This is a genomic window from Pedobacter sp. Leaf250, from assembly GCF_920984735.1.
Taxonomy (GTDB): domain Bacteria; phylum Bacteroidota; class Bacteroidia; order Sphingobacteriales; family Sphingobacteriaceae; genus Pedobacter.
Genome location: NZ_CAKLBU010000009.1, coordinates 57672 through 232611 on the forward strand (window position 1 = coordinate 57672; position 174940 = coordinate 232611).

At 36.0% G+C, this 174940-nt stretch carries 155 protein-coding genes and 2 tRNA genes (1 of these 157 running past the window's edge); 96 read left to right on the forward strand and 61 right to left on the reverse strand.

The features are described from left to right. The 6 genes from atpB to atpG form a co-directional block, all read left to right on the forward strand. Window positions 1–724, forward strand: partial view of a F0F1 ATP synthase subunit A gene (gene atpB, locus LUA91_RS09820; RefSeq protein WP_231425872.1) — the 3' portion only. 443 nt of this gene lie to the left of the window's left edge; 724 of the gene's 1167 nt are visible here — the last part of the coding sequence; its start codon lies off the left edge, out of view; it ends in the stop codon at window positions 722–724. A gap of 40 nt (window positions 725–764) precedes the next feature. Continuing rightward, window positions 765–977: an ATP synthase F0 subunit C gene (gene atpE, locus LUA91_RS09825; protein WP_029287406.1), complete on the forward strand. Its 213-nt coding sequence runs from the start codon at window positions 765–767 to the stop codon at window positions 975–977. Window positions 978–1063: 86 nt separating this feature from the next. After that, window positions 1064–1558 (forward strand): F0F1 ATP synthase subunit B, encoded by a 495-nt coding sequence (gene atpF, locus LUA91_RS09830; RefSeq protein ID WP_231425873.1) that lies wholly within the window; start codon window positions 1064–1066, stop codon window positions 1556–1558. Between the two features lie 135 nt (window positions 1559–1693). Then, window positions 1694–2233 (forward strand): ATP synthase F1 subunit delta, encoded by a 540-nt coding sequence (atpH, locus tag LUA91_RS09835; RefSeq protein WP_231425874.1) that lies wholly within the window; start codon window positions 1694–1696, stop codon window positions 2231–2233. A gap of 142 nt (window positions 2234–2375) precedes the next feature. Next, window positions 2376–3950 carry a F0F1 ATP synthase subunit alpha gene (atpA, locus tag LUA91_RS09840; RefSeq protein WP_231425875.1) on the forward strand — a complete coding sequence of 525 codons (1575 nt, stop codon included), beginning with the start codon at window positions 2376–2378 and terminating at the stop codon, window positions 3948–3950. A 71-nt stretch (window positions 3951–4021) separates the two neighbouring features. Further along, entirely contained in the window at window positions 4022–4915 is an 894-nt protein-coding gene (gene atpG, locus LUA91_RS09845; RefSeq protein WP_231425876.1) for an ATP synthase F1 subunit gamma, read from the forward strand. Between the two features lie 117 nt (window positions 4916–5032). Here the strand turns inward: atpG and LUA91_RS09850 are convergent, their stop codons facing one another. Beyond that, a complete protein-coding gene (locus tag LUA91_RS09850; RefSeq protein WP_231425877.1) occupies window positions 5033–5674 on the reverse strand; it encodes a PKD domain-containing protein in 642 nt (213 codons plus the stop codon). A gap of 150 nt (window positions 5675–5824) precedes the next feature. Between LUA91_RS09850 and LUA91_RS09855 the strand changes: the two genes are divergently transcribed. From LUA91_RS09855 to LUA91_RS09865, 3 genes are all read left to right on the forward strand, one after another. Beyond that, window positions 5825–6589: a 5'-nucleotidase, lipoprotein e(P4) family gene (locus LUA91_RS09855; RefSeq protein WP_231425878.1), complete on the forward strand. Its 765-nt coding sequence runs from the start codon at window positions 5825–5827 to the stop codon at window positions 6587–6589. A gap of 57 nt (window positions 6590–6646) precedes the next feature. Next, the gene (locus LUA91_RS09860; RefSeq protein ID WP_231425879.1) at window positions 6647–6865 is read left to right on the forward strand and encodes a hypothetical protein; all 219 of its coding nucleotides are present in this window, start codon (window positions 6647–6649) and stop codon (window positions 6863–6865) included. 481 nt (window positions 6866–7346) lie between these two features. Continuing rightward, window positions 7347–8231, forward strand: a complete 885-nt coding sequence (locus LUA91_RS09865; protein ID WP_231425880.1) for a DUF4349 domain-containing protein — start codon at window positions 7347–7349, stop codon at window positions 8229–8231. A 101-nt stretch (window positions 8232–8332) separates the two neighbouring features. Here LUA91_RS09865 and ruvC read toward each other — a convergent pair whose 3' ends face one another. Further along, the gene (gene ruvC / locus LUA91_RS09870) at window positions 8333–8920 is read right to left on the reverse strand and encodes a crossover junction endodeoxyribonuclease RuvC (RefSeq protein ID WP_231425881.1); all 588 of its coding nucleotides are present in this window, start codon (window positions 8918–8920) and stop codon (window positions 8333–8335) included. Between the two features lie 41 nt (window positions 8921–8961). On the opposite strand from ruvC, the gene LUA91_RS09875 reads away from it, so the two are divergent. From LUA91_RS09875 to LUA91_RS09885, 3 genes are read left to right on the forward strand one after another with little or no spacing between them, the layout of a single operon-like run. Continuing rightward, on the forward strand, window positions 8962–9939 hold the full coding sequence (locus LUA91_RS09875; RefSeq protein ID WP_231425882.1) for a lysylphosphatidylglycerol synthase domain-containing protein: 978 nt from the start codon (window positions 8962–8964) through the stop codon (window positions 9937–9939). Beyond that, entirely contained in the window at window positions 9917–11053 is a 1137-nt protein-coding gene (locus LUA91_RS09880; protein WP_231425883.1) for a glycosyltransferase, read from the forward strand. The genes LUA91_RS09875 and LUA91_RS09880 overlap by 23 nt, the downstream gene beginning before the upstream one ends. Further along, on the forward strand, window positions 11053–12195 hold the full coding sequence (locus tag LUA91_RS09885) for an ABC transporter permease (RefSeq protein WP_231425884.1): 1143 nt from the start codon (window positions 11053–11055) through the stop codon (window positions 12193–12195). The genes LUA91_RS09880 and LUA91_RS09885 overlap by 1 nt, the downstream gene beginning before the upstream one ends. On the opposite strand, the gene LUA91_RS09890 is transcribed toward LUA91_RS09885, so the two are convergent. Together LUA91_RS09890 and LUA91_RS09895 are read right to left on the reverse strand one after the other, a co-directional pair. After that, on the reverse strand, window positions 12192–12536 hold the full coding sequence (locus LUA91_RS09890; RefSeq protein WP_231425885.1) for a TfoX/Sxy family protein: 345 nt from the start codon (window positions 12534–12536) through the stop codon (window positions 12192–12194). The genes LUA91_RS09885 and LUA91_RS09890 overlap by 4 nt on opposite strands. A gap of 3 nt (window positions 12537–12539) precedes the next feature. Next, window positions 12540–13217, reverse strand: a complete 678-nt coding sequence (locus tag LUA91_RS09895) for a hypothetical protein (protein ID WP_231425886.1) — start codon at window positions 13215–13217, stop codon at window positions 12540–12542. A 77-nt stretch (window positions 13218–13294) separates the two neighbouring features. Here LUA91_RS09895 and LUA91_RS09900 point away from each other — a divergent pair, with 77 nt between their 5' ends. The 4 genes from LUA91_RS09900 to LUA91_RS09915 all read left to right on the forward strand — a co-directional run bounded on the left by LUA91_RS09900 (window position 13295) and on the right by LUA91_RS09915 (window position 17081). Beyond that, window positions 13295–13903, forward strand: coding sequence for a ribonuclease HII (locus LUA91_RS09900; protein ID WP_231425887.1), 609 nt, complete (start codon window positions 13295–13297; stop codon window positions 13901–13903). A 21-nt stretch (window positions 13904–13924) separates the two neighbouring features. Further along, window positions 13925–15127, forward strand: a complete 1203-nt coding sequence (locus tag LUA91_RS09905; protein WP_231425888.1) for a glycosyltransferase family 4 protein — start codon at window positions 13925–13927, stop codon at window positions 15125–15127. Between the two features lie 87 nt (window positions 15128–15214). Beyond that, entirely contained in the window at window positions 15215–16294 is a 1080-nt protein-coding gene (gene gcvT, locus LUA91_RS09910; RefSeq protein WP_231425889.1) for a glycine cleavage system aminomethyltransferase GcvT, read from the forward strand. A gap of 70 nt (window positions 16295–16364) precedes the next feature. Then, the gene (locus LUA91_RS09915; protein ID WP_231425890.1) at window positions 16365–17081 is read left to right on the forward strand and encodes a 2-phosphosulfolactate phosphatase; all 717 of its coding nucleotides are present in this window, start codon (window positions 16365–16367) and stop codon (window positions 17079–17081) included. 71 nt (window positions 17082–17152) lie between these two features. Here the strand turns inward: LUA91_RS09915 and LUA91_RS09920 are convergent, their stop codons facing one another. Together LUA91_RS09920 and gldB are read right to left on the reverse strand one after the other, a co-directional pair. Next, complete coding sequence (locus LUA91_RS09920) at window positions 17153–17956, reverse strand: patatin-like phospholipase family protein (protein ID WP_231425891.1); 804 nt, start codon at window positions 17954–17956, stop codon at window positions 17153–17155. Between the two features lie 67 nt (window positions 17957–18023). Next, window positions 18024–19058, reverse strand: a complete 1035-nt coding sequence (gene gldB / locus LUA91_RS09925; RefSeq protein ID WP_231425892.1) for a gliding motility lipoprotein GldB — start codon at window positions 19056–19058, stop codon at window positions 18024–18026. Between the two features lie 26 nt (window positions 19059–19084). On the opposite strand from gldB, the gene LUA91_RS09930 reads away from it, so the two are divergent. Next, the gene (locus LUA91_RS09930; RefSeq protein ID WP_231425893.1) at window positions 19085–19750 is read left to right on the forward strand and encodes a porin family protein; all 666 of its coding nucleotides are present in this window, start codon (window positions 19085–19087) and stop codon (window positions 19748–19750) included. A 30-nt stretch (window positions 19751–19780) separates the two neighbouring features. Then, entirely contained in the window at window positions 19781–21421 is a 1641-nt protein-coding gene (locus LUA91_RS09935; protein ID WP_231425894.1) for an NAD+ synthase, read from the forward strand. Between the two features lie 178 nt (window positions 21422–21599). On the opposite strand, the gene LUA91_RS09940 is transcribed toward LUA91_RS09935, so the two are convergent. The 6 genes from LUA91_RS09940 to rsmI all read right to left on the reverse strand — a co-directional run bounded on the left by LUA91_RS09940 (window position 21600) and on the right by rsmI (window position 26116). Next, a complete protein-coding gene (locus tag LUA91_RS09940; RefSeq protein ID WP_231425895.1) occupies window positions 21600–22016 on the reverse strand; it encodes an OsmC family protein in 417 nt (138 codons plus the stop codon). Window positions 22017–22103: 87 nt separating this feature from the next. Next, window positions 22104–22664 carry a signal peptidase II gene (gene lspA / locus LUA91_RS09945; RefSeq protein WP_231425896.1) on the reverse strand — a complete coding sequence of 187 codons (561 nt, stop codon included), beginning with the start codon at window positions 22662–22664 and terminating at the stop codon, window positions 22104–22106. Continuing rightward, window positions 22649–24265, reverse strand: coding sequence for an apolipoprotein N-acyltransferase (lnt, locus tag LUA91_RS09950; RefSeq protein WP_231425897.1), 1617 nt, complete (start codon window positions 24263–24265; stop codon window positions 22649–22651). Before lnt ends, lspA begins: the two co-directional genes overlap by 16 nt. Before the next feature lie 80 nt (window positions 24266–24345). Beyond that, window positions 24346–24639, reverse strand: a complete 294-nt coding sequence (locus tag LUA91_RS09955; RefSeq protein WP_231425898.1) for a GIY-YIG nuclease family protein — start codon at window positions 24637–24639, stop codon at window positions 24346–24348. 60 nt (window positions 24640–24699) lie between these two features. Further along, window positions 24700–25347 (reverse strand): PH domain-containing protein, encoded by a 648-nt coding sequence (locus tag LUA91_RS09960; protein WP_231425899.1) that lies wholly within the window; start codon window positions 25345–25347, stop codon window positions 24700–24702. Between the two features lie 40 nt (window positions 25348–25387). Further along, window positions 25388–26116 carry a 16S rRNA (cytidine(1402)-2'-O)-methyltransferase gene (rsmI, locus tag LUA91_RS09965; protein WP_231425900.1) on the reverse strand — a complete coding sequence of 243 codons (729 nt, stop codon included), beginning with the start codon at window positions 26114–26116 and terminating at the stop codon, window positions 25388–25390. 157 nt (window positions 26117–26273) lie between these two features. Here rsmI and serS point away from each other — a divergent pair, with 157 nt between their 5' ends. Next, on the forward strand, window positions 26274–27545 hold the full coding sequence (gene serS / locus LUA91_RS09970; RefSeq protein ID WP_231425901.1) for a serine--tRNA ligase: 1272 nt from the start codon (window positions 26274–26276) through the stop codon (window positions 27543–27545). 156 nt (window positions 27546–27701) lie between these two features. Here serS and LUA91_RS09975 read toward each other — a convergent pair whose 3' ends face one another. Together LUA91_RS09975 and LUA91_RS09980 are read right to left on the reverse strand one after the other, a co-directional pair. Beyond that, on the reverse strand, window positions 27702–28016 hold the full coding sequence (locus LUA91_RS09975; protein WP_231425902.1) for a hypothetical protein: 315 nt from the start codon (window positions 28014–28016) through the stop codon (window positions 27702–27704). 97 nt (window positions 28017–28113) lie between these two features. Continuing rightward, window positions 28114–28803: an SIMPL domain-containing protein gene (locus tag LUA91_RS09980; RefSeq protein ID WP_231425903.1), complete on the reverse strand. Its 690-nt coding sequence runs from the start codon at window positions 28801–28803 to the stop codon at window positions 28114–28116. Between the two features lie 350 nt (window positions 28804–29153). On the opposite strand from LUA91_RS09980, the gene hemC reads away from it, so the two are divergent. The 15 genes from hemC to LUA91_RS10050 all read left to right on the forward strand — a co-directional run bounded on the left by hemC (window position 29154) and on the right by LUA91_RS10050 (window position 43474). Further along, on the forward strand, window positions 29154–30734 hold the full coding sequence (gene hemC / locus LUA91_RS09985; RefSeq protein WP_231425904.1) for a hydroxymethylbilane synthase: 1581 nt from the start codon (window positions 29154–29156) through the stop codon (window positions 30732–30734). A gap of 439 nt (window positions 30735–31173) precedes the next feature. Further along, window positions 31174–32142, forward strand: a complete 969-nt coding sequence (hemB, locus tag LUA91_RS09990) for a porphobilinogen synthase (RefSeq protein WP_231425905.1) — start codon at window positions 31174–31176, stop codon at window positions 32140–32142. Window positions 32143–32240: 98 nt separating this feature from the next. After that, window positions 32241–33611, forward strand: a complete 1371-nt coding sequence (gene hemL / locus LUA91_RS09995) for a glutamate-1-semialdehyde 2,1-aminomutase (protein ID WP_231425906.1) — start codon at window positions 32241–32243, stop codon at window positions 33609–33611. Window positions 33612–33954: 343 nt separating this feature from the next. Continuing rightward, window positions 33955–34821: a sensor histidine kinase KdpD gene (locus LUA91_RS10000; protein WP_231425907.1), complete on the forward strand. Its 867-nt coding sequence runs from the start codon at window positions 33955–33957 to the stop codon at window positions 34819–34821. An 8-nt stretch (window positions 34822–34829) separates the two neighbouring features. Beyond that, entirely contained in the window at window positions 34830–35534 is a 705-nt protein-coding gene (locus LUA91_RS10005) for a response regulator transcription factor (protein WP_109926856.1), read from the forward strand. Further along, window positions 35534–36049 (forward strand): hypothetical protein, encoded by a 516-nt coding sequence (locus LUA91_RS10010; protein WP_231425908.1) that lies wholly within the window; start codon window positions 35534–35536, stop codon window positions 36047–36049. The genes LUA91_RS10005 and LUA91_RS10010 overlap by 1 nt, the downstream gene beginning before the upstream one ends. A 190-nt stretch (window positions 36050–36239) precedes the next feature. Further along, window positions 36240–37265, forward strand: a complete 1026-nt coding sequence (gene hemE, locus LUA91_RS10015; RefSeq protein ID WP_231425909.1) for a uroporphyrinogen decarboxylase — start codon at window positions 36240–36242, stop codon at window positions 37263–37265. A 57-nt stretch (window positions 37266–37322) separates the two neighbouring features. Beyond that, window positions 37323–37532 carry a hypothetical protein gene (locus LUA91_RS10020; RefSeq protein WP_231425910.1) on the forward strand — a complete coding sequence of 70 codons (210 nt, stop codon included), beginning with the start codon at window positions 37323–37325 and terminating at the stop codon, window positions 37530–37532. A 124-nt stretch (window positions 37533–37656) separates the two neighbouring features. After that, entirely contained in the window at window positions 37657–37812 is a 156-nt protein-coding gene (locus tag LUA91_RS20750; RefSeq protein ID WP_370633626.1) for a type II toxin-antitoxin system YafQ family toxin, read from the forward strand. A 24-nt stretch (window positions 37813–37836) separates the two neighbouring features. After that, window positions 37837–38391, forward strand: coding sequence for a CopD family protein (locus tag LUA91_RS10025; RefSeq protein WP_231425911.1), 555 nt, complete (start codon window positions 37837–37839; stop codon window positions 38389–38391). 162 nt (window positions 38392–38553) lie between these two features. Next, window positions 38554–39711 carry a hypothetical protein gene (locus tag LUA91_RS10030; RefSeq protein ID WP_231425912.1) on the forward strand — a complete coding sequence of 386 codons (1158 nt, stop codon included), beginning with the start codon at window positions 38554–38556 and terminating at the stop codon, window positions 39709–39711. A 447-nt stretch (window positions 39712–40158) separates the two neighbouring features. Continuing rightward, window positions 40159–40728 (forward strand): RNA polymerase sigma factor, encoded by a 570-nt coding sequence (locus LUA91_RS10035; RefSeq protein WP_131558554.1) that lies wholly within the window; start codon window positions 40159–40161, stop codon window positions 40726–40728. Further along, on the forward strand, window positions 40709–41455 hold the full coding sequence (locus tag LUA91_RS10040) for a hypothetical protein (protein WP_231425913.1): 747 nt from the start codon (window positions 40709–40711) through the stop codon (window positions 41453–41455). The genes LUA91_RS10035 and LUA91_RS10040 overlap by 20 nt, the downstream gene beginning before the upstream one ends. 91 nt (window positions 41456–41546) lie before the next feature. Then, window positions 41547–42359, forward strand: coding sequence for an outer membrane beta-barrel protein (locus LUA91_RS10045; protein WP_231425914.1), 813 nt, complete (start codon window positions 41547–41549; stop codon window positions 42357–42359). A 122-nt stretch (window positions 42360–42481) separates the two neighbouring features. Next, window positions 42482–43474: an ABC transporter ATP-binding protein gene (locus LUA91_RS10050; RefSeq protein WP_231425915.1), complete on the forward strand. Its 993-nt coding sequence runs from the start codon at window positions 42482–42484 to the stop codon at window positions 43472–43474. Between the two features lie 9 nt (window positions 43475–43483). Here the strand turns inward: LUA91_RS10050 and LUA91_RS10055 are convergent, their stop codons facing one another. Further along, window positions 43484–43891: a hypothetical protein gene (locus tag LUA91_RS10055; RefSeq protein WP_231425916.1), complete on the reverse strand. Its 408-nt coding sequence runs from the start codon at window positions 43889–43891 to the stop codon at window positions 43484–43486. 135 nt (window positions 43892–44026) lie between these two features. On the opposite strand from LUA91_RS10055, the gene LUA91_RS10060 reads away from it, so the two are divergent. Next, window positions 44027–44587 carry a DUF4230 domain-containing protein gene (locus LUA91_RS10060; RefSeq protein ID WP_231425917.1) on the forward strand — a complete coding sequence of 187 codons (561 nt, stop codon included), beginning with the start codon at window positions 44027–44029 and terminating at the stop codon, window positions 44585–44587. Between the two features lie 62 nt (window positions 44588–44649). Here the strand turns inward: LUA91_RS10060 and LUA91_RS10065 are convergent, their stop codons facing one another. The 4 genes from LUA91_RS10065 to fabV form a co-directional block, all read right to left on the reverse strand. After that, on the reverse strand, window positions 44650–45000 hold the full coding sequence (locus LUA91_RS10065; protein ID WP_231425918.1) for a cupin domain-containing protein: 351 nt from the start codon (window positions 44998–45000) through the stop codon (window positions 44650–44652). Window positions 45001–45324: 324 nt separating this feature from the next. Further along, window positions 45325–45777, reverse strand: a complete 453-nt coding sequence (locus tag LUA91_RS10070; protein ID WP_056850953.1) for a cold-shock protein — start codon at window positions 45775–45777, stop codon at window positions 45325–45327. A 161-nt stretch (window positions 45778–45938) separates the two neighbouring features. Continuing rightward, entirely contained in the window at window positions 45939–46472 is a 534-nt protein-coding gene (locus LUA91_RS10075) for a GNAT family N-acetyltransferase (protein WP_231425919.1), read from the reverse strand. A gap of 155 nt (window positions 46473–46627) precedes the next feature. Next, window positions 46628–47821, reverse strand: a complete 1194-nt coding sequence (gene fabV / locus LUA91_RS10080; RefSeq protein WP_231425920.1) for an enoyl-ACP reductase FabV — start codon at window positions 47819–47821, stop codon at window positions 46628–46630. Between the two features lie 443 nt (window positions 47822–48264). Between fabV and LUA91_RS10085 the strand changes: the two genes are divergently transcribed. After that, the gene (locus LUA91_RS10085; protein WP_231425921.1) at window positions 48265–48969 is read left to right on the forward strand and encodes a DUF2490 domain-containing protein; all 705 of its coding nucleotides are present in this window, start codon (window positions 48265–48267) and stop codon (window positions 48967–48969) included. A 96-nt stretch (window positions 48970–49065) separates the two neighbouring features. Further along, window positions 49066–49956, forward strand: coding sequence for a hypothetical protein (locus tag LUA91_RS10090; RefSeq protein ID WP_231425922.1), 891 nt, complete (start codon window positions 49066–49068; stop codon window positions 49954–49956). A gap of 156 nt (window positions 49957–50112) precedes the next feature. Here LUA91_RS10090 and LUA91_RS10095 read toward each other — a convergent pair whose 3' ends face one another. The 3 genes from LUA91_RS10095 to LUA91_RS10105 all read right to left on the reverse strand — a co-directional run bounded on the left by LUA91_RS10095 (window position 50113) and on the right by LUA91_RS10105 (window position 54656). Beyond that, window positions 50113–50844 (reverse strand): head GIN domain-containing protein, encoded by a 732-nt coding sequence (locus LUA91_RS10095; protein ID WP_231425923.1) that lies wholly within the window; start codon window positions 50842–50844, stop codon window positions 50113–50115. A gap of 170 nt (window positions 50845–51014) precedes the next feature. Continuing rightward, on the reverse strand, window positions 51015–52667 hold the full coding sequence (locus LUA91_RS10100; protein WP_231425924.1) for a M1 family metallopeptidase: 1653 nt from the start codon (window positions 52665–52667) through the stop codon (window positions 51015–51017). A 120-nt stretch (window positions 52668–52787) separates the two neighbouring features. Then, the gene (locus tag LUA91_RS10105) at window positions 52788–54656 is read right to left on the reverse strand and encodes a CocE/NonD family hydrolase (protein ID WP_231425925.1); all 1869 of its coding nucleotides are present in this window, start codon (window positions 54654–54656) and stop codon (window positions 52788–52790) included. Between the two features lie 193 nt (window positions 54657–54849). On the opposite strand from LUA91_RS10105, the gene LUA91_RS10110 reads away from it, so the two are divergent. From LUA91_RS10110 to LUA91_RS10135, 6 genes are all read left to right on the forward strand, one after another. Further along, the gene (locus LUA91_RS10110) at window positions 54850–55752 is read left to right on the forward strand and encodes a DUF6515 family protein (RefSeq protein ID WP_231425926.1); all 903 of its coding nucleotides are present in this window, start codon (window positions 54850–54852) and stop codon (window positions 55750–55752) included. Window positions 55753–55852: 100 nt separating this feature from the next. Further along, window positions 55853–57016, forward strand: a complete 1164-nt coding sequence (locus LUA91_RS10115; protein WP_231425927.1) for an esterase-like activity of phytase family protein — start codon at window positions 55853–55855, stop codon at window positions 57014–57016. A 72-nt stretch (window positions 57017–57088) separates the two neighbouring features. Further along, a complete protein-coding gene (locus tag LUA91_RS10120; protein WP_231425928.1) occupies window positions 57089–57754 on the forward strand; it encodes an HAD family phosphatase in 666 nt (221 codons plus the stop codon). Between the two features lie 197 nt (window positions 57755–57951). Then, entirely contained in the window at window positions 57952–59358 is a 1407-nt protein-coding gene (gene lpdA / locus LUA91_RS10125) for a dihydrolipoyl dehydrogenase (RefSeq protein ID WP_231425929.1), read from the forward strand. Window positions 59359–59747: 389 nt separating this feature from the next. Continuing rightward, a complete protein-coding gene (locus tag LUA91_RS10130; protein WP_231425930.1) occupies window positions 59748–61277 on the forward strand; it encodes a choice-of-anchor I family protein in 1530 nt (509 codons plus the stop codon). Between the two features lie 183 nt (window positions 61278–61460). After that, a complete protein-coding gene (locus LUA91_RS10135) occupies window positions 61461–62663 on the forward strand; it encodes an MFS transporter (protein ID WP_231425931.1) in 1203 nt (400 codons plus the stop codon). Here the strand turns inward: LUA91_RS10135 and LUA91_RS10140 are convergent. The 5 genes from LUA91_RS10140 to LUA91_RS10160 form a co-directional block, all read right to left on the reverse strand. Further along, window positions 62653–63501 (reverse strand): hypothetical protein, encoded by an 849-nt coding sequence (locus LUA91_RS10140; RefSeq protein ID WP_231425932.1) that lies wholly within the window; start codon window positions 63499–63501, stop codon window positions 62653–62655. The two genes, LUA91_RS10135 and LUA91_RS10140, sit on opposite strands and share 11 nt — an antisense overlap. A 290-nt stretch (window positions 63502–63791) precedes the next feature. Continuing rightward, window positions 63792–66968 (reverse strand): efflux RND transporter permease subunit, encoded by a 3177-nt coding sequence (locus tag LUA91_RS10145; protein ID WP_231425933.1) that lies wholly within the window; start codon window positions 66966–66968, stop codon window positions 63792–63794. A 161-nt stretch (window positions 66969–67129) separates the two neighbouring features. Next, the gene (locus LUA91_RS10150) at window positions 67130–68194 is read right to left on the reverse strand and encodes an efflux RND transporter periplasmic adaptor subunit (RefSeq protein WP_231425934.1); all 1065 of its coding nucleotides are present in this window, start codon (window positions 68192–68194) and stop codon (window positions 67130–67132) included. 2 nt (window positions 68195–68196) lie between these two features. Continuing rightward, window positions 68197–69537 carry a TolC family protein gene (locus tag LUA91_RS10155; RefSeq protein ID WP_231425935.1) on the reverse strand — a complete coding sequence of 447 codons (1341 nt, stop codon included), beginning with the start codon at window positions 69535–69537 and terminating at the stop codon, window positions 68197–68199. 137 nt (window positions 69538–69674) lie between these two features. Continuing rightward, a complete protein-coding gene (locus LUA91_RS10160; protein ID WP_231425936.1) occupies window positions 69675–70280 on the reverse strand; it encodes a TetR/AcrR family transcriptional regulator in 606 nt (201 codons plus the stop codon). A gap of 164 nt (window positions 70281–70444) precedes the next feature. On the opposite strand from LUA91_RS10160, the gene LUA91_RS10165 reads away from it, so the two are divergent. The 4 genes from LUA91_RS10165 (at window position 70445) to LUA91_RS10180 (ending at window position 73120) form a co-directional block, all read left to right on the forward strand. After that, window positions 70445–70882 (forward strand): sterol desaturase family protein, encoded by a 438-nt coding sequence (locus tag LUA91_RS10165; RefSeq protein WP_231425937.1) that lies wholly within the window; start codon window positions 70445–70447, stop codon window positions 70880–70882. Between the two features lie 43 nt (window positions 70883–70925). Beyond that, a complete protein-coding gene (locus LUA91_RS10170) occupies window positions 70926–71366 on the forward strand; it encodes a hypothetical protein (protein WP_231425938.1) in 441 nt (146 codons plus the stop codon). A 75-nt stretch (window positions 71367–71441) separates the two neighbouring features. Then, complete coding sequence (gene murB / locus LUA91_RS10175; RefSeq protein WP_231425939.1) at window positions 71442–72458, forward strand: UDP-N-acetylmuramate dehydrogenase; 1017 nt, start codon at window positions 71442–71444, stop codon at window positions 72456–72458. 131 nt (window positions 72459–72589) lie between these two features. Further along, the gene (locus LUA91_RS10180; protein WP_231425940.1) at window positions 72590–73120 is read left to right on the forward strand and encodes an RNA polymerase sigma factor; all 531 of its coding nucleotides are present in this window, start codon (window positions 72590–72592) and stop codon (window positions 73118–73120) included. Window positions 73121–73552: 432 nt separating this feature from the next. On the opposite strand, the gene LUA91_RS10185 is transcribed toward LUA91_RS10180, so the two are convergent. Then, a complete protein-coding gene (locus LUA91_RS10185; RefSeq protein ID WP_231425941.1) occupies window positions 73553–75037 on the reverse strand; it encodes an NAD(P)/FAD-dependent oxidoreductase in 1485 nt (494 codons plus the stop codon). Between the two features lie 213 nt (window positions 75038–75250). Between LUA91_RS10185 and LUA91_RS10190 the strand changes: the two genes are divergently transcribed. From LUA91_RS10190 to LUA91_RS10200, 3 genes are all read left to right on the forward strand, one after another. Continuing rightward, on the forward strand, window positions 75251–75781 hold the full coding sequence (locus tag LUA91_RS10190) for a hypothetical protein (protein ID WP_231425942.1): 531 nt from the start codon (window positions 75251–75253) through the stop codon (window positions 75779–75781). Then, window positions 75782–76501 carry a lycopene cyclase domain-containing protein gene (locus LUA91_RS10195; RefSeq protein WP_231425943.1) on the forward strand — a complete coding sequence of 240 codons (720 nt, stop codon included), beginning with the start codon at window positions 75782–75784 and terminating at the stop codon, window positions 76499–76501. A gap of 168 nt (window positions 76502–76669) precedes the next feature. Then, window positions 76670–76903, forward strand: coding sequence for a cytochrome b5 domain-containing protein (locus LUA91_RS10200; RefSeq protein WP_231425944.1), 234 nt, complete (start codon window positions 76670–76672; stop codon window positions 76901–76903). A gap of 14 nt (window positions 76904–76917) precedes the next feature. Here LUA91_RS10200 and LUA91_RS10205 read toward each other — a convergent pair whose 3' ends face one another. Next, window positions 76918–79335 carry an outer membrane beta-barrel family protein gene (locus tag LUA91_RS10205; protein WP_231425945.1) on the reverse strand — a complete coding sequence of 806 codons (2418 nt, stop codon included), beginning with the start codon at window positions 79333–79335 and terminating at the stop codon, window positions 76918–76920. A gap of 182 nt (window positions 79336–79517) precedes the next feature. On the opposite strand from LUA91_RS10205, the gene LUA91_RS10210 reads away from it, so the two are divergent. The 4 genes from LUA91_RS10210 to LUA91_RS10225 all read left to right on the forward strand — a co-directional run bounded on the left by LUA91_RS10210 (window position 79518) and on the right by LUA91_RS10225 (window position 84386). Beyond that, window positions 79518–80195, forward strand: a complete 678-nt coding sequence (locus LUA91_RS10210) for a response regulator transcription factor (RefSeq protein WP_231425946.1) — start codon at window positions 79518–79520, stop codon at window positions 80193–80195. Beyond that, window positions 80192–81442, forward strand: coding sequence for a HAMP domain-containing sensor histidine kinase (locus LUA91_RS10215; protein WP_231425947.1), 1251 nt, complete (start codon window positions 80192–80194; stop codon window positions 81440–81442). Before LUA91_RS10210 ends, LUA91_RS10215 begins: the two co-directional genes overlap by 4 nt. A gap of 53 nt (window positions 81443–81495) precedes the next feature. Beyond that, a complete protein-coding gene (locus LUA91_RS10220) occupies window positions 81496–82308 on the forward strand; it encodes a phosphatase PAP2 family protein (RefSeq protein ID WP_231425948.1) in 813 nt (270 codons plus the stop codon). A gap of 155 nt (window positions 82309–82463) precedes the next feature. Then, window positions 82464–84386 carry an LTA synthase family protein gene (locus tag LUA91_RS10225; protein WP_231425949.1) on the forward strand — a complete coding sequence of 641 codons (1923 nt, stop codon included), beginning with the start codon at window positions 82464–82466 and terminating at the stop codon, window positions 84384–84386. 136 nt (window positions 84387–84522) lie between these two features. Here LUA91_RS10225 and LUA91_RS10230 read toward each other — a convergent pair whose 3' ends face one another. From LUA91_RS10230 to LUA91_RS10250, 6 genes are all read right to left on the reverse strand, one after another. Then, complete coding sequence (locus LUA91_RS10230) at window positions 84523–85128, reverse strand: NAD(P)H-dependent oxidoreductase (RefSeq protein WP_231425950.1); 606 nt, start codon at window positions 85126–85128, stop codon at window positions 84523–84525. 8 nt (window positions 85129–85136) lie between these two features. Next, the gene (locus LUA91_RS10235; protein ID WP_231425951.1) at window positions 85137–85832 is read right to left on the reverse strand and encodes an NAD(P)H-dependent oxidoreductase; all 696 of its coding nucleotides are present in this window, start codon (window positions 85830–85832) and stop codon (window positions 85137–85139) included. A gap of 126 nt (window positions 85833–85958) precedes the next feature. After that, complete coding sequence (locus LUA91_RS20755) at window positions 85959–86069, reverse strand: helix-turn-helix domain-containing protein (protein ID WP_370633624.1); 111 nt, start codon at window positions 86067–86069, stop codon at window positions 85959–85961. 11 nt (window positions 86070–86080) lie between these two features. Continuing rightward, a complete protein-coding gene (locus tag LUA91_RS10240; RefSeq protein WP_231425952.1) occupies window positions 86081–86824 on the reverse strand; it encodes a hypothetical protein in 744 nt (247 codons plus the stop codon). Between the two features lie 176 nt (window positions 86825–87000). Next, window positions 87001–87077: transfer RNA gene (locus tag LUA91_RS10245), tRNA-Asn, on the reverse strand. A gap of 87 nt (window positions 87078–87164) precedes the next feature. Beyond that, window positions 87165–87238: transfer RNA gene (locus LUA91_RS10250), tRNA-Asn, on the reverse strand. A 145-nt stretch (window positions 87239–87383) separates the two neighbouring features. Here LUA91_RS10250 and LUA91_RS10255 point away from each other — a divergent pair. Continuing rightward, window positions 87384–88304, forward strand: coding sequence for a PfkB family carbohydrate kinase (locus LUA91_RS10255; protein ID WP_231425953.1), 921 nt, complete (start codon window positions 87384–87386; stop codon window positions 88302–88304). A gap of 92 nt (window positions 88305–88396) precedes the next feature. Here LUA91_RS10255 and LUA91_RS10260 read toward each other — a convergent pair whose 3' ends face one another. Then, window positions 88397–89224 carry a PHB depolymerase family esterase gene (locus LUA91_RS10260; protein ID WP_231425954.1) on the reverse strand — a complete coding sequence of 276 codons (828 nt, stop codon included), beginning with the start codon at window positions 89222–89224 and terminating at the stop codon, window positions 88397–88399. A 137-nt stretch (window positions 89225–89361) separates the two neighbouring features. Between LUA91_RS10260 and LUA91_RS10265 the strand changes: the two genes are divergently transcribed. The 3 genes from LUA91_RS10265 (at window position 89362) to LUA91_RS10275 (ending at window position 92298) form a co-directional block, all read left to right on the forward strand. Next, the gene (locus LUA91_RS10265; RefSeq protein WP_231425955.1) at window positions 89362–89790 is read left to right on the forward strand and encodes a DUF1801 domain-containing protein; all 429 of its coding nucleotides are present in this window, start codon (window positions 89362–89364) and stop codon (window positions 89788–89790) included. Window positions 89791–89871: 81 nt separating this feature from the next. Then, window positions 89872–90747 carry a DUF808 domain-containing protein gene (locus LUA91_RS10270; protein ID WP_231425956.1) on the forward strand — a complete coding sequence of 292 codons (876 nt, stop codon included), beginning with the start codon at window positions 89872–89874 and terminating at the stop codon, window positions 90745–90747. A gap of 15 nt (window positions 90748–90762) precedes the next feature. Then, window positions 90763–92298: a SulP family inorganic anion transporter gene (locus tag LUA91_RS10275; RefSeq protein ID WP_231425957.1), complete on the forward strand. Its 1536-nt coding sequence runs from the start codon at window positions 90763–90765 to the stop codon at window positions 92296–92298. On the opposite strand, the gene dinB is transcribed toward LUA91_RS10275, so the two are convergent. Continuing rightward, entirely contained in the window at window positions 92299–93399 is a 1101-nt protein-coding gene (dinB, locus tag LUA91_RS10280; protein ID WP_231425958.1) for a DNA polymerase IV, read from the reverse strand. Between the two features lie 195 nt (window positions 93400–93594). Here dinB and LUA91_RS10285 point away from each other — a divergent pair, with 195 nt between their 5' ends. Further along, window positions 93595–93804 carry a hypothetical protein gene (locus LUA91_RS10285; RefSeq protein ID WP_231425959.1) on the forward strand — a complete coding sequence of 70 codons (210 nt, stop codon included), beginning with the start codon at window positions 93595–93597 and terminating at the stop codon, window positions 93802–93804. Window positions 93805–93888: 84 nt separating this feature from the next. On the opposite strand, the gene LUA91_RS10290 is transcribed toward LUA91_RS10285, so the two are convergent. Next, complete coding sequence (locus tag LUA91_RS10290; protein ID WP_231425960.1) at window positions 93889–94248, reverse strand: PleD family two-component system response regulator; 360 nt, start codon at window positions 94246–94248, stop codon at window positions 93889–93891. A 325-nt stretch (window positions 94249–94573) separates the two neighbouring features. Here LUA91_RS10290 and LUA91_RS10295 point away from each other — a divergent pair, with 325 nt between their 5' ends. The 16 genes from LUA91_RS10295 (at window position 94574) to LUA91_RS10370 (ending at window position 122383) form a co-directional block, all read left to right on the forward strand. Continuing rightward, window positions 94574–95599 carry a LacI family DNA-binding transcriptional regulator gene (locus LUA91_RS10295; RefSeq protein ID WP_231425961.1) on the forward strand — a complete coding sequence of 342 codons (1026 nt, stop codon included), beginning with the start codon at window positions 94574–94576 and terminating at the stop codon, window positions 95597–95599. Window positions 95600–96021: 422 nt separating this feature from the next. After that, entirely contained in the window at window positions 96022–98982 is a 2961-nt protein-coding gene (locus LUA91_RS10300) for a TonB-dependent receptor (protein WP_231425962.1), read from the forward strand. A 12-nt stretch (window positions 98983–98994) separates the two neighbouring features. Continuing rightward, window positions 98995–100665, forward strand: a complete 1671-nt coding sequence (locus LUA91_RS10305) for a RagB/SusD family nutrient uptake outer membrane protein (protein WP_231425963.1) — start codon at window positions 98995–98997, stop codon at window positions 100663–100665. 19 nt (window positions 100666–100684) lie between these two features. Then, window positions 100685–101719 (forward strand): SusE domain-containing protein, encoded by a 1035-nt coding sequence (locus LUA91_RS10310; protein WP_231425964.1) that lies wholly within the window; start codon window positions 100685–100687, stop codon window positions 101717–101719. A gap of 60 nt (window positions 101720–101779) precedes the next feature. Beyond that, the gene (locus LUA91_RS10315; RefSeq protein ID WP_231425965.1) at window positions 101780–103687 is read left to right on the forward strand and encodes a glycoside hydrolase family 13 protein; all 1908 of its coding nucleotides are present in this window, start codon (window positions 101780–101782) and stop codon (window positions 103685–103687) included. Window positions 103688–103757: 70 nt separating this feature from the next. Next, window positions 103758–104456 (forward strand): beta-phosphoglucomutase, encoded by a 699-nt coding sequence (gene pgmB, locus LUA91_RS10320; RefSeq protein WP_231425966.1) that lies wholly within the window; start codon window positions 103758–103760, stop codon window positions 104454–104456. 75 nt (window positions 104457–104531) lie between these two features. Next, entirely contained in the window at window positions 104532–106850 is a 2319-nt protein-coding gene (locus LUA91_RS10325; RefSeq protein ID WP_231425967.1) for a glycoside hydrolase family 65 protein, read from the forward strand. Between the two features lie 173 nt (window positions 106851–107023). Beyond that, window positions 107024–108703, forward strand: coding sequence for an alpha-amylase family protein (locus tag LUA91_RS10330; RefSeq protein WP_231425968.1), 1680 nt, complete (start codon window positions 107024–107026; stop codon window positions 108701–108703). Window positions 108704–108825: 122 nt separating this feature from the next. Beyond that, a complete protein-coding gene (locus LUA91_RS10335) occupies window positions 108826–110202 on the forward strand; it encodes an MFS transporter (RefSeq protein WP_231425969.1) in 1377 nt (458 codons plus the stop codon). Between the two features lie 137 nt (window positions 110203–110339). Next, window positions 110340–112229: an alpha-amylase family glycosyl hydrolase gene (locus LUA91_RS10340; RefSeq protein WP_231425970.1), complete on the forward strand. Its 1890-nt coding sequence runs from the start codon at window positions 110340–110342 to the stop codon at window positions 112227–112229. Between the two features lie 129 nt (window positions 112230–112358). After that, on the forward strand, window positions 112359–112913 hold the full coding sequence (locus tag LUA91_RS10345; RefSeq protein WP_231425971.1) for an RNA polymerase sigma factor: 555 nt from the start codon (window positions 112359–112361) through the stop codon (window positions 112911–112913). Between the two features lie 234 nt (window positions 112914–113147). Further along, window positions 113148–114212: a FecR family protein gene (locus LUA91_RS10350; protein WP_231425972.1), complete on the forward strand. Its 1065-nt coding sequence runs from the start codon at window positions 113148–113150 to the stop codon at window positions 114210–114212. 186 nt (window positions 114213–114398) lie between these two features. Further along, window positions 114399–117674: a SusC/RagA family TonB-linked outer membrane protein gene (locus LUA91_RS10355; RefSeq protein ID WP_231425973.1), complete on the forward strand. Its 3276-nt coding sequence runs from the start codon at window positions 114399–114401 to the stop codon at window positions 117672–117674. Between the two features lie 19 nt (window positions 117675–117693). Continuing rightward, window positions 117694–119274, forward strand: coding sequence for a SusD/RagB family nutrient-binding outer membrane lipoprotein (locus LUA91_RS10360; RefSeq protein ID WP_231425974.1), 1581 nt, complete (start codon window positions 117694–117696; stop codon window positions 119272–119274). A 126-nt stretch (window positions 119275–119400) separates the two neighbouring features. After that, window positions 119401–120960, forward strand: coding sequence for a S10 family peptidase (locus tag LUA91_RS10365; RefSeq protein ID WP_231425975.1), 1560 nt, complete (start codon window positions 119401–119403; stop codon window positions 120958–120960). Between the two features lie 460 nt (window positions 120961–121420). Next, complete coding sequence (locus LUA91_RS10370) at window positions 121421–122383, forward strand: acetyl-CoA carboxylase carboxyltransferase subunit alpha (RefSeq protein ID WP_231425976.1); 963 nt, start codon at window positions 121421–121423, stop codon at window positions 122381–122383. A gap of 362 nt (window positions 122384–122745) precedes the next feature. Here LUA91_RS10370 and LUA91_RS10375 read toward each other — a convergent pair whose 3' ends face one another. Together LUA91_RS10375 and LUA91_RS10380 are read right to left on the reverse strand one after the other, a co-directional pair. Further along, window positions 122746–125787 carry a DUF2723 domain-containing protein gene (locus tag LUA91_RS10375; protein ID WP_231425977.1) on the reverse strand — a complete coding sequence of 1014 codons (3042 nt, stop codon included), beginning with the start codon at window positions 125785–125787 and terminating at the stop codon, window positions 122746–122748. Between the two features lie 228 nt (window positions 125788–126015). Further along, window positions 126016–129042: a DUF2723 domain-containing protein gene (locus LUA91_RS10380; RefSeq protein ID WP_231425978.1), complete on the reverse strand. Its 3027-nt coding sequence runs from the start codon at window positions 129040–129042 to the stop codon at window positions 126016–126018. Between the two features lie 368 nt (window positions 129043–129410). Between LUA91_RS10380 and LUA91_RS10385 the strand changes: the two genes are divergently transcribed. The 3 genes from LUA91_RS10385 to pth all read left to right on the forward strand — a co-directional run bounded on the left by LUA91_RS10385 (window position 129411) and on the right by pth (window position 131955). Next, window positions 129411–130352 carry a ribose-phosphate pyrophosphokinase gene (locus LUA91_RS10385; protein ID WP_010601960.1) on the forward strand — a complete coding sequence of 314 codons (942 nt, stop codon included), beginning with the start codon at window positions 129411–129413 and terminating at the stop codon, window positions 130350–130352. Between the two features lie 150 nt (window positions 130353–130502). Continuing rightward, a complete protein-coding gene (locus tag LUA91_RS10390) occupies window positions 130503–131087 on the forward strand; it encodes a 50S ribosomal protein L25/general stress protein Ctc (protein ID WP_010601959.1) in 585 nt (194 codons plus the stop codon). A 307-nt stretch (window positions 131088–131394) separates the two neighbouring features. Then, on the forward strand, window positions 131395–131955 hold the full coding sequence (gene pth / locus LUA91_RS10395; protein ID WP_231425979.1) for an aminoacyl-tRNA hydrolase: 561 nt from the start codon (window positions 131395–131397) through the stop codon (window positions 131953–131955). A 132-nt stretch (window positions 131956–132087) separates the two neighbouring features. Here pth and LUA91_RS10400 read toward each other — a convergent pair whose 3' ends face one another. Continuing rightward, the gene (locus tag LUA91_RS10400; RefSeq protein ID WP_231425980.1) at window positions 132088–132753 is read right to left on the reverse strand and encodes a tetratricopeptide repeat protein; all 666 of its coding nucleotides are present in this window, start codon (window positions 132751–132753) and stop codon (window positions 132088–132090) included. A gap of 125 nt (window positions 132754–132878) precedes the next feature. Between LUA91_RS10400 and LUA91_RS10405 the strand changes: the two genes are divergently transcribed. Next, entirely contained in the window at window positions 132879–133982 is a 1104-nt protein-coding gene (locus LUA91_RS10405) for a DNA replication/repair protein RecF (protein ID WP_231425981.1), read from the forward strand. After that, entirely contained in the window at window positions 133975–134265 is a 291-nt protein-coding gene (locus LUA91_RS10410; protein WP_231425982.1) for a DUF721 domain-containing protein, read from the forward strand. The genes LUA91_RS10405 and LUA91_RS10410 overlap by 8 nt, the downstream gene beginning before the upstream one ends. Before the next feature lie 90 nt (window positions 134266–134355). On the opposite strand, the gene LUA91_RS10415 is transcribed toward LUA91_RS10410, so the two are convergent. The 3 genes from LUA91_RS10415 to LUA91_RS10425 form a co-directional block, all read right to left on the reverse strand. Then, window positions 134356–134532 (reverse strand): hypothetical protein, encoded by a 177-nt coding sequence (locus LUA91_RS10415; RefSeq protein ID WP_010601953.1) that lies wholly within the window; start codon window positions 134530–134532, stop codon window positions 134356–134358. 57 nt (window positions 134533–134589) lie between these two features. Then, the gene (locus tag LUA91_RS10420; RefSeq protein ID WP_231425983.1) at window positions 134590–135363 is read right to left on the reverse strand and encodes an FKBP-type peptidyl-prolyl cis-trans isomerase; all 774 of its coding nucleotides are present in this window, start codon (window positions 135361–135363) and stop codon (window positions 134590–134592) included. A 131-nt stretch (window positions 135364–135494) separates the two neighbouring features. Next, window positions 135495–135914, reverse strand: a complete 420-nt coding sequence (locus LUA91_RS10425) for a nucleoside-diphosphate kinase (protein WP_010601951.1) — start codon at window positions 135912–135914, stop codon at window positions 135495–135497. A gap of 118 nt (window positions 135915–136032) precedes the next feature. Between LUA91_RS10425 and LUA91_RS10430 the strand changes: the two genes are divergently transcribed. The 3 genes from LUA91_RS10430 (at window position 136033) to LUA91_RS10440 (ending at window position 139167) form a co-directional block, all read left to right on the forward strand. Continuing rightward, window positions 136033–137043, forward strand: a complete 1011-nt coding sequence (locus tag LUA91_RS10430; protein WP_231425984.1) for a bifunctional oligoribonuclease/PAP phosphatase NrnA — start codon at window positions 136033–136035, stop codon at window positions 137041–137043. A 37-nt stretch (window positions 137044–137080) separates the two neighbouring features. Then, on the forward strand, window positions 137081–138067 hold the full coding sequence (locus tag LUA91_RS10435; protein ID WP_231425985.1) for an FKBP-type peptidyl-prolyl cis-trans isomerase: 987 nt from the start codon (window positions 137081–137083) through the stop codon (window positions 138065–138067). A 122-nt stretch (window positions 138068–138189) separates the two neighbouring features. Beyond that, window positions 138190–139167 (forward strand): FKBP-type peptidyl-prolyl cis-trans isomerase, encoded by a 978-nt coding sequence (locus LUA91_RS10440; protein WP_231425986.1) that lies wholly within the window; start codon window positions 138190–138192, stop codon window positions 139165–139167. 125 nt (window positions 139168–139292) lie between these two features. Here the strand turns inward: LUA91_RS10440 and LUA91_RS10445 are convergent, their stop codons facing one another. The 4 genes from LUA91_RS10445 to LUA91_RS10460 all read right to left on the reverse strand — a co-directional run bounded on the left by LUA91_RS10445 (window position 139293) and on the right by LUA91_RS10460 (window position 143085). Next, on the reverse strand, window positions 139293–139763 hold the full coding sequence (locus LUA91_RS10445; RefSeq protein WP_231425987.1) for a CYTH domain-containing protein: 471 nt from the start codon (window positions 139761–139763) through the stop codon (window positions 139293–139295). Beyond that, window positions 139763–141712 (reverse strand): beta-N-acetylhexosaminidase, encoded by a 1950-nt coding sequence (locus tag LUA91_RS10450; RefSeq protein ID WP_231425988.1) that lies wholly within the window; start codon window positions 141710–141712, stop codon window positions 139763–139765. Before LUA91_RS10450 ends, LUA91_RS10445 begins: the two co-directional genes overlap by 1 nt. Window positions 141713–142093: 381 nt before the next feature. After that, window positions 142094–142795, reverse strand: a complete 702-nt coding sequence (locus LUA91_RS10455; protein WP_231425989.1) for a gamma-glutamyl-gamma-aminobutyrate hydrolase family protein — start codon at window positions 142793–142795, stop codon at window positions 142094–142096. A gap of 152 nt (window positions 142796–142947) precedes the next feature. Further along, a complete protein-coding gene (locus tag LUA91_RS10460; protein WP_231425990.1) occupies window positions 142948–143085 on the reverse strand; it encodes a hypothetical protein in 138 nt (45 codons plus the stop codon). Between the two features lie 141 nt (window positions 143086–143226). Between LUA91_RS10460 and LUA91_RS10465 the strand changes: the two genes are divergently transcribed. Beyond that, on the forward strand, window positions 143227–145299 hold the full coding sequence (locus LUA91_RS10465; protein WP_231425991.1) for a M48 family metalloprotease: 2073 nt from the start codon (window positions 143227–143229) through the stop codon (window positions 145297–145299). A gap of 43 nt (window positions 145300–145342) precedes the next feature. On the opposite strand, the gene yiaA is transcribed toward LUA91_RS10465, so the two are convergent. Then, window positions 145343–145750 (reverse strand): inner membrane protein YiaA, encoded by a 408-nt coding sequence (gene yiaA / locus LUA91_RS10470; protein WP_231425992.1) that lies wholly within the window; start codon window positions 145748–145750, stop codon window positions 145343–145345. A 224-nt stretch (window positions 145751–145974) separates the two neighbouring features. Here yiaA and LUA91_RS10475 point away from each other — a divergent pair, with 224 nt between their 5' ends. Beyond that, window positions 145975–147471, forward strand: coding sequence for an NAD(P)H-hydrate dehydratase (locus tag LUA91_RS10475; RefSeq protein ID WP_231425993.1), 1497 nt, complete (start codon window positions 145975–145977; stop codon window positions 147469–147471). 117 nt (window positions 147472–147588) lie between these two features. After that, the gene (locus LUA91_RS10480; RefSeq protein WP_231425994.1) at window positions 147589–148290 is read left to right on the forward strand and encodes an AIM24 family protein; all 702 of its coding nucleotides are present in this window, start codon (window positions 147589–147591) and stop codon (window positions 148288–148290) included. Window positions 148291–148350: 60 nt separating this feature from the next. Here LUA91_RS10480 and LUA91_RS10485 read toward each other — a convergent pair whose 3' ends face one another. The 4 genes from LUA91_RS10485 to LUA91_RS10500 all read right to left on the reverse strand — a co-directional run bounded on the left by LUA91_RS10485 (window position 148351) and on the right by LUA91_RS10500 (window position 152189). Further along, window positions 148351–149202 carry an anti-sigma factor domain-containing protein gene (locus LUA91_RS10485; protein ID WP_231425995.1) on the reverse strand — a complete coding sequence of 284 codons (852 nt, stop codon included), beginning with the start codon at window positions 149200–149202 and terminating at the stop codon, window positions 148351–148353. 2 nt (window positions 149203–149204) lie between these two features. Next, window positions 149205–149756 (reverse strand): RNA polymerase sigma factor, encoded by a 552-nt coding sequence (locus LUA91_RS10490; RefSeq protein WP_231425996.1) that lies wholly within the window; start codon window positions 149754–149756, stop codon window positions 149205–149207. A 117-nt stretch (window positions 149757–149873) separates the two neighbouring features. After that, complete coding sequence (gene lipA, locus LUA91_RS10495; RefSeq protein WP_231425997.1) at window positions 149874–150767, reverse strand: lipoyl synthase; 894 nt, start codon at window positions 150765–150767, stop codon at window positions 149874–149876. A 126-nt stretch (window positions 150768–150893) separates the two neighbouring features. After that, the gene (locus LUA91_RS10500; protein ID WP_231425998.1) at window positions 150894–152189 is read right to left on the reverse strand and encodes a hypothetical protein; all 1296 of its coding nucleotides are present in this window, start codon (window positions 152187–152189) and stop codon (window positions 150894–150896) included. A gap of 382 nt (window positions 152190–152571) precedes the next feature. Between LUA91_RS10500 and LUA91_RS10505 the strand changes: the two genes are divergently transcribed. Next, window positions 152572–154080, forward strand: a complete 1509-nt coding sequence (locus tag LUA91_RS10505; RefSeq protein ID WP_231425999.1) for a malate:quinone oxidoreductase — start codon at window positions 152572–152574, stop codon at window positions 154078–154080. 73 nt (window positions 154081–154153) lie between these two features. Here LUA91_RS10505 and ytxJ read toward each other — a convergent pair whose 3' ends face one another. The 3 genes from ytxJ to ribH form a co-directional block, all read right to left on the reverse strand. Then, window positions 154154–154486: a bacillithiol system redox-active protein YtxJ gene (gene ytxJ / locus LUA91_RS10510; RefSeq protein WP_231426000.1), complete on the reverse strand. Its 333-nt coding sequence runs from the start codon at window positions 154484–154486 to the stop codon at window positions 154154–154156. Window positions 154487–154572: 86 nt separating this feature from the next. Continuing rightward, window positions 154573–154695, reverse strand: coding sequence for a hypothetical protein (locus tag LUA91_RS20665; protein WP_255352363.1), 123 nt, complete (start codon window positions 154693–154695; stop codon window positions 154573–154575). Between the two features lie 135 nt (window positions 154696–154830). Next, the gene (gene ribH / locus LUA91_RS10515) at window positions 154831–155322 is read right to left on the reverse strand and encodes a 6,7-dimethyl-8-ribityllumazine synthase (RefSeq protein ID WP_231426001.1); all 492 of its coding nucleotides are present in this window, start codon (window positions 155320–155322) and stop codon (window positions 154831–154833) included. A 491-nt stretch (window positions 155323–155813) separates the two neighbouring features. Between ribH and LUA91_RS10520 the strand changes: the two genes are divergently transcribed. After that, the gene (locus LUA91_RS10520; RefSeq protein ID WP_231426002.1) at window positions 155814–162230 is read left to right on the forward strand and encodes an alpha-2-macroglobulin; all 6417 of its coding nucleotides are present in this window, start codon (window positions 155814–155816) and stop codon (window positions 162228–162230) included. On the opposite strand, the gene LUA91_RS10525 is transcribed toward LUA91_RS10520, so the two are convergent. Together LUA91_RS10525 and LUA91_RS10530 are read right to left on the reverse strand one after the other, a co-directional pair. Beyond that, a complete protein-coding gene (locus tag LUA91_RS10525) occupies window positions 162231–162905 on the reverse strand; it encodes a LytTR family DNA-binding domain-containing protein (protein WP_231426003.1) in 675 nt (224 codons plus the stop codon). It lies immediately after the preceding gene. 26 nt (window positions 162906–162931) lie between these two features. Then, a complete protein-coding gene (locus tag LUA91_RS10530; protein WP_231426004.1) occupies window positions 162932–164470 on the reverse strand; it encodes a sensor histidine kinase in 1539 nt (512 codons plus the stop codon). Between the two features lie 492 nt (window positions 164471–164962). Between LUA91_RS10530 and LUA91_RS10535 the strand changes: the two genes are divergently transcribed. The 5 genes from LUA91_RS10535 to LUA91_RS10555 all read left to right on the forward strand — a co-directional run bounded on the left by LUA91_RS10535 (window position 164963) and on the right by LUA91_RS10555 (window position 168796). Beyond that, window positions 164963–165310 (forward strand): arsenate reductase, encoded by a 348-nt coding sequence (locus LUA91_RS10535; RefSeq protein ID WP_231426005.1) that lies wholly within the window; start codon window positions 164963–164965, stop codon window positions 165308–165310. 69 nt (window positions 165311–165379) lie between these two features. Beyond that, window positions 165380–166120, forward strand: a complete 741-nt coding sequence (locus LUA91_RS10540) for a carboxypeptidase-like regulatory domain-containing protein (RefSeq protein WP_231426006.1) — start codon at window positions 165380–165382, stop codon at window positions 166118–166120. 96 nt (window positions 166121–166216) lie between these two features. Next, entirely contained in the window at window positions 166217–168190 is a 1974-nt protein-coding gene (locus LUA91_RS10545) for a M1 family metallopeptidase (RefSeq protein WP_231426007.1), read from the forward strand. Window positions 168191–168250: 60 nt separating this feature from the next. Continuing rightward, window positions 168251–168553, forward strand: coding sequence for a hypothetical protein (locus LUA91_RS10550; protein ID WP_231426008.1), 303 nt, complete (start codon window positions 168251–168253; stop codon window positions 168551–168553). Window positions 168554–168571: 18 nt separating this feature from the next. Continuing rightward, entirely contained in the window at window positions 168572–168796 is a 225-nt protein-coding gene (locus LUA91_RS10555) for a VF530 family DNA-binding protein (RefSeq protein WP_231426009.1), read from the forward strand. Between the two features lies 1 nt (window position 168797). Here the strand turns inward: LUA91_RS10555 and LUA91_RS10560 are convergent, their stop codons facing one another. From LUA91_RS10560 to LUA91_RS10570, 3 genes are all read right to left on the reverse strand, one after another. Then, entirely contained in the window at window positions 168798–169778 is a 981-nt protein-coding gene (locus LUA91_RS10560) for a polysaccharide deacetylase (protein WP_231426010.1), read from the reverse strand. 175 nt (window positions 169779–169953) lie between these two features. Continuing rightward, the gene (locus LUA91_RS10565) at window positions 169954–170334 is read right to left on the reverse strand and encodes a GtrA family protein (protein WP_231426011.1); all 381 of its coding nucleotides are present in this window, start codon (window positions 170332–170334) and stop codon (window positions 169954–169956) included. Window positions 170335–170337: 3 nt separating this feature from the next. Continuing rightward, window positions 170338–171978 (reverse strand): glycosyltransferase family 39 protein, encoded by a 1641-nt coding sequence (locus tag LUA91_RS10570; protein ID WP_231426012.1) that lies wholly within the window; start codon window positions 171976–171978, stop codon window positions 170338–170340. A gap of 152 nt (window positions 171979–172130) precedes the next feature. Between LUA91_RS10570 and LUA91_RS10575 the strand changes: the two genes are divergently transcribed. From LUA91_RS10575 to LUA91_RS10585, 3 genes are all read left to right on the forward strand, one after another. Beyond that, window positions 172131–172847, forward strand: a complete 717-nt coding sequence (locus LUA91_RS10575) for a pyridoxine 5'-phosphate synthase (RefSeq protein WP_231426013.1) — start codon at window positions 172131–172133, stop codon at window positions 172845–172847. A gap of 94 nt (window positions 172848–172941) precedes the next feature. After that, on the forward strand, window positions 172942–173835 hold the full coding sequence (locus tag LUA91_RS10580) for a DMT family transporter (RefSeq protein WP_231426014.1): 894 nt from the start codon (window positions 172942–172944) through the stop codon (window positions 173833–173835). A 220-nt stretch (window positions 173836–174055) separates the two neighbouring features. Beyond that, window positions 174056–174619: a hypothetical protein gene (locus LUA91_RS10585; protein WP_231426015.1), complete on the forward strand. Its 564-nt coding sequence runs from the start codon at window positions 174056–174058 to the stop codon at window positions 174617–174619. Window positions 174620–174940: the final 321 nt, after the last annotated feature.

Below are 174940 nucleotides of genomic sequence, written 5' to 3' on the forward strand. Positions count from 1 at the left end.
CGCCGATGGCCAAATCGATGAAGCTGCTTCCGATACGGTGATTGATTTTTCGATTACTAAAAATGTAGCGGCAATGTTTATTGCTATTATTTTAATTGTTATTATTTTCGCGTCAATAGCAGCTAGTTACAAAAAACGTGTAGGTAAAGCGCCAAAGGGTTTGCAATCTTTCTTAGAGCCGGTAATTATTTTCGTTAGAGATGATATTGCAAAACCAAATATTGGACATAAGTATGCTAAATTCATGCCTTATTTGTTAACGATATTCTTCTTTATATTGTTCAACAATTTATTAGGCTTATTTCCAATTTTTCCAGGTAGTGCAAACGTTACAGGTAACATCGCTTTAACGTTTGTTATGGCAACAGCCACCATGTTAGTGGTTAATTTAAATGGTAACAAATACTATTGGAAACATATTCTTACGCCTGATGTTCCTTGGTGGTTATATCCAATTATGATTCCGGTAGAACTTATTGGTATCATTTCGAAGCCATTCGCTTTAATGGTTCGTTTGTTTGCAAACATTACTGCTGGTCACATTATCGTATTGAGTTTAATATCGCTGATATTTATTTTTAAAACATTGGCTATCGCTCCGGTTTCAGTAGCATTCGTTTTGTTTATGGATGTTTTGGAATTGTTGGTGGCATTTTTACAAGCATTTATTTTTACATTATTGTCTGCCCTATTTATCGGTATGGCGGTAGAGGAGCATCATTAACAGAAAACTATTTTTTACAAATTATATAATTAAATTAGTTATGGTAGGTTCAATCGCGGCAATTGGTGCCGGTTTAGCAGTAATTGGTGCCGGTATCGGTATCGGTCATGTAGGTGGTAAAGCAATGGAAGGTATTGCTCGTCAGCCTGAGGCTGCATCAAAAATTCAAACTGCAATGATTATTGCTGCTGCCCTTATTGAGGGTGCTGCATTATTCGGTGTGGTAGTTGCATTATTAGGCTTAGGCGTTTAATAGCAATTTAGAATTATTAATCGGGAATTCAACGATTGGTTGTTTTCCCGATTTTAACGAAAAAATCAATAAAAAAAATATAAAAAATGGAATTAGTTACCCCGAGTATTGGATTGGTTTTCTGGACGGCATTAGCTTTTATCTTCTTATTACTTTTACTTAGAAAACTTGCCTGGAAGCCAATTTTAGGAGCTATCCACGAGCGTGAGCAAAGTATTGATGAAGCTTTGAATAAAGCTGAATTGGCTAAACAAGAAATGGCTCGTTTAACTGCTCAAAATCAAGATTTGATGCAACAGGCACGTGCTGAACGCGATGAAATTTTGAAAGAAGCTAAAACTTTAAAGGATAGTATCTTAAACGAAGCTAAAAAACAAGCACAAGTTGAAGGTTCGAAATTGATTGAGAAAGCAAAAATCGAAATCGAAAACCAAAAGAAAGTTGCTTTGGCTGAAGTGAAAGATCAGGTTTCTACTTTATCATTGGAAATTGCAGAACGTGTTTTACGTGGCCAATTGGATGATAAAACAAAGCAAGAAGCTTTAGTAGCTAATTTGTTAAAAGACGTTGAATTAAATTAAGTTTTAAAGTATAAAGTTTAAAGTAGAAAGTTCAGGGTTTAGAGTTTAAAGTTTAAATTGAACGATTTGATATTCAATTTTCAGCTTCGACTTTCGGCTTTCAACTTTTAACTTTCAACTTTCAACTCAAAAAATATGTCAGAAATTAAAGTTGCAGGCAGATACGCCAAATCATTAATCGACCTAGCTGTTGAAAACAACGGTTTAGCTGAATCGTACAATGATATGGTTTTGTTTGAAAAGGTGGTTGATGAAACGCCCGAACTAGAAGCGATATTAAAAAATCCAATTGTGCCTTTAGATAAAAAGGTTGGTATTTTGAATGGAATTTTTGCTGACAAAGTAGGTAAACTAAGCCTTACTTTTTTTAAAATAGTAGTAAATAAAGGCCGTTCGGCAATCTTATTTTCTACAGCAAAACAGTTTATCAAACAATATAACCAAATTAAAGGAATTGTTACTGCTGATGTAACTACAGCAACAACTTTAAGCGATACTGCCAAGGCACAGATTATTGAAACTGTTAAAAAAGAATTAGGCGCTAATGAGGTTATCGTTAATGAGAAAATTGACGAGAAGCTAATTGGTGGTTTCATTCTTAAGGTAGGTGATAAACAATTCGATGCAAGCATTGCCAGCGGATTAAATAAACTAAGAAAAGAATTTGCGCAGTAAGCGCTAGGTGATAAGCGTGTAGCGATAAAGCACTAAACGCAAGGAGCCGAATAAAAATAATATTGCGCTAAACGTATGGCCGAAAAACGCCAAGCGCCATGCGCCAAGCACTATACATTTACAAAAAGATATAATTAAAATTATGGTAGAGGTAAGACCAGACGAAGTATCGGCAATTATCAGACAGCAATTGGCGGGCTTCAAATCAGAAACCGAACTGGAAGAAGTTGGTACCGTGTTGCAAGTGGGCGACGGTATTGCCCGTGTTTACGGTTTAACTAAAGTTCAATCGGGTGAGTTGGTTGAATTTGCAAACGGCCTGCAAGGCATTGTATTAAACCTTGAAGAAGATAACGTTGGTGTGGTACTTTTAGGTGCATCTGACGAGATTAAAGAAGGTGATACAATTAAACGTACCAAAAAAATTGCCTCTATTAAAGTTGGTGAAGGTATGCTTGGCCGCGTAGTGAACACTTTAGGTGAGCCTTTAGATGGTAAAGGACCAATCTTAGGTGAAACTTACGAGATGCCTCTAGAGCGTAAAGCACCAGGTGTAATTTATCGTCAGCCGGTAAATGAGCCTTTACAAACAGGTATTAAAGCAATTGATGCGATGATTCCAATCGGTCGTGGTCAGCGTGAGTTGGTTATTGGCGATCGTCAGATTGGTAAAACAGCTGTTTGTATTGATACCATTATCAACCAAAAAGAATTTTATGAAGCAGGCCAACCTGTGTTCTGTATTTATGTAGCTATTGGTCAGAAAAATTCTACCGTTGCCAACATTGTACGTACACTAGAGGAGAACGGCGCTTTACCATATACAGTTGTTGTTGCTGCTTCGGCTGCTGATCCTGCTCCAATGCAGTTTTATGCTCCGTTTGCTGGTGCTGCAATTGGTGAGTTTTTCCGTGATACAGGTAGACCAGCTTTAATTGTTTATGATGATTTATCTAAACAAGCTGTAGCTTACCGTGAGGTATCGTTATTACTTCGTCGTCCACCGGGCCGTGAGGCTTATCCAGGTGACGTTTTCTACTTACACAGTCGTTTGTTAGAAAGAGCTGCGAAAATTAATGCGAATGATGATATCGCTAAAGACATGAATGATTTACCAGAATCGATTAGACATATCGTTAAAGGTGGTGGTTCATTAACAGCTTTACCAATTATCGAAACGCAAGCTGGAGACGTTTCTGCTTATATTCCAACTAACGTAATTTCGATTACTGATGGTCAGATCTTCTTAGAATCGAATTTATTCAACTCTGGTATTCGTCCGGCTATTAACGTAGGTATTTCAGTATCACGTGTGGGTGGTAACGCTCAAATTAAATCGATGAAAAAAGTAGCAGGTACTTTAAAGTTAGATCAGGCTCAATACCGTGAATTAGAGGCATTCTCTAAATTCGGATCTGACTTAGATGCTGCAACGAAATCGGTTTTAGATAAAGGTGCACGTAACGTAGAAATGTTAAAACAAGCGCAATTCTCTCCATTCTCTGTTGAGAAACAAGTTGCTATTGTTTATGCTGGTACTAAAAACCTAATGCGTAATGTTCCGGTTAACAAGGTTAAAGAATTCGAAACTGAGTATTTAACTCAACTGGAAATGCGTCATCCAGAAACTTTATCAGCATTAAAAGCGGGTAAATTTGATGATACCATTACAGGTGTTTTAGATACAGTAGCAAAAGAGATTTCAAGTAAATACTAATAGAGTTGAAAGTTAAAAGTAGAAAGTTTAAAGCTTTTTACTTTTAACTTTTTACTTTACACTTATTAAGAATGGCTAATTTAAAAGAAGTAAGAAACCGGATTGCATCAGTACAATCAACCCAACAGATTACCAAAGCTATGAAAATGGTTTCGGCTGCGAAGTTGAAACGTGCTACTAACGCAATTATCGCTTTACGTCCTTATGCAACGAAATTGAAAGAGATTTTAGGAAATCTTTCAGCCAGTTTAGAAGGGTCTTCATCGCCTTTTATTCAAGAGCGTGAACCTAATAAGGTTTTAATTGTAACGGTATCATCAAACCGTGGTTTGGCTGGTGCTTTTAACATGAACGTAATTAAAGCCACTAATAATTTAATTGCTGAGAAATATAGCGAACAATTCAAAAACGGAAATGTGAGCATTATTTCTATCGGTAAAAAAACACAAGATTTTTACGAAAAACGTAAATACAATGTTATTGGAAACAATAATGAAGTATACGCTGCTTTAACTTTCGAAAACGTAACCAAGATCACTGATGCGATAATGGCTGGCTTTTTAAAAGGCGAATTTGATAAAGTAGAAGTGGTTTATAACCGTTTCAGAAATGCGGCTGTTCAATTTATTACTACTGAACAATTGTTGCCTTTACCAAAGGTTGAGGAAGTAGAATTAACTAAAGCCGATAAAAAAGCAGCAAACGTTGATTATATTTTAGAGCCATCTCAGGAGGAAATTGTTGAACAATTAATTCCAAAATCAATTAAAATTCAGTTATACAAAGCGGTGTTGGATTCTCACGCATCTGAGCATGGCGCACGTATGACATCGATGGATAAAGCAACTGAAAACGCTGGTGAGTTATTAAAAGCCTTAAAACTTTCTTATAATCAAGCCCGTCAGGCAGCAATTACAACTGAGTTAACAGAGATTGTAAGTGGTGCAGCAGCATTAAATGGATAATCAAAATTCTCATCCTGCGCTTGTCGAAGGATTAAAATACAAAACCCATTTCTTAATAGAAATGGGTTTTCTTATGCTCCAACTAATTTAAACTTAAAATTAGATATTTTACTTTCGCTACAGCTTCTCTAAAGTCGAGCTAATTCCAAGTTCTCCACGAGCTCCAAGCTGAATTTTGCTATTATTATCTACGATAAGAACATTATGTTCGGAATCTTTTTGCCAAAACATATCATCAAAACGAAATGCCTTGCCCTTTGCGATACCACTGATATTTGTAAGCTGCAAAAGGTTTCCTGTGGCTTGCAGCTTCACAAAAATAGTATCAGAAATCGCATTTGGTTTTAATACAGATTTAACAGTGTTTTCCGAAAGGTTAACGTAAGAATTCAAATCCATATCAAAACTACTGTTGTTTTTTATTTGGTAACTTATGTCTCCCGGAAATACTCTTATTTTTGTTTTGGAAGTACTTCCGGCCACTGATAATGAAATCTCAAAAATACCTGATTTTTTATATCTGTGCTCCGCTTTACTTCCCTTAACCTCAACTGAGCCATCTCCGTAATTCCAAATGTAATTGTCGGCACCTGTAGCATCATTAGCGGTCAAAACCACAGATTGTGCTAAATAAATCGATTTGTTTTCTACTTTAAATTCAGTAGTACTGATTTCAGGAATTCGATAAGGTTCCTTTTTACAGGCAACCATGCTTATTGAAGCAATAGCAAGCCCTGCTAGTAAATTTTTGATTTTCATGTTAAAGATTTTATTTGTGTGTGCCCAAAACTAATAAAATTCTATAACTAAGAACTTAATAATTGAGTAATTACATAAATGTTAAGTTGAGTAAGCGTAAAGAAAGTGATGTCGAATTCAACTGTTATATTTGCACAATAATTTCAAATTATGAAAAGATACATCTTCATCACATTATTACTTGCTCCAATTTTTGCCCTTGCCCAATCTCCAGCCAGAGATTATACCAATGCAGTACTGTGGCAACAAACAAGCGGCGAGTACAGAGCCCTATGTTTTCAAGCGTATAACTTTGCCAGATTATCTTTAAAGGAAGCCTTGTGGGCCGATACAAGTAAAAAACCAAATTGTGTTATTGTAGATATTGATGAAACCATTTTAGATAATTCACCTTTCCAGGGCCATGAAATTAGGAAAGGACTAAGTTATAATCCAGCCGATTGGACAGAGTGGACAAGCTTAGCAAAGGCTGATACCGTTCCTGGATCCTTGGCATTTTTAAAATTTGCATCCTCAAAAAACATCGAAACTTTTTACGTGAGTAATCGCGATGAAAAGGATTATGCCGCGACTTTAAAAAATCTGCAGGCTTTTGGATTTCCATATGCTGATGATGCACATCTAGTAGTTTCAAAAGGAACTTCAAACAAAGAACCTCGCCGACAGAAAATTGCCGAAACGCATCATATTTTAATGTTCTGCGGCGATAACTTAAGTGATTTTAGTAATATTTTCTATCGTGAAGAGAAAAATACATTTGAGCAGGTAAATCAAAATCAAAACCTTTTTGGCATTAAATATATTGTATTACCTAACCCCATGTATGGCGACTGGGAAAAACCTTTGTACAAGGGAGAAAAGTTAAGTGATAAGGATAAAGGAAAACATCGTTTAGAACGATTAAAAAGTTACTAAACTTTATAAATATTCAGCAATAAGTATTACTTTTGCTGCATCATAAAAATAATTATTATGGAGAACAGCGAATTAAAGCACAATACTGAAAGTATGAAAACGGCTAATCAGCCAGGAATATATAAATTAATGATCTTTGGTGTATTAATTTGTATGGTTGGTACCTATGCTCGTTTCGCTTTCGATTCTTGGGTATTATCTTTGGTGTCTTGGATTGTATTATTTATTGGCGCAATCATTAGCATTAAAGGCGTATTCAAAATATTAGACGCATAAAATATTTCTCTCTACACATACAGAAGCCAATTATGTTGATCACGTAATTGGCTTTTTTATTTTCCTTTTCTTTTGAAAAGCAGGTTCCTGTTCTTTTTGGTACCGAAAGCCCTGCCATCCGCTTTACTCACCCGAATAAAAATCGGGGTTCGTGCCCGCTGCTGTCAGGTTTATGTTACTTAGGTAAACCTTCCTATTTTAAACCCGACAATAGCGACAGCCCCGAGTTTTTTACGAGGGCTACAGCGAATGGCGGGACTGCCATAACCCACAACCTACTGCAATTGCTTTACTAATTATTTTTTATGGAATGTGGTTTAAAAAATCATCAACTTTTAAACGCTTTTGGTTTTGGGTTACCTATATCGATTTTCAGTATAAAGAGAAAAACGACAAGTAAACTAACCAAAAACGTCGGGAACTTTAAATGGCCATTTAAAGCAAATTATTAAAATGATTAATTTATCAGAACCACAAAATCATGAAAAGGAATATAATTGCTATTGCCATAATTTTAACAATTTTTGGCTGCCAATCTAACAAAAAGGAATCTGCCAGCGCTGATGCATCCATTGCTCAGGAAATGAAAATCGCTGACGACACCGCTGTAGAAAAAATCATCAAAACAGCCGACATGCGTTTTCGTGTTAAAGATGTTCAAAATACTAAAGAGCAACTAAGTAAAACCATCAAAGCAGAAGGCGGCACTGTTGCCGAATTTTCCATTCAAAGCAACATTCAGGAAACTGAAAAAGTTAAACAATCTACCGATTCATTAAAGGAAATTACGTCTTATCGTACAGAAGGTTATCTTGTAGCAAAAGTACCCTCAGAAAAATTGGATGAGTTTACCAACACGATTTCAAAAATGGCTGTGTTTGTAAATAGCGCATCAATGAAATTAGATGATCAGAGCATTAACTATTTAGCCAATAAACTTAAAGCTCAAAATAGGGTAAGTGCTTCTAAACAAATTGGTAATATCCCCAGTAAAAAAGCTGATAACATAGAAACATCTTTAGCTTTAAAAGATGAATATGTAGACAGGAAAATTGATAATATGAGTATTGATGCTCGAGTAAAATACAGTACAATTACACTTAATTTTTATCAGGATAACACTGTTACCACAATGACCGTTGCGAATGATAATTTGTACGATTACCGCCCTAATTTTGCCAGCAGGCTTTGGTTAAACATTGTAAACGGTTGGACCATTTTTAAAGAAATTATTCTTGCTTTAGCAAACCTTTGGATGTTGGTTTTAGCTGGAATAGTAGTGTTTTTTACTGTCAGATACTTTGTAAGGAAAAACAAAGTGGCGATGGAATTGGCAGCAAAAAATTTAATGGCAAATAGGCAATAGTGTTTCATTTTTCCGAATGAGATTGCCACGTCCCGATGAAAATCGGTACTCGCAATGACGATTTCGTTTTAATCCTATCGGTCGGTGTCTCACCGACCGACTTATTTCTTAACTTTCACAGCCAAACCTTTCACCTTCGTTTTGTTATCGCTTACAAAAGATTCCCAACCTGAATAAGTTTTCGATTTTCCGCCAGAAGTAATTTTTTGGAATGAATGGCAAACAGCAACCGCTAAACCATCCGTTGCATCCAAAAACTCCGGGGTTTCTTTAAAGTTCAGTAACCTTTGAAGCATGGCTGCCACTTGTTCTTTAGTAGCATTTCCATTTCCTGTAATAGATTGCTTTATTTTACGCGGCGAATATTCTGTAACCGAAATATTTCTGGAAAGTGCAGCTGCTATTGCTATTCCTTGCGCTCTGCCCAATTTCAAAAGAACCTGAATGTTTTTGCCGTAAAAAGGTGCTTCTATTGCTAAAACATCAGGTTTGTATTGGTCAATCAATACAACTGTTTTTTCGAAAATGCGTTGAAGTTTTAAAAATGGATCATCAAGATGCGTCATCTTAACTACGCCTAAACTAATGAGTTCTGTTTTGTTTCCCTTTTCTAAAATTACGCCATAACCCATTACCGCAGTTCCGGGGTCGATGCCCATAATGATCCGTTCCTTTTTTTCGTTCAACATTACAGCAATATTAAGCATATTTGCAAACTAAAAAGATAATCTTGACAGGCAACAACAAAAAAATATTATCAATACTGATTAAAACCGCAATCGTAATCCTTGCCTTTTGGTTTATCTACCACAAGCTTGTGGCCAATAAAAACCTCGAAAATTTTAGTGCCTTACTAAAAGATATTTCGCAGATTGAAATTTTTGCTGTAATCGGTTTTGTTGTTTTGCTAATGTTCGTTAATTGGTTTTTAGAAGCAGCCAAGTGGAAAAGATTGATGAGCCATATTGAAAGGATTACTTTTTACCGAGCCATTGAATCGGTTTTTTGTGGCTTAACCCTAGCCATCTTTACACCAAATAGATTAGGCGAGTATGGTGGGAGGGTATTTTTTCTATCGCCCAAGCGTAGGATAGTAGGTATAGTGGCGATGACAGTGGGAAACATTGGGCAATTAGTGTTGACAAATGTTTTCGGAGCAATTGCCGCTTGCTTTTTTATTTACAGATTTGTACCGATCGATAACTCCGTTTTTTTAGCAGTTGTGATGTTGGCTATGGCTTTCTGCCTGTTTTTTATTGTCTTCTATTTTAATATTCAGTGGTTAAATGGCATCTTGTTATCATTCAAATTCACACGGAAGTATAAGAAATTTTACAGTATTCTAGGGAGATATCGAAAAGAAGAACTCTTTAAAATTATGCTGTTTTGCCTGGCAAGATACATCGTTTTCAGTTCTCAATATTTCATTTTATTTATGTGGCTCATTCCAGGATTGCATTATATGGATATCATCATGATGACCTGTTTATTGTTTTTAATTCAGTCGGCATTGCCATCATTGGATCTTTTCGATGTTGGGATTAGAAGTGTAACAGCAGTTGAGTTATTTAAGCACATAACCGATCAGCATGTGGCAGTTATTGCATGTACAGCAAGTATTTGGCTCATAAATATTATTATTCCTGCTATCTTAGGCACTTATTTCGTTTTTAAACTCAATTTTTTTGGAACTCCTAAAACTGATTAGTCTTACATCCGCCGCTTTAACTTTAGTTTATGGTTTATTGGTACTCACTTTTATTAAAGGTTGGTACAGCTTAAACCTATTTAAAAAAGGTATTTTTACACCTGTTACCAAGGTTTCGGTTATTGTTGCCGCACGTGATGAGGCCTTAAATATTGGCCGAACCATTGATGCTTTAATTGCACAGGATTATCCAAAAAACTTAACAGAAATTATTTTCATTGATGATCATTCTACTGATAACACGGCGGAAATTGTAGCCTCTTACGCTGCCAGTGGAATTAAACTAATTAAATTAAACGAAAACCAGGCACTTAACTCTTACAAGAAGAAGGCAATACAAACAGCAATTGGATCGTGCAGTGGCGATTTAATTATCACTACTGATGCCGATTGTGTAATGGGCGAAAAATGGCTCTCGTCAGTTGTAAATTTTTATCAGGATAAGGGTTATAAAATGATATCTTCGCCGGTAGCCTACTTCGAAGAAAAGAGTTTTTTCGAAAGATTGCAGTCATTGGAATTTCTATATTTAATTGGCTTAGGGGCGTCAACTATCGGCAATAAAAAGCCTTCCACTTGCAATGGTGCAAACTTAGCATACGAAAAGGCTACATTTTATGAGGTTGGTGGTTTTCAAGGAATAGATGATTTGGCCTCTGGCGATGATGAGCTTTTGCTGCATAAAATAGCTGCAAAATATCCTGATAAAATAGGTTTCCTCAAAGATAGATTTGCGATTGTATATACGCATGCAAAAGAGAATTTAAAGTCATTTATTCAACAGCGTAAAAGGTGGGCATCTAAAAGTACGCGATATAAAAATAAAGCAATCATCGTTTTAGGTGTTTTTGTTTGGGTTTTTAATCTTAGTATTTTATCAAACTTCATTACAGGATTATTTATTCCAGCGTTTTTAACCATAACAATCTATCAATTGATAGTTAAAATGATTTTAGAAACATTATTTTTATGGGATGTGACTGGCTTCGCAAAAAAACGTCGACTGCTCGTATTAATCCCTATTTTAAATGTTTTACATATACTTTACATCGTTTACATTGGTATTGCTGGAAACAGTGGGAAATACAATTGGAAAGGGAGAATGGTTAAGTAATGGATAATAGCCCATCAAAAAAAGTATGGTTAAAGTTTAAAAGAAATAAGCTCGCTTTTGGTGGACTTATTTTTATTTTACTATTGGTTTTGATGGGGATTTTGGGTTATTTAATCACTCCAGATCATACGCCTTTTGCCAATACGCAGGTTTTGCAGCTAAACAAAAAAAAGCCTAGCCGAACTTTTAAATTTATCATTCTTGGCAAAAACCCTAATGTAAAAGAGATTGGGTTTTTCGAGCGGATGCTGGAAGGGCAAAAGTCAGCTGTTACGAGTATTCCAATTACTTCATATCGAATCGTTAATGATGATGTTTTTATAACGCCTTACATCGGTGATGAGGAAAAAGTTAAGGAAACTAAATACAGTTTAAGAGAGTTATGCCCTAGATGTACACCTTATTCTAAACTTGGAACACCAGCAACTTTGTTTGAGCAATATAATGTGTATGAAAAAACATATTGGTTAGGGACAGACATTTATGGTCGTGATTTGCTAAGCCGCATGATTCTTGGCATTCGCGTCTCACTATCTGTTGGTTTGATGGCGGTGTTGATCTCGCTTTTTATAGGAGTAAGTTTAGGTGCGATAGCAGGTTATTTTGGAGGCAAAGTTGATGCGGCAATCAGTTGGTTTATGAATGTAGTTTGGTCGTTGCCTTCGTTATTGCTGGTTATTGCCATTTCATTTGCTTTAGGTAAAGGCTTTTGGCAAATATTTATTGCGGTTGGTTTATCAACATGGGTAGATGTTGCTCGTTTAGTGCGTGGGCAGGTAATGGCGCTTAAAGAAGTAGAATTTGTGGAAGCTGCCAGAGCATTGGGGTTTAGCACTTCGCGAACTATTATAAAGCACATACTCCCAAATATTGCAGGACCGATTTTAGTAGTGGCATCTTCAAATTTTGCATCAGCAATATTATTGGAAACGGGCTTGAGTTTCTTGGGCTTCGGGGCACAGCCTCCAATGCCAAGTTGGGGAAGTATGATTAAAGAACATTATGGATATATAATCATGGATGCTGCTTATTTAGCTGTTTTACCAGGTTTGGCCATTATGTTTACGGTTTATGCTTTTAATGTTTTGGCTATAGGCCTGCGTGATGCTTTTGATGTAAAAGGGCAGAATACAACTGTCTAAATTTTCTTTTTCTTCGAAGCTTTGGCAAGCGGATTAAACTCCAGCGCCAAATTGATCCAAAAATCTAAATCTTCCTTCCTGTTTAGTACATCTTGCGAAACTAATATATAACCTTTCATTACAGTGTTACTCATAACCATTAGTTCCCAGCCATCCACATTTTCTAAAGCTACCAAGCTTTCGGGAGCGAGCCTAAGCATCACTTTATCTTTCATTACACCAATGCACATTTTGTTATCAACCATAAAGATCAATCCACCAAACATTTCTTTCTCTTCTACATCTGGCAAGTGCATTAACTTTTCCGCAATGCGATTAGCAAGAGTCTCATTGTATCTCATTAGCTAATTAAAATTATTGTTTTCCTCTACATATTTTATTCCAGTAGATTTAAAGAACGTTTTTAGAATATCATATTTTTGGTGGCAAAATACATTTAATTTGATTTTTTCGGAGCTTACTTTTCGCCTTCTGCATTCAAAACAAAACTCAATGTATTCGGGCACATTTCCTTTCTTATCAAAGAATAAAATCGCATTCCTTGGTTCATAACAATTAGCGCCCATCTCAAAATTTTTGAGGCCATGATAACTTTTATTAGATTTAACTCCAATGTTATATAGAATATTGGTCAACTTTTCGATCTCTTTTTTTGACAATACTTTAGTTTCAAGCGCTTTGATTTTATAAAATCTCTTATTCTTAACAGGGAAATAACCAATAGAATCTTTCAGATAATTCTGCGGACTTAAAGCCGGACTTCCATTCACATCAACTAAATCATCTGGGATTATTTCTTGTGGTTCGAAAGAAACCAACACAACTTTTTTATACTTGCTAAATGGAAAAATTTTTAACCTGTCACTCACTGAATATGTGTTTCTTAACATGCAATCCCACCTTTTTTCAAGAACATCGCCTTCTTCTTCAGTTGGTGGATATATTTTTGCCTTATTTTTCGTTTGTGCTATAGTAATGGTGCCGCATATAGAAAGGATGATGCTTAATATGAGTATTTTCATTGCTAGTTGTTTAAAACTAATTTAAAGCTTTAATATCCAATTCACAAAGTTTAGCCTTTATTCTTTAAATTTGCATTATGTTATTGAACTGTTACCAAGAGGAATTTTTAGAGGCGGGTTGCGACGAAGCAGGGAGAGGTTGTTTAGCTGGGCCGGTTTTCGCCGCTGCCGTAATTTTGCCTAAAGGTTTTGTTTTGGAAGGATTGAATGATTCAAAACAACTTACATATGCTCAAAGAGATTTGCTTCGTCCGATTATTGAGAAGGAAGCACTGGCTTGGGCAGTTGCCTCCTGCGATCATGAAGAAATCGATCAGATAAATATTCTTAATGCATCTTTTTTGGCCATGCATAGGGCGATAGAAAAATTACAATGTCAACCGCAATATTTGGTTATAGATGGTAATCGTTTTAAAACTTATCCTCAAATTCCGCACAGTTGCATTATAAAAGGCGATGGGAAATATCTGAATATTGCAGCAGCTTCCATTTTGGCTAAAACACATCGTGATGAATATATGGCAAATCTGCATAATGATTTTCCGCATTACAATTGGCAGCAAAACAAAGGTTATCCAACCATTGCGCACCGTAAAGCGGTTATCGAAATTGGCTTATCTCCATTTCATCGTAAAACTTTTAATGTGAGCGATCCTCAGCTCGACTTGTTTTCAAAAGCAGTCTAATTTTCGTATTTTCACAACATTGTGAAAATTCTATTAATAACTAAACGGATTCCCTTTCCGCCAAATAGTGGTTATCCAATTGTGGTTTATAATACCATGAAAGGTTTGCTACAACTTGGTGCAGATCTCACTTTTTTTAGTTTGAACCCTACAAAAGGCAGTATTGATATTGAAGATCTAAATGATCCAATTTTTGATCAGATTAAATTGCATACCGCCGATTTGGATACAGAAGTAAATGTATGGTCTGCTTTTTTTAATATTTTCACCAATCAATCTTACAATGTATCCAGGTATTTTAGTGAAGATGCAGCACGTCAGCTTGAAAATATTCTTCGGGAAAATGTATTTGATGTGATTCAGTTTGAGGGATTATTTGTTGTTCCCTATTTAGATGTTGTAAAAGCGAATAGCAATGCCAAGCTCATTTACCGGGCGCACAACATCGAGTTTACCCTGTGGGAACGGCTCTCTCACTCAGAAAGTTTTCTGGTTCGCAGAAAATACCTTGCCTTTTTGGCTCAACGTTTAAAAGCTTACGAAACAGATCAGATTAATCGTTTTCATCAAATATTTGCCATTAGCGAGCCCGATAGACAAAGTATTATTCGCTTTGGCTGCGAAGTTCCGATGTCGGTTTTTCCTGTAGCAATTGATTTGGAAAAGTATAAGATCGATAAATCGAAAACGAGTTTTCCCACGCTATTTCATTTAGGCGCAATGGATTGGCGTCCAAATCAGGAAGGTTTGGAATGGTTTCTGGATGATATTTGGCCAGATATTGAAAAGCTTAATAAAGACCTTCGATTTTATATTGCAGGAAAAAACATGCAGAAGCATTTTTTTGAATACGATTCTGATAATCTTATTGTAGAGGGCGAAGTATTTGATGCCATTGAATTCATGAATTCGAAAGCGATTATGATTGTACCGCTTATTTCTGGCACCGGAATGCGTGTAAAAATAATCGAAGGTATGGCAATGAAAAAATGTATCATTGCTACCACTACCGCCGCAGAAGGCATTAATTGTAGGCACGGACATGATATTTTAATTGCTGATTCTGCCGATGAGTTTTACCGCTACATTTTGCAATGCATCATCAACCCGAAACGTTGGATGGAAATAGGAGAGAATGCAAGAAAAACGGTAGAAAATGATCACGGAATCAAGCTCATCGCTGGCAAAATGCTAGAGATTTACAAGGGTTTAATCAGTGCCTAGTTCTCACAGAGAATGCAAATACCTTTCTAAAATTTACCTTAAAACATTATCTTTTTCTTACTACTTTTGCGCAACTAAATATTAAGCATGAAAAATACCGCTTTAACAGAAAAACACATCGCTTTAGGCGCTAAAATGGTTCCATTTGCAGGTTACAATATGCCTGTTACTTACGAAGGCATAAATGCAGAACATGCAACCGTACGCAATAGTGTTGGTGTTTTTGATGTGAGCCACATGGGTGAATTTATTTTAAAGGGCGAAAATGCTTTAGATTTAATTCAGCGTGTAACCAGTAACGATGCTTCGAAATTATACGATGGCAAGGTTCAATATTCATGCTTGCCAAACAAGGATGGCGGTATTGTAGATGATCTTTTGGTTTATCGTATTGATGAAAAAAGCTATATGCTAGTTGTTAATGCATCGAACATTGAGAAGGATTGGAACTGGATTCAGCAGTTTAACGATAGGGATGTAGAAATGCATAATATTTCTGATAAAACTTCTCTATTGGCCATTCAGGGACCAAAAGCTGCAGATGCTTTACAAAGTTTAACTGATGTTGATTTAGCATCGATGGAGTATTATACCTTCGTTAAAGCAACATTTGCTGGTGTAGATAACGTGGTTATTTCTGCTACGGGTTATACTGGTGCTGGTGGTTTTGAAATTTATTTCGAAAATCAATATGCTGATCAAATTTGGAATGCAATTTTTGAAGCTGGGGTAGCACAAAATATTAAACCGATTGGTTTAGGTGCTCGCGATACTTTACGTTTAGAAATGGGTTTTTGCCTTTACGGTAACGATATTGACGATACTACTTCGCCAATTGAAGCTGGCTTAGGCTGGATTACCAAATTCTCCAAACCATTTACAAATTCTGAAAACCTATTGGCCCAGAAAGACGCAGGTATCCAAAAGAAACTGGTTGGTTTTGAAATGATTGATAGAGGAATTCCTCGTCATGACTACGAAATTGCTGATGCTGAAGGAAATATTATTGGTAAAGTAACCTCAGGAACACAAGCACCATCATTGCAGAAAGCAATTGGTATGGGTTACGTAGCCAAAGATTTTTCGAAAGAGGGAACTGAAGTTTTCATTCTGATTCGCAATACTCCTATTAAGGCTAAAGTAGTTAAATTTCCATTTTATAAATAGATAAGTAGTAAGTTATAGGTTGTACGTTTTAAGACTTATAACCTATAACTTAAAACGTATAACTTTCAAGATGCCAAAAAAAATAGAAGTTTGTTTAACCCCTGCTTTAATCGATTTGTATGATATCGAACAAAGTATTGTTGTGGTTATTGATATTTTAAGAGCCACTTCATCCATTACTTATGGCATTGAAAATGGCGCCGAAGCCATTATACCCGTTGCTAACGTAGAAGATTGTTTAAATTATAGTGATAAAGGATATTTATTAGCTGCAGAACGTAACGGAGAAGTGGTTGCAGGCTACGACTTTGGAAATTCTCCATTTTCTTACACCAAAGAAAAAGTTGCTGGTAAAACAATCGTATTAACCACAACAAACGGAACTAAAGCGCTACATTTAGCCAATAGAAGGGCTTATCAGGTAGTTATTGGGTCATTCTTAAATCTCGATTCATTGTGCGAGTATCTGGCAAGTCAGGATAAAAATGTGCTCTTACTTTGTGCAGGCTGGAAAGATCAATTTAACTTAGAAGATACTTTATTTGCCGGAGCAATTGTAAATAAGTTGCGTAAAAACTTCGAGCATTTTGATGATTCTAGCGTTGCTGCAGAAGATTTATATGCTATAGCAAAAGATGATTTAAGAAAATATCTACACAAATCATCACACAGCCACCGTTTACAACAGTTAAATATTGAAGATGATGTGGTGTTTTGTTTGCAGTTGAATACCTGCACAGCTATTCCGGTTTTAGATGGAGAACGGTTGGTTAAACTTCAAGCTTAAACTCCAAACCACCTTAAGGGACTAATAAACCTTTACGGATATAGAAATAATAAAAAAAATTTGAACCAGCCTTACCTTTTTATAGGCAAAGTCCCTTTTAAGGGGTTGGACGTTATAAGCTCTCTAATTGCTGGTGTATTTTTAATCGTAATTAAGGCTTCTTCATGGGCCAGCCAATAAATATCTTCGGCCCGTTTCATATCAAAAGTACTAATTGCGCCTAAGCCTTTTGGCTCAATCATCACATTGCAAAACTTAGCTTTACGTTCCATATCATGGTTAATGGACATAACGCCTGCCCGCCCCATTAAATTGGTGATGCCAGTAATCTTATCTACAGGTTTTAAATGGTTACAAGAAGAGCCAATAATAAAATCGCATTCATCCATTAAAGGTTCTACCGGGAAGTTGTTCAAAATTCCACCATCCACATACATCTGGCCATCAATCATAATCGGTTTAAAAATGCCGGGAATACAACTAGATGCATGTATAGCACGTATGAGCGGTCCTTTCGTAAAGTACACCAATCTACCTTCACTAAAATTTACTGCAGCAATGGTTAAAGGAATCTTCAGTTTTTCAATCGAATCTTCAGGAAAATATTCTTTCAATATTTGGGAAGTATTTTCAATGTTGATCAATCCTAATGAGCCAACAGCCGGACGAACAAAACGCCATAATTTGGTTTTTAAAAAAATACTTAATCCTTCCTCAGGATCAATACCAGCTGCAAAAAATGCGCCTGCAATTGCTCCAGCGCTGGTTCCACTGATGTGACTAAAGGTAATGCCTAAATTGCTGAATGCCTTGAGTACACCCAGGTGTGCTATTCCCCTAATTCCTCCGCCTGATAATACAATGCCAACTTTCATCTACAAAATGGTTAATAGTTTAAACTGATAATCTGTAAAATTGTTTACGGTAAACTAATTTGCCGACTTATTTTTGCTTTGGTTTGTATTTAGATTGATTGAGAATTTTTTGGGCATCGTTATCGGCCATTAATTGTTGAAGCGTTACTTTTGGATGCTCGGCCATGTATTTTTTTACAATCTGCCATCCCACCCAAACACCTAGTTTAGGTGCCGATTCCCGATTTTCTCCTAACCCAGGTGTAAATGGTCCTTCAGAAAGGAAGACCTGAATTTTTTGATAATCTGTTTCGTACAGAAAATTGTTTTCTAAAAAGTATGCCCAAATATCACCTTCAAAATTTTGTGTCCATTGCAGCTGTTCAGAAGTATAACCAATTTTAGTAGAGTCAGCTATGTTTTCAGGCAAAACCTGATCAAGAAAATAAAGAATTTTACCCTGAAAAATCATTTTTGATAACAACGTTCTATTTTCATCTGGTTCTGCAAATAATTCCTCATGTGCATAGGTTTCCGCTACGCGGGGAACAATATATTCAGGTGCAAATCTTCTTGATAAATATAAGGGAACACTTTGCACTATGGCACCGTAAAACTTGCTGTCTTTCCCTAAAAACATATCTAAACCTATTCCTAAATAATTATCGCCAACCGGCATCTGGTAAGCAAAGCCAGAAACAAAGGCGATTATTTTTGGAACTTTTGCTTTTGGATAGTAATGTTTAATGTATTTAAAAGTTTCTGTCAGGCCTTCCTCTTGCACTTTCATATTTGGATAAACGCTATCAACCTCCTTTGTTAAATCTTTATAAGCCTGATCGGCAAATAAGGTGCTTAGTATTTGATCATCAGAATAGGATGGAGAGCCAATCATTTTATGAAGGTAATCCTCATAAAAAAAGCCGTATTTATTCAGTAATTGTTTATTGGTTTCTGTTGGATTTTTATCTCTTGCAGCAAAGAACTCTTTATCAAAGCGTTCGATCTTTACATCAAGCTTGATGTTGCTTACATCGGGGCGGTTATTTTGTTTACAGGAAAAAAATGCGACGGCAAAAAGAAAAATTAGATAGATTTGCCTGTGTTTTACGTTATACATCATGTACAACAAATATAATCACATAAAGCATGAAAAAAATATCGACTATTTTAATTTTATCTTTTTTAAGTTTCGGTGTTTGGGCGCAAAATTTTCCGGCAATTAATTACGGTTTTCGCTTAGGTTTAACGGCAACACCAACTTTTGGGTGGATAAAACCAGAACAAGGGAAAACCAACAGCATAGCTTCGGGTTTTTCTTATGGATTAATTGGCGACTTTAATTTTGCACCCAATTATAGCTTTTCTACAGGCCTAACCATAACTTCTATAAATGGAAAAAGTACTGAGGCCAATGTAGCACCATACCATAGTGGTTCGATACCGATAGCTTACGATTTAAAATATAAATTACAATACATAGAAGTTCCGTTAACAGTAAAGCTCAAAACGCTCAAAGCCGATGGAAAGCGTTGGTATGGACAATTTGGTTTATCGAATGGATTTAACATCAGTGCCAAACAAGATGCAAAAAACGGATCTTCAACGCTTGGTGATAACCTTAAAATAACTGATTACACGAAATTCTATCGTGCAGGGTTGATTATTGGAGGTGGAGGAGAATTTGACATTTCTGGCAACGCCAGTATTTTGGCCGGCTTAACTTACAATAACGGCTTTACAAATATTACAACAGACAAAAGTCGTGATGTAAGAAACCACTATTTAGCACTTAATTTTGGAGTGTTTTTTTAATTTTGAAGCTTTTAACTTTCTATTCGAAAAATGAAAATAGCGCTTGCACAACTCAATTATCACATTGGCAACTTTGAGGCGAATACAAAAAAAATAATCGATCATATTCAGTTGGCAAAAGACAAAAATGCCGATTTGGTTGTGTTTGCCGAGCTCGCAGTTTGTGGCTATCCACCAAGAGATTATTTGGAGTTTGATGAATTTATATCGCTTTGCGAAGCTGCGGCACATGAAATTGCCAAGCACTGTATTGATATTGCCTGTATTATTGGTTTGCCTATAAAAAATGATATTCTTCAAGGAAAGGATTTATTTAATGCAGCATATTTTATTGAAGGAGGCCAGGTAAAAGCAATAGTGAAAAAGGCTTTGCTACCTACTTATGATGTTTTTGATGAGTACCGTTACTTTGAACCAGCAACAAGTTTTAATTGTATCGATTTTAAAGGAAAAAGGATTGCATTAACCATTTGTGAAGATCTTTGGAACATTAACGATAATCCATTGTATGTTTCCAATCCGATGGATGAATTGATTAAGGAGCAACCTGATGTAATGATCAATATTGCGGCTTCGCCTTTTTCTTATACCCATGATGATGAGCGCATTCAGGTTTTGGCTGATAATGCAAAGAAATACAATTTACCTGTTTTTTATGTAAACCAGGTGGGTGCGCAAACAGAAATCATCTTTGATGGTGGCTCATTGGTTTTTGATGCTGATGGTACTATGAAAGCTGAAATGAAATATTTCGAGGAAGATTTGCAAGTATTTGATTTGGCTGAGGTGGAGAATGTGCGTAACAAATATCCACAGCCAGAACGATTAACAGATATTGAGCAAATACACGATGCTTTAATATTAGGAATTAAGGATTATTTCATCAAATCAGGCTTTAAAAAAGCTGTTTTGGGCTTATCGGGAGGTATTGATTCGGCAGTAGTTTGTGCATTGGCTTGTAGCGCTTTGGGAGCCGAAAATGTGATGGCGGTTTTAATGCCGTCAAAATTTTCTTCAGATCACTCTGTGCAGGATGCAATGGATCTTGTAAATAATATTGGATGCATGCATGAAATCATCCCAATAAAAGAAGTTGCCGAAGCTTTCGACAATATTTTGGCGCCTGCTTTTAAAGGTTTGCCTTTCAATTTAGCAGAAGAAAACATTCAGGCCCGTATTCGTGGTATCATCAATATGGCAATGAGCAACAAGTTTGGCTATATTCTTCTTAATACATCAAACAAAAGTGAATGCGCTGTGGGTTATGGTACTTTATATGGCGATATGTGTGGTGCGATAGGAGTAATTGGCGATGTTTACAAAACCCAGGTTTTCGAATTGGCTAAATACATCAATAAAGAAAAAGAAATTATACCATTAAATACGATTGTTAAACCACCTTCGGCAGAATTACGGCCAGATCAGAAAGATTCTGACTCATTACCGGAATATGATGTTTTGGATAAAATCTTGTATCAGCATATCGAAAAGAAACAAGGATCGAAAGCAATCAATGCGCAGGGTTTTGATGAGGCGCTTGTAACCAGGATTTTGAAAATGGTAAATATCGCAGAATTTAAACGGTATCAAACACCACCAATCCTTCGGGTTTCTCCTAAAGCATTTGGTATGGGAAGAAGAATGCCAATTGTTGGCAAACATATGGTTTAAGTAATAAATAATGTAGCTTATTTTATTTCCTTAATCAATTATAGTTTGGGGTCAAGTTGATTGTTTTTTTGAAAACTCCAAACTATGTAAAGGCTTTCGATCTATTTTGCCAATTTTAAATAAAAAAGAGTGCCTGCTTTTATAATAGCAAACACTCTTTTTTATTATGATATTGATTTTAGGCTAATGTGGCATCAACAGTGATTGTAGTGTTCAATAACTTAGATATTGGGCAGTTCTTCTCTGCATCTGCTACCAATTCATCAAATTTTTCTTGTGATAATTCAGGTACTTCTGCATTTAAAGTTAAATGTGATTCTACAATTTCACCTTTCGAGGGGTCTAAATTGATTTCGCATTTGGTTTCCAATTTTGTTGCCGTATAACCCGCTTCAGCTAAATTAGCAGAAAGTTTCATGGTGAAACAGCCTGCGTGTGCTGCAGCAATTAACTCTTCGGGGTTAGTGCCAACACCCTCGGCAAAACGCGAATTAAAGGAATATTGTGTATCGTTTAACGTGGTACTTTGAGTGGTTAATTTACCTGCACCTTCTTTAATAGAACCTTGCCATACGGCTGTTGCATTTCTTTTCATGTTAAATTATTTTATGATTGAGATTAGATTTCTAACCATAAATATAACCTAATGTTTGTTTAGCCAATGCAATTATTTCATTACCATTTAATGAACTTTTTCATTTTCTGTTTTTGGTTCCGGAATTTCTGTAGTTGGTTCTGTTTTTTTAATTGGTCGAAAGAAAGATTGGATTAATAAAATTCCAACGCCAATCATGATTGATATATCAGCAATGTTAAAAACACCAGTTTGAAATATATGAAAATCCATATGCATGAAATCAGTTACTGATCCATGAACAATTCGATCGTAAAGATTGCCAAGTCCACCGCCTATTAAAAAGCAGAGGGCGATTTGCATACTACCAGGGAGGTTAGGTTTTGAAAACAGATAAAATAGGCCATAAGCTAAAAATAACAAGGGAAGGCCAGTTAAAATAATCAGTCGAAATATATACGGCATGTTATCACCTAAACTTAAGAATGCACCGCTATTCTCTACTTTAGTTAAAGTGAAAAAATCCTTAATTAATACAATATGTTCATAATCAGAAATTTCAATCCGAACAATGTATTTCGATATTTGATCTAAAGCTATGTTTAAAATCAAAATGATTAGAAGGAAATACCAAGTGTAGTTTTTGTGGTAATTTATTTTTTCACCCATTTTTTGTAAGGAATAATTAATGCTAAAATTACCGCCAAGGCACACAAAAGTTTTGCAATTACATCACCACTTTTTACATAAAAGGTAATTTCATCATTCAGATTAATATTGCCTTTTAAGGCAGTTCTGGTCCACCATTCGGTGCTTTGCGTAATGTCTCCACGCTGGTTAATAAAACAAGAAATACCAGTATTAGCCGATCGGGCAACATCTCTATGGGTTTCAATTGCCCTAAGTTTTGCATACATTTCGTGCTGATCTTTACCTGAAGTATTTCCCCACCAACCATCGTTTGTTATAATGGCGATAAACTGTGCGCCATCTTTAACCTGTTGCCCAATCCAATCGCCCCATAAGCTTTCGTAACATACAACAGGTGCTGCGCCGATGCCACTTTGTGCATATAAAACACTCGGCTTTTCTTGCCAGCCCCAGCCGCTAACGCTTCCGCCCAGTTCAGAAAAAATTGCATCCATAAAAGAAAATACTTTTGGAAAAGGCATTTTTTCTGCTCCGGGAACCAGTTTCGACTTATGATAAAACTGTACGTTCGCAGAATTTTCAATTTGCATGGCCGAATTAAAGTTGTCAAAATATTGACCACTTCGCTCATCAAATTTAGCAGAAACAGTGCGTTTATCTGGATAAATTTTAATGGTTTCGATACCCGTAATCAGCGTTCCGTTTTTGTATTTACTTAAAAAGTTTTGGAGGTCGGTGATTTCTGGGTAGTTTCGTATGTTAGCCTCGTCAGCATAAATGGGTAATGCAGTTTCCGGCCAGATAAAATATTCGGTATTGGGTTGCGCCAATGAATCAGTAAGATGGGTTAAGATTTTGATTTGTTCTGCAGGTGGAATATCAACAAGTTTTTTATAAGGATCAATATTGGGCTGAACAACCACAACGTTACTAGGTGTGCCTTTTTGTTCAGCAGAATTGTATTTTATAAGTGATATTGATATAGGAATAAGCACAACTAACGCCCAAATTCCTACAGCCCTAAACTTTAAATAACCTGTTTGAGATTTAAATTTTTGATAGGCTTCGAAAGCTAAAATATTGCTTACTAAAATCCAAAGTGAGCCGCCATAAACACCTGTATAATCGTACCATTGCGCCAATTGATGCATTCCGGCCAAGCCATTTCCTAAAGTCATCCATGGAAAAGCTAAATCCCAGGTTTGCTGCAAATATTCTAAAGCGATATAGAATGAAATTAATCCTAAATAGGCTATTTTTTTATTAGCATACCTGCTTAATCTATAAAACAACCAAAATGCAGTAGTCATTAAAAAAGCACCTAAACCATATGGAATTAACGAAACGGGAATGGCAACGGCAGTTCCATTATAGGCCTTTATTGCATTGTATACCCAATATGTTGAGGCTGTATTCCAGATTAAAAAAGTTAGGCCGGCAGTTAAAAAAACCAGGCGACCTTTCTTTTTAACTTCAGCATTAAAGATCGAGTTTAATGCCATAAATAATGGAACCAAAGCAATCAGCAACAAAGGTGTTGTAAAAGGCATTGGAGGCCAGGCAAGCCAAAGTAAAAATGCACTGATTAATGCGAGGGTATAATTTTGTTTTTTGCTCATTTAAGGAATTGTGTATTGAAACATTTCCGTCATGCTGAATTTATTTCAGCATCTTAAATGCTGTTTCAACATATCTAATATTATTCCAAAGTTTCAAATAAATCTTCCCAATTAGGGTTAGTTTCATTTATTAGGTTAATTTTCCAAATACGTTTCCAGTTCTTTAATTGTTTTTCTTTGATAATAGCTTCTTCAATTGAGCTAAATTGTTCAAAGAATACCAATAGGTTGCAATTGTATTTGGCTGAAAAAGAATTTGGATAGTATTTTTCCTTATGTTCTTTTATTCTAAAATATAAATCTGAAGTTACACCAATATAAAGTACAGTATGTTTAAAATTACTTAGGATATAAACACAACCGCCTTGTTCCATTTTAAAATCAGCAATTAAGACCCTGAAATAAATTCAGGGTGACGAATCCCCATAAAATATTTATAAACTATCTAAAATAGCTGATTTTTTAGCTTCATATTCCTCTTGCGTAATTAGGTGTTTATCATACAAAGTTTTTAGTTTACGCAGTTTTAATGTGGTTTCGTCTTCTGGCTCTTCTACCACTTCAGCAATCTGGATGAGTTCTGGTTCGGGTAACTCTACCTTTTCAGGTTCAACAAATTCTGCAAAACTTTGTGGTGCAGTGTAACTTGCAGCAGCTTTATTTTCTTCGTTTTGTTGTTGTTTAATCGATTCTTTGTAGATTTCTAACTGATCGTTTGCCGCTTGATATAATTTTCTCGCCTGTGTTTTGGGGATAAAATCGGTAACAATGTTTTCGCCAGTTTGTGGCACACAAATAAATTTAGAACCAAATAATTCTTCTTTAAATGAAACCTCTTTAATATTCTTTAATGAAATATCTTTGAAGTTCATGGTTAAGCCTAAATTACCGGGTTCACAATAAAAAATGCGCTTATTGGTAATGGCAATGCTATCTGGAAGCAAGTTTACAGCAGGCTTTTTCTGAACAGCGAGGTATAATATTTCTTCGCCAGTGGTTAAAAGGTCATTAAGTTTTCCAATAACTTTTTCAACTGCTTTTGGGTCTTGTTCGTCACTTAAAAATCTATCTATGCTAATCATAATTTCTATATAAAATTGATTTTGTTAATCTATACACATACTAATCTTCTTCGGCATCATCGTATTTATCTTTGTACTTTGCTTTTTTATCTTTACTCATATCTTTCCCGGCAATGCAAATTACAAATTCTCCTTTTAAAGTATTGTTCTCGAAATGTGATTTTATTTCAAGCAAAGTGCCTCTAACAGTTTCTTCAAACATTTTGGTGAGTTCTCTACTTACAGATGCTTGTCTATCTTCACCTAAATATTGCGCAAATTCGTCTAAAGTTTTTAATAAACGATGTGGACTTTCATAAAGTATAATGGTTCGATCTTCTTCTGCTAGTTTTTTGAATTTAGTTTGTCGACCTTTTTTAACAGGAAGAAATCCTTCAAAGCAAAAAGCGTCAGCTGGCAGTCCGGAGTTTACCAGAGCCGGAACAAAAGCAGTTGCACCAGGTAAACACTCTACATCAATTTCATTTTTTATCGCTTCGCGGACCAGAAAAAAACCGGGATCTGAAATAGCAGGTGTTCCTGCGTCCGATATCAAGGCAATTTTCTGTCCTTCTTGCAAAAACTTAATAATTTCGGAAGTAGCCTTATGCTCATTATGCTGATGGTGTGAAAACACTCGTTTATCTATGCCAAAATGTTTCAACATGGGTGCACTTGTTCTGGTATCTTCAGCCAGAATTAAATCGCATTCTTTTAATACGCGGATCGCCCTAAAGGTCATATCTTCCAAATTTCCTATTGGCGTAGGTACGAGAAATAGTTTGCCCATTCGATTTTAGATTTTAGATTTCCGAATTACGATTGCCATACGTGTAACTAAATTTTGCGATTTCGATTTGCTGATCGGATTGAACATGGGGCATAAAAATCTAAAATCGTAACTCGTAATTCGTAATTCAATCTTATCTTTGTGAAAAAATTAAATAATGCTGCAAGTTAATTATATCCGCGAAAATAGAGAGAAAGTTTTAGAACGTTTAAGTGTGCGTAACTTTAAACAACCAGAGTTGGTAGATGAAATTATTAAAATTGATGAAGATCGCCGCTCTACTCAAACTTCGTTAGATAATATTTCTGCTGAGGCAAATGCAGCTGCCAAACAAATTGGCGATTTAATGCGTACTGGCAAAAAAGATGAGGCTGAAGCTATTAAGGCTCAAACAGCTTCTCATAAAGAAAATATTAAAATCCTGACTGAAAAATTGAATGAGTTGGAAACTGCTCAATTTAATGCAGTTGTTCAGTTGCCAAATTTGCCGTACAATTTGGTGCCAACAGGCTCTACCGCCGAAGAAAATGAAGTGGTTTATTTACATGGCGCACCTGCAGAATTGCCAACCAAAGCCTTACCGCATTGGGAATTGGCTGCCAAATATGATATCATTGATTTCGAACTTGGTGTTAAAATAACTGGCGCAGGTTTTCCAGTTTATAAAGGAAAAGGTGCCAGGTTACAGCGTGCTTTAATTAATTTCTTTTTAGACCATGCTACTGCTGCGGGTTACAAAGAAATGCAGGTGCCACATTTGGTAAATGCCGCATCAGGATTTGGTACTGGTCAGTTACCTGATAAAGAAGGACAAATGTACCATTCAACTGTTGATGATTTGTATTTGATTCCAACAGCTGAAGTTCCTGTGACTAATTTATACCGCGATGTTATTGTTAAGGAAGAAGATTTACCCATAAAAAATACAGCATACACACCTTGTTTCCGTAGAGAAGCAGGCTCATACGGTGCACATGTACGTGGTTTAAACCGTTTACATCAATTTGATAAAGTTGAAGTTGTTCAAATTACACATCCTGATAAGTCTTATGAAACATTAGAGGATATGAGTAAATATGTGCAATCGTTACTGCAAGAATTAGGTTTGCATTACCGGGTATTGCGTTTATGTGGTGGTGATATGGGTTTTACTTCTGCAATGACTTACGATATGGAAGTTTGGAGTGCAGCACAGGAGCGTTGGTTAGAAGTATCGTCAGTTTCAAATTTCGAAACTTATCAGGCTAATCGTTTAAAACTTCGCTTCAAAGGCAAAGAAGGAAAAGCGCAACTGGCACACACATTAAATGGAAGTGCATTGGCTTTACCAAGAATTGTAGCTTCAATATTAGAAAATTATCAAACTGAAAGTGGGATTAAAATTCCAGAAGTTTTAGTGAAATACACGGGCTTTGATATGATTGATTAATTTCGCTAAGTCGTCATTGCGAGTCACGAAGCAATCTTAAAGCGGTAGCCAGAAATTTATTATGGTTTTTCACAATGATGAAAATAACAAGCACAAAAAAAGCTTTGCAGCGATGCAAAGCTTTTTGTTTTTTAGGTAGAAGTAAGTGTTATCGGATTATAAAATCAAGATCAATAATAAAATGATAATGATAATTGCTCCCACTGAAAGGTAAACACCGCCAGAAACTGCACGTGCTTGGCCTTTTAGCTCTCTTAATTCGCTACGTAATGCCTTACGTTCTGATCTTGTTAAATTAGATTTATCCATGTCTCTAATTTCTTCCACACGGGTTTTAATTCTTTCTAACTGTGCAGATTGTTCAGCCGTTAATTCTGTAGGGTTTTTAGCAGGCTTATTAGCTGCTTGTACCGAATTAAAACTAATGCCTAAAGAGAAGATAAGTGCTAGAGTGTAAACGAATTTTTTCATAATATTTTAATTTTTAGTGTTTTGATGTCTACCTAACAAAAAACCTACCAAAATGTTTCTGGTAGGTTTTAAATAATCGATTTACAGAGCGGAATTACTATAAGATTTGAAAAACCACATTTACTGTAAAATTAAGTTTGATTTTTTTGAAATCGATTTCTGGAGCTGTATCTGCTGATTCAGCCATTGCTGATTTCATCATGTAGTTTCTGTAAACAGGCTGTATAATATTGTCTCCGCCATCCTGAATTTCAAGTACCTCACCCAATTTTCCATTAAGCGACTCTACCATATATTTTGCCTTCTCTTTTGCAGCTAAAAGCGCTTTGATTTTTAAATCCTTTTTAAGGCTTTCAATTTTTGAGTAGTCGTAACTTTCAATGTTAGTACTAGCAATTCCTTTTGCATCAATTTCTTCTAAAATTGAATTAAACTTGTTTAAGTCGTTCACTTTTAAACGATACTGTTTGCTCGCTAAAAAATCAGGGTTTTTCTTTTTTTCTGTAGCGTAATTCCAACTGCTTAAATTGCTAATGGTTAAATTTTCTTTTGCAATTCCTGCTTTTTGTACAGCCGCATAAAGTTGTTTCTCTAATTCAGTAATTTCTACTTTTTTCTTTCCGTTTAAGTATTCCTTTAGCGAAATACTGATGTAAATAATATCAGGAGTAACTTCTGTTTCGGCTGTTCCGCTTACGGAAATTTTTCTGCGTAAATCTGTTTGTTGAGCCACTGCCGATGAAAGGCCTAAAAATGCAACGAGTGCAATTGCAATTAACTTTTTCATAATTCTATTTTCTTTGTGTGTGCTGTAATGATGTTCGGGATATACAAATTCCACACCGAAATTTTTAAAATTTTATTTTTTTTTTAAAATGAGCGTTGGTAATCACCGGCTAAATATACTCTAACATTCATTGCTGTTAATGTTCAGTATAACTTGAGGTTTACTTTTCATAATTGTTTGCAGCCAGGATGGATTCGTTAAAAAAGATCTAAATGATATGAGCCATTTCAGTTAAAATTTGTCAGCAAAACCACACAATATTCTTGCACTGTAACGGCACTGTCTCATTTTTAAACATTTTACTGGATAAAGCCGTATTTAGTTAGATTTGCAAATCATTTAATAAAACAGTGAAGAAATTAACCATCGGAACACGCGGTAGCGAACTTGCTTTGTGGCAAGCTAATCACATTAAAGATGAATTAGCGGTAATCGGCATTGAGGCAGAAATTAAAATTATTAAAACGCAGGGCGATAAAATCCTGAATTTACGTTTGGATAAATTAGAGGGAAAGGGTTTTTTTACCAAAGAACTGGAAGAAGAGCTTTTGGGCGGAACAATCGATTTGGCTGTACACTGCCTTAAAGATTTACCAACCACTCATCCTGCAGGATTAACCATTGCTGCAATTCCACCACGCGAAGAAGCAACAGAATATCTTTTAATTTTAAAAGATTGTGTTGATGTTTCGCAAAAGCTTTCTTTAAAAAAAGGAGCAATGGTAGGAACTTCATCAAACAGAAGAAAAGCGCAATTATTGGGTTTACGTTCTGATTTGGAAATTGAGGATTTACGTGGAAATGTTCCAACCCGTATTCAAAAATTGCGTGATGAGGATTATGATGCAATTATGCTGGCAAAAGCAGGTATTAAGCGTTTGGGTTTAGATGTAAGTGAATTTCATGTTGAAGAATTGGAGCCAACAGAATTTGTTCCAGCTCCGGCTCAGGGTGCTTTGGCCATTCAAATTAGAGAAAATGATACCGAACTGTTTGATGCTCTACAAAAACTTCACGACCCAGCAACAGCTGAAGAAGTTGGTGTAGAACGTAAAGTGCTGAATATTTTTGAGGGCGGTTGCCATATGCCTTTGGGCTGTTACTGCAAAAAAGAAGACGGTGCTTTCGAAGTATGGACTTCTAAAGCCGAAACTGCAGATGATTTTCCTGAACGTTTATTTTTACGAGCTGAAACTACCCAAGGTTTAGCAGAAAAAATCGTAGCTAAATTTTCTAAAGAAAGGAAGAAACCTGCAAAAGTTTTTATTTCCCGTGAAATTGGTGAGCACAGTTATTTCCGAAAAGCTTTAGAAAACAATAATATAGAAATTGAAGGTCGTTCGTTAATTCGTACGTTTCCTATTGTTACTGTTTTAGACCAGTTTATATTAAAAAATATCGATTGGATTTTCTTTAGTAGCCGTAATAGTGTTGAATATTTTTTCAATTTGAAACCACAATTACCAAAGAAAACACAATTTGGCGTAGTGGGTAGAGGTTCGGAAGATGCTTTGCGTAAGTTTGGTCATTTCGCCGATTTTGTTGGTACAAGTGGCGATATTGCAGAAGTGGCCGAAGATTTTGCAAAGTTGGTTTCCGGGAAAAATGTTTTATTCCCAAGAGCGCAAGATTCTTTACAATCGATCCAAAAATCACTGCCAACAGATGCGAAGATTATAGATTTACCAATTTACGAAACAGTAATCGAAGAAAACATCGACCAAAGTTATGCCGATGTACTGATTTTTACCAGTCCATCAAACGTTGATGCATATTTCGCTGATAACTTATTAGAACCTGGTCAGCAAGTAATTGCAATTGGCAATTCTACAGGTAAGAAATTCGACGAAATGGGCGTGAAGTATGCGTTGCCATATTCTCCTGATGAAATCGGGTTATCAGAAGCGGTTTTTGGAATAGAAATAAGATAGAGGTTGAGAGGGATAGGGTTTAAGGTGTAGGGTTTGGGAGCAGAAAGACTAAAGCTGAAAGACAAAAGACTAAAGCAAAAAGCAAGACCACATCGTCATTGCGAGGTAAGAAGCAATCTTAAAAGCAAAAAAGGCAAGTTTGAATCCTGATTTTATCGGGAGATTGGAAGGCAGTTTTTTGAGTTTATTGCACAAGCAGGAGTTATCTAAACCCGATTGAAGTGGAAATACTTTTTGTTGCAGGTCTTCGACAAGCTCAGACTGACAATCGCAAAAAGATTGTAACGAAAAGCGGGACTACATTAACCGAAGCAATACTGAAATTGCTTTTCAAAAAAATATTAGTTAATGTTTCGTAAAGATACGAACCATGGCGCAACAAAAAATAATACAATAATCAAGTCTTGATTACTTGATACTAAATACTTGATACTAAAAAATGTTACATCGTCCGAGAAGATTAAGGAAGAACCCGTTGGTTAGAGAGATGGTAGCCGAAACCCGACTATCGAAAGATATGTTTGTGTACCCATATTTTGTGGTACCAGGAACGAATGTTACGCATGCAATTGATGCCATGCCTGGTGTAAACCATTATTCGGTTGATACTTTGGTTAAGGATGTGGAGGCTGGGATGAAAAAAGGCTTGAATAAAATCATGCTTTTTGGTGTGGGCGATGAAAAATCTGCTGATGCAAAATCTGCTTATCACGACCATTCGTTAGTACCAACTGCGGTTCGTGAGTTGAAGAAACAATTTGGTGAAGATTTGTATGTAGTTACTGATGTTTGCGTTTGTTCTTACACCAACCACGGACATTGCGGTATTATGGAGAACGATTATGTTCAAAATGATAAAACCGTTGATGTGATTGCAAAAATGGCTTTAACACATGCACAGGCTGGTGCCGATATGTTTGCACCATCTGATATGATGGATGGCAGAATTGAAGCGATGCGTAATCTTTTAGATGAAAATGGTTTCGTAAATGCGGCGATTATGAGTCATGCTACGAAGTTTGCGTCTTCTTATTATGGTCCGTTTAGGGAAGCTGCCGATTGTGCGCCTAGCAAAGGCGATAGAAAGGCTTATCAAATGGATTTTAGAAACCCATTGGAAGCTTTGCGTGAAGCACAGTTAGACGAACAAGAAGGTGCAGATGTACTAATGGTTAAGCCTGGTTTGGCTTATTTGGATATTATTCAACGCTTAAAGCAAGATACTAATTTGCCTATTGCGGTATATAATGTTTCGGGCGAATACTCGATGGTTAAAGCTGCGGCGCAACGTGGTTGGATTGACGAACAAAAAGTGGTTATGGAAACCATGCATGCCTTTGCCAGAGCAGGCGCAAGTATTATTACCACTTACCATATTAAAGATATATTAAATAACGACTGGATGTAATTTGAGCTGAAAGCTTAAAGCAGAAAGACCAAAGCCACTTTATAAACGCTTTACTTTTTGCTTTGAGCCTTAGTCTTTCAGCTTTAAGCTTAATAAAAATGTTAGATTCATTAAAGAAAATGTTTTCAGGCAACGAGGCCGATATTCCAGTGAATACAGGAAGCAAACCTGATATTTCGAGGGTAAAATCTGCGGAATTGTATGAGAAATCAAAAACGTATTTCCCTGGTGGGGTAAACTCGCCTGTTAGGGCTTTCAAATCGGTATATGGTACACCACTTTTCATCGAAAAAGGTGATGGCTGCTATATCTGGGATGCTGATGGAAACCAGTTTATTGATTTCTGTGGAAGTTGGGGTCCGCTGATTTTAGGACATAATAATCCGAAAATCCGTGAGAAAGTAACTGAAGTGATGCAAAACGGAATGAGTTTCGGTGCACCAACAGCTTTGGAAAATGAACTGGCAGAATTGATTATTAAAAACAATCGTTTTGTAGAGAAAATCCGTTTCACAAGTTCTGGCACAGAGGCTGTAATGTCGGCAATTCGTTTGGCAAGGGGTTTTACAGGCAGAGATAAAATTTTAAAATTCGAAGGTTGTTACCACGGTCATAGCGATTCGCTTTTGGTTAAGGCAGGTTCTGGTTTGGTTACATTCGGCGAAACTTCTTCGGCTGGTGTGCCAAAATCTTTCGCTGAAGAAACGATTGTAATTCCTTTAAATGATAAAAAGGCTATTGAACAGGCTTTTGCTCAGTTTAAAGACCAGATTGCTGCGGTAATTATTGAGGGTATTCCTGCTAACAATGGATTAATTTTACAGGATGAAGAATATATTCATTTCTTGCGTAAAATCTGTACAGAGAATAATTCGCTTTTAATTTTTGATGAAGTGATTACTGGTTTCCGTGTTGGTTTTGAAGGTGCTGCTGCGTATTATGGCATCACGCCTGATATTGTAACTTACGGAAAAATCATCGGTGGTGGTTTGCCTGTTGGTATGTATGGTGCAAGAGCTGAAATTATGGCGCATATTTCGCCTGATGGTGGTGTTTACCAGGCAGGAACTTTATCTGGAAACCCAGTGGCAATGGCTGCAGGGATTGCAACTTTAACCGAACTGAATAAATCTAGCTTTTATAAGGATTTAAACAATAAAACTCAGGATTTTGTAGCTAGCATTCAGCGCTTTGCTACAGCGAGAAATTATAAGTTTAAAGTATTTACGGTTGGTTCTATTTTTTGGTTTGCGTTTACCGAAAAAGATAAAATTCAATCGGCTGATGATATTGATGCGAGGAGCATGGAGAAATTCAAAGTGATGCATCGCGAATTGTTGAACAGAGGTATTTATTTGGGTCCATCAGGGTATGAGGTTGGTTTTGTATCTGCTGCTCATACGAAGATCGAGTTAGAGAAAGCAAAGCGAGCAATTTTTGAAGCGTTGGATTTGGTGTTTAAGAAATAGGGTTTTTAACCAGAGAGATTTTTGAACCATATAGGCATATAAGAAAATATAAGCTCATGGTTATAAAAATTGAGGGGGAACTCCCCTCCTTATTTTCAAGGAGGGGTTGGGGGTGGTTTTTATGTTTCTTGCAAAAGCTTAAGTTCTCTAAACCCGATTGAAGTGGAAATACTTTTGATGTAGGTCTTCGACAAGCTCAGACTGACAATCACAAAAAAAGATTGTAATGGAAAGCGGGACTGATTAACCAAAATGAACAGAACATTGCTTTTAAAAAAATATTATTTAGTGACTGAGGAAATATCTTAAAATCCTTAAATCATAAAAATCCTGGTAAAGACAGATGAAAAAATCGATTATCATATTTTACGCATTACTGCTTTATGCTTTAATCCAGCTTATTTCGTGGGGTACTTTGGTGGTGCGTTTGCAGCCAAGCCGCATGACAATGATTATGGGAGAGGGTTCGGTATTTTTATTTTTGTTGTGTATTGGCGGTTATTTTCTGCATCAATCGTTAAAACGTGAGGATAAATTAAGAGAGCAACAGCAGAATTTCCTGATGTCGATTACACACGAGTTGAAATCGCCATTGGCAGCAATCAAACTTTCTATTCAAACCATTGTTAAAAGAGATTTAGATAAGGCTCGTCAGGTTTCGTTATTGAATAATTCTCTAAAAGATATTGAGCGCTTGGATGATTTGGTTGAGAACATGCTATTAGCTACCAAAATTGAAAACCGTTCTTATACATTTCCTAAAGAGGAATTTAATTTTTCGGAATTGGTTTACAAGATTACGGATAGGTTACAGGTGCACTCTTGTGGTAATGAGCAATTGATCAATGCACAAATTCAGCCAAATTTGCAGTTAATGGGTGACAAGTTTGCCTTATCGTCAGTTGTTACGAATTTGATAGAAAATGCGGTTAAATATTCTAGTCCTTGTGATGAGATAAATGTGGCTTTAGACCAAGTTGATGGGCATTTAAGGTTAAGTGTTTCAGATAAAGGTCCAGGTATTTCAGATGCCGAAAAAATGTTGATATTTGATAAGTTTTACCGCGTTGGTAATGAGAATGTCAGGAAAGCGAAAGGAACAGGTTTAGGCTTGTTTATTGTGAAAGAGGTTTTACAATACCATGATGCAGATATTACAGTAAAAGACAATATGCCTCAAGGAAGTATTTTTGAAGTAACATTTAGTTAATCTCAATTATGTCACAAAAATTAAGAATTCTATTGGTAGAAGACGAGGATCACTTGTTAGATGCTATCAAATTAAACCTCGAACTTGAGGGTTATAAAGTTCACGCCGTTAAAGATGGCAAAACCGCTCTTAAAATATTTAAAGAAGAACGCTTTAATCTAATTATTCTGGATGTAATGTTGCCTGAAATGGATGGTTTCCAAGTTTGTGAAACGATTCGTTTGGAGAATGCAGAAGTTCCGATTATGTTTTTAACAGCAAAAAACACTTCAGAAGACCGTGTTTTAGGTTTGAAAAAAGGAGCTGATGATTATTTAGTTAAACCTTTCAACCTAGAGGAATTAATTCTTCGTGTTGGAATTTTAGTTAAACGTAGTTTAAAATCTGACGATTTAAAAGAGCTAAACTCTTACAAAATCGGCGATAAAACTATTTATTTTAACTCTTTCGAATTGAAACATGATGATGGTACCATTACGCCATTAACGAAAAAAGAAACGATGTTATTGAAGCTTTTAATTGAGCGTAAAAATGATGCGGTTTCTCGTGAGCAGATTTTAGAAACGGTTTGGAATTATGACGTTTATCCATCGACAAGAACGATTGATAATTTTATTCTAACGTTCCGTAAGTATTTCGAACCAGATCAGAAAAATCCGGTTTATTTCCACTCTATTCGTGGTGTAGGTTATAAATTCACCGATATTCATTAATGTACAATAGTCTCGGCAGGTATGTCTTGATGGCCGTTTTTTTACTGGCCGCATTAGTATGTGTTTACTTCATTCAATACGAATTGGCCGCAGTTGCAGGCTTTTTATTCCTATTTGTTATTTGGAGTCATTTCAGACACGGGTCTGTTTTAATGGCATCTAAATATTTTAAAAACAACGAATTTGCAAAAGCAAAGCTGATGCTGGCTGAAGTGCCGAATCCTGAAAGATTATCGAAAAGCCGCAGGGGCTATTACGAGTTTATGCAGGGGAACATCGCTTTAAAAGAAGAAGACTTTGAGAAAGCTGAATACCATTTTCAGTTGGCGAGTCGCTTTCCGGTAGGCGGCAAAACGCAGAAAGGTTATGTATTGATTCATTTGGCTAATCTCGCCTTGCGGAAAAAAGACAAGGAGCGGGCAGAAGTTTATGTAAATAAAGCCAAAGAACTGGCAGAAACGACACGCTCGAAAGATATTATCCTTAAAATTGAAAAAGAAATAAGCAAATTATAATATTAGTATTGTCATTTTGAAAAACGAAGCGCCCGTTTAGGAATAAAAAGGCACTTCGTTTTTTTTTTATTTATACCTTTGCGGAATTAAAATTTTGCTCAATCGTCATGCTGAATTTAATTCAGCATCTTTTTGCAATTAAGACCCTGAAATAAATTCAGGGTGACGACATGGAAACACAAAACAAATCATGAAGAATAATTTATTTTTAGACGCGGCATTTTCAAAACAAACAGAACGTCCACCAGTTTGGATGATGCGTCAGGCAGGTCGTTTTATGCCACAATATTGGGAGATTAAAAACAAATACTCTTTCTTAGAAATGTGTAAAACTCCAGAAATTGCTGCTGACGTAACGATGCTTCCTGTTGATTTGTTGGATATTGATGCGGCCATTTTATTCTGTGATATTTTAGTAACTGGCGAGGCGATGGGTGGCGATTTGAGTTTCACTCAAGGTGTTGGTCCGAAGTTTGCAAACCCGGTACGTAATGCCCAAGATATTGAAAACTTAAATGTTGATTGTTTAGATGAATTGCAATATGTTGCTGATGCGATTAAAGTGATTCAACAACGTTTAAACGGACGCATTCCATTAATTGGTTTCGCTGGTGCGCCTTTTACAGTAATGAGTTACTTAATTGAAGGAGGTTCATCTAAAGATTTTAAGTTAACCAAACTTTTTATACATAATCAACCAGAAATAGCACACAAACTTTTAGCTAAAATTGCTAAAGTAACTGCTGATTATTTGAACTTACAGATTGCTGCTGGCGTTAATGCCGTTCAGATTTTTGACAGCTGGGCTTTGGCTTTATCCTGGAACGATTATCAGGAGTTTTCACACCGTTATATTCAGGAAATCATTGCAAACTTAAACAGAAAAGATATTCCTGTAATTTCTTTCTGTAAAGGAAGTTCGGTTTTTGCACCAATTATGGCAGAAGCTAAACCAGATGTAATTTCGGTTGATTGGAATGCTGATTTGTTGAACATCAAAAATGCTTTACCAAAAGGTATTGCGGTTCAGGGAAATTTAGACCCACATATATTATATGCAGATCAATCGGTAATTAAGGCACAAATTCATAAATTATTCGAGCGTATGCGTGGCACCGAAGGTTTTATTTTCAATTTAGGCCATGGTATAATGCCAGATATTCCCTTTGATAATGTGAAGTATGCGATTGATGTGGTGAAGGAGTTTAGGTATTAACCCCTAAATCCCCTAAAGGAGACTTTGAACGCCATTTAATATTGATTATATTTGAATATGGAAACATTAACTATCGATATTCCTGAAAACAAAAGTTCATTGGTAAAAAGCCTATTGAAGGAACTTGGTGTTACTATTCACAAAAAAAATGTAAAGAAAGTTCGAGTTCCAAATGAACTTACCCGTAAAACAATTGAAGATGCGCATAAAGGAATTGGAGTTGGAGAACCTATTAAGGATGTGAAATCATTTTTGGGTTCTTTATAATGTTTTCTTTAAAGCCTACCAATCAGTTTAAAAAGGAGGCAAAACGTGTAATCAAAAGAGCGTCTAAAAATTTATTTTTACTAGAAGATTTTCTGGAAAAACTTAAAGTCGGGGGGCAATTGGTATAGAAAAGAAACATCTTCCACATAAACTCACTGGAAATTATAAAGATAATTGGGAGGCACACATTAAACCTGATTTGTTAATTATTTGGTTTGAAATAACTGAAGAAAATGAGATTATTTTACTAAGGTTAGGTACTCATTCCGACTTATTTTAATTCAAAAAATTTATTTCTCATATAATGATAGAAACCCTACAGCCATATTACTACTATTTCCTTGCGGTGCACATCGTATTCGTAATTAGCTGGATGGCTGGGTTGTTTTATATCTTAAGTCTTTTCATTTACCATACAGAAGCCAACGAAAAACTTGAACCTGAAAAAAGTATTCTTGTAAATCAGTTTACAAAAATGGAGGCAACCTTATGGAAAATCATTGCCACTCCTGCAATGATCATTTCCGTATTAGCAGGAATTTCTATGCTTACTTTACACCCAGGTTTATTACAGGCCGATTGGATGCATGTTAAACTTGGTTTCGTAGTTGGATTGTTAATCTATCATTTCATTTGCCAAAACATCGTAAAGCAGCTTAAAAATGGTCAATTTAAAATGACAGGCTTTCAATTACGTTTGTGGCGTGAGTTGGCTACCATTTTTATGATTGCCATTGTTTTTATCGTGATTTTAAAAAGTGCCATTAATTGGGTTTATGGTTTAATAGGCATAATGGGCGTGGCGATGGCGATCATGATTGCAGTTAAACTGTATAAAAATTATCGGTTGAAAAAGTAAGCTTCAAGCATAAAGCTGAAAGACAAAAGCTTTTTGAAAGAGGTACCTAATAAACCTATTGTTAGCTTTTCGTAAACTTGTAATCTGTTATTTATACTTGATACCCGCTACTTTATACTTTACCAAAAAACTATCCTAAATTTGGCCGATAAAACCAAGCGCATGTTTACAAATACGGGTATTCAAAAAACCTTCCTCATCATAACATTTCTTTTTACTTCTTATTTTGCTTCGGCACAGTTCAACCAATTGGCTTTAGAAAACAGAGTCCGTCCGGATAGCAGCTTGACCAACGAGGTCCACTTTAACTTCTATAATTTCAATTATGTTCGTAATTACGAATATACCAACGATTTTCATGATGGTTATACATTGTACGGAACGCAATTACAACCACAAATTGTGTATTACGCACATCCAAATTTGGCGATAACGGCTGGTGCTTTTATTCGGAAAGATTTCGGTAGAAATGGAATTACAGATGCAAAACCTTTATTTAGTTTAAAATACCATAAAAGGAATTTAACCTTAATTTTTGGAAGTTTAGAGGGTGGAATTCAGCATAAATACATTGAGCCACTTTATAATTTTGAGCGAACCATTACCAATCCAATTGAATACGGTACACAATTATTAATCGAACGTAATAAATTTAATCTAGATGCATGGATTGCATGGCAAAAAATGATTGAAAAAGGTGAGGCTGCAAAGGAAGAAATTGTTGGTGGTTTATCTACCGAAACTACAATTGCAGAAAACAATGGCTGGAAATTTAGTTTCCCAGCACAGTTTTTAGCCTTTCACCAAGGTGGACAAATTGATGTGTTAAAAGAAATTCCGATTAGCACTGTTTTAAATGGTGCCGCCGGATTAAAATTGCACAAAGAAATTAACACCAATATTAAGCAGGTTTATACTGATAATTACATTGCCGTTTATAAAGATATGTCGCCCGATAAAAGAAGAGCATACGAAGGTGGTTTTGGGATCTGGTTAAATGCTGGTGTAGAAAGTAAATGGGGTAGTCTGGTTGCTTCTTACTGGAAAGGAAATAACTTTATTTCGATTAAAGGTATGCCATTGTATGAATCGGTTTCAAATAATTTGTACACCAATGGTTTAAAGCAAAGCGGTAGAAACATTGTTTCGTTGCGCTATGCTTATCAGAAAGAATTGATTCCGCATTTGTATCTTGATGTTCGTTTTGAACCGCATATTGATTTAGACAATACTGATAAGCAGTTGCAGTTTAATCATTCTTTTTTCTTGACTTATAAGCAGGATTTTAGATTGTTTAGGGTTAAGAAAGCAGAAAGGTAAAAGCTAAAAGGCTAAAGCGAAAGAATTAATTGTATTAGACTCTCAGCTCAATAAAAAACCTACAACAAAACCGTCATTGCGAGGTACTAAGCAATCTTAAAGCAAAAGATACTAACCTGTAGTTTTAAGATTGACTCGTGCCTTGCATTGACGGCTGAAAATTAAACCCGATAGGAGTGGAAATACTTTTTGATATAGGTCTTCGACAAGCTCGGACAATCGCAAAAAGATTGTAATCCCCAACCGTGTTGAGGAGGACTAACACCTCAAAAAAATCTTCTGCCATTGCTTTCCAAATCAAAAAATTATATCTTTCTGAAATTTATTTTGACAATTATCTTATTGATAATCAATTGATAAAGTTAAATTTTAACTTTTATTTAACTATTTTTTACCTCCGATGCAACCAATGTTTGTAATCTGCCATCTTCTATATACAAACACACAATGAAATTGACGCGAAGCTATACGATAAACGATTTGATGGAGGGCTGCAAAGCTGGCGACCGGAAGATGCAGGAGCTGCTTTACAAGCAAACTGCATCGAAGATGTTGGCTGTATGTATGCGCTACGCCAAAGATAGAATGGAGGCTGAAGATGTATTACAGGTGGGGTACATCAAGGTTTTCCAAAAGATTAAAGAATATAGAGGTGACGGCTCTTTTGAAGGCTGGATTAGAAGAGTGATGGTGAACACTGCAATTGAAAGTTACCGAAAAAATTTACGCAGCTTAAATGTGGTTGAAATAGATGAGGCTTACGAACAACCATCAACAGGGTTTGATTTTGGTACTCTAGGCATGCAGGATTTAATGAAAGTAATTCAAAAACTGGCAGATGGTTACCGAATGGTTTTCAATATGTACGTAATTGAAGGTTATTCACACAAAGAAATTGGAGAAACTCTAGGGATCTCAGAAGGCGCTAGTAAATCTCAGTTATCGAGAGCGAGAGCAATATTAAAAGAAGAAATTATAAAAATGGAGGGATTTGGTTATGCAACCTATACAGGATAAGGATTTTGATAAGCTATTTAAAAACGCTTTCGAAGATGCCGAAATTACACCATCGAGAGATTTGTGGAGCAACATAGAAAGTGAAATTGAACCAAAGAAAAAAAGAATTTTTTCGATTTATTGGTTAGCTGCAGCGGCAGTTTTATTAATCGCTACAGTTGGTTTCTTAGTTTATCAACAACAAGATGTTCAGCCTAAACAATTTGCAAATAATATCGAGCAAAGCCCAAAACCAATTGTTGAAACTCAACCTGTTCAAGATTCGACTAAAATGGTGAAAGCAATACCAGAAGAGGTTAATCAAATTCCAACTCCTTCGAAACCTGTTGAATCAATAGCAAAAACAAAAAATAATAAAATTGTTAAGCCTGTTGAAAATCTGAAAATAATCACTGCTCCTGAAATGCAGAAACAGGAAGTTATGATAGCTAAAGTTGAGCCGACTAATCAAGATATTAAGGAAAAGATTGATGCTGCGATTTTGGAACAGGACAACCCAATTCTAGCTTCAAACCCAGCTGCTATTAAAGCTGATGTGGTAAGCGGAGAAGATAATCAGTCTGATAATAAGGGCATCCGTAATGTTGGCGACGTGGTGAACCTGATTGTAAACAAAGTGGATAAAAGAAAAGATAAGTTTATCCAGTTCCGTACAGATGATGATGATTCGTCAATCTCCTCGATAAATATTGGCCCCTTTAAGTTTGGGAAGAAAAACAAAAAATAAACCAGGATTAGTAAGGATTAATGGATTTAAGTGCCTAATATTCACTCATTCAATCTCACATTCAAAATTTATAAAATAAACACACACAAATATGAAACGTCTAATTTTTACAACACTTTTGGTAAGCGGGCTTGCTGGTGTTATGGGTCAAAGTGCTTTTGCACAACAAGATACGGTAGTTAGAGATACTGTTATCAAAAAGAAAAGCAAATATACACTCACAATAGGTGGCGGAAACTTAATAACTAAAAATTCCGATTCGACTGAAAACGCGAAAAAAGGCCATTTTGTTGGTGGTGTTACTTTTACAAGAGTAGATCTGGGTTTCTCTCGGTTAATTGATAATGGAAGTTTTAATCTTTCTCCAACAAACGAGTTCTTAGATTACAGAGGTGGTAAAACCAGTACATTCTCTTTCGATGTTTTGCAATTTGGATACCGTTTTAATTCAAACTTTAAAGTTTATGTGGCTGGTGGGTTTGATTGGACATTAATTAGATTAAGAGATAATGTTACCATTCAAAAGAACTTGCCAACTTTAACAGCGCTTCCAGAGAATGTTCAGTTTTCTAAAAATCGTTTCTCAAGCAGCTATGTTCACATTCCTTTAAATTTCGAAATTCGTACAAAAGAGAATGATAAAGGCAAAAGATTCTACTTTATTTTAGGTCCGGAGGTTAGTTTCTTGTTGGGCGGAAAGGTTAAGCAGATTAGTGATGAATTTGGCAAGCAAAAGCAATATGATAACTACCACTTTCAATCGGTTCGTTACGGAGGTTCGTTTAGGTTTGGTTACGGTGGATTGGGTTTGTTTACTAAATATTATTTCAACGATATGTTTGATACCCCTGCACAAGCCGGCTTAAAAAATATGAGTTTCGGAATAACTTTCGGTTTGAACTAAAATATATAATACACACAAATGTTAAATCCTGTTTCGGTTAGGCGAAACAGGATTTTTTTTTATCTCTACTTTACCCTAAACCTTTTACCTTAAAAACCCTCTACCTTTATTATCTTTACCTCGTGAGCAACAATATAATCAGTGTTAAAAATTTAACAAAACAATATCAGGCAGAACAGGCTGGTGGCATTAAAAATATTAGTTTTGATATCAAGGCAGGCGATGTTGTAGCGATTATTGGCGAAAGTGGGAGTGGTAAATCTACTTTGTTGAAATCGATTTACGGTTTGCTAAAAACTGATGAAGGTGAAATCTTTTTTGAAGAACAAAAGGTTAAAGGTCCGGATGAGCAACTGATACCCGGGCATAAGCAAATGAAAATGGTAACGCAGGATTTCTCGTTGAACATTTATGCTAAAGTTTACGATAATATTGCCTCACAATTATCCAATACCAATTTAAAAACCAAGGCTGAAAAAACCCTGGCCATTATGGAGCATCTTCGTATTCTTCCATTGCAAAATAAAAAAATTATAGAGCTTAGCGGTGGCGAACAACAACGAGTGGCTATTGCAAAGGCTATGGTTGCTGATACCAAAGTTTTGCTATTGGATGAACCATTTAGTCAGGTAGATGCTTTGCTAAAAAACCAATTGCGGGCCGATATTAAGCGTGTGGCGGCAGAAACAGGTGTAACTGTGATATTGGTTTCTCACGATCCGGCTGATGGATTATTCCTGGCCGACCAGCTGCTAATCTTGCGCAATGGTGAATTGCTACAAACCGGTAAGCCTTCAGAAATTTATCAGCAACCCAAGCACATATATACAGCTCAGATTTTAGGTAATGCAGTGGTTTTGTCTCGTGGCGATGCAGAAAAAATAGGCTTAAAAACCTTTTCCGGAAATGTGGTTTTTTATCCCGAATGGGCAGAAATTAATAGCAATTGGAGCAGCAGGCGTTATGAAGTTAAAGATGTTTACTACAAGGGTTTTTACGATGAACTGCTATTGGAAAGAAATGGCGTTACCGTTCGGGCTTTGCAATTGAACAGGGGAGAGCATAAAAAAAACGACCATGTTCAATTGAACATTAGTCGTTTTTTAGAATTTTAAAAGTATTAATTAAAAATCGTTTCCAACCAATACTATCTTTACTCTTACGCTTGATGTAGGTCTTCGTGGTTGAAGTTGGAAGTCAGCGCTCTGAACATCAATTGCAACTCCACCTCTATATACCTCATAGCTGAAAGCATCTATGTTGTAAACGAATGGTAATGCAATATAACTTGCTCCATTATTGTAAGAAATGTATACTAGTGTTCCTTCGTTATCGATATGATATTGATCAATGTCAGCAACGGAAATTTCGGCTGTATAAGTTTTTCCATCATTGCTAAGCGCCCATGCACTTGTTGGTACATCCCTCACAACTGTTAAAATTGTATTTGGAGTTTGAACCAGAGTTTCTTTCTTGCATGATGCCAAACCTAGTGTGACAATGCAAAGCATTAGGATAGTAAATTTTTTCATTTTGATTAGTTTTTATTTGTGTGTGTTAAGCCTAATACAAAACAACTGCCAAAAATTCTGAATAACACAATGTGGATTGATAATTGTTTACAATGAAGAACACAACAATGGAAATTGAATTAATTTATTTAAATAATGAGACTGTTTTTTAGAGTTTTACCCTGGATAATTTTATTGGTTGCTGGTTACTTTTTCATTTCGAAAAAGTTTAGTATTAGCACGTCGGTGGAAAGTAAACATCAGCTTTTGGTAGAAAAAATTGAGGCCATTGGTAAATTGGAGCTTGTGCGTTACCAAATTAGCGATGTATTGGAGCATAAAAATAAAACTGATTTTTTACCTGAAGCAAGCGTTTTGCTTATTGTAAAAGCAGAAGCTGTTGGCTGTATTGATCTCACTAAAATTACACGTGAAGATATAGAGGTAACTGCTGATACAGCTGTAGTAAATTTGCCACAGCCAGAAATTTGTTATGTAAAAATCGACCACAAAAATTCCAGAGTTTACGATACGAAAATGGCTTTCTTTCGTGAAGCTGGCTTAGTAGATGAAGCTTATAAAGCCGCAGAGAAACAGGTTTCTGCTGAGGTAAAAAAATCGGATATTTTATCTCAAACCAAAACCAACGCTTCCAATGTTCTTAAACCAATAATTGAAGGTTTAGGCTACAAAAATGTGAGGTTAATATTTAAATAAGTATGGGTTACTTTGAGTGCTGAGACTCAGTAACTCCTAATTTATTGTTTTAAAACTTAATCTTATTTTAAAAAATCTTCACGATGTGGATTGAAAATATCGATTAATAAACCTGCCTCCAGGCAAACCACACCATGAAAAACGTTTGATGGTGCAAAGAAAACATCTCCCTCGTTTAATACCTTTTTTTCGTCGCCCATGGTCACTTCGAAACTTCCCTTCGCCACATAACTCAATTGCAAATGCGGATGATTGTGAATGGTGCCTATAGCATCTTTCTCGAAATTGACTTTTACCAACATGAGGTTGTTATCAAAAGGCATCACCTTACGCTTTACCCCACCGCCCAGAATTTCCCATTCTAAATCAGTATCACTTATTAGTGTTTTGTTTGTTAAATCTTTAAAGTTCATGTTTTGGGCTTAAGAATCTATTTTTGTTAATTGGTACCTATCCAAACAGTTCAAACATTAATATCACGACAAAAATAACAACAACTATCCATTTATTGTGTGTTGTTACTTGCAGTTATATTTTATCATCGCTGAAAATTTCAGACAGCAAAAATCGTTAGCCGATTAAATGCTAAAAACTGATTGTTATAAAAAATTAAAAGGAAAAATTTGCGCTAGGTTTTATGCTTTAATAGACGGAATTATATAGGTTATAAAACCTTGCGCAGCAGAAATTTCTGCAGAATTTTTACGATGCCCTAGTAGTAGGGCTTTGAAAGAGAACTAAACTTTTGAAACTTTAACAGCAGTTGGTCCTTTTTGGCCCATTTCTACTTCAAAAGTAACTTTGTCGCCTTCTTTAATTTGCGTTACGCAACCATTTGCGTGAACAAAAATACTATCTTGAGTTTCGGTATTTTTAATAAAACCGTAACCTTTGCTATCATTAAAGAATGTTACTGTACCTTTTTTAACCGGATTTTCATCAATGATGTCTTCCTGTCTGGTAATACCAATTTGAACATCTTCAATGTTAAATACTTTCTTCTTTTTTGGATCTGGTGGAGTAGAGGAAATGTTACCGTTTTCATCAACGTATGCAAACATTTCTTCAAGCGCTAAGCCTTTTTTTGCATTAGATTGACGCTCTTCTTTTTTCTCTTGTTTATCTTTTTGTTTTTTTAATCGTTTTTTTTCGTTCTCTTTTTTACTGTAAGTTGCTTGAGATTTAGCCATATTTTATTTAATTGTTTTGTTTTGTATTTGATGAGTGCGTGGGAATTATACAAATATAACAATAGTAAAATGAAAACACGATTTTATTCCATTAAGCGTTGTGAGTTAAAGTGTTGGCGTTTCTTCAGTTATAACTTATTTTATTAAAATTTCATGCAAAATTATTTATTTTCCCATTTTGCTTTATCAATTTGATATTCGAAGTTCCATTTTATGGGCTCTCCATAATATGCTATTTCAATTTCGCCAGTTTTTACAGCACCAAGTTTCTCTGTTGCTTTTTGAGAACGAAAATTTGTAGCGCCAATGTGCAATATTACCTTGTTCACAAATTGAAATGCATAGTTGAGCATTAATTTTTTTAAAGCGGCATTATGCCCTTTACCCCAAAAATCTCTTCCAATAAAAGTGTAACCCACGGCCACAGTGTTATTTTCTTCGTTCAATTCGTAGTATCTAGAACTGCCTATAACACTTCCAGTTGCTTTATAGAAAACAATAAATGCCCCGTTCGATTCCATTGCGCCTTTGAAAAAGTTTTCAAAAACTTCTCGTTTATAGCGATCCTTATTTGGATGTTGTTCCCAAATAAGAGGGTCGGATGCTACGGCATAAAGTTTTTCAAAATCATCTGCTTTCAATGGAACGATAGTAATCAGTTCGTTTTCTAATGTAGGTTGCAAATCGAAGTTCATATTGTCTTTTATTAAAAACGGCCGGCAAAAAGCCAGCCGTTAAATTTTTAATGATATAATTGTTTTCCTTAAAGCAGTTGTTAGAAATGAATAAAATCACTAAAAATAATCTGCTGTTGAACTACATTATAAATGATAAGATTTGCAATCACTTTCTACTCAACTAATCCCTCGATCTCTACAACCTCATTTGCCTCTTTTTGATAATCAACTTTATCAATTTCAAAACCAAATAAACTTAAAAAATCTGAACGGTAGCCAGGTAAATCGCCAATTGCAGGTAAAGTTTCAGTTGTGGCTTCTTCCCAAAGTTTTGCTACTTTGTCTTGCACATCATCACGCATTTCCCAATCATCAATTCTAATTCTTCCCTTTTCATCAACCGGAACTTCATTGCCTGTATATAATCTCTCGGCATATAAACGTTGAATTTGTTCGATAGTACCTTCGTGAATACCGTCCTCCTTCATAATTTTGTACAACAAAGAAATATACAGAGGAATTACCGGAATGGCAGAACTTGCCTGTGTAACCAAAGCTTTATTTACCGAAACATAAGCCTTGCCGTTAATATCTTTTAACTTATCGGCAATGGTAAATGCTGTTGCTTCCAAATCATCTTTAGCACGGCCAATTGTTCCTTTACGGTAAACTGGCTCTGTTAATTTAGGGCCGATGTAAGAGTAAGCAACTGTTGTAGCGCCGTCAGCCAATAGGTTTTCAGCTTTTAAAGCATCAATCCACATGGCCCAATCTTCGCCGCCCATTACTGCAACTGTATTTTCAATATCTTCTTCAGTTGCGGGTTCAATTGAAATTTCAGTTACGTTGCCGGTATGAAAATCAACCGTTTTATTGGTATAAGTACCACCAATCGGTTTTAAAGTAGAACGGTGTAACACTTCTGTATCAGGATGCTTTCTAACCGGCGAAGCTAAGCTGTAAATCACTAAATCTACCTGACCTAAATCAGCTTTAATCAATTCAAGTGTTTTTGCTTTGATTTCTTTTGAGAAAGCATCGCCATTAATACTTTTTGCATATAAACCTGCTGCATGTGCTTCTTTTTCAAAAGCAGCACTGTTGTACCAACCCGGAGATGCCGTTTTGCCAGCAGATGGTGCTTTTTCAAAAAAAACACCAATGGTAGCAGCATCCGAACCGAAGGCTGCAGTAATTCTGGATGCTAAGCCAAAGCCTGTTGAAGCACCAATTACCAATACTTTTTTAGGTCCGTTTATAGCACCTTTTGATTTTACATATTCAATTTGGTTCTTTACGTTTTGAGCGCAACCATCTGGATGTGCTGTTAAACAAATAAAGCCCCTCATTCTCGGTTCAATAATCATTTCGTTCTTATTTTACGTTTTGTAATGTTGAAATGGTTCCTATTCAAAGCCAAATCTTAAACGAAGATAAATTTTTAATTCCTTAACGCTAAATGAATTTTTAATAAAGCAGATTCAGGAGCATGAGAAGGTAATCAGAAAAGCAATTATAGCATCATTATTTGCATTTGTTCGGGCTATCCGCTAAATCTTTTATTGATAAACTAACTCACGCTAACAGCCGATGTACATATTAAAGTAAGTAACATTTAATCAATAAAAGGATATCGCTGCTATCCCGTTTAAGTGGCAAAATGGTACAATTATTTAAGGTTGCAGGGGGCACAACCTACATCACCGAAATATTGATTGTTAAATTAAAGTAGGCTCGCTATTAATTTTCTGTTAATTTAGCAGCAAAACATCATCTTGCCGCGGGCAGGTATAACCGGATTATCTTTTTTATGAGAAAAATATTATTACTGGCCGTGATTTCCATCGCAGCATTTGGAAAGTTATCTGCCCAAACCACGTATCAAAATTCAGGTTGGTTTATGCTCGTGAATAACACAAAATTAAACGAAAAGTGGGGGTTACAATTTGATGCTCAAGTGCGCTCTTCAGATAATTGGGGTTATGTAAGAAATACTTTAGTGCGGCCAGCATTGCAATATTTTTTTAATAAAAATCATAACGTTGCGTTAGGTTATTTGTGGAATACCACACAAAATCAATTCGTTGTTTCTGGTAATAGTTTTTTGCATGAGCACCGGATATTTGAGCAATATATTTTCAACCATAAATTAAGCTCCGTATTTGCAAGTCATAGGGTTAGAGTAGAACAGCGTTTTATCGAACGAAGTAATGAAGATGTCTTTTCGCAACGTTTCCGTTATTTTTTCCGGTTAATTCAGCCTTTACAAAAAACAGCAGCAAGTTTTGATAAGGGCGCCTTTGTAGCCCTGCAAAATGAAGTGTTTTTAAATTTTCAAAATAACGAGAAAATCAATAATAGTGTTTTTGATCAAAATAGATTATACTTGGCTGGAGGTTATCGATTTTCGAAAAAGGTAGATTTGGAAATTGGATACATGAATCAGGCCATTAAAAATACTTCAAATCACACCAATAATAGTATTGTTCAATTGGCGGTTTATACCAGATTCTAATTTCGCTTTAATGATTTAAAGTCATTTTTCCATCTACTGCAATTACAAAGTGTTAAAGCATTTGTAATAGTTCTTGCTTTTTGTTCAATTTGCCTCGTGAAAAAATTCTCGATCTTATTTTTAGTATTCTTGTTTGGCAAGCGGATGCAAGCACAAGAGTTAAAAACTTCGTCTACAAATAATACACCAAGCTCAAAAAGTTTATTTAATCCTGAACATAAAAGGAATTTCTCGCGTAAGGGCGATTTTTATTTTCATTGGGGATACAATAGCTCTTGGTATGGTAAAAGCGACATCAGGTTCGAAGGTCCGAATTATGATTTTACATTACATGATGTGGCTGCGCATGATAGGCAGTCGAAACTAGATTGGGATTGGCTAAATCCGGGTTTGATTACTGTTCCTCAATACAATATTCGTGTTGGTTATTTTATAAAGGATAATTACAGTATTTCCATCGGTTGGGATCATATGAAGTATGTAATGGATATTCCTCAAAGCGTAGCTATTACTGGTACAATTGGCCCCAATATTACTCCAGAAAACATTTCTACAGGTGCTTTGGCCGGAACTTACAACGGACAAACCATCAACGTGAAAGAAAGTATGTTAACTTACGAACATACTGATGGATTTAACTATGCAAATGTTGAAGTAGAACGATATGACGATATTTGGGTAGCCCCGGGCGGAAATACCTCATTAACTTTAGAAACCGGTTTAGGTGCTGGTTTGATGGTGCCACGATCTGAAGTTCATCTTTTTGGTTTAGGTAGAAACAACCACTTCAGTATTTCCGGCTATGGTGTTTCAGCTAAAATTGGCTTAAAATTTTATGTTTGGAAGCACATTTATTTACAAAACAGCACCAAATTTGGAGCGACCAACTTAACACAGGTTCATACCACTGGCTGGGATGAATATGATAAGGCTAGTCAGAAAATAAATTACATTGAAAATTTAACAGTGATTGGATTTCAGTTTTAATAATCATCACTTGAACTCAACTTACTCATTTATTTTTCAGTTTGTTTAATGTATAATCAAATATCAGATTAATCCCTTAAAGGAATATTAGATCTGTTATTAAATAAAAAACGTCTCGAATTTCTCCGAGACGTTCCAAATAAATTTTGTATTTCCTTATATCTTTCTAACTCTTCCAGAGCCTATAACTGTTTTTTCAACCGTTGGATTACCTGAATAATTTACACTTCCTGATCCGCTGATTACTGCTTTTATTGATTGCTCTGCCTTGATATTAATTATTCCCGAACCACTGATAGTTGTGGTTAAATCATTTACAGAAAGACTTTTGCCTTCAAAAGAACCAGAACTACTGATAACAACTTTAGCACGGTCGGCAGTTCCTGTTATATTCAATGAACCCGAACCGCTGATTACGCCATTGTAATGATCTACATCTGCTACTGCTTTTATACTTCCTGATCCACTTATCGTGGTGGTTAAATCGCCAGTGCTAATTTTACCGTTTACCACCATATTGCCAGAGCCACTCATGGTTAAACTTGCTAACTCTCTTGCAGTTACATAAGCTGTAATTTTTTTTCCATCATATTTTCTAGACCAGCTGGTAATGCTGGTTTGTGGACGGATAATTAACACATTGCCTTTTACTTCGGTAATAATTGTTGATAGCGCTTCTTCATCGCCTTCCAAACGGCAACTTTCTTTAGTGCCCAAAGTAACCACAACATTTATCGGTCCGGCAGAAGCGATTCCGTTAAAATTTCTTACATCTCTATCATCGTTATTCAGTTTTGATGAGTTGATGTTAATTTGTTCTTCCGCAACTGCACTAATAGTTGTTGTTAAAGTAAATGCTGCAAATAACAGGGCGAATATTTTTTTCATTATTGTAGAATTTTATGCCATTTAAAATTTCTTTAAATGGCTGATGAATACGTTTTTCTTATAAGACGATCATTTTGTTAAAAAGTTGCATTGCTTGTAATCTTATCTACTTTTTCTTCTTTGTAGCCATTTAAAATGGTGTCAATTATTATCAACACAGCCGTATTTATTTATCCTTTTTTTAAGTTGATGTAAAATGCAGGATCATTTTTAAAATTTTCGGTAGTAATGCTGGCATCAACTTTAATTGATTTCCAATCATTAGTCGGCTTAATCAGGCTGAAAATTCCATCTTTTAACGTTACACGTACAGGCATATCGAAACCTTTTACATCAGTAATCCAACGATAAGATAATGTTCCGTTGTTAACTTTATATTCCAATACAGGAATTTTGGTATAACGAAGATATTGATCGAAAACTTTATCAAGTTTTAAACCACTTTGCTTGGCAATGTAATTTTCAATTTCTGCTGTGGTTACTGTTTTATGGTAGAAAGTTTTATTCAAACCTCGCAAAATCTGTTTGAACTTTTCATCATTATTAATCAACTGGCGAATGTTATGAATAAGATTTGCGCCCTTTGGATACATATCACCTGAACCTTCTTTATTTACGCCATAGGGGCCAATAATTGGAATATCGTTGCTGATGCCTCTTCTAATTCCAATTAAATATTCGCTGCCTGAAGCTTTGCTATCAGTGCATTCAGTAAATAGTGTTTCCGAATAATTAGTAAAACCTTCATGTACCCACATATCAGCAATATCCTTGGTTGTAATGTTGTTTCCGAACCACTCATGGCCACTTTCATGAACGGTGATAAAATCCCATTTTAAACCATGTCCGGTTCCGCTTAAGTCTCTACCCAGATAACCTTTTTTAAATTGATTTCCATAAGCAACAGCGCTCTGGTGTTCCATGCCCAGGTGTGGAGCCTGTACCAATTTATAACCATCTTTATACCACGGATAAGGGCCAAACCAATACTCGAAACATTTTAACATGGGTTTAACATCGGCATCCCAATGCGGACGAGCCTTTGCACTATCAACCTGTAATGCCCAATAATCAATTGATAATTTACCATTCTCACCATCGAAACTATCTGTCCAGTGTGCGTATTTTCCAATGTAAAAGCTTACATCATAGTTATTGATGGGATTGCTAACAAACCAATTGTATTGTTTGTAGCCATCAGGTTTATCTACCGTATTTCTTAATCTCCCGTTAGATATTTCTTGCAGCGTATTAGGCACACTTATGCTGATTAGCATGCTGTCAACCTCATCGCTTTGATGATCTTTATTTGGCCACCAAACGCTTGCGCCCAATCCCTGACAGGCAACAGAAACGAATGGATTTCCTGTTGAATCTTTCTTAAAGATAAAACCACCATCCCATGGGGCATTTTTTGCTACTCTAGGGTTGCCAGAATAAAAAACGGTGAATTTATCTTTAGTTCCTTTTTTAATCGTTTTTGGGAAGCTTACAAATACGGCATTGTATTCCCTTGTAAATTTCAGTTCAGAATCCTTATAAACTATCTTTTCGATTTTTAAATTATCGAAAAGATCAAATTGCAGCTTAGAAAAATCCTGAGTGGCGGTAAAGGCAAATTCATTACTTCCTGCTACTGATTTTTGATCGATATCGATTTTAACATCTAAATGGTAATAATTAATATTATAACAAGTACGCAATGGCGTAAGCGTTCCACGTAAGCTATCGGCTCTGGAGTTTACTTGGTTTTTACCAAGCATTTGGGCATTTGCACTTGCAATGCTTAATGCTAAAGAGAGAATGGTGAATAGTTTTTTCATTTTTATTTTTCGTCATTGCGAGGCACGAAGCAATCTCACAATGTAAATGCTATGACGATCGGAATTGAGATTGCTTCGTGCCTCGCAATGACGACCGCCTAATGGACATTAATTATTATTTTACTTCAGCACAGAAACCGTAATAAATGAACTGTTATTTACGTCGTGATAAATTCTGTGTGTAGCTTTTTGGAAATCACTTGGTTTGGCCTGATAAATATCCATGAATTTTTGTGGATTACGATCAGCTAAAGGAAACCATGAATTTTGAATTTGAATCATAATTTTGTGTCCTTTTTTGAAAGTATGGGCCACATCTGGCAATGGATAGTTTACTTTGGTGATGGCGCCTGGCGTAAATGCTTCGGGTTTTTCAAAACTATTGCGGTATTTTCCACGCATAATTTCACCACGAACCAGCATTTCATATCCACCCATTATTAAGTTTTTAGGATTTGGATTTGGGTTTGGCGCATCCTCTGGAAAAACATCAATCAGCTTCACTACATAATCGGCATCTGTTCCGGTGGTTGAAACCACAAGGTTTGCCAACACTGGCCCGGTTAAGGTAATATCTTCTGTTAGCGCATCACTTTGGTAAGTTTTTACATCAGGCCTGCGGGCTGCGAACCGTTGATCATCAATCATGTATTCGCGTGTTCTTCTTGTTTGAATGCCATCCTGGTAAGGAACAGGGTTATTAGGGTCGCTCACATACTCATCCCAGCTGTCGGTTCTGCCCACTTTTTCGAAGCTCAATTTTCCGTTAGGTTGTAAATAAAGATTTTTATTTTCTACTTCCTGCGGCGGCCAGTTGCTAAACTTTTTCCATTGGTTTGAACCTGTTACAAAAATGTTTGCTTCGGCGGCATTAAAATCACCTTCGCCCTTTAAGTAGTATTTAAAAAAGGGCAATTCAAATTGTTGCTGGTAATCTACACTCGTTTTAGTTCCGAATTGAATATCGCCGAAGAAAGAACCATCGCCACGAACCCAACCACCATGAAACCAAGGTCCGGCAACTAAAATGTTGTTTGCACCCGGATTTTGTTTTTCAATTGCTTTGTAAGTATCAAAAGTTCCATAAGCATCCTCAGCATCGAAAAAGCCACCTACAACCATAACGGCAGGTTTTACATTTTTCAAATGCGGTGTAATTAATCTCGCTTTCCAAAAAGTATCTAAATTTGGATGTTTAAATAAATCATTCCAAAACTTAATGCTGTCGGCAAAATATTTATCCTTTAAATTCTTGACTGATCCTGATTCCAGGTAAAAGCGATAATTATCCTGAATAGGGAACTGGAAACCTTTCGGGCCTTTATCTGGTGTAATGGGTTTTGGACGGGGAACGCCAAAGCTGCTCATAAAACTAAAAGCATCCATTAAAAATAAAGTTCCACGGTGATGGAAATCATCGCCCATAAACCAATCGGTTACCGGCGCTTGCGGAGAAACAGCTTTTAATGCAGGGTGTGCATTTGGAAGTGAAGTTGTAGAATAAAATCCTGGGTAAGAAATTCCATAAATTCCAGCTTTGCCATTATTGTCTTTTACATTTTTAACTAACCAATCGATGGTATCATAAGTGTCAGTACTTTCATCAATAGCAGTTTTTCCCTTTTTGGTAGTTTGCGGGCGGATATCTTCAAAAGTGCCTTCACTCATCCAACGGCCGCGAACATCCTGATATACAAAGATAAATCCTTCTCGCATCATAGCAGGAAAATTCCCTAAGCTTAATTTATACTTATCGGCTCCATAAGGCGCAACGGTATAAGGCGTTCTGTTAATCAAAAAGGGATATTTTTTGGATTGATTTTTGGGTATGTAAATGGAAGTGAAGAGTTTAACTCCATCACGCATCGGAATTTGACGTTCTATTTTAGTATAGTTTTCTCTAACATAGGCCAAATCGGTTTGTTGGGCCAATAATTCATTAGAAATAAACAAACAAAATAAGAGGCTGAAGAATCTTGAAAAGTTCATTTAAGCTTGGTTTTTAGTAATAAAATTTAAATATAGGCGATTAGAAATTGATTAGAAAAAACATCCCGTAAAAGGTTTGTTAGTTGTGCTAAATGTAATCGTCATTGCTATATCAAAATTTAGTTAAATAATGTTAAGGGCTAATCTTTCAGAATTTTTCATCGTCATATTTATAATTAAATTAAACACACAAATGAAAAGGTTATTAAGCAAAGGATTGGTTGTTTTAGCTGCAACAGCAATGATCACAACCTTAAGTATTGAAAGCGTTTCGGCACAACGTCCAAGTCGGGGTGGAGGCAGTGGCTCATCAAGTGGCGGAGGTGGCAGGCCCAGTTCTGTTGCGCCTTCAAGGGGTGGTTCATCAAGACAACCATCTATGCAAGCTCCATCAAACAATAGAATTTCGCAAGCACCGAATAGAGGTTCAGGCAGGCCGGTAGACCAAGGGTTTAGTCGCCAAACTCCGGGTAGACCAGAACGTCCGGGATACAGTTACAATAGACCAGGTTACAACAGGCCAGGGTATCGCCCAGGTACTAATTACAGGCCAGGTTTTGGCTATCGTTCGGGATTTGGAAGGCCATATTACCGTCCTTATTATAGCTATTATAATTTTTACAGGCCATTTTTAGGTTTCAGAATTGGCGTGTTGCCATACGGCTATTATCCATTTAATTATGGCCCAAATCAGTTTTATTATTCTGGCGGGTTGTTCTATCAACAAAATAATAATCAATATGAGGTTGTGGTTCCACCTGTTGGTGCAGAGGTTCCGAACTTACCACAAGATGCGAATTTGGTTACCATTGATGGCGTTGATTATTACGAGTATAAAGGTGTTTATTACACGCAAGGCCAAAATGCAGATGGTGCAACTGTTTATATTGTTGCCGGCAAAGATGGCGTATTAAATACTACTGATGGCCCGATTGATACGCATCAAATAGGAGAGATTATTACACAGTTGCCAGAAGGTTGCAGAGAAGTAACCATTAAAAATGAGAAATATTTCGTATCTCCCAATGATGTTTACTATGAAGAAGTAGTTGATGGAAATAAAGTTTCGTATCGTGTTATTGGTAAGTTGTTTTAAATGATTGACCAAAAAATTAAAATTAGCCGTTTCAATATTAAATTGGAACGGCTAATTTATTTAATCAAATTCTATACTTTTGCCATCAAACCATTTCGATTTGACAAAAATATTCTCAAAAATTTCCCTTTTTTATTTTGCCGCTATAGTAGTACTTTCTTCATGTTCCACTACCAAAAATATTGCTGGTAGCAGTAGGGAAACTTCTATTTCATCAGTAAAATTTTTGAGCGAATACATTATGCCACTTAATGGTACTTTTCAAAACACCTTAGTTGGAGGGTTATCTGGTATTGATTATGATGCGAAAAAAAATCAATATTATTTAATAAGTGATGATCCATCGCAGTTTAGTCCGGCGAGAATTTATACCGCTAAAATCGATCTTAAAGAAAATAAAATTGATACCATAAAAATTACCGACGTTACATTTATTTTACAGGAGGATGGATCACAATATCCGAAATATCAATACGGCAAAAACTCAAAGGCCGATGGAGAATCGGTGCGTTATAATCCATTAAACCAAACTTTTGTTTGGAGCAACGAAGGCGAGAGATTGTTTCGTAAAACCGATACAACCATTGTTCAGCCCACTTTAACTTTCATTAGCTCAACAGGAAAATATTTAGATACCGTTCCGCTGCCTGCAGGTTTTCAAATCACAAAGCAAAAATATGGAGTTCGTAAAAATGCTTTTTTCGAAGGATTAAGTTATGCGGATGATTATAAAACCTTGTATGCTAGTTTGGAGGAACCACTCTACCAGGATGGCGAGCAGTCGCATTTTCAATTTGATAAAGCACTCACTAGAATTTTAAAGTTTGATGTAAAAAGCAAAAAAAATGTTGCTCAATATGCTTACAATTTGGATGCTTTGCCCATCAACCCTACAGCTGAAAGCGATTGGAATATAAATGGGATTTCAGAGATTTTGACCATAAACAATCATACTTTGTTGGTAATGGAAAGAGCCTGGGCAAAAGGGCGAGAAGATCATTCATTTGTTAAACTGTATTTGGTTGATTTGAATGATGCTGAAAACGTGATCAACAATCCATCTTTTATAAAAAATCCACCAAAGCCATTGATTAAAAAATTACTTTTTAATTTCGATAGCCTGAACATGCACATCGATAACATTGAAGGAATAACTTTTGGACCAAAATTGCCAAACGGAAATAATACTTTGGTTTTTTGTGTTGATAATAATTTTGGAAAAGCCCAAGTTCAACAATTTTTTCTGTTTGAGGTGATGCCTTAATCGTCGGAGGTCTGAAGTTTGGAAGTCGGGAAAAAACTAATCAGTGTAAGCCAATAATCTGTATAAGGAAAAATGAGTAATATAAAAGCATTATTGTTTGATTTGGATGGAACCTTAATTGATTCGGAAAAATTTCATTTCGATTGTTGGAATGAGTTCCTTTCGCAATACCATGTTGCGCTTGATTTTAAAGATTGGCTAAGTAATTATGCAGGTATCCCTTTGCCACAAAATGCAAAAACAATTATTGGTAAATTTAAAATTGAGGAGAACTTAGAAGAATTTATCGAAAAAAGAGAGCAGCTTACCTACGATGGATTTAGGACAAAAGATATTGCACTTATGCCCTTTGCGTTAGATTTTATTGAATATTTCTATGATAAAGGATTAACTCTTGCGGTGGTTACTGCAAGTCCGAGGATAGATGTTGAGGCCGTATTTGAAAGAAACGGACTGGCCAAATATTTCAGCCTATTCATCACCAGAACTGATGTAAGCAAAAGCAAACCTGATCCTGAAAGTTATAACATTTGCGTTGAAAAACTCGGCTTGCAAAAAAACGAATGCATTGTGTTTGAAGATACCGTAAACGGAGTTAAATCGGCTATGGCTGCAGGAATAACTACCTATGCAATTCAAAATAATATCAGGGCGCACCAGAAATTAAAAATGGCTGATCAGTTATTTCTGAATTTTTCTCACGCAAAATCTTACATCCTAGATCAAGGAATACTTTAGCATTTTAAAAACGGCGTAGGAGAATTATATCGTGGAGTCAACTTTTAATCACCAATATTAAAACAAGGTTAGATAATATCAGGTTCAATACTTTTTCATTGTAAAATTGTGCTTTTTATACTTAAGCATAAAGCATTTGACTTTCAGCTTTCGGCCTTTTTTCCCTACATTTGGCTAATCAAAATTCTCAAGAAATTATGCAATACGATGTCGTTGTTATCGGTTCAGGGCCGGGCGGTTATGTTGGCGCAATCCGTTGTGCCCAGTTAGGTTTAAAAACTGCCGTTATCGAAAAATATAAAACTTTTGGAGGTACTTGCTTAAATGTAGGTTGTATCCCATCGAAAGCTTTATTAGATTCATCAGAGCACTTCCACAACGCTGCTCACACATTTACTACTCATGGTATCGACTTAAAAAATCTTAAAGTAAACATGCCACAAATGATCGCCCGTAAAGACGATGTTGTGGCTCAAAATACTGCCGGTATCACTTATCTATTCAAGAAAAATAAAATTGATTCTTACGAGGGAGTTGGTTCTTTCGTAGATAAAAATACCGTATTAGTAACTAAATCTGATGGTTCTACTGAAACTTTAACCGCTAAAAATGTAATCATTGCTACAGGTTCTAAACCAACGGCTTTGCCATTTTTACCAATAGATAAAAAACGGATTATTACTTCTACAGAAGCTTTAAACATTAAAGAAGTTCCAAAATCTATGGTGGTTATCGGTGGTGGTGTAATCGGTTTAGAGTTAGGATCTGTTTACGCCCGTTTGGGTACAAAAGTTTCTGTAGTTGAGTTTTTGCCATCAATTATTGCAACAATGGATGCAGGTTTGGGTAAAGAACTTCAACGTGTATTGAAGAAAAACCTAGGCATGGAATTTTACATGGGCCATAAAGTTACTGGCGCTACCACAAAAGGTAAAACCGTAACCGTAACTGCCGAAACTCCAAAAGGTGAAACCATTTCTTTAGATGCTGATTATTGTATCGTGGCTGTTGGTCGTACCGCTTATTCTGAAGGTTTAGGATTGGATAAAATTGGAATCACAGTAGAAGAAAGAGGGAAAAAAATTCCGGTAAATGAGCATTTAGAAACTTCAGTTCCTGGTGTTTATGCTATTGGTGATGTAATTACAGGTGCAATGTTGGCTCACAAGGCAGAAGATGAAGGTACTTATGTTGCAGAAACCATCGCAGGACAAAAACCACATATCAATTATAATTTAATTCCTGGAGTAGTTTATACCTGGCCTGAAGTTGCATCTGTAGGTTTAACTGAAGAGCAATTAAAAGAAAAAGGCACAAAATATAAAGCGGGTTCATTCCCGTTCAAAGCAAGTGGACGTGCAAAGGCAAGTATGGATACCGATGGTTTCATTAAAGTTTTGGCCGATGCCGCAACAGATGAAGTTTTAGGAGTACACATGATTGGTCCTCGTGCTGCGGATATGATTGCCGAAGCGGTAATTGCAATGGAATTCCGTGCATCTGCAGAAGATATAGCCCGTACCTGTCATGCTCACCCAACTTATACTGAAGCGTTAAAAGAAGCTGCTTTAGCTGCAACAGATAACAGAGCAATCCATATTTAAATCGATGGTCTGTTTTACAGATCGATAACAAAAGCCGATAAGAGATTATCGGCTTTTTTTGTAAAAGAATTTTAAGACACATCGTCATTTCAACCGCAGCGGAGAAATCTTTTAATAAGCTGTTTTTAAAATTTGGGCATGCCCCAAGCTACGCAAGGGTCGGGCTATTCATTACAATCTTTTTTGAAGAAAAATCAAAAAAGAATTTCCACTACTATCCCTCATGCAAAACCGAAACCAAAATCTCCTTAGTTTAACTCATCCACTTTTAAGCTTTCCTCTTGTAACTTCCTGCCTTTCCTACAATTCCTTAACAAAATGATAACAATAACAGGCTAAAAAACAATGTTTTGCGAATTTATTTTTGCGGTTCAGATATTAAATAAACCATGAACTGTAAAAAACTTTTCGTTGCCTTCATGATGGCTTCGATCGCTTTAACTGCTTGTAAAAAAACAACAGCACCTATTGAAGAGCCAGCACAAATCGTTGCCGAAGATATTGCGAGTTTCAAAGAAACAGCATCAATAGATTTAGGTGGAGAAACTGCAGCAGAAATTACTGCTTACGATCCTTCAACCAAAAAACTTTTTGTAGTAAGTAATGATGGTGGCGCAAAAGTCGAAGTGCTGGATCTTTCCAGTTATCCAACAGTAACAAAATTAAAAACATTAACTTTTGTAAATAATGCAGGGATAAATAGTGTTGCAGTTAGCAATGGTTTATTGGCTATTGCATTAGATGGAGCTAGTAAACAAGGTAATGGTGATGTGGTGGTTTTAAAAACATCAGATTTATCAGAAGTTAAAAAAATTACCGTTGGTGCTATGCCCGATATGGTTACTTTTAGTCCGGATGGAAATTACATTCTTTCTGCGAATGAAGGCGAGCCAAATGATGAATATACCATAGATCCAATCGGAACGGTATCCATCATCAATATAAAGGATAATTATTCAGTTAAAACGCTCGATTTTTCTGCTTTCGAATCGCAGAAGGCTACTTTGGTAGCCGGAGGTTTCAGGATTTATGGTCCGAAAGCAAGCTTTGCTCAAGATATCGAGCCAGAATATATAGCGGTAAGCTCCGATTCGAAAAAAGCTTATGTAACCCTGCAAGAAAACAACGGTGTTGCAGAGGTTGATATTGTTGCCGGAACAATTACCAAAATTAATCCTTTAGGCACAAGGGATATCAGTTTGGCCGAAAATGCTTGGGATGTTAGCGACGACGAAAAGAGTGGGAAGAAGATTCAATTGGAAACCTGGCCCATTAAGGCTTTCTATTTACCTGATGCCATTTCGTATTTCAGCACTGGTGGTACATCATATTTAGCTTTGGCAAATGAAGGCGATACCAGAGCTTGGAAAGGTTATGATGAAGAAGCAAGAGTGAAAAGTTTGAAATTAGATCCTACCAAATTTCCTACTGCTGCAACTTTACAATTAGATGCCAACTTGGGCAGACTAACGGTAACCAAAGCATTTGGCGATATCGACGGCGATGGCGATTATGATGAACTTTATGCTACAGGTGGCAGAAGCATGAGCATTATAAATGCAAATACAGGCGCTTTGATAGCAAATGTGGGCAAAGATTTGGAACAACGCGTTATTGATGCAGGTAAATATGATGATACCCGTTCCGATAACAAAGGTGTAGAAGTTGAGGGGGTAACAGTTGAGGAGGTAAATGGTAAAACGTTGGCTTTTATTGGTATGGAGCGTGTAGATATGATCGCTGTTTACGATGTAAGTACGCCGGCATCTCCGAAATTCGTCCAGTTATTCGCTACAGGAGATGCTCCGGAAGGATTGTTATTTGTAAAGCCGAAAGATAGTCCGAATGGTAGAAGTTTATTAATTGTTGCCAGTGAAGGCGATGGAGTGGTTAAATTTTTCCAGCCTAATAGAATATAAGCAATTTTAATATTGAAGATTAAAAACCGCCTTTGGGCGGTTTTTTTGTTTAGCAGTTTTCGTAAAACATCAATAATTATCTCACTCTGTTTTATTAGCGTAAAATGATAAATACATCTTTCATTTGCCATTTGATTTGAGGAACTTTGCGGCGTAATCCCGTTCATATAATAAAATTAAATTTTGGAAGATAATAGCGCATATCAGGAAATAGAAAATCAGTCGGAAGTTAAACCTGAAATAGCCCAAAGTTCTCCAAACAGAATCCGCTTAGCTGTTTCTTTATTTTATTTTGGGCAAGGAATTGCATTTGCATCCTGGGCCAGTCGAATTCCCGATATTAAACACAGTTTAAATCTATCTGACGGCCAACTGGGTAGCATTTTGTTAGCACTTCCATTAGGTCAATTGGTTACTATGCCCATTTCTGGCGGATTGGTAACTAAATATGGCAGTAAAGCCATTCTTACCATTACAGCACCTTTGTATGTTTTGGCCTTAAGTAATTTAGGTTTGGCTACCGCATCGTGGCACTTGGCTGCATTCCTGTTTTTATTTGGGGTAATTGGAAATATGTGCAATATTGCTGTTAACACACAAGGCTCTGAAGCAGAAAAGTTATTCGGCCGACCAATTATGACTTCCTTTCATGGTGCGTGGAGTATTGCAGGTTTTACAGGTGCTTTAGTAGGTTTGTTAATGGTTAATCTTCATATTGTTCCTTATCATCATTTTTGGATCGTTGTGGCATTGATTTTTATAAATGTATTTTTTAATTATAAACACCTTGTTCCTGGTAAGGGTAATCGGGAAGAACGAAAAGGAAAGCTGTTTGTAAAGCCTGAAGGGATATTGTTACAGCTGGGCATAATCGGTTTTTGTAGTATGGCAACCGAAGGTGCAATGTTTGATTGGAGCGGAGTTTATTTTAAGGAAATTGTGAAAGCCCCATCTTCTTTAGTGATTTTAGGTTATGCCTCATTTATGGTAATGATGGCTACAGGAAGGTTTGTGGGAGATAAAATTATTGCCAGGTTGGGCAGAAAGAAAACCATCCAAATTAGTGGTTTAATTATTTCAACAGGAATGTTTCTTTCAGTTTTTCTACCTTATATTGTTCCAGCAACTATTGGTTTTATGCTGGTTGGAGTAGGGGTTTCGAGTATTGTGCCAACGGTTTACAGTGTTGCAGGTAAGAACGGAAAAATTTCGGCTGGTATGGCCATCGCAATGGTTTCGAGTGTAAGTTATCTGGGTTTTTTAATGGGGCCGCCGCTAATTGGGTATATTTCTGCTTTGTCTAGTTTGCAATATTCGTATGCTGTAATTGGAATATTTGGATTATTGGTTAGCTTTTTGGTAACAAAGATAAAAGCTATTGAGTAGGGGTTTTGCCTAAACTGTCTTTTTGAACAATTGGATTTTCTTTCTTAATCAAACCATGTTCCCTTAATGTTGCAATTGCCAACTCAATTAACCTCAAGTTTTCCTGTTGGTGTCCATGTTGCACTTCTACGTTGATGTATGGGATATTTTGTTGCATGGCATAAACTGATAGTGAGCCATCATTTTCAGCAAATTTCGACTGCAAAATTACATTCACATTCGCCTTTTTTAAGCTGGTAAATAATCGTGGCTCGGTTACGTACATCAAATCATCGCCATCCATTTCAAAGTTGATAAATACAGAATCAGCTGTGCTAGATAAATCATACCCTGGTAAATAAGATGAAATGCCAAAACCACCATCGCCATTATTGTGAAGGGTTAAAATATATCCTGTAGATTTTGGGTCATAGAAATCAACAATTTGTTTTCCTGCATCCAGAATTAATTTTTCAACTTCGTTTGAACTGAAATAATCTTTTTTAAGTCTGCTACTTACGCCACGTTGGGTATAAATTGCATTTGGATCAATTCGATATTGATCATCCATGTGATTGAAAACATAATCACGGACCCCACCATACTGACTATCAATAATTTCACCGCCACTCCATCTAATATAATCGAAACCAGCTTTTACGCCAGTATCTTCATTATCATGAACCACTAAAAATTTTACCCCATTAGGCTTGTATGAATATTTTACCAGGTTAATATTGAGGTTGGCAATTTTAATAAATGATGAATCTGTTGTCATCGCTGCGAAAATTGGAGGGTGTTGTGCCTTTGCAGACAGTGAAGCGATGATTAAAATGAGGGATAAGGCAACTTTAAACATATCACTAATATACAACGATGGCTATTATTTTGTTTGAGAAGTTAATTTTTGCACTTCATTTTATATTTAAACGGGATGGAAAGTGATATCATTCTAATGGTTAAAAGGTTACTAATGCTAATAACCACATCACTTAATAGCGTTAGTAAATTATCATTAAAAGATTAAACGAACAGCCCGGCTGCACCAGCTTATGAAAAGCCATAGCACCTTTTCTAAAAATTATAAGAAAAAAAAAGGCCGCCTTTGGGAGGCGACCTAATTGATTGTTAATCTGGATGTATTATATTTTAATGTCCGTGATCTAAATCGTATTCATTTACATCTTTATGATCGTAAGGTTCAACCATTAAATCATCGATAGTTTGACCTTTTTTATCGTAACCAAATTTATGCAACATGTTGTCGAAAATCTGGTACATCACGGGTACAACTACCAAAGTCAGGAATAACGAACTTGTTAAACCTCCAATAATAACCCAAGCCAAACCATTTTTCCAATCGGCACCGGCACCACTCGCCAATGCAATAGGCAACATACCAATTACCATGGCAATGGTTGTCATTAAAATTGGGCGTAAACGGGCATGGTTAGCTAAAATTAATGCCTCATGAGTGGTTTTACCTTGTGCTTTCATCTGGTTGGTAAAATCGACCAAGATAATCGCATTTTTCGCCACCAAACCCATTAGCATAATGAAACCTAAAATAGTGAAGATACCCAATGCATTGTTAGTTAAGGCCAGGGCAAGCAAGGCACCAATTAATGCTAGCGGTAAAGAGAACATTACCACTAAAGGATAAACGAAACTATCGTATAAAGCAACCATAATTAAATAAACCAATACAATGGCCGCAAGTAAAGCGATACCCAAAGTACCAAAACCTTCGCTTTGGTTCTCTTGATCACCAGCCCAATAGAAACTGATTCCCGCTGGTTTCTTCAATTTATCTAACTCGGTTTGGAAGTTGGTTACTACTGTACCAGTTGGTACACCAACCGTTTGTGCTTTAACCGTTACCGAAGTCGATTTATTTAATCGCTCCAATAAACTTGGTCCTGAACCTTCTTTGATATCGGCAAATTGGGAAAGCTTAATTTGTTGACCAGCCTGGTTGGTGAAAATCAGGTTACGTACATCATCTATATCTTTTCTGTCGAAATCCTGATATTGAATATTGATGTCGTATTCATATTCACCCTGACGGAATTTTCCATCAGTATTACCTGCGAAAGCAGTTTGCATGGTTGCACCAACTGTTTGTAATGTTAAGCCCAAAGCCGACATTTTATCGCGATCAACCTTTACATTAATCTCTGGTGTACCTTTTTCTACCGATAGTTTAGTTTGCGTAGCACCTGGTACTTTTGCCAATATGCTTTGTGCTTTTTCTGCAAAAGTTAAAACGCTGTCTAATTCAGGTCCCATTACCACCAATTGAATAGGCGCATCATCTGCAGTACCCAAAATACCAATTGGAACAGTTTTGATTTTTGCACCAACCAATACTTTTTCCAACTCACGGGTATAGGTAGTGGAAATGATATCAGAAGAAACATTTCCTCGCTCTTTTTTCTCTTTCAACTTTACGTTGATCTCCGATTTATAAGCAGTAGACTGACTAGCGCCCATACCTTCACTCGATTGACCAACTGTAGCGATGGTTTGAATTACATCTTTTTGTTTGCTTAAGTAATCTTCAGCTTTTTGAGTATAAAAGTTGGTTTGTTCCAACGAAACATCTTTCGGCATTTCGATTTGTAGTAAGAACTCACCTTTATCCGATTTAGGGAAAAACTCAAATCCAATATATCCACCGGCCAATAAACCACATGATGAGAAGAATAAAACCACCATCATGACTAATGTGATCGCTTTATGCGCCAACGTCCATTCTAAAAGATTGGTGATCCATTGAGTAAACTTGCGTAATTGTTTTTCAAACCATAGGATGAATTTACCAAAAATGTTTTTGCCTTCAATACGTTCCAATTTACCGAAACGGGAGAATATTAATGGTACAATGGTAAACGAAGCCACCAACGATAACAAAGTTGAAATAATTACCACCACACAAAACTGACGTAAAATGTTCGCCACCATACCTGTACTTACGGCAATAGGGAAGAACACCACCACAATTACAAATGTGATTGAAACAACGGTAAACCCAATTTCGCGGGTTGCATCAGAAGCTGCCCGAACCCTGTTTTTGCCCATTTCCATGTGGCGTTGAATGTTTTCCAAAACCACAATTGCATCATCCACCAGGATACCTACCACGAGGGATAAACCCAGTAACGACATCAAGTTTAAGGTATAACCAAATAAAGCAATACCGATAAACGTTGCAATTAACGATGCCGGAATCGAAATCATTACGATTACCGCATTACGTAAACTGTGTAAGAAGAAAAGCATCACGATTGCTACCAAAACAACGGCAAGCATTAAATCGTGGATTACCGCATCGGCTGATTCTAATGTATAAACCGAGCTATCGTTTACAATTTTAATATCCAAACCAACATTTTTATAGTCGGCTTTTAACTGTTCGATGGTTTTTTGCGTACCCTCACTAACGGTTACCGCGTTGGCATCACTTTGTTTAATAATTTGGATGGCAATTGAGTTTGCCCTGTTAATACGGGCAATTTTTTCTGTTTCTTTTTGAGTATCCTGAACATCAGCGATATCTCCTAAACGAATTTGTGCACCATCTTTACTTGTGCTCACCACAAGTTTACGCATATCATCAACACTGGCGTATTTACCAGATAAACGCACCAAGATATCTTGCGCTCTTGTTTTTACACTTCCTGTAGGAAAATCCAAGTTAGAAGATAAAATAGCCTGTTGAATTGCAGGTACTGATAAGCCGTAACCTTGTAATTTTTTAGCATCCAATGCCACTTTAATTTCTCGTTCCGAGCCACCAATTAAATTTACTTGAGCCACACCTGGGACACGCGAAATGATTGGTGCAATACGTTTGTCCATCAAATCGTAGAACGAAATATCGTCCATATTGCCTGATGCAGACATGGTAATTACTGGAAAATCATCTAATGAGAACTTACTTAATGATGGTTGTTTAACATCATCAGGTAAATCTGCCAGAATAGCGTTAACTTTTCTTTGCGCATCATTTAGGGCAATATCGATCTCTGCTTTATCGGTTAACGTAATAATTACTACTGATAAACTTTCGTAAGAATTCGCATTGATTTTTTTGATATTCTCCATTGAGGAAACCGCATCCTCAATTTTTTTGGTTACTGTACTTTCTACCTCGTTAGGCGAAGCACCCGGGTAAATGGTTGAGATAGATACAACATTGGAAGAGAACTTTGGTAAAAGTTCATATCCCAACGAGAAATAACTCAACAGCCCCATCAATGTTAATGCGGTAAATACCACAATAACCAACGATGGTCTTTTTATTGATATGTCAGTGATTTTCATCGTATTACTTATGGTTTTTTAATTGTAATGAAGCTATTCCGATTTTATCGGATTGGTTTCATTTTTCTTAGTATTGCGTTTGGCGTACAGCGATTAGCGCTGACCGGTTCTAGCCTCCAGCTTTTTAAGTCTGGAGCTTTTTACTTTTTACTTTCGACTTTTTACTTAATTACAGTAACTGCAGTGCCTTCGTTCAGGTTAATCTGACCGCTGGTAATAACCGTTTCACCTTCTTTCAAGCCATCAATCACTTCTACATTTTCACCTAAAATACGTCCTGATACTACCTTACGGGTTTGAGCTGTATTTTTAGCTTTATCTAAAATATATACTTCGTTACTGCTCACACTACCCACAAAAGCAGTACGAGGAACCAAAATTGCTGGTGCTTGTTTCGGGAATTTAAAAACTGCCGAACCGTACATACCTGCTCTTAAGCTATTTTTAATATTGTTGGTTACTTCAACCTCGATAGGAAAATTTAAAGTTTCATCAGCTTTTGCAGCAATAAATGTTACTCTACCAGTAAACTTATCCTGTGGAAAAACAGAAGACTGGATCTGAACGGCATCACCAATTCTTAAATTAGCAACTTGCGTTTCATTAACATTTACTTTCAACTTCAATTTAGAAACATCAACCAATTCAAACAATTGCGTACCCGGAGCTACAACAGCGCCTACCTCAATCATTTTTTTGTTCACGATACCATTTATTGATGATCTGATATTTGCATCGTTTAATTTACGTTGTTGTGATTGTAAACGAAGTTTAGCGTTTTGGCTGTTTAAACGAGCCTGATCTACCTGTTGTTGGGTTACCCCACCAGTTTTATAAGAACTTTCGTAACGTTGCAAATCTTTTTGAGCGTTTTGATAAGTAGCTTCTGCCGTTTCTCTATCTGTATTTAAAATTTCAGCATCAATTCTTGCCAAAATTGTTCCTTTGCTTACACGGCTACCTTCTTCTACAAAAATTTTGCTCACACGGCCAGCATTTTCTGCCATAAAGTTTAATTCTTGATTAGCAGCAAAGGTTCCATTCACTGTAAAATCCAAATTAATTTCTTTACGTTCAACTGCAGCGGTTTTAACGGCAACAGCGCCACTACCTTTGGCAATAAATGCTGTTGTTTCTTCTGCCTTCTTCTTGTTGTTTGTTAAAACATAAGCAATTGCGCCCAGGGCAACAATAACTACAACAATGATTATAATTACTCTTTTCATTTTTATTTTACTAGCGATTTAATATTTCCGTTTGATTTTATTAATTGTATTTCGGCTACTTTGTAATTAAGCAAAGCCTGAGTGTAGCTATTTTGAGCTTCTGTTAAGGAGTTTTCTGTTTCCAGCAAATCAGTTAGGTTAGCCAAACCATTATTGTAGTTGTTTTGGGTACTTCTATAAATTTCTTGTGCTAAATCGGCATTTTTCTTTTGCGCTTTAATCGTATTTAAATTATTACGAAGCTGAATTTTAGCGTTTTCGTATGCAAGATTTAACGAGTTTGTTGATTCGAGTCTATCTACTTTGGCTTTTTTAATATCTACATCGGCCTGGCGGATTTTAGACCGTGTTAAAAAACCATTGAAAATTGGAACCCGCAATGTTACACCAATAGCTGATGATCCAAAACCGATGGCGCTTGCGTTTGAGCTTAGAAAATCGAATCCGTTACTTTGACTTGAGTAGGTGTAATTTCCTGATAATGATAATGTTGGATAATATTCTGCAACATACGCCTTTCGCTGAAGCGATAAAAGCTTATCCTGATTATCCAATAACTTCACTTCAGTTCTATTCGCTAAATCGATCGAATCTGTAAAAACCGGCAATTGACTTACTTCAGTTAACTCAGTAAAAGGCAGAACGATTGGTGTAGAAACGGGCATGCCCATAGAAAACTTTAATTGGTTTTCCAATTGAACAATCGCATTAATAACCTGCTCCCTTTGCGTATTTAGGTTAGTTAAATTTACACTGATCCGGTCAACATCGATTTTTCTGGCCAATCCATTTTTAAATTGGTTGGTAATAACTTTTTCAACAGTTTTTACATTTTTAATGTTGGTGTCAATTACATTTAATTGCTGCCTGTTCACTAACACTTGATAGTAATTATTCGCTACCAATTCAATAATTTGCTCTTCTGTTAATTGAGAAGTTAAATTATAATATTCTTCACTTGATCTTGCTGCCTGCAAACCTGTAAAAACCTGCTGGTTAAAAATTTGCTGCGAAAGCTGAACACCAGCATTAGAATTCCATTTTTGACCAAATTTTAAAGTTTGTAGCTGTCCGCCGAAATCAACAACCTGTTGTCCGATAATTGGATTGTAAGTTAATCCGGCTGTTCCTGTTATTTGAGGTAAGGCCTGTGCCCTTATCTCTTCTACTTTATATCGGCCACCTTCAATGTCGAGTTTCGCTTTGCGAACGCGAGCATTGTTTTGAAGCGCATAAGTTAGCGCATCTTTAAGGGTCACCTGCTGTTGTGCAGCCACCAATTGCGGTAAAGCCATGCCTATAAACAGGATGAGCATTAATTTTACCATTTTTACTCTAAGCATAATGTATTGTTTTTTGTTTTTGGGTTCTTGTGTAGTAGAAAGTAGTTAGTATCGAAACGTGATGCCAACTCCATCTGATTTGTTTGTTATTCTGATCTTTGTTATTTATATCTTAATCTTTGTTCCTTACTTTTTCCCTAGCACTTCAATCCTTTGGTAAAAATTGTTGAAAGGTCTTTTTGCTTAAGGGTCATTCTATTTACTGCTTTTTTATCCGGCAACAAGTCTTTTCCTAATTCTACGATACACATATTGGTTAGTCCTAATAAGCTTTCTAAATAGAGTTCGGCTACGTGGCCCATGTTTTCATGTTTTATTTCGCCTTTTTCCTGGGCACTTTCAAATATTTGAGCGTAAAATTCTTTTTCCGAATTTTTTAAACCTGTTAATTTTTCCTTCATGCCGCCGTCGCTAAAAATATCGGGCATGCCTTCAGAAATCCTCAACATAAAATATTTCATAAAAAATGAATTTCTGATATCTATCGTTTGGTACAAAACTGCTTCAAGAGAAGCATCTGGATTATATTTCTTTTTAAGTAAATCAAAATACTCGTTAAAAACTTTTTCAATTACTCCAACGATTAAACTTTTTTTATCGGGAAAATAATAATAAAGAGATGGTTTGGAAACGGAAAGGTCATCAGCAATATCGTTCATGGTGGTTTTACCAATACCGAAATGGCTAAATCTTTTTATAGCGCCCTCAATAATCTGCTCTCTCTTTTTGTCGGCTACAATCATTTTACTTTTCTACTTTCTGACTTTTTTAATATTTTAGTCAAAAATAGATCAATATTTTCAATTGTTAATCAACTGATTAAAAAATGAATTATAAGTTACATTTTGATGACAGATAAAAGCTTTTTATATTGGTTATTGATAAGTGTAATTAACATCCCTTCTAAATGAATTATTTGATAAATGTTCTAATCTTATTGCTCACCATTATAATTATGGAATGTTTATCGTGGTTTATCCATAAATATCTATTTCATGGTCCATTGTGGTTTATGCACAAAAGCCACCATCAAAAATCACATTCATTTTTTGAATGGAATGATTTATTTGCCTTGCTTTTTGCCGGTCTTTCTCTTTATCTAATGTATATTGATCGAAATGATTTTGGCTATCGGTTTTTTATTGGGCTAGGTATTTCTCTTTACGGATTAATTTATTTTGTAATACACGACTGGTTTGTACACAGAAGGTTCAAAACTTTTAAAAGCAACAATACTTATTTAAGAGCTGTTCGAAAGGCCCACAAAATCCATCATAAAAATCAGGGCAAAGATAAAAGCAGGGCATTTGGCTTGTTGTTTGTTCGGAAGGATGTTTTAAAATAAACTGTAATTTGGCATTGCCTGTGCTCAACAAATAAACATCTATATGAAAAATATTACATACTTATTTGCCATCACTTTATTGATTGTTTCTTGTACAAAAAAGACAAATAAAGATCGGGCAATTGATCTGGTTAAATCAAAATATGAAAGTTCGGACCAGAAGCTCAATTTTGAGGCAGCAAACCTGGATAGTCTTTATAACATCTCTCCAAAGGCATATGCAGATAGTGCAAAAAGAGGTTTTGAGTTAGATTCAACTTTGGCAGTTTTAGAAAGTGAGATAGAACATTTGCCACAGCAGGAATCGGATAGTGTGGGTTTGGTAAGTGCTGCCTTAACAAAACGTAGGTATCAGCTGCTTGAACTTGCAAAAACGAAGCCTCAATTTTTGGGCTGGAAATTATCGGGTGTAAAAATTGAAGGCGTAAAAAGAGAAACAATAAGTTTTAATTTCGATAAGGAAATAACTGAAATTGTGGAGTGATAAAGGCGCCTTTTGAATACGTTTTAAAATATCATCCCATTTTATTTTACTTTTGTGCGTTAACACAAAATCAATATGCTTCACATTCAGGAAAACATTTCACTTAAGGCCTACAATTCATTTGGTATAGATGTTAAGGCAAATTATTTTGCCGAGATTTTTTCTGAAGCAGATTTACAAACTTTATTTGAAAACGAGATCACTCAATTGCAAAAACTTTTAATCATCGGCGGGGGAAGCAACGTGCTTTTCACGCAGGATTATGAGGGATTGGTAATCAAAATCAGCATTAAAGGAATTGAATCAATTGCTAACGGTGAAAATATTCTGGTAACAGCAGGGGCAGGGGAAGTTTGGAACGACTTTGTAAACTATTGTGTGGAACATGGCTTTGCCGGGGTAGAAAATTTAAGTTTAATTCCAGGAACTGTAGGTGCGTCGCCCATTCAGAACATTGGCGCTTACGGAGTAGAACTTAAAGATGTATTTGAAAGTTGTACGGCCTTTGAAATCAAAACAGGAAAAATTAGAACGTTTAACTTCAGCGATTGCCATTTTGGTTATCGTGAAAGTACTTTCAAGGGCGAACTAAAAGGACAATACATTATCACAACAGTCACTTTTCGTTTAGCTTCGCAACCAAATATCAATACATCATATGGTGCAATCGAAACTGAACTTCAAAATAGGGGAATCGAAAAGCCAAATATTGCCGATGTTTCGGCAGCTGTATCGCATATTAGGGTAAGTAAACTTCCAGACCCATCAACTATTGGCAATGCAGGCAGTTTCTTTAAAAATCCTGTTATAGAAAAATATGAATTTGCAGATGTTGTGGCCAAACATCCAGATGTGGTGCATTACCCAACACCTGATGATAGAATCAAACTCGCTGCCGGTTGGTTAATTGAACAATGTGGCTGGAAGGGCAAAGTAGTTGGCCAAACAGGAACATGGAAAAACCAAGCATTGGTTTTGGTAAACCATGGAAATGCTACAGGTAAAGAGGTGTATAATTTTTCTGCACAAATAATAGACAGTGTGAAGTCTACTTTTGGAGTCACTTTGGAGCGTGAAGTAAATATTCTGTGACCAAAGTGCGTATTAAATGGGTTCAGGACTTTTAGCGCTGTGCCAAAAAAAGTTGGTATTAAGTTTGTTTAGGATATAGCGAATGAACATCAATTCATTTGTTTTTATAATCTTACCTAAAGCTAAATATCATGACAAAATTTGAATTTAATCATCTAGTTAACCATCACTCAGTTTCTTTAAGATCTTATGCTTTAAATTTTACAAAAGATGCCGAAGACGCAAATGATCTTGTTCAAGATACCATGCTCAAAGCCATTACTTATTACAACAAGTTTAAAGAAGGAACAAATTTAAAAGGTTGGTTGTTTACCATCATGAAAAATACTTTCATTAACAACTACCGTCGTTTAGTAAAAACAAATACCTTAATTACACAAAGCGAAGATATTTCTTCAGCTAATCTATCATACAGTGCAACAAAAAATCAAGCTGAAAGTAAATTCGTACTTGGTGATATCGACAAAGCATTAGCGCAATTACCAGAAGAATATTATGTGCCTTTCATCCGTTATTTCGAAGGTTACAAATACCACGAAATTGCAGATATGTTGGCTATTCCTATTGGAACCGTTAAAACACGTATTCACGTAGCAAGAGGAATTTTGAAAAAATACCTTAAAACTTATTCTAAAGATATTGCAATTTCAGAAATGGTTTAAAACACATCAAATGGAAAACGAAGAGTCTCAGCGCAAGTTGAGACTTTTTTTTTGAATTGTTTTCTAGAAGATTGATGAGGAGATACAATAGTTAATTGGTTTCCGCTTTTGTTCACAAGCTGCAAAACAATTCGAATCACCTTTTCAATCACTTTGCATGCGCATTCAGGGATTTACTAACTTGAGGAAACACCTGCTGTAAAAGAATATTTCTGTCAAAAGCTAAATTTTTTAAAAGCAAAAGGCCCGGAAAATATCCAGGCCTTATTTGCTTATCATATATTTGGTTAGTTGATTCTTATGTTTACTTTCAACAATTTGCCTTCTCTCTATATTCGAAACAAATGCAAACCTCAAACAATATTGCGTTTAAAAGGTTATTTGCAGTGTTTTTGTTTTGTGGATATAAAGATAAGGGAAATTTTAAGTTTGTCAAGCTTTTTTTAACTTTTTTATTATTTCTTTTGCTGCCACTTGGCCAGATATGATTGCGGGTGGCACTCCAGGCCCCGGAACAGTTAATTGTCCGGAATATAACATATTCGTTACTTTGCTGTTTTTCATTTTTGGTTTCAAAAAAGCAGTCTGTTTCAAAGTGTTTGCTAAACCGTAAGCGTTTCCTTTATAGGCATGATAATCTTCAACAAAATCATTCATGGCATAGCTGCGTTTAAATAAAATGTTGTTGCTAATATCGTTTCCGGTTAAATCTTTAAATCGCTTCACTAACAAATTAAAATATTCCTCACGCTTGGCTTCGCTATCTACCAGACCTGGAGCAATGGGAATCAAAAAGAAAAGATTCTCACAGCCATCCGGAGCAACGCTATCATCGGTTACTGATGGGCAGCAAGCATAAAAAAGTGGCTTCGCCGGCCATTTTGCATCTGTATAAATTTCTTCTGCATGCTGGTCAAAATCCTCATCAAAGAATAAATTATGGTGCAAAATATTCTCTAATTTTTTGTTTAAACCAATGTAAAATAGTAAACAGGAGGGAGCCATAGTTCTGCTTTCCCAATATTTTTCATCATAGTTGCGATTTTCCTTCTCTAATAGTTTCTGTTCAATATGATGATAGTCTGCATTACCGATTATAAAATCAGTTTTAATAGTTCCTTTATTGGTAGCTAATTCCGTTGCAACATTCTGCTTAACTACAATTTTTGAAACTTCAGTATTGAATTGAAATTTTACGCCATGTTCTTCAGCTATTTGCTGCATCGCCGAAACAATTTTATGCATGCCTCCTAATGGATACCAGGTGCCCAAAACCAAATCAGCATAGTTCATTAAACTATAAAGTGCAGGTGTATTCTGTGGTGTTGCCCCCAAAAACAAAACCGGAAACTCAAGCAATTTTCTTAATTTTTCATTCTTAAAAAGTTGATGCACATGTTTCCGCATATTGCCTAAAAGCTGCAGTTTTATTCCGCTTATGGCTAGGCGTGGATCAAAATATTCCATTACGCTGTGCGAAGGCTTGAAAACATATTCATTCATCCCTACATCATATTTATATTTTGCTTGTGCTAAAAATGAATCAAGATTTTTGCTGCTTCCTGGTTCCAGTTCTTCAAATAACTCATATAGCTTTTCTAAAGTAGATGGAACATCAAGCGTTTCTTGCTCACCAAAATAAATACGGTAGGAAGGATTTAACCTTTTAAGTTCATAAAAATTGGATGTGGTTTTGCCAAACAATTGATAAAAATTCTCGAAAACATCTGGCATCCAATACCAACTTGGCCCCATATCAAATACAAAACCATCTTTAGCCCAAGTTCTGGCTCTTCCACCGGCCATCTCATTTTTTTCTATAACAGTTACTTCACAACCCTCTTTTGCCAATAAAGCTGCGGCAGATAATCCTGCAAAACCTGCCCCAATAACCGTAACTTTTGGTTTTTTATCCATTGCATAAAGAAAGCGATTTTTATGCGATTTTGTTTGATGGAATTTTGACCTAATAAATATCAATGGTACTATAAACAAACAATATTAAACGCCAAACAGAAGAAGACAGATTGAAAAAGATGTGGAGTTAATGGATTTCTGCACTTTAGCCGAATTGCCGATTAAGAACCTGTATCCAGAAACCAATTCCCTTTTATTATCTTTACAAAATACATGATTAAACAACGAATTATAGTTTTTCTGCTTTTTGCATCAATATCCATTTGTAAAGCGCAGCTATCGCCAAAAGAAATTACAGTTTTAAAAACCGATTTGGTTAAAGCCGTGGAAAGCGTTAAGCTTACTGATTCCCTTCATAACAAATTAAGCAAATTACCCAATAAAACAGGGCTGATTACCGCTTACATTGGAACCTTAGAAGCACTTAAAGCCAAACATTCCTGGAACCCATACAATAAAATCAAGTATGTAAAAGTTTCATTAAAAACCATGCAAAATGCAATTAACATGGATAAAGAGAACCTGGAGATTCGTTTTATGCGTTTTTCAATTGAGCATTACACGCCAAGTTTTTTAGGCTTTAGTAAAGATTTAGATGTAGACCGAAAAGAAATTATAAAACATTACCAAAACCGAAACTTTGGTATTGCTGATGAAGCGTTGATTAAAAATGTAGCAAAATTTATGATCGATAGCAAACGTTGTACCGCCGAAGAAATAAAAATTTTAAAGAAGTTTATTTAAATGAATTATATCTACCTACTCATCAATATCGCAGTAATTTTTTTTCCACTTGTATTATCGTTTGATAAGAAGGTTCACTTTTATAGCAAATGGAAATTCGTTATTCCAGCCATTCTAATAACAGGTATTGTTTTTTTAATATGGGATTTGTTATTCGTAAAACTAAATGTGTGGTCATTTAATCCCGATTATTTGGTTGGAATATATTTATGGGGGTTGCCATTGGAAGAAATGCTCTTTTTTTTAACGGTTCCTTATGCATGCGTTTTCATTTACGAATGTTTAAATGCCTATTTCCCTAAAAACGATTTACAAAAATATAGTTTGGCGCTTAGCCATGCTTTGCTTGGTGTATGTTTCGCGATTTTATTTTTCGGCTACAGTAAATGGTATACCTTAATCAATTTCGGTTTCTTATTTATTTTGCTCTTCGCCGTAGAATATTTGAACCATACTTATAGATTCATGTATAAATTTTACAGGGCATATTTAGTGGCGCTAATTCCGTTTTATATTGTAAATGGATTCTTAACGGCAATTCCGGTAGTCATTTATAACAATAACGAAAACCTAAATTTTAGAGTTGGAACTATCCCTTTTGAAGATCACTTTTATTTAATGGGATTGTTGTTGATGAATATATATTTATACGAGTTTTTTAAAAATAGGGCGATTAAAAAGCATAATGATTTTAATAGTTTGGAAATGAACAGGCAGTAACACTTGGCCAATGCAGTCCTGCTTTTCATTGCAAGTCCGCACTCATACCTCGCTTGCGGGCTTTCCATTACAATCAGGTTTTATTAACCATGTTTCAGCACCCTGCAAACCGTTCAAATTAAATACACCTTTGCAAACTAGCCCTTTTGCGCATAAATAAAAATAACAATGGATTTACCGGTTTATACCAAACAACAGCTCGCTCTACGAAACGGACAAGATAAACCGCAAATTTGGGTAGCATATAAGGGTTTGATTTACGACATGACCGATAGCCGATTATGGCGCAATGGCAAGCATTATGAGCATTGGGCCGGTCAAGATTTAACAGATGAATTACCCGATGCGCCACACACAGAAACCGTTTTTGAAAAATTTATACCTATTGGAAAAATTATTTGACGACGTATACACCATTAGAATTTGTAACTGTAACCTAACCTAAAAACCTGTGTTTCCAGGTAATCTGTACTGATATTAGTGAAGCCGTTTCCGCTAATACTTCTTTTGGTATTTAATGCGCCTAAAATATCTGTTCCATTTAAAAAGAGTTCTCCTTTTCCTTTTTGCAATTGTTTTTTAATGCCCATATCTACTGAAAATCTAGATCCTATTGTTCCCTGTGGAATAATATCTTTGGCAAGATAAACCCCCGAAAGTTGGATTTGCATTTGCCCTTTTAGTTTGAACATATTGTTTAATTTAAAATTTCCAGAAGTAATGCTTTCTTCTGCCATCGTATAAATTGTTGGTACAGGATATTTATTGGTAATAGAAAATGCATTAATCTTGTTTTGATATATGGCAGCACTTGCATTAAATGAGAACCATGGTGCTAACTCCTGTTGTATTGCAATTTCGCTACCTGTTTGATAGCTTTTTCCAGCATTTTGAAAAATATTGTAAAGAATGGTGCTTCCTGCAACTTGGGTTGCAATTCTGGTTATTGTGGCATCAATTATTTTATGATACAATGAAGCATTAACATTTCCATTTTTCCAGTTTAAACGATAGCCCAATTCAATGGTGTTCGTAAACTGTGGGCGCAAAGTTGGGTTGCCAACTTTTAGCAATTCTGGTTCATCGTATTTGGGAAATATGCGGATATCAACTTCATTTGGTCTATCTACTCTTTTATTGTAAAATAGCGAAAGTTTGCTATTTTCGCTAAGTTTATATGCAAACCGGAGATTAGGAAAAGGGCGGGCATAATCGTACCCATCGCTTTGGTAGGTATTATGGTTGGGATTCACATCATATTGTACTTTTACATATTCAAATCTTAATCCTGCCTCAACTTCAAAACTATTGGTTTCTAAAATGTAATTGGCATATGCTGCAGGTATTGTTTCTTTATAATCTGCCCAACCACCAGCATTTACATCTATGGGCGAATTTAAACCAGGGAAAAACTGCATATTGGTTGGAATCGTTCTTCTCCTAAATTTCATTCCCAATTCTAATCTACCTTGTTTTAGCGGTTTAATGTAATCAGTGCTCAAATCTGCAACATGCTCATCTGATAACAATGCAAAAGAATCGTTGCCGGTGAATGTGGGCATTATATTCGTGAAGAAATATTTTTCATTTTCCCTATGCCAGGTGTAGTTAAAACCAATGTTGAGCAAGTGCCCTGGCTCATCGAATTTATGCTGATAACTTGCTGATCCTGTAGCAGTATATTTTACTTCGTCCTCTACAAATTGCCATAAACGTAGTCTTTGCAATAAGTTTTCGTTAAAATATGGGATATCCCCGTTATCGATAATTTTCTCCCGATTAAAATGGCCCGAAATAGTTAACGCATTGCGATCATTTGGATTCCAATCTATTCCAGTTTTAACTGTAGTGTAATCTGTAGTTCTATTTCTTTTTACCTGTTGATTAATAATGGTTCCATCGCTGTAAGCTCTTGTAGCGAATTCATTTCTATTTAAGGTTTGTGTGTAAAGATAATCACTCTGTAAAAAAGTGTTGAGTTTGTTCTTTTTGTAATTTAGCGAAAGTGAAGGATTAATTTTTGGCGTAGCCTGAAACTGAGGGCGAATTGTAGGTAGGTTATCTCTTCTTTTCCAAAGTGAACCAAGTCCGCTAATTAAACTGATTTTTCCATTAAAGCCCTCTTGTCTGTTTTTTTTATAGATGATGTTAATGATACCCGCATTACCATTTGCATCATATTTTGAGGAAGGGTTATTAATGATTTCTATTTTTTCAATCGCAGAAGCTGGAATATTATCAAGCCCGGTTTGGGTACCGAAGCCAGTCATTGCATTTTGTTTTCCATCTACCAAAACTGCAATTTTATTGTTACCACGAAGTTGAATTTTACCATCCTGTAGGGTTACTCCCGGTAGGTTTTGCATGGCCTGTAAAACCGACCCGCCAGATTGGGTAATATTATTAGCAAGCGTAAAGGTTTTTTTATCCATTTTGGTAGATAAGCCATCAACATTGCTTTGGCCAACAATATTTACCATATTTAAGGTTTGCGCATCTTCCATTAAAGTGATTTCACCTAAATCTAAAAAAGTATTAAGCGAGCCAACGGTAACATCTTGTTTTTTATCATGATAACCAACAATGGAAAATTCTACAATATAATTTCCCGTAGAAAGTTCTACTAATTTGAATCTACCTGTAGAGTCGGTAATTGTACCGGTAATAAATTTCTGATCACTTTTTTGTCTCACCACAATGTTTGTATATTCAACGGCTTTCCTATTTTTTGCATCCTTAACTATACCAGATAGTGTTGTTTTTGTGTTTTGCGCTTTTGTAGCATGTGCAGAAATAATCATCAATAGGAGCAGGAATAAAATCTTGTTGAACATGGTAAGCTGATTTAAATGTATTTACATGATAGCCTGAATTGATATCAAGTTTTATACATAATTAAGGCTTAAATCTGTTGGAAATTAGAAGTTAAGTATCAGAATTGCTTTGCATTAAATATTTCAGGCAATGATGCCATAGATATAGATTTACTACAGAATTAAAATGTTATTTTACAGTAATGAAAATATTGGTTATAGAAGATGAAGAATCGCTTATGCAAAGCATTGTATCTTACCTAAAAGGTGAGGGCAATATTTGCGAGATGGTAAATAGTTATTGGAATGCACTTGAAAAAATTAACCTCTACAGTTACGATTGTATCTTACTTGACCTGACGCTTCCTGGTGGAGATGGGTTAAAAATTTTGAGCGAATTAAAGAAAATGAACAAGCAGGAGGGCGTTCTCATAATTTCTGCCCGACATTCACTTGATGATAAGTTAAATGGTTTGGAAATGGGGGCCGACGATTACCTGGTAAAACCTTTTCATTTATCGGAACTGAAAGCAAGGATTACGGCGATAGTAAGAAGAAAGAGTTTCAGTGGGAGCAATGTGATGTCTTTTAATGAAATTAGCGTAAATTTATTAGCCATGGATGTTAAGGTGAACGATAAATCGATCATTTTAACAAAAAAGGAATATGATCTTTTAATCTATTTTATATCTAACCAAGGCAAGGTAATTACCAAAAATGCCATTGCCGAACATTTATGGGGAGATGAGATAGACATGTCTGATGATTTTGATTTTATTTACACCCATATCAAAAATCTAAGAAAAAAATTGATTGAAGCCGGTGCTAAAGACTACATCAAATCTATGTATGGGGTTGGGTATAAATTAGGGAATATATGAAGCTAGCACAGCGATACAATAGGGCAAACTTAATCACTTCATTTATCATTCTAGCCATAACAGGAGTCATTTACTACATTGCCATTCATTTTATCCTTACCAGTAATTTAGATAAGGATCTGGTAATTGAAGAAAGAGAGATTGAGGCTTATGTTAAAAATTACGGAATTTTGCCTGCTCCTGGCGATTTTTTACATCAAAAGGTAACTTATAAGAAACTTACATCAAGCCAAACAGTAGAACGCAATTTCTCTTATGATCATTTTTATAACGAAGATGAAAAGAAAAATGAGCCAGGAAGAAGCTTAACTACAATGGTAAGTTTAAAAGGTGCCGGCTATCAGGTAACGATAAGCAAATCAAGAGTAGAATCTGAAGATTTGGTCCAACTGATTTTTGCCATTACATTAGCCGTTACCGTTTTGTTATTGATTTCATTACTGCTTATTAATAGGTTTTTGCTACAACGGATCTGGAGTCCTTTTTATTCTACCCTGGGGATGATGAAAGCTTTTAATATTACGCAAAAAGATGAGATTAAACCCAATAATACCACTATAGACGAATTTAATGAACTGAACGAATCTGCCCATGCAATGGCCATTAGGGTGAGGAAAGATTATCATGAGCTTAAAAATTTTACCGATAATGCTTCGCATGAAATGATGACACCTTTGGCCATTATAAATTCCAAATTAGATTCTTTATTGCAAACAGATACTTTTTCTGTTGCTCAAGGTGCCATTATAGAAGATATTTATACTGCCATAGGTAGGTTAATCAAATTAAATCAATCTTTACTTTTATTATCAAAAATTGAGAATAAACTGATTTCGGATATTCAAACTATTGATTTTCAAGAATTAATAAAGGAAAAGATGATACAGTTTCAAGAGCTTTTTGAAAAAAACGAATTAATCTTAAAACAGCAACTCGAACCGTGTAAGGTAAACATGAGTAAATACTTGGCTGATATATTGTTAAATAACCTATTTGCTAACGCGATAAGACATAATATTTATAGGGGCAGTATATCAATTATTCTTAACTCCAATATGCTGCTGGTAGAAAATACGGGTAAAACCGACCAATTAAATTATAAGTTATTTGAAAGATTCTCGAAATCTGCTGGTTCGGAGGGCACAGGATTAGGTCTTGCCATCAGCAAACAAATTTGTAACCTTTATGGGTTTGAGATAAGCTACCACTATTTTGAAAATGCACATCAATTTAAAGTGAAATTTTAAAGGCTACAGAATTGCTACATAATCTACATCTAGTTTTATAAAAAATTAAAGCAATGATAAGATTGGTTGGAGCAATAAGATGTGGATTTATTTGTTTTTTATTGTTTTTAACGGGAAATGTTTCTGTAGCGCAACAAGTGGATACAACGAAAAACTTGGGGCTTAATCCAGTTGAGCTTAAAAGTATAAATGAAGAAATTAAACCCGAAAAATTTAAGGTAACACATTTTATTGCCCCCGTGGTTTTAATCGGATATGGTTTTGCAACGGTTTATGATCATGGAGCATTACAACAACTTGATTTTAGCACTAGAGCCGAATTGCAGGAAGACCATCCACGGTTTGCCTACCATGTTGATGATTATGCTCAATTTGCTCCCATGGTGGCAGTTTATGCCCTAAATCTAACAGGAATAAAAGGAAGACATAATTTATTTGATGCCTCCATGTTATATTTTACATCAGCGGCAATTATGGGAATATCTACGCACTTTGTAAAACAAGGTGTTCACCGTTTACGGCCAGATGGATCTGGATATAACTCTTTTCCATCCGGACATACAGCTTCTGCCTTTGCCGCTGCAGAATTTTTATATCAGGAATTTAAATATAAATCTCCATGGATTGGATATGCAGGTTATTTTGTGGCTACAGCTACAGGAACCTTAAGAATGTACAATAACAAACACTGGTTTAGCGACGTTGTGGCAGGTGCTGGTTTTGGAATTGCATCAACAAAACTAGGCTATCTCGTTTATCCTCAAATAAAAAAATTAATTAATGGACGTGGAGAAAAGCAAAACTTGACTGTTATGCCAACCTTCGAACAGCACCAATTAGGCTATAGAATTTCCTATAAACTTTAAAAATTTTCATTTAGAAAAATATGATAGTTGCTTCGCCATTTTAAAACATTAATAGCATTTAAATAAATGTGATAAGCGGAGCTTTTTAAAAGTTCAGGTTTTCTTCAGAATTCAAAGTTAGCTTTGGCAACTTGCCAAAATAAATGGCAAGAATAATGAATATTCTAAAAAAAACTAATACATTTTTTCAATATAGATTTGGGCCTTTATTGATCTTGGTGCTATTGCTCTGTGCTATATCACTACTAACAAGAATTTTGCTTTTAGCTTTTTCTGCATCCTCTTTTGAATGGAATATAATTAACATTTTAAAAGTATTTCTTGTAGGCTCGCTCTATGATTTAGCTGCAGCATCGTATGCTATTATTCCCCTTTTAATTTATTTATGGGTGTTCCCGTCAAAATGGTACAGCAAGAAACTAAATAAAATATTACTAATAGCCTATTTTTTCATAGTGGTATTTACACTTATTTTTAACGCAATTTCAGAATGGTTTTTTTGGGAAGAATTCTCTGTACGCTATAACTTTATTGCTGTTGATTATTTGGTTTACACCACCGAAGTAATCGGAAATATTCGGCAATCCTATCCAATTAATACGATCCTAATAATACTCTTTATTGTATCAGCATTAATTACCTATTTATTAAAAGAGAAGATATTGGCATCTGCAACAGTTCCCATGCGTTTTGCTAAACGATCGAAATTATTATTGTTATTTCTTTTAGCGCCATTGGCCAGTTATTTTTTGGTCAGCCATAATTGGAAAAATCAAAGCCGAAACCAATTCGTAAATGAACTTTCTGGTAATGGAATGTATGATTTTGGTTTTGCTTTTTGGCATAACCAGTTAGATTACAATACCTTTTATAAAACGATTTCCCTTAAAAAGGCAATAAAAATCATCAGTAAAAATTTATTTTTTGAGCCCATCAATTTAAATGGTTATAGCACACTTAGAAATATTAAAGCTGCTTCGCCAGAAAAAAAAATGAATGTGATTTTAATTAGTGTGGAGAGTTTAAGTGCAGAATTTCTGGGCAGTTTTGGGAATACGCAAGGCATAACGCCAAATTTAGATTCACTCGCCAAGAAAGGGCTCCTGTTTACCAATTTATATGCTTCTGGAACAAGGACCGTTCGTGGTTTAGAGGCCTTGTCGTTATGCATTCCACCAACGCCAGGGCAATCTATAGTAAAACGGCCAAACAATAAAAACCTATTTACTTTAGGAAATGTATTCAGATCAAAAGGTTACAATAGCAGGTTTATTTATGGTGGTTATGGCTATTTTGATAATATGAATGAGTTTTTTTCGCAAGATGGTTATGAAGATACGGATAGGAATGCGTTGAATAAAAAGGACATCCACTATGAAAACACCTGGGGCGTTGCGGATGAAGATCTTTTTACACTTTCATTAACCAAATTGGATCAGGATTACAATATTGGTAAACCATTTTTTGCGCATATTATGACGGTTTCTAATCATCGGCCATACACTTATCCGGAGGGAAGAATTGATATTCCATCTCATACCGGAAGGGAGGGAGCCGTTAAATACACCGATTATGCCATTGGTAAGTTTATAAATGAGGCTAAATTAAAACCCTGGTTTAAAAATACTTTATTTCTGATAGTGGCAGATCATTGTGCATCGAGTGCTGGTAAAGTTGAGCTACCTGTAGATAAATATCATATTCCAATGATTATCTATTCTCCGGCATATATTAAGCCTGGAAAATTTGATAAACTGGTTGCTCAAATAGATATTGGTCCATCTATTCTTGGGTTGTTAAATTTTAATTATCAAAGTAAATTTTTTGGGCAAGATGTTTTTAAGATGAAAGATGAGCAGCAAAGGGCGTTTATAAGTACATATCAAAGTCTTGGGTATATCAAAAATAATAAGCTTGTAATTTTAGATCCCAATAAAAAGGTAGCTACATCTATCCCAAATTTTATAACTGGAAATGCAAAACCTGTTCCTTCAGAAAATTGGTTAACGGAAGAGGCTATTGCAAATTATCAAACTGCAGCTTATTTATATACCAAAAACGGGTATCAGTTTAAGTAATAGTTCAAATACTTGGTTGAAGTATTTTTTGTTGGCTGTTTTAACTTTAGATAAAAGGTATACATAAAGCCTGTATCTTTAGGTTTTAAGTATATCTTTCTGTTATTCGTTCTAATTTATAAGGTCTGGATTTTTCTTAAATACTAAACACTTTTTCTAGATGTGCAGGGTAGTTCTCCAAAGTTCCGACAATATCTCCATCTTTAAAAATATCAAAGCAGTTATAATCTGGAACAATATCAACGCCACAGAAACGGTAGTTACTGGTAATTTGAATGAGAACATCAGCTGTGCTTCTGCCTTCAAAAAGTATTTGGTCAGAATCATCAAAACTGGCTTTAGGCGCATTCCAGGTTGAACAAACCATAAACTTTTTGCCCTGCATTTTTCCACCAGTTCCGTATTGTTTGGTTAAGTCTTCTCTTGTTCTTCCATCTCCTGAAAGAAATTTTGCACTGGCTAATCCACTATTGAAAACTTCGTCGACATATTTTTTATAAATCCATGGAGCGCCAAACCAATTGATAGGCGTTTGCAAAATGATCACATCGGCGGCGATATGTTTTTCAACTTCCTGGTCTGCATCGTAACCATCTTCTACTTTGGTTTCTAAAACCTCGAAGCCTTTTGATATGAAAAATTCTTTTGCTTTTTGATGGAATGCGTCATTTAGTTTGCCTTCGCTCCAATTGGGATAGTTTAAATGGGTATTAATTAAGAGTACTTTTTTAGTTGAATTCATTGTAATTTCTATTTGATATTAAATATTTTCTGCAAGTATTTCGGGTAATTTTCCAAATCTTCATTGATATGCTTGTTGTGATAAACATCGTAACAATAATATCCGGGAACAACTTCGAAGCCTGTGAAAAGATAGTTAGCTGCAACATTAAACAAGGCATCATCAGCACTTTTGCCCTTAAATAGATATTGGTTTTTGTTATTAAAGCTTTCTCTTGGCGCATTCCAAGTTGCTGAAATCATAAACTTTTTGCCCTGCATTTTTCCGCCCATTCCGTATTGTTTTGAACCTTCTTCTACCGAGCGTCCATCGCCTGAAAGAAACTTTTTACTTTTTAAAGCACTATTGAAAACCTCATCCACATATTTTTTGTAAATCCAAGGCGTATTTTCCCAATTGACAGGCGTTTGCAAAATCACAATATCTGCCTGCAAATGTTTTTCTACTTCTTCCTCTGGATTGTAGCCATCTTCCACTTTTGTTTCCAGAATTTTATAATTTTTAGAAATAAAAAATTCTTTGGCTTTAACATAAAATGAGGCATTCAATTTACCTTCAGACCAGCCAGGATATGTTAAATGAGCATTGATTAATAAAGCTGTTTTTTGTTCAATATTATCTTTTGAGGAAGAATTTTGAGCGTTTAATTTTATTCCGAAGAAAAAGAAGATGAGTGTGAAAAGAAGAATATTTTTAGCCTGCATTGATTTATATTTTATTATAAACAAAGATAAAAGCTATAGGAAAGATGTTTGGAGACAGAATACTATAAAAAAGGATACAAATTACTGCTGACGGAAAAACAACCGCTTTAAAGAAGTATTAATTATTTAATTTTTGTTGATGGCTTGCAATCGAAATTCTCTAGGTGTAAGATTTACCTGTTTTTTGAAAAATTTTGAAAAGTAGTTCGGATATTCAAAACCAAGTTTGTAAGCCACCTCGGTTGTGTTTATTTCTGATTTTCGAGCAATAATTCCTTCGCTCTTTTAATGATAAAATCATGGATGTTTTCCAAAGCCGATTTGTGGGTAAAATGTTTGATAATGTCGCCTAAATAATTGGCCGTCAAGCCCAACTTATCCGCAAAATATTGCACATTCGGAAGTTGTGAAATTGGATGATTATAATAGTCGAGCAAGCTTTGTTGAAAAGCGCTAACGATGTAATTATACTGTTTAGGGTCAGTAGAAAACTGTCTTTTGTAAAATGCTTCTACTAGAGAAACCAGAACATTTACATAAGACAGAAGTACATTGAAATTTTGCTGTTCGCTTTTGTAATATTTTATCATCAACCTGAAAACAGCACTCACTTCTTCCACCTCGTCATCGGTCAAATATAGCGCTTCGTGTTGCCCATAATCTAAATAAGTTTTGAATAAAAATCTATTTTCTTCAATGATTTTTTTGGAGAGCTGAAGATACATTCCTGTGTAAGTAGGTTCAGCATCCCACCCTGGTTCGATAATTAAATTTGGCGTATTAAAAAAAATAGCAGAAACCGGTTCAACATCAGGACTAGATTTTTTTTTGTACTTTATTTTGATGGAAATTCTATAGAAATCGACAATTACAGGATCTGTGAAAATTCTAATCTTTGGAGGATCATAATAACCAACATCTAAATTATTATCTAAAGGTGGCGTTAGTCCTATTGATTTATTGTATGATTCGAAATCTCTAAAAATTTTCATTGGTTATAAAAGTGGTTCCAAATATAATCGATGATAAAGTACAATTTGAATATAAAACAAAATATAGATCTCGATGAAATTGCTTAGTATAATTTTGAAGTCTTTGCTAATCTATTTTATAAAAATGGATTAAACAAGAAAGCCTCACCGGGCATGGTAAGGCTTTTACTTGATATTGGCTCCCTCTGCTGGGCTCGAACCAGCGACCCTCTGATTAACAGTCAGATGCTCTAACCAGCTGAGCTAAGAAGGAGTATTAATTCCGGTTTTACTATACATTTGCCAAAATCATTTGGCAATCATTTCATAAAAAATCCCCACATTGCTGTGAGGATTTTTGCTCCCTCTGCTGGGCTCGAACCAGCGACCCTCTGATTAACAGTCAGATGCTCTAACCAGCTGAGCTAAGAAGGAGTGCTGGTTGTTTCCTAAAACGAGGTTCTTTATGCTTTGCAGCTTATTAAGCCTTGTTCGTTTTGGGAATGCAATATTAGGGCTTTTAAATTATTTATGCAATATTTGCAGTGAAAAATTTTTAAAAAAATTCAAAATAAAATATATGAGCCTGATAATCATAGGTACTGTAGCTTTTGATGCTATTGAAACTCCTTTCGGAAAAACAGATAAAATTGTTGGTGGCGCTGCAACGTATGCAAGTTTAGCAGCTTCATACTTTTACAATAAAGCCAAAATTGTAGCCGTTGTTGGTGATGATTTTCCTCAATCGGATATAGATATTTTTACAAAACATGGAATTGATACCGAAGGATTACAAATCAAAGCAGGAGAGAAGTCTTTTTTCTGGTCGGGCAAATACCATAATGATATGAACAGCCGTGATACATTGATTACCGAATTAAATGTGTTGGAAAATTTCGATCCGATCATTCCTGAAAGTTATCAAGATTGCGAATACTTAATGTTGGGCAACTTAACACCGCAAGTTCAGCAAACCGTAATAAAAAGATTAAAAAACCGTCCGAAATTAATCGTAATGGATACCATGAATTTTTGGATGGATATTATGATGGATGATTTATTGGAAACCATTAAATTGGTTGATGTGTTAACGATTAATGATGCAGAAGCCCGTCAATTATCTGGTGAATATTCATTGGTTAAGGCAGCTAAGAAAATTTTGGAAATGGGTCCTAAATACCTGATTATCAAAAAAGGAGAACATGGAGCCTTATTATTCCACGAAGATCAGATTTTTTCTGCCCCAGCTTTGCCATTGGCAGAAGTTTTCGACCCAACTGGTGCCGGCGATACTTTCGCAGGCGGTTTTATAGGTTATTTAGCTAAAGTAGGAACCATTAATTTCAATAACATGAAGAATGCAATTATTTATGGTTCTGCATTGGCATCTTTTTGTGTGGAGAAATTCGGAACTGAAAAATTATTAAACTTATCCGAAGAAGAAGTGGCAGCCAGAATACAACAATTTGTAAGCTTAAGTGCTTTCAATATCGAAGCTTAATTGATTCAAGATTATTTATCAGTATTTCTTCGAAAACAGATTTAAATAATAAAAACAGCTTTACCAATGGGTAAAGCTGTTTTATTATAAAATCATTTAGACTTAACTACGCTCTTGAAAAATTTAATCACTACTTCATCTGCTTCTTGTGGATATTTATGATTTCCTTTATGCTGGTACAAAACAAACGGATTGCCTGTTTTCGATTGATAAATTGTAGCATTTTCCGCATAATTTTCTCCTTGTTTTTCGCAGCTGTTTAATTTCATGATTTGTTGGTACGTAAATATTTGCCATTTCGGTTTTACCAATGGATCATTTTCTCCTATAATATGCATGGCTGGCTTGGGTTTAAGCAGATTTGCATTTTTACCTGCAACAGTTGCCGAAGGTGCAAATGCTGCAAATTTTTCTCCTCGGGTTGCCCAAAGCAAATAGGTAAATCCACCACCGTTGGAGTGGCCTGTTGCATAAATTCTACTGTCATCAATTTCATAATCATGATGGAGGCTTTTTAACATCGTATCAAAGAAATTAAGATCTCGGTCATCCATATCTCCGGATCTATTTTGCCAACCAGGCAATTTACCAGCGGGATCGGTAAGCTGTCCTGGAGTATTTAATCCTTGTGGATAAACAATTATAGCTTCCGGCCAAAGTCTCTCAAAATTTCTGTTTCGCATTAAGTTAATCATGGTTCCTCCATGACCATGAAAAGCAAAAACAACTGAAGTAGGTTTAGTTTTAGCAGTATTTGGAATATAAATCATCGCTTCTCTTAAAACTCCATTTACCGTCCATTGCTTAAGCCTGCTATCGGTAGTTTCCTGTGATGATACTTTGAGAATTACTGTGAACAACACGATCATCAAAACTAAAGTTGTTTTAAATGAGGTTATATTAGGGATTTTTTTAAGCATAACTTTATGACAGATATTCTAAGTACAGGTTTAACTGAGTATGCTAAGTTTGCTTATGGTTATAAATATTAATTTTATGAACGCTTTTTAAATCGAATACTTTTTATCTTCAATCTTAATTAAACTACAACATTATTATGGCTGAAAAGAAATCAAAATTGGCGCAAATAAAAACTAAACCAACAGCAGCAAGTGTAGAAGAATACATCAATAATGTTGAAGATGAACAAAAGCGTAAAGATTGTTTTTTGCTTTTGGATATGATGAAAGCTGCCACAGGCGAGGAACCCATATTATGGAGCAGTGCCATTATTGGTTTTGGGAATAAAAGGTTTAAAAGTCCAACAACTGGTAGAGAAGTAGATTGGTTGCTGATAGGATTTTCTCCACGTAAGGCCAACTTATCATTATATCTCACAGTTAACTACTCAGCGCATTCAGAATTAATGCAAATGCTAGGGAAACATAAAACTGGGGCAGGCTGCCTCTATATCAATAAACTTGATGATATCGATTTAGAAGTATTGCGAAAAATTATAAAACTATCACTCGATAAAATAGTTTAAGTATTCGGATTAATGTTGTGCAGTATAATTCGTTCAATTCCGAATCGAATTTATATTTTGCGGCTTAATTATTAGAAACAAATGGCTTCAGGTTTTTTTGCAATTTTAGATGATATAGGTGCCTTAATGGATGATGTGGCCATGGCAAGCAAATTGGCAACCCGTAAAACCGCAGGTATTTTGGGCGACGATTTAGCTGTTAATGCCGAAAAGGCGACAGGCTTTTTGGCCTCCAGAGAAATACCTGTTCTTTGGGCGATTACGAAAGGATCATTTCTAAATAAATTAATCATCGTACCGGTTGCATTATTGCTTCAGGCTTTTTTCCCCGTTGCTATAAAAGTTATATTGGTTTTAGGTGGCTTTTACCTTGCTTATGAAGGTGTAGAAAAAATTATTGAATACTTTTTTCATCGTTCAAAACCTGTTGAAGAAGCCGCCGCAGAAGTGAGGCAAGATAGTGCAGATGCTGAAAAGGCTAAAATTAAATCGGCAGTGCTAACTGATTTTATACTTTCTATTGAAATTGTAATTATTGCACTTGGAACAGTTTTAGAAGAAAGTTTAACTATACAAATATTAACGGTATCGGTGGTTGCGATATTGGCTACGGTTGGTGTTTACGGCATCGTAGCGTTAATTGTGAGGATGGATGATGCTGGACATAAGCTGATTAAACGTTCAAATGATAAAGGTTTCAGGGCTTCTTTGGGGCACTTATTGGTTAAAGCCTTACCCATTATTATCAAAACCTTGGCTGTTGTGGGTACTATAGCTTTGATTTTAGTTGCTGGTGGAATTTTTGTGCACAATATTGAATTTATGCATCATGTTTTACCAAATCTACAATCAACAATAAAAGAATTTGGGGCAGGTATAGTTGGTGGTTTAATCGCTGTGCCTGTAATGATGGGTTTAAAGAAATTATTCTCATTATTTACAAAGAAGGCTGCATAATAATTTCTAACAGCAATGAAGCCTTACCTGCAATTATTTGATTTTTCTAAAAAGATCAATTATCAAACAGAAATTTTAGCAGGGCTAACCGTGGCCATGACGATGATTCCAGAATCATTATCATTTGCCATTTTAGCTGGTTTTCCACCTTTAACGGGCTTATATGCGGCCTTTATTATGGGGCTGGTTACAGCAGTTTTAGGCGGACGACCTGGTTTAGTTTCGGGTGGCGCCGGAGCAACAGTAATTGTACTCATTGCCTTGATGAAAAGTCACGGTATTGAATATGTATTTGCTGCAGTTGCCTTTGCTGGCACAATACAGATTTTGGTTGGACTTTTTAAACTTGGGAAATTTGTTAGATTAGTTCCTCAACCTGTTATGTTTGGTTTTGTAAATGGTTTGGCTGTCATCATTTTTATGTCGCAGCTTGAGCAGTTTAAAATCATGGCAGGAGGAACTGTAACCTGGCTAAGTGGGCCGCCACTGTATACCATGTTGGGTTTGGTAGCGTTAACAATAACTATTGTAATTGCATTGCCGAAGTTCACTAAAGCAATTCCATCATCATTAGTGGCTATTATAGTTGTATTTATAATCGTATTGGTCTTTAATATCGATACCAAACTGGTCAAAAACATTGCGTCTGTTAGTGGTGGCTTTCCTCCATTTCATATTCCCAAAATTCCTTTCGATTTAGAAACGCTAAAAATTATTTTTCCTTACGGATTAATTATGGCTGGAGTAGGCTTAACAGAGGGTTTGCTCACCTTAAATTTGGTTGATGAAATTACCGAAACTAAAGGAAACGGCGATAGGGAAAGTATAGCCCAGGGAATTGCAAACATTACCAATGGTTTTTTTACAGGTATGGGCGGTTGCCCGATGATTGCACAAACATTGGTGAATTTATCGGCAGGAGCAAGGGCCAGGCTTTCAGGAATTATAGCTGCCCTAACCATTTTGCTTATTATTTTAGTTGGTGCGCCGGTTATTGAGCGTGTTCCAATGGCGGCATTAGTTGGTGTTATGATGATGGTTGCTATTGGCACCTTTGAATGGATGAGCTTTAAAGTAATCAATAAAATGCCTAAACAGGATATTTTTATAGGTATTACCGTTGCTGCAATTACCATTTGGTTACACAATTTAGCTTTGGCGGTATTAATTGGTGTGATCATTTCTGCTTTGGTATTTGCCTGGCAAAGTGCTAAACGAATCAGGGCAAACAAATTTATCGATGGTGATGGTATAAAGCATTATGAAATATATGGACCACTCTTTTTCGGTTCAATAGCAAACTTTAACGAGTTATTTGAGCTCTCTCATGATCCTGAAAATGTAGTAATCGATTTTAAAGGAAGCAGAATTTTCGATATGTCGGGAATTGATGCATTAAATAAACTCACAGAACGATACCGTAACGCAAATAAGAAACTGCATTTAAGGTATTTGAGCGAAGATTGTATAAGGTTACTCAAAAATGCCGGAGATATCATTGAGGTAAACATTGTTGATGATCCTGATTATCGAATCGCAACGGACAAATAGCTAAAAATCAAATTCCAATTGATTGTTCTCCAATTTTTCATCAGCTACATCATCATAAAAGCGAGATAAGGTAATGCCCAATAACCGTACTTTAGCGAAGCCAATATTTGCCTCATTTAACAGATTGATAGCTTCATTGTAAATTGCTTCAGCTTGATACATTGAAACTGGAAAAGACCTGCTTCTGGTAATGAGCTTAAAATCTTCAAACTTAATTTTAAGGGTTACGGTTTTGCCTTTAAGCTGATGCTTTTCTAATCTTTTAGCAACTGTTTCGCTAATCTGGCGCAATAAATCATGCATAACAGCATCTTCATTGGTGTCTTCTGATAAGGTATCTTCAGCGCCAACAGATTTTGTTTCACGGTTTGCCCTAACCGGGCGATCATCATTTCCACGAACTATTTTATAGTAAAATTTCCCTGATTTTCCGAATTGAGCTATAAGTTGCGCTTCGGTTAAGTTCTTTAAATCAGCACCGTTGTTTATTTGCATGGCCTTCATTTTTGCTGCGGTAACTTTACCAACGCCAAAAAATTTCTCAACCGGCAATTTCTCCATAAATGCCTTTATCTTTGATGGACCGATAAAGGTTAATCCATCAGGTTTATTCATATCAGAAGCTACCTTTGCCACAAATTTATTAACAGATACACCTGCAGATGCCGTTAAGTTTAGCTCATTTTTTATGGCATCTTTTATGGATTTTGCAATGTCGATGGCAGAGCCAATGCCAAGTTTATCTTCTGTTACATCCAAATATGCTTCGTCCAAAGATAAGGGTTCAATAATATCGGTATAACGACTGAAAATTTCTCTAATGGCTTTTGAAACAGCACTATAAGCATCAAATCGTGGGTAAACAAATATTGCAGTAGGGCATAGCTGATAAGCTTTACTGCAAGACATAGCCGATTTTATTCCGTATTGCCGGGCTTCGTAACTTGCAGTGGCAACAACACCGCGGCTATCTGGCTTTCCGCCCACCACAATAGGCTTACCCCTGTATTCCGGAAAATCACGTTGCTCTACAGAAGCATAAAATGCATCCATATCAATATGAATTATTTTTCTTAAAAATGGAGGATTTTGATCAGACATTTAATGTCTAAATTTCGGCAAAATTATCCTTATAATTGAATTGCCCCAAAAGAATCTATGGTTATAAAAAAAAATAAAATTTACATTATAATAATTCTAGCTATGTAAGCATCCATTTCTTGTGGAGAAAAAAGTAAATATAAAATCATAAACTTAAATCATAAATTAGGTGGTAACTGGTATGGTTTAAGTGTAATGGATAATATTCCTGTACAAACTACTTTTTCAAAAGATAAATTTATTTTCTCGATTAAAGAGGAGGTTACAGGATACGATTATATTGCTTTTAAATTCAATACTGATACCATCTTAGAGATTAAACAAAATGGTTTAAGTTTTATCTTAAAGAGCCAGTATATTTTAAAATTCATTTCGATAAGCAAAAAACACTTAGATTATTTATAACAATAAAGGATACGCTATCAAATAGGGGAAATGAAGTAGAAGTTTTTAAAGGGAAAGTGCCATTTGTTGAATTACACAGATAGATTAATTCAATAAGAAATTCACCTTGTTCAACAGTGAATCCATCTCAAAAGGCTTTTCCATAAAATCATTGGCGCCAGCATCTAAAGCAGATTGGCGGATGTCTCTACTTGCTGAAATCATCAAAATTGGTATTTCCTGATATCTGGGATCGCTTTTCAGCAATTTGCAAATGTCGCGACCATCATGTCCACTCATCCAAATATCCAAAAGAATTAAATCAGGTTTATTTTTAACAGCGTCGATTACGGTTCCTCCGTCGTATGTATATTCCACTTCATAACCAACAACCTCTAATATCATCGTCACTGCATCTACAATGCCTTCATCATCATCGGCGATGAGTATTTTTTTAGTTCCCATTAAATGTAAATATATGCTATAGTGATTTTATTAAAGTGAAGGTAATGATGATAGTTTAAGTATAATACTAATACTGCTTTACGGGTTTTTGTTTTCAAAATTGAAATTTATTTTTGCTCTAAACTATCATCATGTATTTTAACGGATGTAGTTATAAATAATTTTTCTACAGCGTAACATATCAATCAAACGCTACTCAAATGCATAATCATTCTTCATCAGAATAAAAATTTAAGTGCATTGCGAAATTTGATCTATTTATTTCGAAATATTATAGATTATATTTACAACGGAAATTTAAATTAAAAAGGTTTAATACCCCCAAATGGATAGCATTAATATTAAGAAATTAGCAGAGGCTTTAAATTTATCAACTTCGACTATTTCTAGGGCTTTTAGGGATAACAGCGATATTAGCGGCGCAACCAAAGAACGTATTTTAGCAAAAGCCAAAGAGCTGAATTATCAACCTAACCATTATGCCAGTAATTTAAGGGAGCAAAAAAGTAAAACTATCGCAGTGATTGTTCCCGAATTGGCCAATAATTATTTCTCGCAAGCCATACATGGAATTGAGCGTGTGGCAAGAGAGAACGGGTACCACATTTTAATTTATGTCACCGATGACGATTATAAGAAAGAAGTAAATTTTATTCGGCACTTGCACAACGGAAGGGCCGATGGCATTGTAATGTCGGTTTCTGGTGAAGCAAACGATCATAATTACCTGAATAAGTTTGGTGCACAACGATTGCCTTTGGTTTTTTTCGATAGAATTTACGAGGATATTGAAACACCACGGGTTATTACCAACGATTACAACAGTAGTTTTTTGGCTACAGAGCATTTAATTGAACAAGGATGTAAACGTATTGCTTATCTGGTGGTTAACAAAAGTCTTTCCATTGGTAAAACCAGGATGCAGGGTTATATTGATGCGCTTGCTAAGCATCAGGTATCATTTGAAGAAAACCTAATTGTTGATTGTAGCAACAGTTATGAGGAAAACAGTGTAATTATAAAAAATGCATTGGAGCAGCTAAAGCCTGATGGCGTTTTTACATCAGTAGAGCGCTTGGCATTTGCTACTTATTATGCCTGTTACGATTTAAAAATAAATATTCCCAATGATTTAAAAGTCATTAGTTTTTCGAGCCTGGAAATAGCGCCATTGCTTAATCCATCATTAACAACTATTACGCAGCCAGCAACTGAAATAGGGGAGCAAGCGGCAAAGTTACTTTTCAAAATTTTGGATGATAACCAAGATAAAAATCTCTTTGCCGAAGTGGTTTTAGAGTCTAAAATTATCAAGAGAAATTCAACATCAAATCAGTCTAAAAACGCTTAAAAAACAAGCTGATTTTTAAGGCCTAAATTTTCAATTTTTTTCTTCACTTAGTGTAAAATAAGCAGAATTTCTATCAATTTTCGGGAACGTTCCCGAAAAAGCAATCGTAAATTCTTGGTTTTTTTCGGGAACGTTCCCGAAAAAGGGTTCAAAAACGACTTAGTGTAAAAAATACACTTAAAATTGAAATTTAACATTCATAAAATATTGTATATCAATTGATTGTGTTTTTTAAGATAATTATATGATATGGTTTATGTTAAATAAAAGTTGCCATTTTGTTAATTCTGAAGTCATCGTTTTCTCTTTGAAAATATATTTTTTAAATAAATTTTGAAATCTCATTAAGTGCTGTAAATTAGGCCTATGTGTAAATCACTATAATATTTAACCAAATTTTTATACTTAAACGAGCTTCGAATATGAAAGTATTTTACCTGTTCAAACAGGGGCTTTTAGTGCTGTTAGTCTTTTCAGCATTAATCGTAAAAGCACAAACCGGATCGGTATCTGGAAAAGTGCTTGATGAAACTGGCCAACCTTTACCTGGTGCTTCTATTGTTGTAAAAGGTACTACAAGAAGTACATCAACAGATGTAAACGGTGTTTTTAAATTGGCAGGCCTTAATAATGGCACTGTTACTTTATCAGCAAGTTTTATCGGTTATCAAACACTTGATAAACCTGTAACCGTTTCTGCAAATGCTACTGTAAATTTTCAATTGGTGCCCGATGCACAAAAACTTAACGAGGTTGTTGTAATCGGTTATGGTACTGCAGAAAAGAAAAACCTTACAGGATCAATCACAACGGTAAATTCAAAAGACTTCCAAAAAGGTACCATTACAACGCCTGAGCAATTGATTCAAGGTAAAGTAGCTGGTGTTAACGTTATTTCTGGTGGCGGTGCTCCAGGTGGTGGAAGTACAATCCGTATACGTGGGGGTGCTTCACTAAACGCAAGTAACGATCCTTTAATTGTAGTAGATGGAGTTCCTTTCAGTGGTAACGCCATTGGTAATGCACCAAGTCCGCTTTCATTAATTAACCCTAACGACATTGAAACTTTTACCGTATTAAAAGATGCGAACGCAACTGCAATTTATGGTTCAAGAGCATCAAATGGTGTAGTTTTAATTACTACTAAAAAAGGAAGCTCTGGTGCGCCACAAATTAATTTCAGCAGCAATAATTCATTTGCGCAGGTTGCTAAAAAAGTAGATGTACTATCTGCTGATCAGGTTCGTGCATTCGTGAATACTAATGGAAATGCTTCACAGAAAGCTTTATTAGGCACAGCAAGTACCGATTGGCAAGATGAGATTTATCAAAATGCATTTACAACGGATAACAACTTAAGTATTGCAGGTTCATTAAAAGGAGTTCCTTATCGTGTATCTGCAGGTTATCTAGATCAAGATGGTGTGGTAATCAGCAGTAAATTAAAAAGAGCAACTGGTGCAATTTCTATTTCACCAAAATTATTTCAAGATCATTTAAAAATTGAACTGAACTTAAAAGGTGCTTTAACCGATTCTCAATATCCAAATGATGGCGCAATTGGCGCTGCTATCCAGTTTGATCCAACTCAACCTGTTAACGCAACAAACAAATTTGGAAATTATTTCGAATGGATTACAAGTGCGGGTGTTCCAAATCCAAATGCACCACGTAACCCGGTAGCATTAATCAGATTACAGGATAATCATGGTAATGCAGCCAGAAGTTTTGGTAATGTAAAATTGGATTACTCTTTCCATTTCTTACCAGAATTGCATGCAGTAGTAAATTTAGGTTATGATTATTCTAAAGGTAGAGGTCGTACTATGGTGCCAGCTTTTGCGGCTCAAAGTTTCTCAACTGATGGATCTTATGCCAATAGATTAAATAAAGAAATTAACAAATTTTCTGAAGCCTATTTAACTTATGCGAAAACCATAGGTAAAAGCAGATTTGATGTGACTGGCGGTTATGGTTATTATGATGATGCCATCACCAATTACAATTTCCCAACATTCCGAGCTACTGGAGTGCTTCAAACAACCCCTGTTTTCCCATTTTCAATTGAGCAAAATAAATTACTTTCGTACTACGGTCGTTTCAACTATACTTTAGCTGATAAATATATCTTATCAGGAACAATGAGAGCTGATGCTTCTTCAAAATTTGCAGAAGATAATCGTTGGGGTTATTTCCCATCAGCAGGTTTTACCTGGAGAATTATTGGTGAAGATTTCTTGAAAGATAGCAAAGTAATTTCTGATTTGAAATTGAGATTAACCTACGGTGAAACTGGTAATAAAGATGGTATTGGTAACTATGATTACTTATCAAAATATTACGCAAGTACCAACAACGGCCAGTATCAGGTGGGTAATACTTTTTACAACTATTATAGCCCGGCTGGTTACGATCCTGATTTAAGATGGGAAACTACCACAACCTATAACGCTGGTTTGGATTACGGATTTTTGAAAGGCAGATTGTATGGTAGCTTTGATGCTTATTACAAAAAAACCAAAGATTTATTAAGTACTGTTACTATTCCGGTAGGTACCAATTTTAGCAATGTATTAACCACTAACGTTGGTAATATGGAAGTTAGAGGTGCTGAGGTAAGCATTAATTATGTAGCCATTAAAACTGACAATACCACTTGGGATATCGGTGTAAACGGAGCTTATAACAAAAGAAAGGTAACCAACTTAACATTAAATCCTAACTCTGGTTTCAAAATTGATGCTGGTGACATTACTGGTGGTACAGGTATTCACTTAAAATATAATGCTGTAAATCAATTACCTGGTTCGTTCTTCGTTTATAAACAAGTATATAACGCTGATGGCAAACCATTGGAAGGTGTATACCAGGATTTAAATGGCGATGGTGTTGTTAATGATGGCGACCAATATTTCTATAAATCACCAGATCCGGTAATTACTTTAGGTTTCAATACATCTTTCACATACAAAAGATGGACAGCAAGCACTGTTTTAAGAGCGAATATTGGTAACTACATTTACGATAACATTTCTTCGAACTTCGGTATCAGAAACAATGTATTAAGTACTCAGGGTATTTTGAACAACTCTACTTCAGATTTATACAATACTAATTTCTCTGGAGCTTCAGGTGTTCAATATTTAAGTGATTATTATATTAGAAATGCATCATTCCTAAAAATGGATAATGCTGGTTTATCATATGATGTTGGTAAATTATCTAAGAATGGTACTGCATCAATGCGCATTTCTGCAAACTGCCAAAATGTATTTGTCGTATCTAAGTATAAAGGAATCGATCCTGAGTCAGTATCAGGTATTGATTATAACTTATACCCTCGTCCTAGAACCTATACTTTGGGCTTAAATGTTGGTTTTTAATTACTAATAGCAATGAACACGATCTATCAAAGTACTGCGCAAGTAAATACCAAAGAGGTAGTGATCAAAACCTATCAAAGAAAAAATATAAAAATGAAAAATTCATTTAAAATGATATTGGCATCAGGCGCATTACTGCTGTCATTAAATTCATGCAAAAAAGAATCGTTTAACTTAACGCCAACGAATGATGTAACATCGGCCACAGTTTATGCTACACCGGCTGGTTATAAAAATAGTTTGGTTAAGTTATATGCAACTTATGCATTAACAAGTCCTTCTGGTTCAGATAATAGTGATGTTGGTGGATTAAATGCAGGTTATGCAGACTTCCTGCGTTTATTCTGGACTTCACAAGAGTTGGTAACCGATGAGGCAATTTGTGCCTGGGGCGATGTAGGTATTCCAGAATTGGATTACGGAACACCAACACCAGATAACCAGTTTTTACGTGGTTTATATTCAAGAAGCGTTTTGCAAATCACATTTGCTAACGAATTTCTTCGCGAGAGCACGCCAGAAAAATTGGCAAGCAGAAATATCGCAGGTGCTGATGCTACCGCAATAACAAAATATCGTTCTGAAGCTCGTTTCTTACGTGCTTTTCAATATTGGGTTTTATTGGATGCATTTGGTAATCCACCTTTTATTACTGAAGATGATGCCATTGGTAAAGTAAATCCGAAACAAATTCAAAGAGCAGCTTTATTTAACTATGTTGAATCTGAATTAAAAGCTATTGAAACTGATTTGCCAGAACCACGTGCTAATGAATATGGTCGTGCTGATAAAGGTGCAGCTTGGGCTTTGTTAGCTAGATTATATTTAAATGCTCAGGTTTATACAGGTACAGCGAAATATACTGAAGCCATTACTTATTCTAGCAAAGTAATTGGTGCGAGTTATTCTTTAAAAGCAAATTATATGGATTTGTTTAAAGCAGATAACGAAGTAAATAATACTGAGAACATTTTAACCATTAATTACGATGGTATAAACGGAACCAATTATGGAGGTACAACTTTCTTAATTAATGCAGGTATTAATGCAGATATGAATCCAACTACTTTCGGTGTTCCATCTGGTGGTTGGGGTGGTAACAGGACCCGTCAAAATCTTCCTAACTTATTTCCAGATGCCAATGGAACTCTAGATAAAAGAGGAACTTTCTTTGGTACAAAAAGAGCAGTTGATGCAGTTGGCGAATTTACTGATGGTTTGCGTGTAACCAAATTTAAAAATGTTACCTCAACAGGTGCTCCAGGCAGATCATTAAATGGAACATTTAGCTCATTAGATTTTGCGTTATTCCGTTTGGGAGAACAATATTTAATTTATGGAGAAGCGGTTGCCCGTGGTGGTTCAGGCGGTAATGCAGCATTGGCATTAACTTATGTAAATGCCTTACGTACTAGAGCTTATGGAAACACATCAGGTAATGTATCTGCGGCAGCTTTAACAACTGATTTTTATTTAGATGAGCGTGGTAGAGAATTGTATTGGGAAGGACACCGCCGTACTGATTTAATCCGTTTCGGAAAATTCGCAGGCTCAACATATTTGTGGCCATATAAAGGTGGAACACAAGCAGGTGCTTCATTACCAGCTTTCCGAAATCTTTACCCACTTCCGTTGGCAGATTTAATTGCCAATCCGAATTTGGTTCAAAATGCAGGCTATTAATCTTAATACTGAATAAGATATGAAATCATTATTTTTCAAATCCTTAGCCATTTGCTTCATAGCATTATCGCTTTGGTCGTGTAAAAAAGATGAAACCAGAACGGTTTCTAACATTGGGGCAGCAGGTACACTTACCGCTTCAACAACAACAATTAATTTGGTGCAATCGAATGGCACTTTGGCAGCCGTAACTTTAACCTATCCTTTGGCAACTTCAACAGGTTATGTGGTACCAGTGAATACCACTTTGCAGTTTGCTTTAAAAGGAACCAATTTTGCTACACCTAGAGAAGTTGTAGTTACCACAAAAACTTACGCACCTACAATTACCGAAGTTAACAACATGATTTTGGCTTTAGGTGGTGTAGTTGGTGCACCAGCACAAGTGGAGGTAAGATTAAAATCAGGAGCTGCGGCAAATGATTTAACTTATTCAAACATCGTTACCTTAAGTGCCACTCCATATTTAGCTTCTGCTTGGGTTTATGCTCCGGGAGCTTACCAAGGCTGGAACCCATCTACTGCCGATAGTTTAATTTCTTTATCGAGCAACGGCATTTACACCGGTATGATTGCTTATACAGCTGGTAATTTAGAATTTAAAATTACACCTGCTAAGAAATGGGATGTAGCTTATGGCGATGCTGGTGGCGGTAAAATCAGCTCAAGCGCTGGCGACAACCTAAAATCACCAGATGCGATAGTTAAACAAGTTACTGTTGACTTAAACAAAAATACCATCGTTTTTGGTACACCAAACGAGTGGTCGTTAATTGGCGATGCAACTTTAGGCGGATGGAACAATGATACCGACATGAAAGGTGTTAACAATGGTAAATTCACAGTTTACTCACTACAAACAACTTTAGGTGTTGGAGAATTTAAATTCCGTTTTGGCCATGCCTGGGATGTTAACTTAGGTGGTGGAGCTAACCTGACTACAGGTGGAGACAACATTAAAGTAACCGTTCCCGGAACTTACACCATTACACTTACTGTTATTAAAACAGGAGATAAAGTAACCGGTGGTACTTATACCATTGTTAAAAACTAATTCTTACAATTGCCCCGTAGTATTTTACTGCGGGGCTTTTTAATCTCTTAAAGTTTTAGCATGATCAAATCCCAAAACCTTTCAGTACATTCTACCACTAAAGCATCTTCTTTGCGCTTTGCAGGCATAAAATTCTTAGCACTATTATTTTTAATACTTTCTGGCGCAAACCTTTTTGCTCAAAAGCTGGAACGTATCGAACCGATGTTCTGGTATGCAGGAATGCGCAATCCCAAACTGCAATTGCTTGTTCACGGTGAAAACATTGCAGCAAGTACCATCTCATTATCTTACCCAGGTGTAAAACTGGTTAAGGTAAACAAAGTAGAAAATCCCAATTATTTATTTGTGGATTTAGAAATTTCTTCATCAGTAAAGGCGGGAACGTTCCCGATTAATTTCACTGTTAAAGGCAAAAAGATATTTAGTTACAACTACGAATTAAAAAACCGCGACAAAACCGCTGGCAGAATTCAAGGTGTAACGCAAAAAGATTTTATTTACTTATTGATGCCTGATCGTTTTTCGAATGGCGACAAAAGTAATGATGTTGTGAAAGGCTTGACCGAAACAGCACTTAATCGCGATAGCATGTACTATCGACACGGCGGTGACATTCAAGGTGTTATCAATCACCTGGATTATCTTAAAGATTTAGGAATTACCACCGTTTGGATGACTCCAGAAATCGAAAATGATATGGAGAAGGCTTCCTATCATGGTTATGCCGTAACCGATCATTATAAAATTGACCCTCGTTACGGAACTAACGAACTTTATAAAAAATATGTAGAAACTGTTCATGCAAAAGGCATGAAAGTAATTAAAGACATTGTTCATAACCACATCGGAACCGGACATTGGTTGTATAAAGATCTACCAATGAAAAGCTGGTTAAATCAATGGCCTAAATATACTCAGACCAGTTATCGCGACCAGCCAGTTATGGACCCACATGCATCAGCAGCCGATAAAAAACGCATGCTTGATGGTTGGTTTGTTCCATCAATGCCCGATTTGAATCAAACAAATCCTTATGTACAGAATTACCTAACACAAAATCATATTTGGTGGATTGAGTATGCTGGAATCGATGGACTTCGTTTAGACACCTACCCATATAACGACGCTGCTTTTATGGCCGATTGGGCAATTATTTTACATAATGAATTCCCCAACCTAACTGTTTTTGGTGAAACACTGGTCTCTTCAGTTGCTAGTCAGGCCTTTTTTACTGGAGGAAATACGGTTAACCGTGGCTTTGATACGCATCTTCAAGGTCTTACTGATGCTGTTTTAAAAGACGCAATTTATGAAGGTTTGAACGGAAAATCAGGCTGGACTGACGGCATTAATCGTATATATGCAACTTTAGCTCAAGATTTCTTATATAAAAACCCAAATACAAATTGCATCTTTCTGGATAACCATGATATGAGTCGCTTTTACTCGATGGTAAATGAAGATTTTGATAAGTACAAGGAAGGAATGGCGATTTTATTAACCATGCGTGGTATCCCACAAATGTATTATGGAACGGAGATTTTAATGAAAAACTACTCTAATCCTGATGGTTTGGTTCGTTCTGATTTTCCAGGTGGTTGGGATGGCGATAAAAAAGATAAATTCATCGCCGATGGCAGAACCAACAAAGAAAACGAAGCATTTAACTTTGTAAAAACGTTAGCGAATTATCGTAAAAATAGTACAGCATTACAAAACGGCAAATTAATGCAGTTTGTTCCTGAAGATGATGTTTACGTGTATTTCAGATATAATGATCAACAAAAAGGAACTGTAATGGTTATTACCAATAATACTGATAAAGATAAAAGCCTAAATACAGATAGATTTGCTGAACGTACAGCTGGAATGACCATTGCAAAAAATGTAATTACAGGAGAAAGCCTATCCATTAAAGAAATTAAAGTTCCATCAAAAACAACTTTGGTTTTGGAGTTGAATTAAAGCTAAAAGCAGAAAGACTAAAGCAGAAAGCGAAGTATCTTGATACTCACTACTAAAATACTATATAACAATGCAAGACAATAAACACCCGGAACTTTCAACTTTCAATCTTCAACCTTCAACCTTAATTAAAGCTTGTCTTTTTGATTTGGATGGCGTTTTAGTAGATACAGCAGTTTACCATTATCAAGCCTGGAAACGTTTAGCTAATACAATGGGCTTCGATTTTACTGAAGAACAAAATGAGCAATTGAAAGGTGTAAGTCGTGTAGAAAGTCTGAACAAAATTTTGGCTTGGGGCGGTGTAGAAAAAACGGATACAGAGAAAGAAGAACTGGCCACTTTGAAGAACAGCTGGTATGTAGATATGATTACCAAAATGACACCAGCCGAGGTTTTACCTGGAACGGTAGATTTTTTAACCGAAATTCATAAAGCAGGTTATAAATTAGCGCTAGGTTCGGCAAGCAAAAACTCTGGAATTATTTTAGAAAGAACTCATCTGGCTCACTTTTTTGATGAGATTGTAGACGGAAATATGGTTACAAAATCCAAACCAGATCCGGAAGTTTTTTTAAAAGGTGCTGAGCTATTAGGTTTCAAACCTGAAGAATGTGTAGTGTTTGAAGACGCTGTTGCGGGTGTTGAAGCAGCAAAACGGGGCGGAATGAAAGCCATTGGCATCGGCGAAAAAAGTGTACTTACCGAAGCCGATGTGGTAGTAAGTGGACTGGACAAATTAACGGTTAAAGATTTAGAAGAGTTGTAAAAAAGTTTAAGGTGTAGGGTTTAAGGTGTGGGGCTTTCGGTCTTGATACCTGATACTAACTACTTGATACTAATTATGAAGAATTACATTAAAGCAGATGAGTGGAACATTATCGAAGAAGGCTTTGATCCACATTTAAATAAAATTTCGGAGAGTATTTTTAGTTTGGGTAACGGCCGTATGGGGCAGCGTGCCAATTTTGAAGAAACTTACAGTGGCGAAACCCTTTTGGGGAATTATGTTGCTGGCGTTTATTATCCAGATAAAACCCGTGTAGGTTGGTGGAAAAATGGCTATCCAGAATATTTTGCTAAAGTTTTAAATGCAGCAAACTGGGTGGGTATCGAAGTAAAATTGGATGATGAAGTTTTAGATTTGGCAACTGCTGAAGTTAGCGATTTCAAACGTGTTTTGGATATGCATGCAGGTATCTTAGAACGTACTTTCACGGCAAAACTGAAAAGTGGTAAAACCGTAAAAGTTAAGTCTACTCGTTTTTGCAGCATAGCTGATGATGAAGTTGGTGCAATCCGATACAGCATTACACCATTAAATTTTGATGGAAAAATCACATTGATGCCTTTCATCGATGGTGATATCAAAAATCAGGATAGCAATTACGATGAAAAATTCTGGGATATGGTTGCTGATGAAATTACTGATTCGGAGGCATACATCAAACTAAGAACAAAGAAAACTGAGTTTGAGGTTTGCACAGGAAGCAACATTGAATTGTATAAAAATTCGGAGAAAGTAAGTATTAATCCTGAAGCTGTTCGCAAGGAAAAATTCGTAGGCCAAACTTTTTCAGTTGATGTAAAAGCTAACGAAGAAATTATTTTAGTTAAAATTGCGGCTAATTTATCTTCTGAAAATTATCCTAAAGAATCTCTCTTAAAAGAAGCAAAATCAGTTATCACGAAGGCAACGGCCAAAGGTTTTGATATTTTATTAAAAGAACAAACCGAAGCCTGGGCAACCAAATGGGAAGAAAGCGATATTGTTATTGTGGGCGATGTTTCTGCCCAGCAAGCAATTCGTTTCAATATTTTCCAACTTTTCCAAACGTATACAGGTAAAGATGATAGGTTAAATATCGGCCCGAAAGGTTTTACTGGTGAGAAATACGGCGGTTCTACTTATTGGGATACTGAAGCTTATTGCGTGCCTTTCTATTTGGCAACCGCTCCTCAGGAAGTAAGCAAAAACTTATTGGTTTACCGCCACAAGCAATTGGGTAAAGCCATCGAAAATGCTGCAAAACTAGGTTTCAAAGATGGTGCAGCATTGTATCCAATGGTTACGATGAATGGCGAAGAATGCCACAATGAGTGGGAAATTACTTTCGAGGAAATCCATCGTAACGGCGCTATTGCTTTTGCAATTTATAATTACATCCGTTACACCGGCGATGAAAGTTATTTATCTGATTTCGGTTTAGAAGTTTTAATTGGCATTGCCCGTTTCTGGAAACAACGCGTAAACTGGAGTGGCGAAAAACAGCAATATGTAATGTTGGGGGTTACTGGTCCGAACGAGTATGAGAACAATGTAAACAACAACTGGTACACCAATTTATTGGCCACATGGTGCATGAAATATGCAACGGAAGCTGCCGAAATTGTTAAAATACAGCAACTAGAAAAATATAAAAGCTTGTTAAAAAGCCTAAATTTCGATGCTAAAGAATTTGCAGATTGGGCAGATATCATAGAGAAAATGTATTATCCAGCAGATAAAAATCTGGGTATCTTCTTACAGCAAGATGGTTATTTAGATAAAGAACAAACTTTAGTTAAAGATTTGCCGGCAAGCGAAAGACCAATTAACCAGAAATGGAGTTGGGATCGGATTTTGCGTTCGCCTTTTATTAAGCAAGCTGATGTTTTGCAAGGATTGTATTTCTTTGAAGAAGATTACGATTTGGAAACCATCAGAAGAAACTTCGATTTTTATGAGCCTCGTACGGTTCACGAAAGTTCTTTATCGCCTTGCGTACACAGTATTTTAGCCGCTAAATTAAATGATGAAGCCCGTGCTTACGAATTCTATTTACGTACCGCCCGCTTAGATTTAGACGATTACAACAACGATACCGAAGACGGTTTACACATCACTTCGATGGCTGGAACCTGGATGAGTGTGGTTGAGGGTTTTGCAGGTATGCGTGTTCGTGATGGTAAATTGCAGTTTAGTCCTTTTTTGCCTACGCAATGGAAATCATTCTCGTTTACCATTGGTTTTAGAGGTGCAACCTTAAAAATTAACATTACAGAAAACGGCATCAACATTAAAAATAACAACGATGTTGATTTAGAAATCGGTATCAGAAACCAGGTTTATAAATTGGCTGGAAACGCAGCAATCGAAGTGAATAACGCGGAGTTGGTATGATTGTAGAGGTAAAATGTAAGATGGAAAATGGCAACCTTTCATCAGGTCGTCACTGCGAAGAACAGCTTGTCCCGATGCTTCGGGAAAGCAATCTCACAACGATTTTTTCAATAATTGCAATTTTCCTTTTACTAATTTCTTCATCATCATTTGCACAAAAAAAGAGTAAAAATATGAACGATAAACAAATCGTTATATATCAATTATTGCCCCGTTTATTCGGAAATAAGAACACTACAAATATCCCTTATGGAACCATTGAGCAAAATGGATCTGGGAAGTTTAATGATATTACAGACAAAGCTTTAGATGGCATTAAAGAACTTCACGCGAATTACGTGTGGTATACCGGAGCTATTGCACATGCAAGTTTAACCGATTATTCTGCTTATGGAATAAAGGTTGATGATGCCGATGTAGTTAAAGGAAGAGCAGGTTCTCCATACGCCATTCGCGATTATTACGATGTAAATCCAGATTTAGCAGTTGATGTGAAGAACCGGATGAGAGAATTCGAGGCATTAGTAAAAAGAACGCATGCGAAAAGTCTGAAAGTCATTATCGATTTCGTTCCAAATCACGTAGCCAGAAGTTATCATTCTTATACTAAACCAAAAAATGTAATCGATTTTGGTGTAAAAGACGATGTAAAAAAAGCTTTCAGTGCACAAAACGATTTTTATTATATCCCCGGTCAGTCTTTAGTAGTACCCACCAATGGACAAAAAACACCGCTTTCTATTTTACAGGATGGCAAGTTTGATGAAAATCCAGCGAAAGCTACAGGTAATGATGCATTCACGGCATCGCCGAAGTACGATGATTGGTACGAAACCATCAAGCTAAATTATGGGGTTGATTATCAAAATGGCAGACAAAATCATTTCGAACCGATACCACCAGTGTGGACTAAAATGCGAGATATTTTAATCTTCTGGACTAAAAGAGGTGTTGATGGTTTCCGTTGTGATATGGCAGAAATGGTGCCGATTGCATTCTGGAATTGGGTTATCCCGCAGGTTAAACAAGTTAATCCCGATTTAATTTTCCTGGGCGAAGCTTATAATCCGCAGGTTTACAAACAATATTTAGAAGAGGGAAAATTCGACTATCTGTATGATAAAGTTGGATTGTACGACGGATTGAAACGATTAATTAGAAATGAACCATCTGCGGATGTGAAAGACATTCGTTATGTATGGCAGAAAGAAAGCGCTGGTTTTGGCAAACACATGTTACGCTTTTTAGAAAACCATGACGAGGAACGAATTGCATCGGCAGGCTTTGCAGGAAAAGCTGAATTGGCTTTGCCTGCAATGGTTGTTTCAGCAACGCTGGGTTCGGGTCCGGTAATGCTTTATTTCGGTCAGGAAGTGGGCGAACCTGGTAAAGGAGCTGAGGGTTTTGGTGGAGATGATAACCGCACTACGATTTTTGATTATTGGGGTGTTCCGAATCATCAGAAATGGATGAATGGTGGTTTATTTGATGGACATAAATTAAATGCAGCACAGCAAAATTTAAGGGCTTATTACAAACAGCTTTTAAAAGTAACAACACAAAGTGATGCAGTACTTAATGGCGAAATTTATGATGTTCCTCAAACTGGAAATATGAATAACCGCATGTATGCTTTTATCCGTTATTCTGGTAAACAGCGTTTGTTGGTGATTGCAAATTTCGATAGAAATCAAACATTGGAAGCGAACATTGAGATTCCAGATAGCATTTTAAAAGTGAAAAATTCATCTCCTGTTACTGATTTATTAACAGATAGAAAATTAAATATACCCGCAGGAACGAGTATCCCTGTAAAACTTGGTCCGGTTTCGGCGCAAGTGATAGAATTTTAAACTAAAGAAAATAACCGCAAAGAACGCAAAGATTTTCGCAAAAAATACAAAGGATAAACGCCCAGCTTTGCGCCCTTTGCGCTTTAACTTGGTGCCCTTTGCGGTTAAATAAACCAAATATAATGAGCTTAAAAACAATATTCGAGAACCCGAAATTAACATTAGCACAAATTATTAATATGAGTGTGGGTTTCTTCGGAATCCAATTCGGTTGGGATTTACAACGTGCCAATATGGGTCGCATTTACGAAAACCTTGGCGCAAACCCCGATCAGGTTCCATTATTGTTTTTAGCAGCACCATTAACAGGTCTTTTGGTTCAGCCGATTATTGGATATTTAAGCGATAGAACCTGGCACCCGAAATGGGGACGGAGAAGACCATATTTCATGATCGGTGCCATTGTAAGCAGTATCGCTTTAATCTTTATGCCTCATAGCAGCGCCTTATGGATGGCCGCAGGTTTACTTTGGGTTTTAGATGTATTTGGAAATATAGCCATGGAACCTTTCCGTGCTTTTGTTACCGATAAATTACCTGATAGTCAGGTAAACCGCGGTTTCATTATGCAAAGTATGATGATTGGTTTGGGCGGAAGTATTGCATCAGCTTTACCTTGGGTAATGAACAATATTTTTCATTTACAAAATACAGCAGCTCAGGGCAACATTCCAGAAAACGTAAAGTTCTCGTTTTATATTGGTGCATTCTTCTTTTTTGCTGCGGTATTATGGACGGTTCTCACTACTAAAGAATATCCACCACAAGATGTAGATTTTAAAGAAAAAGTTAGAGAAAGTAACAAAGGTTTTGGCGGTGGTGCACGTGAAATTTTTCATGCATTAAGCAACATGCCAAAACGGATGCAAATTGTTTCTCTGGTTCAGTTTTTCACCTGGCCAGGTTTGTTTCTAATGTGGTTTTACTACACAACTGCTGTAGCTGTTAATGTTTTCGGAGGTAAAGATGCTGCCGATCCAGTGTATGCGCAAGGTGCCGATTTTGGAAGTTTAACTCTGGCTTATTACAGCGTGATCACTTTCCTTTTTGCTTTGGTCTTACCAAAAATTGCTGATGCTTTGGGCAGAAAAACCACTCATGCAATTTGTTTATTATGCGGTGCCATTGGATTAATCAGCGTAGCGTGGGTGCATGATAAAAATATGCTGTATTTATGTATGACAGGGGTTGGTATTGCCTGGGCAAGTATTCTCTCAATGCCTTATGCCATGTTAAGTGGCTCATTACCTAAAGATAAAATTGGTATTTATATGGGGATTTTCAATTTCTTCATTGTATTGCCAGAGATTATTGCATCACTTGGTTTTGGCTGGCTAATGCGCAACGTACTAAATAATGATAGACTTTTAGCGGTTCAGCTTGGTGGTGGATTAATGATTCTTGCCGCTGTGATTTGCTATTTGTTCATCAGAGAACCAAAAAAAACGGATGAAGTTTTAGCTTCAGAATTATCTATTGAAGAAAATAGGTCAGTGTAGTAATAATAGTGTAATCTTAATTTATAACCACAGAGAACGCAAAGAAAAGCACAAAGTAACAGAGAATATTTGGCTCTGTGTGCTCTGTGAAAATTCCGTGTGCTCAGTGGTAAAATATCTCCCAATTTCCTAACCAAATGAAAAAAATCATTTATGTATTGCTGTGTTTCACAGCCTTTAATACCGCTTGTAAAAAGGCAAGTACAGGTGATGAACCTATCAGTCCGGTAACGCCACCAATTAATACTGAATTACCTGCTGGCGCCAAAGATGGCGTTGCATTTATCAATAATGGAACATCGGCCATTGTAACGCTTTATGCGCCTGGAAAAACATCAATTTCCATAATTGGTGACTTTAACGATTGGTCTACATCGGCTTCAGTGATGAAAAAAACCAGCGATGGAAATACCTGGTGGATTCAGATTGATAACCTCAATCCAAATTCAGAATATGCCTATCAATTTTATGTTGATGGAAAATTAAAAGTGGCTGATCCATATTGCGAAAAAATTCTAGATCCAGATAACGATAAATATATTTCTGCCGCGGTTTATTCAAATCTGAAAGCCTATCCATCAGGAAAAACAACTGGTATTGTGAGCGTAATGCAAGCTAATCAGCCCCAATATGCATGGAAAAACAATAGTTTTACCCGACCGGATAAAAATAATTTAGTGATTTACGAATTGTTAATTCGCGATTTTACCACAGAACATACTTACGCCTCAACACTCGCCAAACTTGATTATTTGATTGGTTTAGGAATAAATACTATTGAATTGATGCCGGTAAATGAATTTGAGGGCAACTTGAGTTGGGGTTATAATCCGTCATTTTATTTTGCTGCGGATAAATACTATGGAACGAAAACGGCTTTACAAAACTTTATTGATGAGTGCCATGGAAAAGGTATTGCCGTGATTATGGATATGGTTTTAAACCACTCATTCGGGCAATCGCCAATGGTTCAGTTATATTTTGATGGTTCGAAACCAACGTCGAATAGTCCTTGGTTTAATGTTGATGCTAAACACCCTTACAATGTTGGTTACGATTTTAATCACGAAAGTGCAGCCACTAAAAAGTTCTCAAAAGATGTAATTAAATTCTGGATGCAACAATACAAAGTTGATGGTTTTAGGTTCGATCTTTCAAAAGGTTTTACTCAAAAAACTTCTACTGATGATGCGGGCATGAGTGCTTACGACGCCAGTAGAATTGCCATTTGGAAAGAGTATAACAGCTATATAAAAAGTATCGACCCTAATAATTTTTATGTGATATTAGAACATTTTGCCGATGCAACCGAGGAGAAAGTTTTGGCCGATGATGGTATGATGCTTTGGAACAATATCAATTACAACATGAACGAAGCTACAATGGGTTGGTTAGGAAACTCAAATTTTCAATGGGGATTCTATGCAAATCATGGTTTTTCAAAATCAGAAAATTTAGTTACCTATGGCGAAAGTCACGATGAGGAACGTTTGAATTTTAAAAATATCACTTATGGGAATGCTTCGGGAAGTTATGTTATTAAAGGAAATTTGGCCACTTCGTTAAAGCGTGAAGAAATAGCTGCTGCATTTTTATTCGCTATTCCAGGACCGAAAATGGTTTGGCAATTTGGCGAATTGGGTTATGATGTTAATATCGATTTCAATGGCAGAACGGGCGAAAAGCCAATCCGTTGGGAATATTTCGCTGATCCAAATCGTAAAGCCTTATATGATGCTTACGCAAAATTCATTCGTTTGAAAAAGAATAATTCCATTTTCAATTCTACAAGCGCTACATATAATTTAGCTGGAGGAGTGAAATATATTAAGCTTATTGAAGGTTCGAATACGGTAATTGTTGTCGGTAATTTTGATGTGGTTAGTCAGCCTGCCAATGTTGATTTTGGTTCTTCCGGAACATGGATAGATGCTGTTGGAAACAATATCAGTTTACCTTCAAATAATTATACCGCAACTTTAGCGCCGGGCGAATATCACATTTTCAGCAAAACAGCTTTGAAATAAAATTCTTCTACAGATTTACACATCGCCGGAAGTTTACAGATTAATTTACAAAATCTGCAAACTTCCGGCTTTGTTCATAATAATCTTGATGTTTTTAGTTAATATTGTTTTAACAACTAAACATCCTAAATGAACGATAAACTGGCGCATCACTTATTATGGGAACGACTTCGTTCTGGTGATAGAGATGCGTTTTTTGATCTTTATCGTGATCTTTATTATCCATTGGTAAATTTCGGCATTCGTGTTTGCGCCGATGGCGATACTTCAAGCGAGGCCACCGATTTGGTTTTTACCACCATTTGGGAAAAACACGAAACCCTCAATCGTGTTGATAATGTAGAGGCCTACCTTCGCACTTTTCTAAAACGCAAGTTGCTTCGGATTTTAGAACGCAATCGTAAAATAAGTGATGCACTTTCAAATGCCGGAGCAGATGGCGATTGGATGGAAATGAGTTACGAAGAGTTTATTGTAAAAGTACAAAGTGATGAATTGGTTAAGCATCAACTTAAAAATGCTTTGGAAAAACTTACTTTCCGCCAGAAACAATTAATTCATTTAAAATTTTTTGATGGATTGACTTATGAGCAAATTGCAGCACAAAGTAATCAAACTATAAAAACGGCTTACAATACCATTTATGATGCCCTTAAAATATTAAGGAAAGAGTTTAATGCTTAACCCGACTTACGAAGTTTAGGTCGCATTTGAAATAGGGAAACTTCGTCAGTCTCCAAGAAGATTCCGCTAGTAAACTTTCTAAGTCTTCCCTCACTTTTAACCGTTGAGACTTCGCAAGTTGAATCGTTAATTTACAATCGCTAACCCACATTCTCCATCATATTAAAAAAAAGTTAAAATTTCTTTAGGAAAAAGTTAAACTTTTGGGCACTGATATATAAAAGGCAAACAAGCATGGTTGATAGAAGTAAATTCAATGCAGAAGATTTTCTTGTCGATAGCACCTTTCAGCAATATTGCGCTGGAACTGACAAGTTATGTATTGGATATTGGGAGAAGTATATAAATGCCCATCCGGAGCAGGCAGAAGTGATAGCAGAAGCTAAAAAATTATACGTGATTTTAAGTGGGAATAAGCGTCAATTAAATACACAAGTAGAAAATTTTAAAGATCAGTTATTTCCCGAAGAAAAAAAGGTTGTTAGAATAAACCGTTATTTATGGTTAAAAGTAGCCGCAGCAATTGTGGTGGTTGCTGGTTCTGCATTACTTTACTTAAGCTACTATAATTTTAAAAAGAATGAACCAACACGAGAGATATTTACATGGGCAACTAAAAGTGGCGAACGTAAAAAAATCAGATTACAGGATGGGACATCAGTTATTTTAAACGCAAAAAGCGCTCTATCAATTATTAATGGTTTCAATCGAGAAACACGTGAAGTAAATCTTGTAGGCGAAGCTTATTTTGATGTAGTTCATAATAAAGACAAACCGTTTCAAGTCCATACTTCAGATTTTAACATCAACGTTTTGGGTACAGCTTTCAACGTAAAATCGTATCCAGATGAGGTAACATCAGAAGCGACTCTAATTCATGGCTCAATTACCATGGAAGCCGTAGATGGAAATGGTGGTTTAATTACCTTAAAACCAAGTCAGAAGGTAACATTTTATAAAAATATCGACGCTCCTAAAAAAGCAAGGCTAACCAAAGCTTCTTCATCGCGACCGGAAATTGCAATAAACCATTATACTTTAATTAAGGATAGTACAATTGTAGAAACTGCCTGGACTAAGAATCGAATCGAAATTTACGATCAGGATTTCGATGAAATTAAAGATGTTTTTGAAAAGTGGTACAATGTAGAAATAAAATTTACCAGTAGCCAAGTTGAAAAGTATCGCTTCACGGCAACCTTTAGCAACGAAACAATTGAAGAGGCCCTTAAGGCATTAAAAGATGTAGAAAATTTTAAATATGAGATAAAAGGAAACCAAGTAATCATCTCAAAATAAGAAAAAAAAGGACGGTGTTGGAGCACCGCCCTTACGAATTTCTTTTTTGATCAATTAATGGCAGTTTATGCGCAAACAGATTGCTGCCAAGAACTTTATGCAACCAAAAAAAACAAAAATATGATTAATTATTACTTACTGCAAGGGCATCCGAAATACCGGAGGCTTTTAAAATTCATTATGCTAATGAAATTGACCTGTATTATGGTTTTCATTACTTGCTTAAATGTTTCTGCATCGGTTTTTTCACAGGAAAAAATTTCCCTCGATGTAAAAAAAACGAAGTTGGGCAAGGTTTTACAAATTATTGAGCAGCAGAGTAGCTACCACTTCGTGTACAGCTCTTCTTATGTTCCGGTAAATAAAGATGTAAGCATAACAGTTACCAATACACTGGTTACTGATGTTTTAGCCGCGATTTTAAACAGAACCAACCTGAAATATTCTGTATCGGAGGGAGGGCTAATCGTTATAAGCAGAAATAAAGAAGTGCCGATTACAGGTACAATTAAAGATGCCTTAGGCGGAGCGCTTCCAGGAGCAAGTGTTCGCGTAAAAGGAACGGGTATTGGTACATCAACTGATATTAACGGAAAGTTTTCATTAAATGCACCAGAAAATGCTGTTTTAGTAGTTTCTTACGCTGGTTTTCAAACCAAAGAAATCTCAATTGGGAGTCAAACTTCTATTGATGTGGTGCTCGTGGAAGATACCAAGCAACTTACCGATGTAGTAGTAACTGCACTAGGCATAAAAAAGGAAAGAAGAGCGCTTGGCTATTCGGTTACACAAATTGGCGGTGAAACTTTAACCCAGGCCCGTGAAAATAACATCACCAATTCTTTGGTTGGTAAAGTTGCAGGTTTAGACATCGCCGGAACTTCAGGCGGAGCAGGTGCCGCTACTAACGTTACCATTCGTGGGGTATCAAGCATGGGTCCATCGAGTCAGCCGCTTTATGTGGTAAATGGTATCCCAATGGAAAACGCTCCGGTAGGTTATAAAAGCACTATCGGTATTGGGAACAATGGCGGTCAGTACGATAATGCACCAGATTTAGGCGATGCGATCAGTAACATCAATCCTGATGATATTGAAAGTATTTCTGTTTTGAAAGGCGCTGCAGCATCTGCACTTTATGGCAATCGGGCAAAAGCAGGTGTTATTTTAATTACAACGAAAAGTGGTAAAGGAAACAGCATTGAATTTAGCAGTAATTATGTTGCTGAACAGGTAATGGACAGGACCAACTGGCAATATGTTTACGGTCAAGGTGTAAACGGGCAAAAGCCAACTACACAATTGGCTGCAGCCTCTACAGGAAGCTCGAGCTGGGGAGCACCTTTAGATGGATCAAACGTAATTCAGTTTGACGGAGTTAGCCGACCTTATTCAGCCCAAAAGGATAATATAGAAGATTTTTACAGAACCGGCGGCAGCTGGACCAACACTTTAGCATTAAATAAGTCGTTTACTGGAGGTGTAATTCGTCTTTCAGCAAGTGATTTAACCAACCGTTCGGTAGTGCCAAATTCGGGATTAAACAGACAAAATTTCACTTTATCAAGTACTTTCGATCCGATTAAAAATCTTGTGATTGATGCTCGTGTCAATTATATTTTAGAGCAAGCCAAAAATCGCCCGATGTTATCTGATGGAGCAGGTAATGCAAATTATAATGCAGCTTTTTTGCCAACCAGCATTAACATCGCAACATTGCAGCCGGGCAAAAAGCCAGATGGAAATGAACTTTCATATAATACTGGCAATCCTTATGCTACCAATCCTTGGTTTGCAGCTTACGAATTTATGCACAATACCAAGAGAGAGCGTTTATTAAGCTCGGCAAGTGCGAAATATACTTTTGATAACGGGTTGTTTTTACAGGCAAGAGCAGGAAGAGATTCATATAATGATAACTATATTGCTGTTACCCCATCAGGCACTGCATACGATGCTGATGGTGGATACACCGAACAAAACAGCAAATTTTCTGATATTAATGTGGATGGTTTAATTGGTAAATCATTTAAAATTAATGATATATCCATTACGCCAAACATTGGGGCCAGTTACCGCAGAACCCAAAGTGAAGGCATAACAAATGGTGGTGCATCTTTCCAGTTATTTGGAATTTATACACTTGCAAATACTGGTGGAAAATCGGTTTCCGCATATAAACAAGATCAGGAAACGCAATCTATCTATGGTACATTAGAAGTTACCTATAAAGATATTTTATATTTAACCGGAAGCGCCCGCAGCGATTGGTTCTCTACATTAGCTACTCCCGGAAGAGATAATAAACTTAATTCAGTATATCCGGCTGTTAGTGGATCATTTGTTTTTTCTGAATTGTGGAAACCATCTTATCTTAGTTTTGGTAAATTAAGAGCAGGTTACGCTATGGTTGGTCAGGCTACAAATCCTTTCCAAACACAATTGTATTATAACCTACGTAGCGAATCAATCAATAATAATCCATTAGGAAATATTGTAAATGGTGCAATTCCCAATGCTTCGTTATTCGCCTCGAGTGCAACTGAATTGGAGATTGGTACAGAATTAAGATTTTTTGGTGATCGATTGAATGTTGATTTTACCTGGTACAATAAAAAATCGAAAGATGAAATTATTGATGTGCCAACCTCTACCACCACAGGTTACAACGGAGCGGTATTGAATATTGGAAAGTTGAGGAATCGTGGTTTTGAAGGATTGATTTCAGGTGTAATTCTTAAAAATCAGGATTTCAGCTGGACTTCAAGCATCAATGGATCTCGTAATGATAACATGGTGCTCACTTTAGCGCCAGGAACGGCATCACAGCCTTTGGCAACTTCAAGAAGTAATGTCGGATTTCTTCAAAATCTAGAGGGAAAACCCATTGCACAAATTATGGCTTATGATTTCTTGTATGATGCCAACGGAAACATTGTTAGAGATACCAACGGTGTTCCACAACGTGGAGACTTGAAAGATTACGGTTCAGCTTACCACAAATGGACTGCAGGTTGGAATAACGAATTTAATTACAAAGGGGTAAATCTATCATTTTTAATAGATGGTAAATGGGGAGGTAAAATTTTCTCTGCTACTGATTATTATGGTTACGTTTTTGGCTTACATCAGGCTACGCTCGAGAATCGTGATCAACTGGGCGTTGGTGCAGCAAATTATTATAGCACCTATGCAAACAACGTTTCAAAACAATTCGTACAGGATGCAAGCTTCATCAAATTCCGCCAGGTAATTTTAGGATATAATTTTCCGGCTAAAATGTTTAATAACAAGATTAAAGGTTTAAATGTAAGTTTTGTAGGACGTAACTTATTTATCCTGATGAAGAAAACGGATAATATTGATCCTGAATCGAGTTACAATGCCACTATTCCAGGTATGGAATTGGGTGGTGTTCCGCCGGTGCGTACCTATGGTTTAAATTTAAGTGTTAAGTTATAATCCTTTAATAAAATTGAAAATGAAAACGATCATAAAATTATACGTACCACTTTTATTATCAGGCTTAGCACTAATATCAGGTTGTACCAAAAACTTCGAAAAAATAAATACCGATCCTTTATCGGTTAATCAGGAACAATATAATCCAAACTATTTATTATCAACAGCACAATTAAATTACACTGGCAGTGTCGATTTCGCTTACGAAACCTGGCGAGGCAATTTGATTTACGCTTCTACCATGATGCAGGGCATGTCATCAGTAATTGGTTATTGGGCTGGAGATAAATACATGTTAAACGAAGGATATACTGCAGCATACTGGGAAAAAGCTTATCCAGATCAGGTTAAATATGCGGCCGATTTAGTTGAATTTACAAAGGGAAAAGCACAGTATAATAATGTGCATCAAATTGGCAGAATTTGGAAAGCTTTGATTTTCCAGCGATTGACGGATTTATACGGCGATATCCCATATTTTGATGCCGGAAAAGGTTATTACACCGGAAATCTATATCCAAAATATGATGCGCAACAGGCCATTTATGCTGATCTTTTAAAAGAGGTAGATGAAGCGGGTACGGCACTAACTGCTGGTGGCGACGTAGCTACAGGAGATTTGGTTTATGCTGGCGATGTAAACAAATGGAAGCGTTTTGCGGCAAGTTTAATGTTGCGCATGGCGATGAGATTGACAAAAGCTGATGCCACTTTAGCGCAAACTTATATCACCAAAGCCGTTGGCAAAACCATGACTGGCGATGCAGATAATGCTTTGTTCAAACATGATGCAAACGGTGGAAGAGTAACTCAAAACAGAGCTGCACAGGTTTTATTAGGCGATGGCGGTCAGGAGAATTATTACACCAGATGGAGCAGTACTTTTATCAATTACCTGAAAACCAATAATGATCCGCGTTTGAGCAAGGTTGCGGTTACAAAGCTGTATTTAACCGATGTTACTAAAGCCCAAAATCCGGCATTTATTACTACAGCTTCAGTTCAGAAAGGCATGCCAAATGGGAAAGATTTAAGCGGTATTGCCGGAAGAGATGTTCGTCAGGATGCTTCTTATACTGATTTTACCGACTATTCATCACCAAATCCTGGAATGTTAAAGAGAGACGGAAATACCATTATCCTAACTTATGCCGAAACGGAACTGTTATGGGCAGAAGCTGCACAACGTTTCAACATTGGAGGTTCGGCTGCAACGCATTACAACGCAGGCGTAACTTCAGCAATGACTTATCTTTCGCAGTTTGATGCCAGTATGGCTGTAAATGCCGGCGATGCTGCAACTTATTTGACTGCTCATCCATATGTTGCAGCAAATGGATTGGAAATGATTTCCACTCAATATTGGGCACATACCATTACCATGCTTGATTTTTATGAAACATGGTCGAATTGGAGAAGAACAGGTTTGCCAGCTTTGGTGCCAATTGTTTATCCAAATACAAATACCGGCGGATCAATTCCTCGCCGTTTCCCTTATCCACTAATTGAAGGGGTTTCAAACTCAGCAAACTATAAGGCAGCATCAGCTGCGGTTCCAGGTGGCGATAAGCTTGTGGGAAAAGTTTGGTGGGATAAATAAAATCTAAATGCCATTGATAAACCCAGCGCTGATTATTCAACGCTGGGTTTTTTGTGCGTAACATTTCTAATGCGAGTTTTGATTAAACCTACATTAGTTGGATATTTAAGCACCAAACTCAACTAAATGAAATCCAAACTGATACTCGGCGCATTCCTTATCACAGGTTTTTTTACGCAGGCACAGCAAACACCCAAAAGAAACCCAACAAAAGAAACAGTTACTTCAACCCAGGTTGCGGTAAAAGAAGAACCAAAATCTACAGGAAGTGAACGTGCTATAAAAGTAGAAAGTTCGGTGATTACCAACCACTCTGTAAATGTTGAAGGCAAAACCATCCCTTATAAAGCCACAACAGGTACACTTCCCGTTTGGGATGAAGACGGCAAAGCAATTGCTGGATTGTTTTATACTTATTATGAAAGAAGCGATATTTCAAATCGCGATAAAAGACCTTTGGTTATCTCTTTTAACGGTGGTCCGGGCTCTGCGTCAGTTTGGATGCATATTGCTTATACCGGCCCGGTGGTGTTGAATATTGATGATGAAGGTTATCCGGTTCAGCCTTATGGTTATAAAGAGAATCCATATTCTATTTTAGATGTAGCAGATATCGTTTACATCGATCCGGTTAATACGGGTTACTCTCGTGCCGTAAGTAAAGATATTCCAACCAATAAGTTCTTCGGCGTTCGGGCTGATATTAAATATTTAGCCGAGTGGATTAATACTTTCGTTACCCGGAATAATCGCTGGGCATCACCTAAATTTTTGATTGGCGAGAGTTATGGAACCACCCGTGTTTCAGGTTTGGCTTTAGAGCTACAAAATAATCAGTGGATGTATTTAAACGGCGTAGTTTTAGTTTCTCCGACAGAATTAGGTATTGAGCGTGGTGGTCCGGTAGAGGCTGCCCTTCGTTTACCTTATTTTGCCGCAACTGCCTGGTACCATAAATTATTGCCACAAGATTTGCAATCAAAAGATTTAACGGCCATGTTGCCAGAAGTAGAAACTTTTACCATTAACGAATTAATTCCTGCAATTTCTCAGGGAAGTATGTTAAGTGCTGATAAAAAGAAAGCCATCGCTACCAAAATGGCTCGATATTCTGGCTTATCAGAAAAAACAATTGTAGATTATAACCTGAACGTACCCACCAATTTCTTTTGGAAAGAATTGATGAGAGACAAAGGTTTTACTGTGGGAAGATTAGATTCTCGCTACCGCGGAATTGATAAAATGGCTGCTGGCGATGGACCAGATTATAATGCCGAATTAACTTCATGGCTGCATTCCTTTACTCCGGCCATCAACATGTACATTCGCAACGAACTTAATTACAAAACCGATTTGAAATACAACATGTTTGGTTCTGTATATCCTTGGGATCGGAGTGGCGACCAAACCGGCGATAACCTTCGCCAGGCGATGGCGCAAAACCCTTATTTACATTTGCTTGTACAGTCTGGTTATTACGATGGCGCATGCGATTATTTCAACGCGAAATATAGCATGTGGCAGTTGGATGCTGCGGGTAAATTTCAAGATCGCATGAGCTGGGAAGGTTACCGCAGCGGACACATGATGTATCTGCGTAAAGAGGATTTAAAAAATTCTAATAATCACATTCGCGAGTTTATTAAAAAGGCTTTGCCAAAGGCAGGCGAGGCGGCAAAATTTTAACCAGGATTTTTGAGGATTCGAGGATTTTAGGATGATTGAGGTTAAAATTAAATCAGTTTAAATCTGCGTTTTTTATCTGCGTAAATCTGCGGGAAAATATTTTAAAAATAATTTGTAGCGCAAGTGCAGTTCAACTATTTACGTTCGTCCTGCTTTGCGTTACAATCTTTTTGTGGTTGTTACACTGAGCTTGTCGAAATGCTGCAACAAAAAGTATTTCCATTACAATCAGGGCTAAATTACTTCTGCTTATCGCTGTATACCGAGATAGCAGTAAAGGTTTGTGTGATCTAAACCCGACCTTAGTGGATGCCCCAGATTCTTCATCGGGGCAGAAATAGGGGCGGGACTAATCAGACCGAAATGTGCTGGTATTGCTTTCCCAAATCCCTTTGGAAAAAAGCATTTATGATAACAAGCCTGCAAACTAAAAATAATTACTTATTTTTGTGGTTCAATTATGCAGCAAATAAAAACTTCATTCGATTTTGAGAAACCTATTGCCGATTTAGTTCAGCAGATAGAAAAGGTTAAACAAGTTGCCGACAAAACCAAGGTAGATATGTCTGCCACTTTAGACGAGCTTGATGGCAAATTAGAAGAAACCACCAACAACTTATATAAAAATTTAACAGGTTGGAACAAGGTTCAGATGAGCCGCCACCCTGATCGTCCGCAAACGCTTGATTACATCAGTATGATTTGTGATGATTTTATTGAGTTACATGGCGATAGAACCGTTAAAGATGATAAGGCGATTATTGGTGGTTTTGCTACAATAAATGGCCAAACAGTGATGGTTATCGGTCACCAAAAAGGTAAGAATACCAAAGAGCGTCAGTTCCGTAATTTTGGTATGGCTAACCCGGAAGGTTACCGTAAAGCTTTGCGTTTAATGCGTTTGGCTGAAAAATTTAATAAGCCAGTAGTTTCTTTTATCGATACCATGGGTGCTTACCCAGGTTTGGAAGCAGAAGAGCGTGGACAAGGCGAAGCAATTGCCCGTAATTTGTTGGAAATGTCGGTTCTTCGAGTGCCAATTATTTGTATCGTTGTGGGCGAAGGTGCTTCAGGCGGTGCATTGGGTATTGGTATTGGCGATAAAGTTTATATGCTGGAACATACCTGGTATTCGGTCATTTCTCCCGAATCTTGCTCTTCTATTTTATGGAGAAGCTGGGATTTTAAAGAAAAGGCTGCTGAATGTTTAAAATTAACTTCTGACGATATGTTTGGCAACAAGCTGATTGATGGAATTATTCCAGAGCCGCTGGGTGGCGCACATCAGGATCCAGAATTAATGGGAAAAACCTTGAAAGATTATATTGTGAAAGATTTAGCCGCCTTAGGTAAGCTAAAAACTGATAAGATGATTGAGCAAAGAATTGAAAAATTCTGTGAGATGGGTGTAGTGAACGAATAAATCATTAATAAATAAATTTTAAATCCCGTTCGGCTTCGCTGAACGGGATTTTTTGTTTTTTGACTTACGAAGTTTAGTTGGGTTATGCGTCGCAGAACTTCGTAAGTCTTAATTGATTTTAGGTTAACTTATGAAGTTCTTCCTAGCTTATGCCTTCTAAATTTTGCAAGGTAGCATCCATCAACACAAGAAGTTTAGGTCAGCTCATGTGTTTGCAAATTTCATGATTTTAGAAAAAACGCTCATTAAAAACTTACGAAGTCTTTCCACGCTTTTGCTCATAAGACTTCGTAAGTTAATCTAAAAAAAAAGCAGCTACAAATTAATGCAGCTGCTTGATTTATGATTTTAATTGCGCCTAACTATTGTGGCGTTTGTTGTGCATAATACGGAGAGAATCTGGCTTCCAAACCAGTGAAAATTTTCTCCAACTGGGTGCCAACTTTATCCTGTCCATTGGCTTTTGCGGTTCTGATCATTCGATCTAAATAGTATAAGCCTGTTTGAACATTTTGCGATCCTGTTAAACCTTTCGATGCAGAAAGATCAGCCAGATAAGTTAATTCTTTATTAACGTAATCTCCAGATTGCGTTAAAATTTCATTAGCTCTAGCCGTTTCACCCAGTTTATACAAGTTTTCTGCCATGTAGAATTTAACAACCACGGTACGAATGCCATAGAATTTTTGAGGCATTACTTCGTAATACTTCTCAACCACTTTTTTGGCTTCAGCAGTTTTACCATCTTTAATTAAACTTCCTGTTAGGTTGCTGAAAATATTAGTGAAAATAAAAGTATCATCTGATGATTGTGGATCTAAATAGGTAGCATTTTTCATGTTACCCCATTTAAATTTGGTCATTACATTATTGTACAAAACTGGGGTATTTAGTTGTTCTGATCTTTCTTCAGATGTTGTGGTATCTGGTTTTAACGGCATTAAGCGTAAAGCTAAACCTTCACTGTACAGATATTTATCCAAACCATTATATTGTTCAGAAGGAACTGTTGAAGCAAAATAAATAGGGCGTTTCCAATCGTTATGAGCAAGAATATCCAACATCGCTAAAGTTCCTTTAGTTACATATCCTTTGTTAAATGTCCAGGTCATTTCAGGAACGATTTTCGACGCATCAGCAGCGCTAACGGTTCCGGTGCTCAATACCTGTTGAGGATTGATGGTGATTTTAAAGTTTTTGGTTGGTAAGAAATTCGATTTCGTACCATCTTGCATAGCTACTTTATCGTTATCATCATTGGACAACAAAAGATCGACAATGTTTTTAAGCTCTACCGCACCAGCAATTTTATAATCATCATATGGCATTACATCACGTTCACCCTGAACATACTGTTCTGGTTTCATCGATATAGGTAGTGGTTCTGATTCGTTTTGTTTCTTTTTAGCCCCATTGATGTACCAATCTGTATCAAACAAACTTAGGTTTACAATGCGGATATCCGGCCGAACATTTTCTACTTCCTGAATATACCACAATGGGTAAGTATCATTATCCCCATAAGTGAATAAAATTGCGTTTGGCGCACAGGATTGCAAATAATCTAAAGCTATATCATGTGGAACCATTTTCGTAGAACGATCATGATCATCCCATCCTTGTTGCGCCATAATTACTGGTGCCGCCAATAAACCGATAGCCGTTGCAGCAACAGCGCCTTTGGTAGGCGAAAGCTTTTTAAATAACCATTCTTTTATGGCCAATGCCCCGAGACCAATCCAGATGGCAAAAGCATAAAATGATCCTACATACGCATAATCACGTTCACGTGGTTCAAGTGGTTTTTGATTTAAATACAAAACAATCGCGATACCTGTAAAGAAGAATAATAAAGCAACTACGCCAGCATCTTTTTGATTGCGTTTGAAATGCCATAAAGCACCTATGATTCCCATTATTAATGGCAAAAAGAAGAATCGGTTGTAAGCATTATTATCTACAGTTGATGGTGGTAAGTTCGTTTGATCACCTCTTAAAAGTGCATCAATTGGTTTAATGCCACTAATCCATGTGCCTTCATGGCCACTTCCTTGTCCTTGCTCATCATTTTGGCGACCAGCAAAATTCCACATAAAGTAACGCATGTACATGTAGCCAATCTGGTAACTAAACAAGAAACCAACGTTATCTACCAAGTTTGGAACTTTAGCATCATCCAAACGCATCCATTCTTTGTAAAAAGCAGCATGTCTCGCATCATCACTATACATACGAGGCAATAAAGTGTTGTTGTTATACTCATATTCTGTTTTTACACCTGCTTTTTCGTATTTATCGTTGCCTTTTCTCCAGATGGTTTTTCCGCCTTCCTTAATGCCTGTGCGCTCCGAGTTGTAGTTAGGTCCATAACCTAAAGGTCTGTCGCCATATTGCTCACGGTTTAAGTAGCTTAAAAATGAAAATGCATCTTTTGGAGCACTGTTATTTAAATTCGGATCAGCTTTAGCCCTGATGATGATCATCGAGAAGGAAGCATAACCAAAAATAATTAATACAGTAGAGATTAAACCTAGGTTAAGTAATTTCTTTTGATGTTTGATGGAGTAACGGATACCCCAAACCAATGCTGCTATTATTAAGATGGCAAAGAACAATACACCTGTTCCAAAGCCTAAACCTAATGTGTTCACAAAGAATAAATCGAAATATGCACCAAATGAAACCAGGTATTGAATAATTCCGTATTGGATAACAGCTAAAATTAAGATACCAATAACTAAGGTTTTAATAATACCAGAAGTGGTAGCTTTATCTGTTCTTTTGAAATAATAAATAAATGCTAAAGCAGGGATAGTTAATAAGTTTAGCAAGTGAATACCAATTGATAAACCCATTATGTAGGCAATAAACAATAACCAACGGTCGGCTTTTGGCTCATCTGCATGTGCTTCCCATTTTAATATTGCCCAGAATACAATAGCGGTAAATAAAGATGATTGTGCATAAACTTCAGACTCAACTGCTGAAAACCAGAAACTATCAGAAAAAGTATAAGCCAGTGCACCAACTGCACCCGCACCCATTATACTAATTAAGTTGCCGGTAGTTAATTGTTCGCCAGCTTTAACAATTGTTTTTTTGGCTAAGGCTGTAATGGTCCAAAACAAAAATAAGATAGTTGCTGCACTCGAAATGGCAGAGCCAATATTCATCCAATATGCAATTCTGGTTAAATCGCCTGCGGCGAAAACCGAGAAGAAGCGTTGGATCATCAAGAACAATGGTGCCCCTGGCTGGTGTACTACCTGCATTCTAAATGCTGACGCGATAAATTCTCCGCAATCCCAAAAACTTGCTGATGGCTCGAGGGTTAAAACGTAAGTTATTGTGGCAATTAAAAAGCAGATCCAGCCTACTATATTATTGACTTTTGAATAATTCATTGGTTTATTTAATGATATTAAAAAATGTTTTCACATAAAAATGCTGCCGAAATTAACTATTCTAGTCGATAAAACAGGTAAATTTTTAGATTGATTTAACAAATTTTAACGGCTTTGCTACCATTTGTAACACGTTCTTTAATCCGTTTTTAATTTAATGAAAATATAAAAACCCATAAACTGAATTATAAAATCTGTTTATGGGTTAAGTTTTTAATGATTTAACTACTAACTCGATGCAAATGGTGTAAATCTGGTTATGAAGTTATTGTATTCGTTTTCCAGTTTTTTACTTAATTCCTTTTGCTTAAATGTTTCTGTTAGTCGAACCATTTGGGCAAGATAGGTGAGGTAGATGCGAACATTTTGCTCTGATGCTAGCTGGTTTTTGCTTTCAGACACATCTGCTAAATATGTTAATTCTTTATTTATATGGTCTGCAGACTTATTAATCATCGCATTAGCTCGGTTCAAATCGTTTAAACGATAAAGGCTCTCCGTAACATAAAATGTACTCATCACCTGGCGTACTGTATAAAATTTATTTGGGATCACCTGGAAATATTTATCAACCAGTTCTTTTCCCTGACCAATTTTTCCTTCATCAATTAATTTGGTTAATAGGCCGCTAAACATATTCGAAACATATGTTACATCATCAGCCGATTGTCTGTCGAGATGATTTGCTTTTTTTATGTTGCCATAGCTATAAACACGCATCAAATTGTTAAACATAGGTTTTGGATTAATTAACTCAATCCTGTCTGCTTCTACGCTGTCTGGCTTTAGTGGAAGCAATCGCTTATTTAGCCCTTCCGTGTAAAGGTATTTATCTAAACCTATATACTGATCGGTAGGCATAGCGCTGGTGAAATAAATCGGTCGTTCCCAATTGTTATGGGTTAGAATATCAAATAAAGCCAAAGTGCCTTTGCTTACATAGTTGCCAGCGTAAGTCCACTCCATTGCCCCAGCAATTTTGCCAGCATCTTCTAACGGAACCGTTCCAGTATCTAAAACCTGTTTCGGGTTCACTGTTAGTTTAAGGTTTTTGGTGGGTAAAATGTTATACTTTGATCCATCACTCATTGTGGCTTTATCTTCGTCATTATCAGATAACAATACATCCAAAATATCTTTCAACTCAACAGATTGTGCAATCTTATAATCTTGATAGTACATTACATCCCTCGTTCCGGCAACATATTGTTCAGGTTTCATGGTTAACGGTAAAGGTGCTGATTCATTTTGTTTACGTTTCATACCATCGATATACCAATCGGCAGTAAATAAACTTAGGTTTACCACACGTACATCTGGACGAATATTTTCAACTTCCTGAGCATACCAAACTGGGTATGTATCATTATCGCCATAAGTGAACAGGATGGCATTAGGTGCGCAAGATTTTAGATAGTTAACGGCCATATCATGTGCAACATGGCTTTCAGAACGGTCATGATCATCCCAACCTTGCGAGGCCATTAAGGCCGGAACAGATACAATAGCAATTAAGGATGCGAAGATACTGGCTTTAGTTGGTGATAGTTTTTGAAAAACCCAATCTTTCAGGCCAAATACACCCAAGCCAATCCAGATAGCGAAAGCATAAAAGGAGCCCACATAAGCATAATCTCTCTCCCTAGGTTCAATCGGAACAGAATTTAAATAAATTACAATGGCAACACCAGTAAAAATAAATAGCAACCCAATAATGCCTGCATCTTTTTGGTTTCGCTTAAAATGCCAGATTGCGCCGATTAAGCCAATAATCAGTGGTAAAAAGAAAAACCTGTTGTAAGCTTTATTCTCCGTGATGGATGGAGGCAGATTGGTTTGATTACCTAATCTAATGGCATCAATTGGTTTTACCCCACTTAGCCAGGCGCCATTTCTTCCGCCCAGTTGTCCATCCTCATTATCCTGTCTGCCCACAAAATTCCACATAAAATAGCGCATGTACATTTGGCCGGTTTGAAACGAAAACATGTAACTTAAATTATCGCTCAAAGTTGGTTTATGTGCATCATCAAAACCCATATAGTTTTTATAGAAATTGATGTGTTCGGCTTTATCGCTGTACATTCTGGGTGCCAGTGTTTTATCAGCAAAAATATATTCTGATTTTGTTCCAGCAGATTCATATTTATCTTTTCCTTTTCTGTAAAGCTGCCCGGTTTCTTTAACATCAATTTTTTCTGAATTGTAATTTTCGCCATAAAGCAATGGGCGGTCACCGTATTGAGATCGGTTTACATAACTTAAAAAGTTGAAAGCATTTTCAGGATTGGTATTATTTAGATTAGGTTTGGCATGTGCTCTTATAATTAAAATGGCAAATGAGCTATATCCAAAAATGAGCAGCGTAGTAAATAGCATTAGCATATTTAATGCTTTTTTATTTTTCCTGATGGAAAACAATAGTCCATAAAGTATGGCTCCGATAACCAGAACAGCGAAAAATAATATACCAGAACCAAAACCCAAACCAAGTGTGTTAACAAAGAAATAATCAAAACTTGCTGCAAAAGAAATGAGGTATTGGATAATGCCAAATTGAACGATGGCCAGTGCAACAATCGATATTAAGAAAACTTTAAGAATGCTTTTCCAGTTTGGATTTGGATACTTTTTAAAATAATAAACAAAGATTAATGCTGGTATAGCTAATAAATTTAACAAATGGACACCTATAGAGAGCCCCATTATGTAAGCCACGAAAAGTAACCACCTATCTGCTTTTGGTTCATCAGCTTGCGATTCCCATTTTAAAATGCCCCAAAATACAATTGCCGTACATAACGACGACATTGCGTAAACTTCTGCCTCTACCGCTGAAAACCAAAAGCTATCTGAAAAGGCGTAAGCTAAAGCGCCTACTAAGCCTGCACCGATGATGCTAATTGTTTTTGATGTACTAATTTCTTCCCCTTTTTTGACTGTGGTTTTCTTGGCCAAAGCAGTAATTGTCCAGAATAAAAAGAGAATGGTACCCGCACTTGCCAACGCAGAAGATAGGTTCATAAAATAAGCAACTAAAGTTTTATCGCCCAGGGCAAGGGTAGAAAATAACCGTTGAACCATAGAAACAATGGGTGCGCCTGGTTGATGAACCACTTGCATGCGGAAAGCCGAAGCGATAAATTCGCCGCAATCCCAAAAACTTACCGATTGATCTAAAGTTAGAACATACGTTAGTGCAGCAATGCAAAAGCAGAGCCAACCCGCAATGGTGTTGATTTTTGAATAATTCATAGTAAAATTTAGTCTTTGATAATAAATGGTTTAAGTGATGCTCACTTAAAAAAGTCGTAGAAAAAAATAAAATGTTGCATGCGATATGATGATTTTTTTATCTTTGCAATGCAATAAAGGAAGGCAGGAAGAAATTAAAAAATATTTTAAAATCGCTCTTGCATAATTAAAATAAGCTTCCTACATTTGCATTCCCTTTCGAGGATTTGTTCTCGGAAAAGATTGTCCGATAGTATAAGGGTAGTACAACGGTTTTTGGTACCGTTTGTCTTGGTTCGAATCCAGGTCGGACAACGAAAATTTTAATGTCGGATCGTGTTTGTAAAATGACATGATCCGATTTTTTTTAACCGTAAACTACACGGATCATGCCATTGCAGTTTAACCCGGTAAAGTTATTTTCCGGAACAGGTTCTAGAGGACTATCACTAAAAATTGCTGAAAGTTACGGCAAACCACTTGGTGATGTAACCATTCACAAATTCAGTGATGGTGAGTTTCAACCTTCTTTTGATGAATCGATCCGCGGCTGCGATGTTTTTTTAATCCAATCTACTTATCAGCCTAGCGATAATTTAATGGAGCTTTTGCTAATGGTTGATGCTGCTAAAAGAGCATCGGCACATTATATTACTGCAGTTGTTCCATATTATGGTTTAGCCCGCCAAGATAGAAAAGATAAACCCCGTGTAGCAATCGGTGCTAAATTGGTAGCTAATTTATTAAAGTCTGCAGGTATCCACCGCATCATGACGATGGATTTACATGCAGCACAGATACAAGGTTTTTTTGATATTCCGGTAGATCACTTAGATGGATCGGTAATTTTTGTTCCTTATATCAAAAGCTTGAATCTGCCGAATTTGACTATTGCATCACCAGATATGGGTGGTTCATATAGAGCTCGTACTTTTGCGAAATTTTTTAATGCAGAAGTTATTATTTGCGATAAACGCCGTAAACGTGCCAATGAAATCGAATCAATGTCGATAATTGGTGATGTAACCGGGCAGGATGTAGTGTTGATAGATGATATTTGTGATACCGCCGGAACATTATCAAAAGCTGCAGCTTTGATTATGGAAAATGGAGCGGCCAGTGTAAGAGCAGTTTGTACACATGCTGTATTATCTGGTAAGGCTGTAGAAACGGTTGAAAATTCTGTTTTAACTGAATTAATCGTAACAGATACTATTCCGTTAAGGGTAGAGAGTGAAAAAATTAGAGTGCTAAGTACAGCAAGTTTATTTGCAAGAGCAATTGCTAATGTAAATGAACATGGTTCGATTAGTGACTTGTTTAGGGTTTAGCGATAAGCGTTTTGCGATTAGCGTTTTATAACGCCAAACGCCATGCTCCAACAAAATAAGAGTTTAAGAAGTTGAAAGTAAAAGGTTTAAGGTCAAAAGTCTTAATACTTGATACTAAATACTTACTACTAATAAATAAATATAAATAAAATGAAAACAATCGCAATTAGCGGTTCTCCAAGAGAGAACGTAGGGAAACGCGATGCCAAGGAACTTCGTTACGAAGGTAAAGTTCCGGCGGTATTGTATGGTGGAAAAGAGCAACAACACTTAGCTGTAGTTATTGCTGATTTAAGAGATGTTATTTATACCCCGGAAGTAAATTTTGTGGAAATTGATGTAAACGGTGCTAAAACTAAAGCTATCGTTAAAGATACTCAATATCATCCACTTACCGACGTATTAATGCACATCGATTTTCTTCAGTTGTTTGACGAGAAAGAAATCGTAATGGAAATTCCAGTTAAATTAACAGGAACTTCTCCAGGTGTTAAAATGGGGGGTAAATTAATCCAGAAATTACGTAAACTTCGCGTTAAAGCTTTACCAGCTAACATGCCACAAAACGTTGAAGTAAGCTTAGAGAAATTAGAAGTTGGTAGTTTATTCCGCGTTCGCGACCTTAAAGTTGACGGATTCGTAATTACTAACACTCCTGAAGATACTATCGTTTCTGTTGCAATGTCTAGAGCATTAAAACAAGCAGAAACTGAAGCTGCTAAAGGTAAAAAATAATCAAGCTTTCTTGATTTTACAGAAAACGGTTCGGATTTATTCGAGCCGTTTTTTTGTATAGGTTTTTTTTGGATAATTTTCCAATATCAAAGCATTCTGCTTTTCCGAATTATCGAGATCTGCATTTCCTTAATGGGTTTTAGTGATTAAGATCCTGAAATGAATTCAGGATGACGGCAGAACGATGCATTTTCTGAAATATTTTTTCTTTCAGCTTTAGACTTCCTACTTTTATCTTTGAACTTTCTACTTTAAGCTTTCCACTTTTATCTTTGGTCTTTCCGCTTTAAGCTTTTACCTTTGCGCCATGAAATATCTTATCGTTGGCTTAGGGAATATCGGACCAGATTATGCACATACACGCCATAACATAGGTTTTGATATTGCCGATCAGCTGGTTAAAGATTTAAATGGAAGTTTTGATAACATTCGTCTGGCTTATTATGCTGAAGTAGGTTTTAAAGGCAAAAAACTTCATGTAATAAAACCGACAACTTTCATGAATTTGAGTGGGAAAGCTGTAAATTACTGGATGAAGGAGTTAAAGATTGCTCCTGAAAATGTTTTGGTTGTTGTTGATGATCTTGCACTTCCATTGGGTAAATTGCGCTTAAAACTTCAAGGTTCTAGCGCTGGCCACAATGGCTTAAAAAGTATCGAAGAGGTTTGCGGAGGACAAAATTATGCCCGCTTACGTTTTGGTATTGGTAGCGATTATCCCAAAGGCCGTCAGGTAGATTTTGTTTTAGGTTTATTTGATAAAAACGAACAGTTGGAACTTCCTGCTTTGATTGATAAAAGTGTAGACTTAATTAAAAGTTTTGTAACGATTGGCCCCGCACATACCATGACTGCCTTTAACAAATAAGTTTGCGCCGTCGTTGCGAGGTACAAAGCAATCTCAATGAAATAGATAACATTCATTCTCAAAATGATGGAATTTTTGAGCAAAAAAAAAGACCATCTTTCGATGATCTTTCCAATATATTTTAGTTAATGATTATTTAACTTGTTCTTGCGCTCTTGCGATATATGCATCAACCATTTGTGCTTCAGCACTCTCTGGATATTGTGTTTTGATTTTTGTATAAGCCTCAACAGCACCTTTAAAATCTTTTTGGTTTTCTGCAACCAAACCTAATTTTTTAAGAAACATCGGAGAAGTAAATTTGCTAGCTTTATCCGAAGCTTTCTTGTAATAAGTAGTAGCTTGTTTGTAATCTTTTAGCTCGCTGTAAGCATCACCTAATAAACCCAAAGCCAATGGATCAGCAACCGGACTACCTGTAGCACTATATTTACTTAAGGATTCAATTGCTTGTTTATAATCGCCTTTGCGTAAATAAATTCCACCTAAATATAAGTTTGCCAAGTTTGCTGATTTTGTATTATCATATTCTTTAGCAATTTGCTCTAAACCTGGGTATCCACCTTCACCTTTAATGGCTTTGTTAGATAAAGAATCTACACCGATAAACTGTTCTGCTTTAAACATTTTGCTCGCAGCTTCTTCAGCACGGTCTTTTAAATACACACCTTGGTACCAAAGATATACTAAGATTAATAAAACTACAGCACCTGCTATAAATAATAAGCTCTTAGTGTTTTCCTGTAAAAATGAACCTTTTTTAGTAGGTTGAATTGTCTGGTTATCTGTTGTAGACATGTTTGTTTAAAAAATTTAAGATTGCAAAAATACATTTTTCAATCAAAGAATCAATCTTTATTTTGAAGTATTTAATTAAACATTAGTTATTTAGAGGGTAAAAAACGGTAAATTGCGCCATATTTATGTGGTTAAAGAATATTACGCTTCTAAATTTTAAGAACTATAACGATGCAGATATCCAATTTTCGGATACAGTAAACGTTTTTACAGGCGATAATGGCTCTGGTAAAACCAATATGCTCGATGCCATTCATTATTTATGTTTGTGTAAAAGCTATTTCAATCCTATTGATGGGCAGCAGATCAAAACAGGTCAGGAAATCTTTATGATTCAGGGCGACTTTGATCGAAGCAGCAAAAACGAAAAAATTTCATGCGGGGTTAAGCGTAATCAGAAAAAGCAGTTTAAGCGGAATAAAAAAGAATACGATAAACTTGCTGATCATATCGGACTGTTTCCTGTGGTGATGGTTTCACCTTATGATGTTAACCTGATTATGGAAGGGAGCGAGGAGCGAAGAAAGTTTATAGATAACGTAATATCTCAAACCGACTCACATTATCTTGATCAGCTGATTTCTTACAATAGAATTCTTTTAAACAGGAATGCGCTTCTTAAACAAATTGCCATCACCAGGAAATATGATCCAACTTTATTGGAGATTCTTGATGAACAACTGGTTTTTGCAGGTAATAAAATATTTGCTACCCGTAAGGCCTTTATGGATGAATTTATTCCATTGTTTAACCAATATTATACCTACCTTACCGAAAACAAAGAAACCGTCGAGTTAAATTATCAGTCGCAATTAAATGATACTGCTTTTGATGATCTTCTAAAAAAATCGGTAGAAAAAGATCGGGTATTGGAGCGCACCACAACCGGGATTCATAAAGATGAATTGGCTTTTGTAATTAGTGGAATGCCACTAAAGAAATTTGGCTCGCAAGGTCAACAGAAATCCTTTTTAATTGCTTTAAAGATTGCCCAATACGCTTATCTCGCAAAAAATAAAGGCTTCAAACCTTTACTTCTGCTAGATGATATTTTCGATAAATTAGATGATAGCCGTGTTCAGAAGTTGATGCAAATGGTTTCCCATCACGATTTTGGCCAAATATTTATTACCGATACGGGTAAAGAAAGAGTGAAATCGATTTTTGAAAAAATACAAGTTGATGTAACTTTGTTTGAAGTAGAAGAGGGACAAATAAAAAATGCGTAAACCGAATGATATAACCATGAAAGATGCCGTGAGCAAAATGCTTGATGTGTATCGCTTGCGCCGTAAATTTGATGAAACTTCTATTTTAGCCGTTTGGCCCGAAATTATGGGTACTGCCATTGCCAATAGAACAACTCAAATTTACATCCACGATAAAAAACTCTTCATCAGAATCGAATCTTCAGTTATCAAAAATGAACTGGTAATGGTTAGGCAAGGCATTATTCAAAAGTTAAATGAACATGCCGGGAGTGAGGTAATAACTGAAATGGTATTTCTTTAAAAGATATTTTCAAAAAAAAGGCTAGTAAAATTATTTTACTAGCCTTTTTTGAATTTTAATAGATAAAGACTCCATACTTTAATTTGGAGACTAACTTCTTCCTCCACCAAATATTTTGGCTAAAATCCAGATGAGTAATGCAACCACTACTACAACTATAATGATACCAGACCAAATGCCGGCTTTAAATATACCTCCAACAAGTTCACAACTGCTTAAGGTAGTGCATAAAAATGCGATTAGTGCTATAGGTAATATCTTTTTCATATGATGTTAAATTATGTATATCCTAACATCAAACGGTAAAGAAAGTTTTAATTAAGACTATTTGCCATTAACTTTTAACAACTCAACTTCGAAAATCAATGCGCTATAAGGTGGAATATCAGCACCTGCGCCACGTTCTCCGTAAGCTAAGTTATACGGAATGAAGAACTTATATTTCGATCCCGCAGGCATTAACTGTACACCTTCTGTCCAACCTGGAATAACTCGGTTTAAAGGGAAACTGATTGGTTCGCCTCTATCGTAAGAGCTGTCGAATTGTTTTCCATTCAATAAAGTTCCTTTGTAGTGAACCAAAACTGAATCGGTTGCTATTGGTTTTACGCCAGTTCCGGCAGTTAAAACCTCATATTGTAAACCGCTTGCAGTTGTTTGAACGCCAGCACGTTTTTTGTTTTGTTCTAAAAATTCTTGTCCTTCTTTTATCATGGGTGCAAATTTAATTTTGTTAGCTTCATTTTCAGCTTTGTTTTTTGTTGTTGATGCTTTTGTAATTGCTTCGTTTATACATTGCTGTGCTTGTTCTTGTGTTAAAATAACTTTACCACCTGTAAAAGCATCTTTAAGGCCTTTAAGCAAAACATCATAATTTATGGTAGATAAACCTGTGGATTTCAAACTTGATCCAATCGAGCTTCCGAAAGCATAGCTGGTAGAGTCTAATCCAGATCTTAATCCAGTACTTACCACAGTGGTTTTAGTAGTAGTGGTAACTATTTTTTTTGCAACTGGTTTTTTAGCAGCAGTTTTGTTTTGCGCATTTGCTGCAACAGCGATGCCTGAAATGCATACCGCTAATAAAAATTTCTTCATTGTGTGTGATGTTGTAATTATTTCCAACGTAGAATTGGATAGATTATTTTTAAAGCCTGAAAGATACAAAAATCATAAAACAATAAAACCCCGAAAAATCGAGGTTTTATATAATATTTTATTTTTAAAAACTAGAAACGCTCGTCTGCTTTGAAGAAAAAGTTACCTTCAATTTCTGCGTTCTCGTCAGAATCTGATCCGTGAACAGCATTTGCGTCAATTGATTTAGCGTATTTCTGACGGATAGTTCCTTCAGCAGCTTCAGCTGGGTTAGTAGCGCCGATTAATTTTCTAAAATCTTCGATTGCGTTATCTTTTTCTAAAATGGCAGCAACGATAGGTCCTGAAGACATAAAGCTCACCAAGTCTTTGTAAAAAGGACGTTCTGCGTGAACCGCATAAAACTGACCAGCAGTTTCATCAGTTAACTTCGTATATTTTAATGCAACGATTTTGAAACCTGCATTGGTAATGTCGTTTATGATCGATCCGATATGGCCATTTGCAACTGCATCAGGCTTGATCATTGTAAAAGTTCTGTTAGTGCTCATTGTATTGATATGAAATTTTCTGCAAAACTACGTTTTAATTGATGAATATTAAAAGGATAACGTTAAATAAGCTGACAATAATATTAATTTTTACTTAGCTTTGCAGCGCAAAAAATATATGTTTACACTAACAGAATTAAAATCCCTACTGGCTACGCCACAACGAATTGTGATCACTACGCATCATAAACCAGACGGCGATGCAATGGGCTCATCATTAGGTTTATATGGATATCTGATACAGAAAGGTCATCATGTTAAAGTGGTAACTCCGACTGATTACCCAAATTTTTTGCATTGGATGCCATACAATAGCGATGTAGTTATCTTTACCGAAGAACGGGAAAAAGCTGCAAAACTGGTAGATGAAGCTTCAATTATTTTCTGTTTAGACTTTAATACTTTAAGCCGCATTAACGAACTTGGTGAACTGGTACGTGCAGCTGGCGCTAAAAAAGTGATGATTGATCATCATTTAGAGCCAGAAGATTTTGACGATTATCGCCATTGGGATATCAATGCTTGTGCTGCCGCACAATTGGTTTACGATTTTATCGTGAATCAGCTGGAGGATAAAGCAGGAATCAATAAAGAGGTGGCTTCGTGTTTGTATACAGGAATCATGACCGATTCAGGTTCTTTCCGTTTTGAATCTGCAACTTCAAATGTTTATCGCATAGCTGCAGATTTAATAGATCTTGGTGCCGAACATTGGAAAATCCACCAGGCTGTATATGATAATGCCAGCGAAGATCGTTTACGTTTTCTAGGTTATTGCTTATCCAACAAATTGGAAGTAATCAGAGAATATAATACAGCAATTATTTCTGTTACCAAAGAAGAATTATCTCGTTTTAAAAGTGAAACCGGAGATACTGAAGGTGTTGTTAATTATGCATTATCGATTAATGGTGTTCGTTTGGCAGCCTTAATTGTGGAAAGAACCGATAAAGTAAAACTATCAGTTAGATCCACAGGAGATTTCCCTGCAAATGAAATTTGTAAAAAATACTTTAATGGCGGCGGTCATAGAAATGCGGCTGGCGGTGCTTCAGATAAACCATTAAATGAGGTGGTAAACGAATTTAAATCAATATTAGAAGAATATAAAAATCAATTAATTGCATAAAGCAAGAAACCAAATAAAAACAAGTTTAATTATAAAAATGAAAAAAGGAATAATTGTTCTTTTAGCGGCAACTTTAGGTTTAGCAGCTTGTAACAAAGAAAAAAAGGGAGCGGGTGGTTTATTATACACAATTCACCATTCTGAAGGAAAAGAAAAAATTAAAGAAGGCGATATCGTTAAAATGAATTTTATTCAGAAAAATGATAAAGATTCTGTTTTAGGCAGTACTTACGATATGGAAAACCCTCAGGTGTTTCCAGTGCAGAAAAAAATGTATGCTGGTGATATGAACGATGTTTTAACATTGTTTGGAGAAGGTGATAGCGCAACTTTTAAAGTGAATTTAGATACTATGGCTTTTTACAGCAAACAGCCTAAGCCAGAGCAATTCAAAAACGATAAATACATCACTTTTACAGTAAAAATCGAAAAAGTATTCGCTAAGAAAGCTGGTGAAGCTGATTCTACCTTTAACAAAAGAGCAGGTGAGTTTTTCCAGGCTGATTTCAAAGCAAGTGCAGATAAAAAGAAAAACGCTGAAGAAGGTAAATTAAAATCTTACATCGCTGATAACAATTTGAAAACTACAACATCTGCAAGTGGTTTACAATATATTATCAAAGCACCAGGTAATGCTGAGAGAGCTGCCTTAGGCGATACAGTTACTTTAAACTACACAGGTAGAGTGACTAAGAAAAATGATAAAGGTAAATATCCGATTTTCGATACTAGCGATGAAAAAACTGCTAAGGAAGAAGGAAAATTCCAGGCTGGCAGACCGTATGGTCCAACCAAAATGGCTATTGGATCCACGATTCCGGGTTTTACTGAAGCTATTCAATTGATTGGAAAAGGCGGTAAAATTATGGCTATCATTCCTTCGAAATTAGGTTATGGCGAACAAGGTGCACCTCAGGTTGGTATTATGCCTTACAGCCCAATCGTTTTCGAAATTGAGATCACTGATATTAAAAAAGGTACAGCTCCTGCACCTTCTGCTCCAGCAATGCCTGCAGTAAAATAAGAATTGATAAATTATTCTTCATAAAAATCTTGCCCAGCATAACAGGCAAGATTTTTGTGTTTAAATGCAATACCAAATGCTAGAGAAGGTAACTTTGTTGCCATTCAAAATAACATAAACAAATGAAAAAAGGATTATTAGTTTTATTTGCAGGAATTTTAGGTCTTACTGCCTGTAATAAATTTGAAAAGGGCGAAGGCGACATGACCTATAAAATTTACAAAAACGAAGGCAAGCCGAAAATTGAAGAAGGTGATTTGGTGAAGTTTAATGTGATTCAAATGATTGATACAAAATCTGGAGATTCGACATTAGTTAATACCTATGATAATGAACGCCCTCCATTTTTCACTGTTACTAAATCAAAATTTAAAGGGGATTTGGTTGCCGCTTTAAAACTTTTGGGTGAGGGAGACAGTGCTTCATTCAAGCTAAATTTAGATTCTTTAGCTAAATATAATGATCAACCAAAACCAGTTGCTGCTCAAAATAATTATGCTACCATTACAGTAAAAATTGAAAAAGTTTTGCATAAGGTGACAAATGAAACAGATTCGGCTTTTGAAGATAAAAAAAGAGATTTTTACAAGGCTGAATATGAAACTTTGGTAAAGCGCAACAAAGCTAATGAAGCGTCGAAAATTGCAAAGTATATTGCCGATAATGAATTGAAAATGAATACCACTCCATCAGGGTTGAATTATTTAATCGAGAGAGCAGGCAATACCGAAAGAGCTGCCGCTGCAGATACCATTATGGTAGATTACACCGGACAATTCACCAATAAAAAAGCTGATGGTAAACTTAATGTGTTCGATACTTCTAATGCCAAAGTTGCAAAAGATGCAGGAATCTATTCACCATCAGCACAATATGCTGCTCGTCCGTTGGTATTAAATCAATTGCCTAATGGTTTTGCAGAAGGCGTTAAGCTGATTGGTGTGGGTGGAAAAATTAAAATCATTATCCCATCTAAATTAGGTTATGGCGAGAACGGAGGTGGATCAATTAATCCTTTTACTCCGCTGGTATTTGATATAGAATTAAAATCAATTGTTAAAGCCAATAGTGAAAATGCAATGGTAGCACCTGCTAGATAAAAAGTTAATATCTGATGCAGTTATTGAAAGTAATTAAAAAAAATCCGCAACATTTACTGCTGCGGATTTTTTTATGTGATATTTTATGCCAAGGCTTATTATCTTTGCATTATTGTTTAAATAGCTTAATTCCAATCTTTAAAAGGATACTTCGTTAAGTTGGAGTTGTAGTATTTTTTTTCGTGGGTAACTTCTTCTGCAATCCAATCTGGGCGTTCGAATTGTTCGTCTTCTGATTCCAATTCTATTTCTGCAACAATTAACCCATCATTATCACCAGAAAACACATCAATTTCCCAAAGTTTATTGGCATGAAAAATTTCATATCTAATTTTCTTAAGTTCAGTTTCTGCAAAGCTATCCAACAATTCAAGGCCTTCAGTATAAGGGATTTCATATTCATACTCTAATCTTGAAGCACCAACTGAAATGCCTTTTATGGTTAACCAGGCTTGATCATCGGCTACACGAACACGAATGGTTTTCGATGGATCGCTAACTAAATAACCTTGTCGTAATAGTTTCCCAATTGGTTTTTCAAAATTATTCCAATGCGTTTTATTGATCAGAAATTTGCGTTCTATTTCTTTACCCATTATTTGCTTCTTTTTTGCAATTCGGCAATGGGCATGCTAATTAATCTGCCCATAGGCTGTTTACCTTTATAGGTAATCACACGCAACATACTGGCATCTTTTGGAGCAGTTAATGCGCCATTGTATTTAGGGTAAAAACGATCGGGGCTCGAATTATCAAAACTGTAGTAAATATCCAATCCTTCTATTTCGGGAGTCAGTTCGATCATTAATTGCTTATCAGCATTACGTTTAACTGTAAAAATTGGATCGTAAATCGCAGGAGAATATTTAATCTCTGCTAAATCTAAACGTTTAAAATGCGCTTCAGTACGATCGATAAAATTTGTCCAGTTTTTCTTTTCAATCGGACTCCAAACAGATTCGGAAATGGCGAAGGCACGTGGCCAAAGCATGTATTGAACCTGGCGGAAATTGAAAATCTGCTCCGTCCATAGGTTTGCCTGACCGCCAATAATATATTTTGGATCGGCACCTGCTGGAATGGGATTAAACTGGTAAGCCTTGTTTAACCTCAACGAAGCATATACTTTTGGTTCAGTAATCTGATCGGCTTGCATATAATCCAGGTACGCAAAATCTGTTGGACTCATAACCACATTGTGTTTATCCTTTGATGCTTGGATTCCATATTTTATACCTCTCCAACTCATTACCGACGCCGTAGGCGAAACACCACCTTCTAAAATTTCATCCCAGCCCATAAATTTTTTGCCCTTTGAAACCACGATTTGTTCCACGCGTTTTTCAAAATAAGCCTGAACCTGCGGAATTGTTTTCAATCCCTCACGTTGCATTAACGCTTTTACCTGATCGTTTTTCTCCCAAAAATTATGCGGAGCTTCATCGCCACCCATGTGGATATATTCAAAAGGGAAAAGTTTTGCCACCTGGGTAATCACAGAATCGAGGAAAACATAAACTTTCTCATTGGCAGGACATAGGGTATTATCAACCAAAGCTGTTGGTGGAGCACCACGACTCCAATCCATAATTTTTTCGCCCGAACGAACCTTATAATTTACAGCTTCGGGTGTGCATGATAATTCAGGATATGATGCAATAGCAGCCAAACTGTGTCCTGGAACATCAATTTCGGGCATAATATTGACGAATCGATCTTGTGCATATTGAACCAATTCTTTAATATCTTCTTGTGTATAGAAACCGCCGTAAGTGCGGGGCTCGTTTGCTGTTGGCGGAATAAAATCGCCGAAAGTACCTGTTTTTTGAACACTCCAGGCACCAACTTCAGTCAATTTTGGCAATCCCTTAATTTCGATTCTCCAGCCCTCGTCATCAGTTAAATGAAAATGCAGAAGATTGAATTTATAACGAACCATATTATCAATAAACAGTTTTACTTCATCTTTAGTAAAAAAGTGACGGGCAACATCGAACATCAATCCCCGCCAGCCTAATTTCGGATAATCAATAACATCTACGCAAGGCAGTTTCCATTTTACATTGGCAACAACTTCCTTACTTTCAATTTCAACAGGAAAAAGTTGAATTAAAGATTGAACACCCCAAAAAATACCAGCAGGTTTGTTGGCAGTAATTACAATTTGAGTTGGGTTTACATTCAGTTTATAGCCTTCGGCGCCAAGTTGATTATCACTTTGGCTATTGATTATTAACTTTATTGTAGGATGATTTGCTGTTGTAACTGAACTTACAAATTTGCCGGTCGCCCGCTCAATTCTTTCAGAAAGGACAGCAACTGATTGTTGTAAACCTTCACTTTTAGAGGCCTGAATACTAATATTTTCGGGCAAAGTAAAGGTTCCGGCTTTCTTCATTAACGAAACCGGTTCGGGAATGATGGCTATTTGCGCCTGTGAAATCGGACTATCGCCTTCAGCAATTTCAGGTTCACTAATGATGCTTTGAGCAAATGTATTCGTTGCAAACAAGAAGAGTGAAAATATGAGGAATATCTTTTTCATTATAAATAAAACTGCGGATGAATCAAATAAATATTAATTCGCAATTTATTAAAAAAGATTTTTACAAAGCCAATTATTAAGCACAATTATAGTTTATCCCATCAAATGACAATCTTTTGGTTTAGTAAATTCCCTCAACTCAAGATATTAAGAACTGCTAATCTTTCTCGCAAAGATAACTTCGCCCAATAAGATTGAGCTTGTTTTAAGGTTTCGCTTGATTTGAGGAAAAGCTTAGTCGTCTGCTTCTAAAGTGAAAATTATTTCTTCTGTTGCCGGATTAATGATTAACTTTTTTTACCATTGATCTTCGGACCCGCCTTTCGCAAGAATGGATGAACAGAGATGTGATGATTTAAAGCCTAATGCGAAACGCTGTATTTATCCTTTAATAATCGCGTGGATAAATGCCTCATGTAAATTTCTGCTGAACGGACTTTGTTGATCTATTAATCTTTCCGGGTGCCATTGAACAAACAAAAGAAATGATTTCCCTAGCGGATAAAGTCTTTCCATAGCCTCGGTAACGCCATCCGGCGAAATGGCACTAACCACCAAACCTTTACCAGTTCTATCTGTGCTTTGATGGTGATTGCTGTTGACTAAGCCCTTATCTGTATGTACAATGCTGTTTAACCAAGAGGATGGATTGATAATGATTTCGTGATAGCGGTCGCTTTTATCGGGCATTTTAGCGTGATCGAATTTCCCCCATGTTGAGATATCAGGAATTAAAGTTCCTCCGAAAAACACGTTGCCAACCTGCATGCCGCGGCAAATTCCTAAAACAGGAATTCCGTTTTTCTCGGTGTAATCCAAAACCTTAAACTCAAACTCATCGCGTTGCTCATCAATATCATCATCATAACAATAAGGATAATATTCGGGCAGATTATAAAATCTTGGATGAACATCTTCACCACCAGTTAAAACAATACCCTGGCATTTTTCAATATCATCAAAGTTATTTAGTTTATAACCAAGTTGAATAACTTCTACATTTTCATTGTATGATAAAACCCAATTGCTGTAAATATCGAATTTGCTGCAATCGGTAACGCCTATGATTATTTTTTCAGTCATAATATTTTACTACAGATTTTGCAGATGAACACGGATTACTTACTGTAATTGTAATTCAAAATAAACTTTAATAGCTATAATCTGTGTTTAGTTTATTAATAAATCTTTCGATACAATTGTTTCTATGTATTCATTTTTAACGCCAATATCATTCAATTTATGATGATCGTTAAGTCTGAATTTAAATCGAACAAATATACCAAAGCAACACCTTCAGTTTCTTCATTTAGCTCTAAAGTTCGGTGAATTTTTCGGAAATGGTTTTCTAAACCTGCGATTTTAAATTTCATACCATAAGGAATATTTACGGCGCTCGCCAAACCATACCTGAAAATATTAAGCCGAATTTATGATAATAAATCAGCATTGCGATAAAAGAAAGGCAATGCATTTATAGCAATTTATTATCTTGCAGTATCAAATTATATTTCATGTTGGATTACGCACTCAAACCATCTGAAGATTTCAGAAAATCGGCCATTAAATCAGTATGGGCTATCGCCTTATTTGTATTTACTTACGCTTTTTTAATAATTATTTCCATAACGCTCACGGTAGTTTGTTGCTATTTGGGAATTAAACTTATTGAATTTTACGTGAACATCTTAACCATTATGCTGGGCTTAGGCATGATTGGTTTTGGTTTTCTGATATTGTTTTTCTTAATCAAATTTATGTTTAAGAGCAATAAAATGGATCGATCACACCTGATAGAAATTATAAAGGAAACTGAGCCACAATTGTTTAAAATGATTGATGAAATTGTAGCTGCTGTACATACTGATTTCCCTAAAAAAGTATATTTATCAAGTGAAGTAAATGCTTCAGTTTTTTACGATTCCAATTTCTGGAGCATGTTTTTTCCTATTCGAAAAAATTTGCAAATAGGCGTTGGTTTAATTAATACAACAACTATAGATGAATTGAGGGCAGTATTAGCACACGAATTTGGTCATTTTTCGCAAAAAAGTTTAAAAATTGGCAGTTACGTTTATAATGTAAATCGCATTATTCATGATATTCTATATGATAACGAAGGCTATAATCAGGTTGCCAGAAATATTGCAGATTCTACCTCTTATTTTGGGATTTTTGTATTGATATCTGATAAAATAGTTGGCCTTATGCAGCACATTTTAGTTCAAGTTTATGGTGTGCTTAATGCCAATTATTCTAAACTTTCACATGAAATGGAATTTCATGCTGATGCTGTTGCCGCTCATGTAGTTGGCTCTAAACCATTGATAACTTCCCTGCTACGTATGCAATTGGCTAACCAGGCATTAGATCTGGTATTGAATTATTACGATAGAAAAATCGACGCAAATATTAAAACAGAAAATGTGTTTCCACAGCAAATACTTGCAATGAATTTTCTGGCGAAGCAGAACAAATTGCCAATTATAAATGAGTTTCCAGAAGTTGATCTTCGTTATTATAATAGATTTAATAAATCAAAATTAAGTTTTAGTCAGGAATATTCTTCGCATCCAGAAACTGAAGAAAGAATCCTAAGGTTGGAACAGATAAACGCTCCAGTGAAAAATAGCCAGATAGGATTTGCTATAAATTTAATCTCAAATAAAAATGAAATCGCTGCTCAACTTACCCATAAAATGTTCGCCAATGTGAATTATCTGGAGGAGCCAGTTGATCAGAATGAAACCGATTTCGAATTTGATTTCGTAAATCAGACAAGCCAAAATTCATTTCCTGTAATATTTAATGAGTATTTTGATTATCGAAATCCATTTATAAAATATACAGAAGGCGATTTAGAGAAACCAGTAGTTCATCGAGACTTAAACTTTGATGATCTCTTTGGAGATAAAAATTTAACTTTCATTTATGAATTGAACGCCTTAGAGTCTGATTGGAATACAATTGACAGGTTAGATTCGGGTTTGATTGATGTGAAGACTTTTAATTACAATGGTCAGAAATACTCAAAAGGAGATTGCAGAGCCATGTTAGAGTATCTGAATTCTGAAATACAGAATAAGAAAACGGAATTGGAAAACTTAGATTCTAATATTTTTGAGTATTTCCGTTTTCAGGCTTACGAACAAAAGTTGGATGCCGATTTCAAACGTTTAGCATTATCATACCAAAACATTGCCGAAAAGTTTAAACTCCAGCAAATTGTTTATGCTGATCTGGCAAATGCAACCACTTTTATGCACACCACAACACCATTTAACATCATAAAAAATAAAATGGTTGTGGTAAAAAAAGAAGAAAAAAAATTCAAAGAGAGTTTAGTCTCTATTTTATTAGATGAAGACTACGAAAATAGTTTAAGCGATGAAGTGAGGCTTCGTTTGGAAGAGTACCTTAAATATGATTACAAATATTTTGGAGCAGATTTATATTTCGATGAGGAGCTTAAAGTGCTTTTTGCTGCCATGGCAGATTATGCAGACGTTATTACAGACACTCATTTCAAAGCAAAAAAACAATTATTGGAGTTTGAAGCAGATTTGTGTATTTCGGTTTTAAACTAAATAAAAAACCCGGTAGTTTCAGCTACCGGGTTGGTAAAAAGGATTAATTTGAATCCTGCATTTTGTTAATAATCTGGCTGTCTCTCGTATTCTTTTGTACCGTTATGGCGCCAAAAAGAGAGAGTAGAAAGGCAAAGGCATAAAAACCTTTCTCGCTGGGTAAAAGAGTGGCGTTCCATAAACCAATTACTAATAAAGTGATTGTCAACAGCGTTGAAAACCAACTTAAACCATAATAAATTTCGGTTACGGGAATGCCTTCCAGTTTATCGCGAACAGCTTTTTGTAATGATATTACAGCAAAAAGGCCAAACATCAATACGGTAAAATAATATCCTTTTTCATTAAGCAGCATATCAGAACGCCATAAGCCTACAATAAAGCCTATCATTCCAATGCCCAATGCAATCCAGGCCGCAGCCACAAATGCATTTGATGGTTTGTGATTCATTTGATTAGAGTTTAATTTAATTCAATACAAAACGCTTAACATCTTGAAAAGGTATATTTCGATAAATATATAATTCGCATTTTTGAAATTCACTAACATTAATCCATATGGAAATTGGAACATTATTGCGAAGCTGATGATGTGAGCTAAATCAATCTGTTTTATATTTGAATATTAGACCAATAACGCAACAGGTTGTAAGCATATAATCTTATCTTAGTTATATGCAAACACTGCTCACCTCTACCCAAATGCGCAAGGCTGATGAATTCACCATTGCCAACCTGCCAATTGCTTCGATCGATTTAATGGAGAAAGCTGCTCGTGCTTTCATACAAAGCTTTTTAAAAGATGAATTTGACGTTAATAAGGGCATCGCCGTGTTTTGTGGTAAGGGAAATAATGGGGGCGATGGGTTAGCGATAGCACATTTACTTTGTAACAATGGCTGCGAGAATGTTAAAGTTTATATTGTTAATTTTAATGATAAACAAAGCAAAGATTTCTCTATTAATTTACAGCGTATAGATGAATCGCGTTGTAATAAGACGGTAATCGATAAGGCATCAGACTTAAAAAATGTTAAAGCTGAAATTATTATTGATGCCATTTTAGGTTCGGGTTTGAATAAACCACTTGAAGGTGAATATGGCGTTTTAGTAAGCAAAATTAACAGATTAAATAAAAAGGTTTATTCAGTAGATGTACCTACGGGTTTTCCAGCCGAAGGGCCAATTCCAACAGAATATAATGGAATTAAAGCGTACAAAACCATATGTTTTCAACGTCCAAAAATTAATTTTTTCCTCCCAGAATCTGTATTGGCTACGGAGAAATATGAAGTTGTTGATATTGGCCTTAATGAAGAATTTATTCAAAAGCAAGACGCTGGTTTTTATTTAACTGATAATTCGGATATCCGAAATATACTCAAACCCAGAGCTAATTTTAGTCACAAAGGTACTTATGGCCATGCCTTAATAATTGCTGGCAGTCCGAATACAATGGGAGCCGCTTTACTTTCATCAATGGCTTGTTTGCACAGCGGGGCTGGATTAACAACGGCTTGCATTCCGCAAAGCGGATTAATTGCTTTAAATACAACTTTGCCAGAGGTAATGGCTTTGCCTCGTGATGAATATACCAGAATAGAAAACCCGGCAAAATTTCAGGCTATTGGCGTTGGACCTGGTTTAGGTATTTCAGTAGAAAATGAAAGGTTGCTCGAAAGTTTAATAGCCAATAATCAACCTTTGGTTATAGATGCCGATGCTTTAAATATGCTTAGTGAAAAAATAGATTTGATGGATAAGTTATCAGAAAATAGTATTCTAACCCCTCATTTAAAAGAATTCGATCGCTTGTTTGGAGATCATGATAATTGGTGGAACCGATTAGAAACTGCAAAAGCAAAAGCTGTAGAGCATAAAATTATAATCATCCTTAAAAATCAATATTCATTTATTTGTGTGCCGGATGGAAAAATCTACATCAATCCAACGGGTAACCCTGCAATGGCGCAAGGTGGAATGGGCGATGTGTTGACTGGGTTAATCGTTGCGTTTCTTGCTCAAAAATACACAGCAGAAAATGCAGCAATTTTAGGATGTTATCTTCATGGGCTGGCTGGAGATTATTTAGCCGAGGAAAGAATAGTGGTGAGTGCTTCACAAGTAGCAAAACAAATAGCTAAAGAGATAAAGAAATTAATTCACTCGTAAACATAACATCAGCAGTTTGGCAATCGGATTTATCTGTTAATTAATAAAATATTTTGGCTTAAGAATTGATTATTTCATGTGCCTTAACCGGTTAACTAAAAAATATATAGAATTAAGATGGAAAAAAGAGAATACACTTTAAATGAATTAATTAAAGAATCTGCAGAAGATCCAAATGAGAATGACTTTTTTGAATTGGAAAAACCAGCAATGCTGGAAGTAAACTTAAAGAATCAAAAAATCATGGCGAAAGCCGGATCGATGGTTGCCTATATTGGCAATGTTGATTTTAAACGGGAAGGTTTGCTAAGTAAAGGCTTGGGAGGATTGTTGAAGAAAGCCATTTCTGGCGAAGGAACATCGCTTATGCATGCTGCAGGAACTGGTAAACTTTATTTAGCTGATGAAGGTAAAAAAGTAAAAATTATCAAACTTCAAAACGAATCTATTTTTGTAAATGGCAATGATGTTTTAGCCCTTGAAGATAGCATCAAAAATGAAATAAAAATGCTAAAAAGTGTTGCTGGAATGATGAGTGGAGGCTTATTTCAGGTGAAATTATCAGGGAGTGGTTATATTGCCATTACTACCCATGGCGAACCCATTTTATTAAGGGTAAGTGCAAATCAACCCGTCTATACCGATCCAAATGCAACGGTGGCTTGGTCAGAAAATTTATCTCCAAATATTAAAACGAATCTAACTTTCGGTTCATTTATCGGGAGAGGAAGCGGAGAATCATTTCAATTGGAATTTTTCGGCGAAGGTTGGGTTTTAGTTCAACCTTATGAAGAAGTGAAATACGCAGCAAAATCATAATCAAAAAAAATCCCGACAACTTTAATTGTCGGGATTTTTTATTTTATGAATACAGCGCCTTTATACGCCGCCCATTACGGTTAGTTTCTCCATGGTTGGATTTACACTTCCGCCCATTGGTTCTAAAGTAACTGCGAATGCTTGTGCTTCCTGTATAGTTTGCATTTTTTGTAAAGCTTCAGTTGTTGTTGTATCGGTTTTGCCAAATACACCCAAGCTTACAGGTTTTCCATTTACCAATGCCCACAGTTGATACTCATGTTGCTCATCGGTTTTTGGTAAATCCATCGCTACATAATTAATCAAAACACTTTTATCTTTTTTATTCCAATATACGTTCATTTTAGATGTTGGACTAAAAGCCTGGCCAGCCATACGAACAGTTGCCCATTCTTTACTATCATTCATAGCCACCATATTATCTAAACCCTTATTCTCAAATTCTAGCTTGCTTACCGTTCCTGCAAATTTTTCCTTATCCAGATTTAAACTTGCAATCTGATCGTGAGCAGCATTTAATTTGTTATAAGTAATAAAAAGTGCAGCAGTGCTGATGATTAATAAAGCAACACAAGCTACCAATGCAAACCGCAATGTTCTAACTTTGCCATCACTGCCATCCAATCTAACTATTCTAGGCTCTTCCGTATAAATAGGAGCTGTAGATGCTGTTTCAACTTCTTCACTAATTCCTAATTTCTCAAATAGCTTAGTTTCTACATCATTAGAGGGATCTATAGCATTTTCCATCGCATAATTTTCCATGGCAAGCTCAATGGCAGATAATTCATCTTTAATCTCGGGATATTGAGATGCCATATCCTCCACTTGTAACGCTTCTTCAGGCGATAAATCACCCAAAACGTACAATTCTAGTACTCCTGATTCGATATATGCTTTTAAATTTTCCACGTTCAATTAAAACTCCTTCTCAATTCTATAATAGCCAATCGGATACGGGTTTTTACCGTGCCTAATGGCAAATCTAACTTCTCTGCGGCTTCCACATGTGTGTAACCTTTGTAATAAACTAAATTGAGAACTGCTTGTAAGTCTGGTTTTAGGTTCTCTACAAGTTGCTTTACTCCAAGTACATCTGGATTAAAAGTTACCTTGTTTTGCTCATCAACGAAACTTACGTTATTTTCTATATCTTGGTTTTTGAGTGAATTCTTAAAATCTTTCGAACGCAACTTATCTATGGATAAATTTCTGGCAATATTCATCATCCAGGTAAATAATCGTCCTTTGGTATTATCGTAATGAGCAGCAGATTGCCATATTTTTACAAACGTTTCTTGTAAAACATCTTCAGCGAGTTCGGTGTGCGTAATAATACGTGAAATTACACCGTAAAGTGCTGATGAGTACATGCTATACAATGTTTTTAACACTACAGGATCTTTCGATTGCAGTGCAAGAACAAGTTCAGGCTCGGTTAGGGTTAATTTTTTTTTTGCAGTCACTATTGGTTACTAAGATACAATAGAGAACAGTAAAAGCAAAAAAATGTTTTGAAAACCTATTCCTTTAAAGAATGCGATTTTTCAAAACACTTTTAAATTATAGATCTTGATTAACGTTTATGCTATTCCTTCAATAGGAAAAAGATGTTTTTCTGCATGGTACGATGACCGAACCAGCGGGCCACTTTCTACGTATTTTAAGCCTTTGGCCAAACCAACCTCCTTATACATCGCAAAAGTATCTGGATGAATCCAATCTACAACCGGGTGATGATTACGGGTTGGCTGTAAATATTGGCCAAGCGTTAAAATATGAACGCCATTTGCTACCAGATCATCCATAGCCTCAAAAATATCCTCTTCAGTTTCGCCTAAACCAAGCATGATTCCGGTTTTAGTTCTTAATCCAAATTCAGAAATTCTTTTTAGCGCTTCTAAACTTCTATCGTATTTAGCCTGGATACGTACTTGTCTTGTTAAACGCTTAACAGTTTCCATGTTGTGCGAAACCACTTCAGGGCGCTCTTCCAAAACACGATATAAATTATCCCATTGACCTTTAAAGTCGGGAATTAAAGTTTCAAGCGTCGTAATTGGACTTTCTCTGCGAATGGCCTGCAAAGTTTCTGCCCAAATTATTGAGCCGCCATCTTTTAAATCATCACGATCTACCGAAGTGATTACACAATGTTTAACGCCCATTAATTTTACCGAGCTGGCAATACGATTTGGTTCATCTACATCAACCGCTAAAGGGCGGCCAGTAGCAACTGCACAAAAAGAACAACTGCGTGTACAGATGTTTCCTAAAATCATGAAAGTTGCCGTACCTGCTCCCCAGCATTCGCCCATGTTAGGGCAATTGCCGCTTTCGCAGATAGTGTGTAATTTGTGTGTATCTACCAAACTGCGAACTTGTGCATATTCTTTTCCAACAGGCAATTTTACACGCAACCAATCTGGTTTACGTTTAACTTCAGTTACAGCAGGTACTACCGGTAAATCAATCATATTGCAAAGTTAAGGATTAGGATTGAAATCTTGTAACGTTGAAATGTTTGAAAGGTGTAATGTTTGAGAAACTGATTTTAGCCCTCAGATAAATATTAGCAAGATGCAGATCTCCATTAGATGGACTTACCATAAACTTTTCGCTTTCTCCAATAATTCACTTCCTTTTTTTGTGATCTCTTTTTTGCTATTGTCTATTGCCTTCTCATTTGTATAAGAACTTACCGCGTTAGACATATCTTTGAATTTATTGATATTGGCAAAAATTTCTTTTGTGTGCGGAACATTGTTATCTCTCATTACTTTCTCCCAATCAATTTTAGCCAAAACCGAAATCATATATTTTGAGGCTAGCCTGGCCATAAATGCTTTGTCGTAAACACCATTTAAAGCAGCTTCTGGTTTACGGTTTTTTACATAATCTATAGTTTTCTGGATTGCTTCACGTTCATTGTCTGAAAATAATAGACTAGCTTTTAATTTCTCTAATGCTGGAATAGCCTTTTCAGGATTTTCTCGTTTTAAGTTCAGGTAAGCATCTATTAACCAAACCAATTCAGTTTCGAGGCCCAGCTTATTCATATCTTTCACAAACAGATCAAAATCTTCCAGCGATCTTTCCTCATCAATTTTTCTTTCCATTCGCATTCTGTCAAAACCCCTGAAAAGATAATTCATGCCATGAAAAGCAGTGTGCGTTTGTTCATCGCTTAAATTTCTCCAGCCAAAAAAAGCTTTTGTGTAGGGAAGTGGGATTTTTTCGTTTTTATCGAGCCATTTAATGTTACGAGATAAACCATCTTCTGATAGATAAAATAAATTATTGCTAAAAAACAAGAAGCCACGAACAAATTCCAATAAGGTCTTAATCTCCGAATCATCCAATAATTCTGGTTGCGTTTTCGAACATTCGTATAATGCAAAAGGCTGTCCTAAATCTCTCGTGGTTAAAACGGCCATGCTTAAAATGGCATGTTCAATGTTTTTTAAACGAATTTTCTCTTTAGGATCAACTAATTTCATGTCTACTTTTGGCGCACCATACATTACATTAAAACCTTCTATCAATCCAGGAAAAACATCTTCATCAGTATTTTTGACTAGTTTTTTAACCTTTCGGTAATCGTTATAAAGTTGCAATGCTTCTATAACTGAAATGCTTTTTTTATTGGTATCTATGCGGTGCATCGCATTTAAAATGTTGCGGCTTTGGCCTGAGAACTTTTGGTATTCAGCCATATTAGTATCGAGCACAGCATTGGAGCGGACAGCAATTTTTGCGAACTTATAAAAGACAATTTTATCGTAATTTATATTTTCTTCAAGTTTTTGCTTGTCGATTTGGAGCAGAACTTCATCTGTTTTTTCTTTTGAACAACTTGCAAAGACAACTACGCAAATTAATAAGATTAAATTTTTCATCTTTAAAACAATCTTTAATGAAGCAAATACTCCATTTAATAAAAATATACTTTTAAAACGGGATGTTTTTTTAGGATGACTATTCGCTTGCAATATCCAAATTTTTGCTGCAAATTTCTTATTATTCGTTCGATACGAACAGCTAATGGTTTATTTATTCTTTAGAAATGATAATGTCAACACTACAATTTTCTCTTCTAATATAATCTTAATGAAGATTTAATAATTTTGGTTCAAGATTTAGCGTATTGGATTAAATTTTGCTAATTAATTATACCATTTTGAGGCAAATACACATTTTTTGTCAATTTTATGGATTTCATTTACGAAAATTCGTTTCATATTTAAAATGATTTTAAATTTGCAACTCCTTTAATATAAGATGACAAAAAAGATAAAGACAGTTGGTAAAACTGACGCAGACGTAATTCTAATAGGCGCAGGTATCATGAGCGCTACCCTTGGTGTTTTATTGAAAGAGTTGGAGCCAAACTTAAGTATTGAGATATACGAAAGATTGGATATTGCGGCAGCAGAAAGTTCTGATGCTTGGAATAATGCTGGTACTGGTCACTCTGCATTTTGCGAACTGAACTATACACCAGAGAAGAAAGACGGTTCAATTGAAACTAAAAAGGCGGTTCAAATTGCAGAACATTTTGAAGTATCAAAGCAATTCTGGTCGTATCTTATTGAAAAGGGTTTAGTTTCAAATCCTGAAAACTTCATTCGTAAAATCCCACATATGAGTTTTGTTTGGGGTAAAAAGAATGTCGATTATCTAAAAAAACGCTTTGAAGCTTTGCAGCAATGTGATTTGTTTAGCGATATGCAATACACTGAGGATGCAGAAGTGGTAAAAGAATGGGCACCGTTAATAATGGATGGCCGAAAGAAAAGTGATAAAATTGCTGCTACCAAAATGGATTTAGGAACTGATGTTAACTTCGGTTCTTTAACCCGCGATATGTTTAATCATTTAAAGGAGCAGCCAAATGTTAGTCTTTATTTCAATCATGAAATTCGCGATTTAAAGAAAAATAAAGAAGGAAACTGGAGCATAAAAGTTAAAGATTTAGAAACGAAAGAGAAGCGCAAACGTGTTGCAAAATTTGTTTTTATTGGTGCTGGTGGTGGTTCACTTCCATTATTGGAAAAATCTGATATTCCGGAAGGAAAAGGATTTGGTGGTTTCCCGGTGAGCGGGCAATGGTTAAAATGTACCAATGAAGAAATCATTAAACAACACCACGCTAAAGTATATGGAAAAGCTGCTGTTGGCGCTCCGCCGATGTCTGTTCCGCATTTGGATACCCGAATGATTAATGGCAAACAAGCACTGTTGTTTGGTCCTTATGCAGGTTTTTCTACTAAATTTTTAAAAAATGGCTCATTCTTAGATCTGCCAAAGTCAATCAAATTCAACAATATCCGTCCGATGTTATCGGCAGGATTGCATAATCTTGATTTAACAAAATACCTAATCGAACAAGTAAGGCAATCGCCAGAAGATAGATTGGAAGCTTTGAAAGAATATTTACCAACCGCACAATTGAAAGATTGGGAACTGGAATATGCAGGGCAACGTGTTCAGGTAATTAAAAAAGACGAGAAACAAGGCGGAATTTTAGAATTTGGAACCGAGGTAGTAAGTGCAGGTGATGGCTCTATCGCAGCTTTGTTGGGCGCCTCACCAGGTGCGTCAACCGCTGTATCTATTATGATCGAATTGCTTGGTCGCTGTTTTGCAGCAGATTTGGCAACTGATGAATGGCAGGCAAAAATGAGAGAAATGATTCCTACCTTCGGTAAAGAACTGGCTAATAACGCCAAACTTTGTAAAGAAACTAGGGAAAGGACGTCAAGGATTTTAGAGATCGAAAACGCATAATTTCTGAAAAGATTAATCATAAAAAAAGGGCGCAAATATTAAATTTGCGCCCTTTTTTTATGTGGCAGACCAATTATGCTGCAATTACTTCTGCTACTTCTTCGGCAGAAATATCACTGTGTGAAGCTTCTAAGACGCAATCGCCATCTTTAATTAATAAAATTTGTGGCGATTGATGGGTAACCTGGAAAAGCAAGGCAACTTCTGTCGAAATTTCGCGGTAGGCTATTAAATCCAGGAAATATAATTTTGTATCTTCTGGAATTACATCCCAGCTAAATTCGAAATTTCTTTTAGCCATCGAACTGATTGAGCAACGGGTACTGTGCTTAAAAATAAGGCTATATCCGCTTGCCGATTTAATTTCATTCAGCTGATCTATCGATGTTAAATTAACCCAAGTCATAATAAATATTGTTTTATAGGTAAACACATGCAGTTTAATAAAGTTCTGCAGATGACTGTAAGATGAAAATTAGGAAGATTTGGTTATTAGTTTCTTCTGCGTTTGCCTTCAGGATAAGAGCTATAGGCAGGACAAAGTTTAGAAGAGCAAGATTCTAAAATGGTAATGGTGCAGAACACCGCCAATAATAAGATGGCTACTTTTTTCATCTGTTTATACTTGTTTTTAAAGGTGATGAAGCTATCATAATTTTTATTCTAACCAATTTGTGGTTTGAAATCATGATGGTTCATTAGATTTGGGATTAAAGCACTAAGTTACAAATAGTTTATTAAAACACAATTTTAAATATTTGCCGAAAAATCAGCCATTTTTATTGCGGTTATGGCTGCTTCATCGCCTTTATTGCCATGTTTGCCTCCAGCACGATCTTGTGCCTGCTCCAAATTATTGGTGGTTAACACGCCAAAAATTACAGGTTTGCTATACCTAATGCCCACATTTGTAATGCCTTGTGCCACCGCGTCGCAAATAAAATCGAAATGTTTGGTGTCACCTTGAATTACACAACCCAAGCAAATTACAGCATCAATGTCGCTTCTTTTGCTCAACAAAATCTCTGCTCCACCAGTTAATTCGAAACTTCCGGGTACAGGTAACGAAACAATGTTTTCTTCCGCCACGCCATTATCCAATAAAGTTTTTAATGCACCATTGTATAAAGCGCCTGTAATTTCTGCGTTCCATTCGGCTACAATAATTCCAAATTTATAATTTGCTCCATTTGGAACAGTGGTGTGAGAGAAATCAGAAAGATTTTTTAATTGTGTTGACATGCAACAAAGATAATGCTAAGCACTTAATGTTGAAAGCGCTAAATGTTTAAATGTTGTAAGTTTAATTTTTACTGAATTTGAAATGGTTGTGTATTGTTGTTGAAATTTATGTGTCTTATAGCATAAATATTCTTAAATCCACAAGAGAAATAACTCATATTTGAAAAGCAGAGGCTGTGTTTCAATTATTTGTTAGCCCTGCTCTCCGTTTTACTCACCCGATGAAATATCGGGTTTCGTGTTCACTTCGATCAGGTTTAGATTACTGGTGGCTTTGCTACTATTAACGTTTAAAAGCAAAATGTCGTAGTATTTTCAAAAAAAGCAGAATTTTTGTCTGCGTAAAAATGAAGCATATCCGGCGCTTTAGTCATTAGAAACTTCATTATGTAAAAGCACAAAATTGTTTAGTTTAGTAAATATTCAGATATAAGTTTAAATATTTTATGGAATCTATTTTAATATTCCATCTAAAGTTTAAAGCCCTAATTATGAAAAAAACGCTACAACTCATATTTCTCCTTGCCACTTTTTGTTTATCCTCCACATTGGTTTTTTCTCAAAAAAAGAAAACTTATTATCAAGCAGGTTTTAAATCGATTGATTCTCTTGCACTTGCTGCAAAGCCAAAAGAAGCAATTCAAATTTTAAATCTGTTAATCGAAAATGCCCGTAAAGACCAACAAACAACGGTCATCATAAGGGCAACCATGTACCGGATGTTATTTAAAGGTTACTTGGAAGAAGATGCATTTTCAAAAATCAATAAAGATTTAAAGCAAGATATTGCCATTGCAAGTCAACCCGTAAAAAGCATTTTGGAATCGTTACTTGCCGAAAGTTATTGGAAATATTACGAGCAGAATCGATATCAGCTCATGAGCCGCAGCGCTGTGCAATCAAATTTGGGTGATGATATTAAAACCTGGCCGGCAAGTAAATTTTTAGAAGAAACCGCAAAAAGCTATCTGGCATCGATCAGCGAGAGCAAAATTTTGCACAACACAAAAATCGATAGTTTAAGTGAAATGATGGTTGGTGATGAGCAGAATCGTTTTTTAAGACCCACACTTTACGATATATTGGCGCACAGAGCATTAGATGTTTTAGTTAACACGCAAATCGAGATAAACAAGAATGATGATTCAATCGATTTCAACAATGTAAAATGGTTTAACAATGCTGATGCATTTCTGAAAATTGAAATTCCAACCAAAGATTCTACTTCATTTTCTGCAAAGGCATTAGTCATATTCCAAAACCTGATCAGGATACACCAAGAAAATGCAAATGTTGCTGCTTTGGCTGATATTGATTTAAAAAGATTAAATTTTATTTATTCGAGAAGCTCTCGCGAAGATAAGATGGCGCTTTACAGTGCAGCAGTACAAAAACTGGCTAATTCTTCAAAATCGACCGAGTTTTATGCAGATATACTTTTTGAACTGGCATCAAAAAAATATGAATCGCGTAATCTTCAGCTGCCTAATTTAAAAATTGATTTAAAGGAATTGTTGGAAATGGGTAACCTTGCGATTGCTGCATATCCCAAAAGTTTAGGTGCTAAAAATTTCGAGAAACTGATTGCCGATATTAAAAGCAAAAGCCTTGCAATAAGCATGAATCAATTTTTGGTTCCAGGTAAGCCAACACAATTACATTTTAGGTATAGAAATGCAAACACAATCGCCCTGCAACTTTTCAGGCTCAATCAAATAACCAATCGCTTTCAGTTCAATGATACTACAGATTATCAAAAATTTATCGCCAAAAATAAAATCTACAAAGAATGGACGATTGATTTGCCCGAAAGCGACGATTACCAAGAGCATACCATAGTTGATAAATTAGATGGTTTAGAAATAGGCCAGTATGTAATTATTGCCCACACTGCCAATAGCGATGCCGCATTTAAGTATGCATCTTTTCAAGTTACAGATTTAGCGGTTACAAACAGAATTACTGGGATCCTCAACCATCAATATTTTGTTGCCAATAGTTCAACTGGTGAAGCAATTTCAAAAGCAATTGTAAATGAGGAAAATAATGAATATGAAAATGGCAAATACGTCTTTAAAACAAGAGGTACTTTGTATACCGATAAAAACGGGTTTGCAGAGAGTTCGTTAAATGCATCTGTAAATCATATTGAAATTATTTACGGTAACGATACTGTAGCGATGGATATTAATCAGCGTGTTTACAAGTATATGTCGATAAAAAACAAGGTTGTTTTATTTACGGATAGGCCAATTTATCGACCTGGACAAACCGTTTATTACAAGGGAATTTATTTTGAGTACGCTGAAGATAAGAATCAGATTTTAAAAGAATCTAGTGTAGACATTGTTTTTAACGATGCAAATAGAAAAGAGATCGAAAAAACCTCGAAAATTACAAATGAGTTTGGCACCTTTCATGGTTCTTTTACTATTCCGATGGGTAAATTGAATGGCAGAATGAGCATCAATACCACTTATGGAAGCATAGATATTCTGGTGGAAGAGTACAAGCGACCTACTTTTGAAATCGCATTTGATCAGTTGAACCAAAAATATAGATTGAATGATTCCGTAAGTATTCGAGGTAAGGCAATTAGTTTTGCTGGTTATGCCGTTTCTGGCGCAAAGGTCAAATACGTGGTTACCAGAAATATACTTTCGGCTTACAATCGGATTTACGGCTATACTCCAAGTAAGCAAATTGCGACGGGAACAACTGAAACCAAGGCCGGTGGTGCATTCGACATTCGCTTTTTAGCATCAGCAGAAAATAGTTTAATCAATGCTTATTCTTACCAAATCAATATAGATATTACCGATTTAAACGGCGAAACCAGAAGCAAATCGCAGTTTGTTAACGCAGGAAAAAGTGATGTACTGCTAACTGTGGATGTACCAGAAAATATTTTTCCCGCTCAATTAAAGGAAAATATAGCGTTTGAAATTACCAATTTAAACCGAACACCAATAAAAGGCAAATTAAGTGTAGAGTGGTATAAATTGGAATATCCAGGCAGAATCGTGTATCCAAATATGTTTGGTAAACCCGAAAAATACAATTTAACCAAAACTGAATTTATTAAGCATTTTCCGTATGATGATTATGAGAATGATGGAAATCCAGAAGGTTGGGCAGCTAAAAATATCAGTTTTATTCAGCATCAAAAGGTAGAGCAGGGTAGTGGTCATCTGGAAATGAAGAACATTAAACTTAATTCTGGTTATTACAAGGTTAAATTTAAAGCCCTCAACGAAGATCAGGATTCAGTTATCGTAGAAAAAACTGTGCGTGTTTATGAAAACGCTAGCGAGAAAATTTTGTTGGCTAGAGAATGGCTCGTTGCGGAGAAAACTACCATAACACCTAATGAGATGGCTATTTTTAGGTTTGCAAGCGTGTTGCCAAATGCAAGGGCCTATTATGAAGTATATTATAAAGACATCATTATAAAAAAGGTTTGGCTGAATTTAACTAACAAGCAAGAACTGGTTAGTATTAAGCCAGAGGATGGATTTATAGATGGCTTCGCTGTTCAATTCAGTTTAATACAAAATGGTAAAATTTATCAATCGATGAATGTGATCAACATTGTTGATGAAAGTAAGGAGTTGGATATTAAGTTTTTGAGTTTTAGGGATAAGCTTCAACCCGGAGAGAAAGATGTTTGGAAGTTGAAAATCGCCAATAAAAAGGGCGAAAAGCAGATGGCAGAAATGGTGGTGTCTTTATACGATGCATCATTGGATGATTTAAAAACCATGAGCTGGAATAAAATCGCAACACCTAAATACAACTACAACATTTTCGATTGGGGATATAATCTTAATATCATTGAAAACGGAAATGAAATTTGGTACAGAAATCGATATAGGGGTTATTATGATATTGAAAAACGTGATTATGAGCGCATAAATTCTTATGGTTTTGATTTCAATGCCTATAATCTAAAATATAACTATACACAATACTTAGCCAAAATAGAGGCCAATAAGATTAAGAGTTTAAGTGAGGCTGCCACTAAAAAATTAGCGACACTAAAAGCATCTGGACTGGTATACGGTATTGTTACCGATCAAAGTGGTTATGGTGTTCCTGGAATTGCAGTAAGGGTTGGTAAAAAAGGGGCAACCACCGATAGTTATGGTATTTACAGCATCGATGCTAAAATTGGAGAGGAGATAAGCGTAACTTTTATTGGTTATCATCGGGCTACAACCAAGGCAGGAGCAGAAAAGAGAATCGATTTTAAATTGATAGAAGACGGGCAAGGGCTTAACGAAGTTGTTGTAGTGGGCTATGGTGCGAAAATGAGGAAAGATGTAACAGCTAATGTTTCAATGTTAAGGGAAGAAGTTGCGGCCTCGCCAGCTGGTGAAGGCGTTAGAATCCAGCTTAGGGGAACAAACAGTGTAGCTTATGATCAAAATGGTGCACCAACACCTAACGGGCAAAGAGGAGCAATAGCTGTTGAAGATAATAAGGTTTATGATTTTGTAAGCATAGAAGGGTACGATCCTAAAACAGATACCTACATTATAAACGGTAAACCAGTTAAAAAACCAAAAATTGTACCCCGAACCAATTTCACAGAAACCGCTTTCTTTTATCCGCAATTAAAAACCAACGAGGCTGGAGAGATTGAAATTGAATTTACCATTCCACAATCCTTAACCCGATATAAAATGATGGGTTTTGCGCATACTAAAGATTTTAAAACCAAAACCATTACCAAAGAACTGGTTACACAAAAAAAGCTTTCCATTTCGGCAAATGCACCTCGTTTCTTCCGTGAGGGCGATACGATTTTGCTTAGTGCTAAGCTAAATAATCTTTCGGGTAAGCCGATTGGAGGTTTTGCGATCTTAGAATTAAGAGATGCCATCACAGGAAAGGCAATTTCAATAATTGATAAAAAAGAAACCGTTCAGCAAAAGTTTCAATTAGAAAATAATGGAAATCAATCTTTAAAATGGTCGTTAGTTATTCCTTCAGGCATTGGGGCCATTACTTATAAGCTTACTGCCCAGTCAGAAAATTATACTGATGGAGAAGAAATGACCGTTCCTGTTTTGCCATATTCTGTATTGGTTACCGAAAGCATGCCGATGAATGTGCATGGGGGCACTAAAAAAACCTTTACCATGGATAAATTATTGCAGTCGGCCAATTCAAAAACATTAAAAAATCAGTCATTAACTTTTGAGTTTACCTCCAATCCGGTTTGGTACGCGGTACAAGCTTTACCTTATTTAATGGAATACCCTTATGAATGTGCTGAACAAACTTTTAGCCGGTTTTATGCCAATAGTTTCGCCACTGGGATCATCAACTCATCACCAAAAATTAAAGCGGTTTTCGAATCGTGGCAACAAACCAATAATGGTGAAGCATTGCTATCGAACTTAGAGAAAAACCCAGCTTTAAAATCAATTTTATTGGAAGAAACGCCTTGGGTGAGAAATGCTGAAAATGAAACCGAGCGCAAAAAACGTTTGTCCGTTTTGTTCGACTTAAACAGAATGACTTATGAACTGAAAGCAAATTTTGATAAACTGGAGAATATGCAGTTCAGTAATGGAGCATTCCCCTGGTTTACCGGAATGCAAGAAGACAGATACATTACACAACACATTGTAATGGGAATTGGGCAGTTGAAATACCTGAAACTGGTGGATGAAAAAAGCTTTCCAAAGTTGAATCCAATGCTTTTTAAGGCTATAAATTATTTGGACGCTAAGATGGTGGAAGATTATACTTTGGATCTTAAATTAAAACGTAAGGGATTCGATTATCAAACCCTTCATTATTTATATGCTCGTAGCTACGTTAATCAAAAGAATAACGATGCCAAATACATCAAGGCGGTTGATTATTTCTTGAAAATGATTACTGCAAAATGGATATACCTAAATCCATATCAGCAAGCACAAACCGCTATAGTTTTATTTAGAAATGGAAAGGAAGCCGAAGCATTAAAAGTTATAGAATTATTAAAGCAACGGGCTCAACACAGTGATGAAATGGGGATGTATTGGGCAGATAATGCAGATGGATATTTTTGGTATCAAAGTCCAATTGAAACACAAGCACTGTTAATAGAAGCTTTTGAGGAAGTGGCAAAGGATTCAAAATCGGTTGAAGAAATGAAAATCTGGTTGCTGAAAAATAAGCAGACCAATGATTGGAAAACCACCAAAGCAACAGCGGCTGCTTCGTACGCATTGCTGATGCGGGGTTATAATTTATTGGATGAATCAGCTGAACCAGAAATCTCTATCGGCGGAAAATCATTTGCTGAAATGGGCATTGCCGAGCCAGCCAAAGAAGCAGGAACAGGCTATCAAAAAATAACCATCGCAGGGCAAAATGTGAAGCCCGAAATGGCTAAAGTGGAAATTAAAAACAACAATAAAAGTATTGCCTGGGGTGCCTTTTATTGGCAGTATTTCGAGCAGTTGGATAAAATTACCGCGGCTTCTACAGGCGTTAAAATAAACAAGCAATTATTTCTGCAAAAACAAACTGAAAAAGGCAGTTTGCTTACACTGTTAACAAATTCAAATGTGTTATCGCCAGGCGATTTATTAAAGGTAAGGATCGAAATCTTCTGCGATCGGGATATGGAATACGTACACTTAAAAGATATGCGATCATCTGGTTTTGAACCGGTAAATGTAATTTCTCAATATAAATATCAGGATGGTTTAGGATACTATGAAAGTACAAAAGATGCATCCACAAATTTCTTTATCAGTTATTTACACAAAGGAACCTATGTTTTTGAATATCCGTTAAGGGTTACGCATGCTGGTAACTTTTCAAACGGAATTACCACATTGCAAAGCATGTATGCACCAGAATTCACCACACAATCGGCAGGAGTTAGGGTAGCAGTAAAACCTTAATTAAATTAACTGAATGCCTGTGTAAGTTGCTCCGATAGGAACAATTTTCTCTCCTATCCAAATTTGGCTGCGGTCAAATTTGGATATTTTGTTTTTGGGTACAATAAAAGCCCTATGGCAGCGGATGAAATCTGTTTTAGGAAGCAGTTCGGCCAAATCATTAATCGTAATTCTCGAGCTTATTAATTTGTCTTTCAATTGGATTTGGGTATAATTTCCCGAAGCTTCCACATAAAGAATTTCATCCAAATCAACTTTAATTTGTTCATAACCATCCTTTACAAAAATGTACTGGTTTTTGGCTTCTTGCTTTTGCCCACGCAGATTAAACAACTCGTGGGCTTTATTGCAGGCCTTCAAAAATCGGGAAAGCGAAAAAGGTTTTAACAAATAATCAACAGCATCAAGTTCAAAACTTTGTACAGCATGCTCAGTATATGCTGTAGTGAAAATAACCATTGGTGGATTGTTCAAACTTTTCAGAAAATCAATTCCACTGATATCGGGCATTTTAATATCGAGGAAAATTAAATCGACTTTATTATTTTGCAAATATCCAATTGCCGCAAAGGCATCGGTAAAAGTTTCTTTCAATTCTACAAACGGAACTTTTGAAGCATGCGATTTTATAATCTCAAGCGCAATCGGTTCATCATCTATAGCAATGGCAATCATAGTTTTTGCGGCAATATAACAATTGGTTAATCTAACTGCAAAGTTAAATGCACAAAGAACTCGTTTGCGCTTTCGCGGATAATTAACTCATGTTTTTCTGGATAAAGTAAGGCCAACCGTTGTTTTACATTTTCTAAGCCAATGCCACTTTTTAGTTTCTCCGGATCATTATCAGCCTTAATATAGATGCTGTTGCTTACATCAAAAAACAGCGTTCTCTCTTTAGTTTGCAAAGTCATTTTGATGTACGATGGCTGCTGTAAGCTAATTCCATGTTTAAAAGCATTTTCTATAAATGGAATGAGTAACATAGGCGTAATCTGCAAACTGTTTAGTTGCTCTTCGATATGAGATTCAATTCTAATATCACCGGAACGGGAAGTTCTTAGTTTCTGTAAATCAATATAATTATTCAGATACTCCACTTCTCGGGTCAATGAAATTTTATCCTGCGTATTTTCATGCAACATAAAACGCATCATATCGCCCAATTTTTGAATGCCTTCTCCTGTTCTTTCTGCATTTTCCTGTAATGCTGTACCAAAAAGTGTATTTAATGCATTGAACAAAAAGTGTGGGTTAATTTGCGACTTAAGAAAATTTAAACTCGCATCTGACTTTCCCAGCTCCGTTTTAAGCATCTGTATTTCAGTTTGTTTTTCAAATTTATGTTTGTAGATGTACCAGCTAAGGGGTGTGGTAATACAAATAAGGCCTATTGAGGTTAAAATTAAAGCTATCGGAATGATTGGGCCATTTCTCATAAAAGCTGCCAAGATTAATAAGAGCAATAACACCACTAGAATGGATACGCCAACATTTCCCCAAAAATAACGACCAAAGCCTTTACCAATTTTCCTTAAATTCGGAATGATGTAATAAATCGAATAAAAGGCCAATAAAATATTTACTGGTGGAGCGATTAACCAAATCACTACAATTTCATAATCGCGTGTTGGCGAAAATATAACAGCAAACATCATTAAAGTAATGAGCCAAATTTTTGATGATGTAAAAATTTCTTCCAGAATATTGGTTTCAGAGTGCTTCAAAAATGGAATTTTCTCCAGTAACGATATTCCTTTCTCGTTGAAATAAGCATAGATGTTAAACAGTAGATAGAGCAAGAAAATGTAGGTAAAAGCTTCTCCAAATAAAATATCGTAAGCATGGTTGATATCGTTTTCTTCAATTAACCGATCTGCCTGAGAATAGGTGTTGGCAACCATCCAAATGATAGTGGAAACCCCAGTTAGAATCACGGTAAGAACAATATTTAAAACTACATTGTTCTTCTTGGCGAGCTGCGGCATGAAGCAGAAATTAATCAATAAAAAGCTGATATAAAGAATGCTGATTTTAAAAATTTCTGGCAGGAAAAAATTAGTTAGCCTACTGTATGAAAGGTGATTTTCTATAAAACGATAAGCATTAGCGGTACCGTAACTGGTAGAGGTACAAACGCCAATCAGTGCCAGAATATATAGTGCTGTGGAAATCCAAAACTCTAATTGGTTGATGTTTTTAGTTTTTGTTGTCGGGTCTTCGCCAGAGAGAATCATCATAATATTCGTTGTTTATGCCACAATGTTAGTAAGACTTCCTATTTTGATTTTTAAAATGTGATGGATGATGTGAAAAATGTGATGAATTATTAAGTTGTAGGTTATAAGTTATAAGTCTGGGTGGCAGGTATTGAGTTGTAGATTTTGTTTTAGGTTATAAGTTATAAGTTATAAGTAATAAGTCTGGGTGGCAGGTATTGGGTTGTAGATTTTGTTTTAGGTTATAAGTTGTAAGTAATAAGTCTGGGTGGTAATTATTGAGTTTTAGATATTGTTGTAGGTTATAAGTTATAGGTCTGGGTTGTAATTATTAAGTTTTAGATGTGGTTATAAGTTATAAGTCTGGGTGGGTTTAACTTATAACCTATAACTTACTACGTAGAACATCTCCCCATTTACAACAAATCATATTTTATCACCTAAAACTTATAACTCTTTAGTAATTTAGCGCACTAAAACTTACTACATAATACTTAAAACATATCACTCTCCATGATCGTCTACGGAATCCCAAATTGCAATACTGTAAAAAAAGCACTCGATTGGCTAAAAGCACATCAAATAGATTTTGAATTTCACGATTTTAAAAAGAAAGGAATTACTGCCGAAAAACTAAACGATTGGTGCAATAAATTTGGTTGGGAAACCGTACTAAACAGGAAAGGATTGACCTGGAAAAAATTATCAAAAGAGGAGCAGACTGCAATAGATACACAAGATAAGGCGATTGCTTATTTGATAGAAAATACCAGTGCCATTAAACGCCCAATTATCGAAAAAGAGGGTAAAGCAATATTAATTTCTTTTGATGAAGAGCGTTATATGCAAACACTTGGCTAATCCATGTGTTACTATGTTAAAGTTTGTTAAATGCAGCTTTGAAACGTTTTAATCTTTAATTTTGCTACTATGTATAAGCTGATCATTTTTTTACTATTTGCCCTTCCTGTTGGTGTTTTTGCACAAACCGTTACAACTGGTACCGTATTCGATTACAATAAAAAATCACTCACATTGCCTGGTGTATCGGTAAGAAACTTGAATAATAAAAAAGTTTCTACAACATCAAGCACAGGTAAATATACCATTCCTGCCAATGTGGGCGATTTGATCGAATTTTCTGCTGTAGGTTATCATACCGATACGCTTTATCTTACCAGCTTGCTTAACCGAAGCATTTATCTTCCGGTAAAATCTACCAGCTTAATGGATGTTGATGTGAAAGGTGTGAGAATGAACAGTCAAATTACTGATGCTAAAGATCCTCTGGCTGAAAAATATACACTCTTAAATACAGGTGGAAATTTGGGTAGAAAAAGAATGAAAGATAAAGTTGGTGGCTTAAACCTCAACCTTGGCTATGGAAAATATAAAAGAGAACAACGTAAGGAAGCCGAGTTGGAAGAAAAAGAAATGTATCAAGAAGAAATTGATGCAGGTTTTAGTGAAAAGGCCATTACCGATTTAACCAAGCTTCAGGGAGAGGAACTTAAAAACTTCATGATTATTTATCGACCATCAATAGAAGCAGTTAAAGGAGAAAGACCTTTCAGGTACAACTATCACATATCAAAAGCCTATGTTGCCTGGCAAAAATTATCTCCTCAACAGCGAAAACTGCAAGATTTGCCAAAATTGAAAGCAAATTAGCTGAATAAAATTTTCATGTATCAATATTATAACCACATATAGCGCTATATGTGGTTATTTTTTATCTTTACCATCAAATAACAACTTATTAAACTCATGAAAATTAGTAAATTAATCACTTTAAGTGTTGTTTGTTGTGCTTTGGTTATTTCGGCAAATGCCCAGCAAACCACTTCCACCACAAATTATAATCCCGCTGAAGCATTCGGACCTTTGTTTTACACTCAAAATGGAAACGAATTCCGTTCGGCACAGGGAATTCCGGGACCGAAGTATTGGCAAAATCGTGTTGATTATAATATTACCGCCAATTTAGACGAAACTAAAAGTTTGGTTACCGGATCGGTTACCATTACTTATAAAAATAACAGTCCAGATAAATTACCTTATTTATGGTTGCAATTGGATCAAAATACATTTAAAGAAGATTCTCGTGGAAAGCAAATCACACCATCGCGTAGCCGTTACGGTGCACAGGGAGAAAAGTTTGAAGCGGGTTACAAAATTCAGAATGTAAGTGTATCACAAAAGTCTGCAGCAGTAAAATTTACATCAATTGTAGAAGATACGCGTATGCAAATTCGTTTAGATCAGCCGATGGCTGCCAATGGCGATGTGGTAACCATTAAAATTGATTACTCTTACATTGTTCCGAAAGAAGGTTCGGATAGAACAGGCCATTTAACTACTAAGAATGGTGAAATTTATGCCATTGCTCAATGGTTTCCGCGTATGTGCGTTTACGATGATGTAATTGGCTGGAACACATTACCTTATTGGGGTGGAGGTGAGTTTTATTGCGAATATGGTGATATCACGATGGCTTTAACGGCTCCTGCAAGTCATATTCTTATGGCATCTGGAGAGTTATTAAACCCTCAGGAAGTGTTTACTGCCGAACAATTAAAAAGATGGAATGCAGCTAAAAACAGCGATGCAACAGTTCACATTCGTTCAGAAGCAGAAGTAACTGATCCAAAATCTCGTCCGGCAAAAGATAAATTAACCTGGAGGTATAAAATTTTAAATGCCCGTGATGCGGCCTGGGCTTCATCAAAAGCATTTGTTTTGGATGCTGCCCGCTACAATTTGCCAAGTGGTAAAAAAGGTTTAGCCGTTTCGGCCCAGCCTGTAGAAAGCAATGGTGTAGATGGTTACGGACGTGGAGTAGAATATGTAAAATCAACCATCGAACATTATTCTAAACAATGGTTCGAATATCCATATCCAATGGCTGTAAATATTGCTACAAACATTGGTGGTATGGAATATCCAGGCATAGTTTTCTGTGGTTGGAAAGCTAAAAAAGGGAGTGCCTGGGGCGTTATCGATCATGAATTCGGACATACCTGGTTTCCTATGATTGTAGGCTCAAACGAGCGCAAGTATGGCTGGATGGATGAAGGTTTTAATACTTTCATTAATGGTATTTCTGCCAAAAATTTTAATAAAGGTGAATATGCCGGCCGTGCTACTAACATGAATTTTGTCGGAAAATCGTATATTGGAAACCCAAAATTTGAAAACATTATGCAAATGCCTGATGGAATGATGGAGGCAAATATCGGTATCAATTTATATTCAAAACCAGGTTGGGGACTAGATATTTTGAGAAACGAAATTTTGGGAGAAGATCGTTTTGATTATGCGTTTCGACAATACATTAAAAACTGGGCATACAAACACCCAACACCTTTTGATTTCTTCCGTTCGATGGAAAATGCCGCAGGTGAGGATTTAGCTTGGTTTTGGAGAAGTTGGTTCTTAAATAGCTGGAAAATGGATCAAGGACTTGGTAATGTTGAAGCCGTTAAACAAGATGATAAATTAGTAGGCTACACCATCAGGGTAAACAATTTGGAGAAAATGCCAATGCCAATCATTCTTCAGGTGGAAACTAAAAGTGGTAAAAAAGATATCATTAAAGTTCCGGTTGATGTATGGATGAAAAATGCATCATGGTTAGTGCGATACCCAACAACTGAAGAAGTTGTTTCTGTTACGCTAGATCCGAACAAGGTTTTGCCAGATTCAAATCCGGATAATAATACCTGGTCTGCAGGAAAATAAACATAAATTTTTGAAGCCCTTAAACGTAAGTTTAAGGGTTTTTATTTTTTCTGTAAAGTGATGGATGAAAAAGAAAACGTATATCAAGTCTATAATAAAATAGCCTATTGGTTTGCTGATAATCGTCCAAAAAATCTAATCGAAAAATCTTATTTTGATAAATTAAAGCAGCTTATTCCAACTGGAGAGAACGGTGAATCATGGGGAATGAACGGTGGAGAAAATCTCTTTCACGCTTCGCTGGATACTGAAGAGTATTTAATACTATTTAAAAATTACAGCTTCAAAATCTTAAGTCACACCGTTAACGATCCATTTTGTGGTGGAGCCACGGTTTGGCTTGCACAATTTAAGCCTCAATAATTTTATTTAGCTTTGTACATGGCCGATCAGCAAATAAACAATCCGCTTCACGGAATCACATTAGAAAAAATTGTAACCGATTTACAGGCGCATTATGGATGGGAGCAATTGGGTTCTCTTATCAGGATTGATTGTTTTAACAAAAATCAGAGTGTAAAATCGAGCTTGAATTTTTTACGTAAAATGCCTTGGGCCCGTAAGAAGGTAGAAGATTTGTTTTTGGATACCTTTTACAAAAAGTAATTTACTCAAACGACTTTTCCAGTCCTTTCCTTAAATCGAAAAGTAACCACTGCTTGTTTTTTACATCTCCTTGTTTGCTTTTTAATAATTCGATAAAATCTTTTACGCCAACTTCTTCATTACCATTGCCGTGAATAAGCACTATGCTTCCCTCATTAGGCTGTTGCCCTTTGGCCAGCCATGCATCGCTTCCAATTGGAATCAAACCATACGTTTCAATTTTCTGCACCACACTTTTATCAGATACTAACCCTGGGAAACGGAAAAATACAGAAGGCGTTAAGCCATTTTTTAACATCAGTTTTTCATTTTCCAAAACTTCCGTATCTAAATTTGTACCCGGTGCGAGCAGGAAATTTTCGGCCAGTGGCAAGTTGTTAACCTCGTGGTTGTAAGAATGATTTACCCAAGTAATGTCCAGCTCCTTTTTATCAACCAAACTTTTCAGCCAATTTAAATCATCCTGATGTTTCAGCATCCATTTTCCAGATACTGAAATGGCCAATGGAGCAGGCTGTTCAATTTTCTTAAATTCATCAAAAACAGATTGAAAGATGATCCTATCCAGCGGTTTGTGTGATGGGCATAAATCTATTGTTAAAGTTATTCCCGCCTCCTTCGGAATTGCATGATCAATGCCTGCGTCTTGTAATTGCACAGCCTTGGCAGCTGCCTCTGTTAGCGATTTTACATAAGCTGTATTTTTGAAAATAACAAAAACATTCGGCCATTGTAAGCTACTTATGGAATAATTGCTTGCCAAATCAACTTTTGTATCTAATGTTTCAGGATTTACGAGGAGCAAGTATTTTACATTATTGTTTACGAAGCTTCTGGTTGCAATTAATTTTTCAGATGATTGTGTAGCCAGGGAATAGTTCACTTTATATCTTTTTATATCCTCAAATTGTTGTGCATAAATTTTTGAATGGATGAGCAGAACGGCCCAAAAGGAGAGGTGTAATATTTTAGATAAATGCATAAATCCTTATTTAAAATCTTTCTAATTTAGTGCAAAAAAATTATCTTTACCAATATTGCCATGAATAAAGAAAAGGTAAAATTATGGTTTAAGCGTGTAGGCTTAATTGGATTTTTATTCTTCCTAATTAAAGGATTAATTTGGTTGGTGGTATTTTACTTTATCGGAAAAAACGTTACCTAAAAGTAAACATCTGGTTAGCGATAAAATTCCACACAAAAACAATTCCGATGGCTATAAACTTTGCCAGATAAAAATTTGTTCCGTTTTTACGCTGATGGAATAGATAAATTATGAAGGTGTTCAATGCCAGGCCGATTAAACTAACTATAATAAATTTGCTGAATTCAGTTCCCCAATTGGTATTGGTGCTTTGGAAAGTCCAAACTCTGTTAATTAAATAATTGTTGGTTACGGCCAAGGTAAATCCAATCGCATTCGCAACGTATTTATTTACTTTAATCTTTTCTTTAAAAAGCCAGGTAGCGCCAAAATCTATCGCCATTCCTAGCAATCCGGTTAAACCAAATTTTATAATGCGAAAAAATAAATCCATTTTTTAATGTAGCCTCACTAAATAAAAATGCTCCAAAACTGTTGGTCTGCTATCTGCATTGATGAATTTTGGAGTGAGCTTGGTAATGTGATAATACTCAAATCCCTCTAATACTTCAGCATTATAATCTCTTTTTACTTGTGCCAATTCATCATCATGTACGTACAAAATATTGTTTTCTTGTTTATTCAGCTTTTTTAAATCTTCATAGTTCCATAGGTATTCTACATCGCCATTGGCGTAAAAATCTAATGAATAAGCATCAGGATACATCAAAACTTTAACCTTGGCTTTTGGATGATTTTCCTTTAACCACAAACCAGCTTCCATACCCGATTCATATTTTAAAACAGCAGTATAAAAAAATACACATAGAAATAACCCCAAACTGTAGGAAATAAATATGCTCCTGCCTACAATTGAAAAAGTAGATGGTTTCTTAAAAAGAAGCAATGCGATGATTGGTGATATTACGACAAGAATTATCGCAATTACATAACCATTAAACTCGAAGAAATAGGCTATTACTCCAAGTAAAATGGCTACCAGAAGAGATACGGCTGTTTGAATTATAAAGAAAATTTTCGAAGTTTTCTCGTTCAGCCTCTGAAGATAAACCGCCGTTATAATCGCAAATTGCGGTAAAATAATCAAGATGTAATGAGGCAGCTGAAATTTTGAAAAAGAAAATAGCAAGAAGGTTATAGCTGCACTTGTCCAGATGATGATGCTTTCTTTAGGCAACGCATTTCTACTTTTCTTCTGGAATAAATTAGCAACTCCGGTATAAAACAAGAACGACCAGGGAAGAAAAGCCCAAATGGTGGTGTGTAAGAAAAATGAAAGATCTCCTTTGCCTTTTATGGGGCCGTTGTTAAAAAAGCGGCCGAATTGACTATCCCAAAAAAAGAATTTTAGTCCTGAAACTTGAGTATTGCCAAAAACTACTTTTTCGGGATGTAAATCGAACTGACTGTAAAGTGCATAAAGTTCGGGTGTAATAAAAATGAGAATTAACAATATTGCTGTCCACCATTTTATTTTTATCAGCTCTTTAAATTGTTTGGTGATTAACCAGTAAATAATGAAGCCACCGAAAACAGGAATGAGTACAAAAATTCCTTTCACCATGATGGCACAGGCTGCAAAAAAAGATCCAGCTATGATGTGCCATAAGCTTTTTTGATGCGCTTTGTAATAATGATATATGGCTGCAAGGGTAAAGGCTGTAATGTAAATTTCTGCCCGAACATCGAAAGTGGATATCAAAATGTGCAGGGCACTAAGGAAAATCAAAGCACTAATAAGCCCGGTTTTTTTATCGTAAATGTTTTTTGCTAAAAGATAAGTGTACCAGGCGCCAACCAGGCCGAATAAAAAAGATGGAAATTTATAGGCAAATGAAGAAACTCCGAATATTTTAAATGAGATGGCGGCCAGCCAAAACGGTAAATGTGGCTTATCAAGCCAATCGGCGCCACGTACATTCAGGTTAAGCCAATCGTTATGCAGCGCCATGTTTTTAGCAATCGATGCATAAAGTGCGCCATCTGGTTCCATTATACCACCAAATAGCGCTGTTGCACTAAACATAACTAACACGAAAATCAAAAATAGGTATCGCCTAAATTCCGTTTTGCTCATTTGAAAATTTTACGATTTGACTATGAAGAACGTTAATCGTTTAATGAGCGCAATTTAATTTATTAAAAAGGTTTATAATGATAGATTATGTTAAATGATTGTCTGTTTTCGTAATAAATTTGATGTAAAAAGCTTATTGCTATCTTTGCAACATGACAAAGTTATCGGTAAATATCAACAAAATTGCCACATTGAGGAATAGTCGTGGAGGTAATAACCCTGATTTGGTTAAGGTTGCCTTGGATTGTGAGCGATTTGGAGCGCAAGGAATAACGGTGCATCCACGTCCTGATGAACGCCACATCCGCTATCAAGATGTATACGATTTAAAAACCGCCATTTCCACAGAGTTTAATATAGAAGGAAATTGCAAGGAAGATAAATTTGTCGATTTGGTTTTAGCCAACAAGCCTGAACAGGTTACTTTAGTTCCAGATGCTGAAGGCCAAATTACTTCAAACCATGGCTGGGATACCATCAAACATAAAGATTATCTCAAAGAAATGGTCGCTGTTTTTCAAAAAGAAGGAATCCGCGTTTCCATTTTTGTCGATCCGATTGTAGAAATGGTTGAAGGTGCGGCTGAAACTGGAACAGATAGAATAGAATTATATACCGAGGCATACGCACATAATTATTTTGCAGATCGAGAAAAAGCAATAGTGAATTATATTGCTGCGGCACATCATGCGAACAAACTTGGATTGGGTATTAACGCTGGTCACGATTTAGATTTGCACAATCTTCATTATTTTGCTCAAAGTATTCCAGGTTTACTCGAGGTTTCAATCGGACATGCTTTGATCAGTGATGCGCTTTACTTAGGCTTAGAAATCACCATACAAAAATATTTACAGCAACTTTCGTGAGTTTAGAGATGAAAGTATAAAGTTGAAAACCGATCGTTGACAATATACTTACCACTAAAACTTTCTACTTTAAACTTTTCACTTTAAACTTAACATGTTAAAAGGAATTCTCCTTGTTTTTTTCGGTGCCTGCAGTTTCGGTATCCTATCTACGTTCGTAAAACTGGCTTATCATGATGGTTATACTTTAGGTGATGTTACAGGTGCGCAAGCATTTTTTGGGGCGGTAATTCTTTGGGTTTTATTTTTCTTTCAAAGCAGGACTAAAAAATATAATGCCACGGAAATTAAATTAATTACCCCTTGGTGGAAAATGGTTTTAGCCGGAACTTGTACGGGTTTAGTTTCTGTATTTTATTATCAATGCGTAAAGCTTGTACCCAATTCGGTTGCTATTATTCTGTTAATGCAATTTATCTGGATAAGCATTTTGCTGGAGTTTATCATCTACAAAAAGAAACCAACAGGACTACAGTTTTTGGTGATTTTATTGGTTTTGGGTGGGACAGTTTTAGCTAGTGGGATGGTCGAAACTTCCATCTCTAGTTTAAATTTAAAAGGTATTGGCTTTGGTTTATTAGCGGCTGTTTCTTACGCTGGCTTTTTAATGTTGAGTGGTAGAATTGGAAATGAATACCCTGCCTTAAAGAAAAGTGCATTAATGATTACTGGGGCATGCATTTTAATTTTCATTCTTTTCCCGCCTTTATTTTTATTTAACGGAGCCTTAAGCGGCAGTTTACTAAAATGGGGTTTAATTATTTCCGTTTTTGGAACAGTTATTCCACCATTGTTTTATGCAGAAGGAGTACCTCGTATTGGTACAGCGTTGAGTTCGATTTTAAGTGCTGCTGAATTGCCTGTTGCCGTAATGATGGCTGGATTTGTACTGCAGGAGCAGGTTTCGTTTTTAAGATGGGTTGGTGTTTGTGTGATTCTATCAGCAATGGTGTTGCCAAACTTGAAGTATTTAAAACGGACTAGATAATTAGTGGCAAAGCGCTTTATGTTTTTTTTTACCACAAAGCACACTAAGACAAAGCACAGATAACACTGAGTTTGGATGTTAGTCTTTGTGTTCTCTGTGAAACCTCCGTTTCTTCTGTAGTAAAATAAATTAGCTTAACCTTCTTTTTCTTTGCGAAAAACCTAGCGCCCTTTGCGGTTAACCTAAAAATAAATACCTTTAAAAAGCAAATACCATAAAAATGAAAAAACACATTCTTTATATTTTATCTTTCTTAATCATCGGCTTCGCCGGATGTAAAACCAAGACCACCATTAACCAGGATGAAGCTGGAGAAGTCATTACTGATTATTTAAAAGCTAATCCAGAATATAAAACTACACGTTTCAACTTTGGAGAAATAAAATTTAACAGCACCAACGACATGTTCGAACTGGGTAAATACAAATCTTTGGCGAGTAAAGGGTTGGTTACTTTAAGTTTAAAAGAAGCCAAAAAGAAATTTCTTTCAAAGGATAGCAGCTTCGTTTATCAAATCACATTAACGGATAAGGCTAGTCCGTTAGTTTTAAAACAAGATGGTGATAAAGCAACAGTAAAAGCTGTTACTTATGTACTTGCTGATGAAAAACCGGTAAATTTTGAGCAGGTAAATTCAAGCACAGCGAAGGTTACAGTTTCATTGAAAATGGTAACAACAGATTTTGAGCCATTCGATAAGGAGGCCAATAAAAACAGTAATTTCATTACCAAAACTTACAAATTAAAGTTGAGTAAGGATGAAGGCTGGAAGGTGCAGAGGTAGTGGCTAAGAATAAGGACTAAAGATCATAGCAAAATAACAAAACCGATACCTGGAATTAACAATCATACCAAAGGTTTGTTAACATTCATTGACAACAGTTTCAAGTGACGCAAGATAAATAAAGATATTAAAGGCATTAGCTAAAATCTTGCAATTTGCAATCTATGTTTTTTGCTGTCATTGTGTTTCTAAATCCGACAGCAGCGGAAATACTCCTATGATTAATATTAGTCATTTAGCATAGAAAAGGCCAAAGCTTTCCTTTAGAGCAGCAGACATTTATTATCTGCCGTTCTTCCGGACATTTCTTTCTCATTACAA

Excerpts from the sequence above, each read along its gene's own strand:
- atpE (WP_029287406.1), top strand. The coding sequence starts at position 765 with ATGGTAGGTTCAATCGCGGCAATTGGTGCCGGTTTAGCAGTAATTGGT.
- atpF (WP_231425873.1), top strand. The coding sequence starts at position 1,064 with ATGGAATTAGTTACCCCGAGTATTGGATTGGTTTTCTGGACGGCATTA.
- atpH (WP_231425874.1), top strand. The coding sequence starts at position 1,694 with ATGTCAGAAATTAAAGTTGCAGGCAGATACGCCAAATCATTAATCGAC.
- atpA (WP_231425875.1), top strand. The coding sequence starts at position 2,376 with ATGGTAGAGGTAAGACCAGACGAAGTATCGGCAATTATCAGACAGCAA.
- atpG (WP_231425876.1), top strand. The coding sequence starts at position 4,022 with ATGGCTAATTTAAAAGAAGTAAGAAACCGGATTGCATCAGTACAATCA.
- LUA91_RS09850 (WP_231425877.1), bottom strand. The coding sequence starts at position 5,674 with ATGAAAATCAAAAATTTACTAGCAGGGCTTGCTATTGCTTCAATAAGC.
- LUA91_RS09855 (WP_231425878.1), top strand. The coding sequence starts at position 5,825 with ATGAAAAGATACATCTTCATCACATTATTACTTGCTCCAATTTTTGCC.
- LUA91_RS09860 (WP_231425879.1), top strand. The coding sequence starts at position 6,647 with ATGGAGAACAGCGAATTAAAGCACAATACTGAAAGTATGAAAACGGCT.
- LUA91_RS09865 (WP_231425880.1), top strand. The coding sequence starts at position 7,347 with ATGAAAAGGAATATAATTGCTATTGCCATAATTTTAACAATTTTTGGC.
- ruvC (WP_231425881.1), bottom strand. The coding sequence starts at position 8,920 with ATGTTGAACGAAAAAAAGGAACGGATCATTATGGGCATCGACCCCGGA.
- LUA91_RS09885 (WP_231425884.1), top strand. The coding sequence starts at position 11,053 with ATGGATAATAGCCCATCAAAAAAAGTATGGTTAAAGTTTAAAAGAAAT.
- LUA91_RS09890 (WP_231425885.1), bottom strand. The coding sequence starts at position 12,536 with ATGAGATACAATGAGACTCTTGCTAATCGCATTGCGGAAAAGTTAATG.
- LUA91_RS09895 (WP_231425886.1), bottom strand. The coding sequence starts at position 13,217 with ATGAAAATACTCATATTAAGCATCATCCTTTCTATATGCGGCACCATT.
- LUA91_RS09900 (WP_231425887.1), top strand. The coding sequence starts at position 13,295 with ATGTTATTGAACTGTTACCAAGAGGAATTTTTAGAGGCGGGTTGCGAC.
- gcvT (WP_231425889.1), top strand. The coding sequence starts at position 15,215 with ATGAAAAATACCGCTTTAACAGAAAAACACATCGCTTTAGGCGCTAAA.
- LUA91_RS09915 (WP_231425890.1), top strand. The coding sequence starts at position 16,365 with ATGCCAAAAAAAATAGAAGTTTGTTTAACCCCTGCTTTAATCGATTTG.
- LUA91_RS09920 (WP_231425891.1), bottom strand. The coding sequence starts at position 17,956 with ATGAAAGTTGGCATTGTATTATCAGGCGGAGGAATTAGGGGAATAGCA.
- gldB (WP_231425892.1), bottom strand. The coding sequence starts at position 19,058 with ATGATGTATAACGTAAAACACAGGCAAATCTATCTAATTTTTCTTTTT.
- LUA91_RS09930 (WP_231425893.1), top strand. The coding sequence starts at position 19,085 with ATGAAAAAAATATCGACTATTTTAATTTTATCTTTTTTAAGTTTCGGT.
- LUA91_RS09935 (WP_231425894.1), top strand. The coding sequence starts at position 19,781 with ATGAAAATAGCGCTTGCACAACTCAATTATCACATTGGCAACTTTGAG.
- LUA91_RS09940 (WP_231425895.1), bottom strand. The coding sequence starts at position 22,016 with ATGAAAAGAAATGCAACAGCCGTATGGCAAGGTTCTATTAAAGAAGGT.
- lspA (WP_231425896.1), bottom strand. The coding sequence starts at position 22,664 with ATGGGTGAAAAAATAAATTACCACAAAAACTACACTTGGTATTTCCTT.
- lnt (WP_231425897.1), bottom strand. The coding sequence starts at position 24,265 with ATGAGCAAAAAACAAAATTATACCCTCGCATTAATCAGTGCATTTTTA.
- LUA91_RS09955 (WP_231425898.1), bottom strand. The coding sequence starts at position 24,639 with ATGGAACAAGGCGGTTGTGTTTATATCCTAAGTAATTTTAAACATACT.
- LUA91_RS09960 (WP_231425899.1), bottom strand. The coding sequence starts at position 25,347 with ATGATTAGCATAGATAGATTTTTAAGTGACGAACAAGACCCAAAAGCA.
- rsmI (WP_231425900.1), bottom strand. The coding sequence starts at position 26,116 with ATGGGCAAACTATTTCTCGTACCTACGCCAATAGGAAATTTGGAAGAT.
- serS (WP_231425901.1), top strand. The coding sequence starts at position 26,274 with ATGCTGCAAGTTAATTATATCCGCGAAAATAGAGAGAAAGTTTTAGAA.
- LUA91_RS09975 (WP_231425902.1), bottom strand. The coding sequence starts at position 28,016 with ATGAAAAAATTCGTTTACACTCTAGCACTTATCTTCTCTTTAGGCATT.
- LUA91_RS09980 (WP_231425903.1), bottom strand. The coding sequence starts at position 28,803 with ATGAAAAAGTTAATTGCAATTGCACTCGTTGCATTTTTAGGCCTTTCA.
- hemB (WP_231425905.1), top strand. The coding sequence starts at position 31,174 with ATGTTACATCGTCCGAGAAGATTAAGGAAGAACCCGTTGGTTAGAGAG.
- hemL (WP_231425906.1), top strand. The coding sequence starts at position 32,241 with ATGTTAGATTCATTAAAGAAAATGTTTTCAGGCAACGAGGCCGATATT.
- LUA91_RS10000 (WP_231425907.1), top strand. The coding sequence starts at position 33,955 with ATGAAAAAATCGATTATCATATTTTACGCATTACTGCTTTATGCTTTA.
- LUA91_RS10005 (WP_109926856.1), top strand. The coding sequence starts at position 34,830 with ATGTCACAAAAATTAAGAATTCTATTGGTAGAAGACGAGGATCACTTG.
- LUA91_RS10010 (WP_231425908.1), top strand. The coding sequence starts at position 35,534 with ATGTACAATAGTCTCGGCAGGTATGTCTTGATGGCCGTTTTTTTACTG.
- hemE (WP_231425909.1), top strand. The coding sequence starts at position 36,240 with ATGAAGAATAATTTATTTTTAGACGCGGCATTTTCAAAACAAACAGAA.
- LUA91_RS10020 (WP_231425910.1), top strand. The coding sequence starts at position 37,323 with ATGGAAACATTAACTATCGATATTCCTGAAAACAAAAGTTCATTGGTA.
- LUA91_RS10025 (WP_231425911.1), top strand. The coding sequence starts at position 37,837 with ATGATAGAAACCCTACAGCCATATTACTACTATTTCCTTGCGGTGCAC.
- LUA91_RS10030 (WP_231425912.1), top strand. The coding sequence starts at position 38,554 with ATGTTTACAAATACGGGTATTCAAAAAACCTTCCTCATCATAACATTT.
- LUA91_RS10035 (WP_131558554.1), top strand. The coding sequence starts at position 40,159 with ATGAAATTGACGCGAAGCTATACGATAAACGATTTGATGGAGGGCTGC.
- LUA91_RS10040 (WP_231425913.1), top strand. The coding sequence starts at position 40,709 with ATGCAACCTATACAGGATAAGGATTTTGATAAGCTATTTAAAAACGCT.
- LUA91_RS10045 (WP_231425914.1), top strand. The coding sequence starts at position 41,547 with ATGAAACGTCTAATTTTTACAACACTTTTGGTAAGCGGGCTTGCTGGT.
- LUA91_RS10055 (WP_231425916.1), bottom strand. The coding sequence starts at position 43,891 with ATGAAAAAATTTACTATCCTAATGCTTTGCATTGTCACACTAGGTTTG.
- LUA91_RS10060 (WP_231425917.1), top strand. The coding sequence starts at position 44,027 with ATGAGACTGTTTTTTAGAGTTTTACCCTGGATAATTTTATTGGTTGCT.
- LUA91_RS10065 (WP_231425918.1), bottom strand. The coding sequence starts at position 45,000 with ATGAACTTTAAAGATTTAACAAACAAAACACTAATAAGTGATACTGAT.
- LUA91_RS10070 (WP_056850953.1), bottom strand. The coding sequence starts at position 45,777 with ATGGCTAAATCTCAAGCAACTTACAGTAAAAAAGAGAACGAAAAAAAA.
- LUA91_RS10075 (WP_231425919.1), bottom strand. The coding sequence starts at position 46,472 with ATGAACTTCGATTTGCAACCTACATTAGAAAACGAACTGATTACTATC.
- fabV (WP_231425920.1), bottom strand. The coding sequence starts at position 47,821 with ATGATTATTGAACCGAGAATGAGGGGCTTTATTTGTTTAACAGCACAT.
- LUA91_RS10085 (WP_231425921.1), top strand. The coding sequence starts at position 48,265 with ATGAGAAAAATATTATTACTGGCCGTGATTTCCATCGCAGCATTTGGA.
- LUA91_RS10095 (WP_231425923.1), bottom strand. The coding sequence starts at position 50,844 with ATGAAAAAAATATTCGCCCTGTTATTTGCAGCATTTACTTTAACAACA.
- LUA91_RS10100 (WP_231425924.1), bottom strand. The coding sequence starts at position 52,667 with ATGAAAAAACTATTCACCATTCTCTCTTTAGCATTAAGCATTGCAAGT.
- LUA91_RS10105 (WP_231425925.1), bottom strand. The coding sequence starts at position 54,656 with ATGAACTTTTCAAGATTCTTCAGCCTCTTATTTTGTTTGTTTATTTCT.
- LUA91_RS10110 (WP_231425926.1), top strand. The coding sequence starts at position 54,850 with ATGAAAAGGTTATTAAGCAAAGGATTGGTTGTTTTAGCTGCAACAGCA.
- LUA91_RS10120 (WP_231425928.1), top strand. The coding sequence starts at position 57,089 with ATGAGTAATATAAAAGCATTATTGTTTGATTTGGATGGAACCTTAATT.
- lpdA (WP_231425929.1), top strand. The coding sequence starts at position 57,952 with ATGCAATACGATGTCGTTGTTATCGGTTCAGGGCCGGGCGGTTATGTT.
- LUA91_RS10130 (WP_231425930.1), top strand. The coding sequence starts at position 59,748 with ATGAACTGTAAAAAACTTTTCGTTGCCTTCATGATGGCTTCGATCGCT.
- LUA91_RS10140 (WP_231425932.1), bottom strand. The coding sequence starts at position 63,501 with ATGTTTAAAGTTGCCTTATCCCTCATTTTAATCATCGCTTCACTGTCT.
- LUA91_RS10145 (WP_231425933.1), bottom strand. The coding sequence starts at position 66,968 with ATGAAAATCACTGACATATCAATAAAAAGACCATCGTTGGTTATTGTG.
- LUA91_RS10150 (WP_231425934.1), bottom strand. The coding sequence starts at position 68,194 with ATGAAAAGAGTAATTATAATCATTGTTGTAGTTATTGTTGCCCTGGGC.
- LUA91_RS10155 (WP_231425935.1), bottom strand. The coding sequence starts at position 69,537 with ATGCTTAGAGTAAAAATGGTAAAATTAATGCTCATCCTGTTTATAGGC.
- LUA91_RS10160 (WP_231425936.1), bottom strand. The coding sequence starts at position 70,280 with ATGATTGTAGCCGACAAAAAGAGAGAGCAGATTATTGAGGGCGCTATA.
- LUA91_RS10165 (WP_231425937.1), top strand. The coding sequence starts at position 70,445 with ATGAATTATTTGATAAATGTTCTAATCTTATTGCTCACCATTATAATT.
- LUA91_RS10170 (WP_231425938.1), top strand. The coding sequence starts at position 70,926 with ATGAAAAATATTACATACTTATTTGCCATCACTTTATTGATTGTTTCT.
- murB (WP_231425939.1), top strand. The coding sequence starts at position 71,442 with ATGCTTCACATTCAGGAAAACATTTCACTTAAGGCCTACAATTCATTT.
- LUA91_RS10180 (WP_231425940.1), top strand. The coding sequence starts at position 72,590 with ATGACAAAATTTGAATTTAATCATCTAGTTAACCATCACTCAGTTTCT.
- LUA91_RS10185 (WP_231425941.1), bottom strand. The coding sequence starts at position 75,037 with ATGGATAAAAAACCAAAAGTTACGGTTATTGGGGCAGGTTTTGCAGGA.
- LUA91_RS10190 (WP_231425942.1), top strand. The coding sequence starts at position 75,251 with ATGATTAAACAACGAATTATAGTTTTTCTGCTTTTTGCATCAATATCC.
- LUA91_RS10195 (WP_231425943.1), top strand. The coding sequence starts at position 75,782 with ATGAATTATATCTACCTACTCATCAATATCGCAGTAATTTTTTTTCCA.
- LUA91_RS10200 (WP_231425944.1), top strand. The coding sequence starts at position 76,670 with ATGGATTTACCGGTTTATACCAAACAACAGCTCGCTCTACGAAACGGA.
- LUA91_RS10205 (WP_231425945.1), bottom strand. The coding sequence starts at position 79,335 with ATGTTCAACAAGATTTTATTCCTGCTCCTATTGATGATTATTTCTGCA.
- LUA91_RS10210 (WP_231425946.1), top strand. The coding sequence starts at position 79,518 with ATGAAAATATTGGTTATAGAAGATGAAGAATCGCTTATGCAAAGCATT.
- LUA91_RS10215 (WP_231425947.1), top strand. The coding sequence starts at position 80,192 with ATGAAGCTAGCACAGCGATACAATAGGGCAAACTTAATCACTTCATTT.
- LUA91_RS10220 (WP_231425948.1), top strand. The coding sequence starts at position 81,496 with ATGATAAGATTGGTTGGAGCAATAAGATGTGGATTTATTTGTTTTTTA.
- LUA91_RS10225 (WP_231425949.1), top strand. The coding sequence starts at position 82,464 with ATGAATATTCTAAAAAAAACTAATACATTTTTTCAATATAGATTTGGG.
- LUA91_RS10230 (WP_231425950.1), bottom strand. The coding sequence starts at position 85,128 with ATGAATTCAACTAAAAAAGTACTCTTAATTAATACCCATTTAAACTAT.
- LUA91_RS10235 (WP_231425951.1), bottom strand. The coding sequence starts at position 85,832 with ATGCAGGCTAAAAATATTCTTCTTTTCACACTCATCTTCTTTTTCTTC.
- LUA91_RS10240 (WP_231425952.1), bottom strand. The coding sequence starts at position 86,824 with ATGAAAATTTTTAGAGATTTCGAATCATACAATAAATCAATAGGACTA.
- LUA91_RS10255 (WP_231425953.1), top strand. The coding sequence starts at position 87,384 with ATGAGCCTGATAATCATAGGTACTGTAGCTTTTGATGCTATTGAAACT.
- LUA91_RS10260 (WP_231425954.1), bottom strand. The coding sequence starts at position 89,224 with ATGCTTAAAAAAATCCCTAATATAACCTCATTTAAAACAACTTTAGTT.
- LUA91_RS10265 (WP_231425955.1), top strand. The coding sequence starts at position 89,362 with ATGGCTGAAAAGAAATCAAAATTGGCGCAAATAAAAACTAAACCAACA.
- LUA91_RS10270 (WP_231425956.1), top strand. The coding sequence starts at position 89,872 with ATGGCTTCAGGTTTTTTTGCAATTTTAGATGATATAGGTGCCTTAATG.
- LUA91_RS10275 (WP_231425957.1), top strand. The coding sequence starts at position 90,763 with ATGAAGCCTTACCTGCAATTATTTGATTTTTCTAAAAAGATCAATTAT.
- dinB (WP_231425958.1), bottom strand. The coding sequence starts at position 93,399 with ATGTCTGATCAAAATCCTCCATTTTTAAGAAAAATAATTCATATTGAT.
- LUA91_RS10285 (WP_231425959.1), top strand. The coding sequence starts at position 93,595 with ATGGATAATATTCCTGTACAAACTACTTTTTCAAAAGATAAATTTATT.
- LUA91_RS10290 (WP_231425960.1), bottom strand. The coding sequence starts at position 94,248 with ATGGGAACTAAAAAAATACTCATCGCCGATGATGATGAAGGCATTGTA.
- LUA91_RS10295 (WP_231425961.1), top strand. The coding sequence starts at position 94,574 with ATGGATAGCATTAATATTAAGAAATTAGCAGAGGCTTTAAATTTATCA.
- LUA91_RS10300 (WP_231425962.1), top strand. The coding sequence starts at position 96,022 with ATGAAAGTATTTTACCTGTTCAAACAGGGGCTTTTAGTGCTGTTAGTC.
- LUA91_RS10305 (WP_231425963.1), top strand. The coding sequence starts at position 98,995 with ATGAACACGATCTATCAAAGTACTGCGCAAGTAAATACCAAAGAGGTA.
- LUA91_RS10310 (WP_231425964.1), top strand. The coding sequence starts at position 100,685 with ATGAAATCATTATTTTTCAAATCCTTAGCCATTTGCTTCATAGCATTA.
- LUA91_RS10315 (WP_231425965.1), top strand. The coding sequence starts at position 101,780 with ATGATCAAATCCCAAAACCTTTCAGTACATTCTACCACTAAAGCATCT.
- pgmB (WP_231425966.1), top strand. The coding sequence starts at position 103,758 with ATGCAAGACAATAAACACCCGGAACTTTCAACTTTCAATCTTCAACCT.
- LUA91_RS10325 (WP_231425967.1), top strand. The coding sequence starts at position 104,532 with ATGAAGAATTACATTAAAGCAGATGAGTGGAACATTATCGAAGAAGGC.
- LUA91_RS10330 (WP_231425968.1), top strand. The coding sequence starts at position 107,024 with ATGAACGATAAACAAATCGTTATATATCAATTATTGCCCCGTTTATTC.
- LUA91_RS10335 (WP_231425969.1), top strand. The coding sequence starts at position 108,826 with ATGAGCTTAAAAACAATATTCGAGAACCCGAAATTAACATTAGCACAA.
- LUA91_RS10340 (WP_231425970.1), top strand. The coding sequence starts at position 110,340 with ATGAAAAAAATCATTTATGTATTGCTGTGTTTCACAGCCTTTAATACC.
- LUA91_RS10345 (WP_231425971.1), top strand. The coding sequence starts at position 112,359 with ATGAACGATAAACTGGCGCATCACTTATTATGGGAACGACTTCGTTCT.
- LUA91_RS10350 (WP_231425972.1), top strand. The coding sequence starts at position 113,148 with ATGGTTGATAGAAGTAAATTCAATGCAGAAGATTTTCTTGTCGATAGC.
- LUA91_RS10355 (WP_231425973.1), top strand. The coding sequence starts at position 114,399 with ATGAAATTGACCTGTATTATGGTTTTCATTACTTGCTTAAATGTTTCT.
- LUA91_RS10360 (WP_231425974.1), top strand. The coding sequence starts at position 117,694 with ATGAAAACGATCATAAAATTATACGTACCACTTTTATTATCAGGCTTA.
- LUA91_RS10365 (WP_231425975.1), top strand. The coding sequence starts at position 119,401 with ATGAAATCCAAACTGATACTCGGCGCATTCCTTATCACAGGTTTTTTT.
- LUA91_RS10370 (WP_231425976.1), top strand. The coding sequence starts at position 121,421 with ATGCAGCAAATAAAAACTTCATTCGATTTTGAGAAACCTATTGCCGAT.
- LUA91_RS10375 (WP_231425977.1), bottom strand. The coding sequence starts at position 125,787 with ATGAATTATTCAAAAGTCAATAATATAGTAGGCTGGATCTGCTTTTTA.
- LUA91_RS10380 (WP_231425978.1), bottom strand. The coding sequence starts at position 129,042 with ATGAATTATTCAAAAATCAACACCATTGCGGGTTGGCTCTGCTTTTGC.
- LUA91_RS10385 (WP_010601960.1), top strand. The coding sequence starts at position 129,411 with ATGCCATTGCAGTTTAACCCGGTAAAGTTATTTTCCGGAACAGGTTCT.
- LUA91_RS10390 (WP_010601959.1), top strand. The coding sequence starts at position 130,503 with ATGAAAACAATCGCAATTAGCGGTTCTCCAAGAGAGAACGTAGGGAAA.
- pth (WP_231425979.1), top strand. The coding sequence starts at position 131,395 with ATGAAATATCTTATCGTTGGCTTAGGGAATATCGGACCAGATTATGCA.
- LUA91_RS10400 (WP_231425980.1), bottom strand. The coding sequence starts at position 132,753 with ATGTCTACAACAGATAACCAGACAATTCAACCTACTAAAAAAGGTTCA.
- LUA91_RS10405 (WP_231425981.1), top strand. The coding sequence starts at position 132,879 with ATGTGGTTAAAGAATATTACGCTTCTAAATTTTAAGAACTATAACGAT.
- LUA91_RS10410 (WP_231425982.1), top strand. The coding sequence starts at position 133,975 with ATGCGTAAACCGAATGATATAACCATGAAAGATGCCGTGAGCAAAATG.
- LUA91_RS10415 (WP_010601953.1), bottom strand. The coding sequence starts at position 134,532 with ATGAAAAAGATATTACCTATAGCACTAATCGCATTTTTATGCACTACC.
- LUA91_RS10420 (WP_231425983.1), bottom strand. The coding sequence starts at position 135,363 with ATGAAGAAATTTTTATTAGCGGTATGCATTTCAGGCATCGCTGTTGCA.
- LUA91_RS10425 (WP_010601951.1), bottom strand. The coding sequence starts at position 135,914 with ATGAGCACTAACAGAACTTTTACAATGATCAAGCCTGATGCAGTTGCA.
- LUA91_RS10430 (WP_231425984.1), top strand. The coding sequence starts at position 136,033 with ATGTTTACACTAACAGAATTAAAATCCCTACTGGCTACGCCACAACGA.
- LUA91_RS10435 (WP_231425985.1), top strand. The coding sequence starts at position 137,081 with ATGAAAAAAGGAATAATTGTTCTTTTAGCGGCAACTTTAGGTTTAGCA.
- LUA91_RS10440 (WP_231425986.1), top strand. The coding sequence starts at position 138,190 with ATGAAAAAAGGATTATTAGTTTTATTTGCAGGAATTTTAGGTCTTACT.
- LUA91_RS10445 (WP_231425987.1), bottom strand. The coding sequence starts at position 139,763 with ATGGGTAAAGAAATAGAACGCAAATTTCTGATCAATAAAACGCATTGG.
- LUA91_RS10450 (WP_231425988.1), bottom strand. The coding sequence starts at position 141,712 with ATGAAAAAGATATTCCTCATATTTTCACTCTTCTTGTTTGCAACGAAT.
- LUA91_RS10455 (WP_231425989.1), bottom strand. The coding sequence starts at position 142,795 with ATGACTGAAAAAATAATCATAGGCGTTACCGATTGCAGCAAATTCGAT.
- LUA91_RS10460 (WP_231425990.1), bottom strand. The coding sequence starts at position 143,085 with ATGAAATTTAAAATCGCAGGTTTAGAAAACCATTTCCGAAAAATTCAC.
- LUA91_RS10465 (WP_231425991.1), top strand. The coding sequence starts at position 143,227 with ATGTTGGATTACGCACTCAAACCATCTGAAGATTTCAGAAAATCGGCC.
- yiaA (WP_231425992.1), bottom strand. The coding sequence starts at position 145,750 with ATGAATCACAAACCATCAAATGCATTTGTGGCTGCGGCCTGGATTGCA.
- LUA91_RS10475 (WP_231425993.1), top strand. The coding sequence starts at position 145,975 with ATGCAAACACTGCTCACCTCTACCCAAATGCGCAAGGCTGATGAATTC.
- LUA91_RS10480 (WP_231425994.1), top strand. The coding sequence starts at position 147,589 with ATGGAAAAAAGAGAATACACTTTAAATGAATTAATTAAAGAATCTGCA.
- lipA (WP_231425997.1), bottom strand. The coding sequence starts at position 150,767 with ATGATTGATTTACCGGTAGTACCTGCTGTAACTGAAGTTAAACGTAAA.
- LUA91_RS10500 (WP_231425998.1), bottom strand. The coding sequence starts at position 152,189 with ATGAAAAATTTAATCTTATTAATTTGCGTAGTTGTCTTTGCAAGTTGT.
- LUA91_RS10505 (WP_231425999.1), top strand. The coding sequence starts at position 152,572 with ATGACAAAAAAGATAAAGACAGTTGGTAAAACTGACGCAGACGTAATT.
- ytxJ (WP_231426000.1), bottom strand. The coding sequence starts at position 154,486 with ATGACTTGGGTTAATTTAACATCGATAGATCAGCTGAATGAAATTAAA.
- LUA91_RS20665 (WP_255352363.1), bottom strand. The coding sequence starts at position 154,695 with ATGAAAAAAGTAGCCATCTTATTATTGGCGGTGTTCTGCACCATTACC.
- ribH (WP_231426001.1), bottom strand. The coding sequence starts at position 155,322 with ATGTCAACACAATTAAAAAATCTTTCTGATTTCTCTCACACCACTGTT.
- LUA91_RS10520 (WP_231426002.1), top strand. The coding sequence starts at position 155,814 with ATGAAAAAAACGCTACAACTCATATTTCTCCTTGCCACTTTTTGTTTA.
- LUA91_RS10525 (WP_231426003.1), bottom strand. The coding sequence starts at position 162,905 with ATGATTGCCATTGCTATAGATGATGAACCGATTGCGCTTGAGATTATA.
- LUA91_RS10530 (WP_231426004.1), bottom strand. The coding sequence starts at position 164,470 with ATGATGATTCTCTCTGGCGAAGACCCGACAACAAAAACTAAAAACATC.
- LUA91_RS10535 (WP_231426005.1), top strand. The coding sequence starts at position 164,963 with ATGATCGTCTACGGAATCCCAAATTGCAATACTGTAAAAAAAGCACTC.
- LUA91_RS10540 (WP_231426006.1), top strand. The coding sequence starts at position 165,380 with ATGTATAAGCTGATCATTTTTTTACTATTTGCCCTTCCTGTTGGTGTT.
- LUA91_RS10545 (WP_231426007.1), top strand. The coding sequence starts at position 166,217 with ATGAAAATTAGTAAATTAATCACTTTAAGTGTTGTTTGTTGTGCTTTG.
- LUA91_RS10550 (WP_231426008.1), top strand. The coding sequence starts at position 168,251 with ATGGATGAAAAAGAAAACGTATATCAAGTCTATAATAAAATAGCCTAT.
- LUA91_RS10555 (WP_231426009.1), top strand. The coding sequence starts at position 168,572 with ATGGCCGATCAGCAAATAAACAATCCGCTTCACGGAATCACATTAGAA.
- LUA91_RS10560 (WP_231426010.1), bottom strand. The coding sequence starts at position 169,778 with ATGCATTTATCTAAAATATTACACCTCTCCTTTTGGGCCGTTCTGCTC.
- LUA91_RS10565 (WP_231426011.1), bottom strand. The coding sequence starts at position 170,334 with ATGGATTTATTTTTTCGCATTATAAAATTTGGTTTAACCGGATTGCTA.
- LUA91_RS10570 (WP_231426012.1), bottom strand. The coding sequence starts at position 171,978 with ATGAGCAAAACGGAATTTAGGCGATACCTATTTTTGATTTTCGTGTTA.
- LUA91_RS10575 (WP_231426013.1), top strand. The coding sequence starts at position 172,131 with ATGACAAAGTTATCGGTAAATATCAACAAAATTGCCACATTGAGGAAT.
- LUA91_RS10580 (WP_231426014.1), top strand. The coding sequence starts at position 172,942 with ATGTTAAAAGGAATTCTCCTTGTTTTTTTCGGTGCCTGCAGTTTCGGT.
- LUA91_RS10585 (WP_231426015.1), top strand. The coding sequence starts at position 174,056 with ATGAAAAAACACATTCTTTATATTTTATCTTTCTTAATCATCGGCTTC.